Origin of the sequence: Rhodoferax sp. WC2427 (assembly GCF_040822085.1) — a bacterium.
GTDB lineage: Bacteria > Pseudomonadota > Gammaproteobacteria > Burkholderiales > Burkholderiaceae_C > Rhodoferax_B.
Map to the genome: position 1 here is coordinate 3156731 of NZ_CP162006.1, position 226116 is coordinate 3382846.

Annotated in this window: 211 protein-coding genes, 2 tRNA genes and 1 pseudogene; 82 read left to right on the plus strand and 132 right to left on the minus strand. The window is 64.4% G+C overall.

The annotated features are described in order from the left end of the window. The first annotated feature begins 343 nt into the window (after positions 1 to 343). Complete coding sequence (locus AB3G31_RS14885) at positions 344 to 1402, plus strand: porin (RefSeq protein ID WP_367846860.1); 1059 nt, start codon at positions 344 to 346, stop codon at positions 1400 to 1402. Between the two features lie 149 nt (positions 1403 to 1551). Here AB3G31_RS14885 and AB3G31_RS14890 read toward each other — a convergent pair whose 3' ends face one another. From AB3G31_RS14890 to AB3G31_RS14900, 3 genes are all read right to left on the minus strand, one after another. Continuing rightward, entirely contained in the window at positions 1552 to 2571 is a 1020-nt protein-coding gene (locus tag AB3G31_RS14890; RefSeq protein ID WP_367846861.1) for an ABC transporter permease, read from the minus strand. 30 nt (positions 2572 to 2601) lie between these two features. Next, positions 2602 to 4134, minus strand: a complete 1533-nt coding sequence (locus AB3G31_RS14895) for a sugar ABC transporter ATP-binding protein (RefSeq protein WP_367846862.1) — start codon at positions 4132 to 4134, stop codon at positions 2602 to 2604. A 136-nt stretch (positions 4135 to 4270) separates the two neighbouring features. Further along, the gene (locus AB3G31_RS14900; RefSeq protein WP_367846863.1) at positions 4271 to 5209 is read right to left on the minus strand and encodes a sugar ABC transporter substrate-binding protein; all 939 of its coding nucleotides are present in this window, start codon (positions 5207 to 5209) and stop codon (positions 4271 to 4273) included. A gap of 264 nt (positions 5210 to 5473) precedes the next feature. Here AB3G31_RS14900 and iolC point away from each other — a divergent pair, with 264 nt between their 5' ends. The 5 genes from iolC to AB3G31_RS14925 all read left to right on the plus strand — a co-directional run bounded on the left by iolC (position 5474) and on the right by AB3G31_RS14925 (position 11599). After that, the gene (iolC, locus tag AB3G31_RS14905) at positions 5474 to 7414 is read left to right on the plus strand and encodes a 5-dehydro-2-deoxygluconokinase (RefSeq protein WP_367846864.1); all 1941 of its coding nucleotides are present in this window, start codon (positions 5474 to 5476) and stop codon (positions 7412 to 7414) included. Positions 7415 to 7436: 22 nt separating this feature from the next. After that, positions 7437 to 9290, plus strand: a complete 1854-nt coding sequence (gene iolD / locus AB3G31_RS14910; RefSeq protein WP_367846865.1) for a 3D-(3,5/4)-trihydroxycyclohexane-1,2-dione acylhydrolase (decyclizing) — start codon at positions 7437 to 7439, stop codon at positions 9288 to 9290. 20 nt (positions 9291 to 9310) lie between these two features. Then, on the plus strand, positions 9311 to 10216 hold the full coding sequence (gene iolE, locus AB3G31_RS14915) for a myo-inosose-2 dehydratase (RefSeq protein WP_367846866.1): 906 nt from the start codon (positions 9311 to 9313) through the stop codon (positions 10214 to 10216). 1 nt (position 10217) lies between these two features. Continuing rightward, a complete protein-coding gene (iolB, locus tag AB3G31_RS14920) occupies positions 10218 to 11027 on the plus strand; it encodes a 5-deoxy-glucuronate isomerase (protein WP_367846867.1) in 810 nt (269 codons plus the stop codon). Between the two features lie 284 nt (positions 11028 to 11311). Then, on the plus strand, positions 11312 to 11599 hold the full coding sequence (locus tag AB3G31_RS14925) for a hypothetical protein (protein ID WP_367846868.1): 288 nt from the start codon (positions 11312 to 11314) through the stop codon (positions 11597 to 11599). A gap of 95 nt (positions 11600 to 11694) precedes the next feature. Here the strand turns inward: AB3G31_RS14925 and AB3G31_RS14930 are convergent, their stop codons facing one another. Further along, complete coding sequence (locus tag AB3G31_RS14930) at positions 11695 to 12945, minus strand: DEAD/DEAH box helicase (RefSeq protein WP_367846869.1); 1251 nt, start codon at positions 12943 to 12945, stop codon at positions 11695 to 11697. Between the two features lie 204 nt (positions 12946 to 13149). Between AB3G31_RS14930 and AB3G31_RS14935 the strand changes: the two genes are divergently transcribed. The 4 genes and pseudogenes from AB3G31_RS14935 (at position 13150) to AB3G31_RS14950 (ending at position 14975) form a co-directional block, all read left to right on the plus strand. Beyond that, positions 13150 to 13542, plus strand: a complete 393-nt coding sequence (locus AB3G31_RS14935) for a hypothetical protein (protein ID WP_367846870.1) — start codon at positions 13150 to 13152, stop codon at positions 13540 to 13542. Positions 13543 to 13557: 15 nt separating this feature from the next. Further along, positions 13558 to 14013: a hypothetical protein gene (locus AB3G31_RS14940; RefSeq protein WP_367846871.1), complete on the plus strand. Its 456-nt coding sequence runs from the start codon at positions 13558 to 13560 to the stop codon at positions 14011 to 14013. A gap of 109 nt (positions 14014 to 14122) precedes the next feature. After that, positions 14123 to 14335 (plus strand): putative motility protein, encoded by a 213-nt coding sequence (locus tag AB3G31_RS14945; RefSeq protein WP_367846872.1) that lies wholly within the window; start codon positions 14123 to 14125, stop codon positions 14333 to 14335. Positions 14336 to 14359: 24 nt separating this feature from the next. Beyond that, positions 14360 to 14975: pseudogene (locus AB3G31_RS14950) on the plus strand (flavin reductase family protein). A gap of 90 nt (positions 14976 to 15065) precedes the next feature. Here AB3G31_RS14950 and AB3G31_RS14955 read toward each other — a convergent pair. Both AB3G31_RS14955 and AB3G31_RS14960 read right to left on the minus strand, forming a co-directional pair. Continuing rightward, a complete protein-coding gene (locus AB3G31_RS14955; RefSeq protein ID WP_367846873.1) occupies positions 15066 to 15620 on the minus strand; it encodes a hypothetical protein in 555 nt (184 codons plus the stop codon). A gap of 245 nt (positions 15621 to 15865) precedes the next feature. Beyond that, on the minus strand, positions 15866 to 16852 hold the full coding sequence (locus tag AB3G31_RS14960; RefSeq protein WP_367846874.1) for a fatty acid desaturase: 987 nt from the start codon (positions 16850 to 16852) through the stop codon (positions 15866 to 15868). 118 nt (positions 16853 to 16970) lie between these two features. Between AB3G31_RS14960 and AB3G31_RS14965 the strand changes: the two genes are divergently transcribed. Continuing rightward, positions 16971 to 18020 carry a LacI family DNA-binding transcriptional regulator gene (locus tag AB3G31_RS14965; protein WP_367846875.1) on the plus strand — a complete coding sequence of 350 codons (1050 nt, stop codon included), beginning with the start codon at positions 16971 to 16973 and terminating at the stop codon, positions 18018 to 18020. A gap of 390 nt (positions 18021 to 18410) precedes the next feature. Beyond that, positions 18411 to 19607: a hypothetical protein gene (locus AB3G31_RS14970; protein WP_367846876.1), complete on the plus strand. Its 1197-nt coding sequence runs from the start codon at positions 18411 to 18413 to the stop codon at positions 19605 to 19607. Positions 19608 to 19769: 162 nt separating this feature from the next. Here AB3G31_RS14970 and AB3G31_RS14975 read toward each other — a convergent pair whose 3' ends face one another. Together AB3G31_RS14975 and AB3G31_RS14980 are read right to left on the minus strand one after the other, a co-directional pair. Continuing rightward, complete coding sequence (locus AB3G31_RS14975) at positions 19770 to 20084, minus strand: MocE family 2Fe-2S type ferredoxin (protein ID WP_367846877.1); 315 nt, start codon at positions 20082 to 20084, stop codon at positions 19770 to 19772. Positions 20085 to 20110: 26 nt separating this feature from the next. Continuing rightward, entirely contained in the window at positions 20111 to 21202 is a 1092-nt protein-coding gene (locus AB3G31_RS14980; protein WP_367846878.1) for a fatty acid desaturase family protein, read from the minus strand. 160 nt (positions 21203 to 21362) lie between these two features. Between AB3G31_RS14980 and AB3G31_RS14985 the strand changes: the two genes are divergently transcribed. Next, positions 21363 to 22403 carry a substrate-binding domain-containing protein gene (locus AB3G31_RS14985; RefSeq protein ID WP_367846879.1) on the plus strand — a complete coding sequence of 347 codons (1041 nt, stop codon included), beginning with the start codon at positions 21363 to 21365 and terminating at the stop codon, positions 22401 to 22403. An 81-nt stretch (positions 22404 to 22484) separates the two neighbouring features. Here the strand turns inward: AB3G31_RS14985 and AB3G31_RS14990 are convergent, their stop codons facing one another. From AB3G31_RS14990 to AB3G31_RS15000, 3 genes are read right to left on the minus strand one after another with little or no spacing between them, the layout of a single operon-like run. Beyond that, positions 22485 to 22955 carry a heme-degrading domain-containing protein gene (locus tag AB3G31_RS14990; RefSeq protein WP_367846880.1) on the minus strand — a complete coding sequence of 157 codons (471 nt, stop codon included), beginning with the start codon at positions 22953 to 22955 and terminating at the stop codon, positions 22485 to 22487. A gap of 14 nt (positions 22956 to 22969) precedes the next feature. Next, positions 22970 to 24478 carry a GMC oxidoreductase gene (locus tag AB3G31_RS14995; protein WP_367846881.1) on the minus strand — a complete coding sequence of 503 codons (1509 nt, stop codon included), beginning with the start codon at positions 24476 to 24478 and terminating at the stop codon, positions 22970 to 22972. 5 nt (positions 24479 to 24483) lie between these two features. Next, a complete protein-coding gene (locus AB3G31_RS15000) occupies positions 24484 to 25482 on the minus strand; it encodes a Gfo/Idh/MocA family protein (protein WP_367846882.1) in 999 nt (332 codons plus the stop codon). Positions 25483 to 25610: 128 nt separating this feature from the next. Between AB3G31_RS15000 and AB3G31_RS15005 the strand changes: the two genes are divergently transcribed. From AB3G31_RS15005 to AB3G31_RS15025, 5 genes are all read left to right on the plus strand, one after another. After that, the gene (locus AB3G31_RS15005; protein WP_367846883.1) at positions 25611 to 26489 is read left to right on the plus strand and encodes a helix-turn-helix domain-containing protein; all 879 of its coding nucleotides are present in this window, start codon (positions 25611 to 25613) and stop codon (positions 26487 to 26489) included. Between the two features lie 127 nt (positions 26490 to 26616). Further along, the gene (locus AB3G31_RS15010; RefSeq protein ID WP_367846884.1) at positions 26617 to 27525 is read left to right on the plus strand and encodes a DnaJ C-terminal domain-containing protein; all 909 of its coding nucleotides are present in this window, start codon (positions 26617 to 26619) and stop codon (positions 27523 to 27525) included. Beyond that, complete coding sequence (locus AB3G31_RS15015) at positions 27522 to 27848, plus strand: chaperone modulator CbpM (protein WP_367846885.1); 327 nt, start codon at positions 27522 to 27524, stop codon at positions 27846 to 27848. Before AB3G31_RS15010 ends, AB3G31_RS15015 begins: the two co-directional genes overlap by 4 nt. A 27-nt stretch (positions 27849 to 27875) precedes the next feature. Beyond that, the gene (locus AB3G31_RS15020) at positions 27876 to 28451 is read left to right on the plus strand and encodes an NADPH-dependent FMN reductase (RefSeq protein ID WP_367846886.1); all 576 of its coding nucleotides are present in this window, start codon (positions 27876 to 27878) and stop codon (positions 28449 to 28451) included. A gap of 217 nt (positions 28452 to 28668) precedes the next feature. Continuing rightward, entirely contained in the window at positions 28669 to 29007 is a 339-nt protein-coding gene (locus AB3G31_RS15025; protein ID WP_367846887.1) for a hypothetical protein, read from the plus strand. Here the strand turns inward: AB3G31_RS15025 and AB3G31_RS15030 are convergent. Further along, positions 28976 to 29926 carry a helix-turn-helix domain-containing protein gene (locus AB3G31_RS15030; protein WP_367846888.1) on the minus strand — a complete coding sequence of 317 codons (951 nt, stop codon included), beginning with the start codon at positions 29924 to 29926 and terminating at the stop codon, positions 28976 to 28978. The two genes, AB3G31_RS15025 and AB3G31_RS15030, sit on opposite strands and share 32 nt — an antisense overlap. Before the next feature lie 120 nt (positions 29927 to 30046). Between AB3G31_RS15030 and AB3G31_RS15035 the strand changes: the two genes are divergently transcribed. The 4 genes from AB3G31_RS15035 to AB3G31_RS15050 all read left to right on the plus strand — a co-directional run bounded on the left by AB3G31_RS15035 (position 30047) and on the right by AB3G31_RS15050 (position 34243). After that, positions 30047 to 30859: an SDR family NAD(P)-dependent oxidoreductase gene (locus AB3G31_RS15035; RefSeq protein WP_367846889.1), complete on the plus strand. Its 813-nt coding sequence runs from the start codon at positions 30047 to 30049 to the stop codon at positions 30857 to 30859. A gap of 10 nt (positions 30860 to 30869) precedes the next feature. After that, positions 30870 to 32576 (plus strand): FAD-dependent oxidoreductase, encoded by a 1707-nt coding sequence (locus AB3G31_RS15040; protein WP_367846890.1) that lies wholly within the window; start codon positions 30870 to 30872, stop codon positions 32574 to 32576. Continuing rightward, on the plus strand, positions 32573 to 32911 hold the full coding sequence (locus AB3G31_RS15045; protein WP_367846891.1) for an NIPSNAP family protein: 339 nt from the start codon (positions 32573 to 32575) through the stop codon (positions 32909 to 32911). Before AB3G31_RS15040 ends, AB3G31_RS15045 begins: the two co-directional genes overlap by 4 nt. A 273-nt stretch (positions 32912 to 33184) precedes the next feature. Continuing rightward, positions 33185 to 34243, plus strand: coding sequence for a beta-propeller fold lactonase family protein (locus AB3G31_RS15050; RefSeq protein WP_367846892.1), 1059 nt, complete (start codon positions 33185 to 33187; stop codon positions 34241 to 34243). On the opposite strand, the gene AB3G31_RS15055 is transcribed toward AB3G31_RS15050, so the two are convergent. The 4 genes from AB3G31_RS15055 to AB3G31_RS15070 form a co-directional block, all read right to left on the minus strand. Then, a complete protein-coding gene (locus tag AB3G31_RS15055; RefSeq protein WP_367846893.1) occupies positions 34240 to 35052 on the minus strand; it encodes a sugar phosphate isomerase/epimerase family protein in 813 nt (270 codons plus the stop codon). The two genes, AB3G31_RS15050 and AB3G31_RS15055, sit on opposite strands and share 4 nt — an antisense overlap. 9 nt (positions 35053 to 35061) lie before the next feature. After that, positions 35062 to 35688 (minus strand): NIPSNAP family protein, encoded by a 627-nt coding sequence (locus AB3G31_RS15060; protein WP_367846894.1) that lies wholly within the window; start codon positions 35686 to 35688, stop codon positions 35062 to 35064. Between the two features lie 72 nt (positions 35689 to 35760). Beyond that, entirely contained in the window at positions 35761 to 37458 is a 1698-nt protein-coding gene (locus AB3G31_RS15065) for an FAD-dependent oxidoreductase (protein ID WP_367846895.1), read from the minus strand. Positions 37459 to 37460: 2 nt separating this feature from the next. Next, a complete protein-coding gene (locus AB3G31_RS15070; protein ID WP_367846896.1) occupies positions 37461 to 38279 on the minus strand; it encodes an IclR family transcriptional regulator in 819 nt (272 codons plus the stop codon). A gap of 132 nt (positions 38280 to 38411) precedes the next feature. On the opposite strand from AB3G31_RS15070, the gene AB3G31_RS15075 reads away from it, so the two are divergent. The 14 genes from AB3G31_RS15075 (at position 38412) to AB3G31_RS15140 (ending at position 50803) form a co-directional block, all read left to right on the plus strand. Then, on the plus strand, positions 38412 to 39206 hold the full coding sequence (locus AB3G31_RS15075) for a shikimate dehydrogenase (RefSeq protein ID WP_367846897.1): 795 nt from the start codon (positions 38412 to 38414) through the stop codon (positions 39204 to 39206). Position 39207: 1 nt separating this feature from the next. Then, positions 39208 to 40923: an FAD-dependent oxidoreductase gene (locus AB3G31_RS15080; protein ID WP_367846898.1), complete on the plus strand. Its 1716-nt coding sequence runs from the start codon at positions 39208 to 39210 to the stop codon at positions 40921 to 40923. Positions 40924 to 41169: 246 nt separating this feature from the next. Beyond that, positions 41170 to 41952, plus strand: coding sequence for an SDR family NAD(P)-dependent oxidoreductase (locus tag AB3G31_RS15085; protein ID WP_367846899.1), 783 nt, complete (start codon positions 41170 to 41172; stop codon positions 41950 to 41952). Positions 41953 to 41982: 30 nt separating this feature from the next. Next, positions 41983 to 42834, plus strand: coding sequence for a branched-chain amino acid ABC transporter permease (locus AB3G31_RS15090; RefSeq protein ID WP_367846900.1), 852 nt, complete (start codon positions 41983 to 41985; stop codon positions 42832 to 42834). Positions 42835 to 42848: 14 nt separating this feature from the next. Next, on the plus strand, positions 42849 to 43829 hold the full coding sequence (locus AB3G31_RS15095; RefSeq protein ID WP_367846901.1) for a branched-chain amino acid ABC transporter permease: 981 nt from the start codon (positions 42849 to 42851) through the stop codon (positions 43827 to 43829). An 11-nt stretch (positions 43830 to 43840) separates the two neighbouring features. Next, positions 43841 to 44560: an ABC transporter ATP-binding protein gene (locus AB3G31_RS15100; protein WP_367846902.1), complete on the plus strand. Its 720-nt coding sequence runs from the start codon at positions 43841 to 43843 to the stop codon at positions 44558 to 44560. Next, positions 44557 to 45261, plus strand: a complete 705-nt coding sequence (locus tag AB3G31_RS15105; RefSeq protein WP_367846903.1) for an ABC transporter ATP-binding protein — start codon at positions 44557 to 44559, stop codon at positions 45259 to 45261. The genes AB3G31_RS15100 and AB3G31_RS15105 overlap by 4 nt, the downstream gene beginning before the upstream one ends. Positions 45262 to 45325: 64 nt before the next feature. Then, on the plus strand, positions 45326 to 46507 hold the full coding sequence (locus AB3G31_RS15110) for an ABC transporter substrate-binding protein (RefSeq protein WP_367846904.1): 1182 nt from the start codon (positions 45326 to 45328) through the stop codon (positions 46505 to 46507). Further along, entirely contained in the window at positions 46495 to 47337 is an 843-nt protein-coding gene (locus tag AB3G31_RS15115; RefSeq protein ID WP_367846905.1) for an SDR family NAD(P)-dependent oxidoreductase, read from the plus strand. The genes AB3G31_RS15110 and AB3G31_RS15115 overlap by 13 nt, the downstream gene beginning before the upstream one ends. A gap of 42 nt (positions 47338 to 47379) precedes the next feature. Continuing rightward, on the plus strand, positions 47380 to 47625 hold the full coding sequence (locus tag AB3G31_RS15120; RefSeq protein WP_367846906.1) for a hypothetical protein: 246 nt from the start codon (positions 47380 to 47382) through the stop codon (positions 47623 to 47625). Between the two features lie 50 nt (positions 47626 to 47675). Next, on the plus strand, positions 47676 to 47822 hold the full coding sequence (locus AB3G31_RS15125) for a hypothetical protein (protein ID WP_367846907.1): 147 nt from the start codon (positions 47676 to 47678) through the stop codon (positions 47820 to 47822). A 10-nt stretch (positions 47823 to 47832) separates the two neighbouring features. After that, positions 47833 to 48141 (plus strand): flagellar basal body protein, encoded by a 309-nt coding sequence (locus AB3G31_RS15130; protein WP_367846908.1) that lies wholly within the window; start codon positions 47833 to 47835, stop codon positions 48139 to 48141. A 15-nt stretch (positions 48142 to 48156) separates the two neighbouring features. After that, positions 48157 to 49887, plus strand: coding sequence for a tetratricopeptide repeat protein (locus tag AB3G31_RS15135; RefSeq protein ID WP_367846909.1), 1731 nt, complete (start codon positions 48157 to 48159; stop codon positions 49885 to 49887). An 85-nt stretch (positions 49888 to 49972) separates the two neighbouring features. Further along, the gene (locus AB3G31_RS15140) at positions 49973 to 50803 is read left to right on the plus strand and encodes an urease accessory protein UreD (RefSeq protein WP_367846910.1); all 831 of its coding nucleotides are present in this window, start codon (positions 49973 to 49975) and stop codon (positions 50801 to 50803) included. 52 nt (positions 50804 to 50855) lie between these two features. Here the strand turns inward: AB3G31_RS15140 and AB3G31_RS15145 are convergent, their stop codons facing one another. From AB3G31_RS15145 to AB3G31_RS15160, 4 genes are all read right to left on the minus strand, one after another. Then, complete coding sequence (locus AB3G31_RS15145) at positions 50856 to 51935, minus strand: adenylate/guanylate cyclase domain-containing protein (protein ID WP_367846911.1); 1080 nt, start codon at positions 51933 to 51935, stop codon at positions 50856 to 50858. Positions 51936 to 52018: 83 nt separating this feature from the next. Further along, the gene (gene alaC, locus AB3G31_RS15150) at positions 52019 to 53230 is read right to left on the minus strand and encodes an alanine transaminase (protein ID WP_367846912.1); all 1212 of its coding nucleotides are present in this window, start codon (positions 53228 to 53230) and stop codon (positions 52019 to 52021) included. Positions 53231 to 53308: 78 nt separating this feature from the next. Further along, on the minus strand, positions 53309 to 53683 hold the full coding sequence (locus AB3G31_RS15155; RefSeq protein ID WP_367846913.1) for a hypothetical protein: 375 nt from the start codon (positions 53681 to 53683) through the stop codon (positions 53309 to 53311). A gap of 21 nt (positions 53684 to 53704) precedes the next feature. Further along, on the minus strand, positions 53705 to 53896 hold the full coding sequence (locus AB3G31_RS15160; RefSeq protein ID WP_367846914.1) for a hypothetical protein: 192 nt from the start codon (positions 53894 to 53896) through the stop codon (positions 53705 to 53707). 169 nt (positions 53897 to 54065) lie between these two features. On the opposite strand from AB3G31_RS15160, the gene AB3G31_RS15165 reads away from it, so the two are divergent. Further along, the gene (locus AB3G31_RS15165; protein ID WP_367846915.1) at positions 54066 to 54944 is read left to right on the plus strand and encodes an EamA family transporter; all 879 of its coding nucleotides are present in this window, start codon (positions 54066 to 54068) and stop codon (positions 54942 to 54944) included. 230 nt (positions 54945 to 55174) lie between these two features. Beyond that, on the plus strand, positions 55175 to 55573 hold the full coding sequence (locus AB3G31_RS15170) for a phasin family protein (protein ID WP_367846916.1): 399 nt from the start codon (positions 55175 to 55177) through the stop codon (positions 55571 to 55573). 21 nt (positions 55574 to 55594) lie between these two features. Here the strand turns inward: AB3G31_RS15170 and AB3G31_RS15175 are convergent, their stop codons facing one another. Together AB3G31_RS15175 and AB3G31_RS15180 are read right to left on the minus strand one after the other, a co-directional pair. Next, entirely contained in the window at positions 55595 to 56260 is a 666-nt protein-coding gene (locus tag AB3G31_RS15175; protein ID WP_367846917.1) for a DUF6629 family protein, read from the minus strand. Between the two features lies 1 nt (position 56261). Beyond that, positions 56262 to 58967 carry a GNAT family N-acetyltransferase gene (locus tag AB3G31_RS15180; protein WP_367846918.1) on the minus strand — a complete coding sequence of 902 codons (2706 nt, stop codon included), beginning with the start codon at positions 58965 to 58967 and terminating at the stop codon, positions 56262 to 56264. Positions 58968 to 59169: 202 nt separating this feature from the next. Between AB3G31_RS15180 and AB3G31_RS15185 the strand changes: the two genes are divergently transcribed. Then, positions 59170 to 59637 carry a phasin family protein gene (locus AB3G31_RS15185; protein ID WP_367846919.1) on the plus strand — a complete coding sequence of 156 codons (468 nt, stop codon included), beginning with the start codon at positions 59170 to 59172 and terminating at the stop codon, positions 59635 to 59637. 11 nt (positions 59638 to 59648) lie between these two features. Here the strand turns inward: AB3G31_RS15185 and AB3G31_RS15190 are convergent, their stop codons facing one another. Beyond that, complete coding sequence (locus tag AB3G31_RS15190; RefSeq protein ID WP_367846920.1) at positions 59649 to 61400, minus strand: PHA/PHB synthase family protein; 1752 nt, start codon at positions 61398 to 61400, stop codon at positions 59649 to 59651. A 243-nt stretch (positions 61401 to 61643) separates the two neighbouring features. After that, positions 61644 to 63059 carry an HDOD domain-containing protein gene (locus AB3G31_RS15195; RefSeq protein WP_367846921.1) on the minus strand — a complete coding sequence of 472 codons (1416 nt, stop codon included), beginning with the start codon at positions 63057 to 63059 and terminating at the stop codon, positions 61644 to 61646. A 275-nt stretch (positions 63060 to 63334) separates the two neighbouring features. Here AB3G31_RS15195 and AB3G31_RS15200 point away from each other — a divergent pair, with 275 nt between their 5' ends. Beyond that, positions 63335 to 63937 (plus strand): M15 family metallopeptidase, encoded by a 603-nt coding sequence (locus AB3G31_RS15200; protein WP_367846922.1) that lies wholly within the window; start codon positions 63335 to 63337, stop codon positions 63935 to 63937. 68 nt (positions 63938 to 64005) lie between these two features. Here AB3G31_RS15200 and urtE read toward each other — a convergent pair whose 3' ends face one another. From urtE to urtA, 5 genes are all read right to left on the minus strand, one after another. After that, positions 64006 to 64698, minus strand: coding sequence for an urea ABC transporter ATP-binding subunit UrtE (gene urtE / locus AB3G31_RS15205; RefSeq protein WP_367846923.1), 693 nt, complete (start codon positions 64696 to 64698; stop codon positions 64006 to 64008). Positions 64699 to 65160: 462 nt separating this feature from the next. Next, a complete protein-coding gene (gene urtD, locus AB3G31_RS15210) occupies positions 65161 to 66036 on the minus strand; it encodes an urea ABC transporter ATP-binding protein UrtD (protein WP_367846924.1) in 876 nt (291 codons plus the stop codon). Further along, positions 66033 to 67136, minus strand: coding sequence for an urea ABC transporter permease subunit UrtC (gene urtC, locus AB3G31_RS15215; RefSeq protein WP_367846925.1), 1104 nt, complete (start codon positions 67134 to 67136; stop codon positions 66033 to 66035). Before urtC ends, urtD begins: the two co-directional genes overlap by 4 nt. Then, positions 67133 to 68707 (minus strand): urea ABC transporter permease subunit UrtB, encoded by a 1575-nt coding sequence (gene urtB / locus AB3G31_RS15220; protein WP_367846926.1) that lies wholly within the window; start codon positions 68705 to 68707, stop codon positions 67133 to 67135. The genes urtC and urtB overlap by 4 nt, the downstream gene beginning before the upstream one ends. A 137-nt stretch (positions 68708 to 68844) precedes the next feature. Then, positions 68845 to 70104, minus strand: coding sequence for an urea ABC transporter substrate-binding protein (gene urtA / locus AB3G31_RS15225; RefSeq protein WP_367846927.1), 1260 nt, complete (start codon positions 70102 to 70104; stop codon positions 68845 to 68847). 170 nt (positions 70105 to 70274) lie between these two features. Here urtA and AB3G31_RS15230 point away from each other — a divergent pair, with 170 nt between their 5' ends. Beyond that, entirely contained in the window at positions 70275 to 71519 is a 1245-nt protein-coding gene (locus AB3G31_RS15230) for a D-arabinono-1,4-lactone oxidase (protein ID WP_367846928.1), read from the plus strand. Positions 71520 to 71585: 66 nt separating this feature from the next. Here AB3G31_RS15230 and AB3G31_RS15235 read toward each other — a convergent pair whose 3' ends face one another. Both AB3G31_RS15235 and AB3G31_RS15240 read right to left on the minus strand, forming a co-directional pair. Then, positions 71586 to 72152 (minus strand): YceI family protein, encoded by a 567-nt coding sequence (locus AB3G31_RS15235; protein ID WP_367846929.1) that lies wholly within the window; start codon positions 72150 to 72152, stop codon positions 71586 to 71588. 7 nt (positions 72153 to 72159) lie between these two features. Further along, positions 72160 to 72735 (minus strand): hypothetical protein, encoded by a 576-nt coding sequence (locus tag AB3G31_RS15240; RefSeq protein ID WP_367846930.1) that lies wholly within the window; start codon positions 72733 to 72735, stop codon positions 72160 to 72162. Between the two features lie 213 nt (positions 72736 to 72948). Here AB3G31_RS15240 and AB3G31_RS15245 point away from each other — a divergent pair, with 213 nt between their 5' ends. Then, positions 72949 to 73179, plus strand: a complete 231-nt coding sequence (locus AB3G31_RS15245) for a hypothetical protein (RefSeq protein WP_367846931.1) — start codon at positions 72949 to 72951, stop codon at positions 73177 to 73179. Here AB3G31_RS15245 and AB3G31_RS15250 read toward each other — a convergent pair. The 6 genes from AB3G31_RS15250 to AB3G31_RS15275 form a co-directional block, all read right to left on the minus strand. Further along, positions 73176 to 74012 carry a Rossmann-like and DUF2520 domain-containing protein gene (locus tag AB3G31_RS15250; protein ID WP_367846932.1) on the minus strand — a complete coding sequence of 279 codons (837 nt, stop codon included), beginning with the start codon at positions 74010 to 74012 and terminating at the stop codon, positions 73176 to 73178. The two genes, AB3G31_RS15245 and AB3G31_RS15250, sit on opposite strands and share 4 nt — an antisense overlap. Positions 74013 to 74157: 145 nt before the next feature. Then, entirely contained in the window at positions 74158 to 75891 is a 1734-nt protein-coding gene (locus AB3G31_RS15255) for a biotin carboxylase N-terminal domain-containing protein (protein WP_367846933.1), read from the minus strand. Then, positions 75888 to 77498, minus strand: coding sequence for a 5-oxoprolinase/urea amidolyase family protein (locus AB3G31_RS15260; protein WP_367850359.1), 1611 nt, complete (start codon positions 77496 to 77498; stop codon positions 75888 to 75890). Before AB3G31_RS15260 ends, AB3G31_RS15255 begins: the two co-directional genes overlap by 4 nt. Further along, positions 77498 to 78271, minus strand: a complete 774-nt coding sequence (locus AB3G31_RS15265; RefSeq protein WP_367846934.1) for a LamB/YcsF family protein — start codon at positions 78269 to 78271, stop codon at positions 77498 to 77500. The genes AB3G31_RS15260 and AB3G31_RS15265 overlap by 1 nt, the downstream gene beginning before the upstream one ends. 8 nt (positions 78272 to 78279) lie before the next feature. Beyond that, positions 78280 to 79236: a DUF979 domain-containing protein gene (locus AB3G31_RS15270; RefSeq protein WP_367846935.1), complete on the minus strand. Its 957-nt coding sequence runs from the start codon at positions 79234 to 79236 to the stop codon at positions 78280 to 78282. A 2-nt stretch (positions 79237 to 79238) separates the two neighbouring features. Then, positions 79239 to 79979 (minus strand): DUF969 domain-containing protein, encoded by a 741-nt coding sequence (locus AB3G31_RS15275; protein ID WP_367846936.1) that lies wholly within the window; start codon positions 79977 to 79979, stop codon positions 79239 to 79241. A 222-nt stretch (positions 79980 to 80201) separates the two neighbouring features. Here AB3G31_RS15275 and AB3G31_RS15280 point away from each other — a divergent pair, with 222 nt between their 5' ends. The 3 genes from AB3G31_RS15280 to AB3G31_RS15290 all read left to right on the plus strand — a co-directional run bounded on the left by AB3G31_RS15280 (position 80202) and on the right by AB3G31_RS15290 (position 83021). Then, positions 80202 to 80879, plus strand: a complete 678-nt coding sequence (locus tag AB3G31_RS15280; protein WP_367846937.1) for a GntR family transcriptional regulator — start codon at positions 80202 to 80204, stop codon at positions 80877 to 80879. A 142-nt stretch (positions 80880 to 81021) separates the two neighbouring features. After that, positions 81022 to 81444, plus strand: coding sequence for a nuclear transport factor 2 family protein (locus AB3G31_RS15285; protein WP_367846938.1), 423 nt, complete (start codon positions 81022 to 81024; stop codon positions 81442 to 81444). After that, entirely contained in the window at positions 81441 to 83021 is a 1581-nt protein-coding gene (locus tag AB3G31_RS15290) for a gamma-glutamyltransferase family protein (protein ID WP_367846939.1), read from the plus strand. The genes AB3G31_RS15285 and AB3G31_RS15290 overlap by 4 nt, the downstream gene beginning before the upstream one ends. Positions 83022 to 83101: 80 nt before the next feature. Here the strand turns inward: AB3G31_RS15290 and AB3G31_RS15295 are convergent, their stop codons facing one another. The 3 genes from AB3G31_RS15295 to AB3G31_RS15305 are packed head-to-tail and all read right to left on the minus strand — an operon-like array spanning position 83102 to position 85255. Beyond that, complete coding sequence (locus tag AB3G31_RS15295) at positions 83102 to 84196, minus strand: patatin-like phospholipase family protein (protein ID WP_367846940.1); 1095 nt, start codon at positions 84194 to 84196, stop codon at positions 83102 to 83104. 34 nt (positions 84197 to 84230) lie between these two features. Further along, positions 84231 to 85022, minus strand: a complete 792-nt coding sequence (gene map / locus AB3G31_RS15300; RefSeq protein WP_367846941.1) for a type I methionyl aminopeptidase — start codon at positions 85020 to 85022, stop codon at positions 84231 to 84233. Then, positions 85019 to 85255, minus strand: a complete 237-nt coding sequence (locus AB3G31_RS15305) for a ParD-like family protein (RefSeq protein WP_367846942.1) — start codon at positions 85253 to 85255, stop codon at positions 85019 to 85021. The genes map and AB3G31_RS15305 overlap by 4 nt, the downstream gene beginning before the upstream one ends. A gap of 402 nt (positions 85256 to 85657) precedes the next feature. Here AB3G31_RS15305 and ahpC point away from each other — a divergent pair, with 402 nt between their 5' ends. Beyond that, complete coding sequence (ahpC, locus tag AB3G31_RS15310) at positions 85658 to 86221, plus strand: alkyl hydroperoxide reductase subunit C (protein ID WP_367846943.1); 564 nt, start codon at positions 85658 to 85660, stop codon at positions 86219 to 86221. A 64-nt stretch (positions 86222 to 86285) separates the two neighbouring features. After that, entirely contained in the window at positions 86286 to 87845 is a 1560-nt protein-coding gene (ahpF, locus tag AB3G31_RS15315; protein WP_367846944.1) for an alkyl hydroperoxide reductase subunit F, read from the plus strand. A gap of 29 nt (positions 87846 to 87874) precedes the next feature. Here ahpF and AB3G31_RS15320 read toward each other — a convergent pair whose 3' ends face one another. After that, the gene (locus AB3G31_RS15320; RefSeq protein ID WP_367846945.1) at positions 87875 to 88474 is read right to left on the minus strand and encodes a hypothetical protein; all 600 of its coding nucleotides are present in this window, start codon (positions 88472 to 88474) and stop codon (positions 87875 to 87877) included. Between the two features lie 69 nt (positions 88475 to 88543). Next, positions 88544 to 89053, minus strand: a complete 510-nt coding sequence (locus AB3G31_RS15325) for a hypothetical protein (RefSeq protein ID WP_367846946.1) — start codon at positions 89051 to 89053, stop codon at positions 88544 to 88546. 189 nt (positions 89054 to 89242) lie between these two features. Between AB3G31_RS15325 and bfr the strand changes: the two genes are divergently transcribed. Then, positions 89243 to 89719, plus strand: a complete 477-nt coding sequence (bfr, locus tag AB3G31_RS15330) for a bacterioferritin (RefSeq protein ID WP_367846947.1) — start codon at positions 89243 to 89245, stop codon at positions 89717 to 89719. A 94-nt stretch (positions 89720 to 89813) separates the two neighbouring features. On the opposite strand, the gene AB3G31_RS15335 is transcribed toward bfr, so the two are convergent. The 8 genes from AB3G31_RS15335 to AB3G31_RS15370 form a co-directional block, all read right to left on the minus strand. Further along, positions 89814 to 90365, minus strand: coding sequence for a GNAT family N-acetyltransferase (locus AB3G31_RS15335; protein WP_367846948.1), 552 nt, complete (start codon positions 90363 to 90365; stop codon positions 89814 to 89816). A 69-nt stretch (positions 90366 to 90434) separates the two neighbouring features. Then, positions 90435 to 93902, minus strand: coding sequence for an AAA family ATPase (locus tag AB3G31_RS15340; RefSeq protein ID WP_367846949.1), 3468 nt, complete (start codon positions 93900 to 93902; stop codon positions 90435 to 90437). Further along, on the minus strand, positions 93899 to 95185 hold the full coding sequence (locus tag AB3G31_RS15345; protein WP_367846950.1) for an exonuclease SbcCD subunit D: 1287 nt from the start codon (positions 95183 to 95185) through the stop codon (positions 93899 to 93901). The genes AB3G31_RS15340 and AB3G31_RS15345 overlap by 4 nt, the downstream gene beginning before the upstream one ends. Positions 95186 to 95291: 106 nt before the next feature. Continuing rightward, positions 95292 to 96041, minus strand: coding sequence for an ABC transporter ATP-binding protein (locus AB3G31_RS15350; protein WP_367846951.1), 750 nt, complete (start codon positions 96039 to 96041; stop codon positions 95292 to 95294). Position 96042: 1 nt separating this feature from the next. Next, positions 96043 to 96828 (minus strand): ABC transporter ATP-binding protein, encoded by a 786-nt coding sequence (locus tag AB3G31_RS15355; RefSeq protein WP_367846952.1) that lies wholly within the window; start codon positions 96826 to 96828, stop codon positions 96043 to 96045. Positions 96829 to 96837: 9 nt separating this feature from the next. Further along, positions 96838 to 97911, minus strand: coding sequence for a branched-chain amino acid ABC transporter permease (locus AB3G31_RS15360; RefSeq protein WP_367846953.1), 1074 nt, complete (start codon positions 97909 to 97911; stop codon positions 96838 to 96840). A gap of 13 nt (positions 97912 to 97924) precedes the next feature. After that, positions 97925 to 98854: a branched-chain amino acid ABC transporter permease gene (locus AB3G31_RS15365; RefSeq protein WP_367846954.1), complete on the minus strand. Its 930-nt coding sequence runs from the start codon at positions 98852 to 98854 to the stop codon at positions 97925 to 97927. Positions 98855 to 99276: 422 nt separating this feature from the next. Next, positions 99277 to 100578, minus strand: a complete 1302-nt coding sequence (locus AB3G31_RS15370) for a replication-associated recombination protein A (protein WP_367846955.1) — start codon at positions 100576 to 100578, stop codon at positions 99277 to 99279. A 66-nt stretch (positions 100579 to 100644) separates the two neighbouring features. On the opposite strand from AB3G31_RS15370, the gene AB3G31_RS15375 reads away from it, so the two are divergent. Next, positions 100645 to 101853, plus strand: coding sequence for an HD-GYP domain-containing protein (locus AB3G31_RS15375; protein WP_367846956.1), 1209 nt, complete (start codon positions 100645 to 100647; stop codon positions 101851 to 101853). Between the two features lie 62 nt (positions 101854 to 101915). Here AB3G31_RS15375 and lolA read toward each other — a convergent pair whose 3' ends face one another. The 3 genes from lolA to AB3G31_RS15390 all read right to left on the minus strand — a co-directional run bounded on the left by lolA (position 101916) and on the right by AB3G31_RS15390 (position 105637). Next, the gene (lolA, locus tag AB3G31_RS15380; RefSeq protein ID WP_367846957.1) at positions 101916 to 102560 is read right to left on the minus strand and encodes an outer membrane lipoprotein chaperone LolA; all 645 of its coding nucleotides are present in this window, start codon (positions 102558 to 102560) and stop codon (positions 101916 to 101918) included. 6 nt (positions 102561 to 102566) lie between these two features. Beyond that, positions 102567 to 104897 (minus strand): DNA translocase FtsK, encoded by a 2331-nt coding sequence (locus tag AB3G31_RS15385; RefSeq protein ID WP_367846958.1) that lies wholly within the window; start codon positions 104895 to 104897, stop codon positions 102567 to 102569. Between the two features lie 65 nt (positions 104898 to 104962). Then, entirely contained in the window at positions 104963 to 105637 is a 675-nt protein-coding gene (locus tag AB3G31_RS15390; protein WP_367846959.1) for a Crp/Fnr family transcriptional regulator, read from the minus strand. 232 nt (positions 105638 to 105869) lie between these two features. Between AB3G31_RS15390 and trxB the strand changes: the two genes are divergently transcribed. Then, positions 105870 to 106826: a thioredoxin-disulfide reductase gene (trxB, locus tag AB3G31_RS15395; RefSeq protein ID WP_367846960.1), complete on the plus strand. Its 957-nt coding sequence runs from the start codon at positions 105870 to 105872 to the stop codon at positions 106824 to 106826. Between the two features lie 79 nt (positions 106827 to 106905). Here the strand turns inward: trxB and AB3G31_RS15400 are convergent, their stop codons facing one another. The 12 genes from AB3G31_RS15400 to uvrC all read right to left on the minus strand — a co-directional run bounded on the left by AB3G31_RS15400 (position 106906) and on the right by uvrC (position 119194). After that, the gene (locus tag AB3G31_RS15400) at positions 106906 to 107460 is read right to left on the minus strand and encodes a DUF1439 domain-containing protein (RefSeq protein WP_367846961.1); all 555 of its coding nucleotides are present in this window, start codon (positions 107458 to 107460) and stop codon (positions 106906 to 106908) included. Beyond that, the gene (locus AB3G31_RS15405; protein ID WP_367846962.1) at positions 107460 to 108419 is read right to left on the minus strand and encodes a sigma-70 family RNA polymerase sigma factor; all 960 of its coding nucleotides are present in this window, start codon (positions 108417 to 108419) and stop codon (positions 107460 to 107462) included. The genes AB3G31_RS15400 and AB3G31_RS15405 overlap by 1 nt, the downstream gene beginning before the upstream one ends. A 5-nt stretch (positions 108420 to 108424) precedes the next feature. Next, positions 108425 to 109333, minus strand: a complete 909-nt coding sequence (locus AB3G31_RS15410; RefSeq protein ID WP_367846963.1) for a peptidoglycan DD-metalloendopeptidase family protein — start codon at positions 109331 to 109333, stop codon at positions 108425 to 108427. Positions 109334 to 109400: 67 nt separating this feature from the next. Next, entirely contained in the window at positions 109401 to 110207 is an 807-nt protein-coding gene (locus AB3G31_RS15415) for a protein-L-isoaspartate(D-aspartate) O-methyltransferase (protein ID WP_367846964.1), read from the minus strand. After that, positions 110208 to 110969, minus strand: coding sequence for a 5'/3'-nucleotidase SurE (gene surE, locus AB3G31_RS15420; RefSeq protein WP_367846965.1), 762 nt, complete (start codon positions 110967 to 110969; stop codon positions 110208 to 110210). It lies immediately after the preceding gene. Positions 110970 to 111034: 65 nt separating this feature from the next. After that, positions 111035 to 113590 (minus strand): EAL domain-containing protein, encoded by a 2556-nt coding sequence (locus AB3G31_RS15425; protein ID WP_367846966.1) that lies wholly within the window; start codon positions 113588 to 113590, stop codon positions 111035 to 111037. A gap of 223 nt (positions 113591 to 113813) precedes the next feature. Continuing rightward, a tRNA-His gene (locus AB3G31_RS15430) sits at positions 113814 to 113889 on the minus strand. Between the two features lie 41 nt (positions 113890 to 113930). Continuing rightward, positions 113931 to 115856, minus strand: a complete 1926-nt coding sequence (locus AB3G31_RS15435; RefSeq protein ID WP_367846967.1) for a SurA N-terminal domain-containing protein — start codon at positions 115854 to 115856, stop codon at positions 113931 to 113933. A gap of 91 nt (positions 115857 to 115947) precedes the next feature. Next, positions 115948 to 116023, minus strand: a tRNA-Val gene (locus tag AB3G31_RS15440). 17 nt (positions 116024 to 116040) lie between these two features. After that, positions 116041 to 116313: an HU family DNA-binding protein gene (locus AB3G31_RS15445; RefSeq protein WP_295957592.1), complete on the minus strand. Its 273-nt coding sequence runs from the start codon at positions 116311 to 116313 to the stop codon at positions 116041 to 116043. Between the two features lie 303 nt (positions 116314 to 116616). After that, on the minus strand, positions 116617 to 117183 hold the full coding sequence (gene pgsA / locus AB3G31_RS15450) for a CDP-diacylglycerol--glycerol-3-phosphate 3-phosphatidyltransferase (RefSeq protein WP_367846968.1): 567 nt from the start codon (positions 117181 to 117183) through the stop codon (positions 116617 to 116619). A 34-nt stretch (positions 117184 to 117217) separates the two neighbouring features. Beyond that, positions 117218 to 119194, minus strand: coding sequence for an excinuclease ABC subunit UvrC (gene uvrC / locus AB3G31_RS15455; protein ID WP_367846969.1), 1977 nt, complete (start codon positions 119192 to 119194; stop codon positions 117218 to 117220). Between the two features lie 46 nt (positions 119195 to 119240). Between uvrC and AB3G31_RS15460 the strand changes: the two genes are divergently transcribed. The 4 genes from AB3G31_RS15460 to AB3G31_RS15475 all read left to right on the plus strand — a co-directional run bounded on the left by AB3G31_RS15460 (position 119241) and on the right by AB3G31_RS15475 (position 123569). Next, a complete protein-coding gene (locus AB3G31_RS15460; protein ID WP_367846970.1) occupies positions 119241 to 119753 on the plus strand; it encodes a YgjP-like metallopeptidase domain-containing protein in 513 nt (170 codons plus the stop codon). After that, entirely contained in the window at positions 119750 to 120847 is a 1098-nt protein-coding gene (earP, locus tag AB3G31_RS15465) for an elongation factor P maturation arginine rhamnosyltransferase EarP (protein ID WP_367846971.1), read from the plus strand. The genes AB3G31_RS15460 and earP overlap by 4 nt, the downstream gene beginning before the upstream one ends. A gap of 111 nt (positions 120848 to 120958) precedes the next feature. Then, positions 120959 to 121513, plus strand: a complete 555-nt coding sequence (gene efp, locus AB3G31_RS15470) for an elongation factor P (protein WP_367846972.1) — start codon at positions 120959 to 120961, stop codon at positions 121511 to 121513. A 64-nt stretch (positions 121514 to 121577) separates the two neighbouring features. Beyond that, positions 121578 to 123569: a 3'-5' exonuclease gene (locus tag AB3G31_RS15475; RefSeq protein ID WP_367846973.1), complete on the plus strand. Its 1992-nt coding sequence runs from the start codon at positions 121578 to 121580 to the stop codon at positions 123567 to 123569. Here AB3G31_RS15475 and AB3G31_RS15480 read toward each other — a convergent pair. From AB3G31_RS15480 to AB3G31_RS15520, 9 genes are all read right to left on the minus strand, one after another. Further along, complete coding sequence (locus tag AB3G31_RS15480) at positions 123529 to 125121, minus strand: glycosyltransferase family 39 protein (RefSeq protein WP_367846974.1); 1593 nt, start codon at positions 125119 to 125121, stop codon at positions 123529 to 123531. The genes AB3G31_RS15475 and AB3G31_RS15480 overlap by 41 nt on opposite strands. Positions 125122 to 125184: 63 nt before the next feature. Next, a complete protein-coding gene (locus AB3G31_RS15485; protein WP_367846975.1) occupies positions 125185 to 128001 on the minus strand; it encodes a DUF349 domain-containing protein in 2817 nt (938 codons plus the stop codon). A 191-nt stretch (positions 128002 to 128192) separates the two neighbouring features. After that, positions 128193 to 131996 (minus strand): DUF748 domain-containing protein, encoded by a 3804-nt coding sequence (locus tag AB3G31_RS15490; protein ID WP_367846976.1) that lies wholly within the window; start codon positions 131994 to 131996, stop codon positions 128193 to 128195. A gap of 459 nt (positions 131997 to 132455) precedes the next feature. Then, positions 132456 to 133589, minus strand: a complete 1134-nt coding sequence (locus AB3G31_RS15495; RefSeq protein WP_367846977.1) for a branched-chain amino acid ABC transporter substrate-binding protein — start codon at positions 133587 to 133589, stop codon at positions 132456 to 132458. 135 nt (positions 133590 to 133724) lie between these two features. Continuing rightward, positions 133725 to 134975 (minus strand): FAD-dependent oxidoreductase, encoded by a 1251-nt coding sequence (locus tag AB3G31_RS15500; protein ID WP_367846978.1) that lies wholly within the window; start codon positions 134973 to 134975, stop codon positions 133725 to 133727. Beyond that, positions 134972 to 135205 carry a (2Fe-2S)-binding protein gene (locus AB3G31_RS15505; protein ID WP_367850360.1) on the minus strand — a complete coding sequence of 78 codons (234 nt, stop codon included), beginning with the start codon at positions 135203 to 135205 and terminating at the stop codon, positions 134972 to 134974. Before AB3G31_RS15505 ends, AB3G31_RS15500 begins: the two co-directional genes overlap by 4 nt. Continuing rightward, positions 135202 to 136308, minus strand: a complete 1107-nt coding sequence (locus AB3G31_RS15510) for an NAD(P)/FAD-dependent oxidoreductase (protein WP_367846979.1) — start codon at positions 136306 to 136308, stop codon at positions 135202 to 135204. Before AB3G31_RS15510 ends, AB3G31_RS15505 begins: the two co-directional genes overlap by 4 nt. Then, positions 136305 to 137243 (minus strand): 4-hydroxyproline epimerase, encoded by a 939-nt coding sequence (locus AB3G31_RS15515; protein ID WP_367846980.1) that lies wholly within the window; start codon positions 137241 to 137243, stop codon positions 136305 to 136307. Before AB3G31_RS15515 ends, AB3G31_RS15510 begins: the two co-directional genes overlap by 4 nt. A gap of 2 nt (positions 137244 to 137245) precedes the next feature. Beyond that, positions 137246 to 138160 carry a dihydrodipicolinate synthase family protein gene (locus AB3G31_RS15520; protein WP_367846981.1) on the minus strand — a complete coding sequence of 305 codons (915 nt, stop codon included), beginning with the start codon at positions 138158 to 138160 and terminating at the stop codon, positions 137246 to 137248. 119 nt (positions 138161 to 138279) lie between these two features. Here AB3G31_RS15520 and AB3G31_RS15525 point away from each other — a divergent pair, with 119 nt between their 5' ends. Continuing rightward, on the plus strand, positions 138280 to 138942 hold the full coding sequence (locus tag AB3G31_RS15525) for a GntR family transcriptional regulator (protein ID WP_367846982.1): 663 nt from the start codon (positions 138280 to 138282) through the stop codon (positions 138940 to 138942). Between the two features lie 100 nt (positions 138943 to 139042). Here AB3G31_RS15525 and AB3G31_RS15530 read toward each other — a convergent pair whose 3' ends face one another. Both AB3G31_RS15530 and AB3G31_RS15535 read right to left on the minus strand, forming a co-directional pair. Further along, a complete protein-coding gene (locus AB3G31_RS15530; protein ID WP_367850361.1) occupies positions 139043 to 143311 on the minus strand; it encodes a response regulator in 4269 nt (1422 codons plus the stop codon). A gap of 349 nt (positions 143312 to 143660) precedes the next feature. Continuing rightward, positions 143661 to 144614 carry a LysR family transcriptional regulator gene (locus AB3G31_RS15535; protein ID WP_367846983.1) on the minus strand — a complete coding sequence of 318 codons (954 nt, stop codon included), beginning with the start codon at positions 144612 to 144614 and terminating at the stop codon, positions 143661 to 143663. A gap of 105 nt (positions 144615 to 144719) precedes the next feature. Between AB3G31_RS15535 and AB3G31_RS15540 the strand changes: the two genes are divergently transcribed. Next, a complete protein-coding gene (locus AB3G31_RS15540) occupies positions 144720 to 146243 on the plus strand; it encodes a CoA-acylating methylmalonate-semialdehyde dehydrogenase (RefSeq protein WP_367846984.1) in 1524 nt (507 codons plus the stop codon). Positions 146244 to 146356: 113 nt separating this feature from the next. On the opposite strand, the gene AB3G31_RS15545 is transcribed toward AB3G31_RS15540, so the two are convergent. The 4 genes from AB3G31_RS15545 to AB3G31_RS15560 are packed head-to-tail and all read right to left on the minus strand — an operon-like array spanning position 146357 to position 149525. Then, positions 146357 to 146776 (minus strand): type II toxin-antitoxin system VapC family toxin, encoded by a 420-nt coding sequence (locus AB3G31_RS15545; protein ID WP_367846985.1) that lies wholly within the window; start codon positions 146774 to 146776, stop codon positions 146357 to 146359. 3 nt (positions 146777 to 146779) lie between these two features. Then, the gene (locus AB3G31_RS15550) at positions 146780 to 147052 is read right to left on the minus strand and encodes an antitoxin (RefSeq protein WP_367846986.1); all 273 of its coding nucleotides are present in this window, start codon (positions 147050 to 147052) and stop codon (positions 146780 to 146782) included. A 45-nt stretch (positions 147053 to 147097) separates the two neighbouring features. Further along, a complete protein-coding gene (locus tag AB3G31_RS15555; RefSeq protein ID WP_367846987.1) occupies positions 147098 to 148327 on the minus strand; it encodes a CaiB/BaiF CoA transferase family protein in 1230 nt (409 codons plus the stop codon). Position 148328: 1 nt separating this feature from the next. Continuing rightward, positions 148329 to 149525: an acyl-CoA dehydrogenase gene (locus AB3G31_RS15560; RefSeq protein ID WP_367846988.1), complete on the minus strand. Its 1197-nt coding sequence runs from the start codon at positions 149523 to 149525 to the stop codon at positions 148329 to 148331. Between the two features lie 205 nt (positions 149526 to 149730). Between AB3G31_RS15560 and AB3G31_RS15565 the strand changes: the two genes are divergently transcribed. Both AB3G31_RS15565 and AB3G31_RS15570 read left to right on the plus strand, forming a co-directional pair. Then, positions 149731 to 150639 (plus strand): LysR substrate-binding domain-containing protein, encoded by a 909-nt coding sequence (locus tag AB3G31_RS15565; protein WP_367846989.1) that lies wholly within the window; start codon positions 149731 to 149733, stop codon positions 150637 to 150639. A 253-nt stretch (positions 150640 to 150892) separates the two neighbouring features. Beyond that, positions 150893 to 151285, plus strand: coding sequence for a hypothetical protein (locus AB3G31_RS15570; protein WP_367846990.1), 393 nt, complete (start codon positions 150893 to 150895; stop codon positions 151283 to 151285). Between the two features lie 5 nt (positions 151286 to 151290). On the opposite strand, the gene AB3G31_RS15575 is transcribed toward AB3G31_RS15570, so the two are convergent. From AB3G31_RS15575 to AB3G31_RS15665, 19 genes are all read right to left on the minus strand, one after another. Beyond that, the gene (locus tag AB3G31_RS15575; RefSeq protein WP_367846991.1) at positions 151291 to 151575 is read right to left on the minus strand and encodes a hypothetical protein; all 285 of its coding nucleotides are present in this window, start codon (positions 151573 to 151575) and stop codon (positions 151291 to 151293) included. Further along, entirely contained in the window at positions 151572 to 152060 is a 489-nt protein-coding gene (locus AB3G31_RS15580; RefSeq protein ID WP_367846992.1) for a hypothetical protein, read from the minus strand. The genes AB3G31_RS15575 and AB3G31_RS15580 overlap by 4 nt, the downstream gene beginning before the upstream one ends. Then, entirely contained in the window at positions 152057 to 152515 is a 459-nt protein-coding gene (locus tag AB3G31_RS15585; protein WP_367846993.1) for a D-Ala-D-Ala carboxypeptidase family metallohydrolase, read from the minus strand. Before AB3G31_RS15585 ends, AB3G31_RS15580 begins: the two co-directional genes overlap by 4 nt. Positions 152516 to 152517: 2 nt before the next feature. Next, positions 152518 to 152835 (minus strand): hypothetical protein, encoded by a 318-nt coding sequence (locus AB3G31_RS15590; protein ID WP_367846994.1) that lies wholly within the window; start codon positions 152833 to 152835, stop codon positions 152518 to 152520. Beyond that, positions 152832 to 153215 (minus strand): hypothetical protein, encoded by a 384-nt coding sequence (locus tag AB3G31_RS15595; protein WP_367846995.1) that lies wholly within the window; start codon positions 153213 to 153215, stop codon positions 152832 to 152834. Before AB3G31_RS15595 ends, AB3G31_RS15590 begins: the two co-directional genes overlap by 4 nt. 4 nt (positions 153216 to 153219) lie before the next feature. Beyond that, positions 153220 to 153714, minus strand: a complete 495-nt coding sequence (locus AB3G31_RS15600) for a hypothetical protein (protein WP_367846996.1) — start codon at positions 153712 to 153714, stop codon at positions 153220 to 153222. Beyond that, on the minus strand, positions 153711 to 154013 hold the full coding sequence (locus AB3G31_RS15605; RefSeq protein ID WP_367846997.1) for a hypothetical protein: 303 nt from the start codon (positions 154011 to 154013) through the stop codon (positions 153711 to 153713). Before AB3G31_RS15605 ends, AB3G31_RS15600 begins: the two co-directional genes overlap by 4 nt. Then, positions 154010 to 154318: a hypothetical protein gene (locus AB3G31_RS15610; protein ID WP_367846998.1), complete on the minus strand. Its 309-nt coding sequence runs from the start codon at positions 154316 to 154318 to the stop codon at positions 154010 to 154012. The genes AB3G31_RS15605 and AB3G31_RS15610 overlap by 4 nt, the downstream gene beginning before the upstream one ends. 7 nt (positions 154319 to 154325) lie before the next feature. After that, positions 154326 to 155300: a hypothetical protein gene (locus tag AB3G31_RS15615; RefSeq protein ID WP_367846999.1), complete on the minus strand. Its 975-nt coding sequence runs from the start codon at positions 155298 to 155300 to the stop codon at positions 154326 to 154328. Then, positions 155300 to 156355 (minus strand): hypothetical protein, encoded by a 1056-nt coding sequence (locus AB3G31_RS15620; RefSeq protein WP_367847000.1) that lies wholly within the window; start codon positions 156353 to 156355, stop codon positions 155300 to 155302. Before AB3G31_RS15620 ends, AB3G31_RS15615 begins: the two co-directional genes overlap by 1 nt. Further along, entirely contained in the window at positions 156352 to 160782 is a 4431-nt protein-coding gene (locus AB3G31_RS15625) for a phage tail length tape measure family protein (RefSeq protein ID WP_367847001.1), read from the minus strand. The genes AB3G31_RS15620 and AB3G31_RS15625 overlap by 4 nt, the downstream gene beginning before the upstream one ends. 4 nt (positions 160783 to 160786) lie before the next feature. After that, the gene (locus AB3G31_RS15630) at positions 160787 to 161170 is read right to left on the minus strand and encodes a DUF1799 domain-containing protein (RefSeq protein ID WP_367850362.1); all 384 of its coding nucleotides are present in this window, start codon (positions 161168 to 161170) and stop codon (positions 160787 to 160789) included. After that, the gene (locus tag AB3G31_RS15635; RefSeq protein WP_367847002.1) at positions 161098 to 161484 is read right to left on the minus strand and encodes a phage tail assembly chaperone; all 387 of its coding nucleotides are present in this window, start codon (positions 161482 to 161484) and stop codon (positions 161098 to 161100) included. The genes AB3G31_RS15630 and AB3G31_RS15635 overlap by 73 nt, the downstream gene beginning before the upstream one ends. A gap of 97 nt (positions 161485 to 161581) precedes the next feature. After that, positions 161582 to 162226, minus strand: coding sequence for a phage tail protein (locus AB3G31_RS15640; RefSeq protein ID WP_367847003.1), 645 nt, complete (start codon positions 162224 to 162226; stop codon positions 161582 to 161584). Between the two features lie 237 nt (positions 162227 to 162463). After that, entirely contained in the window at positions 162464 to 162820 is a 357-nt protein-coding gene (locus AB3G31_RS15645; RefSeq protein WP_367847004.1) for a DUF3168 domain-containing protein, read from the minus strand. Further along, complete coding sequence (locus tag AB3G31_RS15650) at positions 162810 to 163235, minus strand: HK97-gp10 family putative phage morphogenesis protein (RefSeq protein ID WP_367847005.1); 426 nt, start codon at positions 163233 to 163235, stop codon at positions 162810 to 162812. Before AB3G31_RS15650 ends, AB3G31_RS15645 begins: the two co-directional genes overlap by 11 nt. Before the next feature lie 14 nt (positions 163236 to 163249). Continuing rightward, positions 163250 to 163582 carry a phage head closure protein gene (locus AB3G31_RS15655; protein ID WP_367847006.1) on the minus strand — a complete coding sequence of 111 codons (333 nt, stop codon included), beginning with the start codon at positions 163580 to 163582 and terminating at the stop codon, positions 163250 to 163252. Between the two features lies 1 nt (position 163583). Next, on the minus strand, positions 163584 to 164159 hold the full coding sequence (locus AB3G31_RS15660; protein ID WP_367847007.1) for a hypothetical protein: 576 nt from the start codon (positions 164157 to 164159) through the stop codon (positions 163584 to 163586). Positions 164160 to 164293: 134 nt separating this feature from the next. Continuing rightward, positions 164294 to 164803 (minus strand): PEP-CTERM sorting domain-containing protein, encoded by a 510-nt coding sequence (locus AB3G31_RS15665; protein WP_367847008.1) that lies wholly within the window; start codon positions 164801 to 164803, stop codon positions 164294 to 164296. Between the two features lie 307 nt (positions 164804 to 165110). Here AB3G31_RS15665 and AB3G31_RS15670 point away from each other — a divergent pair, with 307 nt between their 5' ends. Beyond that, entirely contained in the window at positions 165111 to 165992 is an 882-nt protein-coding gene (locus tag AB3G31_RS15670; protein ID WP_367847009.1) for a hypothetical protein, read from the plus strand. A gap of 29 nt (positions 165993 to 166021) precedes the next feature. Here AB3G31_RS15670 and AB3G31_RS15675 read toward each other — a convergent pair whose 3' ends face one another. From AB3G31_RS15675 to AB3G31_RS15750, 16 genes are all read right to left on the minus strand, one after another. Further along, on the minus strand, positions 166022 to 168655 hold the full coding sequence (locus AB3G31_RS15675; protein ID WP_367847010.1) for a hypothetical protein: 2634 nt from the start codon (positions 168653 to 168655) through the stop codon (positions 166022 to 166024). Between the two features lie 3 nt (positions 168656 to 168658). After that, entirely contained in the window at positions 168659 to 169429 is a 771-nt protein-coding gene (locus AB3G31_RS15680; RefSeq protein ID WP_367847011.1) for a hypothetical protein, read from the minus strand. 32 nt (positions 169430 to 169461) lie between these two features. Continuing rightward, entirely contained in the window at positions 169462 to 169839 is a 378-nt protein-coding gene (locus AB3G31_RS15685) for a hypothetical protein (protein WP_367847012.1), read from the minus strand. A 75-nt stretch (positions 169840 to 169914) separates the two neighbouring features. Further along, on the minus strand, positions 169915 to 171300 hold the full coding sequence (locus AB3G31_RS15690) for a phage major capsid protein (RefSeq protein WP_367847013.1): 1386 nt from the start codon (positions 171298 to 171300) through the stop codon (positions 169915 to 169917). Positions 171301 to 171311: 11 nt separating this feature from the next. Then, positions 171312 to 172022, minus strand: coding sequence for an HK97 family phage prohead protease (locus tag AB3G31_RS15695; RefSeq protein ID WP_367847014.1), 711 nt, complete (start codon positions 172020 to 172022; stop codon positions 171312 to 171314). Continuing rightward, on the minus strand, positions 171997 to 173217 hold the full coding sequence (locus AB3G31_RS15700; RefSeq protein ID WP_367847015.1) for a phage portal protein: 1221 nt from the start codon (positions 173215 to 173217) through the stop codon (positions 171997 to 171999). Before AB3G31_RS15700 ends, AB3G31_RS15695 begins: the two co-directional genes overlap by 26 nt. Next, a complete protein-coding gene (locus AB3G31_RS15705; protein ID WP_367847016.1) occupies positions 173217 to 173408 on the minus strand; it encodes a hypothetical protein in 192 nt (63 codons plus the stop codon). The genes AB3G31_RS15700 and AB3G31_RS15705 overlap by 1 nt, the downstream gene beginning before the upstream one ends. Then, entirely contained in the window at positions 173405 to 175120 is a 1716-nt protein-coding gene (locus tag AB3G31_RS15710; protein WP_367847017.1) for a terminase large subunit, read from the minus strand. Before AB3G31_RS15710 ends, AB3G31_RS15705 begins: the two co-directional genes overlap by 4 nt. Beyond that, complete coding sequence (locus AB3G31_RS15715) at positions 175117 to 175641, minus strand: P27 family phage terminase small subunit (protein ID WP_367847018.1); 525 nt, start codon at positions 175639 to 175641, stop codon at positions 175117 to 175119. Before AB3G31_RS15715 ends, AB3G31_RS15710 begins: the two co-directional genes overlap by 4 nt. Positions 175642 to 175836: 195 nt before the next feature. Next, complete coding sequence (locus tag AB3G31_RS15720) at positions 175837 to 176199, minus strand: HNH endonuclease (protein WP_367847019.1); 363 nt, start codon at positions 176197 to 176199, stop codon at positions 175837 to 175839. Positions 176200 to 176309: 110 nt separating this feature from the next. Continuing rightward, on the minus strand, positions 176310 to 176705 hold the full coding sequence (locus AB3G31_RS15725; RefSeq protein WP_367847020.1) for a hypothetical protein: 396 nt from the start codon (positions 176703 to 176705) through the stop codon (positions 176310 to 176312). Further along, the gene (locus AB3G31_RS15730) at positions 176692 to 176994 is read right to left on the minus strand and encodes a hypothetical protein (RefSeq protein WP_367847021.1); all 303 of its coding nucleotides are present in this window, start codon (positions 176992 to 176994) and stop codon (positions 176692 to 176694) included. Before AB3G31_RS15730 ends, AB3G31_RS15725 begins: the two co-directional genes overlap by 14 nt. Positions 176995 to 177358: 364 nt before the next feature. Continuing rightward, positions 177359 to 179950 (minus strand): VapE domain-containing protein, encoded by a 2592-nt coding sequence (locus AB3G31_RS15735; RefSeq protein WP_367847022.1) that lies wholly within the window; start codon positions 179948 to 179950, stop codon positions 177359 to 177361. A gap of 38 nt (positions 179951 to 179988) precedes the next feature. Continuing rightward, a complete protein-coding gene (locus AB3G31_RS15740; RefSeq protein WP_367847023.1) occupies positions 179989 to 180297 on the minus strand; it encodes a hypothetical protein in 309 nt (102 codons plus the stop codon). Further along, a complete protein-coding gene (locus AB3G31_RS15745; RefSeq protein WP_367847024.1) occupies positions 180294 to 180764 on the minus strand; it encodes a phage regulatory CII family protein in 471 nt (156 codons plus the stop codon). The genes AB3G31_RS15740 and AB3G31_RS15745 overlap by 4 nt, the downstream gene beginning before the upstream one ends. Before the next feature lie 143 nt (positions 180765 to 180907). Further along, complete coding sequence (locus tag AB3G31_RS15750) at positions 180908 to 181162, minus strand: transcriptional regulator (RefSeq protein WP_367847025.1); 255 nt, start codon at positions 181160 to 181162, stop codon at positions 180908 to 180910. Here AB3G31_RS15750 and AB3G31_RS15755 point away from each other — a divergent pair. The 14 genes from AB3G31_RS15755 (at position 181065) to AB3G31_RS15820 (ending at position 189124) form a co-directional block, all read left to right on the plus strand. Beyond that, complete coding sequence (locus AB3G31_RS15755) at positions 181065 to 181880, plus strand: XRE family transcriptional regulator (RefSeq protein WP_367847026.1); 816 nt, start codon at positions 181065 to 181067, stop codon at positions 181878 to 181880. The genes AB3G31_RS15750 and AB3G31_RS15755 overlap by 98 nt on opposite strands. Before the next feature lie 30 nt (positions 181881 to 181910). Next, a complete protein-coding gene (locus AB3G31_RS15760; RefSeq protein ID WP_367847027.1) occupies positions 181911 to 182282 on the plus strand; it encodes a hypothetical protein in 372 nt (123 codons plus the stop codon). Positions 182283 to 182295: 13 nt separating this feature from the next. Continuing rightward, positions 182296 to 182919 (plus strand): hypothetical protein, encoded by a 624-nt coding sequence (locus tag AB3G31_RS15765; protein WP_367847028.1) that lies wholly within the window; start codon positions 182296 to 182298, stop codon positions 182917 to 182919. A 124-nt stretch (positions 182920 to 183043) separates the two neighbouring features. Further along, on the plus strand, positions 183044 to 183520 hold the full coding sequence (locus AB3G31_RS15770; protein ID WP_367847029.1) for a hypothetical protein: 477 nt from the start codon (positions 183044 to 183046) through the stop codon (positions 183518 to 183520). Beyond that, positions 183517 to 183813 (plus strand): hypothetical protein, encoded by a 297-nt coding sequence (locus AB3G31_RS15775; protein WP_367847030.1) that lies wholly within the window; start codon positions 183517 to 183519, stop codon positions 183811 to 183813. The genes AB3G31_RS15770 and AB3G31_RS15775 overlap by 4 nt, the downstream gene beginning before the upstream one ends. Beyond that, positions 183810 to 183980 carry a hypothetical protein gene (locus AB3G31_RS15780; protein WP_367847031.1) on the plus strand — a complete coding sequence of 57 codons (171 nt, stop codon included), beginning with the start codon at positions 183810 to 183812 and terminating at the stop codon, positions 183978 to 183980. The genes AB3G31_RS15775 and AB3G31_RS15780 overlap by 4 nt, the downstream gene beginning before the upstream one ends. After that, positions 183977 to 184339, plus strand: coding sequence for a hypothetical protein (locus AB3G31_RS15785; protein ID WP_367847032.1), 363 nt, complete (start codon positions 183977 to 183979; stop codon positions 184337 to 184339). The genes AB3G31_RS15780 and AB3G31_RS15785 overlap by 4 nt, the downstream gene beginning before the upstream one ends. After that, positions 184336 to 184998 (plus strand): hypothetical protein, encoded by a 663-nt coding sequence (locus tag AB3G31_RS15790; protein ID WP_367847033.1) that lies wholly within the window; start codon positions 184336 to 184338, stop codon positions 184996 to 184998. The genes AB3G31_RS15785 and AB3G31_RS15790 overlap by 4 nt, the downstream gene beginning before the upstream one ends. Then, positions 184995 to 185276 (plus strand): hypothetical protein, encoded by a 282-nt coding sequence (locus AB3G31_RS15795; protein WP_367847034.1) that lies wholly within the window; start codon positions 184995 to 184997, stop codon positions 185274 to 185276. Before AB3G31_RS15790 ends, AB3G31_RS15795 begins: the two co-directional genes overlap by 4 nt. Continuing rightward, a complete protein-coding gene (locus AB3G31_RS15800) occupies positions 185273 to 187393 on the plus strand; it encodes a ParB/RepB/Spo0J family partition protein (protein WP_367847035.1) in 2121 nt (706 codons plus the stop codon). Before AB3G31_RS15795 ends, AB3G31_RS15800 begins: the two co-directional genes overlap by 4 nt. Beyond that, complete coding sequence (locus AB3G31_RS15805; protein WP_367847036.1) at positions 187390 to 187902, plus strand: hypothetical protein; 513 nt, start codon at positions 187390 to 187392, stop codon at positions 187900 to 187902. Before AB3G31_RS15800 ends, AB3G31_RS15805 begins: the two co-directional genes overlap by 4 nt. Beyond that, the gene (locus tag AB3G31_RS15810; protein ID WP_367847037.1) at positions 187889 to 188317 is read left to right on the plus strand and encodes a hypothetical protein; all 429 of its coding nucleotides are present in this window, start codon (positions 187889 to 187891) and stop codon (positions 188315 to 188317) included. The genes AB3G31_RS15805 and AB3G31_RS15810 overlap by 14 nt, the downstream gene beginning before the upstream one ends. Beyond that, the gene (locus AB3G31_RS15815) at positions 188304 to 188849 is read left to right on the plus strand and encodes a hypothetical protein (RefSeq protein WP_367847038.1); all 546 of its coding nucleotides are present in this window, start codon (positions 188304 to 188306) and stop codon (positions 188847 to 188849) included. Before AB3G31_RS15810 ends, AB3G31_RS15815 begins: the two co-directional genes overlap by 14 nt. Next, positions 188846 to 189124 carry a helix-turn-helix transcriptional regulator gene (locus AB3G31_RS15820; RefSeq protein ID WP_367847039.1) on the plus strand — a complete coding sequence of 93 codons (279 nt, stop codon included), beginning with the start codon at positions 188846 to 188848 and terminating at the stop codon, positions 189122 to 189124. The genes AB3G31_RS15815 and AB3G31_RS15820 overlap by 4 nt, the downstream gene beginning before the upstream one ends. Here AB3G31_RS15820 and AB3G31_RS15825 read toward each other — a convergent pair. Next, a complete protein-coding gene (locus AB3G31_RS15825; RefSeq protein ID WP_367847040.1) occupies positions 189063 to 190340 on the minus strand; it encodes a tyrosine-type recombinase/integrase in 1278 nt (425 codons plus the stop codon). The genes AB3G31_RS15820 and AB3G31_RS15825 overlap by 62 nt on opposite strands. 235 nt (positions 190341 to 190575) lie before the next feature. On the opposite strand from AB3G31_RS15825, the gene mutS reads away from it, so the two are divergent. The 4 genes from mutS (at position 190576) to AB3G31_RS15845 (ending at position 196652) form a co-directional block, all read left to right on the plus strand. Next, a complete protein-coding gene (mutS, locus tag AB3G31_RS15830; protein WP_367847041.1) occupies positions 190576 to 193152 on the plus strand; it encodes a DNA mismatch repair protein MutS in 2577 nt (858 codons plus the stop codon). 157 nt (positions 193153 to 193309) lie between these two features. After that, the gene (locus AB3G31_RS15835) at positions 193310 to 194872 is read left to right on the plus strand and encodes a methyl-accepting chemotaxis protein (protein ID WP_367847042.1); all 1563 of its coding nucleotides are present in this window, start codon (positions 193310 to 193312) and stop codon (positions 194870 to 194872) included. Positions 194873 to 194924: 52 nt separating this feature from the next. Beyond that, positions 194925 to 195752, plus strand: a complete 828-nt coding sequence (locus AB3G31_RS15840; protein ID WP_367847043.1) for a peptidase — start codon at positions 194925 to 194927, stop codon at positions 195750 to 195752. A gap of 54 nt (positions 195753 to 195806) precedes the next feature. Further along, positions 195807 to 196652, plus strand: a complete 846-nt coding sequence (locus AB3G31_RS15845) for an alpha/beta hydrolase (protein WP_367847044.1) — start codon at positions 195807 to 195809, stop codon at positions 196650 to 196652. On the opposite strand, the gene AB3G31_RS15850 is transcribed toward AB3G31_RS15845, so the two are convergent. The 10 genes from AB3G31_RS15850 to AB3G31_RS15895 form a co-directional block, all read right to left on the minus strand. Then, on the minus strand, positions 196609 to 197259 hold the full coding sequence (locus AB3G31_RS15850; RefSeq protein WP_367847045.1) for an HAD family hydrolase: 651 nt from the start codon (positions 197257 to 197259) through the stop codon (positions 196609 to 196611). The two genes, AB3G31_RS15845 and AB3G31_RS15850, sit on opposite strands and share 44 nt — an antisense overlap. Next, complete coding sequence (locus AB3G31_RS15855; protein WP_367847046.1) at positions 197259 to 198083, minus strand: undecaprenyl-diphosphate phosphatase; 825 nt, start codon at positions 198081 to 198083, stop codon at positions 197259 to 197261. Before AB3G31_RS15855 ends, AB3G31_RS15850 begins: the two co-directional genes overlap by 1 nt. Positions 198084 to 198289: 206 nt before the next feature. Beyond that, positions 198290 to 199810: a serine protease gene (locus tag AB3G31_RS15860; RefSeq protein WP_367847047.1), complete on the minus strand. Its 1521-nt coding sequence runs from the start codon at positions 199808 to 199810 to the stop codon at positions 198290 to 198292. 33 nt (positions 199811 to 199843) lie between these two features. Then, positions 199844 to 201811, minus strand: a complete 1968-nt coding sequence (locus AB3G31_RS15865; protein WP_367847048.1) for an ABC transporter permease — start codon at positions 201809 to 201811, stop codon at positions 199844 to 199846. Next, the gene (locus AB3G31_RS15870) at positions 201811 to 202710 is read right to left on the minus strand and encodes a glycosyltransferase family 2 protein (RefSeq protein ID WP_367847049.1); all 900 of its coding nucleotides are present in this window, start codon (positions 202708 to 202710) and stop codon (positions 201811 to 201813) included. The genes AB3G31_RS15865 and AB3G31_RS15870 overlap by 1 nt, the downstream gene beginning before the upstream one ends. Continuing rightward, entirely contained in the window at positions 202710 to 204014 is a 1305-nt protein-coding gene (locus AB3G31_RS15875) for an efflux RND transporter periplasmic adaptor subunit (RefSeq protein WP_367847050.1), read from the minus strand. The genes AB3G31_RS15870 and AB3G31_RS15875 overlap by 1 nt, the downstream gene beginning before the upstream one ends. A gap of 61 nt (positions 204015 to 204075) precedes the next feature. Next, entirely contained in the window at positions 204076 to 204567 is a 492-nt protein-coding gene (locus tag AB3G31_RS15880) for a C40 family peptidase (protein ID WP_367847051.1), read from the minus strand. 13 nt (positions 204568 to 204580) lie between these two features. Next, the gene (locus AB3G31_RS15885; protein WP_367847052.1) at positions 204581 to 207733 is read right to left on the minus strand and encodes an ATP-binding protein; all 3153 of its coding nucleotides are present in this window, start codon (positions 207731 to 207733) and stop codon (positions 204581 to 204583) included. 18 nt (positions 207734 to 207751) lie between these two features. Continuing rightward, positions 207752 to 208483: a substrate-binding periplasmic protein gene (locus AB3G31_RS15890; RefSeq protein ID WP_367847053.1), complete on the minus strand. Its 732-nt coding sequence runs from the start codon at positions 208481 to 208483 to the stop codon at positions 207752 to 207754. A gap of 190 nt (positions 208484 to 208673) precedes the next feature. Then, complete coding sequence (locus tag AB3G31_RS15895; RefSeq protein WP_367847054.1) at positions 208674 to 209927, minus strand: putative Na+/H+ antiporter; 1254 nt, start codon at positions 209925 to 209927, stop codon at positions 208674 to 208676. A gap of 221 nt (positions 209928 to 210148) precedes the next feature. Here AB3G31_RS15895 and AB3G31_RS15900 point away from each other — a divergent pair, with 221 nt between their 5' ends. Beyond that, positions 210149 to 211294 (plus strand): DUF418 domain-containing protein, encoded by a 1146-nt coding sequence (locus AB3G31_RS15900; protein ID WP_367847055.1) that lies wholly within the window; start codon positions 210149 to 210151, stop codon positions 211292 to 211294. Here AB3G31_RS15900 and AB3G31_RS15905 read toward each other — a convergent pair. The 5 genes from AB3G31_RS15905 to AB3G31_RS15925 all read right to left on the minus strand — a co-directional run bounded on the left by AB3G31_RS15905 (position 211284) and on the right by AB3G31_RS15925 (position 217959). After that, positions 211284 to 214532 (minus strand): EAL domain-containing protein, encoded by a 3249-nt coding sequence (locus AB3G31_RS15905; RefSeq protein WP_367847056.1) that lies wholly within the window; start codon positions 214530 to 214532, stop codon positions 211284 to 211286. The two genes, AB3G31_RS15900 and AB3G31_RS15905, sit on opposite strands and share 11 nt — an antisense overlap. A gap of 17 nt (positions 214533 to 214549) precedes the next feature. Then, a complete protein-coding gene (locus AB3G31_RS15910) occupies positions 214550 to 214948 on the minus strand; it encodes a response regulator (protein WP_367847057.1) in 399 nt (132 codons plus the stop codon). A gap of 3 nt (positions 214949 to 214951) precedes the next feature. Further along, positions 214952 to 216796, minus strand: coding sequence for a PAS domain S-box protein (locus AB3G31_RS15915; protein ID WP_367847058.1), 1845 nt, complete (start codon positions 216794 to 216796; stop codon positions 214952 to 214954). Between the two features lie 313 nt (positions 216797 to 217109). Next, positions 217110 to 217457: a cupin domain-containing protein gene (locus AB3G31_RS15920; protein ID WP_367847059.1), complete on the minus strand. Its 348-nt coding sequence runs from the start codon at positions 217455 to 217457 to the stop codon at positions 217110 to 217112. 13 nt (positions 217458 to 217470) lie between these two features. Further along, positions 217471 to 217959 carry a MarR family winged helix-turn-helix transcriptional regulator gene (locus tag AB3G31_RS15925; protein WP_367847060.1) on the minus strand — a complete coding sequence of 163 codons (489 nt, stop codon included), beginning with the start codon at positions 217957 to 217959 and terminating at the stop codon, positions 217471 to 217473. Positions 217960 to 218039: 80 nt separating this feature from the next. On the opposite strand from AB3G31_RS15925, the gene AB3G31_RS15930 reads away from it, so the two are divergent. Further along, positions 218040 to 219365 carry a chloride channel protein gene (locus tag AB3G31_RS15930; RefSeq protein ID WP_367847061.1) on the plus strand — a complete coding sequence of 442 codons (1326 nt, stop codon included), beginning with the start codon at positions 218040 to 218042 and terminating at the stop codon, positions 219363 to 219365. A 66-nt stretch (positions 219366 to 219431) separates the two neighbouring features. Here AB3G31_RS15930 and AB3G31_RS15935 read toward each other — a convergent pair whose 3' ends face one another. Further along, positions 219432 to 220022 carry a cupin domain-containing protein gene (locus AB3G31_RS15935; RefSeq protein ID WP_367847062.1) on the minus strand — a complete coding sequence of 197 codons (591 nt, stop codon included), beginning with the start codon at positions 220020 to 220022 and terminating at the stop codon, positions 219432 to 219434. Positions 220023 to 220092: 70 nt separating this feature from the next. On the opposite strand from AB3G31_RS15935, the gene AB3G31_RS15940 reads away from it, so the two are divergent. The 3 genes from AB3G31_RS15940 to AB3G31_RS15950 all read left to right on the plus strand — a co-directional run bounded on the left by AB3G31_RS15940 (position 220093) and on the right by AB3G31_RS15950 (position 226111). Then, positions 220093 to 221775 (plus strand): flavin monoamine oxidase family protein, encoded by a 1683-nt coding sequence (locus AB3G31_RS15940; RefSeq protein ID WP_367847063.1) that lies wholly within the window; start codon positions 220093 to 220095, stop codon positions 221773 to 221775. After that, positions 221772 to 222584 (plus strand): carbon-nitrogen hydrolase family protein, encoded by an 813-nt coding sequence (locus AB3G31_RS15945; RefSeq protein WP_367847064.1) that lies wholly within the window; start codon positions 221772 to 221774, stop codon positions 222582 to 222584. Before AB3G31_RS15940 ends, AB3G31_RS15945 begins: the two co-directional genes overlap by 4 nt. 212 nt (positions 222585 to 222796) lie before the next feature. Further along, entirely contained in the window at positions 222797 to 226111 is a 3315-nt protein-coding gene (locus tag AB3G31_RS15950) for a DUF6603 domain-containing protein (RefSeq protein ID WP_367847065.1), read from the plus strand. Positions 226112 to 226116: the final 5 nt, after the last annotated feature.

Here is a 226116-nt window from a genome sequence, read left to right on the forward strand (position 1 = left end):
GCGGGTGGAGACAACGCAGAAAAACCTGGGCACTATATTTTCTATAGCTGCTCACGCTCTTTACATAAGGGAAATTTCAACCCCAAGTGCAACAAATTCAATGAATGGAATTAGCTTGCTGGGTCAGTCGGGCCAAGTGCTAGGCATAGACCTCAATCGGTTTGCGCCAGCCTAAGGCCATTCTGGGGCACCACTGCGCAAGAATGCAACACTGTGACGACGTGATGTCATATCCAAGGGCCTTCTGCTGCGTTTTGGCAGGCCCGATCCACAGGCATGCTTTTTGCCCTTTCGTGTACCGCAGCACACCGCTGCTTTAACAATTACACGAAACGAGACATAAATGAAACAACGATTGATAGCGGCTGCGGCCCTGACCCTGGTGTCCACCCTGGCAGCGGCGCAAAGTTCGGTAACGGTGTATGGCAATGTGGATCTGGGCGTGCTGACCCAGAACCACAGCGACAACAAAACCCAGCTCTACAACGGCGGCATTTCGCCCAGCGTCTGGGGCTTTCGCGGTTCAGAAGACCTGGGTGGCGGGCTGAAGGCACACTTCAACCTGGAAGGCCACATCGCAGCCGATACCGGTGCCGCTGGTGGCAATGCCACCACCGGTGCTGCCACCCTGTTTCGCCGCCAGTCCAACGTGGGCCTGTCGTCTGCCGACTGGGGCATGCTCACCCTGGGCAACCAGTACAGCCCGGCCATCCTGGCATTCGCCGCCACCGACCCGCGCGGCCTGCGGGAAAACTTCTCGGGCCTCTACCCCTGGGCCTACAACTCCGGCGTGCTCACCACCGGCGGCAACCAGAACAATGACGTGGGCGTCTTCATCCAAAACGCCATCAGCTACAGCCACAAGCTGGGCCCCGTGGGCATTGCAGGAGGCTACAGCGTGTCGGAAACCAAGGGCGCGGTGGTCTCGCTGGGTGTGACGTATGCCGGCCCGGTGTCCTTGTCGGCGGCCTACCAGGCCACCAACAAACCGAATACCTCCGAGCGGCTGAGCAGCATCTACACCCTGGGCGCGGGCTACACCCTGGGCGACTTCACCGGCAAGCTGAACTACCTGCGCGGCGTCAACAAAGATGCCACCACACTGGCCGAAGTGAGCAAGGTGGGCGTGCTGGGCGCGGGCCTGGACTGGAGAAGCTCCGCCGCCAACACCGTGGGCGTTTCCGCGTACTTTGCCAAGGACAAAAACCACAGTGCCGACAAAACCACCACGGTAATCGTCAGCGACGAATACGCCCTGTCCAAGCGCACCACGCTGTACGGCACGCTGGCCTTTGCCAACGCCAAAGCCGGTGCCACGCTGCTGACTTCGGTGGTGGCCGGTGGCACGATGGCCGATGCCAACACCACCTTGCTGAATGTCGGCATTAAGCATGCGTTCTGACCGCGCAGTGTTCTGAGCCCCAAAAAAACCGCCGTACCTGGCTGGCAGGTATGGCGGGTGGAGAAACGCTGAAAAACTCGGTTGCTACACCTTCGATAGCTGCTCACGCCGATGGAATAAGCGTGAGAAGCCAGTTTCATGCATAAGGTTCAGGTACGGCGCTTCTTGTTGCGGTACTGGTCGGCCACCACGGCGGCGACGATGATGCCGCCCTTGACCATTTCCTGGTAGTAGGCATCGATGCGGATGAAGGTAAAGCCCGACATCATCACGCCCAGAATCAAAATACCGATGACGGTGCCCGTCACCCGGCCCAGGCCGCCCACCAGCGAGGTGCCGCCGATCACCACCGCGGCAATCGCGTCCAGCTCGTAGCTCACGCCCATGCCAGACTGGCCGGAAATGGCGCGGGCCGCAGTCACCGTGCCTGCCACGCCGCTGAGCAAGCCAGCGATGCTGTAGATCCAGATCAGGTGGCGGTTCACGTTGATACCCGAGACGCGGGCTGCCTGGCGGTTGGCACCGATGGCGTAGGTGAACTTGCCGAAGCGGGTGTAGCGCAGCACGATGTGGGCAATCACCGTGATCACCAGAAAGATCACCACCGGGTTGCTACCCTCGCCAATCCAGGCAAATTCGGGGGTCAACATGCTCACCGGCATGCCGCCAGTGAACCATTTGGCAAAGCCACGGGCCGCGACCATCATGCCCAGCGTGGCGATGAACGGGGGGATACCGGTAAAGGCGATCAGCGAACCGTTGATCAGCCCCACCACCGCGCCCACCAGCACCCCGGCCAGCACCGGCCAGAACGGGCTCAGGTCGGTCAGGTGCGGGAACACGGCACGCGGAAAGTCCGACACCTGGGCCAGGCTGGCGGCCACCACGGCAGACGCTGCCACCACGGAACCCGACGACAAATCAATGCCGCTGGTGATGATGACCATGTTCACGCCGATGGCGATGATGCCGATGACCGACATCTGCAAGATGATGACCTTCAGGCGCTCGGCGTTGAAGATGAAGCTTTGCCCGTTCAGGTACCAGCCAATGGCTTCAAAGAAGATGCTGATGCCGATCAGCACCAGAAAGATGCTGAATTCGGGCGGAAATTTGAACGGCGCTTTGACAGCGGCGGGGGCGACATGGGGGACAGTAGGGGAGCTCATGGTGTAGTTTTCCAGTGGGGTTTCTGTGGCTTATTTAGCGGCTAAATCCATGACGGAGATCTGGTTGGCATCTTTGCGGTCCAGAATGCCGGTGACCTGGCCGCCGTGCATCACCACGACGCGGTCGCTCATGCCCAGCACTTCGGGCATTTCCGACGAGATCATCAAGATCGCCACGCCGGTACCGGCCAGCTCGGACACCAGGCGGTGGATTTCGGCCTTGGCACCCACGTCGATGCCGCGGGTGGGCTCGTCCAGGATCAGGATGCGGGGGTTGGTCAGCAGCCAGCGGCCCACCAGCACTTTTTGCTGGTTGCCGCCCGACAGGTTCTGGATGATCTCGCCCATGCCGGGGGTTTTGACGCGCAGGCGCCTGGCCATGTCGGCGCAGTCCTTGGCCAGCTGCTCACCCTGCACAAAGCCCTTGGACACGTAGCGCTGGTTCAGCACCGCCGAATCCATGTTGTCCTGGATGTTCAGGCTCAAAAAGCAGCCGGTTTCCTTGCGGTCTTCGGTCAAAAACGCCATGCCCGCGGCCAAGGCCTGGGTGGGCGTGGAGATGGTGATGGGCTGGCCCTTGATGCTGATGGTGCCCGAGGTGGCAGGCACCACGCCAAACAGCGCTTCGGCCACATTCGAGCGGCCCGAACCCACCAGCCCGGCCATGCCGACAATTTCACCGGCGCGGATGTCAAAGCTCACGTTCTTGAAGATGCCTTCGACGCACAGGTCTTTCACCGACAGCACCACCTCGCCGATCGGCACCTCCATCTTGGGGAACATCTGGGTGATCTCGCGGCCCACCATCATGCGGATGATGTCGTCGCGGGTCACCTCGGTGGAGGCGTGGGTGGCGATGTACTGGCCGTCGCGGAACACCGAGAACTCGTCGGCGATCTCGAACAGCTCGTTCATCTTGTGGGTGATGTAGATGATGCCTTTGCCCTTGGCGCGCAGGCTGCGGATGATGGCAAACAGGTGCGCCACTTCGGTCTCGGTCAGCGCCGAGGTAGGCTCGTCCATGATCAGCACGTCGGAATTCCAGGACACGGCCTTGGCAATCTCGACCATCTGGCGGCTGGCCACCGACAGGTTCTGGATCTCTTCGCGCGGGTCGATCTTGATGTTCAGCTCGGTGAACAGCGCGCCGGTCTTGCGGCACAGCTCGGCGTGGTCCACGAAACCGAAGGCGTTCTTGGGCTCGCGGGTGATCCACACGTTCTCGGCCACCGTCATGTAGGGCATGAGGTTGAGTTCCTGGTGGATCATGGCGATGCCCAGGTTCAGGGCATCCAGCGGCGACTTCATGTGGATGGGCTTGCCGCGCAGGCGGATGTCGCCCTTGTCGGGGATGTAGATGCCCGCGATGATCTTCATCAGCGTGGACTTGCCCGCGCCGTTTTCGCCCATCAGCGCATGCACCGTGCCCGCGCGCAGCTTGAAGCCCACGTTGTTGAGCGCAACCACGCCCGGGAAGATTTTGACAATGCCGTTGATCTCCAGCAGCGGAGGCGCGGCGGCAGCCTGGGTGGCCGGGCGGTCGAGGGTAGCGGTGTCTGACATCCTGGATGGCTCTGAAAAAAAGGAGGTGGAAGGGCTTGTCGGTTGCAAACCCTCACGCCAAACCTCTCCCATGCCGGGAAATGTCTGGCGTGAGGGCTGAAGATGCCCCGGCGAGGGGCACCCTCAGATACGCAAGTTAGTTCTTGCCGATGTACTTGGCCAGGTTGGAGGGCGTGACCAGCTCAAACGGCACGTTCACAAAGCGCTCGACCGGCTGCTTCTTGGACAGCTTCAAGGCCGCATCCATCGCGCCGCTGCCTTGGCCGGCCGCGTTCTGGAACACGGTGACCTTCAGGTCGCCCGCCTTCATGGACGCCAGCGCGTCGGGGGTGGCATCGATACCGGCCACCAGGGAAGCCGGGGTCCACTTCTTGGAAGCCTTCAAGGCGTTGATGGCACCGATGGCCATTTCGTCGTTGTTGGCAATGACCGCGTCGAACTTCAGGCCGGTAGACAGCCAGTTGGTGGTGATGTCCTGGCCTTGGGTACGGTCCCACTTGCCTTCGCGCTTGTCCAGAATCTTGATGCCGCTGCAAGCCGGGGTGGCCAGCACGTCTTCGATGTCCTTGGTGCGGGTGCGGGCGGCTTCGTTGGACAGCTCACCCATCAGCACCACGATCTCGCCCTTGCCCTTGAGCAAACGGCAGACTTCCTGGGTTTGCACGGTGCCGGAGACCACTTCGTCGGAGGCCACAAACGCCACGCCTGCGGGCAGCTTGGCAAAGTCCACCGGCTTGCGGTTCACATACACCAGCGGGATCTTGGCATCGGTCACCATCTTGGTGATCTTGGGGGTGACATCGGTGTCCACCGGGTTGACGATGATGGCATCCACCTTTTGGGCGATCAGATTCTGGATCTGGCTCAGCTGTTTACCCACGTCGTTCTGGGCATCTTCCACCTGCACCGTCGCACCGGACTTCTTACCGGCATCGACCACGCCGTCTTTCACAATCGTCAGAAAAGTATCCAGCTGGGCCATGGCCAAGCCCACTTTTTGAGCGTGTGCCGCCAGCGGGGCCAGCAAGGTGGTTGACACGGCTGCGGCAATAACGAGCTTTTGTAGGTTTTTCATAGGAATGCGTCTCCAGAGTTTTTAGTAAACGGCGGGGTTTGTACCGTTTGGTTAGGTGAGGTCGGGGCACAGTGAAATGTCTCCAACCACGGTCTGTACTGTACTCAAAAAACCCCAAAATAGAAAATAAATTTCTAAGTGATTACACTTAGAGAAAAATATTTCTCTACAATTTATAGTCGCCACACCTGCCACAGCTCCGTGCCGTGCACCCCGTCTTCCCGTGCCCTCGGGAACCCTTTTTCTGCATAACACCGTACCTTGATGAGCCAATTGAACTTCCCCTCTGGTCGCCGTATCGACCTCGCCTGCCTGGGCCGCCTGGCAGTGGATCTGTACGCCCAACAATTCGGCAGCCGTCTGGAAGACGCACGCAGCATGGCCATGTACCTGGGCGGCAGCTCGGCCAACCTGGCCTTTGGCGTGGCCCGCCTGGGGCTCAAAAGCGCCATGCTGTCCCGCGTGGGCAACGAGCAAATGGGCCGTTTCCTCACCGAAACCCTGGCGCAAGAGGGCTGCGACACTAGCCAGGTGCAGATCGACCCCGAGCGCCTGACCGGCATGGTCCTGCTGGGCCTGAAAGACCGCGACACCTTCCCCCTGCTGTTCATGCGCGAAAACTGCGCCGACATGGCGGTCGATGCCAGCGAGATCCGCGAAGATTTCATTGCCCAGTGCCGCGCCCTGGCCATCACCGGCACCCACCTCAGCACGCCGGGCACCCGCAGCGCCTCCCTGGCCGCCCTGGCCTACGGCAAAAAGCACGGCGTGGTCCGCGTGCTCGACATCGACTACCGCCCGGTGCTCTGGGGCCTGACCAGCCGCGGCGCAGGCGAAAACCGCTATGTACCGGATGCACACGTGACCCAGCAGCTGCAGGAAGTGCTGCCCGAGTTCGACCTGCTGGTGGGCACCGAAGAAGAATTCTTCATCGCCGGGGGGATCGCGGGCGACCTGATGGCCTGCCTGCGCGCCGTGCGCCAGCTCAGCGCCGCCACCCTGGTGGTCAAGCGCGGGGCCGACGGCTGCACCGTGATCGAAGGCGACATCCCCACCCACATCGACGACTCCCCCACCTTCAAAGGCGAGCGGGTCGAGGTGCTGAACGTGCTGGGCGCGGGCGATTCCTTCCTGTCCGGCCTGATGGCCAGCCTGCTGCAGGGTAAAAACTGGGCCCAATCCACCCAGGTCGCCAATGCCTGCGGCGCCATCGTGGTGTCGCGCCACGCCTGCTCCGCTGCCATGCCCACACCGGCTGAATTGGCCCACTGGTTTGGCGGCAGCCGCAACCCGAAGGTGGATGCCGACCAACAGCTCGCCCATCTGCACCGCGTTACCGCGGCCCGCCCGGACTGGAACGAGATGTGCGTGCTGGCGTTTGACCACCGCAGCCAGTTTTTCGACATGGTGCGCGAGGCCGGTGCCGACGAATCCCGCATTCCCGCCCTCAAGAAGCTGCTGGTAGAGACCGCCGAACAGGTGGAAACCAGCCACAGCCTGCAAGGCCATCTGGGCGTGCTGATCGACGGCGGCGACTATGGCCGCGACGCCCTGGCCAGCGCCACCGGGCGTGGCTGGTGGGTGGGCAGGCCCATCGAGCTGCCCAGCTCGCGCCCGCTGCGCTTCGACGGCACCCGCTCGGTCGGCAGCGCCCTGATGAACTGGCCCACCGAGCAGGTGGTGAAGTGCTTGGTGCACTACCACCCCGACGACCACTACACCTTGCGCCTGGAGCAAGAGCAAAAAGTGCTGGAGCTCTGGGAGGCCACCCGCGCCAGCGGCAACGAGCTGCTGCTGGAGATCATCTGCCCCCGTGCCCAGACCCCCGCGGGCACCGAAGATGCCGCCGTGCTGCGCGCCGTGAAGCGCTTCTACAACCTGGGCGTGCAGCCCGAGTGGTGGAAGCTGGCCCCCATGCAGCCCCAGGGTTGGACCGACCTGGCCGCCCTGGTGGCCGAGCGCGACCCCTACTGCCGTGGCGCCGTCATCCTGGGCCTGAACCAGCCGCTGCAACTGCTGGCCGACAGCTTTGCCCAAGCCACCAACCCCATCGTCAAGGGCTTTATGGTCGGGCGCACACTGTGGGCCACGCCCTCGCTGCAATGGCTCAAGAATGAAATCGACGACGCGGCGTTTAAAAATGCCGTGGCACAGAACTTCACTGTCCTGGTAGATGCCTGGCGCAACCGCACATCCGCCCAATAACCTTGCGCAATCCATCCGCCCTATGAAAACCCAAAAACTCACCATGTCCCAGGCGCTGGTCAAGCACCTGGCCGCGCTGCAAGTCGAGATGGCCGACGGCAGCACCCAGCCCTACTGTGCGGGCGTGTTCACCATCTTCGGCCACGGCAATGTGGCCGGTATCGGCGAAGCCCTGTACACCGAGCGCGCCACGCTGCCCACCTACCGCGCCCACAACGAGCAGGGCATGGCCCACGCGGCGGTAGCCTACGCCAAGGCCCAGTTCCGCCAGCGCATCATGGCCGTCAGCACCAGCATCGGCCCGGGCGCGACCAACCTGGTCACCGCCGCCGCCGTGGCCCATGTGAACCGCCTGCCGGTGCTGCTGCTGCCCGGCGACACCTTTGCCAGCCGCGCCCCTGATCCGGTGCTGCAGCAGATCGAGAACTTCCAGCACGGCGACATGAACGCCAACGACACCTTCCGCCCGGTCACCCGCTTCTTTGACCGCATCACCCGGCCCGAGCAGATCCTGACCGCCCTGCCCCGCGCCATCCAGGTGATGACCGACCCCGCCAGCTGCGGCCCGGTCTGCCTGTCGCTGCCGCAAGACGTGCAGGCCATGGCCTTTGACTGCCCCGAGAGCTTTCTGCAGCCCGGCACCATTTACTTCCGCCGCCCGCCCGCCGACACCCGCGAGCTGGCCGCTGCCGCCGCCCTGCTCAAAACCGCCAAACAGCCGCTCATCGTGGCCGGTGGCGGCGTGCTCTACAGCCAGGCCTGGGACGCGCTGCGGGCCTTTGCCGAGAAGCACGGTATCCCGGTGGTCGAATCGCACGGCGGCAAGAGCAGCCTGCCCTGGGACCACCCGCTGAACCTGGGCGGCATCGGCGTAGACGGCGGCCCCGCTGCGAATGAGATGGCCCGTGAGGCCGACCTGGTGTTGGCCGTAGGTACGCGCCTGCAAGACTTCACCACCGGCTCGCACGCCCTGTTTGCCAAGGCGAAACTGCTGTGCCTCAACGTGCAAAGCTTCGATGCCACCAAGTGGAATGGCACCGCTCTGGTGGCCGATGCCCGTGTCGGCCTGGCCCAGCTCAGCACCGCCGCAGGCGACTGGAAAGCCGCCCCCGCCTGGACCACCCGCGCCCGCACCCTGGCCGCAGGCTGGGTGGCCCGTGTGACCGAGTTAACCACCGCCGTGCCCCAAGACGTGCTGCCCTACGACGCCGAAGTCATCGGCACGGTGCGCGACTCGGTGGACAACAGCGATGTGCGCGACGTGGTGGTCTGCGCCGCCGGCACCCTGCCCGCCGAACTGCACAAGCTCTGGCGTGCCACCCGGCCCGGCAACTACCACGTGGAATACGGCTACTCGTGCATGGGCTATGAGATTGCCGGGGCCCTGGGCGCCAAGATGGCCCGGCCCGACCAGGAAGTCATCGTCATGGTGGGCGACGGCTCCTACATGATGATGAACTCCGAGCTGGCCACCTCGGTGCTGCTGGGCAAAAAGCTGATCGTGGTGGTGCTGGACAACCGGGGCTATGGCTGCATCGACCGCCTGCAGCGCGCCAGCGGCACGCCCAGCTTCAACAACATGCTGGACACCTGCGCTTTTGAGGGTGGCAGCAGCCACATCGACTTCGCCATGCATGGCCGCAGCATGGGCGCAGATGCCGTGCACGTCAAAGACCTGGCCGAGCTGAAGGTCGCCATGGTTGCCGCCCGCGCCGCCACCAAATCTCAGGTGGTGGTGATCGACACCACCCACCAGCGCACCACGGCCGAAGGCGGCTGCTGGTGGGAAGTGGCAATTCCCGCCGTTTCCGAGCGCGCAGAAGTGAACGCAGCTTTCGAGCGCTACACCGCCGCAAAAACTGAACAACGCATTTAACTAAAGAGAAGAGAAGCAACATGACCTGGAACGTACGCATCGGCATCAACCCCATCAGCTGGATGAACGACGACCTGCCCTCGCTGGGCGGCGAAACCCTGCTGGAAACAGCCCTGTCGGAAGGCAAAGAAATCGGCTACGAAGGCTTCGAGCTGGGCAACAAATTCCCCAAGGACGGCCCCGGCCTGAAAGCCAAGCTGGACGAATTCGGCGTAGCCTGCGTCTCGGGCTGGTACTCCGGCTTTTTGGGCAATGACACAGTGGAAGCCGAGATAGAGCGCTGCAAGGCCCACATGGCCAAGCTGAAATACAACGGCGTAAAAGTGGTGGTTTATGGCGAGTGCGCCGACACCATCCAGGGCCAGATCGACGTACCTGTCTCCAAGCGCCCCCGCTTCACCTCCGAAGCCCAGTGGAAGGCCTACGCCGAGCGCCTCAACGCCTTTGGCGCGCACCTCATCGCCACGTACGGCATCCAGCTGGCCTACCACCACCACATGGGTGCCTACGTCGAGTCCCCCGCCGACATCGACAAACTGATGGCCCTGACCGACCCAACCAAAGTCTTCCTGCTGTTCGACACCGGCCACGCCTACTTTGGCGGTGCGGTCGATCCCACCGTGCTGCTCAAAAAGCACATCGAGCGCATCAACCACGTGCACTGCAAAGACGTGCGCGTCCCGGTGATTGCCCAGGCCCGTAACGACGGCTGGAGCTTTCTGAACGGCGTGATCAACGGCACCTTCACCGTGCCCGGCGACGGCGCGGTGGACTTTGAAGCCGTGCTCACCATCCTGAAAAACGCCGGTTACGAAGGCTGGCTGGTGGTGGAAGCCGAGCAAGACCCCGCCGTAGCCCCCAGCTACCAGTACGCGAAAAAGGGCTATGACACCCTGCGCGCCCTGGTTGACAAACTGGCAGCCTGATATGGTCAGCCCCCTCCTCGCCAAAGCCGCCCCTTTGGGCCGCGAAATCGTCAACGTCACGCCCGAGCGCGCGGGCTGGACCCACGTGGGCTTTCGCGCCGTGCGCCTGGCCGCCGGTGAAACCGAGACAGTGGTTACTGCCACCCGCGAACTCTGCCTGGTGGTGCTCACCGGCACCGTTACCGTCACGGTGGACGGTCAAACCTACGAGAAACTGGGCACCCGCACCAGCGTGTTCGAAGAAGTCTCGCCCGCAGCCGTCTACGTGCCCGGTGGCAAGACCGTGGTGGTGCGGGCCGACACCGATGCCGAACTGGGCCTGTGTACCGCCCCCGCAGGCGACACGCCCCACGCGGTGCGCGTGATCGACCCGGCCACCATGCGCCGCAGCGTACGCGGCCAGGGCACCAACACCCGCTACGTCTGCGACGTGCTGCCCCACGACGACCCCACCGCGGCCCACCTGCTGGTGGTGGAAGTGCTCACCCCCGCCAGCCACTCCAGCAGCTACCCGCCGCACAAGCACGACATCGAGCAGCCGCCGGTGGAGACTCTTTTGGAAGAAACCTACTACCACCGCCTGAACCCACCGCAGGGCTTCGCCTTCCAGCGCGTCTACACCGACGACCGCAGCCTGGACGAGGCCTGCGCCGTGGAAAACCACGACGTGGTGATGGTCCCGCGCGGCTACCACCCGGTCACCGCCCCCCACGGATACGACCTGTACTACCTGAACGTAATGGCTGGCCCGAACCGCTTCTGGGTCTTCAAGAACGACCCGGCGCATGAGTGGATGTTGAAGACGGCGTAGGCGTTGGCGGAACGGGAGCCCCCAGCGCCCGTTCCGGACCTTGTTTTTTGGTTTTTGCCTATTTTTTCAGGCATTAAAACCGGCTCTCACGCTTATTCCAAGAGCGTGAGCAGCTCTCTTTTTTAAAGTAAAAAAGGAGAGCATTCGCTACCCGGGCGCAATAGGGCGCAATGGGGCGGCAGCGAGACGTGCCCCTCGCAAGACTCCCCCTGTCATCAAGCCTTCATCCCCCGCGCCCATGCTGGCGCAGCGGCATGTCGCCGTTGCCACCTTGCGAGATTTTTATGACCTCCACCAGCACGCCCGCCATCGGGTTGCCGACCGAAATCTTTGACGCAGAATTTGAAACCGTGGGCGACCACCACCGCATGGCGGCGCACCACTTTGCGGCGGCGGCCAAGCTGCATTTGCTGGCGGCCGCGGCCGATGACGAAGGCGACGACGAGGCCGCTGCCCGCCACGCCTACGCGGCCTACCGCCACCAACTCAACGGCACCCAGTACGCCGAGATCGCGGTGATGGACAGCGAACCGATGGAAGACGACGACAGCCCGGAGGTCGCCCCCGACTGAGTCTGGACTCCGCCCGGGCCCGCTCTAGATTCAATAGCTGCTTATGCTTATGGAATAAGCGCTAGAGGTCAATTTCTTATAAATCCTGCGACGGATCAACCCGCCGCTGCAGCGGCCCGCAGCTTGTCTTTCTTGCTGGGCCGTTTGCCCTTGATGCCGCCGTTGGCTTGCGTGGGCAGGGACGGCACGGCCAGCTCGACCGGTTCGAAACCCACCACCTCTTCGCGCGGCAGGCTCAGGCCCTGGCGCTTTTCGACCAGGGCGAAATGGGCTTCGGTGTCGGCGGTGATGAAGCTGTAGGCCTCGCCGCTCAGCCCGGCGCGGCCGGTGCGGCCGATACGGTGCACGTAATCCACGGCAGAGCGCGGCAGGTCGTAATTGACGACCACCGGCAGCTCGGCCACGTCGATGCCGCGCGCGGCCAGGTCGGTGGCCACCACCACGTGCACACGCCCGGCCTTGAAGTCGTCCAGCACCTGGGTGCGTTTGCCCTGGCTGAGCTGGCCGTGGAAGGGTTCGGCCCAGATGTCGGCCTTGCGCAGCTTGTCGGCCACGATCTCGGCAGAGAACTTGGTGGCCACAAACACCAGCACGCGCTTCCAGCCATTTGTCTGCACCAGGTGGCGCAGCAGCTGGGTGCGGCGGCTGGCATCCACGGCGATGGCGCGCTGGGCGATGGCGGGCGCGGCGGTGTGGGTGGTGGGCTCGGCGGCCATCTCGATGCGCACTGGCTCGCGCAGCAGCTGGGCGGCCAGGGCCTCGATGGCGGGCGGGAAAGTGGCGGAAAACAGCAAGTTCTGGCGCTGCGCGGGCAGCAGCGTGAGTACGCGGGCCAGCTCTTCGGAAAAGCCCAGGTCGAGCAGGCGGTCGGCCTCGTCCAGCACCAGCGCGGCCACGCTGGAAAGCTGCAGGGCGTTGTGGTCCACCAGATCGAGCAGGCGGCCCGGCGTGGCCACCACAATGTCGGCCCCGCCGCGCAAGCCCATCATCTGCGGGTTGATGGAGACGCCACCAAAGATCACCGCGATTTTCAAGGGCTGCGGCAGGTGCTGGGCCAGGCCGCGAAACACCTCGGCCACCTGGGCGGCCAGCTCGCGCGTGGGCACCAGCACCAGCACGCGAGGGCGGCGTTTGCCGTCAGGGCGCGGGGCTTCGGTGAGGCGCTGCAGCAGCGGCAAGGCGAAGGCAGCAGTTTTGCCCGAGCCGGTGGGCGCGGCGGCCCACACGTCCGCCCCGCGCACAATGGCCGGAATGGCCGCGGTCTGGATGGCGGTGGGCGCGGTAAATCCCTGTTCGCGCACGGCGCGCAGCAAGGCGGGAGCAAGTCCCAGGGAGGCAAATGGCATGGGGGGTGCGTCGGGCAGGACGGCAGATTGGGGGTGGCAGTTTAACCCCGCAGTGGACACAGCCAATACGTTTGCGTGTTAAATTCAGTCTCAGCGCTTGTGCTGTCTGCGTAATTTGCTATAAAAATAGCAGCATCCACGCCTGGCCCGCTGGCACCATCCGACCAGCCCGACACCCAACTTTCACGTGAAAGAAAGCCGCAGTTGAGCGACGATTTTGACTCCCTGTTCGATGGCCCCGCCACAGCGGCACCTGCGGCGGCACCGGTAGACCCTGCCAATAGCCCCACTGCGTCCGTCGGTTCGGCCATGGTGACGGTGACCGCACCGCCCGAAGAAGCGCAAGCGCCGACACTGTGGCTGGCCCTGTACAAACCGGGCGCCGATGTGCGGTACGAGGGCGAACCGCACACCGTCAGCCATGTGCACATCAGCCGCAAAGGCCTGTTCGTCCGGCTCAAGGAAAAAGATGGCGTGGTGCCGGCCGAAAAAGTCGACGTCGCCCTTACGCGCGTGGTCCTGCCGCTGCACTCCTACCAGATGCCGCCCGCCCGCCTTGCGCCCCCCCTGCCGCCCGGACCGGCGCGCACCAAATAGCCCCCCACAACCGCCATGTACGACATCTTCAAACTTCTCCACCTCGCTGCAGCCATTGTCTGGATGGGCGGTATGACCTGCTTGCTGTTTGCACTGCGGCCGGCTGCCTTGTTGGCGCTGGAGGCCCAAACCCGCGCCCGGCTGATGGTGCAGGTGTGGCAGCGGTTTTTCCGGCTGGTGCTGGGCGCCATCGTGGTGCTGCTGGCCACCGGTGGGCACCTGTTTGGCAGCGGCATGAAAGCTGCCGGCGGGGCTGTGCCCCTGGGCTGGTGGGTGATGGCCGGCCTGGGCGTGGTGATGGTGCTGGCCTTTGGGCACATCCAGTTTGCCGGGTTTGCCAAGTTCAAACGCGCGGTGGCCGCCGCCGAATGGCCCCTGGCGGCCAAGGCGGCAGGGCAGATCCACACGCTGGTGGTGCTGAACTTTGTGCTGGGCTGGGTGGCGATTGCGGCCATCAAGCTGCTGCACTGACTCCCATGGGCTCGGGCGCTGAGCGCCCCAAGCCCTGAAAGTCGTTTCACGTTCGTTCTCAAGCTCGGCGTGTTTTGGCCGATAAGTCTGTATTCCCAGGAGAATCTCCATGAACATCAGCAGCACCACCGCCGTGCAGTCCGCCACGGCGGATGCCCAAGCCCCCACCTCCGACAGCCTGAACATCCGGGTGCTGAAAAAAGCTCTGGACGCGCAGGCCGTGGCGGCCCAGGCGCTGATCGAGTCCATCCCCCAGCCCGCAGCCGCACCCGCATTGGCCACCAGCGGCAGCCTGGGCACCCAGCTCAATACTTACGCCTGATCCCGCGCCTGATCACCTTGGGGCATGCCCTTCCCTGCCCCTGCCCACTGCAGCTCCGTTCCCCTTGCCAAAGCCTACCGCGTGCTGAACCACGGCCCGGTGGTGCTGGTGTCGTCGGCCCATGGCGACACCCCCAACCTGATGGCCGCCGCCTGGTCCATGCCGCTGGATTTCGACCCGCCCAAGGTCACGGTGGTCATCGACAAGGCCACGTTGACCCGGCAGCTGGTGGAGGCCAGCGGTGTCTTTGGCCTGAACATCCCCTGCGCCGCCATGGCGGCGCAGACTCTGGCCGTAGGCACCGACAGCGCCCACACCGTACCGGGCAAACTGGCGCAGCACGGCATCACCACCTTCGCCGCCAGCCAGATCGCCGCGCCGCTGGTGCAGGGCTGCGTGGGTTGGCTGGTGTCGTGTCACACGCGATACGACACCTGCATGCCGGATGCTGCCCGAGCCGCACAACCAGGGCCAGTACGACCTGTTTATCGCCGAAGTGGTGGCCGCATGGGCCGATGAACGCGTGTTCAGCGATGGGCGTTGGCACTTTGATGCCGCACCCGACGCGCCGCGCAGCCTGCATTACGTAGCCGGAGGGCAGTTTTATGCCACGGGCCAGTCGCTGCAGGTAGCCATGTGACCCGGGCCCGATTGCTACAGAATAAATAGCTTCTCGTGCCGACGGAATGGGCACGAGCAGCCCATTTCAGTCACAAGACCCAAACCGGCTTCAGTTGTCGAACTGCCGGTGGCCGTGGCCACGCCCGGGGCCGCGGTCGTCACGGCCATGGTCGTTGCGGTCATTGCCACGCCCGTGGTCGTCATGGCCCCGGCCATGGCGCGGGCCGTTACCCCGATCATCCCAGTCGCCACGGCGGTCATGGTCAGGGCGGGGGCCGCCGCGCGGCTGTGCCCACCAGCGGTTGCGCTCATTGACCTGCACAAAGTACACCGGCCTGCCGCAAGCGTTGTAGCGCCCGCAGTAGCGGCGCCAGTTTTTGGAGTGGCCCGGCGGCACGTACAGGTACAGCGGCGGCTCGACGATGGGGCCGCGCTGGATCAGCATGGGCTGGGCGTACAGCACCGGCGGTGGCGGGCGCGAGCCAAAGGTGATCTGGCCGTACACGCCCGGGGCCACGGCCCCGCCGACCGTGCCGTTGATGTACACGTCTTGCGCCTGGGCTGCGCCCGCACCCAAGCCACAGGCCAGCACCAACAGGGCCGCCGCAGCGCGGGCCCGGGCACCAGGCAAAAATCGGGAAAAAGAAACCGGGGAATGGGGCATGCAGCGCTTTCGTTGTACTAAAAGAATACGTATTCAACGTGGGAGTGTGCTGGCAGGACGACAGTTCCCGGCAATCCGTGGTCTTTGCTCCCAATAAACTCCAGCATCTTTTAGCCCGTTTGCGCTTATTTTATGAGCATAACCAGCTATTTATTCGATAGCAATTATTCCGGCTGCACCCGCACCGGCGCGCACATCACCCGCGATCACTCCAATGCATTTTCTGGCGGTGCCGCCTGGGGCAATCAGGCAGATGCCACGGCCGCCGCGCTGCGGCGCTGGCGCAGCAAGGCGGGCAGAATCTCGCGCCAGGCCGCCCACAGGCTGGGGGCAGGCGCCGGGCATTGGCTGCGGATGGCTTCGTGCAACCGGGGCAGCGCGTGGTAAGGCACCATGGGAAAGGTGTGGTGCTCCAGGTGGTAGTTCATATTGGCGTACAGAAAGCGGAACACAGCGTGGGTGTGGAAAGTGCGGGTGCTGGCGCGGTGGTCGTGCACGTTCTCCGCCAGGCCCGCATGCTGGGTCAGGTTGAACACCTGCGTCAGCGCGCCGCCGTAAAAGCGCGGGCCGACCACCAGTACCAGGGGCAACACGCTGTGCATCAGCACGCAGGCGGCCAGCAGCGCCAGGAAGATGGCCACATACACGCGGGATGCGCGGATCACCTTGGGCCGCTCGGCTTCGGGGATGAAATGCTGCCCGTCGGCGCTGATCTGGCCGCAGGCATGGCGCACGATGTTGGCGATCTGCGCCGCACCCGACTTGATGAAGAACAGGTCCAGCAACAGGCCGCCCAGGCGCACCGGCTGGTGCACGGCGATTTCGGCATCGCGCCCCACCATCAGCGTGTGGGTGTGGTGGCGGGTGTGGCTCCAGCGCCAGTAGTGGCCCTCGTGCAGCGTCATGAAGCCAGCCAATTGGTAGAAGAATTCATTCAGCCAGCGCGTCTTGAACGGCGTGCCGTGCGACAGTTCGTGCGCCCGGTGGTCGGCAGACGCGTACAAGATGCCATACACCGCAAACGCGGGCAGGCACCACCACGTCCCCCAGGCCAGCACCCCCGCCGTGCCGCTGGCCAGCAGCAGGGCCAGCCACAGGCCGTAGTTCCACAGGCTGTGGCGGTCATTGCGCTGCATCAGTTGCTTGAGCAGCTTGCGGTCGATGCTGGGGCTGAACCAGGGCGTGGTGTCTGGCGCATCGACATTGCCGCGCAGTGCGTAGGGATTGGGCATGCTAGATCTCCGGGGGGTGGGTGAAGTGCTTTGATGGTAGGAGCGCGGCCCCCCAATTTGATGCCCGTTCGGCATTCCATGGCATAAACTGGCATGCCCGATGACAGATATGTCAAACATGCCCGCCTCCCCACGCACACCACCCTCCTCCCGCGCCAGCATGGCCGATGTGGCCCGCGCCGCCGGGGTCAGCCCGTCCACGGTAGACCGCGTGCTGAACGCCCGCGTGCCGGTGCGCAGCGACACTGCCGACCGCATCCACACGGCAGCACAGGCGCTGGGCTACCACCCTGTGGGCATCATCCGCGCGCGTCTGCAAGAGGTGCGGCCCAAGCGCACGCTGGGCTTTTTGCTGCAGCAGCGCAGCTCGGCTTTCTACAGCGGTCTGGCCAACGCGCTGGCCACCGCCACGCAGGCCAGCGCGCAGATGCAGGGCCGGGCCGTGGTGCGCTTTCTGGACGACCTGGCCCCCCAGGCGGTGTGCGCGCAACTGGCGCAATTGGCCCAGTCCTGCGACGCGCTGGCGCTGGTGGCCGCCGACCACCCCCACATCCACGCCGCCGTCGCCCAACTGCGGGCGCAAGGCAAACCGGTGTTTGCCCTGGTGTCCGACCTGGATGCCCCCGAGCGCGCAGGCTATGCCGGGCTGGACAACCGGCGCGTGGGCCGCACCGCAGCGGGCTTCATCACCCGGCAGGCCGCACAGCCCGGGCAGATCGGCATCTTTGTGGGCAGCCACCGCTACCAGTGCCAGGAGCTGTGCGAAATGAGTTTTCGCTCGTATGTGCGCGAGCACGCCCCTGGCTTTGAAGTGCTGGAGCCGGTGGTGACGCTGGAGAGCGACCATTACGCCCAGGAAGCCACGCGCGACCTGCTGCAGCGCTTCCCCGACCTGGTGGGGGTGTACGTGGGCGGTGGCGGCATCGACGGCGTGCTGCAGGCCCTGCGCGACCACGTCGACCGCCACCCCGCCACACCCCTGGTGGCCGTGGCCCACGACCTCATCCCCACCACCCGCGAGGCGCTGGTGGGCGGCTACTTGCAGGCCGTGCTTTCGCATCCCCTGCCACTGCTGGCGGAGCGGCTGGTCCGTGCGATGGCCGGGCCGGTGTCATCAGCGCAGCAGATGGTGGTGCCTTTTGACATCCATACGCCGGAGAGTGTGTAAAACAGGGCTCTAGCGCTTATTCCATGGGCACAAGAAGCTATTTATTCAATAGCGTTTGGGTTGGAGCGTTGCGGGTGGGGTGCACACTTGCCGGGCTTCTTGGAGAAGGGTGACTGTGTTAGAGATGGGCGTATTTTCAGTCGAGCGGAGGTGGGCCGAGTGGCAGCTTGGAGGGGCAGGCAGCACTGGATAGTGGGTCCACAAAAGTCGGCTTTGGGCCCTGAACGGACATTCGCAGCCACTTATTGGTCGCTCCAAAGCGGCAGTTCGGATCTTCGTTCAAGCGGAGGAAGCGCAGCCATGCTGAAGTACCTACACGCGAGGGCTACCATCATAAGGAAAGCTAGCTCAGGGCCGGATGTCCACGGTTGCGTCTTCGTAGAATATAGGATGCTCGCAACCCGCGTTTTAGGTGACTGCCCCGGCTGCGGGGCCAAGGACAGCTTTGGCAACGTTTCCGTCCACGACCATGTCCTGCGTGGCTGCAAGCACTGCCGCTACCAGTCGATGGTTTGGCTGCCGGAGGTGAAGAAGAAGGTCATATATCTCGACCAGTTCTTCTTTTCCGGAGCGATGCGCGGTGGCGACACGCGATTCAAGGAGGCTGCTAAGCGCGTCAAACGAATGTGCCACATGCAGTTGCTCGTTGCTCCGTTTTCTTCCGTGCACGAAGACGAAACGCACCAGTGGCGGGGACACGGGGGTATGACCAGCGCCCAACTGATGGAGTTCATCAAGAACACGTCGCGTGGCGCTGAGTTCAAGAAGGACTACGAAGTCGAGCACAAGCAAATCTTCAAAGCATGGGAGGCATTTCTCAAAGGCCAGCCGCACCAGTATCTTGTCGAGACCGAGGACGCCATCAGGGGCGGCACTTTGGTCGAGTGGGACGACTATTTCCGAATCGACGTCGGCGGCTACATACGAGACGTCGAGTTGAAGCGCCGCCTGAAGGAGGAGTCGGTTAACGAATTAGTGAAGGTTCTCGACAAGTGGCAAGCGTCAACTGAAACGTTCGCTGACGCTATTGCACTGGAGATACGAGACTCCGCAAACCAGTATCTCAGCACCTACCTGACCCTAATCCAACGTTACGCCGCCGGGGATGTCGCTGCAGCCTTCGACTCACCAATGGTCGCAACGGTTGTAGAACAGATGATGCACTGGCTGCCCAAGGACCAACCGCTTCCCGAGAGAATTGCGCGGTGCATCGAGTTCTTTAAGTCACGGCATTTCTTGGAGGTCCCGCACGAGTGGCTTTCGTCCCACATGTTCGCAACCCTGAAGGCCATGGTCCAGCAGGGCGCGTTCTCTAATCGAGAGGATGCGCGAAATCGCCTCAGCGGAGTCTTCGAGGACATCAAGCACATCTCGCGATTCGCGCCGTACTGCGATGCCATCGTCATCGACAAGTTCATGGCGGACCTGGTGTGCCGGCCCACAATTGGAATCGAACAACGGTATGGCCCAAAGGTCTTCAGTCTGAGCAACTGGGAAGACCTGCTTGCGTGGCTTGATGGGCTGGAGGCTGGCATGAGCGAGGATCACCGACGCGGCGTTGCAGCGGCGTACCCGGAGAGTGACTAGATGTGAAACTGCTTTAGACCGCCTGGAAGCAGCCAATCCCGTATGTCCGGTGATGGCCGAAAGCGGCCATTCTCCCTGCTTGGCGGCAGACGCACCGTGCCGCCGCCCACCCACTCAAATACAGGCGATCATCCGCCCGGCAAAGCCTGCTCTGGAGCCCCCTCACCCCCCCAACTGCACCAGCACCTGCCCACCCTCGATCTTCGCCGGGTACGTCTTCAAATTCACACACACCGGCGCCCCCAGCGCCCGCCCATCGCGGATGTCGAAGCGGCCGTTGTGTTTGGGGCACTCGACCACGTGTTCCATCACCAGGCCGTCGGCCAGGTGGACGTGCTCGTGGGTGCACAGGCCGTCGGTGGCGTAGACCTTGTCATTAAAACGGTACACGGCGTAGGTGTGGTTGTTGTGGTCAAAGCGCATCACGTCTTCGTCGTCGATATCGTCCAGTGCGCAAACGTCGGTCCAATGTGTCATGGGGTGTCTCCTTGTGGTTGTTGAATTTATGCCGCGGTGGCAGGCACCGGGCGCACCACGTAGTAGTGCGGGTCTTTGGCCTGTTGGACTAGCGCGGGAATGATTTCGCGGTAGGCGGCCACTGTGCTGGGGTATGGCGGGGGGCAGTCGGCTTTGATGGTTTCGTGCAGCTGGGGCAGCGCGTGGAACGGCACCATGGGGAACATGTGGTGTTCGACGTGGTAGTTCATGTTCCAGTACAGAAAGCGGAACACCGGGTTCATGGTGACGGTGCGGCAGTTCTTGCGGTGGTCGAGCACGTTTTCGGGCAAGCCCGCATGCTGGGTCAGGCCGAAGAAGGTGTACAGCCAGGTGCCACCCATCACCGGCAGCAGGCCAAACAAGACCAGGGGCAGCCAGCTGCCAAAGCAGATGGCGCTGCCAATCAGCGCGGCGTACAGCAGCACCCAGACGCGGGCTTCCTTGACCATCTGCGGCCACTCCATCTCGGGCACAAAGGTCTTTTCTTCTTCGCCCAGGATGCCCAAGGCATTGCGCAGCACACGCCACAGCTCGCGCGGGCCCGATTGGATGGAAAACAGGTTGAGGAAGATGCCCACAAAGTTGGTGGGCAGCGGTACGGCGACTTCGGGGTCGCGGCCGGTGACCAGGGTGTCGGTGTGGTGGCGGGCATGGCTCCACTTCCACACGCTGGGGCGGCGCAGCACCTGGAAGCAGGCCATCTGGTAGAGCACGTCGTTCATCCAGCGGGTTTTGAAGGCGGTGCCGTGGCCCGCCTCGTGCCAGCGCGAATCGGCCGGGCCGGTGTACAGCGTGGCGTAGACAAAGAAGGCCAGCCAGGCCCAGGCCGTGCCCCAGGTGGCCACCAGCACGGCACCGGCGGTAAGGATCAGCGCGTACCAAAGAACGGTGTCGCGGATGGCCTGCGCGTCTTCGCGCTGCATCAGCTGCTTCATGCGGGGGCGGGGCACGGCGCATTTGTACCAGCTGGCGTTGACCAGCCCGGCGGCCTGGGCCCGGTCGCCTGCGCCGGAGATCAGGTGGTAGTCGTCCTGGGTGCGGGTCCAGTTGGGAACAGTACGGGGGCCTGCGAAGGTGGTGGTTTCTGCGGTTTGCATGCGGTTTGTCTCTTGTGGGTGTGCAGTGGTAGCGGATGCTAAAACCAATGCAGCCCAGCGTGTGATGCAAAACCTCAAAATCCATCAAATCGTATCAAAAACCATCACCCTTCAGGCGTAGAAACTTGCATTTATGGCAGACGGTGCGATGATCTGGCCCATGAAAGCCAAAATCACCCTGCACGACGTGGCCGAGGCCGCGGGCGTGAGCACCGCCACCGTCGACCGCGTGCTCAACAGCCGCCTGCCGGTGCGCGAGGGCACCACCCTGCGCGTGATTGCCGCCGCCGAAAAGCTGGGCTACCACGCGGTGGGCCTGATGCGCGCCCGTCTGAAAGAGCGCGTGCCGGTGCGCCACCTGGGTTTTTGCCTGCAAAAACGCAACGACCATTTCTACCAAAGCCTGGCCGCCGCGCTGCAGCAGGCCGCGGCCCAGAACCAGCCCGAAACCTGCGTGGCCCACATCACCTTCATGGACGCGCTGGAGCCCGCAGCCATTGCCGAGCAGCTGCTGGAACTGGGCGGCAAGGTGGACGCGCTGGCGGTGGTGGCCGTCGACCACCCGCACGTCACGGCGGCGGTCGAGACGCTGTTTGAACAAGGCACGCCCTGCTTTGCGCTGCTCAGCGACATCAGCGCGCCGCACCGGGCGGGCTACATCGGGCTGGACAACCGCCAGCGTGGCCGCACCGCCGCCTGGGCCGTCAGCCGCCTGAACCGGCAGACCACGGGCGAAGTAGCGGTGTTTGTGGGCAGCCACCGCTACCTGGGGCATGAGCTGGCCGAGATCAGCTTTCGCTCCTACCTGCGCGAAAACGCGCCCGGCTTCAAGGTGCTGGACACGCTGGTGAACCTGGAAGACCCGCAGCTCGCTTTTGAGGCCACGCTGGAGCTGCTGGCACGCCACCCGGATCTGGTGGGCCTGCACCTGACCGGCGGCGGCGGCGCGGGCGTGATCCGGGCGCTGCGCGAAGAGGCGGGGGACCGACAGCTGGTGGTGGTGTGCAACGAGCTCAACGCCACCACCCGGGCCGCGCTGATCGACGGCGTGGTGGACCTGGTGATCCACACCCCGCAAGAGCGCCTGGCCCAAACGGCCGTGGCCCAGATGCTGGCCGCCACCCTGCCCGGCGCGGTGGTTGCCGGGCCGCAGCAAAAGCTGCTGGCGATGGACTTGTTTACGCCGGAGAACATGGCCTGAGCCCTGGCGCAGCGCTATTCAAAATATAGCTGGTTACGCTTATTCCATAGGCGCAAACGGCCTTTTTCTCTTAAATGTTTATCACACCAGCGTTTGCAGCACCGCCACGGCCAGGGCGTGGTCCTCGGCCTGCGGCAGGCCCGACACCGTGACGGTGCCCAGCACCGGGCCCACGCCGCGGATGCGGATCGGAAACGCGCCGCCGTGGGCGGCAAACTCGCGCGGGTCCAGGCCGGTGGCGGCATCAAAATCGGTGCCCTTGCTGCGGTACAGCGTGCCCATGTAGAACGAGCTGCGGGCGAAGCGGCGCACCACATTGTTCTTGCGGCGCACCCAGTCCACGTTGTCGGGGTTGCAGCCCTCCATGGCGTGTTGGAACAGTTGCAGATCGCCCACGCGGATGTCCACCAGCACCGACTGCCCGGCCTGCCGCGCCGCGTTCACAAGGCCCAGACCCAGGTTCAGGGCGGTCTCGCTATTGAAGCGGCCAAATTGCAGGGTTTCTTCCTGGCGCAGCAGCTCTTGCAGCAGGGTTTTTTCGTCTTCGATCATCGATGTCTCCGGAATTAGAAAGTGGCCAAGTGTTTGCGCACGTATTCTCCTACCCGCAGGCCCTGCGCGGCCACGGTCAGCGCCGGGTTCAGCGCGGCAGACGACGGGAAGAAGCTGGCATCCACCACAAACAGGTTGGGGTGGTCGTAGGCGCGGCACCAGGGATCCAGCGCGGCCTGCGCCGGGTCGCTGCCCATGCGCACCGTGCCGCACTGGTGCGAAGGCGTGTCGATACCAAACGGGCGGCTCAGCACCGCCGCAAAACCCAGGCCGCGCAGCAGCGCCTTGGTGCGCGCCACCAGCGTGGCGTGGCTGGCCATGTTGGTGCGCTGCCAGTGCAGCTGCGCGCTGCCGTCGGCCAGCGGGCGGATGGTGCTGTCGCGGTGCGGCAGGTCTTCGGACATGGCCAGCCAGTCCACGCTGTGCCGGGTCAGCAGGCGGCCCGCCCAGCGCGGCAGCAGCGGTAGGGCCGAACGCACCATGGGCTCCTGGATGTTGCCCAGCATCTGGATGTGGCCCAGCTGCGTGGGGTGGGCCGGTACGCCATCGTAAAAGTCGTTCAGCGCCAGGGTTTTGGTGAAGCGTGTGGTGTTCACCGCCCCCGGCAGCATGCCCATCAGGCAGCTGGTGTTGTGGTTCATGTAGTAGCGGCCCACGCTGTCCGAGCTGTTGGCCAGGCCGCGCGGGTGCTGGGCGTTGGCCGAGCGCTGCAACAGCAGGGCCGAGTTGATCGCCCCGGCGCTCAGGATGAACAGCGGCGCGCGGATGGTTTGCACCTGGCCCTGGTGCAGCACTTCGGCGGCCACGATGCGCTGGCCACGTGCATCGGTCAGCAGGCGCAGCACCTGGCTGCCGGTTTGCAGGGTGACGTTGGGGTGCTGCAAGGCCGGGTCGATGAGCCGGGTTTCGGCATCGCCCTTGGCCCCTACGGCGCAGGGGAAGGCATCGCAGGTGCCGCAGCGCACGCAGGTTCCGCCTTGGTGCAGGTCCACGGCAGACGGCATGTGGAACGGGTGCAGCCCCTGGGCGGCCAGCTTATCGGCCAGCGCACCGATCAGCGGCTCGTGCGGGATGGCGGCGTGCGGGTAGGCACTGGAGCGCGGCGGCTCGGTCGGGTCCTGCCCGGCCTGGCCGTGCACGCCAAACACGCGCTCGGCCTCGGCGTAGTACGGCTCCAGATCGGCATAGGTAATGGGCCAGGCGGGCGAGGTGCCGTCGGCGTGCTCGGTGGCCTCAAAGTCGCGCGCCCGAAAGCGGAACATGGCTGTGCCATAAAACTTGGTGTGGCCGCCCACAAAGTAGTACTGGCCGGGCTGGAAGGGCTGGCCCGCGCCGTCCAGCCAGCGCTCGGGGGCGCGGTAGCGGCGCTGGGCAAACACCGCTTCGGCGTCGGTGTTTTGCGGCTCGCGCGGCAGGCGTTCGCCGCGTTCCAGGATCAGGATGCGGGCCCCGGTGGCGGCCAGGCTGCGCGCCATGGCCCCGCCGCCCACGCCGGAGCCGATGATGACAATGTCGGCGTCCATGGCCTTCAGACGGTGGCTACCGGCGTGCTGCGCCCGGTGCGCGCGGCCTCCAGCACCGCCAGCGCAGCGGCTAAAGAGCGCAGGCCGTCTTCGCCGGTCGCCGCAGGCGCGCCCTGGCCAAGCACTGCCCGGTTGAAGGCTGCCAGCGAATGGGCGTACAGGTTGTGCGGCTCCACGGCCACCACGCGCTCGCCGTCGGCGGTGCGCAACCGCACCTCGCCCACGGGCCGCTGCGTCATCACGTCGCGCCCCACCAGCGAGCCCAGGCTGCCGTGGATCTCGATGCCGGTGCCTGCGTGCGGCACATTGAAGGCATCGTGCAGTTGCGCCAGCACGCCGTTGTCAAAGCGCAGCACGGCCATCACGCCATCGGCCAGCGGGCCTGCGCTGGGGGTCATGGCAATGGCCTCCACCGGCTCGGCATCCAGCAAAAAGCGCAGGGTGTCGGCATCGTGCACGGTAATGTCCAGCACCACGCCGCCGCCTGCGTCGGCCTGGTTCACGCGCCAGCCCTGCAGGTGCACGGGCAGTTGCACGGCGTGGAACACGCGGGCAAATAGCGGCGTGCCGATGGCCCCGCTGCGGATCAGGTCGCGCATGGCCTGGTGCGTGGCCGCGTTGCGCAGGTGGTGGTTGGTGCCCAGCACCACCCCGGCTTTTTTGCAGGCCGCCACGATGGCCTGGCCGTCCGCCAGGTTCATGGCCAGCGGCTTCTCGCACAGCACGTGCTTGCCCGCAGCGGCGGCGGCAATGGCTTGCGTGGCGTGCAGCTCGTTGGTGGTGCTGATGTAGACGGCATCCACCGCCGGGTCGGCCAGCAGCGCGTCAAGGGCGGTGTACGACCGGGCGATGCCATGGGCCGCCGCGTAGTCGGCACCGCGCTGGGCGTTGCTGCTGAGCACGGCCCCCACCGTGTTGCCCGGCTGGGCGCGGATCGCGTCGACCATCCATTCGTGCGCGATGGTGCTCGCGCCTACCAGTCCCCAGCCTAAAGTGTGTGCCATCGTCTGCTCCTTCTGTTGTGGAGCAAAGTTTAGGAATGCGCCGCGTTTAGGCTGGCAGAAAAATTGCAGGTTTTTGCACGATTGCCGCATCTCTAACCACCGCACTGCGCCAATTGCATAATTCGGCCATGCAGCCCTGGTTGGAACAAGTCACCCGCAGCAGCGGCCAGTCGTGGACGCTGTTTGACCGGCAGCTGCCCGCGTTTCCCTTCAACTGGCACTACCACCCCGAGTTCGAGCTGACCCTCACATTGAACAGCAGCGGCCAGCGCTTCGTGGGCGACCACGTAGGCCAGTACTTTGATGCCGACCTGGTGCTGGTCGGCCCGAATCTGCCGCACGCCTGGCAGTCGCGCACCGCCCTGGACCCATCGCAGCCGCACCGCGCCCTGGTGCTGTGGTTCCAGCCACAGTGGGCTTACGGCCTGACCCAGCCCTACCCGGAGCTGGACAGCATCGTCCCGCTGCTGGCCGATGCGCGCCGGGGCGTGGCCTTCAGCGCGGCTGTGGTAGCCACCGTGCGGCCCCGGCTGCTGGCGCTGGTGGACATGGCCCCGGCACAGCGCTGGCTAGGCCTGGTGGAGGTGCTGTTGCTGCTGGCCGCCGACCGCCAGCGCCAGCTGTTGGCCCTGCAAGGTTTTGCCAGCGACAAGCTGCCGCGCGACCGGGCCCGGCTGGACAGGGTGCTGGCCCATCTGCATGCCCACTACGCCGAACCGATCCGCCTGGAGACGCTGGCCGACCTGGCAGCCATGAGCGTGAGCCAGTTGCAGCGCGCCTTCAAGCGCAGCACCCGCAGCACCGTCAGCGGCTACCTGGCGCAGCTGCGCATCGGCCACGCCTGCGCCCTGCTGCTGGACGGCAACCGCCCCATCGCCCAAATAGCCGAGGCCACCGGCTACCGCCAGCAGGGCTATTTCACCCGGCAGTTCCGGGCGGTGAAAGGTATGGCACCGCTGGCGTTTCGACGCGGATTTGGCGCCGCCTCGCCAAGCGCAAAACCTTGACCTAGATCAGCCTGCGCGGCACAGTTCCCGCCATGATGGACCGGTGCACCTGCTATGTGCTGCACCGCACAGACTCCGTACGCCCGCCGCCCTACGGTGGGGCTGCGCAAATACAAAGGCCACCCGCATGCACTACAAAGACTACTACGCCACGCTGGACGTGCCGCGCGATGCCAGCCTGGACCAGATCAAGAAGGCCTACCGCAAGCTGGCGCGCCAAACCCACCCCGACATGTCCAAGGCCACCGACGCCGAGGCCCGCTTCAAGGAAGCTGCCGAGGCCTACGCCACGCTGAAAGACCCCGAAAAGCGGGCCGCCTACGATGCGTTGGGCCACCCCAAAGCGGGCGAAGAATTTGCCCCGCCGCCGCAGTGGCGGCACGAGCACGCCGCCGATGCCGCTTCGTTCGACGACCTGGACCTGGCCGACCTGCTGGCGGCGCTGGGCCGGGGCCACCACCGCGGCGGCGCCCGCGGGCCGGTCGCCACCCCGGGACACGACTACGAAAACACCGTCCAGCTCAGCCTGGAAGACGCGCACCGCGGCACCACGCTCAGCCTGGACCTGAAGGAAGCGGGTGGCACCCGCACCCTGGAAGTGACCATCCCGCCCGGCACCCGCGAAGGCCAGAAGCTGCGCCTGCGCGGCAAGGGCGGCAAGGGCCGCCACGGTGGGCCCGATGGCGACATCTACCTGCACATCACGCTGGCGCCACACCCGGTGTTCCGCGCCGACCACCACGACCTGTATTTCGACCTGGCACTGGCCCCCTGGGAGGCCACCCTGGGTGCCGAGATCGAGGTGCCCACGCTGGACGGCCCGGTGGTGCTCACCGTGCCCGCAGGCACCCGGTCCGGGCGTAAGCTGCGGCTGCGTGGCCGGGGCCTGGCGCAGGGCAAGGCGGCCAACGGCGACCTGTATGCGCTGGTGCATATCGACGTGGCCCCCAAGCCGTCCGAGGCAGAGCGCGCGCTGTACCAGGAGCTGTCGCGCATTTCGCACTTCAATCCCCGCGCCCCCAAGGAGACCCCATGAACCTCACCCTCATCGAATGGGTCTGGCTGGATGCCAGCGAAACCATGACGCTGGACGAACTGTCCAGCTGCTGCGGCATCACCCCGGCCGACCTGCAGGAACTGGTGGAGTACAGCGCCCTGGTGCCGCTGCAACCTGCCACCCAGCCGCCGCTCTTCAGCGCCGAATGGGTCACCCCGCTGCGTACGGCAGGCAAGCTGCGCAGCGACTTTGACCTAGACCTGTTTTCCGTGGCCCTGCTGCTGGGCCACCTGAACCGCATCGAGGCCCTGGAGCGGCAAGTGAAGTCGCTCCAGGCCCTGATACCGGCCCACATGGCCTAGTCCCCCCTAAAACCCCTGGAGAACCTCATGCAACACTACCAAATTGCGGTTGTCGTCGGCAGCCTGCGCAAAGAGTCGTTCAACCACCAACTGGCCGCGGCCCTGGTCCGGCTGGCGCCGTCCAATTTTTCGTTCAAGATGCTGCAGATTGGCGACCTGCCGCTGTACAACCAGGACGACGATGCCCACCAGGCCGAACAGGTGATCCGTTTGAAGCAGGACATTGCGGCCTCCCAAGGCCTGCTGTTCGTCACGCCCGAATACAACCGCTCCATCCCCGGTGTACTGAAGAACGCCATCGACCACGCGTCCCGCCCCTATGGCCACAACGCCTGGGCCGGCAAACCCGCCGGGGTGCTGGGGATGTCGGTCGGGGCCATCGGCACGGCGCTGGCGCAGCAGCATCTGCGCAACATCCTGGCCTACCTGGACGCGCCCACCATGGGCCAACCCGAAGCCTTTCTTCAGGCCAAAGAGGGGTTTTTTGACGCCGATGGCAACATCGGTGCGGGCAGCAAGGAGTTTTTGCAGGGCTGGATGGACCAATTTGTGGTGTGGGTGCAAAAGCAGTCCCACACCATCGCCAGCATGGCCGCAAAGTAGGCTTCCGCCCCCGCCACCGGTTTATTTCACTATCTAAAATATAGCTGCTTGTGCTTAACCCATAAGCACCAGCAGCCAAAAATGCTGGAAACCCGATGGGCAAACCGGCGGCGGCGCACACCCGGTAGCGGTGCCCGTGAAGCCTCCCTGGCGCGCTTGTCCTACACGCGATGGGCCCTCGGCGGTGTGCAATGGGAGCTTGCTACTGGAGCCCCCTATGTCCCTTCCATTTCTGAAAGTGCTGTCGCAATACGATGGTGATACCTACATCAACAACCCGATAGAAGTCGGCTGGCTGGTCACGCTCAAACAGCAGGGGCTGGTAGAAGCTGACATCGGCCCGGCAGCCCTCACGCTCTACCCCAGCCGCCCCCCGATGTACGCAATCGTTCGCGGCCTCACGCCCAAGGGCTACGCGGCACTGGGCATGCAGCCCCGGCGGCGCTATCCCTTCTGGAGCACCCTGTTTGGCTTTCAGCGCCGGAAGTTTCCCAGGCTGACATTCCGCAGCCAAGAGGCCCAGGCTACGCTGGGCTGGTGGGGTTGGCTGGCGTAGCCGGTACCGGCCCTGTACCCTCGGGCACCAGCATGGATTCCAGCGCCTTCAACCGAAACGCCCGCGGGCTCAGGCCGGTGTGCTTGCGAAAAAAGCGCCCAAAGTAGGTCTCGTCGGCAAAGCCCAGGCTGTCGGCCAGCTGCTGGATGCTGTTGCTGGTGTAGACCAGGTCGCGCTGGGCCTCGTGCACCAGCCGGGCGTTGATCACATCCAGGCTGGACATGCCCAGCACCTCGCGGCACAGGCGTGAGAGCTGGCCCGGCGTGATGCCCAGCTGCTCGGCATACGCGGTGATGGGCAGGTGCTGCTTGAAGCGCTCGTCCACCATGGCGCGAAATTTCTCGATCTGCTGGGTTTTGCGCGGGTTGCCCAGCGCCTGCGCGGCCTGCTGCACCTGGGCCAGCCGCGCTACCTGCACGCACACCGCGGCCACCAGCGCCATGCCCGCATTCACCTGTCCGGCCGAGAGCAGATGCGCTTCGCGCTCGATCGACAAAAACAGCGGCATCAACAATTCCGCATGGCCGCTGCTACCGTCCAGGGTGATGATGGCGGGCTTGCGGATGGTGGGCAGCAGCCCCGGCATGGCCACCGCCGCCAGCGACTCCAGCGGCCGCTGCGCCGCCGTCACCACCGGCCCGTCCATGTCGTCCGAGAAGCTGAAAGCATGCACGGTTTGTGCGGGAATCAGCAGCAGGCAGGGCGCTCTGACGGCAAACTTACCATGGTCGATCTGCACCTCGGCCGTACCCTGCAACAGGTACAAAATCTGCAGAAACGCATCGTGTTTGTGGGGCCGGATCTCCCAGTTATAGGGGCGGGAGCGTTGTGGAATCCACTCAAAATCGAACGAGCTTTGCCAGCCCGGCGCGGCCTGGTCGCCGTACAGCGCGTAGTTCGGGATAACCCTGGTTGCCACATCGATCCCCTGGGTACGTGTTCAAAGATGCACGAACTGTCTGGGTTTTCGCGTGAATTGTCAAACCGGTATTTGCCCGGCATTTGAACAATAGGGTCTTCAAATAACAAGGAGACCCGCATGCCCGACACCCCCCGCCATTGGCTGCAACTCGACGGCCAGGTCTGCGCCGTCACCGGCGCGGCCAGCGGCATTGGCGCCGCCATCGCCCGCAGCCTGGCCCAGGCCGGTGCCCGTGTAGCCCTGCTCGACCGCGACCTGGCGGGCTGCGAACACATCGCCAGCGAGCTCACCGCCCAGGGCGCATCGGCGCTGGCCGTGGCCTGTGACGTGGCCTCTGAAGCCAGCGTGCAGGCCGCCGCCCAGCAGGTGCAGGCCGCCTGGGGCCCGGCCTACGCCCTCATCAACAACGCTGGCATGCTGCGTGCCGGGGGCCTGGCCGAGGTCAGCCTGGACGACTGGAACGCGGTGCTGGCCGTCAACCTCACCGGCTACCTGCTGTGCGCCCGCGCTTTTGGCGCGCAGATGCGCCAGGCCGGGCGCGGCAGCCTGGTGCACGTGGCCTCGGTCTCGGGCCTGACCCCGCAAACCCACAGCGGGGCCTACAGCGCCAGCAAGGCCGGGGTGCTGCTGCTGTCGCGCCAGCTGGCGGTGGAATGGGGGCCGCAGGGTGTGCGCAGCAATGCGGTGTGCCCCGGGATGGTTCGCACCGCGCTATCGGCCAAGTTTTACGAAGAACCCGGCTTTGAGGCCAAGCGCGCCGCCGTCACTGCCAGCCGCCGCGTCGGCGAGCCGCAGGACATTGCCGATGTGGCCCTGTTCCTGGCCAGCCCCCGCGCCGCCTACGTCAACGCCGCCGAGATCGCAGTGGACGGCGGCATGACCTCCATGCTGATGGACATGGTGCCCCGCCCCGGTTTCAACGCTACCTGAGAACAACACAATGAACCCCAAAATGGAATACGACCTCGTCGTCGTCGGCTCCGGCGCAGCCGGCCTGGCCACCGCCATCACCGCCCGCAAGCGCGGCCTGGATGTGGTGGTGCTGGAGAAAGAACCCGTCTTCGGCGGCACCACCGCGCTGTCGGGTGGCGTGCTGTGGATCCCGCTGGGCCCGCATGGCCGCAAGCAAAACCCGGCCGACACCCTGGACGCCGTGCGCACCTACATGCAGCAGGAAACCGGCAAGTTCTATGACGCCGCAGCGGTCGAGGCCTTTTTGGCCCAGGGCCCGAAGATGGTGGAGTTCTTCGAGCGCGAAACCGCCGCCCAGTTCATCCCTACCATGTACCCCGACTACCACCCCGACGCGCCCGGCGGCGTGGACCTGGGTCGCTCCATCCTGGCCGCGCCCTACGACATCCGCGGCCTGGGCAAGGACATGGCGCGCCTGAAGCCGCCGCTGAAAACCATCACTTTCATCGGCATGATGTTCAACTCGTCCAACGCCGACCTGAAGCACTTCTTCCAGGCCACCAAGTCGCTGACCTCGTTCGTCTACGTGGCCAAACGCCTTGTCACGCACCTGAAAGAGCTGGCGCAGTACGGGCGCGGCATCCAGGTCACCAGCGGCAACGCGCTGGCAGCCCGCCTGGCCCAGTCGGCGCTGGACCTGGGCATCCCCATCCTGACCAGCACCCCGGTGCGCGAAGTCACCCTGTTCGACGGCCGCGCCACCGGTGTGCTGGCCGACGGCCCCGACGGCCCCTGCCGCATCACCGCCCGCCAAGGCGTGGTGCTGGCCTGCGGCGGCTTTCCGCAAGACATCCAGCGCATCGCCAAGGCCTACCCGCACCTGCAACGCGGCGGCGAACACCTGTCGCCCACGCCCCTGGGCAATACCGGCGACGGCGTGGCCATGGCCGAAAAACTGGGTGCCACGGTGGACATCCGCTTCGAGGACAGTGCCGCCTGGATGCCGGTCTCGCGCGTGCCCTACCGCGACGGCACCTTTGGCGTGTTCCCGCACCTGCTGGACCGCTACAAGCCCGGCATCATCGGCGTGCTGCGCAACGGCCAGCGATTCACCAACGAATCCAACTCGTACCACGACGTGGGCGCGGCCCTGGTGCGCGCCTGCGCGGGCCAGCGGGACACCGCCATGTGGCTCATCTGCGACAAGCCCACCATCGCCAAGTACGGCCTGGGCTACGCCAAGCCCGCGCCCATACCGCTGGGCGGCCACCTGCGCAGCGGCTACCTGGTCAAGGGCAACACCCTGGCCGAGCTGGCGGCCAACGCCGGTATCGACCCCGCCGGACTGGAGCAGACCGTGCGCCACTACAACAGCGGCGCGGTGCGCGGCGAAGACCCGGCCTTCCACCGCGGCAGCACCAGCTTCAACCGCTACCTGGCCGACCCCGACCACCAACCCAACCCCTGCGTGGCCCCGGTGCAGACCGGCCCGTTTTACGCGCTCAAGGTGGTGATGGGCGACCTGGGCACCTTCGACGGTATCCAGACCAGCGTGGTGGGCGAGGTGCTCAAGCGCGACGGCACGGCGATTGCCGGCCTGTACGCCGTGGGCAACGACCGCGCCAGCGTGATGGGCGGCAAGTACCCCGGCGCAGGCATCACCCACGGGCCCAACATGACGTTTGGCTTCATCACCGGCAACCACATCGCCGACCTGGCGGGAGCCGTCCAATGACGACCGCCAAGCCGCTGATCGACCACCGCACCTACACCATCGCGCTGCGCAAGATGCCGGAGTTTCTGGAGGTGTTCAACCGCCTGGCCATGCCCATCCTGATGGAGACCCTGGGCCACCCGGTGGGCTTCTACACCAGCCTGGTGGGGCCGCAAAACCAGTTTGTGCACCTCTGGGCCTACGACGACCTGGCCGACTACGAGCGCCGCTGCTTCGCCCGCGACACCCACCCCCACTTCGGGGCCTACCTGGCGGCCTCGGGGCACTTGATCACCGCACAGGAGACGCGGCTGGTGAAGGCGGTGCCGATGGCCGTTTTTTCTGGCGCTATTTGATTTATAGCTGCTCACGCTGATGGAATGGACGCAGGACGGTCAATCGGCTTATAAATCCGCGTAAAAAAAAGCCAATACCGACCCAATCTGCCCAGGGCCGAATACCCAATTCCATTTGCGCCATCTAGATACAAACCTTAATAGACTTTAGGTGAAACTAAAGTTACTGTTAGTTACTAATTCAGGTAGCCAACAGCCGATCCACAAAAGCGACCGCGATGTGATGCGATTTACGGAGTAAGCACCCAAACAAGAAATAATTGGAGAGCAAAATTGTCGTATGAATCGCGCCCCACGGACAGCATCGTCAACAACTCTTGGGCTTACAGCCTGATCAACAGTATTGCCTTTCACCCGTCGGAAAATTTATTTTGCGCGGCATTTTCATCGGTCAGCCAGTTGATTAACTTCAAGGTCGACCGTTTCGGGCAAGCCCGCGTCAGCCAGGTCATCAAAAATCCCGAAGCGCTTCTGGACGGGCCACAGCATGTGGTTTTCTCGCCGGATGGGCAGAAAATCATTGCGGTCAATTGGAGCAGTGAAACCTTCACCATTTACCAGCGCGAAGCCGACCAGCGGTATGCCACCGTGCCCATCGCCTGCATTCCGTTTCCCACGCCGTTGCAGGGCTTCAAACCCCATGGCATGGACGTTTCACCGTCTGGCAAACTGCTGGCGGTGGCCTTTGGTTGGACATCCACCCACCCCAAAGCCATCGGCCTTTTCAGGTTTGACAGTGCAGGCCCATCGATGCAGTTGCTCGATTGGATCCCGGATGATCGCTTGCCCGGCGTACCCAAAGGCATCGCCTTTTCTCCAGACGAGAGCAGTCTGCTGGTGACCTACGCCGACCTGAATAGCATCTGCATTTACGCCATAGACCGTGTCACGGGCCAGCTCAACCAGGCGCCCACACAAACCTTCGAAGGCGAAAGCACCCGGTTGTTCCGCCCGGAGGACATCAAGGTGGCGCGCGACGGCCACAGCATTACCGTGTCGAACAGCAACGCCGACTGCGTCAGCTCGTATGCTTTTGACGCCACCCACAACCGCATCCTGCAACAGACGCCGACGCAGGAGCTGGCAAATCCCGATGCCCACCTGCGGTTTCCGCACGGCATTGCGTTTTCGCCGAATGGCGCGCTGCTGGTGGTCAGCCAATTTGGCCCGCTGCCGGTCACCAGCAACGGCGACATCATTTTTGGCAAAGAAACGCCCCGCAACCAGGCCAAGATCAATATCTACCGGCACCGGCAATCGCACCCGGCCCTGCAAGGTTCCGACTGGCGCCGGTCGTGGTCTTCGCTGATGCGCCTGGTGGGTCCGCGCTAATTTACCGCCTCCAGCAACCGGCGCGACGCCGCCAGCGCCTGGCGCGCCCACTCCACATCGCCCACCTGGGCGGCCCGTACCTGGTGTGGCACTTCCACGCTGACGGGCACGTCGGCGGGCAGCGCGGCAAAGATGGCGGCGGGGTCAATTCCACCCTCGCCCGGCAGCAGGCGCTCGCAGCGGGCGGTGTGGATCATTTGCTCTACCGTGAAATTTTTGCCTGCCGGGGCGTCGCAAATCTGCGCGTAGTGCAGCAGGCCGGGCGGCAAGGCGCGCAGGTCGTCCAGCGTGGTGTGGGAGCGGGCCACGTGCAGGGCATCGACCAGGATGCCCGCATTGGCCGGGCTGCCCGCGGCCCGCACGGTGCGCAGGGCGGCCTGGGCATCGGGCACCGCCGTCCAGGGCATGAACTCCAGATCGGCCGTCAAGCCGTAGGGCTGCAGCAACGCGCACAGCCGGGCGTAGTTGTCGGCCAGGCGCGCCAGGTCGGTATCGTCCCCGGCCACTAGCACGGCACGGGCCCGCAGCGCAGCGGCGGCTTCGAACATGGGCAGGTAGGCCTGCGGGTCAAACGCGGCATCGATGCGGACGATCTCGATGTCGAACACGCCCACCCCGGTGTCGCGCTGCGCCGCCAGGGTTTCACGCAGGATGGCGGCATCGCCCAGCAAGGGCTGGTACGGCGCGCCGGGTGCATTGGGGCGCAGGCGCAGGCCCACATGGCCGTAGCCCAGTTGGGCGGCGGCGGCCAGCATCTGCGGCGGGGTGAGGTTGGCGGCAGTGAGGTAGGCGAGGGAGTAGCTGCGCATGGCCGTTCCTTATTTCAAGGGCGATACCGCGGTGGGTAGGGCGATGGTGGAGAACATGTTGGTGGTCAGGTGCGCAGGCCCGCCCTTGGGGGGCCAGATGCCCTGGGCCACCGCGTCGGCGCGGGCCTTGCTGCGCGCGTCCAGCGTGGGGTAGGCCCAGATGTTGGTGAAGCGCAGCGGCCCGTCCAGCGCCACCATGGCCACCACGCAAGGCGACAGGGCTTCGCGCGGTGGCACATACTGTTCCCACAGGTCGATGGTGGCCTGCACGCCGCCCGGCTTGATGCCGTAGGTGCGGATCTCGTACACCGGGCCGGTGATGCCCGATTCGGCCGAGGGGCGCACCGGTTTCATCCACGGAAAGCCTTTGTAGCTGTGCACTTCCAGGCTCTGGAAGATGCTGGCGCAGCCAAACGCGTCGGCGCTTTGCTGCGTGCGGCCACGCTCTTTTTGCAGCGCGGCCAGGTCGGCAAAGCCGCGCAAGACAACCATCTGGTTGAGCTGGCCGATGTCGGTGAACCAGCAGCCCAGCAGTTCGCCGCTGGCGTCCTCCGCGCTGGCAAAAGCCTGCACGTTGGTGGCGGCCTGGCCTGCGGTGCCGAAAGGCAGGGTCATGGTGGCGAGTTCGTAGTACATGGTGAAAGTCCTTGGTTGCTATGGAATAAAGAGCTGCTTACGCTGATGGAATAAGCGCTGGAGGCCTATTTTTTATAAATTGACGCCAGCTGCGTGGTGGGCGGCTATGAAGCCGAACGTCATCGCCGGGCCCAGCGTGATGCCGCCGCTGGGGTAGGTGCCGCCCATCACGCTGTGCATGTCGTTGCCGCCCGCGTACAGGCCGGGGATAGGTTGGCTATGTGCGTCCAGCACCTGGGCGCTGGCGTTGGCGCGCAGCCCGGCGAAGGTGCCCAGGCTGCCGGGGACCACCTTCACGGCGTAGAACGGACCCCGGACCAATGGGGCCATGCAGGGGTTGGAGTAGCCACTGGCTGCGTCGCCTTGCACCTTGTTGTAGGGGGTGTCGCCTTTGGCGAAGTCGGCATCCACGCCCGCCAGCGCCTGCTGGTTGTAGCGCGCCACCGTGGCTTGCAAGCCTGCTGCGTCGATGCCGCAGGCCCGTGCCAGATCGGCCAGGGTGTTGCCGCGCTGCAGGTAGCCGTTGCGCAGCATCGCGCCCATGGGCATAGGGGCCGGTTTGACGGCGCCCAGGCCGTAGTGGCGGATGAAAGCGTGGTCGCACACCAGCCAGGCCTGCACGGGCAATCCAGCGGGGGTGGCGGGCGTGGCGGCCAGCAGGCTGCTGACAAAGTCGTAATAGGAGTCGGCCTCGTTGGTGAAGCGCTGGCCTGCGGCGGTCACCGCGATCAGCCCCGGCTTGGCGCGCTCGACCAGGTGCGGGAAATGGGCTACCGAGCCATCGGCACGTGGCACCAATGACACCGGGGCCAGGGCAGCAGCCTGCACCGCATCGCGCGCCACCTGGCCGCCCGCTGCCTCGCCCAGACGCAGGCCATCGCCGGTGTTGCCCCGCGAAGCGGCCGACCAGTGTTCCTGCCCGGTGGGCGCGTGCGGCAGCAGCTGTTTCTTGCGCGCCGCATCAAACGGAAAGCCACCGCAGGCCAGCACCACGCCGCAACGGGCCCCTACCTCCATACCATTCACCACCGCGCCGACCACCCTGCCCTGCTCCACCAGCAAACGCTGCGCCGGGCTGTTGGTGCGGATCTCCACACCCTGGGCAAAGGCCGATGCCGCCAGCCCGGCCACCAGCGCATTGCCGTTGACCAGCCGCATGCCGCGCCGGTAGCGCAGCAGGTCGGCGAAGTGGCGCAACACCAACTTAGTGACGTACCCCAGCGAGGCAGGCTTGCGCAGCGCATTGAAGAAATGCCGCAGCTCGGCCCCCGAGGCAATGCCCATGCCCCACAGCGTGGTTTCCTGGAGCGGCGGTTTGAGCCGTGCCATCTGGGCACCCAGGCGGCGGCCATCAAACGGCGCAGCGCAGATCGAGCGCCCCCCCAGCGCCGCATGCGGGTTGCGGCCATGGAAATCGGGCACGCCATTGCCGTCGATGAACTGCAGAGCGGTCTGCGTGCGAAAGAACTCCACCATGCGCGGCCCGGCCTGCAGAAAAGCCTGCACCCGCGCCGCGTCAAACTGCGCACCCAGCTCTTGCTGCAGGTAGGCCGTAGGCGTGGCGATGTCCTCGGTGATGCCCGCGGCGGTGGCCAGCGGGTTGCGCGGCACCCACATCCAGCCGCCCGACCAGGCGGTGGTGCCGCCAAACTGCGGCTCTTTTTCCACCACCAGCACCTTCAGGCCCAGGTGGGCGGCGGTGACGGCGGCAGACAGGCCCCCGGCGCCGGAGCCGATGACCAACAGGTCGGTGTGTTCGGTGGCGGCCATGGTCAGGCGGAATAGATTTTTTTCAGGCCCGCCGCCGCATTGGCCCGGGGCTGGTTGAAGAACGGCGAAGCCCCGCTGGCCGCGGCCAGCTGCGCCGCCAGCGACACCAGATCGCCACCCAGGGCCTGCATGCGCTCCAGCGTGAAGCGGGCCGACGGCCCGGCGATGCTGATGGTGCCCAGGGCCTGGCCCGCCAGGCACACCGGGGCGGCCATGGCGTTGAGGCCGGGGGTGTAGGTTTCTTGGGTGAGGCTGTAGCCGCGCGCACGGGTGGCCTGCACCAGGGCCATCACCTCCTGCAGGGTCTTGGGGGCGTTGGGGCCGAACTCTTCCACCGGGCCCACGCCCTGCTGGGCCACCAGGGCCAGGGCATCGTCGTCGGCCAGGGTGGACAGCCAGGCCAGGCCGGAGGACGAGCAGGAAATGCGCGCATCGCTGCCCATGTCGGGGTCGTAGCGCAGGCCCTGGCGGGCGCCCTGGGCACGGGCCACCCAGGTCAGGCGGTTGCCGTCCACCACGGCCAGACGCACCAGCTCGCCCGAGATCTCGGCCAGGCGGTCCAGCAGCGGCTGGGCGATGTCGACGATGCCGGTGTTGCTCAAAAAGCTCAGTCCCATGGACACCAGCTTGGTGGTCAGCAGGTAGTCACCGTGGTCGCGCGTCTGGCGCACGTAGCCGCAGCGGGCCAGGTCCACCAGCAGGCGGTGCACGGCGCTGCGCGGAATGTCGAGCCGGTCGGCAATGGCCGCCAGCTCCAGGCCACCGCCGTGCTGGGACAGCAGCTCCAGGATGGCGAGGGTTCTCTCTAAAACACCGTTCATGGCTTGCTCGATTGTGTGTGGCGATGCTGCATCATACCAAAATCAGAATTTAATTCAATACTTGAATACTATTCCACTTTTGACTATGATTCCGACATTCCAACCCAACTTTCACGTGAAGGAGACTTTTCCATGACCGAACCCCTCAGCGGTGCCACCCGTATCCACTTCATCGTGGGCGACCCGATCGCCCAGGTGAAATCGCCCGCAGGCGTGACCCAGGCCCTGCAGGCCCAGGGACACAACGCCTATGTGGTTCCGGCCCACGTGGCACCGGCCCAATTGGCGGCCTGGGTCGACGGCGTCTCGCTGGCACAGAACGTGGACGGCATCATCGTCACCGTGCCGCACAAATTTGCCTGTTTTGACCTGTGCGCCACCACCTCGGACCGCGCCGCCTTCCTGCACACCGTGAACACCATGCGCCGCAACCCCGACGGTACCTGGCACGGCGACATGTTCGACGGCCTGGGCTTTGTGTCCGCCCTGCAAGACAACGGCTGCCAGCCCGAGGGCAAAAAGGCCCTGCTGGTCGGCGCAGGCGGCGCGGGCTCGGCGATTGCCCACGCGCTGGTGGTGGCCGGGGTGAGTGAGTTGGCCATCTTCGATGCCGACACCGCCCGTCGCACCACCCTGGTAGACCGCCTGGCGGGCCTGGGCCGCTGCGCCGTCACCCACGGCAGCGCCGACCCCACCGGGTTTGACATCGTGCTCAACGCCACGCCGGTGGGCATGCAAGAGGGCGATCCGTACCCGCTGGATGCCGACAAGCTCCAGAGCAGCATGTTTGTCGGCTGCGTGATCACCGCGCCCGCCATCACGCCGCTGATCGCCGCTGCCCGTGCCAAGGGCTGCGGCACCATGACCGGGGCCCACATGTTTGCCCGGGTGCGCGACCTGATGGTGAACTTCTTGCTGGAGAAGTGAGATGCAGGTCCTTTCCTCGTTAAGCGCCCTGCCCGAAGCCTCCGCCTACGACCTGGTGGTCGTCGGCGCGGGCGGCGCGGGCATGGCCGCCGCGCTCTTCGCGGCCCTCGAAGGCCAGCAGGTGCTGCTGGTGGAACGCACCGGCCACGTGGGCGGCACGACCGCCTGGTCGGGCGGCACCACCTGGATTCCGGGCACCCGGCACTCCGCCAGCGTCAACCCCACCGACACCCTGGCCGATGCGAAACGCTACCTGGACAACGCCGTGGGCGACCGCAGCCCGGCAGCGTTACGCCAGACCTTTCTGGACCATGGCGCGCAGGCGGTGGACGTGCTGGAGAACCGCACCGAGCTGCACTACCGCGCCTACCCCAAGCACCCCGACTACATCTCCGATCTGGGTGGCTCCACCCTGAACGGCCGGGCGCTGGAGCCCCTGCCGTTTGATGGCCGCCTGCTGGGCCCGCTGTTCCCGCTGGTGCGCCCGCCCATCCCCGAATTCACCGTGCTCGGCGGCATGATGGTGGACCGCACCGACATCAACCATTTGCTCGCTCTCAGCAAATCCTTGCGCTCGTTCCGGCACGCCTGCAAGCTGCTGACCCGCCACGCCACCGACCGCCTGCACCACCCGCGTGGCACCCGGCTGGTGATGGGCAATGCGCTGGTGGGGCGGCTGCTGCATTCCTTGTCAAAACACGCCAACGTGACCCTGGCCCTGCACACCTCGGTGCAGCGCATCCAGCGCGGCGCCGACGGCATCCAGTCCGTCACGCTGGTGCAAGAGGGGCAGCGCCGCACCGTGGCCGTACGCAAGGGCCTGGTGCTGGCCAGCGGCGGCTTCAACCGGCATCCGCAGCTGCGCCAGGACCTGCTGCCCGGCATCGCCGCCGACTGGTGCCCGGCCGCCCCCGGCCACACCGGCGAGGCCCACGGCCTGGCCCAGCACGCCGGTGCGCACTACGGCCCCGGCGGCCTGAGCCCGGCGTTTTGGGCACCGGTATCGAAACGCCAGCGGCCCGACGGCAGCACCGCCGTTTTCCCGCACTTTATGATGGACCGCGCCAAGCCCGGCATGCTGGCGGTGAACCAGGCGGGCAACCGCTTTGTGAACGAAAGCACCTCTTACCACCTGTTCGCGCTGGCCCTGCAGCAGCAGCCCGGCATGGCAGGCTACCTGGTGTGCGACGCCAAGGCCCTGCGCAAGTACGGCATCGGTATGGTGCGCCCCGGTGGCAAGGGGCTGGAGCCCTTTTTGGCCGACGGCTACCTGGTGCAGGCCGACACGCTCGACGCAATGGCGCAGAAGCTGGGCATGCCCGCACCGCACCTGCAGGCCAGCGTGGCCCAGATCAACGCCTACGCCGAAACCGGTGTGGACCCGGACTTCCAGCGCGGCAGCACCGCCTATTCGCAAAACATGGGCGACCCCAGCGCGGGCGGCAAAAACCCGAATCTCGGCCCGCTGCGCGAAGGCCCGTTCTATGCGGTACGCCTGTACCCCGGCGACATCGGCGCATCCACCGGTTTTGCCACCGACGGCGATGCCCGCGTGCTGGGCGAAGACAACACCCCCATCCCCGGCCTGTACGCCGTGGGCAACGACATGCACAGCATCATGGGCGGGGTCTATACCGCGCCCGGCATCACGCTGGGGCCGGGGGTGGTGTTCGCTTATTTGGCGGCGCGCCACGCATCGGCGCGGCGGCCTGACTAGGGAAAACCCCTGCGGGCCATGCAGGAAATGTCCTGTTCATGGCCCGAATCGTTGGTGAATTAAAGCCCCCTACAAACCAAAATTCAGCTGCTTTTTGACAGAGGGCGGCAGACACCGCGCGTTTCAAAACCGAGTGAGGAGACAAACATGCAAAAACCAATTACTACAATTTTCATAGCTTCTTGCGCTTATTCCATAAGCGCTAGCAGCCTATTTTCCTTAAATCCTGCCGACCTGGCCTGAAGCATGGCCACCCTCCCCATGGTCGCGGTGGTCACCGGTGCCGCCGACGGCATCGGCTGGGCCACGGCGCAAAAACTGGCCGCCAGCGGCTACCGAATTGCACTGCTGGACCTGCGCGCTGAGGCGGCCCAATCCCGCGCCGCCGAGCTGGGCCCCGGGCACCTGGGCCTGGGCTGCGACGTAACCCAGCCCGACAGCGTGGACGCGGCCATTGCGGCGGCCCGCACGCTGGGCCGCATCGCGGTGCTGGTCAACAACGCGGGCATTGGCGACCAGACCGGTCCCACGGTGGCGCAAGACGTGGCCGCCTTTGACCGGGTACTGGACGTGCACCTGCGCGGCACCTTCCTGGTCAGCCAGGCGGTGGCCAAAGCCATGCTGCACGACACCGGCCACCGCGCCATCGTCAACCTGGGCTCCATCGCCAGCAGCACCGGCCTGCCCGCCCGCAACGCCTACAGCGCAGCCAAGGCCGGGGTGATCGGCATGACCCGCGCCATGGCCAGCGAGTGGGCCCGCGATGGCATCCGCGTGAACGCCGTGGCCCCGGGCTACGTGCGCACCGCGCTGGTGGCCGAGCTGGGCCGCAAAGGTGCCATCGATCTGCCGGGCATTGCCCACCGCACGCCGCTGGGCCGCATGGCCGAGCCGCACGAGATCGCCGAGGCGATTGCCTTTCTGGCATCGCCCCAGGCCAGCTACATCACCGGCGTGGTACTGCCGGTGGACGGCGGCTGGACGGCCTTTGGTGCGCCGGAGTCGGCCCTGGCGACGCTGGCAGCCTGACCCATTTTTAAAACTGGAGGAGACACAAAAATGTTGGCTATCAACCTTTTCAACGGCCTGGTCTACGGCGCATTGCTGATCGTGATGTGCTCGGGGCTGGCGCTGATCTATGGGCTGCGGCGGGTGGTGAACTTTGCCCACGGCTCGCTCTACATGCTGGGGGCCTACCTGGGCTATTCCATCGCCAGCCACAGCAACTTCTGGGTGGCGCTGGTGGCGGCCCCGGCGGTGATGGCGCTGCTGGGCGTGCTGCTGGACCGCTACGGCTTTCGCCTGCTGCAAGACCGCGACCCGCTCAGCGTGGTGCTGGTGACCTTTGGCCTGCTGCTGATCATCGAAGACTTTGTGCAGAGCGTGTGGGGCAAGAGCAACCTGTCGGTGGCCGCCCCCGAGGCGCTGAACACCTCGGTCGACCTGCTGGGCACGCCGGTGCCCGCCTACCGGCTGGCGGTGATTGCCGTGGGCGCGCTGGTGGCGCTGGGCCTGAGCCTGTGGCTGCGCTATTCCAAGGTGGGCCTGTTTGTGCGGGCCGCCAGCACCGACCCCACCACCACCGCCATGCAGGGAGTGAACACCGACGTGCTCAGCGCCGGGGTGGTCGGCCTGGGCACCGCACTGGCCGGGCTGGCCGGGGTGGTGGCCGCGCCGTTTCTGTCGCTGTCGCCGTCCATGAGCAGTGACGTGATCATCGATTCATTCGTGGTGGTGGTGGTCGGCGGCCTGGGCTCGCTGGTGGGGGCGTTTGTGGCCGCCATGGTGCTAGGCATGGTGCAGGCCCTGGGTGCCGTGTACCTGCCCGACCTGTCGGCGGTGCTGCCCTTCGTGATCATGGTCGCCGTGCTGGTCTGGAAGCCCGCGGGCTTTGCCGGCAGCCGGACCTGAAAGAGGAAATCAACATGTCTATCCAACGTATCACTCTATCCACCGCAGGCGCATTGGCAGTGGGGGCCGTGGTGGCGGCCACCGTCACCTCGGGCACGGTCTTGTCGCTGCTCACGCAGGCCATCATTTACGCGGTGTTTGCCAGCGGCGTGGGCCTGCTGCTGCGGCAAAACGGCATGGTCAGCTTTGGCCACGCGCTGTTCTTTGGCGCAGCGGGCTACGGCGTGGGCCTGCTGCTGCAAATGCAGGCCATGCCTGCCGAGGCGGCCATGCTCGTCACCCTGCTGGTCCTGACCGCCGTGGCCTTTGTAATGGGGCTGGTGATTGTGCGGGTGCCCGGTGTGGCCTTTGGCATGCTGACGCTGGCGGTGGGGCAGATGTTCTACCTCACGGCCTCGCGCTCCCGCGGCCTGACCGGCGGTGCCGACGGCATGAACATCGAATGGCCCGCCACGCTGTTTGGCCTGCCGATGTCGCAGCTGCTGAAGTCTTCGCACATGTTTTTGCTGTGCTGGACGGTGCTGGTGCTGGTACTGCTGGCCCTGGCCCTGCTGCTGCGCAGCCGCTTTGGCAGCATCACCGAGGCGGTGCGCGACAACGAGGAGCGGGCCCGTTTCATCGGCATCCGCACCCTGCTGCCGCGGGCGGCCATCTACGCCCTGTCGGCCCTGGTGACCGGCGTGGCCGGTTTGCTGTCGGCGCTGAACACCGGCTTTGTGTCGCCGGAAAACCTGCACTGGAGCCTGTCGGGCGTGGCGCTGATGATGGTGGTGGTGGGTGGCTACAAGGCCCTGTGGGGCCCGGCGCTGGGTGCGGTTGTGTACTTCCTGGCCAAGGACATCCTGGGCGACTACGCCAACCACTGGATGGCCATCTTCGGCGTGGCGCTGATCACCGTGATCGTGTTCTCGCCCACCGGCATCGCCGGGGCCCTGGGCCGCCTGGTCCGGGCCAAAACACCTACCCCCGCCCTGCGCACCGCGCCCGGGCACTGAGAGGAACCCCCATGAGCAACTATGTTTTGGAAGCCAACGACGTGGCCATCCACTATGGCGGCGTGAAGGCCGTGGACGGTGTCTCGCTGACGCTGGAGCGCGGCCAGATCCGCGGGCTGATCGGCCCCAACGGCGCGGGCAAGTCCACGGTGATCGATGCCATCACCGGCCGCACCCGCCTGACCCGTGGCACGGTGCACCTGGCCGGGCAGGACGTGACCGCCCTGGGCGCCACCCAGCGCCGCATGCGCGGGCTGTCGCGCAGCTTTCAGCGCACCAGCATCTTTGGCCAGATGGCAGTGCGCCAGCAGGTGGAGCTGGCCTCGCACAAGATGGGCGTGGCCGACTCCGGGGCCGATGCCGACGCGGTGCTGCAGGAGCTGGACCTGCTGCCGCTGGCCAACGCCACCGCCGAAGACCTGGGCTACGGCCAGCAGCGCCGCCTGGACCTGGCGCTGGCCCTGGTAGGCCGCCCGCAGGTGCTGTTGCTGGACGAACCCATGGCCGGGCTGTCGGTGCAGGAATCGCACGACCTGGCCAAGCACCTGAAGGCGCTGACCTCGCGCTGGGACGTGTCGGTGCTGCTGGTCGAACACGATATGGACGTGGTCTTCGGTATCTCCGATGTGGTCACGGTTTTTGAACTCGGCCGGGTGATCGCCAGTGGCGCACCGGCCAGCGTGCGCGCCGACCCGCGCGTGCGCGAAGCCTATTTGGGGAGCACAGCATGAATGCCCTGTTGAAACTCGACGCGGTGAACGCGTTCTACGGTTCCGCCCACATCCTGCACGGCCTGAGCCTGGCGGTGCACCCCGGCGAGCGGGTGGCGCTGATCGGCCGCAACGGCGTGGGCAAGACCACGGTGGTCAACACGGTGTTGGGCCTGGCCGCGCTGCGCGGCGGCAGCGTGCGCGTGGGCAGCAAGACCCTGCCGCGCCCGCGCCCCTACATGGCGGCCCAGCAAGGCGTGGTGGTGGTGCCGCAGGGGCGGCGCATCGTGGCCAACCTGACGGTGGAAGAAAACCTGCAGCTGGGTGCCGCCGTGGGCCGCAAGGGCCCGTGGAACGTGCCCGAGATCTACAAGCTCTTTCCCATCCTGCAGGAGCGCGCCCACACCCCGGGCACCGCCTTGTCGGGCGGCCAGCAGCAGATGCTGGCGGTGGGCCGGGCACTGATGGCCAACCCCGCGCTGATCCTGCTGGACGAGCCTACCGAGGGCCTGGCCCCGGTGATCGTGGACCAGCTGGCGGTAATTTTCAACCGGGTGGCCGACCAGGGCACGGCCCTGCTGCTGATCGAGCAAAACATGAGCCTGGTGGTGCGCGTGGCCGCACGCTACTGCGCCATGGCCAAGGGCGCGGTGGTGGCCGAAGGCCCAGTGGAGAACAGCAAGGCCTGCCTACAAGATCTCGAAGCCCACGTGATGGTTTAAGGCGCATTCCCTTTTTTATCGGCAACCGGGCCGCTTCCGGCAATTTGATTCAGGAGACAAAACCATGTTCACAAAAAACCGCATCCTCGCCGCCCTGGCACTCACCGCCGCCCTGCCCCTGGCCGCCTTGGCCCAGGGCAAGGAGCCCGTCAAGATCGGCCTGGTGTCGTCCAAGTCGGGCGTGTTTGCCCAGCAGGGCGAAGAAGTCATGCGCGCCGTGCAGTTCGCCATCGACGAGGCCAACGCCAAAGGCGGGGTGGATGGCCGCAAGGTCGAGGTGCAGACGGCCGACGACGAAGGCACGCCCGACGCGGGCCGCCGCGTGGCCGAAAAACTGGCGCGCGACGGCTACAACCTGCTGATCGGGGCGATTCCCTCGTCCATCTCGCTGGCGCTGGCGCAGAATCTGGAGCGCTGGGACGCGGCCTACTTTGCCGTGGCCAGCAAGTCCGACAAGCTGACCGGCGACACCTGCCGCCCGCGCAGCTTCCGCACCAACCATTCCGACGCGATGGACATGGCCATGATCGGCCAGTGGGCCAAGGGCTTCAAGGAAAAGTCGTTTGCCGTGCTGGCCGCCGACTACGTCTGGGGCCGTGACTCGGGCGAATCCTTCAAGAAAGCCGTGGAAGCCCAGGGCAAGACCGTGCCGCTGAGCCTGTACGTGCCGATGGGCACCAAGGACTTCTCGCCCTACATCGCCCAGCTCAAGGCTTCTAATGTGGAAGCCATCTGGGTGGCGGAAACCGGCCGCGACGCCATCGCGTTTGCCAAGCAGGCGCAGGAGTTCGGCCTGATCCCGGCGAAAAAGCTGATCGGCCACTCGCTGATCCTGAACTTCATGATCGAAGGCTCGGGCGAAGCGCTGAAGGACACCATCGGCACCATCCCCTACGCCGTGGACATCGACACACCGCGCAACAAGGCTTTTGTGACCGCCTGGAAGGCCAAGTTCAACCGCCTGCCGTCCGACAACGAAGGCGGGGCCTACAACGGCACCCAGGTGATTTTTGAAGGCGTGAAGAAGGCCGGCAGCGTCAAGCCTGGCGATGTCAGCAAGGCCCTGCGCGGTGCCCAGATCGACTCCATCTACGGCGACGTGACCATGCGCGCGCAAGACAACCAGCTGGTGCTGCCCAACTACGTGGGCCGCGCCAAGGTGGCCGACGGTGTGCTGCGCGCGGTGATCGAGCAGCGCTTCGACCCGTCGCTGACGCCCGCACCCTCGCCCCTGTGCAAGATGTGATGGCAGCGGTGGCCCACTCCACCGCGGTGCACGCCCTGGTCACCGGTGCCACCGGTGGCATCGGCCAGGGCATCTGCTTCGCACTGCTGGCCCAGGCGCAGAAGGACGGCGTCCCCATCCACATCAGCGCGGCGGCCTCGCAACCCGGCGCACGGCTGGACGCGCTGGTGCAGGCCTTGCGCGATGCCGGGGCCAGCGCCTACGGCGTGGCAGGCGACATCACCGAGCCCGCGCAATGCGCCGACCTGGTGGCGCAGGCCCAGGCGGGCGGCGGCGACCTGACGGCCCTGGTGTGTAATGCCGGGGCCTCCGGCCCGGGCCGCCTGGCCGACCTGCCGGTGGCGCAGTGGGACCGCACCTTCCAGCTCAACACCCGCTCGGCCTGGCTGCTGGCCCAGGCGGCCTACCCGGCGCTGGCACGCACCCGCGGCAGCATCACCGCCATCGCGTCCATGTCAGGGCTGACACCACACCCCGGCTACGGCGCGTATTCGGCGGCCAAGGCTGCGCTGGTGATGCTGTGCCGCCAGCTGGCGCAGGAATGGGCGGTGGACGGCATCCGCGTCAACACGGTGTGCCCTGGCATGGTCCGCACGCCGCTGACCGAAGCCGTCTACCTGGACGCGGCCACGCTGCAGCAGCGCCAGGCCCTGGTGCCCCTGGGCCGCATCGGCCAGGCCGAGGATGTGGGCGCGGCGGTGGCGTTCTTCACCAGCGCGGCCGCCGCGTACGTCACCGGCCAGAACCTGCTGGTGGACGGCGGCATCTCGGACCACATGCTGGGCCTGATTCCGGGGCGGCCCGGCCAGCCGCCGGTGGGCAGCCGCTGATCCTAGAATGGGGGCTCCCCCTTCGGGTCTTGCTGCTCCCCCATGAACGAAATACCCAACCTGTCGGCCCTTGGCCTGGCGCTGCCCAGCCCGGCCTACCTGGCGGGCATGCTGCTGTTTAGCCTCATCGGCTATGTGTCCTACCGCCGGGGCCGCCGCAACGCACGCGGCGTGCTCACCGGGACCGGGCTGGCGCTGATGCTCTACCCCTACGTGGTGCCGCAAACCTGGCTGCTGTGGCTGGTCGGCGCGGCGATGTGCGGTTGGCTTTATCTCAAGTGGAACTAAGCGCTTTCGGGTGCATACTAAAACTGTTCTGCAACCGCTAAAGATGCCCCATGCCCGAAGAAACCCCGCCTCCTGCGTACCAGGAAATCACCCCCCGCTTTGGCCGCCTGCTGGCGGTGTGCGTGGCGGCCGTGCTGTTTTGCGGCGGGCTGGTGTGGTTTGCGGGCACCTACCTGTTGGACTGCTGCGGTCCCTGATCGGCACCCCATGAACATCACTTCCTCCACCGCTTCGATCGCCCTGTCGGGCCTGCAGTCGGCGCAAACGCGGCTGCAGGTGTCGGCCCACAACATCGCCAACAGCCAGACCGAAGGGTTTCAGCCGCTGCAGGTCGCGCAGAGCACCCAGACCGGCGGCGGTGCCAGCACCCAGATCACCCGCTCCAGCCAGCCCGGCACGGGGCTGGAGGCCGACGTGGTGGCCCAGTTGCAGGCCAAGAACGCATTTTTGGCCAACCTCAGCGTATTCAAAACCCAGGATGCGGTGCTGGGAACGCTGCTCAACGCGCAAGCCTGAAGCCGCCCGATCTCCGTGGAACCCCGTCCCGACGATCTCTCCACCAGCCAGGCGCTGGTGATCGACAGCCACGCCACCTCCCGCTCCATCCTGGTGGCACAGCTGCGGGAGTTCGGCCTGGGCAAGGTGGTGCAGTGCGTCAACACCACCGCCGCGCGCAAGCTGCTGGAGCAAGAGCGCTTTGACGTGGTGCTGTGCGAGCACGCGTTTGAAAGCCGGGGCTTCTCCGGGCAAGACCTGGTGGACGACCTGCGGCGCAACCAGCTGTTGCCGTTTTCCACCGTATTCATCATGGTCACCGCCGAAGCCACCTACGCCAAGGTGGCCGATGCCGCCGAATCGGCGCTGGACGGCTATCTGCTCAAACCCCACAGCGCCAACAGCCTGGGCGAGCGGCTGTACCAGGCACGCACCCGCAAGCTGTCGCTGCGCGAGATCTTCGAGGCCATCGACAACGGCAACTTCGACCAGGCCGCCCGCCTGTGCCTGCAGCGCTTTGCCGCCAAAGGCCCGTTCTGGCTGTACGCGGCGCGCATGGGTGCCGATCTGCTGCTGCGCACCGGGCAGTTCGAGGGGGCGCTGACGCTGTTGAACGCGGTGATTGCGGCCAAACCCATGCTCTGGGCCCGGTTGGGCATCGCCCGCACCCTGCTGGAAAGCGGCCAGGCCTCCAAGGCCGCCAGCGCGCTGGAGAAGCTGCTGGCCGAGAACCCCGACTACGCCGACGCCTTCGACATGCTGGGCCGGGCCCAGTTTGAGCTGGGCAAGCACCCGCAGGCCCTGGAGGCCTACCAGAGCGCCGCCCAGCTCTCGCCCCACTCCATCACCCGGGCCCAGAACTTCGGCATGCTGATGGCCTACGTGGGCGACCGCAAACAGGCCGAGCAGCTGCTGGAACGCACCGTGCGCATGGGCATGGACTCGAAGATGCTGGATTGCCAGGCCCTGGTGCTGCTGGCCGTGTTGCGGCTGGAGTCCGGCGACAAAAAAGCCTTGCTGCGCTGCCAGGAGGATTTCAAACGCGTGGCCGCCCGCAGCGCCGACCCGCTGCGCACCGAGCGCCAGGCCGCCACCATCGCCGCCCTGGTGCAGGTGCAGGAGCAGCAGTACCCCGCAGCGGTGGACACCGCCAAGATGCTGGCCGGGCAGCTCACCACCCCCGAATTCGACTTTGAAGCCGCCACCAACCTGCTGGCCCTGGCCTGTGTGCTGGCGCAGCGGCGGGTGTCCATCGACAAGATCGAGGCCTCCATCGATGCGCTGGGCATGCGTTTTTGCACCACCCGGGCCTTGAGCGAGCTGCTCATCACCGCGGCGGCGGCCCACCCGGCCCATGCCGAACGCATCCGCGCCTGCAACGCCCAAATCACCAAGATCACCGAGAGCGCGATCTCGCTGAGCCTGCACGGCGACCCCCGAGGGGCGGTAGACAACCTGCTGGCCCACGGCCACACCACCCTGAACGCCCGGTTGATCGACACCGCCTTTTTGGTGCTGCAGCGCTACGGCGACACCATGGAGGGCGGTGCCAGCCGGATGGCCCACGTGCAGGACCTGCGCAGCCGCTTCGCCCCGGCCCATGGCCGCTCGGTACTGGGCGAGCCCCAGCGGCCTGCGGGCGCGCTGATGCTGCGCACCGGGGGTGGCGCCAAGGCCCGCGCCCTGCCCGGCTGGCAGCCAGCCGAGCCGCCCATTCCACGGCATGCATTTTTGCCACCGGGCCTTCTTCCTTCCGATCCACCCTGAACCCACAGGACTTACGCAAGTTGGCCCTGTAAGCCCGAAGGGCGATACAGGGGCGCTGCGCAAGTCCTAACCCATTATTTAGACGATGTCCTGGCACGCCCAACTTGACCTGAACTACCGCCTCGAAGCCGCCCGCAGCGTGGCCCGCCACCAGCACAAAGGCCCGCTGCGCATCCTGCAAAGCCTGTACCCCGAGGGCGACGCCATCTGCCACAACGTGCTGGTGCACCCACCCGGCGGGCTGGTCGGCGGCGACACGCTGGACATCACCGTGCAGGTGGAGTCCGGTGCCCACGGCCTGATCACCACGCCTGGAGCCACGCGTTTTTACCGTTCGGCGGGCGAACTGGCGCTGCAAAACACCCAGATCCAGGTCGCCGCTGGCGGGCGGCTGGAGTGGTTGCCCACCGAGGCGATTTGCTACCACCAGTGCCATGCCGAAAACCGGGTCCGCTTCCAACTGGCGCCCGGCGCGGAACTGATCGGCTGGGACGTGACCGCCTTCGGCCTGCCGCAGGCGAACCAGCCGTTTGCCCAGGGCCGCTTGGTGCAGCACCTGGAGCTGCCCGGCGTGTGGCTGGAGCGCGGCTGCATCGATGCGCGGGATAGCCGCCTGATGGACAGCCCGCTGGGCCTGGCGGGCTACAAGTGCATGGCTTCGTTGTTCTTTCTGGCGGGCAGCAAGTTGGACAAGCACCGGCAGGCGGCGGCGCTGGATGTGGCCCGGCAGGTGATCGACGCCCACAGCCTGCACCGTACGGCTGGCGCCACCAGCCCCGACGGCCAGGTGGTGGTGGTGCGGGTGCTGGCCCCGCTGGTCGAGCCCGCGATGGACCTGGTCAAACAGGTGTGGGCGGCGTGGCGGGCGCACTTCTGGGGCTTGTCGGCCACCCGCCCCCGCATCTGGGCAATGTAGACAAAATCAGGCCCTAGCGCTTATTCCATAAGCGTGAGCAGCTATCAAAAGCCTAGCCCGCACCCACCAGCATCTGCACAAACATCTGCAGCTTGGTGTTGGTCTCGGCACCCAGGGCGGTGAACTCCAGGCCGGCCAGCAGGTGGCCGTCTTCGTGCTTGACCTTCATCACCCGGGCGTAGATATCGGTCACCGGGTATTCCACCAGGGTCATGTCGAAGTTCAGCTTCACGTCAAAACCCACCTCGATGGGCAGGTCCAGCTCCACCAGCACGCCGTGGTAGCCGATGTCCAGGATATGCGCCTTGATGGCGTTGGGCAGCACGGTGGTGCCCTCCAGGATCTGCAGGCTGCAGGGGATGCGGACCTCGGCCCGGTGGCTGCGGCGGAACTCCTGGCGCGGCACCTTCAGGTGCAGGCTGGGGATGGCGATCAGCTCGCGCACCTTCACCGGCACCAGCTTGCCCGCCACAAACACCTCCACCGGCTCGGTGGCCGACACCGTGCCGTGGCAGCGCTGGTAGGTGGTTTCGCTGATGAGGACCTGGCCGCGCAGGCTGAAGGACTCGATACGCGAGGCCAGGCTGACCTGGTTGCCGATCACGGTGTACTGCGAAAACGCTTCTGATCCAAAGCGGCCTGCAATCACCGAGCCGGTGTTCAGGCCGATGCCCATGAACAGCTCGGGCATGCGGCCCCGTTGGTACTGGTCGTTGAGCAGGCGCATGGCCAGCTGCATCTCCACGGCGCAGGCCATGGCGCGCATCACGTCGTCGGGCCGCTGCACGGGCGCACCAAACAGCACGGTCATGGAGTCGCCGGTGAACTTGTCGATCACCCCCTGGTAGCGGTAGATCACCTCGCTCATGCGCTCCAGGCACAGGTTGAGCATGGTCACGATGGTGCCGGCGGGCTGCGACGAGGTGAGCGCGATGAAACCACGCAGATCGGCCACCAGAATGGTCACCTCGCGGTTGACCACCGGCAGGCTGGCGGGGTCCGGGCTGCCCAGGGCTGCATCCAGGATGGCCCCCAGCTCGGCCTGAACGGCGGGCGACACCGGCGCACCGGTTTCTCGCGCCAGCAGCGCCTGCAGGCGACTGTTCGCCTCGGTCCTCGGATCATTTTTCATGCGGTTCATGTCCCAAATAGGTTAGCCAAGCCAGAATAGAGCGGCATCCGATTATGGTCAAGATGCAACGCCCTGAAACAATTTCACGCCGCAGACACCCCATCGGCCTTGAACATGGCCTTGATGCCGCGCACCGCCTGGCGGATGCGGGCCTCGTTTTCGATCAGGGCAAAGCGCACATGGCCGTCACCGTGGTCGCCAAAGCCGATGCCGGGCGACACCGACACCTTGGCCTTGGCCAGCAGCTGGGTGGCAAATTCCAGCGAGCCCAGCGCCGCGTAGTGCGGCGGGATGCGCGCCCAGATGTACATGCTGGCCTTGGGGCAATCGACCTGCCAACCGGCCTCCATCAGGCCCTTGTAGAGCACGTCGCGGCGGCTTTGGTAGGTGGCGGCAATCTCGGCCACGCAGCTTTGGTCGCCCTCCAGCGCGGCGATGGCGGCCACCTGCAGCGGCGTGAAGGTGCCATAGTCGTGGTAGCTCTTGATGCGCGCCAGGGCCGCCACCAGGTCGGGGTTGCCCACCATGAAGCCGATGCGCCAGCCCGCCATGTTGTAGCTTTTGCTCAGGGTGAAGAACTCCACCGCAATGTCCTTGGCACCCGGCACCTGCATGATGCTGGGGGCCTTCCAGCCGTCGAAGGTGATGTCGGCATAGGCCAGGTCGTGCACCACGAAGATGTCGTGCTTCTTGGCCAGGGCCACCACTTTTTCGAAGAACGGCAGCTCCACGCACTGTGCCGTGGGGTTGCTGGGAAAGCCCAGCACCATCATCTTGGGCTTGGGGTAGCTGCCGCGGATGGCTTTTTCCAGCTCGCCGAAGAAGTCCACACCCTCGGCCATGGGCACGCTGCGGATGTCGGCCCCGGCAATCACCGCGCCGTAGATGTGGATGGGGTAGCTGGGGTCGGGCACCAGCACGGTGTCGCCGCGGTCCAGCGTGGCCAGCATCAGGTGCGCCAGGCCTTCCTTGGAGCCGATGGTGACGATGGCCTCGCTGTCGGGGTCGATGTCGACCGCATACCGGTCCTGGTACCACTTGCTGATGGCGCGGCGCAGGCGCGGAATGCCCTTGCTGGCCGAATAGCCGTGGGTGTCGGGCCGCTGCGCGACCTCGGTGAGCTTGGCGACGATGTGGGCCGGGGTGGCCCCGTCGGGGTTGCCCATGCTCATGTCGATGATGTCTTCGCCGCGGCGGCGCGCGGCCAGCTTGAGTTCGGCCGTGATGTTGAAGACGTAGGGGGGAAGCCGGTCAATGCGCGCAAAACGGCGCTTGCCTGCGGGGGATGCAGCCATGGGGTAATTCTCACGTAAGCGCCCGGAACCGTCCGAGCGACGTGGCCTGCCAATGGGGGCAGGCCCGACGCCATGGTATCAGGCGCTGAGGTTGACCAGTTGTCCGGTCGCTTGGCCCTGCGCATTCACCACGGGCGGCAGCAACAGCGATGCCGTGGGCGGGTCGGCGTACAGGCGGGATACGGGGCTCGGGCTGGGCGCCCGGGGCTCGTTTTGGGCCGTGCGCAGGGATTGCACGTAGTTGGCCACCAGCTGGTTGCTGCGTTCGGCCAGGGCGCGGGCGTTCTCCTGGCTGACCTGGGCGGTGCGGTCGGCGCTGTCGGCCTGGCGGCGCAGGTCGTCGGCGGTGTTCTGGGCCTGCTCGGCATCGCGCCGGGCCTGGACCACGCGCGTTTTATCCGCCGAGAGCGACGGTGCCGCGCTGCTGCTGAAGGCGATGCTGCTGCTGACCATGGCAAACCCCGCAGCGCAGGCTCAGGCGGTGGTGTTGACGATGCGCCCGGTGGTTTGGCCCTGGCTGTTGACCACGGGTTTGGGCGGCTTGGATTCCTGGACCTCGGAGGCCTTTTTCAGGTCCGCATCGTCGGGCCGGGCCGCACGGTTTTGCGCTTGCTGGGGAGCAGAGGTCGGCTGTGCGGTCTGCCGATAGACTGAAGAGACATCCATGTCGGGCTCCTGGGTTGGTTTCTTCATTCTAGGAGCGCACACGTTTGTATGCAACGGCCAGGAACGCCCGGCAGGTGCTTCCTTGCCGCGCAGATAGAATTTATAATAAATAAGCCTCCAGCGCTTATTCCATCAGCGTAAGCAGCTACAAAAACCATAGTTACCACCCATGCCCACGTCCCTCCCCCTGCGCCACTTTTTACTTGCCTTGGCCGTGGTGGCCGTGTGGGGGAGCAACTTTGTGGTGATCAAGGTGGCGCTGGTGCATTTTCCGCCGCTGCTATTGGCCGCTTTGCGGTTTGCGCTGGCGCTGCTGCCGGCGGTGCTGTTTCTGCCGCGCCCGGCGGCCAGCTGGCGCAACCTGGCGGCATATGGGCTGCTGATTGGCGTGGGGCAGTTCGGCCTGCTGTACATGGCCATGCAGGGGCATATCTCGCCGGGGCTGGCATCGCTGGTGGTGCAGGTGCAGGTGTTTTTCACCATCGGCCTGGCGATGCGGACCACGCACGAGCGGGTGCAGGCCTTCCAGTGGTGCGCGCTGCTGCTGGCGGTGGCGGGCATTGCGGTGATCGTGCTGCACACCGACGGCAGCACCACGCCGCTGGGGCTGGCGATGGTGGTGGGCGCGGCGCTGTCGTGGGCGGGTGGCAACACGGCTTCACGCCAGGCGGGCAAGGTGGACATGCTGGCCTACGTGGTCTGGTCCAGCGCGTTCGCGGTACCGCCGTTGCTGCTGCTGTCGCTGGTGCTGGAAGGCTCCGGCGCCTGGCGCACCGCCATCAGCCAGGCCGATCTGCCCAGCTGGCTGGCGCTGGCCTGGCAGGCCTGGGGCAACAGCCTGTTTGGCTACGCCGCCTGGGGCTGGCTGCTGGCCCGCCACCCGGCGGCCACCATCACGCCCACGGCCTTGCTGGTGCCGGTGTTTGGCATGGGCGCTTCGGCCTGGTGGTTGGGTGAGCCGCTGCCCGCGTGGAAGCTGGTGGCGGCGGCGCTGGTGATGCTGGGCCTGGTGCTGAACCTGCTGTGGCCGCGTTTACGGTCGCGGTAACACCGGTTGGGCCCCCATACGGGTATGCGACAACTTAAAAGCTTTGTTGCAGATATTACAAAGAACCGGTCTGCGTCCCAAAAACCCATGAACCATACTGGCCTTGGATAGGGCCATTGCGGCCGTATCCCCGCGTGGCTTTTACTGAAAGGTGCATCATGAATGAAAAATCCCGATCCCCTGCAGCCCAGGCGCCCACCACCCAGAATCTGGCCGGACCCTGGAGCTTTTTGACCGACCTCCAACGGCGGCAAATGGCTATCACTACCGAGAATGCATGTGCCGTTTTCCGCAATATTGAAGCGACCCGCTCCGTGCAGCAACAAACCGCCCAGAAGTCTCTGTCGCAACACGAATTGGCCGCACAACAGCTACAAAAACCCTGCGAACCTGGTGAGTTGCTGGCCATCCAATCCAACTTACTGCAGTCCATGGTGCAAGGTGCGATGCAGTACTGGCAGCAGCTGGGCGCCATTGCGCTGAAATCGCAGGTGGATCTGATGGAAGGTAGCAAACACATCCTGACGCCCGTGGCCGAAGACCCGCTCAAACCCATATTGCAGGCTTGGCAGAACTCCCTGGCCCACACGTTCAACGGTGACGAACAGCGCGCCAGCACCACCCACTGACCCCCGCCCCAACACGGTGGATTACGAGCCCAAAGGGTGGTGTTGCCCCCAACGCTGCAACAAGGCCTGCCCCTTGAAATGCAGCAACACGACGCCGCTCAACATGGCCGCCAGGTAACACCAGACCGAGATGAACCAGGTGCTGTACACCCCATAGGCCACCGCCAGCGATAGCAGCGCCAGCCCCCCGAATACCCGGGCCATGCGCTGCGTGGACAGCAACAGGCTGACGGTGGTGGACACCACGTACAGCAGCATGGTCACCACGGCAAAAAAATGCGGTGCCAGGTAGGCAATGTGCTGACCCAAGGGCTGGGACACCACGCCGTAGACCAGCACCTGGTACAGCAGCCAGGCGCTTGCCACGCTGCCCGCCAGCACGAAAACCACCAGCGTCCGGCGCCGGCGACCCGGTGGCTCCAGCAGCAACACGGCCACCGGCACAAACACTGGCCACAGCACGTGCGAAAAAAACACGTAGGCGTAGGTGAGCCCCACATTCAGCGCAGGCGCCTGGTAGCGGAAGGTGAGCCAAATCACGCCCTCGATCGCCTGCTGCAGCGCAAACAACAACGGAATGGCCGCAAACGGCCGCTCGCCGGGCGTGCGTGCCTGCGTCCAGGTGACGGAGCCCACACCCGCCAGAAACACGCTGGCCGTGAAGCTGGCGGTGGCGGAAAAGCACATGTCAGGCCCCCGCGGCAGAGGGGTCCGCCTGCGCGCCCAGTGCCAGGTGCAGCGAGAAAATATCCGCGGCAGGCCCCGGCTGCACCGCAAACCCGGCCTTGCGGGCCAGCACCGCCATGGCCTTGTTCTGTACCAGACACTGGCCCACCACCTCTTGCGTGCCGCGCTGGCGCAGGTAGGCCAGCATCTCGTCCAGCATCAGGCGGCCCAGGCCCTTGCCTTGCCAGGCGGAAGCCACCTGCAAGGCGAACTCTGCCGTCTGGTTATCGGGGTCACAGACCACCCGGATCTCGGCCGCCATGGCCTGGGCGGCAGCGTCGCCCGGGGTGAGGGCAATGAAAGTCATCTCGCGGTCGTAGTCGATCTGGCTGTAGCGGGCCAGCTCGGAATGCGGCACCTCGCGGCGCGTCAGAAAAAAGCGCAAACGCATGTCGGCGGCACTGGCATGGGCATAGAACGCCTGCAACCGCTCGCCGTCTTCGGGCTGGATCGGCCGCACCCGCAGCAGGGTGCCCGCCACGGCCACGGTGTGCTCCAGCTCTTGCGGATACGGGCGGATGGCGGGCGCCACCGGCTGCCCGCGGCCCGGGCCGTGCAGCCGTATGCGCACATCCAGCGCCAGCACGCCCTGAGCGTCGGCCAGCAGCGGGTTGATGTCCAGCTCGGCCAGCAGCGGCAGGTCGCAGGCCAGTTGTGCGACCTGGCGCAGGGTGTCCAGCAAGGCCGCCTCGGGCACGGCCGGGCGCTCGCGGTAGCCCGCCAGCAGCCGGGCCAGACCGCTGCGCTGGACCAGATCCCGCGCCAGCGCGGCATTCAGTGGCGGCAGCGCCACCGCATGCTTCTGGCTCAGCTCCACTGCCGTCCCCCCCTCGCCGAACAGCAGCACCGGGCCGAACACCGGGTCGGTGCTGATGCCCACAATCAGTTCATGGGCCTGGGGCCGCAGCACCATGGCCTGCACCGTGAAGCCCTGCACCTCGGCCTGCGGCCGCAGGCGGGCCACCCGCTCCAGCATGCCCTGGGCCGCGGTGCGCAAAGCCGCCTCGGAGTCCAGGCCCAGCGCCACGCCACCGACATCGGACTTGTGGACGATCTGCGGCGACACAATTTTCAGCGCCACCGGAAAGCCCAGGCGGTTGGCACAGGCCACGGCATCGTCCACCGTGGAGGCCCGCTGGCTGCGCTGGGTGGGTATGCCGTAGATCTCCAGCAGGTTTTGCACCTGGGCCTGGGTCAGCCATTCCTGTCCGGCCTGGGCCGCTTGGGCCACCAGGGCCTGCGCCTGGTCGCGCTGGGGTAAAAATGCCTGGGGCGTGCTGGCTGGCAGTTCCAACAGCGCCGCCTGGTTGCGGGCATGCTGCACCAGCTGCAGCCAGGCCGCCACCGCCCGCTCCGGGGTGTCGTAGCTGGGCAGACCGGCTTGCGCCATGGCCGTACGCGCCGCTGCCACCACCGTGCCGCCCAGCCAGCACGTCAGCACCGGTTTACCGGCCTGTGCCAGCAGGGGCAGACAGCCCGCCGCGATGTCGGTCGCCGACACCATGGCGGTGGGCGCATGCATGAACAGCACGCCGTCCACCTCGGGGGCCGCCAGCAGCACCTGCAGGCCGTCCAGATAGCGCTGCAGGGGGGCGTCGCCCACGATATCCACCGGGTTGCCATGCGACCAGGTGCTGGGCAGGCAGGCGCTCAAAGCGGCCAGGGTCGCCGGGCTCAGCAGGGCCAACTGGCCGCCATTCAGATCCAGCGCGTCGGCGGCCAGCACCCCCAGGCCACCACCGTTGGTCAGGATCGCCAGGCGCTCGCCCAGCACGGGCCGGGCATGGGCCAGGGTTTCGGCCGCATCGAACAAGGCCTCCAGCGTGTCCACGCGCAGCATGCCCGCCCGGCGAAAAGCCGCGTCAAACACCACATCGGCCCCCGCCAGCGCCCCGGTGTGCGAGGCGGCCGCGCGCGCGCCATCGGCACCGCGCCCGGCCTTCACCACAATCACCGGCTTGTTGCGCGACGCCGCCCGTGCCGCCGACATGAATTTGCGCGCCGCCTTGACCGACTCCATGTACACCAGAATGGCCCGGGTGGCGCTGTCGCTGGCCAGGTAGTCGAGCACGTCGCCAAAGTCCACGTCGGCACTGTCGCCCAGGGAAATGAAGTGGGAAAAACCGATGCCCCGGGCCTGGGCCCAGTCCAGCATGCCAGTGGCCAGCGCGCCCGACTGGGTGACAAACGCCAGCCGCCCGGGTGACGCGTTGCCGGGTGCAAAGCTGGCATTCAGGCCCACATCGGGCACCAGCGCGCCGATGCAGTTGGGCCCCAGAATGCGCAGCAGGCTGGGCCGGGCGGCCTCCAGCATCGCCTGCTCCAGGGTGCCGGTACCGTCGGGGCTGGGCTGCTTCAGGCCCGCGCTGATGACGATGACCGCCCGGGTGCCCTTGCGCCCCAGCTCGGCGATCAGCCCGGGCACGGTGTGCGCGGGGGTGCACACCACGGCCAGGTCGGGCACCTGCGGCAGCGCGGCCACGTCGGGCCAGGCGGGCTCGCCGTCCACCTGGGCGTGGCGCCGGTTGACCAGCCACAGCGGCCCCTGAAAACCGCCCTGCTTCAGGTTGCGCAGCACCAAAGACCCCAGGCTGCCGGGCCGGTCCGAAGCGCCGATCAAGGCGACCGAACGGGGATGGAACAAGGCTTCCAGGTGGCGTACGCTCATAAATTTCCCATTGAAGTTCTACTCCCGATAGCGCCAAGCTTAGTGACAAGCTGCAGGCTGAAAATTGCGCCAGATCAAAGACATTGTGGCGTGCGGTGACCAGAATAAGTTATCAGCCTGAATACCCTGACATCAAGCTGACGCCGATGCCACGGCACAGCCGCCGCATTTACATCTTCCTCCAAACCCGCAAAGGAATGCCATGACTGACAAAACCCGCTCCCCCGCCACGAGCCCAGTGGCACCGTCCGCAGGGTTGGCGCCCTGGAACATTTTTGCCGATTGGGGCCGCCGCCAGATGGCGATGGCCGCAGAAGGCACCTGCGCCATGCTCCGAAACGTAGAGGCCTTGCGCACCCTGCAGCAACAGGTGGCCCACCAGGCATTGGCGCAGCATGAGGCCGCGGCAGAAAAGCTGCTCAAACCCTGCGACCCCAACGACTTGCTGTCCGTGCAGTCGGCGCTGCTGCAATCCAATATGCAAAACGCGCTGGCGTATTGGCAGCAATTGGGGGCCTCGGCCATCAAGGCCCAGGTCGACCAGATGGACGGCAGCAAACAGCTCCTGAAAATGCCGGTAGACGACCCGCTCAAGCCCGTGCTACAGGCTTGGCAGCACGCCATCGCCAGCCCGTTCAACAGCGCAGGGTACCGCCCCAACGCGCACTGAAGGGCCCCCGCTTACCCCTGGTGCACATAGCGGCCCGGTGCGGCCAGGGGGGCACCGTCCAGCAGGGGCTGGGCCACCGGTTGCGCGGCAATCTTGTGGCCCGCGTGCTGGCCCAGCCAGTCGCTCCAGCAGGTCCACCACGAGCCCGGGAACTGTTCGGCGGTGTTGAGCCAATCCAGGGGGTCTGCCGGTGCCTGGCCCACTGCATGGGTGGCAAACCGGTAGCTGGCCTTGGCATGCGCCAACGGCCCGCCAGGTGGGTTGACGATGCCCACGTTGTGCCCACCCGAAGTCAGCACAAAGCTGACCGGGCTGTGCGCCAGCCCCTGGATTTTGTAGACCGACCTCCAGGGCGACACGTGGTCGGTTTCTGTGGCCACCACGAACATCGGAATCTGGATGTCCGACAGCCGTATTGGCACCCCCGCCACCCGGTAACGCTCCTCGGCCAGATCGTTCCGCAGGTACAGGCGGCGCAGGTATTCGCTGTGCATGCGGGCAGGCAGGCGGGTGGCGTCCGCGTTCCAGGCGCGCAAGGCGGTCATCGGTGTCTGGGCCCCCATCAGGTACTCATGGACCAGCTTGGACCACACCAGGTCCCGTGAATTCATCAGCGCAAAAGCCCCGGCCATCTGGCGCCCATCCAGGAAGCCGGGTGCGGCCATCAGGTCCTCCAGGAAGGCGATCTGGCTCTCGTCGATGAACAGCCCCAGCTCGCCCGGCTCGCGAAAGTCGGTCTGGGCGGCCAGCAGGGTCAGGGTTTTCAGCGGATTGGATTCCGCCCGCCCCAGGCTGGCCGCCGCGATCGCCAGCAAGGTGCCCCCCAGGCAATAGCCCACCCCCTGGATACCCGCCCGGGGCCGCAGTTTGCGCACCGTCTTGAGCGCGGTCAGGACACCCTGCTCCAGATAGTCGTTCAGGCCCAGGTCGCGGTCGTGGGTATCGGGGTTCTTCCAGGACACCATGAAAACGGTCTTGCCCTGCCCCACCAGGTGCCTGACCAGCGAGTCGTCCGGCGTCAGGTCCAGGATGTAGTACTTCATGATCCAGGACGGCACCATCAGCACCGGCTCGGCATCCACTTCCGCCGTGCTGGGCGCATACTGGATCAGCTCCATCAGGTGGTTGCGAAACACCACAGTGCCGGGCGTCACGGCCACCGTGCTGCCCGGCTTGAACGCATCCACCCCGCGCGGCTTGTCATCGCCCAGCACCGCCAGCGCGTCCCGCCACCAATTGCCCATGCCGTTGAGCAGATGGCTACCGGCGCTGCTCCATATGTCCCGCAAGACCTGCGGGTTGGTGGCGATGAGGTTGGAGGGCGAGCCCATGTCGAGCAACTGCCGCGTGGTGAAGTTCACCATCTCGGTGTGGTGCCGCGACACGCCGCGCACGCCGGTCATCGCCTCGTGCCACCACTGCTCTCGCAGCAAAAAAGCCTGGGCCAGGGTGGAAAACGGTGGGGTATGCCACTCCGGCGGCGCAAAGCGCCGGTCCCGCTGCGTCGGCTCCACGCAGGGCGGGCAGCCCCCGGCCCACGACTGCGGCAGGTACTGCCACCACTGCACCGACTTGCGCAACGCGCTTTCGGCCAGCTCGGCGTGCTTGGTCGGCGACACCGCCAGGTGCACCAACCAGTCGGCATAGGCCAGGGCCAGCGCCGCTGGCGACAGGCCCTGCGACAAGCGGGCCAGAAAAAGTTTCAGCGGCAGGTCCAGTGGCGCCGGACCATGCCTTTCGGGGTGGTTTTCAAAGGTCTGCATGGCATTCCAAAGTGCATGGCAAAAACCGCCATGCGCAGATGTTTCCACAAGCCGCCGCGGTAATTTTGCGCCAGATCAAAGGCGTTTGCACTTCACCGCAAAGATCCGCGCGCAGGCTGCGCACGGGTGTCAAACACCTTGCTTGCCTGCCACGACCTGGGTCGCTGCGAATCTATGGGTAAAAACAGGCCCCTGCGCTTATTCCATCAGCATGAGCAGCTATTAAAACCATAGTAAGTCGAATCAGGCTGCCGGGGTCGCTCCGCGCACCGTGTTTTCGGCCGCCCAGGCCCAGGCTTCGCCCGACAGTTCCAGCACACGGGCGGCGCTGGCAAAGCCATCGGCGACCACGCTGGCTTCGCTGGAAGTCTGGTTTTCCACCTCCAGCGCGGTGCGCAGGTAGACAAACCAGGGGCCGGACTGCGACAACAGGGCTTGCGCACCCTCGGGTGGCAGGCTCAGGGTGGCCACCACTTCGGCCGGGGCCATTTTCAGGATCAGGCCCAGCATCGAGGCCAGGCCCAAGGTGAAGAATCGGCCCGGCTCGGACTCGCCGCGCTCCATGGCCAGCAGCTCGACCAGCCGCGCGCGCCACAGTGCCACCTCTTGCAGGGCCGACGACAGCTGGCGGCTGCCCGCGTACTGCATCAGCATCAACGACAGCCAGCGGTGCAGGTCGTTGCGGCCCAGCAGCATGACCGCCTGGTCGATACTGCCCACGCCGCCCAGGTGGGCGTAACTGGCGCTGTTCATGCGCTGCAACAGGCGCACCGACACGCCAATGTCGCCCTTGATGTCGCCCACGATCACCGCCGTGTCGGCCCCCGCCGCCAGCTTGCTGATCAGCAGCGCCACGCGGCCCACTTCGGGCGCCAGCGGACTGGCTTCGGCCACCGTTTTAGCCATGTCGGAGGCGGCCAGGCGGCCGCTGGCCAGGCGCACGCCCGCCTGCAGGGTGCGCTCCAGGTCGTCCACACTGGCCATGTCGGTGGCGATAAACGGAATGTTTTCCAGGCCCGCCGGGGGTGCCTTGACCGCAGCGACCAGCCCGGCAACCGCCTCGGGCGAGGTGGCCCGGACCAGCAGGAAGTCGGGTTTGGAGCCCATGGACTGCTCGGCCCCCCAAGCCAGCTTGGCCCCCACCGCGCGGAACTCGGCCACTTTGGCGGCTACGCCCTGCATCACCTCGGGGGACAAAGATGTCGCCGCCGCATTGAACTCCACGCCAATTACCGTGCCCGTGTCATTTTTAGGCACCACCGCCAAGGCCAGCAAGGCCGCAGGCAGGCGCGCAAAACCAATGCGCCCGTCCATGGCCACCAGCCGCGCCGCTACCAGCACCGCGGCCACGTGCGCCGCCTGGGCCACCGGGTCAGCGCCCATCGCCAATCTACGCAGGGCCCGGTCGTCGATACGGAACTCAAAACCCGCCACCTGCCCGTTGGCGCCCATCAAGGGCCGCCGCGCCGCCAGGGCGACCAGCTTGGGGTGGACAGGAGCGGGCGCCGGTGCCGCAGCGGCCGACGGCGGGCTGGCAACCGGCGGGGTACGGCCAGCGCGCGCAATAGGCGCACCCGAGGGAAGAGCGGCGGGCAGAGCGGCAGGAGAAGGCGCACCACCAAACAACTTGGCCAGCACACGTTGGAAAAAAGAGGTCATGGGCTTAGAACTTCGTCCAGTGAAGGAACTAGGGTGCAACAGGGGTGCGACAGCCCTCACTTTATCGCCTTCCACATGAAATTGTATGAAGTTGTTACCTTTAAATGCGCGGCCTCGCCAGCGCCGCAACGCGGCTCCACCCTGCGCGCCGCCGTCGGTGCCAGCCCCGGCATCCCCCGAATGAGGGATGCCGAAAACCGCCATCGGGGCTAAATTTCCCAGTGCGGCCACCCGCTCACCACCCACCGCAACGTCCACTACCCGGAGGAACCCCCATGAACACCGATACCGTGATTCGCAAAGTGCAAGAGCTCGTGAACGTCACCGTGGACGGCCGGGCGGGGCCGCAGACCTGGCAGGCGATCTTCGAGCGCATTGCGGGAAAAGCGCTGCCCAAGACAGCCTTGTTTGTGGGCAAGGTCGATGAACGCAGCGAGAAGACCATCGCCACGCTGCATCCGCAAGTCGCCCCCCATGCCCGAAGCCTGGTCCAGCGCGCGGCATCCGTGGGCATCGAGATCAAGATCATCGGCGGCACCCGAACCTTTGCGGAGCAAGATGCCCTGTTTGCCCAGGGCCGCACCAAGCCGGGCCGGCGGGTGACCAATGCCAAAGGCGGGGAATCGAACCACAACTTTGGCATTGCGTTCGACATCGGCGTATTCAATGGAAAAACCTACCTGGGCGAATCCCCGTCGTACGACGTGGTGGGTGCCCTCGGCATGGACCTCGGCCTGGAATGGGGTGGCGCCTGGACCACGCTGGTCGACAAGCCGCACTACCAGTTGCGCCCGGTCTGGGCGGACCACCTTTCAGAGCGCGAAATGCTGGCCGAGCTGCGCGAACGCGTCGCGCAGGGCAAGGATGTGTACGCCTAGTTTTTCTAGCCAAATATGCCGATAGCGCTTATTCCATCAGCGTAAGCAGCTATAAAAACCGCAGCAATCTAAATTGCCACCAGGTTGCGCACGCCGTTGGCTTCCATGTCCTTGCCCAGGCCGCGGGCGATGAACTCGCCGCGCTCCATGACCAGGTAGTCGTCGGCCAGCTCCTGGGCGAAGTCGTAGTACTGCTCCACCAGCAGAATCGCCATGTCGCCCCGGTCGGCCAGCATGCGGATGACGCGGCCAATGTCCTTGATGATGCTGGGCTGGATGCCTTCGGTGGGCTCGTCCAGGATCAGCAGCTTCGGCCCCGCCGCCAGCGCACGGGCAATCGCCAGCTGCTGCTGCTGCCCGCCCGACAAGTCGCCGCCGCGCCGATGGATCATCTGCTTGAGCACCGGGAACAGCGTGAACAGCTCGCTGGGTATCGGCGTGCTGGCGCTCTTGTAGGCCAGGCCCATACGCAGGTTTTCTTCCACCGTGAGCCGGGCAAAAATCTCGCGGCCCTGCGGCACAAAGCCCACGCCCGCCCGGGCACGCTCGTACGGCGTAAAGCCCTGGATGGCCTTGCCGTCGAGCTCGATACTGCCGGTCTTGATAGGCACCAGCCCCATCAGCGACTTGAGCAAGGTGGTCTTGCCCACCCCATTACGCCCCAGCAGCACGGTGACCTTGCCTTTGGTGCATTGCAAGCTGACATCCCGCAAGATGTGGGAGCCACCGTAGTATTGGTTGATGTTTTTGACGTTCAGCATGGAAGGTGCGACCGGTTGAGGTTGGACTTTGAGACGTTGACTCCGAACCGCCAATAGGGGTCGGAGCCCAAATGCGGGAAGCACAAGGCTCGCCCCGCCAGCAGGCAGCGCGCAATTGGGATCCGACCCCCATTGGCTAAGCACCCCCTGTCGCGCCCTAGGCGCGATGCCCGGCAGCGCCGGGCCGATCCCGCTCCCCGGGGTCCCCCTCTGCAATGCGCCGAGGAGCGCAGCTTTGGGCGGATCAGGGCTGGCGTCTGTTTGAGCGCAGCGAGTTTAGCCAGACCCCGCCCAAAGCGAGCACCGCAGGTTCCCGTAGCGCCAGCGGAGGGCGCTGGCAGTGGGGGTGGCCTTTTCTTTGGTGACTTTCTTTTGGCCACGCAAAAGAAAGTTACTGCGCCGCCGGGCGCATATCCCGGCCGAGGACGCCCATTAACGCCAACCCGAAACAGGGATGTGCCGCTACCGCCCAAGATACACCTCAATCACCCGCTCATCCGCCTGCACCTGGTCCAGCGTGCCCTGCGCCAGCACCGAGCCGTCGCACAGCACGGTGACGATCTCGCTGATGGTGCGGATGAAGCCCATATCGTGCTCCACCACCATCAGCGAATGCTTGCCTTTGAGGGTCAAGAACAGCTCGGCAGTGCGGGCGGTTTCCTCGTCGGTCATGCCGGCCACGGGCTCGTCGAGCAGCAGCAGCTTGGGGTCTTGCATCAGCAGCATGCCAATCTCCAGCCACTGCTTTTGCCCGTGGCTGAGGTTGCCCGCCTGGCGGCCCACGCTGTCGGCCAGGTGGATGGTGACCAGCATCTCGGCCAGCTTGTCGCTCTGCGCCGAATCCAGCTTGAACAGCATGGACGATTGGACGCTCTTGTCCATTTTCAGCGCCAGCTCCAGGTTCTCGAACACGCTGAGCTGCTCGAACACCGTGGGCTTCTGGAACTTGCGGCCAATGCCCAGCTGGGCAATTTGCGGCTCGTTGTGGCGCAGCAAATCGATGGTGCTGCCGAAAAACACCGTGCCCGAATTGGGCCGGGTCTTGCCGGTGATGATGTCCATCATCGTGGTCTTGCCCGCACCGTTGGGGCCGATGATGCAGCGCAGTTCGCCGGGCGCGATGTCCAGCGACAGGCCGTTGATGGCCTTAAAACCGTCAAAGCTCACATGCACGTCTTCCAGGTACAGGATGCGGCCATGGGACACATCCACCTCGCCGGGCGTGTGCACCCGCGAAAAACCGGCTTCGCGGCCACCGGACTCGGTGTTGCCCGACACATAGGCGGGGTCCTTGGCGGCCAGGCGGCGCGCGCCCTCTTCCATCAGATCGGGGGTCATGCTTTGGCTCCCTTTAATTTCTTCACCAAACCGACCACGCCATCAGGGAGAAACAGCGTGACGGCAATAAACAAGGCACCCAGAAAATACAGCCAGAACTCGGGGTAGGCCACGGTAAGCCAGCTCTTGGCCCCGTTGACGATGAAGGCCCCCAGAATCGGCCCGATCAGCGTGGCGCGCCCACCCACCGCCGCCCACACGGCGATCTCGATGGAGTTGGCCGGGCTCATTTCGCTGGGGTTGATGATGCCCACCTGGGTCACGTACAGGGCACCGGCCACACCGCACATCACGGCAGAGATCACCCAGATGCTGAGCTTGTAGCCCAGGGGCGAATAGCCCGAGAACATGACCCGGGTTTCTGCGTCGCGGATGGCCTGCAGCACGCGGCCATACTTGCTGCCCACCAGCCACTTGGCAAACAAGAAGAAGCCCAGCAGCGTCAAGCCCGTCAGCACAAACAAGACCATGCGCATCGAGGTGGTGGCCATGGGCATGCCCAGGATGCGCTTGAAGTCGGTAAAGCCGTTGTTGCCGCCAAAGCCGGTTTCGTTGCGGAAGAACAGCAGCATGGCCGCAAAGGTCATGGCCTGGGTGATGATGGAAAAGTACACGCCCTTGATGCGCGAGCGGAAGGCAAAGAAGCCAAAGACCAGCGCCACCAGGCCGGGGGCAAACACCACCAGAAACAGCGTGGCCCCAAAGCTGCCACTCAGCGCCCAGTGCCAGGGCAGTTCTTTCCACGACAGGAACACCATGAAGTCGGGCAGATCACTTTTGTAGTTGCCGTCGTGGCCGATCTGGCGCATCAGGTACATGCCCATGGCATAGCCGCCCAGTGCGAAAAACATGCCGTGGCCCAGGCTCAAAATGCCGGTGTAGCCCCAGATCAGGTCCATGGCCAGCGCGGCAATGGCGTAGCACATGATCTTGCCGACCAGGCCAATGGCGTAGTCGCTCATGTGCCAGACGCTGTCGACCGGCACCACCAGGTTCAGCAGCGGTGCCACCGCGCACACCACGATCAGCGCCACGATGAAACTGGTCCAGCCGGAGCGGGTCAGCAGCGGTCCTTTGGTTGGTAAATTAACTTTGCTCATGCTTCTGCACTCCGGCCCTTCATGGCGAAAATTCCTTGGGGGCGCTTCTGGATGAAGATGATGATCAACACCAGCACGGCAATCTTGGCCAGCACCGCGCCGGTCCAGCCCTCCAGAAACTTGTTCAAAATGCCCAGGCCCATGGCGGCGTAGACGGTGCCCGCCAGCTGGCCCACGCCGCCCAGCACCACCACCATGAACGCGTCCACGATGTAGCCCTGGCCCAGGTCGGGGCCGACGTTGCCTACCTGGCTCAGGGCGCATCCGGCCAGCCCGGCGATGCCCGAGCCCAGCGCAAATGCGTAGGTATCAATACGCGCGGTGTTGACCCCCATGCACGAGGCAATAGGGCGGTTTTGCGTGACCCCGCGCACAAACAGGCCCAGTCGGGTTTTGCCGATCAACCAGCCCACGCCCAGCAGCACGGCCACGGCAAACGCGATGATGACGATGCGGTTATAGGGCAGCGACAAGTTAGCCATGACCTGCAGGCCGCCGCTCATCCACACCGGGTTTTCCACGCCGACGTTTTGCGCGCCAAACAGGCTGCGCACGCCCTGCTGCAGCATCAGGCTGATCCCCCAGGTGGCCAGCAGCGTCTCCAGCGGGCGGCCGTACAGGAAGCGCAGCACGCTGCGCTCCAGCGCCGCGCCCACCAGGGCCGATGCCAAAAACGACACCGGCACGGCGGCCAGCAGGTACCAGTCAAAGGCACCCGGCAAATACTTGAGAAAAACGGTTTGCACCAGGTAGGTGGCGTAGGCGCCGATCATCATCAGCTCGCCGTGGGCCATGTTGATCACGCCCATCAGCCCATAGGTGATGGCCAGGCCCAGGGCCACCAGCAGCAGGATGGAGCCCAGGCTGATGCCGCTGAAGATGGCGCCCAGCTTGTCGCCCCAGGCCAGCGAGGCCTCGACCTTGGCCAGGGCGGCGTTCAGGGCCACTTTCACATCGGCATCGGGTTCAAGGGTCAGGCGCGCCAGCAGCACGGTCTTGGTGCTGGGGTTGCCGCTGTTGGCCAAGGTGGTGGCGGCTTCCAGGCGGCGGGCCTTGTCGGTGCTGCCCAGCAGCAGGGCACCGCGCAGCAGGCCCAGCTGGTCTTTGATGGCGGGGTTGGTTTCGGCGGCAAAGGCCTTTTCCACCAGCGCCAGCTTGTTCTCGTCGGGCTCGGCCAGCAGGGTCTTGACCGCGGCGGCACGCAGCTTGTCGTCTTTGGAAAACAGCTTGACGGCGGCCAGCGCATTGTCCAGCTCGCTGCGCATCTGGTTGTTGTTGATGATGTCTTCGGCATCCGCGGGCAGGGCCACGTCGGCACCCGTGATCGGGTCTACCGCCTTGTCGCCTTGCAGCAAAAATACCTTGTCGCCCAGGGTTTTGACCTGGTCGTCGGAGAGGGCCTGGATGAAGGCGACGGTCTTGTCGTCGGCGCTGACCACGGCCTTGTTCAACGCCTCGATGCGCGTCTCGGTTTCGCCAATGGCCAAGCCTTTTACCTCGTCAGCGCTCAGTGCATAAGCGTGACCAGCTACCAAAAGCGTAGCAGCAATGAGTAGTTGTCGAATCAACATGGAGTGGCCTGTTGGTTGGGCATGGAAGCGATACCAAATCTGTATGCAAATAGTGTTCCAGCAGACCCCGCCTGCCGAAAAAAAAGGCGCCTCTCGCCTGGTGCGAAAGGCGCCCGAAGAAAAAAGCAGGGACGTGCTTACTTCTTCACTGGCTCATCTGGCTTGCCAGCATTGCCTTCGATGAACGGGCTCCATGGCACGGCCTTGACCGGGCCGGGTGTCTTCCACACCACGTTGAACTGGCCGTCGGCCTTGATTTCGCCGATGAACACCGACTTGTGCAGGTGGTGGTTCTTGGCATCCATTTCGGACACGATGCCCGAGGGTGCGTTGAACTTCTGGCCGGCCATGGCCGCGATCACCTTGTCGGTGTCGGTGCTGTTGGCTTTCTTCACGGCCTGGGCCCACATGTTGATGCCGATGTAGGTGGCTTCCATCGGGTCGTTGGTCAGGGGCTTGTCGGCACCGGGCAGGTTCTTGGCCTTGGCGTAGGCCGACCACTTCTTGATGAACTCGGTGTTGGCCGGGCTCTTGATGGTCATGAAGTAGTTCCAGGCAGCCAGGTGGCCCACCAGCGGCTTGGTGTCCACACCGCGCAGCTCTTCTTCGCCCACCGAGAAGGCGACCACGGGCACGTCCTTGGCCTTCAGGCCGGCGTTGCCCAGTTCCTTGTAGAACGGCACGTTGGAGTCGCCATTGATGGTGGACACCACGGCGGTCTTGCCACCGGCAGAGAACTTTTTGATGTCGGCCACGATGGTTTGGTAATCGCTGTGGCCAAACGGGGTGTACTTCTCGTCGATGTCGGTCTCTTTCACGCCCTTGCTCAGCAGGTAGGCGCGCAGAATCTTGTTGGTGGTGCGGGGGTACACATAGTCGGTGCCCAGCAGGACCCAACGCTTGGCACCGCCACCGGCCTTGCTCATCAAATAATCGACGGCAGGAATAGCTTGCTGGTTAGGCGCAGCACCCGTGTAGAACACGTTCTTGGACAGCTCTTCACCCTCGTACTGCACGGGGTAGAACAGCAGGCCGTTCATTTCTTCCACCACCGGCAGCACCGACTTGCGCGACACCGAGGTCCAGCAGCCGAAGATCACCGAAACCTTGTCCTGGCCCAGCAGCTGCTTGGTCTTTTCGGCGAACAGCGGCCAGTTGGACGCGGGGTCCACCACCACAGGTTCGAGCTTCTTGCCCAGCAGGCCGCCCTTGGCGTTGATTTCGTCAATCGCCATCAGCACGGTGTCTTTCAACACGGTTTCCGAAATGGCCATGGTGCCCGACAGGCTGTGCAGCACACCGACCTTGATGGTGTCGGCCGCAAAGGCAGGCACCACGGACAGGGAGGACAGGGCGACAGCGGCGGTAATCGCCTTGAGAGTAAATCGACGTTGCATGTGTGCTTCTCCGTAAAGTAAATGAACCCGGCTCGCCGCTGGGGGCCTGTGCTGTACAGAGCTTTTTGCGGCGATGGGTGGACTTTAGGGGCGGCCTGCCGATGCGGGAATACGCCGGGTGGCGTATGGGGCATGATCTTGGGCACGTTCAACTCTCCACCGGAGTCCCCATGCCATTCGAAAAAGGCGGTTTGTGGCGCAATTGGGTCGGCAACCAGTCGTGCATTGCACGCTACAAGGGCGCGCCCACGTCCGAGGCCCAGCTGTGCGAGATGGTGGCCGAGGCGGATCGGCGCGACCTGAACCTGCGCGTGGCAGGCTCGGGCCACAGCTTCACGCCGGTGGTGGGCACCGGCGGGGTGCTGCTGTCGCTGGCGCAGATGCAGGGCGTGCACCGCTTTGACGATGCCAAGAAGCAAGTCACGGTGGCGGCGGGCACGCGCATCCACGACCTGGCGCTGGCCCTCAAGGCGCACGGCTTTTCGCTGGTGAACCAGGGCGACATCGACTCGCAGGCGGTGGCGGGTGCGTTCACCACCGGCACCCACGGCACCGGTGCCACGCTGGGCTGCCTGGCCACCTCGATTGCCGGGCTGCGGCTGGTGCAGGCCGATGGCAGCGTGCTGGTGGTGGACGGCAGCGATGCCGATCTGCTGCACGCCGCCCAGGTATCGGTGGGCACGCTGGGGGTGATTTCCGAGCTGACGCTGCAGGTCACCGATGCCTACCACCTGCAAGAGCACGTGTGGCGCGACGATTTCGAGACCTGCATGGCCCGCCACGACGAGCTGGCCGCCACGCACCGGCATTTCGGCTTCTTCTGGTGCCCCACGCCGCACAGCCGCCAGCTGTACTGCCTGGCCGACACGGCGGATGCACCCCTGACCACCACATCAAAAACCGCCGACGTGTGCGAGATGAAGGTGATCGACATTACCGACCGCCCGGCGCTGGACACGCCGTTTGAAAAAATCGCCTACTCGTCCGAGATCTACCCCATCGAGTACGTGCCCAACTTCCACGAACTGGAATACGCGGTGCCGGTGCAGCACGGCAAAGAGGCGGTGCGTGCCGTGCGCGAGCTGATGCTCACCAAGCACACGAACTGCATCTTCCCCATCGAATACCGCTTCACCGCGGGCGACCCGGCCTGGATCAGCCCGTTCCACCAGCAAGACAGCATCACGCTGTCGGTATCTGGCCAGCCGGGCGTGGACTACTGGGACTACCTGCGCGATGTGGATGCCATCCTGCGCCGCTTTGGCTCGCGCCCGCACTGGGGCAAGATGCATTTTCTGGACACCGACGACGTGACCGCGCTGTACCCGCGCGCCGCAGATTTCCGGGCGCTGCGGCGCAGGCTGGACCCGCGCGGGCGCTTTCTGAACGACCACGTGCGGGCGCTGCTGGGTTAGGCATCAAATCGACCCCTTACGCTTATGGAATAAGCATGGGCAGCTCTTAAATATGTAGTAAACCCATCACTGCCGCACCGCCTCCACCTGCACCACCAGGTGCACGCTCTTGGGCATCCCCAGGCTGACCCCCAGGTCCATGCCGTAGTCGGTGCGGTCGATGGTGGTCTCGAAGCTGCCGCTGCACACCTCGGGCTCGGGCGCAGGCGGCGTGCGGCAGGCAAAGTGGTTCACCTGCAGCAGCACCGGCAGGGTCTTGCCCAGCAGGGTCAGGTTGCCCAGCACCCCGGTCAGGGTCTCGCCGCTGAACAAAAATCGGTCGCCCAGGAAGTGGATGCTGGGGTACTGGCTGGCGTTGAACAGCTCGCTGCTGGCCAGAATGGCGTCGACCAAAGGCGTGCCCGAGCGCACCGACGCCGCCTCGATGCTGACGTCGGCCAGGCCGGTTTTGGCCGCCAGGTCCAATTCGATGGTGCCCGTGTGCCGCTCAAACCGCCCGCTGCTGATGCTGCCCAGCTCGTAGGTGGTGCTGGTGCGCAACGGGTCGATGGCGTAGGTGGCCGCCTGGGTGCTGGCCGAGGCGGCGAACAGCGTGGCAGCCAGCCAGCACGGCAGGGTCCAGTGCGCGGGCATGGGCATATCAGGGCGCCAGCACACGGATCTGCACCAGCTGGCGGGTGTCGGCGGCGGCCTCGCTGCTGTAGGTGCCGGGCGCGGCCTGCCCTCCCCCGGTAGCGGCCACGGTGACCCACTGGCCCAACGGCGCGCTGACCGAGGTGGCGAGCTGGCTGCGGGCCTGGCTGGGCAGTTCGGCGTTGCCGCTGGGGGCCTGCAGGCTGGAGGATTGCACGTCGATGTCGATCTTCACCGGCTGCCCGCCACCGGGCCAGCGCGGCTGCACCGCCATGCTCTGGCCCGCCTGCATCCACACCATGCCGTAACTGACACCGCTGCCGTCGCGGCCCGAACCCACCGACTGCACAAAGCGGATAGGCACGTTCTGGCCCAGGGTCAGGGTGGCCTTTTCGCCGTTGCGCACCTGGATGCGCTGGGAGGCCAGCGGCGCGGCCACGGGCTGGGTGCTGACGGTATTGCCATCGGGCTCGCTGATCTGCCGCAACTCCACCGCCAGGTTGCGCTGCGGTAGTTGCGCCAGGGCGGGCAGTGCGAGTGCCAGGGCGGCCCCGGCCAGAAGCGTGAATGCGGTGGTAGCCATGCGGCCATTGTTCCACGCCAGGGCTTCATCCCCCAAACGAAGGATGCGAAAGTCGCCAAGTGGGGCTAACTTCAACAACATCGGTAAGGCGCCTGGACCAAAGGCCACAAAGACCGGGTCTTGCCACCCTACTTCCAGACCTTACCCCGCAAACCACTACCTATATTGATTTCAGGGGCGGCGGACCCATTTACGGAACACAAGGGGGCGTATATGCACACGCACACTGTCAATATCCAAGGCGATCCCGGCAGCCATCTGCTGCTGGAGGTGGACTTCAAGTGGCTGATGGCGGGCCAAGGCTATACCGTGGACCCCGACCGCCTGCTGCACGATCCGGCCTATGCCGACACCTGCCTGCAGTGTGCCCAGCGCTCCAGCTGCATCGCGCTGCAAGAATGCGCTTTGAACCTGCGCGAGGTGCTGGCGCAGGCCATCCACTAGCTCTTGGCCTGGCTCGCCAAACGCAAGGCCAGCGCACTCAGCGCGTCGTAGGCCGCACCGGCTTCTCGGTCCCAGGCCGCCACGGCCAGCGCCTGGCGGGCAATGGCGGCGGTGTCGCCCCGGGCGGCCGGGCCGGTCAGGGCGGCAGCCGGGCCCAGGGTCGTGATGTTGTGCACCGCATGGGCCAGCAAACGGGCGCGCAGGCCGGGAATCAGCTCGGCAGGTACTCCGGTGCTGCGCCATGCGTCTTCGGCCACGCTTTGCAGCACCGGCAGGAAGTTGGTGGCAAACACGGCTGCCGCGTGGTAGAGCAATTTGTCCCCGGTGGCCACATCAAAACAGCGTGCGCCAATGGCGGTGAAGGCCGCACGCAGCAGGCCGCAGGCGCGGCTGTGGCCCTCCAGCGCGCAGGCCGTGCCAGGGAACTGGGCCACGGCGGCATCCACCGAGGCAAAACTCAAAATACAGTGCGCGCTGGCCGTCTGCCAGCCCAGGCTCACCAGCGGTGCCAGCTGGGTGCTGCCCAGCGCCCCGCTGCAGTGGAACGCCACGGTTTGCGCACCCAGGGCCGACGATGCCGCAAACGCCGCGGCCAGCGCCTGCGCCATCGGGGGCAGCGCGGTATCGGGCACGGCCAGCATCCACACATCGGCCGGGCGCATGGCCTGCAGGCTCTCGACCGGGTAGCCCGCGCCGATGGCGGCACAGGCGGCCTGGGCGCTGGCAGGGCTGCTGGTCAGCACATCCTGCACCGCAAACGTGCCCTGCTGCTGCCATAGCCGGGCCAGCGTTTGCCCCACACGGCCAGCACCGACCAGGTTGAGTGTTTTCAAAGCAGTGGCTTTCTGAAGTTGAACGGTCGCAGGCCATTGTGCCAAAGACGGCCTCGCAGGCTGTTCGCTCTACTTTTGATAGCTTCTCACGCCCATACCATGGGCGTAAACCGCCCAAAACCTCTGCAACCCGGGAAACCGCGACTCAGTCCGCCACGATCTCCGCGATGGCATGGCCGGAGGCCACCGGGGTGCCTTGGGCCACCTTGAGGCGGATACGCCCGGCGCGGTGGGCGGTGACGTGCATCTCCATCTTCATCGCCTCCATCGAGGCAATCGCGTCGCCTGCGGCCACGCTGGCACCGTCTTCAACCATCCAGGCCAGCAGCGTGCCGGAGATGGGGGCCAGCACCGCGCCAGCGTCTGCCGCTGCCGAAACAGCCGCAGCGCCCTCGCCCACCGGCGCTGCCGCCTGCAAGCCGCGCAGCAGCTCGGCCGGCAGGCCCAGCGCCATGCGGCGGCCATCCACCTCGATGGCGGTGCGCACCAGCGCCACATGGGCCAGCGGCTCGGGCCGCACGGCGGCGCTGAGGGTGTTGGCAAAGTCGGTCTCGATCCAGCGCGTGTGCACCTTGAACCCATCCTCGCCCACAAAGTCGGGCGACTCCATCACCGCGCGGTGGAAGGGCAGCACCGATGCCACGCCTTCAATGCGGAACTCCTTCAGCGCACGGCGGGCACGGGCCATGGCCTGGGCCCGCGTGGCACCGGTGACGATGAGCTTGGCCATGAGCGAATCGAAGGTGCCGGGCACTGTCGAGCCCGACAGCACACCGGTGTCAACACGCACGCCAGGGCCTGATGGCCACTCGAATACGCGCACCAGTCCGGGCGTGGGCAAAAAGCCGCGGCCCACGTCTTCAGCGTTGATGCGGAACTCGAAAGCGTGGCCGCGCGGCACGGGCGTTTCGGTGATCGACAGCGGCAGACCATCGGCCACGCGCAGTTGCTCGACCACCAGATCGATGCCGGAGGTTTCCTCGGTCACCGGGTGCTCGACCTGCAGGCGGGTGTTGACTTCGAGGAACGAGATGGTGCCCGACGGGCTGAGCAAGAACTCGACGGTACCGGCGCTGACGTAGCCCGCCCGGGTGCAGATGTCTCGCGCCGACTGGTGGATGCGCTCGCGCTGCACGTCGGTCAGGAAGGGCGCGGGCGCTTCCTCGACCAGCTTCTGGTTGCGCCGTTGAAGCGAGCAGTCGCGCGTGCCGAGCACCACCACATGGCCATGCGTGTCGGCGATGACCTGCGCCTCGATGTGGCGCGGCCGATCGAGAAACTGCTCGACGAAGCATTCGCCGCGACCAAAGGCGGTAATGGCCTCGCGCACCGCCGAATCGTAGAGATCTGCCACCTCATCCATGCGCCAGGCGATCTTCATGCCGCGGCCGCCACCGCCGAACGCGGCCTTGATGATGATGGGCAGGCCATGCTGCTCGGCGAAAGCGAGCACCTCCTGCGCATTGCTGACCGGCCCAGACGTGCCCGCGACCAGCGGCGCGCCGACTTCCAGCGCAATCGTGCGCGCCTGCACCTTGTCGCCCAGCGCTTCAATGGCGGCGGGCGGCGGGCCAATCCAGGCCAGCCCGGCACCGATGACCGCACGGGCGAAGCCCGCGTTTTCCGACAGAAAACCGTAGCCCGGGTGAACCGCGTCGGCACCGCAGCGCGCAGCAATGGCGAGCAGTTTGCCGATGTGCAGGTAGGTGTCGGCCGGGCGATGTCCGTCCAGGCCATAGGCCTCGTCGGCCATGCGGGTGTGCAGCGCGTCCAGGTCGGCATCGGCATACACCGCGACCGACTGCACGCCGTAGTCGGCACAGGCCCGGGCGATGCGTACGGCGATCTCGCCACGGTTGGCAATCAGAACTTTTTTCATGGGGTGTCTCGCACAAAGGAGGAATCGGAAGAGGTGGCTACGCTGAACGCGCGTATGGGGTTGAAGCGCACCTGCGCGCCGATGGGGATCTGCCCCGCGCGGTCCAGGTGGTACGGTGCCACGCAGCCGATCACCGGATAGCCGCCGGTGAGCGGGTGGTCGGCCAGAAACAGCACCGGCTGGCCGCTGGGCGGCACCTGGATCGCGCCCCTGGCGGTGCCTTCGCTGGGTAGCTCGGCCAGTTGGGCACGGGCCAGGGGTATCTCGCCCGCCAGGCGCAGGCCGACGCGGTTGGACTGGGGTGTCACCGTCCAGCACTGGCTTTGCAGCAAGGCCACCGCGTCGGCGGTGAACCAGTCGGTGCGGGGCCCCATCACCACATCGAGCACGACATCCTGCTGGCGGGTGGGCAGATCGGTGCGCGGTTCCTCGGGCGCACCCACGATGGCACCGCGCGCCACCGCCTGGACGGGCAGCCGGTCGCCCGCCCGGATGGGGGGCGGGCCGAGGTGCGCCAAGGTATCGGTGGCGCAACTGCCCAGCACTGGCGCAACCGCAAAGCCGCCGCGCACAGCCAGGTAGCTGCGGATGCCCGCGCGCGGCTCACCCAGCGTGAGGCTGTCGCCGTCACACAGCGCCAGCGGCGCGTGGCTGCTGACACTGTGGCGTGTGCCACGGGCCGACACCAGGTCGATGGGCGCTTCGGCACCGGCAAAGGCCACCACAGTGTCGCCGTGGCTGGTGATCTGAAACCCGCCGTAGACGATCTCAATGCAGGCCGCGTCGCTGGGGTTGCCCACCAGGCGGTTGGCCATGCGCAAGGCAGCCTGGTCCATCGCACCCGATGCCGACACGCCCTGCCCGGCCAGGCCGTGGCGGCCCAGGTCCTGGAACAGCGCCTGCAAGCCGGTGCTGCGAACTTCCAGCGCAGCACCGGCGTATGGCGGCGAGGCGATGGGTGCGGATGGCGGAATAGGCGCTGCGGCCGAAACTTGCCCGGATACGTCCACAAAGCGCACCCGGAAGCCCGGTTGCAGCAGCGCGGGGACATCGCGGCCCAGGTCCCACATGGGCGCGGCGGTCACGCCAATGATCTGCCAGCCGCCCGGGCTGGCCTGCGGGTACACCGCGCTGAACGGACCCGCCAGACCCACCGCACCCGCAGGAATGCGCGTGCGCGGCGTGGTGCGCCGGGGCACTTGCAGGCTGGGATGGCCGCCACTGAGGTAGGCAAAGCCGGGCGCAAAGCCGGTAAAGGCCACGGTGTAGTCCGTACCCGTGTGGCGGCGGACCACCTCTTCGCGGGAGATGCCCAGGATCTGCGCCACTTCGTCCAGGTCTTCGCCCTGGTAGTCCACCGGGATCTCCACCCGTGTGCCCGTAGTTTCGACCATGGCCGTGAGACGGCGACTGCCGATGTGGCTGACCAGTTCCGCGTAGGCCACGGTGCCGGGACGGAAGCGCACCAGGATCGTGCGCGCCGCCGGTATGAGTTCGGCGATGCCATCGATGGGCTCGCTCTGCAGCGAGGCCAGCAGCGCCAGCGTCTGCGGCAGGTCGTCCAACTCGACCAGCAAGGCATCGAGGTTGACGGGCAAAAAGCGCATCATGGCGCGCCGCCCAGGTCGACGAAGGGCGCGATGCTGACCCCCGAGCGCTCCAGCAGCGCACGCACCTGGCGCGCCATCTCCACCGCGCCAGGGCTGTCGCCGTGTACGCACACCGAGTCGGCCTGCAGACGCACCGTGCTGCCGTCGATGGCCGTGACCACGCCTTCGGTGACCAGGCGCAGCATGCGCTCAGCAACTTCATGCGGGTCGTGCAGCACCGCGCCCTTTTCACGGCGCGAAACCAGCGCGCCGTCGGGCATGTAGGCGCGATCGGCAAAGGCCTCGGCCACGGTGCGCAGGCCACTGGCCCGTGCCCAGCCGATCAAGGGCGAGCCCGCCAGACCCACCAGCACCAGCGACGGGTCGATCGCCTGGATGGCCGCAATCACGTCGCACGCCTGGCGCTCGTCGTGCGCAATGGTGTTGTACAAGGCGCCGTGCGGTTTGACGTAGCGCACCACGGTGCCCGCCACCGCCGCCAGGCCCTGGAGCGCACCGATCTGGTAGACCACATCGGCCTGAAGGTCGGCGCTGGCCACGTCCATGTTGCGGCGGCCAAAACCGGCCAGATCGGGGTAGGCCACGTGCGCCCCCACGGCCACGCCACGCTCGGCGGCGCGGCGCAGCGTGCGCAAGATGCCCGCCGGGTCGCCCGCGTGGAAACCGCAGGCCACGTTGGCGCTGCTCACGATGCCGAGCATCGCGTCGTCGTCGCCCATGCGCCAGGCGCCCAGGCTTTCTCCGAGATCACTGTTCAAATCAATTTGCATGGCGGGCCTCAACGGAACATCAAAAAGTACAACAGAAACACATTGCAGGTCAGCAGGCACAGTGCAGTCGGCACCTGCGCACGGATCACCGCATTCTTGTCGGGCAGGTCCAGCAGCGCGGCGGGCACGATGTTGTAGTTGGCGGCCATGGGGGTCAGCAGCGTGCCGCAGTAGCCCGACAGCATGCCGATGGATGCCATCACCGCCGGGTCGCCGTGGTAGACACCAATCAAAATCGGCACGCCCACGCCCCCGGTCATCACCGGAAAGGCGGCAAAGCCGTTGCCCATGATGATGGTAAACAACGCCATGCCGACCACATACACCAGCACGGCAAAAAAGCGCACATCCATGTTGACGTAACTGGTAGTCACGTGGGACACGGCTTTGCCCACGCCCGCATCCGAAAACACCAGGCCCAGCATGCCCAGCATCTGCGGCAGTACCAGCGCCCAGCCCAGCGCATCGGTCAGGCGGCGCGACTCGCGGATGCCCTGCACCGGGGTCTCGTGCGTCAGCTTGCAGGCCAGGGCCAGCGCCACCAGGCAGCCTATGCCCAGGCTGACCAGCGTGGCGTTCTTCGGGTCCAGCAGGGGTGTGCCGCCCACCACCAGGACCTTGGCCGACAAGGTGCCCACCATGGTTACCACCGGAATGGCCAGCGCCGGGATAAAAAGCCGGTTGCCCAGGCGCGTGGCGCTGGCGGTGTACTCGGCCGCCGAACGCACCACGTGGTGGCCCACGCCCACGCCACCAAAGGCCGCAATCAGCGCCATCACCACCACACCGGTGCCGACCCACACCGGCGGCAACTGGTCGCCCACCAGGAACACCAGCGAATAGAGACCCCAGAAAAAGGCGCTGGAATAACGCCTGGAATGCTGGCGGTCCATGAGCGTCATCACCGCGGTGATGGCAAGGATCAGACCGACCAGGTCGTACAGGTGCGTAATCGTCAAGGTCATGCTCAGGCTCCCTTGCCAGCGGTGGCGACGGGCGTGGTGGGCGAGGTAGGCGCGCTGCCCGCCATTTCACGCGCCAGCCAGGCATCCAGTCGGCGCAGCCGCCAGGCGTGGATGCAGAAGGCGCACACGGCCGTGGGAATGCCCCACATGGCGACGTGGATGGGTTCCACCTCGATACCCGCCTCGCGCAGGAAGGTGGTCATCAGCACCACGGCACCAAAGGCGACAAAGATGTCTTCGCCAAAGAACAGGCCGACGTTGTCGGTGGCGGCGGCCAGGGCCCGCAGCTTGTAGCGCACCTTGTCGGGCAATGCGCCGAAGCGGGCCTCGGCGGCCCCTTCGGCCATGGGCGCGAGCAGCGGCCGCACCATTTGCGGGTGGCCGCCCAGGCTGGTCAGCCCGACCGCGGCGGTGAGCTGGCGTGCGCCCAGGTAAGCCATCAGCAAGCGGCCCGAGGTCGCGGACCGGATGCCGCTGATCCAGCGCTGCGCGTGCTGGCGCAAACCGTGGCGTTCGAGCAGGCCGATCACCGCCAGGGGCAACAAGATGATCAACGGCAGATTGCGCGTCTTGATAAAGCCCGTGCCAATGGTGGCCAGGATTTTCTCCACCGGGAAGTGCGCCGCGAAGGCCGTGACGATGGCCGTCACGATCACCACAAGCATGGGATTGAAGCGCAGGACAAAGCCCGCAATGATGACGGCGACCCCCAGCAAGGGCCACAGGTTGATATCGGTAGGCACGGCTTTACTCCTGGATGTGTGATCGAGTTCTTTGCTTGACTCAACCAATATTTAACTTGATTGAATCAAACATGTGTAATTGTTCAACAATATGACTTTCGCGGGTGATGAATAAACGCCGGATTCCTAGGTGAAAACCCGTTATTCGTTGAACAGAGGTCAGCGCGCAAGAGCGAAAACCTGTTACAAAGCATGCGCCACCGCACTCTGAAGACCTGCTCCATGTCCCTTCCCTCCGCGCCCCCCTCCCTGGCCCCGACCTTGAGCGAGCGCATCGCCGACCAGTTGCGCCAGAAGATCACCCTGGGCGAGTTTTCGCCGGGGCAACGGCTGTCCGAGCAGGCGCTCAGCGACAGCCTGGGCATCTCGCGCAATACCTTGCGCGAAGTGTTCCGGGTGTTGACCAAGGATGGCCTGCTACGGCACGAGCCGCACCGGGGCGTGTTTGTGGTGGTGCCCAGCATCGCGGCCGTCATCGACATCTACCGGGTGCGGCGAATGATCGAGTGCCAGGCCCTGGCCCTGGCCTACCCGCGCCACCCGGCGAAAAAAAGCATGCGCGCCGCCGCAGAGAAAGCGCTACAGGCGCGGGACGCGGCCGACTGGCTCAGCGTGGGTACGGCCAATATGGACTTCCACACGGCGGTGGTGGAGCTGGCAGACAGCGAACGTTTGAATGTGATGTTCCGGCAAATCCTGGCCGAGTTGCGGCTGACCTTTGGCTTGCTGCAGGATGCCGAGTTTCTGCACGAACCCTATGTCGACATGAACCTGCGCATTCTGGAACTGGTAGAGCACAACGAGATGGCCAAAGCATCCGCGGCCATGCTGGACTACCTCATCCACTCCGAACGGATTGTGTTGGCCGTGTATGCGCGGCGGGTGTCGCGCGAGGGCTGAAGGCGCAGGCCACCTGGCCCACAATGCCGCCATCGGCGCACTACTATTTCGATAGCTGCTCACGCTTGTCCCATCAGCACAGGCGGCCTGAAAAGCTCAAAGCCCGAAGAACTGGCATATTCGTTGCACGCATGCCAACACCATGCCCAACCACTCCCCACCCGACCCCGGCCAGCAAGCCAAAGCGCTGATTGAGCTCTTTTTGCAAACCATCATGGTGCCCGACCCCGAGGGCGCGCGCGCCTTCACCGCACCCGACCTGCGCATCCGCTTCACCGGAGGCATTGAGATGCACGACCCGGCCGAATGCAGCCGCTTCAACGCCAGCCGCTACGCCTGGGTAAAAAAGCGCTTTGAGCAGACCGACGTGGTGGCCGGGGCTACCGAGGCTGAGGCTATCGTCTACAACATCGGCACGCTGTATGGGGCCTGGCAGGACGGCACCCTGTTCGAGGGCAACCGCTATGTCGACCGCTACGTCGTATGCCATGGCCTGATCGTGCAGATGGACGTGTGGAACGACAGCGCCGAATGGCTGCTGCAGCGCGCAGGCCTGGTGCCATGAGCCTGGCCACCTCCACCCGTGGCATGGTCACCAGCCCCCACGGCCCGGCCACCGAAGCCGGTCTGACGGTGCTGGCCCAGGGCGGCAACGCCATTGAGGCGGTGATTGCCACGGCGGCCAGCCTGTGCGTCACCTACCCGCATTTTTGCGGCCTGGGGGGTGATGCCTTCATGCTGATCGCCGATGCGCGTGGCCAGGTGCACAGCCTGTCAGGCATCGGCCAGGCCGCCCAGACATTGCCCACCTACACCGGCAGCATCCCCACGCGCGGCCCGCAGGCCATGTTGACCAGCGCGGCGGCGGTGGACGTGTGGGCCCAGGCCTTTGCCCTCAGCCGCGACAAGTGGGCGGGCAAAGAAAGCTGGGCCGGGCTGCTCACCCCCGCCATCGACCTGGCCCGCGACGGCTTTGCCATATCCGAATCCGAGCGCTTCTGGCTGCAGTTTCGCCAGCCCGAAGCCCGCGCGCTGCCCGATGTCTACGGCCACTTCCTGGTCGATGGTGCCGTGCCCGCACCGCAGCAGCTGCGCCACCAGCACGCCTTGGCCGCCACGCTGGAGACCCTGGCACTGCGCGGCCCGCGCGACTTCTATGAGGGCCAACTGGCCGCCACCATCGCCCGGGGCCTGGCCCAGGCCGGCTCGCCCCTGACCGCCGCCGACTTGGCCCAGACCCATGCCCGCTTGGAGGCCCCGCTGCAACTGCCCTACCGCGACGGCACCCTGGTGGCCCACCGCCCGCCCACGCAGGGCATCACCACGCTGGAGATCATGGGCATCCTGGACCGGTTCGACCTGCGCAGCATCCCCGAGGGCAGCGCCGACTACTACCACCTGCTGGTCGAAGCCGTGAAACGCGCCTTCATCGACCGCAACCGCTTCGTTGCCGACCCCGACTACGCCGACGTGCCCACCGAGCGCCTGCTGTCCCCCGCCTACCTGGACCAGCTCGCCGCCTCCATCCGCATGGACCAGGCCCTGCCCTGGCCGCACACCTTCCAGACCGGCGACACCGTGTTTCTGGCCGCTGCCGACCGCTACGGCAACGCCGTGTCCATGCTGGCCACCACCTACTTCGACTGGGGCAGCGGTGTACTGGTGGGCGACACCGGCCTGCTGTGGCACAACCGGGGCGCGGCCTTCTCGCTGGACCCGCAGCACCCCAACGGCCTGGCCCCCGGCAAACGCCCGTTCCACACCCTGAACCCCGGCATGTATTTGCAAAATGGCAGGCCCACTTTGCTGTACGGTACCCAGGGCGCTGACGGCCAGCCGCAAACCCTGGCCGCCATCCTGACCCGCCTGATCGATTACGGCATGGACCCCTACACCGCCCTGGCCCGCCCGCGCTTTCTGCTGGGCAAAACCTTCTCCGACGCCCGCGACTCGCTCAAGCTGGAAGACGACGTAGCCGCCGATGTCTTTGCCGATTTAGCCCGCCGCGGCCACGCCCTCAGCCCCCTGCCCGCGCGCAGCCCGCTGATGGGGCACCCCGGGGCCATCCGCATCGATCCCGCCACGGGCGAGATGACCGGAGCGCACGATCCGCGCAGCGATGGGCGGGCAATGGGGGTGTGACCGGCCACCGTGGCGCGCTATTCATTCGATAGCTTCTTACGCTTATGGAATAAGCGCCAGAGGCCTAAAAGGCTTGTAACCTATTCCTCCCCCCGGTTGTACCGGTCCACATTGCGCATGCCTGCGGTGTCCCCCGGCACGGGCCGCTGCAGGGCCTCTTGCCCGCGCTGGTAGCCGTATTGCCATTGGGCATCCATGGCCCGCACGTATGCCGCGTAGTCGATGGGCTGGGCCAGCACGATGCGGTTGCGCCACCACTGCAGCTGCCGTTGCACCGGCTGCACCGGCAACGCGGCCGCCACGTCGGAGGTGTCAAACCACACGTCGGCTGGTTGCGCGTTGACATGGCGCAGGCGCTGGTTGCCGTCCAGCCCCAGCACGGCGCGCCAGGCGGGGATTTCGAAGTGCTGGTCGAACGACTCTTTGAACTCCAGCATCACGGTGTCGGCCAGCCGGTGGGCCAGTTCGATGGGGAACAGGTCGACCACCCCGCCGATGTAATGCCCGGCCCCATGGCGGTAGCTTGGGAAGTAGTAGAAGTCGGTGATGGCCATGCGCGCGGCGGCGTCCAGTGGCAGGGTGGTGTCGGTCTGCACGCCCTGGGCCACCGCATGGTCGCCCCAGCGCGGGTCGGCAAACGGCGATGCCATGCCCTGCACCAGGGCCGCCACCCGCTGGGGCCCGAACACGGTTTGCGCGAACAGCTTGCGCTTGCCGCGCGGCTGGCCCACGTCCGCCGGACCAAACAGCAGTTGGCCCCCGATGGTGGCTACGGTGACTTCCGAGCGCGCAGCCGGTGGCGGCAGCGGCAACTGCGGGGGGATTTCAAACAGGTAGTCATTGAACACATCCGGCACACGCGGTGCGCATTGGCGCGACAGTTTGCGTCGGGCCGCGCCCGCCAAGGTGCGCACGATGCTGGCCTGTGGCGCGGGCTGCAGGCTGCCCCAGAACCGGTACATCTGCGGCGAGTTGAGCCAGGCTTTGCGCTGTGCGTCGTCGGGCAGCGCCTGGATGATGGCCGCCGCAATCGCTCCGCCACAGGTGGCCAGCAGCAGATCGGGCGCCCGGCCCGCATCGCGCGCGGCGGCATACATGCCCAGATAGATGCCAAATCGGAAGCCGCCGCCAGCGAAGACCATGCAGCGCTGGTATTTGGGATGGGGAAGGTGCATGCGGGGACGATAACCGACCCCGCAGGCCGTTCCCTCAAATCGCGCTGTACGCCCCCACGCCCTCCGGCCAGGGTGTCAACACTTCAAAGCCGGTTTCGGTTACCGCCACCATGTGCTCCCACTGGGCCGAGAGCGAATGGTCTTTGGTGACCACGGTCCAGCCGTCGGGCATTTCCTTGGTGTCGCGCTTGCCTGCGTTGACCATGGGCTCGATGGTGAAAATCATGCCCGCCTGCAGCCGCAGCCCCTCGCCGCGCCGACCGTAGTGCAGCACCTGCGGGGTGTCGTGGTAGATCTGCCCGATGCCGTGGCCGCAGTACTCGCGCACCACGCTGAAATGCTCGCGGTGCGCCACGCTCTGGATGGCGTGGCCCACGTCGCCCAGGGTTGCGCCCGGCTTCACCTGCAGAATGCCCGCGCGCATCGCCTCGTAGGTGGTCTCGACCAGGCGCTTGGCCAGCGGGCTGGGTTCGCCCACAAAATACATGCGGCTGCAGTCGCCAAACCAGCCGTCCTTGATGATGGCCACGTCGATGTTCACGATGTCGCCGCGCTTGAGCACCTTGGCCGACGGAATGCCGTGGCAGATCACGTGGTTGACCGAGGTGCACACCGTCTTGGGGTAGCCGTGGTAGCCGATGTTGGCGGGCACTGCATCCAGCACGTCCACGATGTAGTCGTGGCAAATCTGGTCCAGCGCCTCGGTGGTGATGCCCGCCACCACGTGCGGCGTGATCATGTGCAGCACATCGGCCGCCAGGTGCCCGGCGCGGCGGGCCAGCGCGACTTCGGCCGGGCTGCGGATGGTGACAGTTTCGCCGTTCATGCCCGCACCCTTTGCGGCAGCGCGGCAACCTGCGCCTCGGCCTGGATTTCATCCTGGATCTGGTCCTGGATCAAGAGGCGGCACAGCTCCCCGTACTTCAGTTCCGGATGCAGCTCGCACATCATGCCAATGCGCAGCCAGTGCTCGGCCTGGGCGTTGATAGAGCGGCTTAAAGCGCCGCTGGCGATGCGCACGTTGGCGTGCATAGGTTCTGAGATTTTGACGAGGCCCAAGCTGACTCCAGTATATGAAACGACTATGAATCATATATTCTAACGCCTGCATGCTCGACCCGCCCGCGCAGCTGGCACCGATTGCTGCGGTTTTGATAGTTAAAAATAGGAGCTGCTCGCGCTGGTTCTATCAGCGCAAGCCCTCATTTTGGCTCCTGAAAATCGGGCTAAAAGTTTGGAACCGCCTCAACCCATATCTCTGGAAGCATCGCTTGCAGTACCGCGATCGGCTGTAGGCACTGGACGCTTACCCGCAGGGCGACCACAGCAGTCAATGGCTACTAAAACTATGGTGCAAATACAAATTAACTATTAAATGAGTCTATTTAATAGCCTATCATTCAGCGTGGTAGCCCATGCATACCGCATCCAGCCACTCACGTTTTTTTATAGGAAACCACCATGTCCCTGATCAATACCCAAGTCCAGCCTTTCAAGACCGAAGCCTTCCACAACGGCAAGTTCGTGACCGTCAGCGACGAGACGCTGAAGGGCAAATGGTCTGTGCTGATCTTCATGCCGGCGGCTTTCACCTTCAACTGCCCCACCGAAATCGAAGACGCGGCCGACAACTACGCCGAGTTCCAGAAAATGGGTGCCGAGGTCTACATCATCACCACCGACACGCATTTCTCGCACAAGGTGTGGCACGAAACCTCGCCTGCCGTAGGCAAGGCCAAGTTCCCGCTGGTGGGCGACCCTACCCACACCCTGACCAACGCGTTTGGCGTGCACATCCCTGAAGAAGGCCTGGCACTGCGCGGCACCTTCATCATCAACCCCGAGCTGGTGATCAAGACGGCCGAAATCCACTCCAACGAAATCGCCCGCGACGTGAAGGAAACCGTGCGCAAGCTGCGCGCTGCACAGTACACCGCCGCCCACCCCGGCCAGGTCTGCCCCGCCAAGTGGAACGAAGGCGCAGCCGTGCTGACCCCTTCGATCGACCTCGTCGGCAAGATCTAAATCTGTAAAAACCCCGCTGCCGTTGGCTCACGAGGCCAGCGGTGGCATTGACCGAAAGAACACCATGTTGGACGACAGCCTCAAGGCACAACTGAAGAGCTACCTGGAACGGGTCACAAAGCCGTTCGAGATAGTGGCATCGCTGGACGACAGCAAAGGCGCGGCAGAGATGCGCGGCCTGCTGGAGGACATCATTGCGTTGTCCGACAAAATCACATTGAAGACCGATGGCACCGACGCACGCAAGCCATCGTTCAGCCTCAACCGCATTGGCAGCCAGATGAGCTTGCGCTTTGCCGCCGTGCCCATGGGCCATGAATTCACCTCGCTGGTGCTGGCCCTGCTGTGGACCGGCGGCCACCCGCCCAAGGTGGAGGCCGACGTGATCGAGAGCATCAAAGCGCTGGACGGCGACTTCAACTTCGAGGTCTACATGTCCCTCAGCTGCCACAACTGCCCCGACGTGGTGCAGGCGCTGACGCTGATGTCGGTACTCAACCCCAAGGTCAAAACCGTCATCGTCGACGGCGCGCTGTACCAGGACGAGGTCAACGCCCGCGAAGTCATGGCCGTGCCCAGCATCTACCTGAACGGCAGCCACTTCGGCTCAGGCCGCATGACGGTGGAAGAAATCGTCACCAAGCTCGACACCGGCGCCGCCAACAAAGACGCGGCCCGGCTCTCGGCCAAGGCCCCCTATGACGTGCTGGTGGTCGGCGGAGGCCCCGCAGGCGCAGCAGCGGCGGTGTACGCCGCCCGCAAGGGCATCCGCACCGGCATTGCCGCCGAGCGCTTTGGCGGCCAGGTGAACGACACCATGGCCATCGAGAACTTCATCTCCGTGCTGGAAACCGACGGCCCCAAGTTCGCCATGGGCCTGGACGCGCACGTCAAAGCCTACGGCGTGGATGTGATGAACCTGCAGCGCGGCGACAAGCTGATCCCGGCGGCTACGCCCGGCGGCCTGGTCGAGGTGCAGCTGGCCAACGGCGGTTCGCTCAAGTCCAAGACCGTGATCGTCACTACCGGCGCGCGCTGGCGCAACGTCAACGTGCCCGGCGAACAAGAATACAAAAACAAGGGCGTGGCCTACTGCCCGCACTGCGACGGCCCGCTGTTCAAGGGCAAGCGCGTGGCGGTGATCGGCGGCGGAAACTCGGGTGTCGAGGCCGCCATCGACCTGGCTGGGCTGGTGGCGCATGTGACCCTGATCGAGTTTGGCGACGCGCTGCGCGCCGATGCCGTGCTGGTCAAGAAGCTGCACAGCCTGCCCAACGTCACCGTGCATGTATCGGCGCAGACCACCGAGCTGACCGGCGACGGCGGCAAGCTCAATGGCCTGACCTACACCGACCGCGCTACCGGCGAGAGCCACCACATCGAACTGGAAGGCTGCTTCGTGCAGATCGGCCTGGTGCCCAACACCGAATGGCTCAAGGGCACGCTGGAACTCAGCAAGCACGGCGAGATCATCGTGGACAACCGCGGCCAGACCTCGGTGCCCGGTGTGTTCGCCGCGGGCGACGCCACCACCGTGCCGTTCAAGCAGATCATCATCGCCGCAGGCGACGGCGCCAAGGCAGCCCTGGGTGCATTTGACCACCTGATCCGCGCAGCCGCCTAAGGCGACTGAGGAGCCTAGCTGCGCGCCGGTCAATACGGCAATTGAAAGCCGTTACGACCGGCGTTGATGCGGATGGCGGTGGGCTTGCCGTCCAGTTCCCGGGCCGACAGCGACACGCTGGCCCCGGCCACCAGCAGGCTGCGGTCGCCCGGGCGGAAGGTGACGATGGGCGCATCGACGGGCACCACAATGGCCCGTGCACCGTCCTTGTACTTCAGCTGCAGCGTGCGGCCCGTGGGCGAGGCCGCCACATCGGCCACCGTGGCATTGGTCATGGTGCTTTGCGGCTGCAGGTCAAACGGGCGGTGGCCCTCGCCCGCGCCGCGGGCGGATTCGGGGAACACGGTGACCGCAATCGCGCGCTCGGTGCCATCGGCCTGCGGCATGGCGGCGGTGCCGATGAAGCTGCCCGGCTGGATGTCGGCCAGCGCAATCGGATACACCTCGGACACCACCAGATTCGCGGGCAATGCCAGCACCACCACCTCGCCGCCACGGACCTGGACGGTCAGGGTATCGGTGGTCACGCTTTGCACCGTGCCGCGCAGGCGCAGGGTGGGCGGTGCCGTCTGGGCGGCAGCCAGGCTGGCCGCTAAACACAGGGCCAGGGCCGCAGTGCGGCGTGTCATCAACATCATGGGAAATCGCTTCGGCAAAGTGGAGCGACCAGTCTATCGGCGTGGTGTAAAGCCGCCGGGTTACAGGGGCTCTCGCTGCTCCATCAGGCGCTGCAAGGTGCACTGCAGCACCCGGGCATCGCTGCTGGCGCGGTGGCGCTGCAAACCCAGTTCGCCGCTGACCTGCTGCTTCACATCGTGCCAGCGCGCGGCCTCGTCATCGCTGAGCAGGGAGCGCAGGTTTTCCAGCTTGAAATACGGGCTCAGGTCGACCGCTTCGAACAGGGCACCGATCCAGGTGAAGTCGTTGGCCCAGCCATCGGAATACACGGTCTGGCCCCGCAGGCGGGTGTTGAGCAGGTGCGCCACGTCCAGCGCCGAGCGGCCCACTTTTTCAGCCAGTGCGCGGCTGATGTGGTGCAGCTTTTCGGCCTCGGGGTCCCAGTGCACCCAGTCGGGTTCGGGCCGGATCAGGGTGCAAAACGATTGGCCGTCCGGCAGGATGCACCCAACTTCGATCGGGTAACTGCGCCGACCAAAGCCCGAGGCCTCGATATCGAGCACGGCGGGCATGGTAGTGGTGCAAAACATGTAACCACTTTACATGGCTTGCCCGCCGGGTCAATCCTTTTAGCGCTTTGCGAATGCCTATCACGCGTGTTCGCACTCAGACCCCGAAAGTGGGGCTATCGCCGCGCATTTTTTGATTTACCGGCTGGCGTCGCCGACAATGCGCGCTAACGCAATCTTGCGACCACACATTCACAAAGGACAGCCACCATGAAGGGCGACATCCAAGTCATCGCGCATCTGCAAGCGCAACTCAAAAACGAGCTCACCGCCATCAACCAGTACTTCCTGCACTACCGCATGTACAAACACTGGGGCCTGGACAAGCTGGCGAAGAAAGAATACGAGGAATCCATCGGCGAAATGAAGCACGCCGACAAGCTGATGGACCGCATCTTCATGCTCGACGGCCTGCCCAACCTGCAAGACCTGGCCAAGATTTTGGTGGGTGAAGACGTGCCCGAGTGCCTGGCATGCGACCTGAAGGCCGAACAAGGTGCCCAGGCCACCATCAAGGACGGCATCGCCCACTGCGAAGCCGTGCGCGACTACGTCTCCCGCGACCTGCTGCAAGGCATCCTGGACGACACCGAAGAGCACATCGACTTCCTGGAAACCCAGATCGATTTGCTGGGCAAGGTCGGTATCCAGAACTACCTGCAAAGCCAGATGGGCGAGCTGGCCTAAGCCCTCCCCTGCTGCCGCGCATAGCGACTAGGCGTTCAGTCTAGTCGCTATTTTTTTGCTAGCTTCTTACGCTTATGGATATTGAGCTGCAGGGCTATTCTGCATAATTTTTACGTGCCAAACGGTACAGATGGTGCAGGCGCAATGCGTGGCCTTCGGGCACCTGGGGGTGTTCGAACGTGCCGGATGCCTGCATGCCCAGGCGCTCCATCACGGCGCGGGAGCGCAGGTTGGGCACGGCGGTGAACGACACGATTTCGGCCAGGCCGAGGCGGTGGAATCCGAAATGCAGGGCGGCCCTGGCGGCCTCGGAGGCCAAGCCTTGGCCCCAGTAGGGCTGGGCCAAACGCCAGCCGATTTCTACGCAGGGTGAAAACGGCAACATTGGCGACGGCACGTGCAGGCCCACAAAACCGATGAACTGCTGCGTCTCTTTCAGTTCCGCCGCCCAAAAACCCCAGCCCCGCTCCTCGATCAACGCCTCGCAGATACCGGCCATGTGGTCGCTCTCGGCGCGGGAGCGCACCGCCGGGAAGAACTCCATGACCTGCGGGTCGGCATTCAGCGCGGCGAACGGGGCCCGGTCCTGCGGCAGCCATTGGCGCAGCCGCAGACGGGGCGTTTCCAAGGCGATGGGTTCAGGCATGGTGGTTTTGAATTGCTACGTAAATAATGGCTTCTCACGCCCTAACCATAGGCGCAAGAGGCCAATTTTCTATAAATGGTGCACCGCCAGCTGTCCTGCGGGCAGCGCCGCCTGCCCGACCTGCACCAGGTGCTGGTGGTGGGTGAACAGCAGCACCTGGCCGCCCTGGGCGAAGCGGGCCAGGGCCTGGAAGATGTGGGTGGCGCGGGTGTCGTCGCTGGTCATGAGCACGTCGTCCAGCACCAGGGGCATGGCGGGGCCGTTGCCACCATCACCACGCTGCAGTTCCAGCGCGGCCAGGCGCAGGGCCAGGTAGAGCTGGTCGGCGGTGCCTTCGCTCATGGCCTCGATACCGATCAGGCGGCCATCCAGCCCTTCGGCCTGCAGCACGGGGCGCTCGGCCGACGTGTCCACCACCAGCCTGGGGTAGCGGCCGCCGGTGACGATGCCGAAATACTCGGAGGCCAGCCGCACCATGGGGGCCTGGGCGCGTTCGCGAAAGCGCTTCAGGGCTTCTTGCAGCAGGCTGTCGGCCAGGCGCAGCTGCATCCAGGGCGGCACGGCGGCGCGCAGGCGGGCCACGGCGGATTCCATCTGTTCGCGGGCTTCGGCTGCGGCGGCCGAGGTGTCGATGGCGTCCAGCGCCTGGCGGGCGGTGTGAACGCTGGCGCTGGCGCTGGCGATATCGGACTCTAGCTGCGTGGCCTGGGTGTCCAGGGCGGCGCGTTCGGCGTCCAGGTCCACCGCGTCGCGCCCGGCCACTTCGGCGCGCAGATCGGCCAGCGGGCGGGTGGTGGCCAGGTGCAGCTGGGCGTTCAGCTCGCGCAGTCTGTCCTGCAGCGTGCGCTGGGTGGCGGAGCGGTCTTCCGCCCCGGGCAGCGCCGCCGGGTCGTCCACCCCGGCCGCCGCGCACAGGCCCTGCAATTGGGCCTGGCTGGCCGCGATGCGTTGCTGGGCGGCGGCGTGCTGCTGCTCGGCGGCGGCCAGGCGACGTTCAACATCGCTGGCTTGCTGGGCATGGGCCTGGGCCCGGGCCAGGCGGGCCTGGAGGCGGTCGGCAAAGTCGTCGGTGTGCGCCACGGGCGGCTCGCCCAGCAGCGCGGCCAGCGCCTGCGCCTGGGCCTGGACACCGTCGGCGCGGGCCTGGTGCTGGGCGATGGCCTCGGTGCGGCGGGTCTGGGCCGCGTGGGCGGCCTCCAGCGCGGCCAGCTCGGCGAGCCGGGCCTTGGTGGCGGCGGCGCTGCTGGAGGCGGGCAGAAACAGGCGGGTGGTCCAGGCGGTGTGGGCCGCCAGCGCGGTGGCCAGGGCGGCCTGGTGCGTGGCGAGCTGGCGCTGCAGGCTGGCGTGCTCGGCCCGCCGGGTTTCGCGCAGCTGGGTTTCGGCGCGGGCCTGGGCGGTGGCCTCCTGGGCGGTGCGCAGCCAGCTGCTGGCCTGGGCGACCAGGCCCGCGCCGGTGGCCGGGCAGCCCGCCGCGTGCAGGGCGTGGGCCAGGGCCTCGGTACGGGTGTGGACAGCCTGGGCGGCATCGGCCTGTTCGCGCTGCAGCTGGAGCTGGCGCTCGCATAGTTCCAGCGCGGCGGCGCGCTGGGCCTGCCATTCGCGCAGGGCGGCGGGCGGGTGCGGGGGCAGGTGGGCGTCGGCCAGGGTCTGGAGCCAGTCGCGCTGCTGCTGGCTGGCCTGGACGGCGGCGTCGGCCAACTGCTGGGCGATGGCGTGGCGGCGGGTGTCGGCCTCGGCGATGCGCTGCGCGCACTCGGCGGCCTGGGCGGCGCGCTCTGCGCCTTCGCGCAGCAGGTCGGCCTGGCGGTCGGCTTCGGTCTGGGCGGGTTCGAACGCAGCCAGGGTGGCGGGCGAAGCGGCGGCGTGTCCGTAGGCTTGCTTCACGTCTTGCCAGCGGGCCTCGCGTTGCGCGCGGGCGGCTTGCAGGCTGTGGGCGGTGACGATTTCGCCCACGGCGGCCAGCTGCTGTTGGCGGTGCTGCTGGGTGCTGAGTTCGCGCTGCAGGTCGGCATCGTCCTTGCGCAAAGCCTCCCGCTGCAGCACCGCATCGGCCTGGGCTTTTTCGGCCTGGGCAATGTCGGCCAGCAGCAGCGGGCGGGCTGCGTGCAGGGCGGCGACGCTTGGCAGGCGCAGCTCGGCCAGCGCGCGCTGGATGCGCTGGTCCAGGGCCTCCAGCGCGCGCTGGGCTTCGGCCTGGCGCTGGGGGGTGTCGCCCAGGGCCAGGGCATGCTGCAGGGCCGACTCGACCGCCGCCAATGGCTCCGGGGGCACCGCACGGTGCTCCTGCGCGGTGTGGGCCAGCTGTGCGTCGAGTTGGGCCAGGCGTTCCTGCTGCTGGGCCAGCGCCTGGGTGTGGCGGGCCAGGCTGTCTTGCAATTCGTCCAGCGCCACGCGGTCGGTGGGGCCGGGCACGGCGGCCAGTACCTCCTGCAGGCTGGCGCCAGGGTGGATGCGCCGGGCCATGTCGGCCAATACGGCGGCGCCCTGCCCGGCCTGGGTCTGCAGTTGCAACTGCTCGGCGTGCTGCTGGCGGACGATTGCGCAGGCCTGCACCAGGCGCTCGATGGCGGGAGCGTGGGCGACCAGGGCGGGCTCCAGCACCAGTGCCTGCCGGGCCTGGGCGCAGGCGGCCTGCTCGGCCTGGGCGGCCTGCCGCTGCTCGTTGGCGGTGCGCAGACTGTGCTGGGCGGCCAGGCGCTGCTCGCGTGCATCGGGCGGCAGCAAATGAATGGCATTTTCGGCCTCTAGTGCCGATTGGATAAGCGTGAGCTGCTGCAATAACGGTAGCACGGCGCGCAGCTCGGTCAGGGTGTGGATGCGTTTGCGCAGGGCCGTCAACTGGTCTTGCAGGCTGCGGAGCTGGTCGGTGGCGGCATCCACGGCGCGCTGGCGGTCCTTCCACTCGGCGGGGCGGGTCAGTGCGGCTTTGAAGGCGGCTTTGTGTTCGTCGATCTGGCGCAGGGCTTCGGGGATGGTGGCCTGGGTGGCGCGCGGGCTGTAGTAGCTTTTGGCATCGTCCTGCAGACGGGCCAGCAGGGCCTTGATGCCTTGCAGCCCGGCGCTGGCCTCGAACAGGGCGGCACCGAGTTCGCCCTCGCCTTTGAGCAGCTCTTCGCCGCCTTTGCGCAGGCGGGCGTGGTCCAGGCCAAAGCTGCGCTCGAAGGCGGCGCGGTCCATGCCGCCGGTGAGGGCCTGGGCCACGGCGGCGCTGACGGGCGTGGCCAGCGGCTGGCCGGTGGCCGGGTCGGCCTGGGTCAGCGGGTCCTTGTTTTTTTTGCGGCGGGCCACGGCCACCGGTTGGCCGCTGGCGTCTTCCAGCACCGCGGTAAGCAGCAGCTTGGGGCTGTCGTGCACAAAGTTGTCGGCGCTGCGCACCGGGATGCCAAAGCGCAGGTCGGCCATCGCGCGCAGGGCCGAGGATTTACCGGCTTCGTTGGGGCCAAAAACCAGGTGGATGCCCGCCGGGGTAGCGCTGAAATCCAGCAGCTTGTCGGTGAACGGGCCAAAGGCCGACAGGTAGAGTTTTTGCAGTTTCATGCCGCACTCCCCAAGCGCGCGAGCAAGGTGGCTTCGGCGTCCATTAGCAAGGCCTTCAAGGTGGCCGGGTCGGCCCAGTGTCCCTCGCCCTTGGCCTCGGCGGGCAGTTTGTGCAGCACGTCGCCACAGGCTTGGGCCGACCAGGCGGCCAGCGCCGCGGGGTCGGCGGCCAGTTCGTCTACCAGGCGCAGCAGCTCGGCCACGGCATCGTCGCCCTGGGCCAGGGCGGCGCGGTCTACCGGGGAGCTGAGCTGCAGCTGCACCTGCTCGATCCACAGCTCGGCCCCGGCCACGTCTTGGGCGGCGGCGTGCACGGCGGCTTCCAGGGTGCCGGGCTGCCCAGCCTCGGTGGTGTGCAGGGCGGTGCGGCCCGTGAGGTGGATGCGCAGGGCGTGCAGGCGGTCGCCCGCGCCCAGGGTGGCTTGCGCCAGGGCGGCGGTGATGGCCTGGCTGGCCTGGGCCAGGTTGTCGATGCCGTCCAGCGGCACGCTGAGCTGGTGCCAGCGCACGACGTCCAGGGGCACGAAGCGGGTTTCCATCTGGCCGCCGGCCACGGTCACGAGTTCGCAGCCCTTGGGCCCGGTTTCATTGGCGTGGCGGCCCTGCAGGTTGCCGGGGAAGACCACACGGGGCGATTCGCACACCACGGCGCGGGTGTGCACATGGCCCAGCGCCCAGTAGTCGTACCCCTTGGTTTTGAGGGTGGGGATGTCGGTGGGTGCGTAGGTGTCGTGGCCGCTGGCCCCGGTGAGGCTGGTGTGCAGCAGGCCGATGTTGAACTGGCCGGGCAAAGCATCCGGGTAGTGCGGCACCAGGTCTTCGGGCACCTCGCGCTGGGGAAAGCTTTGGCCATGGATGGCCACGCCCAGGGCGGGCAGGCGCACGGTTTCGGCGCTGCGGCTGGAGAAGCGGGTGACGTTGTCAGGCAGCACCAGCTCGCGGGTGATGGTGCCCTGCGCGTCGTGGTTGCCCTGCACAAAAAAGACCGGGATGTGGGCGCGGCCCAGGCGCACCATTTGGGCGCGGAAGAACAAGCCGGTGTGGAAGTCGGGCCAGTCGCGGTCGTACAGGTCGCCTGCCAGCAAGACGAAGTGCACCTGCTCGGCCAGGGCCAGATCGACCAGGTTTTCCAAAGCGCGGCGGGTGGCATTGCGCAGGCGATCCACCGGCGCACCGGCATAGCGGCTCAGGCCACGCAGCGGGCTGTCGATGTGCAGGTCGGCGGCGTGGAGGAAGCGGAAAGTGCCGGGGGTGGCAGATGACGTGGCTACTACGTTATTCATAGCAGCTAGTGTAGATGGTATGGGCGGTGGAGGCTTTTTTTGCTTGTAAGCCGAAAGCCCCCACCCCTGCCCTCCCCCGGAGGGGGAGGGAGGAATACCGCGGGGGTTACTCGCCCAGGTAGGCTGCGCGCACCTTGGGGTCGCTCAGCATTTGCTTGGCATCGCCGCTCATGGTAACGATGCCGGACTCCATCACGTAGCCGCGGTCGGCGATGCCGAGTGCGCGGCTGGCGTTTTGCTCGACCAGCAGCACGGTCACGCCCTGGGCGTACACGTCTTTGACCACTTCAAAGATCTTGTCGACCATGATGGGCGACAGGCCCATGGAGGGCTCGTCGAGCAGCAGCACCTTGGGGCGGCTCATCAGCGCGCGGCCCATGGCCAGCATTTGCTGCTCACCACCGGACATGGTGCCGGCCAGCTGGTCCTTGCGTTCGCGCAGGCGCGGGAAGATGGTGAACATCTTTTCGATGTCTTCCAAAATCGCGGCCTTGTCGTCGCGGATGTACGCGCCCATCTGCAGGTTTTCCGTGATGGTCATGCGGGTGAACACGCCACGGCCTTCGGGCACCATGGCCAGGCCGTCTTTCACCAGATCCCACGCGCCCTTGCCCTTGATGCTCTTGCCCAGGTAGTGGATGTCGCCGCCCACAAACGGCAGCGTGCCGGTGATGGCCTTCATGGTGGTGGTCTTGCCCGCACCGTTGGAGCCGATCAGGCTGACCAGCTCGCCTTCGCGGACTTCGAAGTCCACGCCCTTGACGGCCTGGATGCCGCCGTAGGAGACCTTCAGGCCGCTGACTTTGAGCAGCACTTCGCCGGGTTGTTTCTTAGGGGTAGTCGCAGTATTGGCCATCTCAATGTCCTCCCGTGCCTAGGTAGGCCTCGATCACTTTTTCGTTTTTCTGCACTTCGGCAGGGGTGCCTTCGGCAATTTGCTTGCCGTAGTCGAGGACGGTCAGGCGGTCGCACAGGCCCATCATCAGCTTCACATCGTGCTCGATGAGCAAAATGGTGCGGTTGTCGTTGCGGATTTTGTTGATCAGCTCGCGCAGCATGACTTTTTCGGTCATGTTCATACCGGCAGCGGGCTCGTCCAGCGCGATGAGCTGCGGGTCGGTGGCCAGGGCGCGGGCGATTTCCAGGCGGCGCTGGTCACCGTAGCTCAGGGTGCGGGCCTTGTAGTCGGCCAGCTGGCCAATGCCTACGTAGTCCAGCAGTTCCTGGGCGCGCTTGGCAATTGCCAGCTCTTCGGTCTTGAAGCCCTTGGTGTGGAAGATGGCGCCCAGCAGCCCGGTATGGGTGCGGATGTGGCGGCCCACCATGACGTTTTCCAGCGCGGTCATTTCGGCGAACAAACGGATGTTCTGGAAGGTACGCGCAATGCCGGCCTTGGCCACTTCGTGGACCGCGGTGGGCGAGTACGGCTTGCCTGCCAGATGGAAGGTGCCGCTGTCGGGCGTGTACAGGCCGGTGATCACGTTGAAGAACGTGGTTTTACCGGCACCGTTGGGGCCGATCAGGCCGTAGACCTGGCCGCGCTGGATGGTGATGCCCACGTCGCTCAAGGCTTGCAGGCCGCCGAAACGCTTGGAAATGCCCGCAACCTGCAGGATCACTTCGGATTTTTTGCTATCTGTCATGGGTGTTCCTTACTTGGCCTTGAGCGATTTGCCGTGGTCGGGCGAGGGCCACAGACCCCGCGGACGCGACAGCATGATGGCGATCATGGCCAGGGCGATCAGCAACTGGCGCAGGATGGCCGAGTCCAGCCGTCCGCCGGTCATGGCCTGCAGCGGGCCTGCCAGGTAGCGCAAGACCTCGGGCAGGGCCGACAGCAGCACCGCGCCCAGAATCACACCCGGCAAGTGGCCAATACCGCCCAGCACCACCATGGCGACGATCATCACCGACTCCATCAGGCTGAAGGATTCGGGCGATACAAAGCCCTGGAACGCGGCAAACAGCGTGCCGGACACGCCACCAAACGTGGCACCGGTGCCGAAAGCCAGCAGTTTCATGTTGCGGGTGTTGATGCCCATGGCCTTGGCGGCGATTTCGTCTTCGCGGATGGCCATCCAGGCGCGGCCGACGCGCGACAGCTCCATGCGGTGGCAGATCACCACGCTGATCACCACCAGCACCAGGAACAGGTAGTAGTACAGGCTGACCGAGGCGATCTCGTAGCTGCCGATGTGCAGGGACTTGCCCAGGTCGATGCCGAAGAATTTCAGCGAGTCGATCTGGTTCAGGCCTTTGGGGCCGTTGGTGATGTTGATGGGGTGGTCCAGGTTGTTCAAGAACACCCGGATGATTTCACCAAAGCCCAGGGTCACGATGGCCAGGTAGTCACCGCGCAGCTTGAGCGTGGGCGCACCCAGCAGCATGCCGAAGAAGCCCGCGATGGCCGCCCCGACCGGCAGAATCATCCACAGCGGCATGTGCAGGCCGTCCGGGAAAATGGCCGCAATGGCCGGGAACGCCTCGGTCAACTGGGGCGAAGCCATCAAACCATAGGTGTAGGCACCCACGGCAAAGAAGGCCACATAGCCCAGATCGAGCAGACCGGCAAAGCCGACCACCACGTTCAGGCCCAGGGCCAGCATCACGTAGATCAGCGCCATGTCGGCAATCCGCACCCAGGCGTTGCCGAAGTTTTGCAGGATCAGCGGCAGGATCAACGCCACAACGGCGCACAGGATGAGGTTGGTTTTGTTCAGTTTCATAGTGGTGCTCCCATCAGGCCCGGTCGGCCACACGTTCACCCAGCAGGCCCGAAGGACGCAGCGTGAGCACGATGATCAGCACGATGAAGGCAAAGATATCGGAGTAGTTGCTGCCCAGCACGCCACCGGTCAGCGCGCCGATGTAGCCCGCGCCGATGGATTCGATCAGGCCCAGCAAAATGCCGCCGACCACCGCACCGGCCAGGTTGCCGATACCGCCAAACACGGCTGCCGTAAAGGCTTTCAGGCCGGGCAGGAAGCCCATGGTGTGCTGCACCGTGCCGTAGTTGGAGGCGTACATCACACCGGCAATGGCGGCCAGCACCGCGCCGATGACGAAGGTGGCCGAAATCACCATGTCGGGCTTGACACCCATCAGGGCGGCCACGCGGGGGTTTTCTGCGGTGGCGCGCATGGCACGGCCCAGCTTGGTGTAGTTGACCAGCCACATCAGCACGGCCAGGGACACGGCGGTCAGGCCCAGGATCAGGATTTGCGTGGGGGTGATCACCGCGCCGCCGATGTTGTAGGGCGTGGCGGGCAACAGCGTGGGATAGGGTTTGTAGTTGGGCTTCCAGATGATCATGGCCAGGGTTTGCAGCAGGATGGACATGCCGATGGCGGTGATCAAGGGGGCCAGCTTGGGGCTGTTGCGCAGCGGCCGGTAGGCGACTTTTTCAATCACGAAGTTGAGGGTGGCCGAGACAATGCAGGCAATCACCAGCGAGATCAGCAGCATCAGCCAGCCGGGCGTGCCGGGCATGGAGTCCTGCATGAGTCCGATGATGGTCCAACTGGTCAGCGCGCCGACCATCAGCACCTCGCCGTGCGCAAAGTTGATCAGGTTAATGATGCCGTACACCATCGTGTAGCCCAGGGCTACCAAGGCATACATGCTGCCCAGCACCAGACCGTTGATGATCTGCTGTAGCAAGATATCCATAAATATTTCTCCGTGTGTGTTGTGCATCCACAGGCTGCTGGTGCCAACCATCCATGATGGCTGGCGGCCTTGTGGGCCCCGCAACTTAACAAAAAACCCGCCAATTTCGATGGACTTGTGCAGCACACGCAGAGCAGGCCTGTGGCCGGGCTCCCGGTTGCCGCGCAAGTCACGTCCAACTTGGTGCGGGTTCTGTGGCGAATTGTATCCAGCACGAAACGGGCCAAAACCAAGGGTTTAGGGCGTGTTTACCCTCGAAAGCGCAGGGATTAGCGCGTTTGCCAAAGTATTAGCAAATCTGATTATGCAAATGTATCAACGCGCCCAACTTATCCGGCATATGGGCTTGGCGCACATACAAATCCAGGTATCGTTTTGCGCCGCTTCCTGCAATGGTGCGCAGTAGGTGGCGGGCCGCCGTATCAGGAGGTTTTGCCTTCGGCCGCATTCAGGCGTTTGAGCGTGCGCAATTTTTCTGCGATGCGGATCTCCAGGCCGCGCTCCACCGGCCGGTAGAAGCTGGCTGCGGCCATGCCGTCGGGCAGGTACTGCTCGCCGGCGGCAAAGCCGCCCTCCTCGTCGTGGGCGTAGCGGTAGCCTTTGCCGTAGTCCAGCTCTTTCATCAGCTTGGTGGGGGCGTTGCGCAGGTGCATGGGCACCGGGCGGGTGCCGTCCTTTTTGATGAACGCCTTGACCTCGTTGAAAGCCTTGTAGACCGCGTTGGATTTGGCCGCCACGGCCAGGTAGACCACGCATTCGGCCAGCGCCAGCTCGCCCTCGGGGGAGCCCAGGCGCTCGTACACGTCGGCGGCATCCAGCGCCAGGCGCAGCGCCCGCGGGTCGGCCAGGCCGATGTCTTCGCTGGCCATGCGGACCAGGCGGCGCGCCATGTAGCGCGGGTCAGCCCCGCCGTCGAGCATGCGCACAAACCAGTACAGCGCGGCGTCGGGGTCGGAGCCGCGCACGGATTTGTGCAGCGCGCTGATGGTGTCGTAGAACTGCTCGCCGCCCTTGTCGTAGCGGCGCATGCGCTCGCCCAGCACCTTGAGCAGCCAGGCATCGCTGATCTCGGCCTGCTTCTCCTGCGTGGCCGCCACGGCCAGCGTCTCCAGGGTGTTGAGCAGCCGCCGGGCATCGCCATCGGCATACGCCACCAGCCGGTCAACTGCTATTTTTTCAATAGCTGGTACCGCTTGAATAGCCTGCGCGTGGGCCACTATTTGCTCTAAATCTGCCGAGGTGAGCGGCTGCAGCACATACACCGCCGCACGCGACAGCAGCGCCGAGTTGACCTCGAACGATGGGTTCTCGGTGGTGGCCCCCACAAAAGTAAACAACCCGCTCTCCACATGCGGCAAAAACGCGTCTTGCTGGCTTTTGTTGAAGCGGTGCACCTCGTCCACAAACACAATCGTGCGGCGGCCCTGGGCCTGGGAGATCAGCGCCTGCTCGACCGCGTCGCGGATGTCCTTCACGCCGCCCAGCACCGCGCTGATGGTGATGAAGCGCGCGTCAAACGCATCGGCCATCAGCCGGGCGATGGTGGTCTTGCCGGTGCCGGGAGGCCCCCACAGGATGCAGCTGTGCGGCTGGCCGGATTCGAACGCAATGCGCAGCGCCATGCCCTCACCGAGCAGGTGCTGCTGGCCGATGACTTCGCCCAGGTTTTTGGGGCGCAAACGCTCGGCCAAGGGGGCATCGGTGGACAGGGCAGGTCGGGTCATGGAACGGGATTCTCCCATGCGGTGCCGGTGCAAAACGGGTGCACTATCCCTTATCCTCCCCGCACCATGATTTACCTCCCTGTGCCGATTGCACGCATTGAAGTCCTCCGCCCCCTGCCCATCAACATATGGGATGCCAAGGGCAACCTGCTGCTGCGCAAAGGGCAGTCGATTGTGTCGGAGCACCACCGCGAACACCTGGAAGCCCACGGTGCCTGTGCCACCCAACCCGACTACAAGGCCTGGGTCAGCAGCTACGACCGGCTGATCTACCGCCTGCTGCGCGACGGTGTCAGCATCCAGGAAATCGCCAAGGCCACCATGCCACAAGACATTCTGGAGCTGGACTACACAGTGGGCGAGGACATCACCGGCGGCTGGACCGATGTGCAAGCCGTCTGGGGCACCGTGCTGCACACCGGTGCCGCCGCCAAAAATCCACTGGGCCGGCTCGACGGGGTGCAAAAGCGGGCCATGGAGCTGCTGGACAAAGACGTGGACGAGAGTTTGTTCAGCCTGTTCCAGGCGCTGGCCGACAAAACCCTGGGCTACTGCGCCACCCACGCCCTGTTGTGCGCGGTGGTTTGCGAGCTGACGGCCCGCAAACTGGCGCTGGACGACTTCGTACGCCCCATCCTGGTGCAAGCCGCCCTGGCCATGAACATCAGCATGGCCAAGCTGCAAGATACCCTGGCATCCCAAGCCACCCCACCCGATGCAGAACAAAAGCAGCTCATCCACGACCATCCGGTGCTGAGCGAGTCTGTTCTGCGCGGCTTTGGGGTCGTCAATGAAGACCTGCTGGACATCGTGCGCCTGCACCATGACCGGGATGAAACCAGAGGCCTCGAGCGCAATGTGGAATGCCGCCGCATCCTGCACCTGGCCGATGTGCTGATTGGCAAGATGGCCCACCGCTCCACCCGGCCCGGGGTGTCGGCGCTGGGCGCGGCCAAATCCAACATCGTGGGCGTGCCGGACGAAGATGCCCGGGTCGGCAAGGCCATGACCCACGCCATCGGCTTCTACCCGCCCGGCACCTACGTGATGCTGGCCAATGGCGAAAAAGCCGTCAGCGTGAAAAAAGGGGCCAGCGTCAACACCCCGCTGGTTGTCAGCATCGCCAACGCCCAGGGCCTTCCGCTGGGCATCTACGTGCTGCGCGACACCCGCGAAAAGCCGTTTGCCATCCAGTCCCCGGTAACTGCCGACAACGTCAAGATCAACCACGAGCGGGTGCACAAGGCGGTGATGAAGGTGGTTCCCGCAGCCTAGGAGTCGCTATTCATTTCATAGCTTCCTGCGCTTATCTTTAAAGCGCTGGCAGCCAAAAAGACTTACTGTTTCACCACATCCGCACCCGCTGGCGGCTTGAACTGGAACAGGTCTGCCGCCAGGGTCGGGTTGACTTCTACCTTGGCAAAGGTCATCACCGAGCGCTGGCCGAAGCTGTCCAGAATCTCCAGCGCGGCCAGCTCGGTGGCCTTGCCGTCGGTTTTAAAGCCCACGCGCACGGTTTGCAGCTGGCCGTCTTTGGCCTTGGGCGTGGCCGACACCCATTGCAGGCCGTCCTTGTCGGGTGCGGCCAGCAAGGTGAAATCGGCCTGCAGGGCCTGCAGGTTGGGTGCGGCGGCAATCAGCGCGGCGGGGGTGGAGCCCAGCACCGCCGACTGCTTGCGGCTGGTGACCTGGTTCAGGTCCACGTCGTACAGCCACAGCGTCTGGCCGTCGGCCACGATGCTCTGCTCAAACGGCTTCTTGTACAGAAACCTGAATTTGCTGGGCCGCTGGAATTCAAAGCTGCCGGTGGAGGTTTTGACGCGCGCCGCCTGCCCCTCCTTGGGCGGAGAGGTCACGACCTGGGTGAAATCGGCACGGCCGGACTTCACCGTCTTGACGAAGTTCTCCAAGCTTTCCAGGCCGTCTGCGCTTGCTACACCAGCACAAGCAGCTATCAAAACCGCAGCAATCCATTTTTTCATCAGTTTTTACTCCGCTCTCGCGGGAACCAAAATTTCACGTTGACCGGCACCGCTCATGGCGCTCACCAAACCGGCTTTTTCCATGTCTTCGACCAAGCGGGCGGCACGGTTGTAGCCAATCTTCAGATGCCGCTGCACCAGGGAGATGCTGGCCTTGCGGTTTTTCAGCACCACTTCCACGGCCATGTCGTACATCGGGTCTTTTTCGCCACCGCCGTCGCCACCTTCACCGCCCTCCCCGTCCTCACCATCGACCGTGCCACCTTCCAGCACGCCCTCGATGTAGTCGGGCTCGCCCTGGGTCTTCAAGTAACTTACAACGCGGTGGACCTCTTCGTCGCTGACAAAGGCGCCGTGCACCCGCGTCGGCATGCCGCTGCCGGGCATGTAGAGCATGTCACCCAGGCCCAGCAGGGCTTCGGCGCCCATCTGGTCCAGGATGGTGCGGCTGTCGATCTTGCTGCTGACCTTGAAGGAAATGCGGGTGGGGATGTTGGCCTTGATCAGGCCGGTGATCACGTCCACGCTGGGGCGCTGGGTGGCCAGAATCAGGTGGATACCGGCGGCCCGGGCTTTTTGCGCCAGGCGGGCAATCAGCTCTTCGATCTTCTTGCCGACCACCATCATCAGGTCGGCCAGCTCGTCAATCACCACCACGATGTGCGGCTCGCGCTTCAAGGGCTCGGGGCTGTCGGGCGTGAGGCTGAACGGGTTGTAGATGAACTCTTCGCGGGCCTTGGCTTCGTCGATCTTGGCGTTGTAGCCCGCCAGGTTGCGCACGCCCAGCTTGCTCAGCAGCTTGTAGCGGCGTTCCATCTCGGCCACGCACCAGGTCAGGCCGTGGGCGGCCTGGCGCATGTCGGTGACCACCGGGGCCAGCAGGTGCGGAATGCCTTCGTACACCGACATTTCCAGCATCTTGGGGTCGATCATCAGCAGCCGCACATCGCGCGCCTCGGCCTTGTACAGCAGGCTCAAAATCATGGCGTTGATACCCACCGACTTGCCCGAGCCGGTGGTACCGGCCACCAGCACGTGGGGCATTTTGGCCAGGTCGACCACCACCGGGTTGCCGATGATGTCCTTGCCCAGGCCCATGGTCAGCAGCGATTTGGCCTCGTGGTAGACCTGCGAACCCAGGATTTCCGACAAGGTGATGGACTGGCGCTTGGCGTTGGGCAACTCCAGCGCCATGTAGTTTTTGCCCGGAATGGTTTCCACCACGCGGATTGACACCAGGCTCAAGGACCGCGCCAAATCCTTGGCCAAACCTACAATTTGTGAGCCCTTGACGCCGGTAGCAGGCTCAATCTCGTAACGCGTAATCACCGGACCGGGCGATGCCAGCACCACCTTGACCTCCACACCAAAGTCTTTCAGCTTCTTCTCGATCATGCGGCTGGTCATCTCCAGCGTCTCGTGGGCCACGGTTTCCTGGTGCAGCTGCGGGCCGTCGAGCAGATCGACCTGCGGCAGCTTGGTATCCGGCAATTCGCTGAACAGCGGCTTTTGGCGCTCTTTGATGACGCGGGCGCTCTTGGGCGGATCGACCAGGGTGGGCTCGATCATCACCGGCGTGGGGTGGTGGGCGGCGATTTCCACGCGCTCTTCCCGCACCACGGCTTCGCGCTTCTTGGCGGCAACCTTGCCCACAGCCAGGTCTTCGGCCACCACACGCTTCTCGCGCCGGGTCTCCACCAGGGAATAGGCCCAGGCCCCCAGCCGCTCGGCCACATGGCTCCAGGAGAAGCGGAACACAGCCGACACGCCAATCACGCCCAGCGCAATCCACACCAGGCCGGAGCCGGTAAAGCCCAGCCACTTCACGCCAAACGGCCCCACCAGGTAGCCCAGCACGCCGCCCACATGGCCCGGCAGCAGCGGGGCCAGCCGGTACAGGCGCGACCACTCCAGCGCGGTACTGGCGCACAGCAGCAAGACCAGGCCGAGCCAGAAACCCCAGGCGGTGCCCGCCACATGGCCGCTGGGCCGGGGTTTGTCGTCGGGGGCGTGGGCACGCATCCAGTCGGCCAGGCCGGCCAGCCAGGCCCGCACTCCGGCGGCCAGGCACCACCAGACCGAGAAGCCCAGGCAGAAATAGCTCATGTCGGCGATCCACGCGCCCAGGCGACCGCCCCAGTTGCGCACCACCCCGCTCTGGCCCGAGGTCGACCAGGCGGCGTCCTGCAACGAAAAACCCAACAGGGCCATGCACCAGAAAACCAGCGCCAGCAGGCCCAGGATCAGGCCGATTTCACGCGCAAAGCGGTTGATGCCGGTACGCACCGGCGACACCACCGGACCGGATGAATTGAGAGTATTGAGAGAGTAAGTCATGGGCAGAAAAAGTCTGCGCCAAGCTTACCCCATGCGCGGGCGGCCAGAAATGGGCCGGGAGCCCATCAGGTCAGCGAACCCAGCACCGAACGGATGTGGGTGGAGCCGTTGTCATGGCCTTCGATGTAGCCGCGCTCTTCCAGGTCTTTCATCACACGGCTGACCATTTCGCGCGAGGCGCCGACCATTTTGGCCACGTCCTGGCGCGAGATCTTGTCGCGGATGACCATCTGGCCGTCGCCATTGGGCGTGGCGGCTTCCAGCAGCACATGGGCCACCCGGCCATAGACATCCATCAGGGCCAGGGACTCGATCTTCTGGTCGGCGCGGCGCAGCCGCTTGACCAGGCCGTACATCACCGCGCGGGCCATGGCGGTGTTGCCGTCCAGGCAGTGTTCGAACTCGGCACGGCCCAGCACCAGGCAGTCGGTGGGGATCTCGGTTTGCACCGTGGCCGAATGGGGCTCGTTGTCGATCAGGCTCATTTCACCCACGTAGTCGCCCACCTGCAGGGTAGCCAAAATGACTTCGCGGCCCCGGCTATCGGTGGTCAGCACCCGGGCCCGGCCACTGAGCACGATGAACAGGGCGTTGGATTTGCGGCCCTGCTCGACAATGATTTCGGCCCGCTTGAACCGTTGCTTGGTTACGGCCTTGGCGACCACATCGGCTTGTTCAGCAGTCATGGAGGAGAACAAGGGCACGCGCAACAAAAGCTCTATGTTGGACAACATCGACATGGTCATTTCCTTTCGCGTCAGAGCCCTGCAGACCGTGGGTTCTTACAATCTGGGGCAGAATTTCAAAATATGGCTTACGCGGCAACCGACCCTACGGGGAAAACTGTATGGGCCGATACGGTGCAATATCTAAAAAGTATCGCGGCCCAGCCGATAGATGCCGCCTCTTATTTTGTAACAATTAGCAAGCAGTACACGCCCCTTTCTCCTTTTCACTACAGGTTTTTTATCCATGTCGAACAATAAACATGCCAAGGTCCTGGTTTTGGGCTCTGGCCCTGCGGGCTACACCGCCGCCATCTACGCCGCCCGCGCCAACCTGAACCCGGTGCTGATCACCGGCATCGCCCAAGGCGGCCAGCTGATGACCACCACCGAAGTCGACAACTGGCCTGCCGATGTGATGGGCGTGCAAGGCCCCGAGCTGATGCAGCGCTTCCAGGAGCACGCCGAGCGCTTCAAGACCGAAATCATCTTCGACCACATCCACACGGTGGATTTCAGCCAGCGCCCGTTCACCCTCACCGGTGACAGCGGCACCTACACCTGCGACGCGCTGATCCTGGCCACCGGGGCCTCTGCGCAGTACCTGGGGCTGGAGTCGGAAACCGCCTTTATGGGCCGGGGCGTCTCGGGTTGCGCCACCTGCGACGGGTTTTTCTACCGCGAGCAAGAGGTGTGCGTGGTGGGCGGTGGCAATACCGCGGTGGAAGAGGCGCTATACCTGTCCAACATCGCGTCCAAGGTGACCCTGGTGCACCGCCGCGACACCTTCAAGGCCGAAGCCATCTTGGTGGACAAGCTGATGGAAAAAGTGGCGGCAGGCAAGATCGAGCTCAAGCTGTTCCACACCCTGCAAACCGTGCTGGGCGATGCCTCCGGCGTGACCGGCGTGCGCCTGCAAAGCACCCAAAGCGACGCGACCACCGACATTGCCCTCAAAGGCTGCTTCATCGCTATCGGCCACAAGCCCAACACCGACATCTTCGCGGGCCAGTTGGAAATGAAAGACGGCTACATCATCACCCGCACCGGCTTGCAAGGCTTTGCCACCATGACCAGCGTGCCGGGTGTGTTTGCCGCCGGTGACGTGCAAGACCACATCTACCGCCAGGCCATCACCAGCGCCGGTACCGGCTGCATGGCCGCACTGGACGCGCAACGCTTCCTGGAGCAAGGCGCGCACTGAGTCTGAGATTTGTGTATCAAAATGGCTGCTCACGCTTATTAAACAAGCGTGAGCAGCTATTTTTTTGGTAGCAAAACTCTCAGGGTAGCTTTTTCGGGTTCAGGGTGATGCGCAGGCCTGCGGGGGTTACCTCGATGCTGCCGGGCTCATAGCCCCAGCCGTTGACCACCGCCATGTCTTTGGCGCTGACCTGGTGCAGTTTGACACCGTCCAGCACCCGTTCGGCCAGCTGCGGGGCCAGGCCTTGCACCACGGCCTGGTAGCGCTCGGGCACACCGGTGAAGTTCAGGGTATTGACGTGCACATCGGCCATGCGCAGGGTCTGGTCGCTGGGCTCGAACTGCACGGCGTAGTCCACGTCCAGCACACCGTTGAAGACGGCGTGCGTCAGGCGTTCGGTCACCTGCACCTGGATGGCGGTGCCGAGCCGGTTCTGCGTGGGCAGCAGGCGCACCTGCGGGGCCTGGGCCTGCAGCTCAAACAAGGGGCCGAGCCTGCCGCTGTAGGGGAAACGGGCGGCCAGCAGGCTTTGCAACTTGTCCTGGCTGATAACGGTGGTGCGCGGGCCGGGTGCGGCACAGCCAGCCACGGCCACCACAGCGGCCACCACCATCCAACCCCTGATTCTTGGCATCAAAATAAGGCTTCCTTGTGGGTGCCGCTGCGCCCCAGCTGGATGCGGAGTTTGCGCAGCGCTTCGTTCTGGATCTGGCGCACGCGTTCGCGGGTCAGCCCGAGGCGGTCGCTCAGGGTGTCCAGGGTTTCAGGTTCGCGGTTGTGCAGGCCAAAACGACCGTCCAACACCTCGCGCTCGCGCCGGGTCAAGGTGCCAATCCAGCCTTCGATCAAGCGCTCGACTTCATGGGTCTGGGTGGCCGCGGCGGGGTCGGGGGTGTCTTCGTCGGCCAAGGTATCGACGAGGGTCTGGCCATCCTCGCTGCGGTCCATGGCCGCGTCCAGCGAGCGCGGAGACTCGGCCAGCGCCAGCAGCTCGGCCACCTCGTGTGCATCGCGGCCCATCAGCGCGGCAATATCGTCGATACCCACGCCTTCGGGGCGTACGGCGGCAAAGGCCGGGTCCTGCTCCAGGGTACGGCGGGCCCGCAGCACCTGTTGCAACTCGCGCACCACATGCACCGGCAGGCGGATGACGCGGCCCTGCTGCATCACGGCACGCTCAACCGCCTGGCGGATCCACCAGGTCGCGTAGGTAGAGAAGCGAAAGCCGCGCTCGGGCTCAAACTTGTCGATGGAATGCATCAGGCCCAGGTTGCCCTCCTCGATCAGGTCGCCCATGGGCACGCCGCGGCCCAGGTAGAGCTTGGCGATGCTGACGACCAGCCGCAGGTTGTGTTCGATCATGGCCTGGCGGGCCGCAAAGTCCCCGGCGCGGGCCCGGGTGGCCATGTCGAACTCTTCGGTGGGGGTGAACAGCTCGGTACGCCGCACATCGCGCAGGTACATGCTGAGGGTATCGTGGCTGTCGGAACCGTTGGCCAGCCAGGATGCCTGCCCGTTCAGCGCGGGGCTACCGCTCTCGTCGCCCAACGCATCCTCAAGCACAGTTTGGCCGGGCACGTTGGGGGTTTTCATGGCAGTTACCGGTTGGGCAGGTATTTGGCGGGATCGACGGGCTTGCCTTGGCGGCGAATCTCGAAGTGGAGTTTGACACGGTCGGCGTCGCTGCTGCCCATTTCGGCGATTTTCTGGCCCTTGCGTACCGACTGGTCTTCCTTGACCAGCAGGGTCTGGTTGTGGGCGTAGGCGGTCAGGTAGGTGTTGTTGTGCTTGAGGATCAGCAGATTGCCGTAGCCGCGCAAGCCCGCGCCGGCATACACCACCCGGCCATCGGCGGCAGCCAGCACGGCATCACCGGTTTTGCCACCCAGGTCCAAGCCCTTGTTTTTGGCTTCGTCAAAACCGGCAATCAGGTTGCCCGTCGTAGGCCAGATGAAGGCCAGATCGTCCTCGGCGGCTGTGGCGGCAGATGCAGTTGCGGCAGAGGCCGGTGCCACGGGGGCCGACGCTACCGGCTTGGCAGCGGGACTGGCGGCGCTTGCGGGGCTCGAAGCCACCGACGCTGCCGGTGCAGGCACCGCCACCGGGGTCACTGTGCTGGAGGCCACCGGCCGGGTGGTGACGCCGTTTTCGGACGCCACGGCATTGGGCGAAACCACGCGCAGCACCTGGCCGACTTCGATCACGTTGGGGTTGTCCAGCATATTCCAGCGGGCGATGTCTTTCCAGCTTTGGCCGTTGTCCAGGCCGATGCGGATCAGCGTGTCGCCCGGCTTGACGGAGTAGTAACCTGGCTTGCCCGCATTCTCGGCACCGGGCAGGGGTTTGGCGGGCGCGGCGTCGGCGGTGGCCGCAGTGGGCTGCGAGCGGCTGGTGCCACGGTCCTCCACCGGTGCCTTGTGCACATTGGGGCCCGCGCAGCCACCGACCACCACCAAAGCCACCAAACCAACGATCTTCAACCAACCCTGACTGCGCAACGCGTGCATGTGTAATTTCCTAAAAACATGAAATAACCTGCCCGGCCCGGCGTGCTCCGCAGCCCGTGTGTGCAAGTTATGCAATCCCTGATTTTAGAGGGACAAAATGCACGGCTTCGAGTAACTGCTGTTTCAGACCCTGGGCGGTTTTGTCCACCACCACCAGCGCCTGCTTGCCGCCACTGGTCACCATGGGCGCCACCAGCCGCCCGCCCACCGCCAACTGGTCCAGCCAGGCCTGCGGAATCGCATCGCCCCCGGCGGCGGCAATGATGCCCGCATACGGCGCGCCCTTGGCATAGCCCAGCATGCCGTCGCCAAACAGCAGGTGCACATTGGGCAGGCGAAACGGCCGCAAATTGGCCCGGGCCTTGTCGTGCAGGCCGCGCAGGCGCTCAATGCTGTAGACCTCGCGCGCCAGCACGGCCAGCACGGCCGCCTGGTAGCCGCAGCCGGTGCCGATTTCCAGCACCCGGCCCAGCTGCCCGGCCTTGCCCAGCGCCGAGTCCAACAGCAGCTCGCCCATGCGGGCCACCACATTGGGTTTGGAGATGGTCTGGCCCAGGCCGATCGGCAGACTGGTGTCTTCGTAGGCCTGGTTGACCAGGGCGGTATCGACAAAGCGGTGCCGCTCCACCTGGCCCATGGCGCGCAGTACAGGGGCCGACACAATGCCCATGGCCGACAGCTTGTGCACCATGCGGGCCCGCACCGCGTCCGAGTCCATGCCATGGCCCGCCGTGGTTTTAATTTCTAAGCTTTTTTGCGGCCTGGCGCTTGTTGCATCAGCACGAGTAGCTACTGTTTTAATAGCAACCGTCTTGGCCGACGGCGCACCGATGGAGAAGTCCAGCCGGGCCGGAAACGGGGGCCGCTGTGCCATTCAGGCCGCCGCCAGGCGGGACGCCGTTTGCGCCCAGTAGCCCAGGTTGTCGTGGTCGGTCAGGTCCACTTTCAACGGGGTCAGGGTGACGTGGCCCTGCAGGCTGGCGTGGAAGTCGGTGCCCTCGGCATCGTCCTTGGCGGCCCCGGCGCTGCCGATCCAGTACATGGTGTCGCCGCGCGGGCTGTCCATGGTGATGACTTTCTCCGCCGTGTGGCGGCGGCCCAGGCGGCAGACCTTCAGGGGCTTGAGCTGCTCCAGCGGCAGATTGGGGATGTTCACGTTGAGCAGCCACGGCGGCGCACCCTCGTGCTGTTGCCGGGTCAGGCGCAGCACCAGGTCACGCGCGGTCTGGGCGGCGACATCCAGGTGGGCCCAGCCGCCCTGGGTTTGCGAAAACGCAATTGCCGGAATGCCGAACAAATAGCCTTCCATGGCCGCGCCCACTGTGCCCGAATAGATGGTGTCGTCGCCCATGTTGGCACCGTTATTGATGCCCGAGATCACCAGATCAGGCCGGTAGCCCAGCAGGCCGGTCAGGGCAATGTGCACGCAATCCGCCGGGGTGCCGTTCACATAGCGAAAACCATTGGCCGCCCGGTGCACATACAAGGGGGCGTACAGGGTGAGCGCGTTGGACTTGGCGCTGTTGTTGTGCTCGGGCGCAACCACCTCGACCTCGGCCACGTCTTTCAGCGCCTCGTACAACGCCACAATGCCGGGTGCCTGGTAACCGTCGTCGTTGGAAATCAAAATTTTCATAGAACATGCCAAAGTGTTACCGGATTGTAGGGGCCGGGTTACAGCACCCGACACCCGATGTAACACTAAGCCGGCGCAACGACCAGCCCCTGCTGGCGGGCAAACACCTCGGGCCGCAGCGGGCGAGCGAAGTGGTAGCCCTGGGCGTAGGTGCAGTGCAAATGGCGCAGACGCTGGGCAATGTCTTCGGTTTCCACGCCCTCGGCCAGCACGCTCAGGCCCAGGCTCAGGGCCAGTGAAATGATGCCGCGCACAATGGCGGCGTTGTCCGGGTCATCGATCAAATCGCGTACAAACGACTGGTCGATCTTGATTTTGTCGAACTTGATGCGGCGCAGGTACGCAAAGCTGGAATAACCGGTACCAAAGTCGTCGATCGACAGTTTCACCCCCAGGGCTTGCAGGCGGCGCAACACCGCGGTCACGGCCTCGCCGTCATGCAGCAGCACGCTTTCCGTCAGCTCCAACTCCAGCCGATCGGGGGCAATGCCGGACACCTCCAGTGCGGTCTCCACCTGCTTGAGTACCACCCCACGCTGGAACTGGCGGGCCGACAGGTTCACCGCCATGATCAGCTCGGGCTGGCCCGCATCGTGCCAGGCGCGCAACTGCAGGGCAGCGGTTTTCAGCACCCAGCCGCCCAGGGCTTCGATCAGCCCGCAGTCTTCGGCAATGGAAATGAATATGCCGGGGGGAATCGCTCCGCGCTCAGGGTGGTCCCAGCGGCACAGGGCTTCGGCCCCTACCACCCGCCCGCTGGGCAAATGGATCAGTGGCTGGTATTCCAGGCGCAGCGCATTGTTTTCTATCGCCAGGCGCAAGGCAGATTCCAGCCGCAGGCGCTCCAGTGCCACTGCATTCATCGTCGCATTGGCAAACTGGTACGTGCCCCGCCCGCCGCGCTTGGCCGCATACAGGGCCGAATCGGCGCGCCCAAACAAGGCATCAAACTGGTCGCCATCGGCTGGAAACATGGCGATTCCGGCGGAGATCGACACATTTACCGGCATATCCGCCAAAACCATGGTCTGCCCTACGGCATCCATCAATGCCGTCACCATGTGGGCGGCATCGGCTGTGCCCTGCACATTGCGCAGCAAAATCAGGAATTCGTCGCCGCTCAAACGCCCCACCACCGAGCGCTCATCGGCAAACTGGCTCAGCCGCAGACCCACTTCGCGCAGCATCTGATCGCCAGCCGCGTGGCCCAATGAATCGTTCAGGGTCTTGAAGTTGTCCACATCGATAACGATCATGGCCACCTGCTCGTGCGTGGTCTTGGCATGCTTGAGCACCAGGGTGGAGCGCAAAGCCACCTGGGCACGGTTGGGCAGGCCGGTGATCACGTCCTGGCTGGACAGATAGGCAATTTTTTCTTCGGCCGCCTTGCGCGAACTCAGATCGGAAAAAGCCGCCACGTAGTGCGTCACTTCGCCATGCGTCCGCCGGTGCAGGGCCGACAGGCTGAGCCATTGCGGATACACCTCCCCGTTTTTACGGCGGTTCCATATCTCGCCCGTCCAGCGTCCTTCTTCGGCTAAAACCTTCCACATCTGCTGGAAAAACGCCGCGTCGTGCTGTCCGGATGCCAGCAGCTTCGGGTCATTTCCCAAAACCTCGCTGGCCTGGTAGCCGGTAATTTCGGTAAAGGCGCCGTTCACCATGATGATGCGATTGGATTCATCGGTGACGATGATGCCGTCGGTGCTTTGCTCCAGCACCCGCCCCGCCAACTCCAGCTTGGTGGCGGCAATGCGTTGGTCGGTGATGTCACGGCGCACCATCAGCAGGTGCATGCGCTGGCCACGCCGCCCGAAGGTGGGCACCCGCACCACATCCAGCCAGCGCAAATTACCTTGGCCGTCATCGGCTACTTCCTGCATGTGCGAGGCCCGGCCCGACTGCCAGGTGGCCTCGTCCGTCAGCGCGCTCTGGCGCAGGCTGTCCCCTTGGGGATGGTCGCGGTCGGCAATCTCCAGATTGGTGTAACCGTAGGCCTCTTGCTCGGTCAACCCCAGCACGGCCAGCGCGGCAGGGTTGGTCAACAGCCAGCGCCCTTCGCCGTCCTTAAGGTAGACCATATCGGGCAAATGCCGAAACACCGAGCCCAGCAATTTGTCGCGGTCGCGCAGCAAGCGGTCCGACTCGGAGCGGGCCGTGACATCCAAACCCACGCACCAGACCACATCGGGCTGGGATATGGCACGCAAGCCATCGATGCTGGACCAGGCGATGCGCCGCTTATCACCCGACTTGGTTGTCAGCGTCCACTCCACATTCCTGAAACTGTCGCCCAATTCCAGAAAATCGGCCAGCTTGCGCGACAGGTACGAGGTTTCCGGATACAGCCACTGCAGGGCCTCAGGGTGGTCCACCAGTTCATCGCTGGTGTAACCCGACACCGACGCGCACTCGTGGTTCCAATAAGTGATGGTGCGGCGGACCCGCAAATCCATCGCACTGACCAGCACCGGCAAGCCATCCAACACAGCCAGAATCTGCGGCGACACCACAGCCCCCCCCGGCGCCGTAACCCGCCCCGCGACAAACGCGCGCAGGTTTACAGCATCATCCTCCAGCGGGGTGTGGTCAATACGAGAGCTGGGGCGCGTGGTTTCCACTCAGGGTTCCTACAGAGACGGTGGTGATAAGACAGGTAGACCGTCTTCAAAACTGTATGCGATACAGCCGTCCATATTAGTACACACAGCCCTGCTTTTTCACAACCGACCAAAAAGCAATGCGGTGCACAAGGCGATGCCCCCTTGCACCGTGCATTGCCCAGCAAACAAAAAAGGGCGCTACCTAAAAGGTAGCGCCCTTGCATTGAAACCAACATATAAGTGGGGTGGCTGAAGGGGCTCGAACCCTCGACAACAGGAATCACAATCCTGGACTCTACCAACTGAGCTACAGCCACCGTAGCTTCATATTATAGCTTGAATTTTCGCAATTAAGCCATCATCCTGCATCAATACCAGTTTTGGCTGCCGGTTTGGCCACGTTGATCTTGACCTTGAAGCGTTCTTTCAGCGTGTTGTAGTAGGCACGGCTCTCGGCACCGGCCCAGCCCTGGCTGTACTGCTCACGGCCTTGCTTGAGCAGGGCATCGGCTGGCACATCACGCGGCACCAGTTTGTTGATCTTGGCAATGGCGTAACCCTGCTCACCCAGATCCGTGCCCACCCAGGCTGGCAGGCTGGACAGATCGGCCCGCAGGGCGGCATTGACGACCTGTACCGGTTGCTGCTGGGCGTTTTCACGCGACAGCAGCAATGGTGCGGACAAAGTCGCAGTACCCGGATTGGCCTTCCAGGCCACGAGTTTTTCCAGGCCCTCCTTTTTTGCCAACTCGGTTGCACGTGCCCCCACCACCCGTACCCGCACCTGGTCTTTGACTTCGGCAAAAGGCAGTGTGTGCGCAGCCGTGTACTGGGTGATACGCCCGGCCACCAGTTGGTTGGGCGCGGTTTCTACCGCTTCGGTGTTGCGCTTCTTCTCGATGGAGTCGGAAGAGAAAATCGCATTCAGAAACTTGGCATTGGCCAACACGCCTTTGGCGCCGGGCGCAGGCGTGCGGGACAGCGATGCGGTCTGGACATTCAGCTTGAGGCGATCCGCCACCGACTTGAGACTGTCAGCCTGTTCATACACGCCGTTGGTAAACGCATCGGCAGCTTCGGCAAACTTGGCCGGGGCTTGCTGGTTCTTCAGCTCGGCTTCCAGTTCGGGGCGCATCTCCTCAAAGCTACGCTGTTTGGGGGCGCGGATGTCGGTCAGTTGGATGATGTGGAAGCCAAAATCCGACTCCACGATGTCGCTGATGTCCCCCTTCTTCAATGCGAAGGCGGCATCTTCAAATGGCTTGACCATGGCACCACGGCCAAAATAATCCAGGTCGCCGCCCTTCACGGCCGAGCCGGTATCTTGCGAGTTCTTTTTGGCCACTTCGGCAAAACTGGCCGGGTTCTTTTTGACCTGGGCCAGCAGTTCTTCGGCCTTGGCGCGGGCTTTTTTGCGTTCGTCGGCCGGGGCATCCTTGGGCGCATTGACCAGAATGTGGCTGGCACGGCGCTCTTCCTTGCCAGCCAGACGATCGGCGTTCTCTTTGAAATAGGTTTTCAGGTCCTGCTCGTTGGGCTGGATGCCTTTTTTCACGGCATCCATGTCCAATACGGCGTATTCGATGGTCGCTTGTTCCGGTGCCTGGAACAAGGCCGGGTGGTCTTTGTACCAGGACTCCAGTTCTGCATCGGTGGGGCTAACCTTGGCGGCAAAATCGGCGGTCTTGAACAGGGCCACTTGCACTTCACGTTTTTCAAACAGGGCATTCAGCGCAACATCCGCTTCAGCGCCCGAACTGAACGCCGTACCCGCCACGCCCGCCACCACCTGGCGTTGCGACAGGTCGGTACGCACCCGGGCTTCAAACATGGCCGGGGTCATATTCTGCGCAGCCAGCAACTGGCTGTAGCGCGCCATGTCCAGTGAACCGTCGGGATTGCGCAGCGACGCGATGGTCGGGTCTTCTTGCAAGCTGCGGGCCAGGCGGCTGTCGCTGGTGACCAGGTGGAACTTGTCGGCGGCAGCGGCCAGTACGCGCTGCTGCACCAGGTTTTCCAGCGTGGCGTAGCGCGCTTCCGGTGAGTCCAGCAATTTGGGGTCTGTACCGGGCTGGGCGGCCATGATGCGTTGCACCTCGGTACGGTGGGCGTTGTCCCAATCGGCCTGCTTGATTTCTTGCCCGGCCACCTTGGCCACCGTATCGCCGCCTTCATTAAAGCGCCGAAAGCTCTCCTTGCCACCCACCAGAATAAAGGCCGGGATGATCAGCAAGAACATCAAGCCCATCATGATCTTGGTGTGCTTGCGGACGAAATCAAACATGGCAGAACTCTTTTGAAAAACACGATGGGCACGACGCCCATGCTTAAAAACAAAAAAGGCGAACAATCTGTTCGCCTTTGCCGGGTGGGGGTGGTGGGTGCTGACGGGCTCGAACCGCCGACCTACGCCGTGTAAGGGCGCTGCTCTACCAACTGAGCTAAGCACCCCACCTGAAACACAAACCTCAGTTCAACGCATCTTTCAATGCTTTGCCTGGGCGAAATTTGGGAACCTTAGCGGCCTTGATTTTAATCGCATCGCCGGTGCGGGGATTGCGCCCGGCCCGTGCGGCACGCTTGCCCACCGCAAAGGTGCCGAATCCTACCAGGGACACGGTGCCGCCTTTTTTCAGCGTCGTTTTGACCGCGCTGATGGTGGATTCCAAAGCGCGTGTAGCCGCTGCTTTGGAGATGTCAGCATGCTTTGCGATGTGTTCAATCAATTCCGTTTTGTTCACAAGGAGCCCCTCGCTCAAATTTATTCAGACCACGATATTCAAAAATTTTCGCCTGTACTGCAGACTGCAGTGCGCAGAAGACAAGACAGAAAAAAACGAAACTTTGTAGCAACCACTGCTTAGACAATTAAAACCATGGGCTTGCATGGTATCAATCCGGCAAACTGCATTCAAGCGGCGCGGAGGCGGATTCTAGACCGTTTTTGGCCCGGTCTCTGAACCCCCGCGACACTTTTTAAATCGGCCCTGCCAAGCGGCCAAACCGGCCTCTGGCCCGCACCAGCACTGTGCAGCCGACATTCTTCACTTCGTCCGCGCCCGAATTTCAGGCAACGCTTTTTGTAGATAGTAAACCATTGACCAGATGGTCAGGACCGCCGAAACCCAGATCAGCCAGACACCCCACAGGTGCGTATCCACCACCCCGAACAAACGTCCGTCGTATAGCAAAAATGGAATCGCCACCATTTGCGAGACGGTCTTGAGTTTGCCAATCATGTGCACCGCCACGCTTTTGGATGCGCCAATCTGCGCCATCCATTCGCGCAGAGCCGAGATGGCGATTTCGCGGCCAATGATGATCAACGCCACGAACACATCGGCGCGGCCCAGGTGCACCAGCACCAGCACACAGGCACAGACCAAAAACTTGTCTGCCACCGGATCCAAAAAGGCTCCAAACGACGACGTCTGGTTCAGCTTGCGGGCCAAATATCCGTCCAGCCAGTCGGTGGCGGCAAACACCACGAACATCACCGTGGCCACCAGGTTGCGGCTCGCCTCGCTGATGGGCAGGTAAAAAACACCAATGATCAAAGGGATCGCGACGATGCGCGTCCAGGTCATGATGGTGGGGATGGTCCAAAACATGGCTTGATTGTGTCATGCCGCCAGCACGGCCAGATCAGCGCAGTGCACGGTATATTTCTTCGGCCAATTCACGTGAAATGCCGTCAACTTTGGCGATATCGTCTACACCCGCAGCCGCCACGCCCCGGATGCCGCCGAACCGCTGCAACAGGCTGGCGCGCTTTTTCGGGCCGATGCCCGCTATGTCCTCCAGCTTGCTGCCGCCCACGCGGACCTTGGCGCGCTGGGCCCGCATGCCGGTGATGGCGAAACGGTGGGCTTCGTCGCGGATCTGGGCGACCAGCATCAACGCCGCCGAATCACGGGCCAGGGTGGCTTTGGTTCGGCCGTCGGCAAATACCAATTCCTCCAGCCCCACCTTGCGGCCTTCGCCCTTTTCCACCCCGACGATCAGCCCCAGATCCAGCCCCAGCGACTCGAAAACTGCCTTGGCCATAGACACCTGGCCCTTGCCGCCGTCGACCAGCACCAGGTCGGGCATACGCCCAGCGGGGGGCTCGGCAGGGGCTTCGGCCTGCACGCCAAACTTGCTGTAGCGCCGCGTCAGCACCTGGCGCATGGCGGCGTAATCGTCGCCCGGCGTGATGCCTTCGATCTTGTAGCGGCGGTACTCCGAGTTCTGCATCTTGTGCTGCTGGAACACTACGCAGGAGGCCTGGGTGGCTTCTCCGGCAGTGTGTGAAATATCGAAACACTCGATACGCAAAGTATCCAGGTCGTCAGGCGCCAGGTCCAGCGCATCCACCAGGGCCCGGGTGCGGGCCTGCTGCGAGCCTTCTTCGGCCAGCAGGCGGGCGAGTTGCAGACCGGCATTTTTCTGGGCCATTTCCTGCCACACGCGGCGCTGCTCGCGCGGGTTGTGCACCGCAGTCACCTTGACCCCGCTTTGCGACGACAAGGCATCCAGCAAGGCCTTGCCGACCGGGACGCTGGTGATCAGGGCCGGGGGGATCGGAATTTCGATGTAGTGCTGGGCGATGAAGGCCTCCAGCACCTGCACCTCCACCGTCTGGACGACCTCTTCGCCCTCCACATCCACACTGCCCATGAAAAATGCGTCTTCCACGTGGGTGGGAAAGTAGGCCCGGTCACCCAGATGCCGCCCGCCGCGCACCATGGCCAGGTTGACGCAGGCGCGGCCACCCTGCACCTTCACGGCCAGGATGTCCACATCCTTGTCGGACACGTTGTCCACCGACTGCTGGTGCAGCACGGTAGACAGGGCGCTCATCTGGTTGCGCAGCTCGGCTGCCTGCTCGAATTCCAGCTGGTCGGCGTGCGCCATCATGCGGACTTCCAGCGCCTGCAGGACCTGCTGGGTCTCGCCGTCCAAAAATTTTTCGGCATTCAGCACGTCCTGTGCATAGTCTTGCGGCGACACCAAATTGACGCAGGGGCCGGAGCAGCGCTTGATCTGGTAGAGCAAACAGGGCCGGGTGCGGTTGTTGAACACGGTGTCTTCGCAGGTGCGCAGGCGGAACACCTTTTGCAACAGCTGGATCGACTCCTTCACCGCCCAGGCGCTGGGGAACGGGCCAAAGTAACGGTGCTTCTTTTCCACCGATCCCCGGTAATAGGCCACCCGCGGGAAGGTCACCGCGCTGGCCTCGGCCAAGCCCGGCGAGGAAGCCGGCAAGGCGGTGATCTTCAAATACGGGTAGCTCTTGTCGTCACGAAACAAGATGTTGTACTTGGGGTGCAGCGTCTTGATGAGGTTGTTTTCCAGCAGCAGGGCTTCGGCCTCGGAACGCACCACGGTCGTCTGCATGCGGGCGATCTTGCTGACCATGTGGCCAATACGGGTGCCACCGTGGTCGCGCTGAAAATAGGTGGTGACGCGCTTCTTGAGATTCTTGGCCTTGCCGACGTACAGCACGGTACCTTCCGCATCAAAGTAGCGGTATACGCCGGGCAAGGCGGGCAAGGCAGCGACTTCACTGAGCAACTGCTCGGAGTGGACGGGCGCTACGGACGGCGCTTCAGGCGGTTCAACAGGATTAATCTCGGACATAGCCTGTATTGTGGACAATCCTGGGTTGCGCTCCCTCTTTTGCCCCATGAATCCCCTGAAATACCTGTCCGCCTACCCGGCCCACGTCACCGCCCAGGTGCAGCAACTGCTGGCCGACGACAAGCTGGGTGCGCTGCTGCTCAAAAAATACCCGCGCGCCCACAGCGTGCGCACCGACAAAGCCTTGTTCGAGTATGTGATGGACCTCAAAACCCAGCACCTGCGCAACGCCGCCCCCATCAACAAAGTGGGCTTTGATGCCAAGCTGCACGTCTACCACCACGCGCTGGGCACGCACACCACCGTGTCGCGGGTGCAGGGCAACAAGCTCAAGACCAAGCACGAAATCCGCATCGCCACCCTGTTCAAGGACGTGCCCGACCCCTTCTTGAAAATGATCGCCGTGCACGAGCTGGCGCACCTGAAGGAGCGCAACCACGACAAACCCTTCTACCAGCTCTGCACCTATATGGAGCCCGACTACCACCAGCTCGAATTCGACGTGCGCCTGTACCTGACCCACATCGACGCCTGCGGCAAACTGGACTGGCCCACGTGACACCGCCGCGCTGGGACATCTTCTGCGAGGTGATCGACAACTTTGGCGACATCGGCGTGTGCTGGCGGCTCAGTGCGGACCTGGCAGCGCGCGGCGTGCAGGTGCGGCTGTGGGTGGACGATCCCGCAGCCCTGGCCTGGATGGTCCCGCAGGGCTGCCCCGGCGTGGAGGTGCGTCTTTGGACCCAACCGTTGGCGGTGCACAACCTGGCCCCCAGCGACGTGTGGGTGGAAGCCTTCGGCTGCACCATTGCTCCTGAATTCGTAGCTGCTTGCGCCCACCACACCAGCGCAAACGGCCTAAAACCCTTGTGGATCAATCTGGAATACCTGTCGGCCGAAGCCTATGTGGAACGCTGCCACGCCCTGCCCTCGCTGGTACGCGACGGCCCGGCGCAGGGTAGGCAGAAGTGGTTTTTTTACCCGGGTTTTACAACCCGCACCGGGGGTCTGCTGCGCGAGGCGGACCTGGCACAGCGGCAAGCCGACTTCGATGCGCAGGCCTGGTTGCGCTTGCACGGCCTACCGGATCGGCAAATGGGCGAGCAGATCGTCAGCCTGTTCTGCTACGAGCCGCCAGCCTTGGCCGCACTGCTGGAACAGCTTGCCGGTGCTGAAACCCCCACCCGCCTGCTCGTCACCGCCGGTCGGGCGACCCAGGCCGTGCAGGCTGCACTTTTAGATAAAAAGTGGCTCCAGCGCCCATTCCATCAGCGTGAGAAGCTATCAATTTCATACATTCCCGCCCTGAGCCAGCGCGACTTCGACCACCTGCTGTGGGCCAGCGACTGCAACCTGGTGCGCGGCGAAGATTCGCTGGTCCGGGCGATCTGGGCCGGTAAGCCCTTCGTCTGGCAGATCTACCCGCAAGACGACGCCGCCCACCACGCCAAGCTGGAAGCCTTTCTGGACATGGCCCAGGCCCCGGCCACTTTGCGGCAATTCCACCGGGTGTGGAATGGGCTGCAAGCCAGCTCCCTGCCCGCCTTGGCGCTGCAAGGCTGGAGCCCATGGGCCCAGACTTTGCGTACCCGGTTGGCGCAGCAGGCCGACCTGGTGACCCAGCTGCTCCAATTCAACCCCGAAACCGGCTAAAATCCAGGGCTTTGCCCAAATGGGCTGCTTTGGCAAACGCGATGTTTTGCCCTACCCGCCGCAGACATCTTCCTTGAGAAGCATTGAGCGGCCCTCACCCCAGAAAATGCTATGAAAATCGCCCAAGATATCCGCGCTGGCAACGTCATCATGCACGGCAAAGACCCGATGGTCGTCCTGAAAACCGAATACAGCCGTGGCGGCCGCAACTCCGCCACCGTGCGCATGAAGCTCAAAAGCCTGATCGCCAACTTCAACACCGAACAGGTGTTCAAAGCCGACGACAAGCTCGACCAGGTCATCCTCGACAAGAAAGAGTGCACCTACTCCTACTTTGCCGAACCCATGTACATCTGCATGGACACCGAGTACAACCAGTACGAAGTCGAAGCCGAAAACATGGGCGACGCCCTGAACTACCTGGAAGACGGTATGGAACTGGAAGTCGTGTTCTACGACGGCAAGGCCATCTCGGTCGAGTTGCCCACCAGCGTGCAGCGCGAAATCACCTGGACCGAGCCCGCCGTCAAGGGCGACACGTCCGGCAAGGTGCTCAAGCCCGCCAAGATTGCCACCGGCTTCGAGTTCGGCGTGCCGATCTTCGTGGCCCAGGGCGACAAGGTCGAAATCGACACCCGCACTGGCGAATACCGTAAACGGGTCTGATCACGGCTCCCCAGCAAAAGGCTCCTTCGGGAGCCTTTTTTATTGCGGCAAGAATATCCCCACCATGACCTCCACCAAAACCGTCGCGCACTTCGTCCCCAAAGCCCTCACGCCCACAGCGGAGCAAACGGCGATCCAGATCAGCCCGGCGCGGGTGGCCATCGTGGAAGCCAATGCGGGGGCCGCCAAAACCACGGTACTGGCCTTGCGCATGGCCGAGGCCTGGACGCGGGGCACCCGGGCCGAGCAGATCTTTGCGCTCACCTATACCGACGCGGCCTGTGTAGCCTTGCGCGGCGCTTTAAAGAAAATCGGCGTACCCGCAGCGGTGGTGCAGCAGATGCGTATCCAGACCTTTGAAGCCTTCAGCACCCAGGTGCTGGCCGAGCTCGAAGGCGGCAAGGTGCCGGTCTATACCGAGGCCGAACAATTCAGCCCGCTCATCTGGGAGGCGGTGCAGCAGGTGGCCGAGCACCCCGATGCCCGCTGGCGCTCCGAACTGCTGATGCCCACCCTGGGCGACCACGGCATGACAGATGCGTTCCTGCAGCAGGGCGAAATCCTCAAAGGCACGCTGCGCGACGTGCTGCAGCGCGATGAGCAGGCCGTATCGCCCGACTACGCCGACAGCATAGGCACCGAATACACCCAGCTCAAGATCTACCTGGCGTTCGAGCGCATCCGCTGCGCCAATCCCGAAAAACCTGCTTTTCGCGGGCCGCAGGATGCCACCTACGACCTGGCCCGCCTACTGCACGGTGGCGAATCGGTACTGCACACCCTGTCCTGGCCGCAGGCCGTCAAAGTGCTGGTGGTCGATGAAATGCACGACATGAACCAGGCCATGTTCACCCTGCTGCAGGCCTTGCTGGCCAGCAACCGCTGCTTCTTCTGTGGCGTGGGCGACATCGACCAGGTGATCCACAAAGCCACCGGTGCCGACGCCCAGTTCATGCGCTCCGCGCTGGAAGAACACAGCACGCACACTGTGCAGCGCTACCCGCTGACCCACAGCTTCCGGTTCAGCCCGGCCGTGGCCAAGCTGGCGGGTGCCGTGGCCCGCAACAAGCCCTACGCCTCGCTGGCCCCCCACGCCACCACCGTCGCGGTGCACAGCTACACCGACAACGCCGACTGCGCCCGCCAGGTGGTGGCAGCTGCCCAGCACTGGAAGGCCCAGCCCAAAGGGAAGATGGACGCGTTCGCCGTGCTGCTGCGCCATCCGCACCAGTCGGTGCAGATCGAAAACGCCTTGATCACCGCGGGCATCCCCTACACCACCCAGGGCTTCGACAGCTATGTGCAGCGCCCCGAGGTGCTGCTGCTGCGCGGCCTGCTGGCGGTGGCCACCGACGATCTGGCCAGCATCACCGGCGAGCAGACCCGCAAGAACATCCTGCGCGCCCTGGTGTTTTTTGCCGAATCGCACATCCAGGTGGACGGTCGCGAGCACGAGAGCCAGCAGGACCTGCTGGACGACGCGGTGCGTACCGTGGCCGTAGCCCCGACATTCTTGAAATCGTTCTTTGAGAACCAGGTGCTGCGCAATGCCCCGCCCAGCACCCGCAAACGCCTGCAAGCGGCGGTAGACACCATCCGCAGCCATACCGGGGCGGGCCTGCTGGCGGCGGTGCTGGCGGCCCTGCACGCACCCTCGCTGGTGCGCAATGTGCTCACCTCGACCCGCCGCCGGGTGGAAGCCGAATCGAACCTGGCCTGGCTGGCCCAGGCGGCCGAGGGCTTTGCCAGCCCGGCCCGCTTCTTCCAGCACCTCAACACCACCGAGCAAAAACAGCAGGCCAGCGCCAAAGACAAAGCCGCCAGCCTGCTGATCGCCAGCATCACCAGCGTCAAGGGGCTGGAGTTTGACGCCGTGCTGCTGCCCTACCTGGCGCAAGGCGAGTTCCCCGACCCACACGGCGACGCGGACGAAGAACTGAACACGCTGTATGTGGGCATCACCCGCGCGCGGCGCGCCCTCACGGTGTACACCCAGGCAGAGCGCCCTGGCGGGTTCAGTGGATTTTGCAAGCCCCCGGCGCCGCTGGCGGGATGACACCCCATCGGATCACGTCGGAGGCCTGGTCCGTGGCCTCTTGCTGCGACACCGCCCAGGGCAGGTTCCAAACGCCTGTATCCGTGGCACGGGCCATCAGGTCATTCAGGGCCGGGCTGTTGTCGGACGCGCCGGTGGCACCGGTGGTCTGGTTGTCCAGCACCAGCGCACCGCAGTCGCGCACGGCATCGGCATCCACCCAGGGCGACCGGAGCAGGTAGCCGTCGATCAGCACGGCCACCCGCTGCGGGCTGTGGGCCACGATGTTGCCGCCCAGCCAGATATCGGACACCACCAGCCGCAGCGGTGCGTCGGTATGGGCCTTCCAGACCTGCATGGCATTGCGGGCCAGCACCGCGCCAGGGAAGTTCGCCCGGGTCTTGCGGTGCAGGTGGTCGGCCAGCACGGTCTTGCTGACGGTCATGCCCACGCTCAACAGCACATGCGTGGCCACCACAAATACCAGCACCCGGCGCAGCATGAGCGGGCTGTCAGCGCGGCGCACCAGGGCCATCACCAGCAGGCCGCTGCACAGGAAGGCGTTGGTGCCCCAGCGCGACTGCAGCTCGGTGCGGCTGGCGATGGCGTAGACGACGGTCAACACCAGGGGCGAGAGTGCGGTCACCCACAGAAACAGGCGCTCCTGGGCCGGTAGCACCGGTAGCAGTGCGGCATCCGCGGCCAGGTGCGCCGCTTTGCGGGGCCAAAACACATAGCCCAGACAGGCCAGCAAGGGCAGCGTGCGGTAGAGCTGTGTCAGGCCAAAGTCCAGCAGGCTGCGCACCCCGGCGAGCCAGCCCGCCATGGGCTGGGCCACCGAATGGGCGTACTGGAAGGGCAAAAAGTTGGTCTGTTTGAGCCAAATGGCGTGGGGCGTGAGCACCAGTACAAACACCAGCGTAGCCATGGCCAGCCCCTGCCAGGTGCGGCGGTGGTGCAGGCGGCGGTCCAGCAGCAGGTACAGCACCAGCCCGGCAATCGGCAGCAGGGCCACGTACTTGACCAGCATGCCCAGCCCGGCGAACAGCCCGGTCAGGGCCCACAGCCGCAGGTCGCCGCGCCGGGTGGCCTGGTAGAAAAACAGCGTGGTGGCCGCCTGGAACGGCAGCACCACCAGGCTGTGGTTGAAGTTGTCGCCGCCCAGGTTGTGGTAGGTCACCAGCGAGGTCAGGGCCATGGCGACCAGGGAGCGCTGCGGCGACATGAAGTGGCAGCCCAGCCGCCAGGTCAGCGCCAGCGCCAGCACGATGCAGACCTGGGTGGCCACAAAGGGCAGCGCGATCGACGGGCCAAACACCTGCAGCAGCAGGTGCATGATCCACGACGGCATGGGCGGGTGCTTCCAGTAGCCGCTCTCCATCGAAAACGACCAGATGAACTGCTCGGCCGAATCGATCTCGGGGGCGTTATAGGTCAGCCCGAAGGCCAGGCCCCACAGCAGCACCTGGCCCACGCACAGGGCCAGCACCCCCTGCCAGGCCGGTCGCACCCGGTCCACCGGTGCCACCAACGGCGGCGCGAACTCGGGCGATAGCGTGGTGGCGGGTGGCACGGCGGGTGAACCTGAAACAACTTACATGGCTCGGGGTGCGCGCTGCACCCACGCCCATGCAGCTTAGCGCTTGCTCAACAGCACCTTCAGCACGGTCTGCATCCGGCGGGCATTGCCGGCATCGAAGTTGCTGGCCAGCACCTTGGCCGCATCCTGCGCCCAGGTTTGGGCGGGTGCGGGGTCGTTGCGCTTGGTCAGCAACTGCAGTTGCAGCATGCGGCGGGCGCTGATGTGCTCGGCGGGCGTGGGCGCTTCGGCGGCCATTTCCAAGCGCAACAGGGCTTCGGCCGTGGTTTTTTCATCGGCCTTGGGGGCAGCAGAAATACTTTGCGACCAGGCGGTGCGGGTGGCGGCGTTGACGCTGCTACCCAGGGCCTGGGCGGTAGGCAACTGCTCGACATCGCGCTTTTCCCAGGCGGTCAGCAGGTCGGTGAGGACCTCGCCGTGGGCCTGGGCGGCCAGCTTCTTCAGGGCGTGCTGGGCGTTTTCCAGGGCATCGCGCTGGGCGCGGAAGGCCGCGTCACCCAGGCGGGGGCCGCGGTCTTCGAACGCGGGGCGGTCGCCAAAGCGGCCACCGTCACGGGATGGACGGTCACCGCGCTCGCTGCGGATCGGTTCGAACTTGTTGTCGCCAGGGCGTGGCGCACCGCGTGGGCCGTCCTTGCGGTCACCAAATTTGCCGCCACGGCCTGCGGCGGCGGCGGGCTCGGCTTTCTTCATGCCGGGGCGGTCGTCGCCGCGCATGGCCACCACCGGCTTGCGCACGGGCTTGGGCGGTTCGACCGGAGCGGCTTCGGCAGCGGGTTCGGCATATGCTACGGTTTCTGTAGCTTCCTGCGCTGATTCTGCGGGCGCTGGAGCCTGATTTTCTTCAGAAACTTCCGACACCGGCGCAGCAGCCTGGGCTTCGGCCTGCACGGCGGATTCGGCCACGGCTTCGGCTTTCTCGGCTTGCACCGCAGCCTGCGCCAGGGCCTGGCCACGCAGCGCGGCTTCCAGACCGGCCACGGCCGTGCGGATCTTTTGGGCATCGCCGGTGGCGTTGGCGGCATCCAGGGCCTTGGCGGCGTCCAGCACCATGCGGTCGCGGTCGCTCAGGGCCGAGGCGGATTTTTCGCGCTCTTCGGTCTTGCGGTTGAAGGCATCGTCCAGCGGCTTGCGGAACGCGTCCCACAGCTTTTGCTCGAACTTGCGGTCCATGGGCACGCCCTGGGCCTCGGCCTGCCAGCGCTGCTGCAGGGCCTTGACGGCGTCGATGCGCAGCACCGGGGCGGCACCCAGTACCTTGGCTTCTTCGATCATGGCGTGGCGGCGTTCAACGCTGGCCTTTTGCAAGTTCTCGAGTGGCGCGGCGGCCTGGCCGATGGCCTCTTTCCACAGCGGCTGCATTTCGGCAAAGGCTTTTTCGCCCAGGTGGCCGGCATCGCGCCAGCGGTCGCCAAACTGGTGCAGGATGCGGGAGAAGCCCTTCCAGTCACCGTCTTTGGCCGTCACGTTCTCGGCGGCCCAGGCCTTGACTTCTTCGATCAGGGCCAGGCGCTGGGCTTTATGGGCCACGGCATCGGTCTTGACCTTGTCGAGCCAGGCTTCCACGACCTTGTAGGCTTCGTTGCAGGCTTCGTCGAAGCGCTTCCACAGCGCGTGGTTGGGCACGCCGCCTTGGTCGGTTTGCTTCCACTGCTCGCGCATTTGGCGCAGCGTGTCTTGCATCTTGCGTCCGCCCAGGGCGTGGCCTTCGGGGCGTTTCAACAAGCCCTCAGCCTTGATCAGCAGTTCTTCGCGCAGTTGGTCGGCGCGCCAGCGCTGCCAGCCCTCTAACTCACCGGCGGCGGCCAGGGCGGCCTGGGCGGCATTGCCCAGCTTGTCGTCGACCAGGCGGCTGTGTTCTTTCAGGGCGTTGCGCAGGGCGGCGGCGGCACCGGCGCTGGCTTTGCCATGGCCTTCGGCCACTTCTTGCTCGACCTTGGTCAGTGCGGCTTGCACGGCCAGGTTGGCGGCCTCGCGCAGGGCCGGGTCTACCGGCGCCTTGGGGGCGCGGGCGGGCTTGTCAGATTTGGCGGCTTCCAGCGGGATGCCACGGGCCACGCGGACCTCGTCGGCCCACACGTTCACCGGGGGCAGCGGCGCGGCGGCATCGGCATCGGCGGCCACGGCCAGGGCCAGGGCGCTTTGGAAGGCTTCCCACACCACCAGCAACTGGCCGCGCGAGGCGTCCAGCATGGTGGGGTACTTGCCGTCCACGCTGCTCCAGTTGGTATCGGCGGCCAGGGCGGTGGCCTGGTCTTGCCAATGTTGTACGTCGTTGCGCAGCACTTCCAGGGCGGTCTGGGCATCGCGCCAGGGCTTGGTGGACAGCACTTCGATGCGCTGGGCCAGCAGCACGGCGGCTTCGCGCTGCACTTGCACGCGGTGTTGCAGGTCTTCAATGCCTTTGACGCGGTCGGCCAGCTGCACGCGCAGGGCGGCCAGTGGCTCTTTGCTCAGCGGGGCACCGGCTTTGGCGGCATCGCGCTGCCAGGCCATGGCATCGGCCATGTTCAGGCGCGGCAACTCCAGCAGCGCGGTGGCCTTGCGGGCCCATTCGGCGGCGATGAGTTCGGCACCCTTGGTGCGCTTGAGTTCGTCGAGCTTTTCGCGCAGCGGCTTGGCGGCCCCGCGGTCGCGCCCGTTCAGTTCCTGGAACACTTCATGCATCTGCTCGTAGCTGGGGTTGGTGACCAGCCAGTCGCGGATGCGCTGGGCACGCTCGCCCGCCGTGTGGGCCGAGAAAGCGCCGCCGGTCAGGGCGTCGAGCGGATGCGGTTCGTTGGATTTGGTGGTCACAGCAGGCTTTTCAGACACAGGGGCAGGCACGGTTTTAGGAGTGGAGAAACCAAACATGGATGGACTTATTCTTGGAGGTTAGCCAGCGGACACCAGCCAGGTTTTCACCAGATGGCCGGTATCCGCTAAAGGTAAATAAACAAGTGGCCCTTCGGCCACAAGCGCCCAACGGCCACTGGGGCCGCATCCGGGCAAGACCGCTATTTTCGCCGCTTTTCAGGCGGAGTTGTAAATAGCGCAGATTGGCATCACGGCATGGCCAGTTGCAGGTCGGCCTGGGGCTTCCAACCGCTGCCTTCGTCCACCGTTTTGGACGCGCCCAGAAACAGCCGGTCCAGCGGCAATTGCTTGGCCGCCAGGTAGTCGCGCACGGCCACGCCGCGCTGGACGGCGAGCTGGCGGATGGCGTCTCCGTCGGCGGGCATATTGGCCAGCAGCAGTTGCTCCATCTCGGGCACCGGCAGGTCCTTGACCAGGCCCAGAGCGTTGCGCGGCTTGGGGAAGCTGGCGCGCTTGTAGATGGCCTTGAGCAACGCCGGGTATTCCGCGTCCGACACCGCGGTGGTGGCGGGATCGTCCGGCGCGCTGCCGTCGCCCTCCTCCTTGGGGGCCTCCAGCGGTGTGCCCTTCAGCGTGGTGTTGCGGCGCTTTTCGGCCTCGACGCGGCGCTGCAGCTTCTCGCGCTGCAGGGCATCGCGCTCGGCATTCAGGCTGGCGCTGCCCACCACGGTGAGCTTCAGGGTGGGCCGGTCGGTCAGGGCCTTGGCCACCTTGTCCAGGCCCGCGCGGGCGTCGGGGCCCAGGGCCGCGCTGCCCAGCGGGAAGTTGACCGTGCCCAGCGCATCCGCCCCGCCACCAAATGCGTGGGTCAGCAGGCTGAACGGGGCGGTGATGGCCTTGGTGATCAGGTTGCCCAGGATCTTGAAGATCACCGGGCCGATGCGGAACTGCGGGTCGTTCAGCGATCCCGACAGCGGCAGGTCCAGGTTGATCACGCCATTGCTGTCCGCCAGCAAGGCCACGGCCAGCTTGACCGGCAGGCTGCTGGGCGCGCCCGGCACCTGTTCGCCAAAAGTGAGCTGGTTCAGGACGATGCTGTTGGTGGCGGTGAGCTGGCCGTTGGGCAGCACCACGTAGTGCACGTCGATGCTGAGCTTGCCGCGCTCGATGCCGTGGCCCACGTAGAACACGCTGTACGGCGACAGGCTGGGCAGCTCCAGGTCGGTGACCTTGCTCTTGATGTCCAGCGCCAGCGGCTTGGCCAGGGGATTGAGCTGGCCCAAAATCTCCAGCACGGCAGAGTCGCCCACGCGGCCCCGCAGCTCCAGGTCGGCCATCTGCACGGTGCCAGCCACGGGCACCGACGCAAACGCGCCCAGCCGCCCGGTCAGGGCGCTGAGGTTGGCGCTGTAGTTGGGTTTGATGAAATAGTCGGTGAACAGCACCCGGCCATTGACCAGGCTGATGCCGCCAAAGCGCACCACCGCGCCGCCGGGCTCGGTTTCTGTTTTGATGTCTTTGGGGGCGCTAGCGCTTATGGCGGGGGCGGTAGCAGCTACTTTTTTGGTAGCAGAAGCGGTGTCGGCCGGACTGGGCTTGACCAGGTCTTGCAGGTTCAGGCGGCCGTTTTCGTTGAGCACCAGGCGGGCATAGAAGTCGCTGAGGGCGGTTTCCTTCACGTCCACGGTGGTGGGGCTGGTGGGCGACATGGATACATCCACCCCGCGCAGGTTCAGCAGCTTCCAGCGCAGCAGGGCCTGTTCGCTGGAGGCATCGGCCACCTTCGCTGCCGTAGCGGCAGCACCCAGCGGTGCGGAACTGGGTGCCGCGGGGGCACTGGCCTGGATGGCGACCATGGCCACGCCGTTGTTGGCGCGGAAGTCTTCCAGCGTGCCGTCGCCCTTGACCTTGAGCACCGGGCCGGCCGGGCTGGCGGTGTAGGCCACCTGGCCCTTGAAGCTGGTGTCGGCGCGCACGATGTCCACGTTGAGCGACGCGCCGAAATACGGCTCCAGCGCATGCAGCGGCAGGTGCAGCAGATCAACCTGGCCCACGACGGCCAGCGGCTGCAGGGCCAGCGTGCCCTTGAAAGCCAGCCGCCCCGGCTCGGTGTTGCGCGTGTTTTCGGCGCCGATGCGGGCGCTGATGTTCAAGGGCGAAGCCTTGGCGCTGCCGGGCACCAGGTCTTTCATCTGTACGCTGAGCGCGCTGATGTCCATGGCCACCGGCTGGTAGGTCGACTGGTCGAGGTAGGACAGCGCACCGCCGTCCAACGCCAGATCGGCAATGCTGACCGACCAGGGAGCGCTGGCGGGCGCGGGGCGGGACAGCTTCGGGTCGGCACTGGCCGCCGGGGTTTTCAGCCAGCGCTCAAACATCCAATGGCCGTCGGTGCTGCGCTCCACTTTGGTGCGCGGCTCGGTGAGAACCAGTTTGCCGATCTGCACGCGCTGCGCGGACACATCCACCACCGCCTGGCTGAGCTGCAACTGGCGCAGGCTGAACAGGCTGGAAGCGGCCACTTTGCCCTTCGCGGGCGTTTCGCCCAGGGCCAGTCGGTCCAGCGTGAGCTGCTTGGCCGTGACCAGCAGCGCGCCCGCGGCCTGCCAGTGCACCTGCAGATCAGCCCCCAGCTGCCCGCTGAGCCGGGACTCCAGGGTGTTGGCCAGGTAGGGCGCGGCGATGGCCAGCGGCAGGCCACCCAGGGTGGCATCGACCGTGGCCTCGACATCGGTGGCGGTGCCCGAGAGCTTCAAATCGGCAGGTGTGGTGGAAGCCGTACCGCCTTCGACCTGCGCCGACGCGTTGAACGCCAGCGGTTGGGTGAAGGGCCAGGTGATGGCCGAGGCCTCCAGCGCCACGCCGTGCAAGGCCGCCTCGGCGGTGGGGCGGGTGCTGGCATCCGACCAGCGCAGCGTGCCGTCTTGCAGGGCCAGCTTGGCGACGCTGACTTTCCAGCCCGTTTCGTCTTTGGAGTCTTTTGCGGCGCTGGCGCTTGCTGCATCGGCGGGAGCAGCTACTTTTTTTATAGTACTTTCAATTTTCGCGGGCGAGGTGAATTGCAGCTGGCCGGCTGCGTCGCGGCGCAGATCGACCACCGGGGCACCCAGCGCGATCTCGCTGATCTTCACGCTGCGCTCCAGCGGGCGCAGCTCGTCCAGCGCCACCTTGAGCGAGTCCAGTGCCAGCCATTTGTCGCCCTGCGGGTTGGCGATCTTGAGGTGCTCGGCCTGCACCGTGCCGCTGAGCACCACCGACATCTTGGGGGTTTGCTCAAACGCAAATTGCAGGTCGCCACTGAGCACTGCGCCCTGCAACTGCACGGGCAGGCTGGCGGGCAGATAGGCCAGGTACGGAGACAGGTCGAGCTGGTCGAGCCGGATGCGGGCGTGGGTCTTGCGGCTGGGGTCAAACGGGATGGACTGGGCAGCAGAATCAAAGCTGCTGCCGTTGAGCTTGAAGGCCAGGTGCGGCTCGGTCTGGATGGCGCGCTGCGAATCCAGGTTGCTCAGAAACGGCAGGTTCAGGTTCAGGTCCCGCAGGGTGTGGGTGGTCTTGAAGGTCTGGTCGGTCAGATCGACCGAACCGCCCTTGAGCGCGATGTTGTAGATGGCAAAGCTGGGCGGTGCGCCCGCGGGCTTGTCGGACGGGGTATTGAGCCTGGCCAGCACATCGTCGAAATCATAGTGGCCGTCGCCGAGGTAGGTGGCCTTGATGGTGGGCTGGTCTACGGCGATTGCGTCTACCACCGGCGCCAGCCGACGAATCGACTGCCACAGCGCGGCATCGAGCAGGACGCGCTGGATGTGGACCTGGGGCGTGGCATCTTTGGCGCTGGCAATGGAGAGGTCGTCCAGGGTCAGCAACAGGGTCCAGGGGTGGAAGTCGGCACGGCCCACGGTGACAGTGCGGCCCAGTGTGGCGCTGCCGATTCTTTCCACCTCGTACTTCACCAGTGCAGGTACCGCCAGCCAGGTGACAGCCCACAGGCCCAGCAGCCCCGCCACACCCCAAGCCGCACGGCGCAGCCACTTGTTTTGTATAAATGTCATAGCACCCATTTTGCCGCCAGACCGCGCAGGGTCTGCAAGCGAATGTGCGCCAGGAGCCAGGGGGTGTGCCAAAAACTAAAAGCCCGGCATCCGATTCGCATCGGGTGCCGGGCTTGACGGCGAACTTGCGGTTCATGCCGTCGGGGCTGCAAGGGAGAGATTGATGTCCCCCATTGCGTTGGAAGCAAGAGATTGCTTCCATTAAGTACCGGGGCTGCTGCACACCACCATCGCACAGTGTCAGGTGGCATTGGCTCCTACCGGTGAGCGCCTGTTTGCACAGGCAGTGACAATTTAACCCAAGCCCGGTGGGAATACAAATCTGCTTTTCAATCCATCTACGGCCCGTGATTGAACCAATGGGCTTGACAACTTCTTGTGTAGGGGCAACATCACCTTACACATGGCGTGAAAAAGGCCGCAAAAGCGGCCTTTTTAAATCACACGGTCAGACCGGGATCAGTACGTACCCAGAGCCGAAGGAGCGCCCGCCTTGAAGGTGTAGATGGTGATCGGGGCGGCCTTCAGGTTGCCCTTTTCGTCAAAGGCGAAAGTGCCCGACATGCCCTTGTACGAGGTCTTGTAGATCTCGGCGCCGACCTTTTCAGGATCGACCGTACCGGCCTTTTGGATCGACTGGCCGACGAACATGGTCTGGTCGTAGAACGAAGGCGCGTAGGCATCGGGTTCGATGTTGAAACGCTTCTTGTACTTGGCCTTGAAGGCAGGGCCCTCAGCAGTCTTGTCCAGCACCGCGCCGCCCTGGGCGCAGAAAGCGGTGTCGGTGGCGGCTTCACCGGCCAGTTTGCCCAGTTCGGCGGTGCAGATCGCGTCGCCGCCCAGCAGCTTGGCAGTGATGCCCAGCGACTTCATCTGGCGCAGCATGGGGCCGGCCTGGGGTGCGTAGCCACCCAGCAAGATCACGTCGGGGTTCTTGGCCTTCAGGCTGGTCAGGATGGCGGAGAAGTCGGTGGCTTTGTCGGTGGTGAACTCATTGCCCACGATGTTCAGGCCCAGCTTCTTGGCTTCTTTGCTGAACTCGTCTGCCAGGCCTTGGCCGTAGGCGGTGCGGTCATCGATGACGGCCACGTTCTTGACCTTCATGATGTTGGCCGCGTAGAAGGCCAGGCGTGCGCCGATTTCGTTGTCGCCCGCCATGATGCGGAACAGATTCTTGTAGCCACCCATGGTGACCTTGGGGTTGCTACCGACGGTAGACACCACCACATTGCCCTGGCTGTACACGCGGGAAGCGGGAATAGCCACGCCAGAGCAGTACGGGCCCATCACAAACTTCACATTGCCGTCCACCAGCTTCTGGGCCACGCTCACGCCGGCTTTGGGATCGCACTGGTCGTCTTCCGATTCCAGTTCGAACTTCAGGGTCTTGCCACCCACCACGATTTTCTTGGCGTTGAGGTCTTCCACGGCCAGACGGACGCCGTTTTCGTTGTCCTTGCCGATGAAGGCATTGGGACCCGACAGGGGGCCGGTCACGCCGATTTTGACGGTTTGTTCCTGGGCATAAGCACCCCCGGCGAGGGCCATGGTGGCGGCGCATGCAAGGGCGATTTTTGTAAATGTGGATGGCATTGACGGTGTCCTAAAGTGGAAGTTGTGGAACAAGGGATTTGTCACGGTCGCACTGTAGTGCGGGAACCGCTCCAACGGGGGAAATGTGTTTCTATATGTAGAGAATATGAACAACTAGAAGCAAAACTTATATGTTTATTCTCCTTTTAGCGGTATAGCAGCAAGCGTGCCAATGCGCGCGGGTGCCAGGGGGTTGCGGGGTGCAGGCTGCTCCCAGCCGCGTAGAAACTGCATTGCCGTGCCGCAAACCCGGCCCTGGCAGGCCCCCATGCCGCAGCGGGTGTGCAGCTTGGCATCGGTCCAGCCCGTGCAGGCTTGCACCGCAGCATAGGGCACGTCTTCACAGCGGCAGACCAGGGTGTCGGCCTGGGGCAATTCTTTCAGTTGCGGAGCCAGTGCAAAGCGGTGCGCCAACTGCCCGGCAAAGGCCTGCCAGCGGCTGCGCTCGGGCCACAGTGCCTGGGCTGCAGTCTGGTTGCCCACGGCGGCCAGACCGGCGATGCGGCCCTGCACCAGGGCGCGCTCGCTGCCGCCCACACCGGTGCACTCCCCTGCCGCGTAAATGTGCGGCTGGCTGGTGGCCTGCCAGTCGTCTACCGCCAGCCCGGTCGGCGTGAGGCGGCAGCCCAGCAGTTGGCCCAGCTGGGTGTTGGGCACCAGGCCAAAGCCGCAGGCCAGGCGGTCGCAGGCGATCTCGACCCGGCGGCTCCCCTGCTGCAATTGCACCGACTGCACCCTGCCCTGCCCTTGCACCGCCACTACATGGGTGCCGGTGCGGTACTGCGGGTGCATCAGCGTCAGTGCCTGCCATGCCTTGCCCGGCGACCCGGCCAGCCTCGCAGCAAAGCCCAGCACGGCCCCAAGCCCCGCTTGCTCGGCAATGCGCACCACTTTGGCCCCTGCCTTGTGCGCCGAGGCCGCCGCGGCCAGCAACAAGGGGCCGCTGCCCGCCACCACGATGCGTTCACCTGCCACAGGCAAGCCGGATTTGATCAGCGCCTGCAAGCCGCCCGCGCCGGTCACGCCCGGCAGCGTCCAGCCGGGGAACGGCAGCAGCAGCTCGCGCGCGCCGGTGCACAGAATGAGGGTTTTCCACTGGAGGGTCCAGCCATGCTCGGCATCTTCCAGCAGCAAGGTGCGGGAAGCCGGGGCGGATATGACGCGCGCCCCGCTGTGGATGCGCACATTGCTGCAAGATGTCAGTTGTTCGCGCATGCGCTGTGCGGCGACCGGCACCTGGGCGTTGGGGCCGTCGCGCCAGATCTGGCCGCCGGGCGCGGGGTTGTCGTCGACGATGGCAATCGACGCGCCGCTGGGAGCCGCCGCCAAGGCCGCCGCCATGCCTGCAGGGCCTGCGCCGATGATGAGGATGTCGCACTGGGTCACCGCGTGGCCTCCACCCGCATGCCTGGGCTACAGGTCGTTTGGCAGGCCAGTCGGCGCACGCCATTGATGCTCACCCGGCATTCCTGGCAGATGCCCATGCCGCACAGCGGCGCGCGGGCTTCACCGCTGACGGAGGTGCGCGCCACACCGTTGCCCGCGATGGCCAGCGCGGCGGCGACCGAGCAACCTGCGGGTACAGAAACCGGCTGGCCGTTGATGTGGAGGTTCACGCGCATGCCACCTCCGCAAAACGTTGCAGGCCGTAGGGCGCTGCATCCAGGGGCGGCGTGCCGCCGGTCATCAGGGCGGCCAGCACATGGGCGGTACCCAGGGCCGTGGTCACACCCAGGCCCTCGTGCCCCACGGCCAGCCACAGGCCGTCGCGCTGCGGGTGGGCACCCAGGATGGGCAGGCTGTCGGGCGTGGCGGCGCGCAGGCCGCACCAGCTGCGGATGGCGTTGAGGTCGGCCAGGCCGGGCATATACGTCAGTGCGCGTTGCAGCATGGCTTGCAGCATCTCGGCCTCTACCGTGGTGTCCATGGTGTCGAACTGGCGGCTCGACCCCAGCAGCAACTGCCCGGTGGGGCGCGGCTGCAGATTGAAAGCCACCGACGGCCCCACGCTGTGGTGCGCGCTGGTCACGTAGCCCAGCTCTACCAGTTGGTGGTGCACCGTGCCGGGGTAGCGGTCGGTGATGAGGAGATGGCCCTTTTTGGGGCGGATGGGCAAGCCGGGGCACAGCGTGGTGGCGTGGATGCCGTTGGCCAGCAAAATCTGCGGGGCCTGGCGCGTGCTGCCGTCGGCCAGTTGCACTTTTTTGCCATCGATTTCGGCCACTTGCGCCCATTCCACCTGCACGAGATGCTCGTATTTTGATAGTAGCCAGCGGGCGGCGTTGGGGGCGTAGACAATGCCGTCGCCCGGTACTTTCAGCGCGCCCGCCAGGCCGGGGCGCAAGGCGGGTTCGGCCTGGGCCAGCGCTTGGGTATCCAGCAAATGGCAGGCAATGCCATGGTTGTGCAGGCGCTGGTGCTTGTCTTCGGCCGCCGCCATTTCCTCCGCATCGGCCGCCACCCACAGCGTGCCGCAGCCGCTGAAGGCGCAGTCTGCGGGCATCTGCGGGGCCAGGGCCCGCCACTGGGCCACGGAATACTGGCTCAGCGCCAGCTCGGCCGGGCTGTCGTCCATCACTACCAGGTGGCCCATGCCCGCACCGGTGGCCCCACCCATGCGCGCGTCCAGCACCAGCACGCGCTGGCCCGCCTGCGCCAGGGCGTGGGCGCAGGCCGCGCCGACGATGCCCGCACCGATGACGATGACGTCCGGGTTCATGCCAGAGAAATTCCCCAGGCAAACGGGTCGTCTTCGGCAATCAGCAAGGTGGACTCGGCGCACACATGGGCGCGGCCCCGGATGGTGGGAATCACCTGGCCGCCCTCCACGGTGTACGAGGCCTCGAAGCGGCTGCCGATCACGCTGGCTTGTTGCCATAGCGCCCCCGGGGCCAGCTTGCCGTCGGCCGCCAGGCAGGCGATCTTGGCGCTGGTGCCGGTGCCGCAGGGCGAACGGTCGTAGGCCATGCCGGGGCACAACACGTAGTTGCGGCTGTCGGCACCCTGGTCGTCCGGTCCGAACAATTCAATGTGGTCGATCTCCGCGCCATCGGCTCCGGTGATGCCCTGGGCCCGCAGCGCCGCGCTGAGCGCGCAGGCGTAGGTGGTGAGTACCGCCAACTGGTCGCTGGCCACGCGCAGGCCGTGGTCGTTGACCAGAAAGAACCAGTTGCCACCCCAGGCGATGTCGCCATGCGCCACACCGTAACCCGGCACGTCCACCGCCACCTGCGTGGCAAAACGGTAGGCGGGCACGTTGCGCACGCTGACCGAGCCGTCGGTGTGCAAGGTGGCCTCCACCGTGCCCACCGGGGTTTCGATCTTGTGCACGCCCGGCCCAATGCGGCCCATGTGCGCCAGGCTGACCACCAGGCCGATGGTGCCGTGGCCGCACATCCCGAGGTAACCCGTATTGTTGAAGAAGATGACCCCGGCAGCCGCATCGGCAGCCACCGGTTCGCACAGCAGCGCGCCCACGATCACATCGTTGCCGCGCGGCTCCAGCACCGTGGCGGCCCGCCATTGGTCGTGCTGCGCGGCCAGCACGGCCCGGCGCTCGGCCATGCTGCCTTGCCCCAAGTCGGGGAAACCGCCCACCACCAGCCGGGTAGGCTCGCCGCCGGTATGGGAATCAATGATCTGGATGCGTTGCATATTTACATGACCGATTGGTACTTGGTAGGCCGGGTCGCCAGGGCCTTGGCCACCACGCCTTCAATATAAGCGCGCTCTTCGCCGATCAACGGCAGGCGCGGGCGGCGCATGTGCTCGCTGCCCACACCCACCAGCAGGTCGATCAGCTTCAGGTTTTGCACCAGCTTGGTAGACACGTCCAGGTGCAGCATGGGGGTCATCCACTGGTAGAGTTTGAGCGCTTCGGCCCACTCGCCAGCCTGCATCAGGTCGTACAAGGCCACGGTCTCGCGCGGGAAGGCGCAGCCCACACCGGCCAGCAGGCCGTCGCAGCCCAGGGCCAGGCCCTCAAAAGCCAGATCGTCCACGCCCAGGAACAGCTGGTAACGCGTGCCCAGCAAATTGCGCAGGTCGGTGATGCGGCGGATGTTGTCGGTGCTTTCCTTGATGGCCACAATCCATTCGCAGTCGGCCAGCTCCTGCATGTGCTCGGGCTTCAAATCCACGCGGTAGGCCACCGGGTTGTTGTAGACCATGATGGGTTTTTGCGCCGCAACGGCCATGGTGCGCACATTGAGCATGGCTTCGCGGGCGTCGGCCACGTAGATGACGGAGGGCATGACCATGTAGCCGTCTACACCCAGCTTGTTGCCGCCTTCGATGTAGCGCAGGGCTTCACGGGTGCTGGTCTCAGACACATTGGCCAGCACCGGGATGCGGCCCTTGGCGGCCTTGAGGGCGATCTCGGCAACCTGCAGCTTTTCTTCCAGCGTCAGGGTGCTGGCCTCGCCCAGCGAGCCGCAGGTGACCAGGCCGTGGATGCCGTTGGCGATCTGGAACTCGATGTGCCGGGCGGTGCCTTCGGCGTCGATGCTCTCGTCGGCGTGGAACTTGGTGGTGATGGCGGGGAAGATGCCTTTCCAGCGGGGCAGTGTCATGGTGTAAATCCTGGTTAGATGGGTGGGTGGTGGGTTCTCGGCTGCAATATTAATATATTAGCAACATATCTAAAATATTTTTTTGAGATTACCATCGGGTTGTACAAAACCCAAGCACCATGCCCAAAGCCCCGCCCTCCCCCGCGCCCAAGCGCCGCGCTGCCGACCTGGCCTACGACGCCATTGAGACGCTGATCTCCACGCTGAAGCTGGCCCCCGGCAGCCCGGTGGTCGAGGGCGATCTGGTCGAACTGACGCAGCTGGGCCGCACCCCCGTGCGCGAGGCGCTGCTGCGCATGGTGTCGATCGGGCTGATCGTGCAGCAGCCCCGGCGCGGCCTGCTGGTGTCCAACATCGACCTGGCCGACCACCTGGATGTGGTGCAGACGCGGCGCGTACTCGAATGCCTGATAGCGGCCTGCTCCGCCCGCCGCGCCACCGCCTTGCAGCGCAAGGACATCGTGCGCTGTGCCGAGAAAATGGTGCAGGCAGCGGCGCGCGGCAACCTGGCCGACTACATGGCCGCCGACCTGGCGCTGGACCAGGTGAACCACCAGGCCAGCCACAACCATTCCGCCGTCAAGGCCGTGGTGCCGCTGATCGTGCAGTGCCGCCGCTTCTGGGTGGCCTACCAGCACGCGGGCGACATCATGGAAGCCGCGCAGGCCCACCTGGAGCTGGCCCAGGGCATCGCCACCGGCGACGAGGCGGCCGCAGTGGGCGGGGCCACGCGGCTGATGGACTACCTGCAGGGCTTTGCGCGGCGGGTGATTGACAACTGAGTTCGACAGCTGAAACGCTTTGCTCCTGTTTTTGACATCAAAAATAGGAGCTGCTTACGCTCATCCTATAAGCACAGGAGGCCGATTTGAGTCTTAAATTTCAGGCCACATCTTCGAGGGCTTGCAGCGCCACCTCAAACTCGTAATCGGACAGCGCCTGCGCCACGGTGTCAAACCGTCCTTCCAGGCCCACCCGCAGCAGGCTGGTATGGTCGCGCCAGACATCGGCGGCGCGCGGGTCGTCCTCGGCCAGCAGGCCAGCGAGCTGCTTGCGCACGGCCTTGAACTGGTCGGCATCGAAGGCGCCTGCCACCGCATCGCCAGGCCCGTCCTGCAGCCCGGGCAACTGGACCGCCAGGCCGGCCACCAGCGGGTCGAGCCGGGCGGCACAAGCCCCGATGAGCCCGTCGATGGCCGCCCGGGGCTGGTGCTGGCGGATCGCGGTCTCCAGCGCGGTCGCCTCCTCCTGCAACGCGGTGGCGCCCAGGCTGCCAGCCAGGCCGCGCAAGGTGTGGGCCAGGCGCTCGGCCGTGGCGGCGTCGTCCGGCAGCACCGTAGCGATCCGCTGCAGCACATCGCGCTGGCTGGTGGCGAACTTGGCCAGCATCGACAGGTACAGGCTCTCCCGGCCAAGCATCTGGCGCAGACCCCGCGCCACGTCGAGCCCGTCTATGGTCGGCAGGCGCTGGTCTCCCTGCGCAGCAGGTAGCGGCGCGGCGGTGGGTGCACCGCTGCCCAGACCGGCGCGCGGCCGGATCCACTGCAGCAAGGCGCGCCACAGCGCGGCGGGGTCGATCGGCTTGGTCACCACATCCACCATGCCGGCCGCACGGCAGCTCGCCAGGTCCTGCTGCATGGCGTTGGCGGTCATGGCCACGATGGGCAGGTCGGCCAGCCCGGGCAGTTGCAGGATCGCCTCGGTGGCCTCCACGCCGCCCATCACCGGCATCTGCATGTCCATCAGCACGATGTCGTAGTCGGCACGCTGCACCATGTCCAGGGCGATCTGGCCGTTGTCCGCCACCTCGACCGCGAAGCCGTAGCCATCCAGCAGGCCCAGCGCCACCTCCTGGTTGATCTCGTTGTCTTCCACCAGCAGGATGCGCGCGCCAGCCAGCGCCTGCAGGGACGGCTGGTCGCCCGCCGCGGCGCCCAGCCGCACCGCCCCCCCTGCCGACCGCGTCCCCACCCGCCGGGTCTGCATCACGGCGTCGAACAGCGTGGAGGCGTTCACCGGCTTGACCAGCACCTCGGCGATGCCGACTTCGGTAGCCAGCGCCATCACCTCCTCGCGGCCAAAGGCGGTGACCATCACCAGCCGCGGCGGCCGCACCAGGCCCAGCGCACGGATGGCGCGCGCGGTCTCGATGCCGTCCAGCCCGGGCATGCGCCAGTCTACAAACGCCCAGGCGAACGGCGTGCCCGCGGCATCTGCGGCCTGCGTGGCCTGCACGGCGGCCTGCCCGGCGTCGACGGCGGTGACCACGAAGCCCATGGTGTCGAGGATATTGGCCAGGATCAGCCGGGCGCTGTCGTTGTCGTCCACCACCAGCACGCGCAGTCCGTGCAGGTCGGGCGTCGGCTGCCGCATGGCCTGGCCCTGGCCCTTGCGCAGGTAGGCGGTGAACCAGAAGTCGGAGCCATGCCCGGGCTCGGAGGCCACACCGACCTCCCCGCCCATCAGCCCGGCCAGGCTCTTGGCGATGGCCAGCCCCAGCCCGGTACCGCCGTAGCGCCGCGTGGTCGAGGCATCCGCCTGGGCGAAGCTGTGGAACAGCCGCCCGAGCTGTTCGGGCGTGAGGCCGATGCCGGTATCGCGCACGCCGAACTGCAACCGCAGGCCGCCCGCGTCTTCCCCGAGATTGCGGATGTAGATGGTGATGTCGCCGCTGTCGGTGAACTTCACCGCATTGCCGCCGTAGTTGACCAGGATCTGCGCCAGCCGCAGCGGATCCCCCACCAGCGTCCACGGCACGTCGGCGCCGATGTCCAGCAACAGTTCCAGGCCCTTGGTGGCGGCCTTTTCGTTGACGAAGTTGACCACGTTGTCGAGCACGGTGGTGAGGTCGAATTCGAGCTGTTCGACGCTGAGCTTGCCCGCCTCGATCTTGCTGAAATCGAGGATGTCGTTGATCAGCGCCAGCAGGTGCCGACCCGACTGGTCGATCCGCTGCACGTAATTGAGCTGGTTGGGCGCCAGCGGCGTGCGCAGCGCCAGGTGGGCCATGCCGATGATGGCGTTCATCGGGGTACGGATTTCGTGGCTCATGTTGGCCAAAAAGTCCGACTTGGCCCGGGTGGCGGACTCCGCCGCGTCCAGGGCCGCGGACAAGGCGGTGTTGGCGTTGGCCAGTTCGCCGGTGCGCGTCGCCACCTGGTTTTCGAGATCGGCCTGGTAGCGCAGCACGGCGGCCTCGTTGCGCATGGCCTCCAACACCTGCGCGGTGCGCGCCGCCAGGGTCTGCATCACCGCGGTGGCGCGTTCGGGACGGGCCAGCGGCTGGCGTCCGACCACGGTGATGCAGCCCAGCGGCGCGCCCTGCGAGTCCCACAGCATCGCCCCCACCAGGCTTTGCGCACGCCAGTCCCGCAGCAGGGTGTTATCCGGCAGCGTCTCGCAAACCGCCCGCGGAATCACCACCGTGCGCTTGCTCTCGCGCAGCATCTCGTAACCGCTGCCTTGCGCCAGGAAGCCGAAGTTCGGCTGCACCTCGCCGTCGTGCAGCACCATGGCGGTTTCGGCGCGCGCGTCGTCGACCCAACGCACGACGACGCCGCCTTCGCACTGCAGCGCCTTGCACAGGAAACCCAGCAATTGCGCCAGGAGCACGCCGTGGTCGTCGGCGTTGCCGTTGTGCTCGGCCACGAAGCGCAGGGCCGAGTCGATAAGCTTGCGCTCGGTGATGTCGGTATAGGAGGCCCGCAACAACCTTTGCCCCCGGTACGGCAGTTGCACCAGGTGCACGGCGCAACGGCTCAGCTCGCCGCTGCGGGCGTTCACCACCGAGCGCTCGAACCGGACTTCCTCGCCGCCCAGCGCGCGCCGGGTGTTTTCGGCGATCGAGGTATGGATGGCCCCGCCACCGTCAACCCCCTCGCCGTACAGGCGCTCCATGCCACCGGCCAGCAGTGTTGCGCGGTCGCAGCCGAACAGATCGACCGCCTTGGCATTGGCATCCACCAGGTGGCCCTGGTCGGCGTCAAAGACGGTGATGGCATCGGGCGCGGTCTCGATAATCACCCGCAGCCGGGTCTCGCTCTCGATGGCGTCCAGCTCGGCCTGGCGCAGCCGCCGCGCCTGCATCGCCAGGCCGAGCAGGGAAAAACCCATGACCAGAAACGCAGCCGCCGTCGCCAGCACCTCGGTGCGGTACTGCGCCCACAGCGTCGGTGGCCGGTTCAGCACAACGCTGCCCGGGGGCAACAGGTCGGGATCGAGGTGCCAGCGCTGCAGCCGCAACCAATCGAACAGCGGCGTGCTGTCTGCCCGGATGAAGCCCCCCGGCCCCCCCGGCGGCAGCTCGCCCCGCAGAGTGCGCAGCGCCAGGCGCATCACCTGCCGGCCGAAGGCGTTGTCCAAAAAGACCAGGCCTCCCGTGGCGCCCTGCTTCAAGGTGGCATCCGTGGTGCCGAACACCGGTGCCGCCGCAACCTCGACGACCTGCGCCAGCACATCAAAGGGGACGTAGGCCATGCCCGTGACATCGCCGAAAAGACTCAGGTAGAAGATCACCGTACCACGGTCCACCTGCGCCACGCGCTGCAGTATGGCGTCATGCGCCAGGCGGTCGGTGTACTCGAACTCCAACTGGCCCTTGAAGTGGGGCTCCACCCGGCGCATGTCGTCCAAAAACGGTTTGTCGCTCAGCGACGCACCCACCACCACCAGCACCCGGTGCACCTGGGGCATGACGGTCATGGCCAAGCGCACCGCCTTGTCGTAGTCGACTCCCATGGGCATGTGTACCTGTGCGTGCGGGCTGAACAGCGTGGGGGGTACCGCCTCGCGGGCCGTGCTCAGCACCGTGGCGTCGGGAAACAGCTCCCGGCCTTCGTTGGCCAGAAACCGCGTGGCCAGATTGCCTTCGGCAACCACCATCGCCACGTTTTCACGCCCCAGCTTTTGCTGCAGGTGGGCGGCCAGCGCGCTGCGGTCGGCCGGCGTGGGGCGCCGGCTCAGGTCCAGGTATTCAACAAAGATGCGCGCAACATTGAACTTTTCTTCCCGCGCCTGGGCAAGGATGCCCTGCGAAACCGCGTCAAACACCGGAAAACCGATATTCTGGGAATGCAGCACCACGATCACCGGCATACCCTTCGCGCCCGGTTCGGCGGCGCTTGCCGTCGGCAAACCCGGCACCAGCAGCACCCACAAGGCCCAAAGCCCTCCGCCCAGGAGGCGCTGACAGAGTCGCTGGCAACGGCCGCGCCTATCACCGCCACACATCGCAACACGTATCAAGTTGTGCACCGCCCCGACGATGGTTGTCATTGCGACCCGTAATGGAACTAAGGCGTACTCTGGCCGAGGGCAAAAATACAATTAGTCACAATAATAGAGTGAACGGCGTTTCGGAACCACTAGTGCAAACCTGCAACCCGCAGGGCGGCCCCCACTGCCGACGGGTCCGTGGAACGCCGGACCATCGGCCACACCGCCAACCTGTTTGCTTTTTATTTGATAGCAACAAATGCAATAAGGATAAGCGCAAACTGCCTTATTTATCCGCATCCACCGGGTCGGCCAGCCCCGCGCCAAAGCCCCCTGCCAGCGCCTGCCGCAGGTAGTTCACAAAGGCCGTCACCGCGCGCGGCACATGGGCGGTGTAGGGGCGGATGGCGTAGAGCTGGTCGGCGTAGCCGCCCACCAGCTGCCAGTCGGGCAGCACCGGCACCAGCTTGCTGCCGCGCAGGCTGCTGGGCAGGCTGAAGTCGGGCAGCAGTGCAATCCCCAGCCCGGCCACGGCGGCATCGCGCAGCGCCTCGCTGTTGTTGGCCGACAAGACACCCGAGACCGGTACCGTCACCCGCTCGTCGCCCTGCGCAAAAGTCCAGGCGGGCGTGTCCTGCGCGCGCGGGTAGTGCAGGCAGCTGTGGGTGCGCAGGTCTTCGGGGCGCAGCGGCGTGCCGCGTTTGCGCAGGTAGGCGCGGCTGGCTACCAGCAGCGAGCGGGTGGCGCACAGCGTCCAGGCCACATGGGTATCGGGCGGCGCGGCGGTGTGGCGGATGGCCAGATCAAACCCTTCGGTGGCCAGGCTGGACAGCCGGTCGGACAGCTCCAGTTCCAGCCGCACATCCGGGTACTCGCGCAAAAAGTCGGCCAGCCGGGGCACCAGCTGCTGGCGCGCGAAGGCCACCGGGGCGGTCACCCGCAACAGCCCGTGCGGCGCGTCGGCCAGGTCGCGCACCTGGGCGAAGCTCTGGGCGATCTGCTCGAACGAGGCGCGGGTGTCGTCCACCAGGCGCTGGCCCGCCTCGGTGAGACGCACGCTGCGGGTGGTGCGGCGCACCAGCGGCACACCCGCCATGCGCTCCAGGTCGGCCATGCGCTGGCTCATGGCCGCCTTGCTGACGCCCAGCCGGGCGGCCGCCGCGGTGTAGCTGCCCTGCTGGGCCAGCACGGTGAGCCAGTGCAGATGGCTCCAGAGTTCGTTGATTTTCTGCTCGTTCATGCCCCTATTGTTCACCATTGCGAACAATCAATTCAAAGTTTCGGGCTTGTGAGGCAGGGGTGGCGTGCCTACACTGCAGCCTCACTCCACACCACGAGACACTCCATGACCACCGCTACCGACTCCACCGAAATCGCCCAGTACCTGCAAGGCGAGCGCACTACCGGCCACGGCACCCGCACCCAGCCGGTCTACAACCCGGCCACCGGCAAGGTCAGCCGCAACGTGCGCCTGGGCAACCAGCAGGACGTGGATGCTGCCGTGGCATCGGCGCTGGCCGCCTTCCCCAAGTGGGCCGACACACCGCCCATCCGCCGTGCCCGCGTGCTGTTCAAGTTTCTGGAGCTGCTGAACCTGCACAAGGACGAGTTGGCCCACCTCATCACCGCCGAGCATGGCAAGGTGTTTACCGATGCCCAGGGCGAAGTCTCGCGCGGCATCGACATCGTCGAGTTCTCCTGCGGCATTCCGCAGCTGCTCAAGGGCGACTTCACCGACCAGGTGAGCACCGGCATCGACAACTGGACGCTGCGCCAGCCCCTGGGCGTGGTGGCCGGTATCACCCCGTTCAACTTCCCCGTGATGGTGCCGATGTGGATGTTCCCGGTGGCGATTGCCGCAGGCAACACCTTTGTGCTCAAGCCCAGCCCCATCGACCCCAGCGCCAGCCTGTTCATCGCCGATTTGCTCAAGCAAGCCGGTCTGCCGGACGGCGTGTTCAACGTGGTCCAGGGCGACAAGGAAGCCGTGGACGCGCTGCTGGTGCACCCCGACGTGAAGGCGGTGAGCTTCGTGGGCTCCACACCCATCGCCAACTACATCTATGAAACCGGTGCCCACCACGGCAAACGCGTGCAGGCCCTGGGCGGCGCAAAGAACCACATGGTGGTGATGCCCGATGCCGACATCGACCAGGTGGTGGATGCGCTGATCGGCGCAGGCTACGGCTCCGCTGGCGAGCGCTGCATGGCGATCTCGGTGGCCGTGCTGGTGGGCGACGTGGCCGACAAGGTCATCCCCAAGCTGCTGGCCCGCACCAAGACACTCAAAGTGCTCAACGGCACCAACCTGGCCGCCGAAATGGGCCCCATCGTCACCCCCGCCGCCCATGCCCGCATCACCGGCTACATCGAGCAAGGCGTGAAAGAAGGCGCACAGCTGCTGGCCGATGGCCGTGGCTTTGACGGCGCCCAGGCGGGCGACGGCTGCGGCGAAGGCTTCTGGCTGGGCGGCACGCTGTTCGACCACGTCACGCCCGACATGCGCATCTACAAGGAAGAAATCTTCGGCCCGGTGCTGGCCTGCGTGCGCGTGCCAGACCTGGCTACCTCGATCGAGCTCATCAACGACCACGAATTCGGCAACGGCGTGGCCTGCTTCACCCGCGACGGCAACGTAGCCCGCGAATTCAGCCGCCGCATCCAGGTCGGCATGGTCGGCATCAACGTGCCGATCCCGGTGCCCATGGCCTGGCACGGCTTTGGCGGCTGGAAGAAGAGCCTGTTTGGCGACATGCACGCCTACGGCGAAGAAGGCGTGCGCTTCTACACCAAGCAAAAGTCCATCATGCAGCGCTGGCCCGAGAGCATTGCCAAGGGGGCTGAATTTGTGATGCCTACGGCAAAGTAAGGCACTTTGAATGAAATGGGCGGCTTCGGTCGCCCATTTGCGTTTCTGGGCCAAGGGCCGGTAAGCTAAGGTATCACCTTGGCACCACGATGAAACGCGGCGGAGCTCCCGCTTTAGCCCAAACCCGCCCTGTCCCCCACCCAGTTCTCCACCTCCAACCCAGGGTAGTCTTTGAAATCCGCCTCGTTGTTGGTCACCACAATGAGGCCCAGGCTGAGGGCGTGGGCGGCGATCAGGCGGTCCATGGCATCGCGGCGGCGGTCGCGCACGGCGGCGGCCAGCACGCCATAGCTTTCGGCAGCATGGGTTTCAAAGGCGAGTACCGGCACGCGCTGGATCAGGCGCTGAAGGGCGGCGGCTGCGAGTTCCCGGTCGGGTGCGGTGCAGCGCTCCACGCCGTGGCACAGCTCGGCGTAGGTGACGACCGACATCACCACATCGCCCAATGGCTGCGACTTGAAGCGCTGCAGCACCTCGGGCGGCTGGGCCGCAATCAGGTAGATGCAGATATTGGTGTCGAGCAGGTAACGCATGGCTCAGTCGGGCTTTTTGCCGCCAGCCGTTAGGCCAAAGCCGCTCCAGTCACGCTCGGCCTGCTCATGGAACTCCCGCCCCTCGGCCATAAAGCTCTTGGGAAACGCCGCCAGGATGTCGCCCAGGTCTCCGATAGTTTCCTGCGCCACCAGCCGCAGCACCAGGGTGTTGCCCACGCGCTCCACCTCTACGTCTTGCGCGCCATCGACAAACCCCAGCTCTTTGGGGATGCGCACGGCCAGCGAATTGCCGCTTTTGAACACGCGTGTCAGCATGGGATTTTCTCCTGCAAAGCCCGAGTATATACAGGATATACAGCCCTACACCACCCCCGCCGCCCGCAGCGCAGCAATCGCCTCCGCATCCAGCCCCAACCCCGCCAACACCTCGTCGGTGTGCTCCCCCAAGCCCGGCGGCGGGCGCAGCAGCACGGGTGGCGTGGCGGTCAGGCGCAGGGGGCTGGCTACGCTTACTATGTTTTCAATAGCTGCCTGGGCTTGTCCTGTGGGCGCTACAGGCTGATTGACCTTCAAACCCCTGGCCTGCACCTGGGCATCGGCAAAGGCCTGGTCCATGGTGTTGATGGGGCCGCAGGGCACGGCTTTGTCCTCCAGCAGGGCGATCCACTGGGCGGTGCTGCGGCTGCGGGTGATGGCCTCCAGCGCGGGCGTGAGCTCGGTGCGGTGGCGCACCCGCTGGGTGTTGGTCGCAAAGCGCGGGTCGGTGGCCCACTCGGGGTGTTCGGCGGCAGCGCAGAAGCGGGCGAACTGGCCGTCGTTGCCGATGGCCAGCAGCATCGCGCCGTCGGCCGTGGGGAAGTCCTGGTACGGGGCCAGGCTGGGGTGGGTGTTGCCCTGGCGCTGGGGCACCTTGCCAGTATTCAGAAAACCGGCGGCCTGGTTGGCCAGGATGGCCATGCCCACGTCGAGCAAAGCCATGTCGATGTGCTGGCCCACGCCGGTGCGGTGGCGCGACTCGATGGCGGCCAGGATGGCGCTGCAGGCGTAGACCCCGGTAAACACGTCGATCACCGCCACGCCGACCTTTTGCGGTGCGCCGCCCGCCGGGCCGGTGATGGACATCATGCCGCTCATCGCTTGCACCATCAGGTCGTAGCCCGCACGCTCGGCATACGGCCCGGTCTGGCCGAAGCCGGTGACCGAGCAGTAAATCAGGCGCGGGTTGAGGGCCTGCAGGCTGGCGTAGTCCAGCCCATAAGCGCTAAGGCCGCCGACCTTGAAGTTCTCTACCAGCACGTCGCTGGTCGCGGCCATCTGCCGGATCAGCGCCTGGCCTGCCGGCTGGGCGATGTCGATGGTGATGGAGCGCTTGTTGCGGTTGCAGGCGGTGAAATAGGTGGCCTGGTCGGTGTCATGGCCGTCCGCGTCTTGCAGGAAGGGTGGCCCCCAGTGGCGGGTATCGTCGCCCACCACCGGGCGCTCGACCTTGACCACATCGGCCCCCAGGTCGGCCAGCATCTGGGTGCACCACGGCCCGGCCAGCACGCGGGACAGGTCCAGCACCTTGAGGTGGCTCAGTGCGGCGGTCACGTCAGTTTCCAAAGGCGGCGATGCCGGTCTGGGCGCGCCCGAGAATAAGGGCATGGATGTCGTGCGTGCCTTCGTAGGTGTTGACCACCTCCAGGTTCACCAGATGCCGCGCCACGCCAAACTCGTCGGAGATGCCGTTGCCGCCCATCATGTCGCGCGCCAGCCGGGCGATGTCCAGCGACTTGCCGCAGGAGTTGCGTTTGAGCAGCGAGGTCAGCTCCACCGAGGCCGTTCCCTCGTCCTTCATGCGGCCCAGGCGCAGGCAGCCTTGCAGGCCCAGGGCGATCTCGGTCTGCATGTCGGCCAGCTTTTTCTGGATGAGCTGGTTGGCGGCCAGCGGGCGGCCAAACTGCTTGCGGTCCAGCGTGTACTGGCGGGCACGGAACCAGCAGTCTTCGGCCGCCCCCAGTGCGCCCCAGGCGATGCCGTAGCGGGCGCTGTTGAGGCAGGTGAACGGCCCCTTCAAACCCTGCACCTCGGGGAAGGCGTTGTCTTCGGGGCAGAACACCCCGTCCATCACGATCTCGCCGGTGATGCTGGCGCGCAGGCCCACCTTGCCGTGGATGGCCGGGGCACTCAGGCCCGCCATGCCTTTTTCCAGAATGAAGCCGCGGATGGGGCCCACGTTGCCCGCCGCGTCCACCTCTTTGGCCCAGACCACAAACACGTCGGCGATGGGGCTGTTGGAGATCCACATCTTGGAGCCGCTCAACTTGTAGCCGCCCGCCACCTTGTGGGCGCGGGTGGCCATGGAGCCGGGGTCGGAGCCGTGGTCGGGCTCGGTCAGGCCGAAGCAGCCAATCCACGCGCCGGTGGCCAGTTTGGGCAGGTATTTTTGCCGCTGCGCTTCGGTGCCGAATTCAAAGATCGGCACCATCACCAGCGAGCTTTGTACGCTCATCATCGAGCGGTAGCCCGAGTCCACGCGCTCCACTTCGCGGGCAATCAGGCCGTAGGCCACGTAGTTCAGGCCGGGGCCGCCGTACTGTTCGGGAATGGTGGGGCCCAGCAGGCCCAGCTCACCCATCTCACGGAAGATGGCCGGGTCGGTGCTTTCGGTGCGAAAGGCCTGCAGCACGCGGGGCAACAGCCGGTCTTGGCAGTAGGCCGCCGACGCATCGCGCACCATGCGTTCGTCATCACTGAGTTGCTGGTCGAGCAAGAACGGGTCTTGCCATTGGAATGCGGCGTGGGCCATGGGGTGTCTCCTGGGGAATAAGCGCCATGGTAGTGCCCGCGGGGACATGCGGGCAAACGATTTGTTTGCACCCAGTTATGCGTTTTTAAGATACTTAAAGTTTTCAGGATTTAGAAAATTTCAAGGGTTACCGCTTATTCTTTGAGCGTAAGCAGCTATCAATAATGCGTTGTGCCTACACCATATTGTGTATATTTCTCACACTATGCGCCGCAAAATCCCCTCGCTCCAAGCCCTGGCCTGCCTCGATGCCGCCGCCCGCCACGAGAGCTACACCCGGGCCGCGCAAGAGCTGGCGCTGAGCCAGGGCGCGGTGTCGCGCCAGATCACCGCGCTGGAGGCCTTTGTGGGCGTGCCGCTGTTTCGCCGCACCCGCCACGGCGTGGCGCTCACCCCCCAGGGGGCCGAGTACGCGCAGCAGGTAGCAGTTCGGCTGCGCGGGCTGGAGCAAGACACGCTAGATGCTATGTCGCACCAGGGCCGCGGCGGCACGCTGCACCTGGCCTCGGTGCCCACCTTCGCCACCCGCTGGCTGATCCCGCGCCTGCCCGCCTGGACGGCCCTGCACCCCGACACCACGGTGCATATCGAAACCCGCACCCGCCCCTTCCTATTTGCCGACACGCCATTTGACGCCGCCCTGTACAGCGGCACGGCCGACCAGGTGGCGCAGTGGGCAGGCACCCGCGCCGTGCGCCTGCTGGGTGAAGACATGGTGCCGGTGTGCAGCCCGGCGCTTTTGAACGGTGCCAGCGCATTCACCGCAGAAGCCATCGCCGAACTCCCCCTGCTGCAGCAAAGCACCCGCCCCGACGGCTGGCGGCAGTGGTTCGACGCCATGGGTGTGCCCGCCCCGCTGGCCCGGCGCGGCCCGCGCTACGAGCTGTTTTCCATGACCGCCGCGGCCGCCACCTGCGGCCTGGGCCTGGCCCTGGTGCCGCGCCTACTGGTCGACGCCGAGCTGGCGCGGGGTGAACTGGTGCTGGCCTGCGCGCAGCCGCTGCCGACGGGCGGCGTCCATGACCGGGCCTATTACTGCGTGCTGCCCGAGCGTACGGAGAACCGGGCGCTGGTGGAGGCGTTTGTGGGGTGGATGCAGCACGCAGTGGGCTAGCAGCCGTCGCCGATAATCGGCCCCCGCCCGCATCCCTTCGCACCCCCTTTGCACCCCTTCGCACCTCCTGGAACCACGATCTTGAGCGCCAAAGCCCCCACTTCGCCGATTGCTCTGTCCACCGACGTGCCCGCTGCCGTCCACACGCCCATGATGGCTTGGTGCCTTCAGCAGGGAAAATTGGCCTAGAGGCGATAGAGTTACGCCAAAACCTACGCCCGCCAAGAAACCAGTAACACTGTATATTTATGCAGTGTTTTTTTATGTCTACCCCCTTCGCATCAACGGTTTGCGACTGACTCAGCTGACTGTGCAGACGCATGCACCCGTCTATGGCCGCCTTGTCCTTCGCAAGCCATCCCACGACCACTTTGGGCCAGACGCTCTTTGCGCCTCGCTTTACGACAAGGAAAGCAAGGAGGTGTTGCCCGAACTTGTGAATGCCAAGGTCGCCAAGATCAACGTGGGGATGCACCTCACCGGCTACGAGCAGCATGGCCGAGGGCGAAAAGGCCGGATCGACCGGCATCCACAGTCCTGGCTTTGCGCGCTGACTCCGGCGGATCTGACACTACTTGTACAGATGATCCCGCCGCGTAGAAGCGGTGGCAGCGGGTTTGACCCGGAGGATGACGACCGGGCGTGATCACTCTACAGCGGAGCGGGCCCTGTATCGAAGGACTTCTCGACCGCGTGCCGCTCGCTCTCGATCTTGAGGATGCCGTATTTGTCGCGCAGCAACTGGCCCAGGTCAAGCCAGTCCGGGCGGCTGATGGGCGCTCGGCTACCGTCGGCCAGGAATCCCGAAATGTACGCCCGCTTGCCTCCCAGCAATTGCGCAGTGGCCACGCTGGCGAACTTGTCGCGGGCGGCATAGCTCTTGCCATCCTCAAAGCGCCGCAAAGTCAGCGTGATGGGCTCGGCGTGCCAAGTCACTCTGGCCCCCCGTGCCGCGCGGCCTCAATGTCCAGGATCTGGTCCAGCTGGCTCACGGCCTCGGCGTAGCGGGCTCGGCAAACGGCGATAGCCCGGGCGGTGTCTCGGTCAGTCGAAAACCGGAGGCCTCCACCGGCGGAAGCGGCTGTAGGCGTACCCGCAGGTTCGCTGGCAGCGGCTCGCACTGGCTCACCACCGATGGCGTTGAGCACGCCGACAGTGCCAGGATCAAGGCACTCGCGGCCAGATAGCGTTGCAATTTTTTCACGGGCGTTTCCTAGTTGGTTGGATAGTTGGGCGACCACAGCGGCGTGCTCGCCGCCTGCACCGTCGCTGTATTGATGTTGGCGGATGGTGTCGGCCCGCCGGGCGCTGGCGGCTGCCATGTCGCGCTGGGCGATGAGGCCAGCGTGGTACTTAATGCCGGTGGCCAGCCCCGCCACGAACAGCGCGAAGGCCAGCACCAGCTTGGCGGCGGTACTCATACCAGCGCCTGGATGCCGAGCTGCGCGCCAGCATCGGTAATCGTGATCACACGGTTGGCAGGCTTGTCGGGCACGCGGGTGCTGATGTGCACCCACTGCTTGCCGCGCACGCCTTCCAAAATGATTTGGCCGATGCCCAGCACCGACACCTGGGGTGCCAGGGCCTTGGCAATGTCGTACGGCGTGCCGTAGCCGGGTGCCACGATGTCGGCGGCCATGCCGAGCATGTGGTCGCTGCTGGTTACCCCGCCGACGGCTTTGTTAAGCGCCGGGCAGCGGTAGCCACTGGTGACGCTGATGGGCGTGTCCAGATAGGTGCGCACGCGCTCCAGCAGGTCGGCCAACTTGCGCAGGCGGGGCAGCACCTCGGGCGGGGCGGCGTTGTCAATGCGCAGTTGTGCAGCCTTGGTGCTGGCCTGCAGCTCAGCCAGGGAGAAGTGTTCGGTGAGTTGCATGGTCAGCCTTCTTTAAAGCGGGTGCGGATGATGAGAATGGCGAAGCCCAGGATCAGGGCAACGTCTTGCAGGGTGGGTGGCTCGAGCCGCATGAGGGGAGTTACCAGTGCGCCCGCGCCGCCCGCGCTGAGCAGCAGCCAGGCCGCGCACTTCAGCCAGGCAGCGATGCGTTGGGGGCGGGTCAGGCCGGGCGCCAAGGGCGCTGTGCGCTCCAGCTTGTTGAGCGACTCGGCGAAGACGATGAGGCCTGCAAACCAGTGCAGCATGCTGAGAAGCCAGACCGGAATGAAGCTGAAGACATCGGGGTGGAGGGCAATCATGGCTTGCCCTCCACCCTGCCTGCGAAACGCTCGACGGCCACTGACAATATTTTTTGTGCACCCGCACCGATGAGGAAACTGTAAAAAAGTTGGCTGGCGATGGCCGAGTTTTCGGCGAACACTGGGACCATGTAGCCCGCCGTGAGCGAGCTGGCCACCGCCACGAAGCCGCGGCGCACGGTGGTTGCCAATAGGTTGGGGAGGGTATCGCCGCTGGAAGGCACTGTGTTGAGCAGCACCATTGCGGCCCCCGCCCCAAGGAAACCAGCCAGCAGCACATCAGCCCGCAGGCCGAGCGGCACACCAAAGGCGGTGAGGACGGGAATGGCTGCGCCGACGGCGACGAAGGTGGCCGCGGCGGAAATAGTGGGTTCTGCCATCGCACTATGCCTTCGTAATGGTGAAAACGGGGACCGCCAGAAACGACTTGTCCGGCAACGTGTAGATGCGGTACCCCGCCTTGAGGGCCAGCCGCCCGCCCAGCAGGGGATACCGCAGCCACCACAGGCCGCCGCGCTCGTAATAGCCAGGCGCACCGGGCCAGCCTGCAGCGGTGGGCACGCCGAACCATGCCGCGAAGCCATGCACGCGGTTGCGCACCCCCAGCCAGTACCAGGCGCAAAAAAAACGCCCGAAGCGCTTGTAGATGGAGAGGACGGCGGGCTCGTACAGCCCGCCCGGCAATCGCTCATCGGGCGTGCCCAGCCAGGCCATCCAGCCCGGCAGATCGCCACGGGTGGCGGGGTAGCGACCACTGGGGTCCAGGCTGAGATCTGCATCCCAACGGACAAACGGCAAGGCCAGCAGCACCAACACCGGGGCAAACAAGGCGACGACTTGGATCAGCAGCGCGATCAGGATCGGTTTGAGGTGTTTCATCCCAAAATCTCCGGTGCAAGGCGGGGTAGAAATGCCTGGTGTCTGGCCTGTTCATTTGCCGCGACCACCTCGTTCCGAAACGACTCCACGGCGGCGCTGGTGCTGCGCTGCTGCTTGGAGTTTTCCACCAGCAGGATGGGCATCCACGTGATAGCGCAGCCGCGCTCGTCCACCTGCTCGCCGGTCGCCGGGTTGGTGCCCGCAAGCTGGGTGAACCAGGCGCAACGGTGGATCTTGTTGTCCCGAATCTCTTCGCATTTGGAGCCCAAAGGGCAGGTCAGGATGGTTTCGATGGTCATGGCTGCACCTCTGCGGCTTGGGCGGCTAGCAACCGGGCGCGGGATTCTGCATCCATCCACGACAGGTCTTCATCGCGAACCACCCATGCGCCCGCTGTGGTGTCGAAAGCGGCTTCTTTACCAGCTGCTAGCCCTGCAGGCGGTGCTTGCAGTGTGGTGTTTGGCGGTAGGTGGACAGGTTCTCGGTCCATGTTGTCCGGGAACTGGTACATGCCAATGTAGGAAAAATCAGCGCCCCATTGGTAGCCGGTTACAAGCTGTTCCGGCTCTTTTGCGGGGGCGGTGTTGGTGGTGGTATCGGTCATAGGGGCCTCAGTTTTTGGTACAAACAATCAGATCAAGATAGCGCGGGGTCCAGTTGGTTTGGCTTGAGCCGTTGTCTGTTCCGCCTGAGTGGGTATGGTTGGCGGAAGCCCCAACGGTGTAAACACCCGTACCCGAACTGCTGGTCAAGGGGCTTGTTCCATACGCCTGCACACCCGTCTTCCCATTCACGGCACTGATACCCACAGTTCCGTAAACACTGTTGTCGTACGGCACGCCAGACACATGGTTGTGACCCGGGTCACCAATGCCGTGGCTATGGTCTGCGCTCATGGTTCCTGTCGAAAAGCCGTGCGTGTGCGACGCCACGACGTTGCAATAGGTAGGGTCCATAGTCCCGCCAACACCCCCGCCCCCAGAAGCCACGACCCGCAGCATGCGGTTATTGGCCGTATCAGTGACATCCCGGGTCCAACCCGTTGGGGCGGCAGCCTGAGCAAACAGCAGCCGTGTTCCAGCGACAAAACCCAGTTCAGCCTGGGCACCCAGCGCTGCACGGGCCGCGGCAGGCGTTCCCAGATCCACTTGCGCCCCCAAATTGGCGCGGGCAGCGGCCGCTGTAGTGGCCCCTGTGCCGCCATTGGCTACCGATTGGATGGAGATAGGATTCCAGTGTGAAGGGTCGCCACTGGGGTCGGTGATGCCGCTGCCGAGCGCTATGCGGCGGTACAGGCGCTGGTCGGCTGGGCTCCACACCACCACGTCGGCGGCATAGACAACGCCTGTTACCCAGCGGCCCGCGCCCGCATAGGCCGCGGCAGCGTTGGCGCTGCCCAAGGCGGCGGCGGCGCTGAGGTCGGCATCATCGGCATCCGCGGATGCAGACACGGCGGCAGCATTAATGGCCACGCGAGCCGCCTCGGCCTGCGTGCTGAAGGCGGGTAGCTGGGTCAGAAAGAACGTGTCCAGATCGGTTTTGAACGTGGCGCTGGTGCGGTCCAGGGAGGGTAGCGGGTTGATCATTAGATTAGGCCTTCAACTTCTAGGGAACAGAGGTGGTAATCGGGGTACTCGACGCTGATGGTGAAGTCTGGGAAGAACCCATACAGCAGCAGCGGCTCGTAGCCAAGTTCTTCCGCGCCGACGTACACCGCGGGCGTGGCGCGCAACGAGGCCAGCGCACGGTAAATGCCGTTAAAACGGAATTTCTCGGTGAGCACCTGGAACGTGGCGCGCTTACGGTAAGAGCGCTCAACGATGGTGGTAGCACCGAAGGCATCGGTAGCCTTGACGCTGTAGTCGATGATGGACACCTGTGGCTTGGCCAGGGTGCGGCCAACGGCGATAGTGCGACCAGGCTTGCATACGCCGCAGGCCACGCTGCCGCTGCTGGCGGTGATGCTGAGGGCCAGCTCGCAGCTTTCGAACTGGCCGGGCAAGTCGGTAAATGCAATGTCGGACCGCTGCTCGAATTCGGCAAAAAACCAGTCGTAGACCGACTCGACCACGGAGCCATCCAGGTCGATCGTGCGGCTGTAGATGATGGTGCCGCCGGGTGCATCTTTCATGGTGATGGTTGCCTGGCGGCCTACAAGCTCCATGAGGCCGATGCCAGACACGGAACCCGGGCGCAGCACCACCGCCAGGGGCGAGGCCACCGCGGTGGCGGTGCCCACGGCTGCATCGAACATGGCCCAGCGGTTATTGGCACCCACCAGGGTCCACTTAGTGGGGTCTGCCAGCGGCTGGCCGATATTGCCCGCCGCGGCAGACTGGTAGACCAGGTGGGCGACGTTGTCTTGCACACGGTCTCCCAGGGCGTAGGTGGCGGCACCGCTGTACGCCTGGTACACAGTACAGAGCAAGCGCCACCACGAGGGGGAGCTGGCGGGCGGGTGCCCGGCATTGCCCGCCTGGAGCGACTGGTACACACTGACTAGGCCCGCCGCACCCGCTACGCTGGCATTGCTACCCGCTGCATAACTGGTGCCCGCACTGTAGGCGGCGGGGGCCAGCTCCAGCGCCGTGGTGCTGGTGAGCATGGCCGCACTGATGTCGGTCGGTTTGATAACTTTCATGCCGTGACTACCTGGACTGCGATGGAATTGCCATCAGGGGTGACGCGCTGCAACACCTTCGAGATGCTGGTGTTGCTGACCGCGGTGGAGCGGGTTTCAGCGCTGATATTCATGAGCAATTGCTCAACACGCAGCAGCACGGCCTGGCTGTCGCCGCTGGCAGCCGGGCCATTCAGGCGCTGCATCAGCTCGCGGTTGTCGGCCGCGGGGATGATGCGCTCGCCCGTGTGGATCTGTGCCAGCATGTCGGTGGGCACGACGTTGGTGCCCACCGCGAAGCTGGGCACCGTGAGGCCATACTTAGCCACCAGGCTGGCATTGGTGGCCTGCAGGCTGGCCAGCATCTGCGCCTGGATGGTTTTGAGGTCCAGCGCGGTGCTGACGTTAGACGCAGCCAGATCGAGCACGGTCTTGCTGAGACCCGGTAGGGCTGCAGCGGCGGTTTGGTCGCCTGCATTGGCCTGGGCTGTGGCAATCGCAAATTGCGACTGGGCCGCGGCATAACCCACCGTGCCTGTGCCTGCCAGGACCCCGTTGATACGGTTTACCTCTGCGACGATGCTGTCGCTGGCTGACTGGAAAGCCTTCTTGATCTCAGCGGCCGCCTTGGCGGCAGCATCGGCCTGCGCCTGCAGTGCATCGGCCTGTACTTTGGCCGCAGCCTCTACGGCAGCGGCAGCGGCATCTGCCGTGGGCGTGATGGCCGCGAAAGCCCCGCTTAGGTTCAGCAGTGTCAGGTAAGTAGCCTGGCCCGATGCCGTGGCCAGGTCTTGCGAGTCCACCAGGTCACGGAAGCCGTCGCGGGTGGTGGGTAGGGCTAGGCCCAAGGTGGCAAACGAAGCCTCCAAGTCCTTTACCGTCTTGGCATTGCGCTCGGCGTCGCTGTAAAAATTTTGGTAGTAGCTGTCGAACTTGCTGCTGAATGCATCCAGGCCGCCAAACAACGTGAGCAGCGCTTGGCTGGCGCTGGTGCTGCTGTCGAGGACTTTGCTGAGATTGTTGTCGAGCCCAGCATAGGCCTGGCTGAGGACCTTCACCTGCAAGGCTTCATTGATGCGCTGCTGCAGCAGCTTGCTGTCTGAACCAATATCCACGCCGGCCAGGTAGTCCTTGATTTGCTGAGCGATGTTGGACTTTTCCAATCCAGCGTAAACGGCACGGATGGATTCGTCGGCAAGGGCGGCTTGCAGGGCTTCGTTGCCACGGTCTACGTTTTCAATACCGCCCAGGCGATCGCCACGGTTGTAGGCTTCTACCCCGTTGACGGTGCTAGCCACCTGCAGTTGGGTTCGCGCAGTGCCCTGGGGATCCATGGCAAATGCCACTCCAGACAGGAGCTGGCTGGTGGTATCACCCAATTGTGCAGCGGTAACTTTAAATCCGGCCTCGATGCTGCTGGTCACGGCCTTGGCGGCATCCGAGGTGGAGGCATCTGCCAGGCTGGTGACCCCGGTACCAGCATAAGAGCCTTGTTTGGGCCCGCCGCCCTTACCGCCAAAGATGGAATAGGCGGCAATTGCCGCAAGGGCTACCCAGCCATAAACGGGAATAGCGCTCAGTGCCCCGGTAACGCCTCCGGCGACCGTTCCGGTTGCTGCGGTGCCAGACGCTACCCCTGCAGCTGCAGCAGCCTCCGCGGCAGATGCACCGGCGGCGGCAGCAGCTGCAGATGCTTCCGTACCCGCTGCGATCACGGCAGCAGAACCGGACGATGCACCCAGACCCAGAGCCGTAGAGGCATAGCTCAAAGCCCCACCGACCATCCCGGTCCCGTTCGTGATGCCGGTATAGGCCGAATACAAACTGGAGGCGTTGCTGGCGGTGTTGAGCAGTCCACCCGCGCCGCCCGAGCCACTTATGCCCAGTGCCGAGGTCACGCCTTGCGCAACCGGGTTGACCACGGCACTGATGATTGGGCGCAGCACCAGAGTCTTGAACATATTGACCAGGGTGTCACGCAGGTTTTGGGCGAAGCCTTTGCCAGCCTCAAAACCGCGCAGCAGTGCATCGGTCAGCGACTGGTTGATGCTGTCGGCAGTTTTGTTCCACTCGTCGGCAACCACCTTGGCCACCGCGACCTGCTTGTCTTGTAGCGCCGTAGCATTCACGGTGTCGCGCAGCGCTTGTTTGTCGGCTTCGGTGGCACCGGAGCGGTCAATGGCGGCGATCTGCTTGGCGACTTCAAGATCCACCTTGCGGATGGCCAGGGTCTTCTGCCGTTCCAGCGTCGTCATGCCTGCCAGCTTGGCTTCATCGGCATAGGCGACAGCTTCTTCACCCACGGTGCGGGCATATTCCTGCGCCTGCTGGTTCAACGCTTTGAAGTCGGCCACCTGGGCCTGGGTAACCAGGCGCGCCTGCTCGGCGGCTTTGAGGCGCAGCGCCGACACATAGGCAGGATCGTAGGAGCCCTCGCTGCCGCCTTCGACTTCGGCCAGTTTGGCATTGATCAGGGCCAGACGGTACTGCTCAATGGCCACCTTGCCCGCACCCCACATGGCATTGGAGGCAGCGAGTTCATCGGCCTGGGTGCCGAGGGTTTGGGCTGATTTTTGGGTCTGGTCGATCAGGGCAAGATAGGCCTCTTTGGACTTCTTCAGGCCGTCGATGCGCAGCAGCTCACCTTCTACCTGTTTATCCACAGCAGCCTGGCTTTCGGCTGCGGCCAGCGAGCGCATTTTGTCGGCACGTGCCAGGCCGCTGATGCTGGTGGTCAGGTCTTGCTTGATTTTGATGACCAGCTTCTCGCCGTCGGTCAGCTTCAAGGCTTCAGCACCCTGGGTGCGCAGCAGGTTGAGGTAGCGCTGTTGCTCAAGGGTGCGGGCCTTGATGCCAGCTAGTTCGGATTCACCGCCGGAGGCTGGGCTGGTGTACTTCTTCTCGATATTGGCAATTTGGGTGCGCAGGTCTTTTTCAGTGATCAGACCCGCGGCGATGAGCGCCTGGCCTTCGGTCGTCGCCTTGGCGATCTCTTTTTGGCGTTTGGAGGCATTGGATTCGAACTGGTCGATTTGCTTATCCCACGCAAATTTCTGCTCTGCCAGTTTGACGCGCTGTGCGTCCGATTCGGCCGTCGATTTTTGTACGACGTTCAGCCGCTCGATCAATGCAATTTGCGCGATGAGTGACTGGCGTTCTTTTTCGTAGTCCGCTTTTGCCACTGGCAGGCCAGGTGCGCCTGCGGAATTCAGCCGTTCCAGCGAGGCCTTGAGGCTTGCCAGTTGGTCAGAGCCGGTTTGCGGGCGGCCAACCCCCAACATGGCATCCCAGGCCTTGGCGGCAAAGGAGCCCACACCCTTCCAGGCAATTTCAAGCCCACCCAAGTTTTCCGTGATTTGCTTGGACCGGCTGCCAATGGCATCGGCGTAAGCATTCTGGGCTACCCGGGCGGCCTCGGTGGTGCGCCCCTGCTCTTCCAGGGATTTGATCTGCTCGTAGGTGGTCAGCGTCAGGTAATGCAGCGATTCATTGAGCTTGAGGGTGGCTTGCAGCGGGGCTTTCCCCAGATCTGTGAAGGCCTGGGCAGTCTTGTCCAGGGATTGGCCAATGGCGCGCTCCGCGTCAATGGCCACAGCGGCAAACTTTTGCAAGTCGGCGCGGCCAACAGCGCCCGATTGCACCAACGATGCGAGCGCCTCGGCCGATTTGCCTTGGGTGTAGTTGCCCTCGGCCAGCGCCCTGGACATGTCTTGCAACTGGCTTGTGGTGGTGCCTGCAACATTGCCCGACAGAATCAAGGCCTTGGTGTAGTTCTCTGCCTCCTTTGAGCCGTTGTAGTACGCCAGAGCCACCAGGCCGACGGCAGCGGCGGCTAAGGCGTACGGGTTGACCAGATCCAGGACGTAGCCGCCCAGGGCCTTGGCGGCGTTGCCTGCACCACCGAACATGTCTTTGAGCTGGCCACCCTGCTGCAGCAGGACGGTGAGGGGCTTTTGGCCGCCCTGCAAGCCGACGATGATGTCGGTGAACTGGGCGGGTATGCCACGCAGGGCGGCGGCTGTTTGCGCAGCAGAGATGCCCATGGTGCCGAGGGCTGCGCTACCGCCCGCGATAGCCTGCGCGGCTTGGAGCTGCTTGGCCTTGAGCGCATCGAGCTGGTCCAGGTAGGGCTTGATAATGTCGAGCTTAACCCCACGCTGGCGGGCCAGTTCTTCCTGGTAAGCACGCTCGCCCTTGCCAGCGGCCTCGGTCACCGCGATCTTGCGCTGCAGGCTGTTGACCTGGCTGCGGGTGGCCGCATCTACTTTGGCGGCAGCTGCAGCGGCACCGTCACCGGATTTTGCCAAGGCATCGCTGGAAGCCTTGCCCGCCTCGGTAACGGCAGCACGGAAACCGCTGATGGACTTTTTGGCGGTGCCGATGCCCGCCTCGACACCCGTGGCATCGGCACTGATGTCGATGACAGCAGAGAGGTCTTTTTCAGCCATGGTTTCAGTCTTTGTGGTTCATTGCAGCCAGGGCTGCGTTTTCAAGGATGCGCATTTCGCTGAAGAGCAGGGCCCACTCGTTGGGCGGTAGACCCATGCGGTCCATCAGCGGATACATGGCGGGGTAGTCGAGGCCGCAGGCACCATTCACGCCGGTGCGCCACTGCGTGCCGAGCACCAGCAGCAGTTCCACCGCCCGGGCGTTTTCAGGCCAGTACAGGACGATGTCGGCATCCAGGTCGGCCTGGGTGAGCCCTGCGGCATGGATCTCTTCCGCGCTGGCCTGTTTTTGGTAGAGGGCTGTGGCGACCTCTTCTAGTTTTTTACGCGGCCTTCGCTGATGGCCATGCGGTAGGCCGCCGGGATGGCGGAACCGGCAGCGGGGAATTCATTCACCAGCGCCTTGACGTTGGCTTCGGTGAAGTCTTCTTCCAGGTCCCAGCCATTGGCGCAGCCCATGATGTAGCGGACCTCATCGGCCTGGGTCTTGCGGTCTTGCTCGACTACATCGAAGCCAGGCTCGGTGGAGGGGGTCGGTGGGGACTTGATGCCGGGGTAGATTTCGTCGATGAACTGCGCGAATTCAGCGCGGTCGCGGTATTTGAAGTCCATCACCACGTCGCCCGTGCCGCCTTTGAGCAGCGGGAATGACACTTTTTGGGTGAAGGATTTGGGAGCCGAGCCAAGTTTGATTTTTGCCATGATGTTGTGGTGTGGTGGAGAAGAAAAAGGCCCGACTGGGAATGACCCGCGGGCATGAAAAAGGCCCCAATAAAGGGGCCCTGGGCAACGGATGAATTTAAGTTGCGTAGCGCACCGGACGGCCCTGCAGGGCGATACCGGCTTTGACCGACATGAGGTTGCCCTTGCTGAGCGACGGGGTTTCGTCAAAGGCAAAAATGCCCGAGTACAGGATGAAACCGCCTTGGGGCAAGGTGGCGCGCATGGCCGTGTTGGAGCGGCTGAGCGCGGTGGCTTTGAGGGCCTGGTAACCGGCGAGGGTGGGATCGTCGGCAATTTCCAGCGCAATGGACTGCGCGCTGGTGGTGGTGGGGATCTGGCTGTCAAAGTCCTGCTCCAGGAAGGAGTAGGTTTGGTACTGCGGATCACCGCCGGAGCTGGTGCAGCTAAGCACCTGCGTGACCTGCGTCCAGGTGTTGATGCGACGCACGGTGCCGACACCCGAGCCCGCCGGGAACTGGGTGGTGCTGGACGTGTCGAAACCCTCCAGCACCAGGTTGGCACCGGTGGGCGACTTGACGCGGAAGATACGGTTGTTGGCACGTGACCAGCCGCTGACGAATTCGACATAGTCGCCCGCCGTGTAGGTATTGGTTACGGTTAAAACCGCTTCGGACGCATTGGATGCGGCGGTGACGGAGAGCGCTGCAGCGTATGCCGTGGCGATTGCCAGCACGATGCCGTTGGGGAGTGAAACACTCATTTCGAGGCCTTTCTTTGGGATGCACCCGGCAAGCGGGCATAAAAAAACCCGCCTTGAACTGCTCCAAAGCGGGCTGCTGTTGCCATTGCGGGCAATAAAAATGCCGCTGCGGGTGAGTGCAGCGGCTGGGGGAAACTGGGTAGCCTTGCGGCCTATGTCACGCGGCTGGGGGAAACTGGGTAGCCTTGCGGCCTATGTCACGCGGCTGGGGGAAACTGGGTAGCCTTGCGGCCTATGTCACGCGGGGGACCAGATGGTGAAATCCTGCCTGGTGCCGTACAGCCTTAGATCTGGTTCGTGGACGGCAACCCAGGCGGCCAAGGGCTCACCCTGGAAGTCGGTACAGAGCTTGATGGCATCTTCCACCTGACCCGCCAGCGCACTGGCCGCCAGGCGGGTATCGGCCCATACATTGATTTGCACGCGGGCGTTGCGTTTACCGACCACAGCCCGCTCCAGGAAGTTGACGGCCACGCCGCCCACCTGCTGGTAGGTGATGTAAGGGCGCGGCGGCAACGGGTCGCCCGCTATGTCAGGATAGACGCGCGAGCACAGCATGCCGAGCAGCGTGGCCAGGGTAGTTTCAAGTGCCATGGATTACCTTTTGCGCCAGCTCGACCAGCTTCATGTGCGATGCGTCGAGGGCAGCTTGCTTTTGGGTGTCATAGGCCGGGCGGATGTATGGCTGGGCGGGCGTTTTGGCGGTGCCGTGCTCTACAAAGCCGCCGTAGTAGGCTTTTTTGCGGTTAAAGCTGATTTGGTAGTAGGCCTTGCCTTCGACGCTGCGGTCTTTGCTGTAGACCTGGTAGATCGCATCGCGCAGGTTGCCGGGGGCAAAGGCTTTAGGCTTGCCTTTGTAGCCGTGCACCTTGGTGCCCACGGGGGCGCGCAGGCGGACCTCTTCGTAAAACACCTGTGCACCGGCCTGGGCGACGGGGCGCACAGTGGCCTGGAGGCCACCACCAAGGGCATCGAGCTGGGCCAGCAGGTCAGCATCGTCAAAGGACATGGAAATATCAGCCATCAGACCCCCACGCTCGCGGGCAGTAGCTCGCACACCAGGTCAATATGCTGTTTGCCTTGCTCGTCGGGTAGCACGGCTTTGATCTCATAGATGTTGGCGCGGTGCTGGACGCGCATGGCAGCAGTGATGTCCAGCCGGTACCGGATGCGAATGCTGGCCTGGACGACAGACGTTTCGGCATCAGCGCGGATGGCGGCAGCGCCGGACAGGTGCTTGATGTTGGCCCAGGGTTTGGCGAACTGCACCCAGGCGCTGCTGGGCTGGCCTGCGGCATCCTGGCCGGGTTGCTGGTGCAGGATAGTCACCAGACGGTTGAGTTTGCCGATTTCCATTTCAGAACCCCCAGACTTTTTCGGTGTTGAGCAGGTCCACAGCGCCGAGGGGTATCTCCTCCAGCTTGAGCGTGGACACGGCCTGGTTGTTCTCGTGCAGGTGGGTGAGGATCAACAGCAGCGCGGAGCGGATGGCATCAGGCAGGGTCGCGGCGGTGTAGCCGCACTCGTATTGCACCTTGACCGCATCCCACTGGGCGCGGGTGATAGGCCAAATGGTGCCGTAGCCGGGGATGGCCTGGTGCTGCCGACCGTAGTCGTTCAGCGCGTAGCTGTTGAGTCCACACGTCTGCACTACACCGGCCGCATCGACGTACTTGATGGACGCGAGCGATGTGACTGGGGAAAAGGGTAAGGGCAGTTCCCATGCGGGGAAGCACGATAGCGCCAGCTCCAACGTCTGCTTACCAATGGCCTGCTGGGTGTGGTGCTGGGCGAAGTCGCACGCGGCACCGCAGCGGGCCAGGATGAGGGCATCCAGCTCGTTGACCTGGTCAGGGTCGTCGAGCTTGAGGTGGGTGCGCATCTCCAGCAGCGTGAGGGGAAGTTCGCGCTTGACGAGGGTTTTGGTGGGCATATTTTGGATACAAAAAAGCCGCCGGTGTTGCCACGGGCGGCTTGGGTGCTGGTACTTACCGGCAGGGGATGGGCAACATGCGGTTAGTCCATGAAAAAACCCGCCGAAGCGGGTCAGTGGTACGAAGCTGCGGGTCAGCCCAATTTTCGTTTGCGCGTCGCTGCAAGTACAGCAAGTCCCAGACCCAGAAGGGCCAACGACCCTGGCTCAGGCACCGCGTTCGCGCCCGAGCTGATCGCAAAAACAAGCTTCCCGGCATTGGATGCATTTCCGTTGTTCCAATGAATTGTGATGCTGTCGCTGGTGAAACTAAAGTCGCTCAGCATATCCCCGCTAAAGCCCGTGTTGGAAAGCAGGGACAAGCCGGTGATCGGCACATCAAAGCCAGAAAAAGTAAAGTCGCCGAAGCCCCCCCAACCGACGCCCCAAAGAGCCGTAAAAGTCAGCGTGTCCGCGCCGAAGTCAACATTGCTGGCCAGTTGGCCCGGTTTCCATTGAAATTCGACGCCGCTTCCAACTGTCGCGCTAGCTGGCGATAGTCCGGGCCCACTCGCACTAACATTGCTGCCAACCAATGAAGCGTTGGCAGAGCCGACTGTCAACGCTGCGATCAGCACGAGAGATGAGAAAAGAGGAAACTTCATATGCCCTTTGTGGTTATGTTTCTTTCAAGCAAGATCCGATCCAGCAAATCAATTCAATGACTTAGCGAGTGTTTCTTAGGGACATGTAAAGTATTTCGTCATATTCCTGATGCCGCAAGTCTCGGTCAACCAGCGTTTTTGTCCGTAGTCACTTTTCACTTTCATCCACTTCTCGCTGCGGTCGATCTCAACCAGCGGCGGGTAGAGCACGGCATAACAAGGGCTGTGCGGTCACCTTCTTTTTAGACATGGATTTCTCCGTGGGTGCCCGGCAAGGGGATGGGAATGCATCCAGCAAAATGCTGTGATGCACAAAATCTACGCTATTGCCGCTGGCATCTTGCTGGCCATCTCTCTATCTGCTTACGCTCAGAGCACTCCGAAACAAGGCAACGGGGCTGCCGGTCATAGCTTGACTGAAGCAACACAGCGCCAGGCACAGGCAAGTGCCGACACCCACCCAGCCCAAAGTGCGGCGTTTCCAGCTTCGCCCATCCAGACCGACAACCAAAGCGCAGGCAGCCAAAAAGGAAAATATGAGACTGACAATCGAGAGGAGCGTAACCTCAAAGCCACTGAACGCTCCGCCGATGCTGCCGTAGATCAGGCTGAATATGCCAAGTGGACGCTCGGAATCTCGATTGCTGGCACCGTAGGCCTGTTCGCAACGATCATATATACCCGAAGGTCCTTCACACTTGCCAAACAGGCAGCCGATGCGGCCACTACTGCCAACCAGCTCTCTATGGACAAAGACAGGCCCTGGGTTGGTTGCGCCGGCGTTCTCTACCTTAGTCCTAGCACGGAAACCGCGCTTCCCACAGGCCTGGTCATAGTTGTAAAAAACTTTGGTGTACGCCCCGCCAGAACTACCGTACGCGTGGTAATCCGCCCCATCTACCGCGAGGATGAGATCACGTTCTACTATGACACCAACCAACCTGCGGAAGGAGTAGTTGTCAGCACCAGCATTATCTTCACCACCGGTGACACCAAAATCCACGCACCTCTTGCAGGCCTCGATTTCTACGAAAACACTATCCTCAATGGAACGAATATTTGCGTACTGCAGATGCTGATCGCCTACGGTGATGTGGTAACTGGGCTCACGTACCAGACGCGGGTCAGCATGTATCGCCGCGAGGACGGGGTTTGGGACCTGACAAATAACCACAATGAGAGCACATAGGGATGAACGCAGAAATTGCCGCAGCATCATCAACGGCACATCAGAGCAAGCAGTGACGTGGTTCGCAGGATCGTGAACTGTGCGGCCCCGGTTGACAGCGCCGTGTAAGTTCCCTGAGCTGGCTTGCCAGACTTGGGTAGGCCCAGCAGACTTGGCGATGTGTCGTACAACACCGAGGCTTGCGCGTCCGCAAAAAGCTGCGTCTGCGCCGCCCGGCCAGTGGTGTCCACGGAACCTCTCTTACCCGGGCGACCATAGAGGTACAGCACATCGCAATCCACGCCAGGGTCTGCTGCCAGCGTGATGCGGACCGTGTTGCTGCCGGTAATGGCCGTGGAGCTGATTGCCAGAATGCTAGTGAATCCGTTGGTGGACACATCAAAACCGGACGGGGCAGCGCCTCCGACGGTTTGCAGCGCAAAGCCACCTTCCAAGGCAAATGTCACGTCAATGACTGCACCAGTGCGCACCGCAGAGACGGGTAAGGGCCCGTCCGCTGAGATTGTGCTGCCCACACCAATCTTAAATAGCAGCGCCCGCAGTAGTCGGTCTGCCTCATAGCGCTTGAGGGCCGGGGTTGCCGGATGCACGCCGTCGTTCGTCAGATCAAAATCGGTGAACTGTCCGCCTGAAATGATGTACGGATCGGCGGCGTTTGCCCGCAGCCACTCTACTTGCAGTTTTCGCATCGCCCAAATACCGGCGGTTCCATCCACAGACTCCATCACGTTACTGGTCGGCGGAATCACGAGAACGCAATTTGCACCGTAGTTTGCGTGCATCTTGACGGGGACAGCATCCAGCTTCGGGCCGTATGTGGAAGTGAACGCAGTATCCGCATGACCCTGAGCCCAGATGAACCAGCCGACACTTAGCGCCTTTGAGGCAGCCAAGTCCGCAGCGCGCTTGGACCACTCAGCATCGGCGTTGAGCACGTCAATGCTGGTGCCGCCTCGGCAGCGGTTGTAGATACCCACCACGCAATCTGCAGTCTCGCTCAGATAGTTCCCAAAATAGGTTTCAGTGTCTCTCGCCTCTGCAGTGGTCAGTTGACGGTGCCAGCTTGCATCGGGCGCAAAGGTTCCGAACGAGTAGGCTGTGGTGTCGTCGTACAGATTGGTGGCAGAGAGGTAGTTGGAAACATACGTGTTCGGGGCAAGGGCTGAAGGAGCAACAGGCCACCCGAGGAAAAGCGACTGACCTGCAAACTCGACGTACTCACCGACGCCAAAAGTAACACCTGTCTGTAGGTAGTCGGTCCCACCCACCTTTCGCATGCGCAGAGAAAGCCAGCGCTTGCCCTTCGGCACATTCGTCAAAACTCCGGACCATGTGCCTGCGGATGCAGTAAAGGACGCTACCGCAGCTTCGGCGACAACAACAGCGTCGTTTGACGCATTGCGTAGCTCGACAAGAACTCCCGATGGTGCGGAACCCAGGTAAACACCGCTTACCGGTACATCCCGAACGCCGCCGATGTGCTGCACCACGCGCCCAGGCGGGATAGGGTCAACATATACAGCATTGGGCTTTTCGGTCGAATCGACAAGCACGCCGGGAGACGCTGCCCAAGAAAATGCAGTGCGGGCGATGTAGCCGCCACCATACTGCGCGCGATTCAATGTGGTCGAGCTAAGGGTGTTGTACTCCCATTCGACATACGCAAGAGTCCCAGACAGTGGAAGGCGCACATTACTACTGCTGGCAGCCAAGGTGTACGCTTCTCCAACGCTCCCTGTCGTCTTGTGGAATATGCGCAGCGCAGAACTACCGGTTGCCACATACGTCGCAACGCTGATATTCGCGTCAGCGCTCGCGTTCAGGAATGCGGCAAGTGCGGTCATTGTCGCAGGACCATCTGCACCAATATTGACCTGACTGCCAGTCGCGCCAGACGCCACAAAAGTCACCGTCGTGCCGTTGAAAGTAACTGTAGTCCCTGCGGTAGGCACCCAGATCGCCATGGTGTCCTGCACGCTCGTTGAGCTCGCTGTGCGGAATCGAATCATCCCGCGTGCGGCCCGTGTCGTTTTGTCCAGTGAATTTGGTGATGCGCCTGCGGCTATCTGCGCCATCTCAGTCACAGTTACTGCTTTGTCGGAAAAGTGAAACGGTGCATCAACAGAGTGCGCGTATGGCAGTGTGCCGCCGTAGCTGCTTAATCCAAACTGCCCGATTTGTATCGCTGCGAACCCAGTCCACGCATTGACAGAGTTGCCCATCTTTTCAGGGCTCTGCCCAGGCTTAACGATCCACAGCTCTACGACACCGGAAACGCAGCGGACAATGTTTAGAACAGTCCCTGTATCACCGGTTTCATACTGACGCTTCCCGTAGCTCGTGTACATCGGTGCTGGCGCGGAGCCGACAGAGCTTCCAATCCGATTCCCTGCTTTGTCTGTACCGTTCAGCCACAAGCGGCGGCGGTCATTTACTGTTGTGATGCTGTTGCCGGTGTCGTAGACCGACAGCTGATCATTGGCCGCCATAGTGGCCGAAAGACTGGCTGGGTATGTCGATTGGGTCTGGAATGCGATGCCCCCACCAGCCGCCGCGTTACCGCTGTGTTTCGTCCAAAATCCAATCGTCCATGCGGCGCCAGTCAGGTCACAATAGAAATCTCCGAGCTGATTGCCGGATGCTGCAAAATTTAAGGCCGCCATGGGTTACACCCCATCCACGACGTAGCTGTTGACGTTCGAACCACGCTGAGTGATGCCAAAAGCAAAGTTGCCCGAAGCTGCGCGGGTGAGTGTCGTAGCTGCGCCGTTACCAGTCGTACCAGTGAACGCCACCGAGGTAGTACCAAAAGGAATTACTACGCAGCGGAACCCAGCAGGCAGTCCAGCGGGAACAGTCAAGGTGGCGGTTGCCATGCACTCCAGCACCAAGCCGTTGTCCGTCGATGCCAGCGGGCGAGACCCACCAACCTGCACGGGCGCGGTAGGCAGGCTGCTACCGCCACCGGGGATAGTCACCGTCACATCGCCACCGGCTGCGGTAGCCACAACCCCGGCTCCAGCGAAGTTCAGCGACATAGTGGATGAGGCAATGGTCGTGCCCTCGTCTTTTGCAACGATAGGCGAGGAATTCCCACCCCCATCCACCGAAGCGAATGCTCCTGCAGCACCAAGACCAGAGACCCGCCACAGAGCGCTGACGGTGGAATTCAGAACCGTCGAGCCGACCGGGTAGGCGATGGTGCCGGCCAGGATGGCCGCGTTGATGGCGGTGATCTCTGATGCTGTGCGCACGCCGATGTACATGGGCGAATCGGACGGTTCGAATTTACCGCTGGACACGAGCAGCACGGCATCGGCCATGGGCACGAACGAGCTGGTGCCACGCAACCAGACTTGCTGTTTGCCTGTGATGCCTACTTCGGATAGTCGCTCTTCGACGCCGATGTAGCGCACGCGTAAGGTGTTGTCTGCCATGTGGATCTCCGTGGGGGCGCTGCTGCGGTGGCTTAGGTGGGTTGCTGGGTTTCGGTCGCTGCGGGGTCTTCAGCCTGGTCGGATGCCACGGTTGAGGTATCAGACTCGATAGGGACGTCGGTCTTGACGGCTGCGGCAGGTTGGTCTGTACGGGTATCCGCACCATCCACGCGGGCGGCAAAGCTGGCCGGTGCGGGTGGGACAGCCTTGTTCTTGGGAACCGATGGCGCCCGGCGTGGAGTGGATGGGGCGGTTGCGGATTTTTCGACCTCGCACCAACCCTCTTCATCAACGGCTACGCGGATCAGGTCGGCATCCGTGGTGTCGATGGTGTCACCAGGGACGTATTCCTTGATGTCGACGTGGCGGTGCGCCCACTTGAACGGTTCTATTACATTGAGCTTTGGCATGGTGATTCCATAAAAAAGGCCCCGGTAAAGGGGCCTTTAGGTTGCTGGCTGGCGCTGCTTGCAGCGCTGTACGGGTCAAGCCGTGGCGATTTTCAGGAGCTTGATGGCCTGGGTGTTGCGCAACTTGCCGCCCATGCGCTTGCGGATGTAGAACTTAACGAAACCGGGGGTGGTGATCTCGTCGCGGGTCATGCGCAGGCCCTTGATATCGGTGATCAGGTAGCCTTCCTTGAAGTCACCAAACGCCAGGGGAAAGGAGTTGGCGGCCACTGCGGGCATGTCTTCCGCCTCGGTGATGCCGTAACCCAGGAAGCTGGCAGGCTGGCTGGCCGACAAGGCCGGTTGCCACAGGTATTGGCCGGTGGTGTCCTTGTACTTGCGCATAGCGGCCAGGATCAGCTTGCTAGTGACCCACTGGGCGTTGGTGCGATAACGTGCACGCAGGCCATAAATGATGTCGTAGAACAAGTCCGTGCTGGTCGGCATGGCTGCGGCCTGGCCGGATGCAATGTACTGCAGGGTGCCGAAGGCACGGGCACTGTCTGCCGTAGCGACTGGAGCAGGGCCTGCCAGGAAGCCGGTGGGCTTTTTAGTGCCATTGCCGGAGATGAAGGCAGCGCCCTCACCCGCCGCGATAGCTTCCGATGCAGACGAAATCAGCCAGTCTTCCACATTGAAGAACAGGTCATCCAGGGATTCTTCCGATGCCTGGGGCTTTGCGGAACCCATGCCGAAGGTAGGCGCGCACTCGGCCAGGTCGGGGGTGTTGGTTTGGTTGCGGGTATCCGTTTCACCAACCCACTCGAAGGTGGCACCGTTCACATCGAACAGCTCTTTGTAGTCGGTGGTGCCGACCTGGCGGACAGTTGCGAGCTGGCGGATGGGCGACATGTCGACCGACAAACGGGCAATATTCCGTTCGATTTCTTCAGGCAGTGCAAAGCCGCCTGCAGCGCCCGTCGATGTGACGGTTTGGGTAGCGCGGGTTTCGCGGCCATCTGCGCGCTGCTTGGCTTCCAGCGCCTTTTGTGCCTGGGTAGCGCGCTGCTGGCGTTCGCCATCGCCTGGAGCGCGCACCCAGTCGAAAAAGGCTTCTTTGTACTCCACCGATTCCGCGGATTCGCGGGCTTCACGGTTGCCACTTTGCGCGCCGGGGCGGGCAAGCTTGGTTTCCATCCGCTCCAGGCGGGTCTTTGCATCGGTGATGGAGTTGATGTGCTCGTCCATGCGGGCAAGTTTGGCGTCGAGCTCGGCAGTGCCCTGGCCTTTCTTGATGGCCTCGATGCGGCTGTCGTTCGTCTTTTTGTACTCGTCGAACGCAGTGGCGATCTTGTCCAGGGCGTCGGCCACAGATTTGATGCTGGGGTCTTCGCGCTTTTCGTACACGCCGAGAGTTTCGGTCTTGGCACTGAATGCGGCGAAATGCAGGGCCATGATGGCCATGAGGGAGATATTTTTCACGATTGGGTCTTTCAGGTGGTGGACAGAGAGAGAAGGAGCTTGTCGGCTGCCTTCATGGCTTTGGCGGTCGAATCGACGGAATCACTCCGCTCTTCTCCCATCCGCATGACGCGCGACACGAAGGCCGTAGCGTCGCCTTTGCTGAATCCGGCATCGCGCAGGATTCGCTCGGCATCTTTGGGTAGGAACAGGTCGCTACTGGACGCCTTGACGTTAGTGACCCGTGCCTTTTCGTTTGCGGGGAAGGTGACCAGGGAGACCTCCCACAGGTCGATCTCGGTGAGGGTGCGGACGTCGGTTTCGCGGTCGTATGCCCATTGCTTGGAGATGAAGCCGATGGACAGGCCGGTAAGCGCGCCCATCTTGAGCAGGGCGTAGGCTTCCTTGCCGAGGACAGTTTCCAGCGCGAGCTTGCCTTTGATGCGCAGGCCGTTGGAGTCTTCGACCATGTCCATCCAGATGCCGATGGGCTGACTGGCGTTATGCTGCCACAGCATGGCAGGCATGGTGCCTGCAGCTTTGTGGGCATTGAGCGACGCCAGAAAGGCACCAGGCGCGATGACATCGTCGTAGTTGTCACGCACGCCGAAGACACTGCCGTAGCCTTCGACGGTGCCGTCCTCGCCCACGGCCTTGAGGCTGAGGACAAAGGAGCGGGTTTCGCGGGTGCCCATGGCTGGGGCGCTGGATTTGCGCTCAAGGCGCGGTGTCGTCGTTCGCATCGCTGTTTCCTTGGGGTTTTTGGGTCATGTTCATAGGGGTCAATGGCTCGTCAAGTCCCGGCAAGGGGTCTTTGCCTTCTTCTTCGCGTAGTTCGTTGCGGGTGTAGATGCCCATTTCGCCCATGGTGCGGGTCCACTGCGAGCGGTCCTTTACTGAGCCGGAGCGCATGTAGCGGGTGTCGAACTCGGCGAACAGGGGGCCGGAGCCGTCGAGCAGGGTTTCGTCCAGACGCTGGGTCCAGGCGTTGTGCCAGGGCGTGAGGCAGTGAATGAGATGGGCCGAGAAGAAGGCTTCGGAGCTGGCGAAGGTGGCGGTCTTGTCAGAGTGGCCGATCATGATGGGGAACACCCCGAAGACACGGCAGATCTCTTCGATCTGCAGGCGGCGGGTTTCTACGTGCTGGGCGTCCACGCCGGTCATGGCGGTGCTGACCCATTTGGCAGCGCGGTCGAGCACCATGGGGTTGCCCACGTTGCTAACCCCGCCTTGCTTCTTCAGCCAGCCGGTAAGTTTTTCGTGCTGCTCTGGACTGAGGTTGCCCTCTACCGAGTAGACGCCGCTGGGCCGCATAGCATTGCTGTGCATGGCAACCTGGCTTTTCTCGGTCGCCATGGCCAGGCCGATGGCTGCGCGGGCCAGGATGACGGGGTTGAGGGACTTGGTCCATTCCCACTGCAGCCCATGGAGGAGGAACACGTCGTCCTGCGAGAACTCGCCGATGATGCCGAATTCATCCCAGCAGGTGTAGAGTAGTTCGTAGCGCGAGGTGCGCCGCATGTTCCAGCTACCGGGGGCCACGGGGATGAGCTCACGCAGACGGCGGTTATCGCCGCGTACCTTGATGGACAGGCCGGTGCCGGTGAGGCAGGCGTGAACAGTCATCATGCGACGCCATTCGAGGGCTGTCTGCCATTCGTTGGGGCGGCGGGCCAGCAGGCGGTATTCCGGGATGTTGAGGGCGCGCTCGCGGGTTCGGTCTGGCTTCTGGCGGTAGACGTGCAGCTGGGGCGTGGCGCAACCATCAGCGATGGCTTTGACGCAGGCCAGCACCGTGGAGACTTGTAGCGCCGTTTTTTCATTTACGTGCACGCCCGCTACGGTGCGACCGCCAGTGCCGTCGATCAAACTGGCAATCTGCTGGTAGGTGAGCTGGCTGGATTTTCGCTCCGATACGGCTTGGGCCAGGAATCCCATTACGTAGCACCTCGGGCCATCAGGACACCGCCGACAAGGGCCAGTACGCCGCCCACGATGTAGCCCGCTGGCAGATAGATGAGGCCTACCCCATAGACCAGGGATGCACCGCCACAGGCGATGAAGGTGTCGGGCAGCCATGCGGCTGCTACGGCTGGCAACTTCTTTAATTGCTCCGTGAATTTGTTCATGCTGTTTCCCAAAAGGATGTACCGTCGTCTGCTGGATCTGCAGCTAAGGCGCGGTTCATTGCGACGATGGTGCCAATGGCAGCGTCGATCTTGTTGGCGGCCCGCGATTTGCGGGGGAATACGTTTTCGTTGCGGTCTTCTTTGACCTCTACATTGCTGAGCTGCCACACGTAGCAGGGGTTGCCGTCGTGGTGGAAGCGGCCTGAATCGACTAGGGCGGCAATCTCTTTCATAGGCTCGCTGAGGTAGCGGACCTGCTGGGGAATGTCCACCACGGTGATGCCCTGCTCTTCCAGGTTGGCACCCATCTGGTGTCCGCCCCAAGGGTCTTTCGCTACTTCTTTGGTGCCGATTGCCTTGGTGGTCTCGATCACTTCCTCTTCGATCTGAGACAGGGAGATCATGTTGCCGGGCGTAGCGATCAGATGCCCTGCGTTGACCCATGCTTGGTAATGCGCGTTCTCGGGTTTCGCTAGCGCGGCGTCCGGGATGTAGTTTTTGGAGAAGGCGTAGTAGTGGCGAGCCTTGGCTTCGCCGAGCCAGCAGAGGGTGACAGCGCTGGCAATGTCTTGCTTGCTGGCAAGGTCGAGGCCGATGGCGCTGCCGTCCCATTTGTGGCTGTCAATGGTCAGGGTGGTGTCGCCGGCCTGCTGGAGGTTGTACAAGTTGAGCCACGGGGAGGCGGCGGCTACCCATACATTTAAGTGCTTTGTCTTGAAGACGTTTTGCTTGCGCGGGTCGGACTGGGCATCGCGCTGCTGGAGCTTCAGGAACTCAGCGTCTACCGATATGCCGTAGTTGGGGTTGGCCTTGCGCAGGGCGTCTTCGCTGGTCCAGTCGTCGCCGTCGTCCATCGTGAAGATGAGGCCGAAGCGCTGGTCGTTTTCGACCACGCCTTCGAGGATCTTCTGCAGCTCGACCTGGTGCATGTAGCAGGGGCCGGATATGTCAGCACCTGCTGTGGTGATCATCAGGATCAGTGGCTGCGACCGGGCACCCATGCCGGTCTGCATGGTGTCAAAGAGCGCCGATTCTCGGTGCTCGTGGTACTCGTCAACGATAGCGCAGCTGGGGGATGCGCCGTCGCCAGGGTTGCCGATGACGGGTTCGAACTTGGAGTTGTTTTCCCTTATCGACAGGTTCGACACGTTGACGGTGACGCCGTACGTCTGGCAGTAGCGCGGCGTGGCCTTGGCCATGAGCAGCGCGGGCCGGAATACTTCCATCGCCTGGTCTTGCGATGTGGCGCCCGAGTAAATCTCGGCACCGAACTCTTCGTCGGGGCCGAGCATGTACAGGCCAATGACGGCTGCAATGGTCGACTTCGCGTTTTTGCGCGGGACGATGATGTCGGCGATGCGGAAGCGGCGCTTGCCGGTGGTGACATGCACCCACCCGAATATGCTGGTGAGGATAAAGACCTGCCAGGGCTCCAGCTTGATCAGCTGCCTGCGGGCGGCCCAGTCGCCCTTGATGTGGGGCATGAGGCCAGCAAACTTGCAGACTCTCTCGGCGGGGCGGTACGGACGGCCCTTGCTGTTCTGGAGCTGGGGGTTCCACACATAGGGGAACCCTTCGGAACCGATGCGAGCGAGATCCTTTATGTGGCGCTGGCATGCCAGGCGGTGCCACTTGCAGGAGATGATGCGCCCGGCGACAACGTCTTTAGCGTACGCGGTGGCAACGTCTGCGAACTGGGTGTCCAAGTTCACAGCGCGTTCCATTCGTCTTGGGTGCCTTCCTCAAAAAGTCCGCCTTGGCGGTTATCGCTGGTGGTAACCCGGGAGCGGGACGATGGCGACAAGCCGAACAGGTCGAGGTAGCGCTTAACCTCGGATGCCGCATGCTTTCCCACCACCCAATGGTGCGAGTACGTGAAATTGCCGTTTGCCGTCTTGATCATCAAGCCGTCGCCACCGGTGTATTCGAGGCCAGCGGCCTCGGCCTTCGCCATGGCATCGTCGGCCAGCTTCATTGCACGCGACAGTTGACGCTCGGCCCAAACCATCTTGGCCCAGGCCTGGCAGTACAGCACCAAAGCAGCCCGATCCAGCTTCGACACCAGGCCGTAGCGTTCCAGCTCGACGGTGATGCGCTTCCATTCCTTCTTCGCTTCGGGCCAGATCCACGACGGGAAGTCGGGTATCTCGACCTCAGGCCGGAACTCGTCAAGAATTGCAGCCAGCGGTTTCTTGCTGGCGTTGCCACGCAGGTGGTGAACATTCGCAGGCAACGGCTTTGGACCTCGTTGTCCCATAGAACATCCAGTAAAAGTAGTGAGTGCAGACGTGTGGACGGCAGCCATTTAGGCAGGGGGGTACCCCCCCCTCCCCAATACTCCCGCACGAAAAAATTTGGCTAACCGTTCGGTTTCCGGTTGAAAAGCGGTGGACTTTTGATCCCCCCTACCCTTTTGGCCTGGGTCTGGCTACCCTCCAAACGCCCGGTGTCGGCCCCTGCTGGCCTCTGTGAGGCTCTTGGCGTCGTGGCATGCATCGCACAGGCCTTGCTCGTTCGATTGATCGTCAGCACCTCCCTCGGCCAGCGGGATGATGTGGTCGCGCTGGGTTGCCAGCATCACCACACCCAAGGCCTTGCAGGCAACGCACAGCGGCGCACGGCGGAACAGATCGGCGCGCATGGCCTGCAGCTTGCGGCCCGTGATGCGCTTGGTGGCGGTGGGCTTCTTGGTCCACTGGGGACGCGGATGCTTGGCACAGCGCGACGATCCATCGCGTACCAGCACACCGCAACCAGGATGGCTGCAGGGCTTGGCGGCGGCTTGAGGCATGGAGGGGGAAATAAAAAAGCCCTCAGAGGTGAGGGCTAAGACACGAGGCGTTACCGCTTCGGATCAGGAGACACGTTGGAAGCAGCTTGCCAGAAATGTAGCAACAAACTCTATGACGTAAAACCCCTGGCCTTATCTTTGTCGCGCTCGGCCTTGTCACCAAACCAGGCCGACAGCGCGTGGTCCGCAGCCTCCAGCAGCGCGCTGACCGTGGACACCGCAATGCCCTGCGCCCGCGCTGCGCCCTTGATGCCGGTGTTCTCGATGTAGATCAACTGCAGCGTCTGGTACAAGCGTGGCCTGGTCAGCTTCAAGGACTCGACAGCAACGTTGGTCTGCTCGCCATCAATCTCCAACACCGGGATGATGTTGCCCGCGTACCGGGTGTCCGATGCCTCCGCCAGCAGCACCGACCGGGTGGCAAAGCCCAGGCCACCGCCTTCATTACGGGCCTTCCACAGCGCCCAGTTGACCAGCTTCTGTTTCACCCATTCAATGCGCGCCACGGGTCACCTCCATCGGCCAGATGCAGCAGGCATCCACCCCGAACTGCACCATGTTGACCGCCACCGCGGCGTTGATGGCAGAGATATTGAACGGCGTGCCGACCACGTAGCCACGCTCCATGGCATAGAACCGGTTGACCTCCCCGCGCAGCCCTTGCCTCACCCACACATAGGCATCGTTGCCTACCTCTGCCGCCTTGTCCTGGATCATCTTGTACACCGTAGGCATACGGGTCTTGATCAGTTCAACCTTGTCGCCCACTGGTTGCTTTACCGCTGAAGTGTCCATGGTGTCCATCCTTTTCTATTGAGATATGGGGGAGTGATAACCGCGTCGAGCGCGAGCGCGAGCGCACTGCGCCCACCACGCCTGCCCGCCTTGCCTATCCACCGTGGGCCACAATCCTCCAGACAATGCAGCAGCTCCAACCCCTCAAACTGGGGAATATGGATTTGCTACAGAGTCCATAGAAAACCATGGACACCGTGGACACATGGACACTTACGTCATAGGTCCGTGCGCAGACTTCCCCGCTACCGCGCCACAATGGAAGTGCATCGCAGCACCCTCCAGCCCTTCGGGCGCACCGACGCGAATCGCGCCTCCCTCGGTGCTTGCAACACGGCGCGTTTGTTGCGCCGTGACCTGTTGGTCAGAACGGCACATCGTCTGCGTCCTCATCTATTGCGACCGCGCTGCCACCTTCCGGCTGCGCTGCCACCATCTCATCGCCATCATCGGTAGCAGGCCAATTGCGTGGCCGCACGAACACCTGCGCCCGCACGTTGTTCACCTGCTTCTTGGCCTTCTCCCACCCCTCGGAGATCATCCAGGCCGTGACCTCACGGGCAAGGCCTGGGCTCGCCTTGGCCGCATCCGCCCCCAGAGCTGCAGTCAACTGGCTCAGCGTTACATACTGGGTGAATTCATTCAGCAGCAGACCCGATCCAGTCGGGGTCGGCGAGCGCGTCAACAAATGCAGCAGCTCGCTCTCCACCGGTGTTTCCATCAAGCGGCTGGCCTGCATTGGCGCAAACAGTCGGCGCTCCTGGTCCGCCGTCGGCGTATAGGGCACACCCTGGCCGAACAGCGTAAAGGCCTCGGCAAACACCTGGTCGCGGTACTTGGCCACCCAGTCGGTATTGATCTGGTGCTTGACGGGGATAGGCCAGAACCGACGGTTGCCTGTGCGGTCGCGCAGATATGAATTCTCATTTGTCGAACCCACCAGCACGCACTGCCGGGCATGCGCTGCCACGGTGGCGGCATACGCCGCACGGAAACGGTCCACTTTCGACGAAATAAACGCCTTGATAGCGCCCACTTCCGTCTTGCTGAAATGCATCAGCTCTGCAATCTCGTACACCCACAGGCCCTGCACCTGTTCCTGGGCTTCTTTGCCTTTGCCCACCTGGAATGGCGTGTCGCTGAAATGTTTGGACCCGGCCAGGATCTCCACCAGGGTGGACTTGCGCAGGCCACCAACGCCCTCCAGCACCGGGCAGTAGTCGAACTTGCAGCCGGGTACCATCACCCGGTTGACCATGCCCAGCAGCCAGTAGCGGCCCACCAGCTGCAGATACTCCAGCATGGGTGCGGACAAGGTATCGGGCGACTCCCCCAGGGCATGCACCAACCACTTATCGATACGTGATTTTTGGTCCCACACCACCGCTTTCAAATACTCGCGGATGGGGTGGAAGCGGCGGGAGTAGCCCACCGTGGTGATAGCCTCTTTCAAGAATGCCCGGTTCATGCTGGGCAGCCCGTAGCGTGATGTCAGGTACTCCCCCAACATTAAATCCACCTCTTCGGTGATGTCGCCTACCTGGGCATGCGGCCAAGGCCACAAGGTCCGCGCCTCTATGTTGTGCGTCAATTCGTTGTACGCCAGCACCTCGCACAAAGCCGGGTCGGTGCGCAGCGCCGCAATCACCAGCTCCCGCGAAGTTTCCCAGCGGTGGCGGCGCTCGCTGTAAAACGGCAGCAGCCACATGGGCACCGACTTGCCACCGATCCACTCGGCTGCGCCGTCATCATTACCACTGCCCTCAGTGCTAACGAGACGTTCGCGTTTTTTTTCTGCAACCGGCACCGCGCTGCCGCCACCAGGCGGCAAGGCATACGCCTGGCCGAACAGGGCCAGCACGCGTTCAAAATCCCAGCCGTCCACCTCGATGGCATCGCGGCAGTCCCAGCCATCGGCCACTGCACCAGGTGCGGGAATGGGCAGCAGCTGCACCGTGCAGGTGTGTGCATCCCGCAGCAGCGCGCCAATGCCCAGCATCGCAGCCATACCGCCCTGCTTGTCAGCGGGCAGCAGCGGCTTGGCTGCGCGCGCGGCTTCCAGCGCGATTGCATCCGAGCAGGCAGCTTCCTCGGCTTGGGTCAGGTTTGCGCGCTTACCATCGCAGTCAGGCCACAGCAGCACCGTGGTGCCAGCCAGCCAGCTCCAGTCTGCCTTCTTCCAGGCCTTGCAACCGCCCACCCAGCTTGCCACCACGTACACACCTGGTGCGCCTGCGTCCAGCAGCAGCTGCAACACCTCGGCCTTGACCTCCCCTTCCACCAGGACCACGGTGCGCTGGCCGGGCGACGTGCCACCGGGCAGGTAAAGCGGCCGGGGGTCATTCCAACCCCGCCAAATCCACTTGCTACCGCCATCCTTACTGCTTGCGCAAAACACATAGGGCAGCGTGGCCTTGCCCCCATCGCTCTTAGTGAAGCGCACGACAAAGCCATACAGCGCACCGTCCCGTGCATACCGGGCTATATGCTGGGGCGGGTAGTCGCGGTAAAAATGTTTGTGATCGGGTTCCTGCGCGTAGCCAGGCACAGGGGCGATCGGTGTCCACCCCTCTTTGTCAGCTTGAGGTTTTGCCACGGCTGGCAGCTTCACAGGTGCAGGCCGTGGCTGGGCCGATGCAGCAGGCTTGCCCTGCACATTCGCCACCTGTTCCAGCCCATACTGGCGGGCCAGCTCGACCGCCGCATGGCCGTTGTCCATGCCGTGGATGGAGGCGTACAAGCTCACCAGGTCATTGCCCCGGTGGTCACCGCCAAAGTCGGCCCACCGGCCCGCGTTCTCGCCGGTCAGGCGCACGCTCAGACTGGGGGACTTCTCAGACCGCCAGTAGCTAGCCACCAGGTACTCGCCATTGCTCACCTTGCCGCCGGGCAACCACAGGTTCACCAGCATGTCCGCATTGGGCAGCAAAGCCTCCGCCAGGGCGCGGATGTTCAAGGGCGGCAGGGGTGCCCGCCCTGGTATGTCACCCGCCATTACTCTGCCTCAGCCCGTGGCGTGCAAATCGACACACCACGCCAGGCGGCCCAACCGTCCGCAGGCTTCAAGGTAGCCATCTTGCTGCAGGCGTACTCGGCCACTGGGCAATTGCGGTAGTCCACCTTGCGCATACGGGGAATATGCAACAGCCCTGCGCGGCGCAGGTTGTCTATCGTGCGACGTGCGGCCAGCTGACCTACGCGCGCCTTTTGGGCCAGCTCACGTACGGTGGGTGCTTGCTCGTCTGTAGCCAGCGCCACCGCCGCAGCAAGGAGTGCCTCGCGCACTTCGCCTACGGGCCTCATGCGCCAACCCCTGTAGGCAAGCCCGCCTCATGGCGCCGGCGCATGGTGCGCAGCATATCCAGGCCGCACACCGTCAGCGCGCCCCACTTGCGCTCGGCATCGGCCAGCTCGTTGGCAGTGACCACATTGTCCAACTCGGCCATGGTGATGCTGGACACCACGGCTGCAAGACGCTCCAGCAGCGCGGGCAAGTGCTGCCCTGCCCCTCCCACGGCATCCAGCCCCTCGGGCAGTGGCACCACCGCGCAGTTGCGGTGCGCGGCAATAGCCAACAGGATCAGGTTGTTGTCGGCCAGATCCATGATCTTTACCGCATCCACCAGGCCCAGCTTGGCCGAACCCTGGCCGCGCAACTCATGCGCCAAGGTAGACGCGCTCTTGTTCGGCATGCGGGGGGCTAAGGAACCCGCACCGCCCGGGTAGTCATTTACGGTGTTGAAAGCTGCATCCAGCGGATTCATAAGCATGGCAAATTCCCTAATTTTTTGCTATAGATAAAATAGCTAACAACGCCCATGATTCGGGCATGAACACGCAAAATCACCCAATAATCAAATCTAACCAAGCCTGCAGGCGGGGCACTCCATCCCACTCGAGATTTGCCAACGCACTACACATGAGCGGCTCCCTCAGGTTGTGTAGGGGCGGCCGAGGCGAGTTCTGGCCAGATTTGCGCCCAGTCATCGGGGCGAAGAGCGCGGCGGGTGACTTTTCCGCCTGTCGCTTTCTCGATGGGCCAACAGTAATTTGCGGGCACCGAACCGCGCTTGAACCAGCCTGCCACGGCCGACTGGACAACACCGCAAACATTCGCCAACTCACGCTGGGAGCCGATGATGCTGATAGCTTCAAGTAGAGGTTTCATCCCCCCATTAAATCACGAACGTGATAACAAAACAATCACCAAAGTGATTAATATTTCTAGTCAAATCACTTTCGTGATCACAATTGCAGAGCGCCTTAAACAAACACGGGAACATCTTGGGATGAGCCAGGGCGACCTTGCGAAAGCCGCGGGTGTATCCCAAGGAACCATTGGCAACGTAGAAAGCGGGTTCCGCAAAAACCCACGTGAACTTCTTGCGATCGCCAAAGCACTGCGGGTGCATCCGGAGTGGCTCAGGGATGGCAAAGGCCCTCAACACTTAAACACTGGCGACCTGACGGAAGAGGCCAGGCCCGCAATCATCAAATACGCGCACCGCGCTGGTGTGGTTCAAGGTGGGGACAATGGCTTTATCGAGACTTACGACCCCGCGCCGACATTGCAAGAATCTGAACCAATCGCCTACGTCTCCACCAAAAGTGATGAGCAAGCCTATGCGGTCAAGGTGCGTGGCAACAGTATGGAGCCAACCATCATGGCTGGGTGGGATGTTGTTGCTTCGCCCGCTCGATCAGCCGAACCGCCAGATCTGTGCGTGGTTCATTTCACCAACGAACGCAAGGCCCTCAAACGCCTTGTCTGGGTTCGCGATGGCATGGTGTGCCTTGAGTCTTTGAATGCAGCGCACCAGAAAATCACCGAGCCCACTGCGAACATCATCCGCATGGACAAGGTGATATCCATCGTTCCGAACTGACACCCCAACTACCTCACACTGTCCAGCACCATGCTTGTTTGCCAGCGCATCGCCAACCCTCCAGTTGTTCCCACCGATTTTGACGCACGCTGGAATGGCCCAGATTTTGGGCTAGTGTGCGCTTGGCTGCGCGGCATTGAAAAGGCTAAAGAAGCACCCGACCTGGCGCAACGCGCCGCGGCTGGTGAGTTGATAGTGCTGCCCTGGAAAGGCGGCGTATCTACCGCCATAAAGGGCACCAACAAAGTCGGCGCTCTGCTGTACGTAGCAATGTGGCTCGGCATGCGCGGCAATGATTTGGTGTTGGACACCGAACTAGAGCTGCAGATGGTGTGTACCCGCACAGGCGTGCCAGTCACCTACACCCGTGACTCGGCCAAACTCTCCACCGCAGAACCCTAACTCTAGAGGCCCCATGGCAACAGATCTCCGAATCGCTGCCTCGATCCAAAACCGGAGCCTCACCCGGGCCACACAAATGCTCAGTGGTCTGGTGATGGGCCTGGTCGCCGACGGTCAACTTGTAGACGCTGAGATCTACATGCTCCACACCTGGCTGACAGCCAACGCGGAAGTCACACAAACATGGCCCGGTTCCGCCATTGCTCGGCTGTTGAGCGAGGTGCTGAGCGATGGCGTGATTACAGCCGAAGAAAAGGCCCATCTACTCACCAACCTGCAGAGCCTGGTGGGCAGTGACTTTGCGGAAACCGGCTCAGTATCCCCAACTACCGATAACCTGCCGTTCGATCAAGTCAGCAGCCTGGCAGTGCAGGATGCTGTGTTATGCCTTACCGGTGAGTTCATGTACGGAACCCGGAACGCCTGCGACCAACTTTGCACCAAAGCCGGAATCTTGACGCACCCCACTGTCACCAGAAAAGTTTCCCACCTGGTTGTCGGCACACATGCATCCCCAGCATGGGTGAACACTAACCACGGCCGAAAGATCCAGAAAGCCATGGAACTACGAGATGCGGGACATACCATTCTCATCATCCCCGAGCGCATCTGGCTTGACTCCCTAAGCGCGACGTAAAAACACCTGCTTCGAGAAGCCCGCTGATTGCGGGCTTTTTGCATTGTTGAAATTTAATCACTTTCGTGATTGACTTTTAAATCACGTACGTGATAATTCAGCCATCCCAACCCGGAAGGCTGAAATGCAAACCACCACACAACCCGCAGACCCCGCGTCTGCACCCCTAACGCCCCCCGCGCCCGGTGCTGCCGCCAGCACAGACCGGCAGCTCTTCGCCACGCTACGTTCTTCCATCGAGGCCGCAGCGTTCATGCAGTGCCTGGTCACTGCTGAGGCGGAAGCGCTGGACGGCCCCATCGACCATGAACAGTTTGCCCAGGAGTGCATGCGCACTGGGGCGGCACTGGCATGGCAGATGCATGACAAGCAGGACGCCACAATTTTCCACGCGAATCTCAAGGCCATCCGTTCGCTGCTGCAACGCATCCAGCGCGATCCCCGGCTAGCGTACTACTTCGACCAGTGCAGCCAGTCGTTCGAAGACCTGACCGCTGCGCACGCGATCAACTACAGGCTGGACCTGGCGCTGTTCCGAAAGGAATTTGCGGGCACGTTGACATATGAAGCGCCCCCAGTGGCGCAGGGTGATGGCGCATGAGCCAACCCAAGCCCACCCGCACTTGGCACCGCGGTCCTCCGCCCCACATCGGCTGGTGGCAAGCCTCCAGCGGCCGCAGCACCCGCACCTGGCGCTGGTGGAACGGCACCTGCTGGAGCATCGTCGCGTTTCCCGAAGACGACCTGGCCAGCGTGGCTATGTGTGCCGCCACACCTACCGAATCAACAAATGTGGAATGGACCACGTATTGGCCTGACTTTGCTCGCGTGCCGCGCACTTCGCCATTGATTCCTCCCCTGAACCTGGATGAACTATGGGGAGACGCAGCATGAACGCCCTGACCAAATGGCTGGTCTCCGCCCTGGCGGCCCTGCTGCTGGGCTCTACCTACCTGCTGGACGGCCCCAGCGCCATGGATGTCGAGCGCGATACCGCAACCGATGTGCAGACGGCCCAGCTCGACGCACAGCAGTCCAACCGCGCCGAGGTGCAGCCATGAACGCATTTGTCCACACGTCTGCACTGCAGCCCGAAGCGGATCTGTTTGGCGCCGCACCCACCCACCGCGAGGCCCCTCACGTGGTGCTGGATGCCACGTTGACCCGCAATGCAGAGGTGCGCAACAAGCCGGTGGGCGATGGGGATCACGTGTTCCCCGTGCTCAGCCTGGAGCTGCGCACCGCTACCGACCTGCAGCAGACCCTGCACGTCGAGCAGGTGTTTTCCGAGTCCACCCGCCACCTGGCGGAAAAGCTGGCCGCCACCCTCAAGCGCGGCGACCACGTCCGCATTACCTCCACCCTCATCCACATGCACGTGCGCCTGCCGCACGCCCAAACCATCGAGCGCCTCCAATGACTACCACCGCACCCTTCATTGCCCACTACCCCCGCATCATCGGCCTCACCGGCCTGATGGGCAGCGGCAAAGACACCATCGCCGAGATCCTGCGCAAGCAGCGCAACTACGTGCCCGTGGCCTTTGCCGACCCGCTGCGCCAGGAAATCATGGACGCGTTTGGCATCCCCATTGAGGTGCTGACCGACCGCGCCACCAAAGAAGCTGCCACGCCCCAGCTGGCGCTATCGCGCTGCCGCGACTTCGACTTCGAGGCCTGCATGATCAACTACAACAAAACGCCGCTGCTGGACATGACGCTGCCGCGCTCGCCCCGCTGGATCATGCAGCGCTGGGGCACCGAATACCGCCGCGCCCAGGACCCGCACTACTGGACCAAGGCCATGAACCGGCGACTGAGCCACCTGAGCCAGCAGGGGCAATGCATAGCCGTAACCGACGTGCGCTTCATGAACGAGGCCCTCCTGGTGCGCGAACACGGCGGCTACATCTGGCAGGTGAACCGCGGCTTCACCATCGCTACGCCAGGTGCGCACAAGAGTGAAACCGATGGCGGTCAGTTCTGGCCCGATCGGACCATCGACAACAGCGGCGACCTGGCGCAGCTGCAGAGCCGCGTGCTGGCTTTAGTGCCTGCCGTCACTGGAGTTACAGCATGAGCAACACCAAAATGAAAGGCCCACCCAAACCCAATCGCCAACCGCGATTAGTTCGGCAGCACGAGCAACTCGACTTAAATGACCTCCCCAATGTCATCGTGGCTATGTTGGGCAACCTTGAGACAGCTTTGATATCGGCTGGCGCAGTAGCAAACAAAGACTACTACTGGCCGATGCTCATCGAAGGTGCAATCAAGCTGGCGGCCGAAGCGGGTTTCCTCAAAGACACAAACGTGATTCTTGAGGACATTGAATCTTCACCAGGCTCCTTCCTATGAACGCCCCCACCTTCGCCGACCTCCCCCTGTCGGCCATCACCCCCAGCCTGACCAATCCGCGCAAGACCTTCCATCCTGCGCGCCTGGCAGAGCTTACCGCCAGCATTGCCTCCAGCGGCGTGCACCAGCCCATACTGGTGCGGCCGCTGCCTGCGTCGCGCCTTGAAGACACCTCGAAGACAAGCCCGCGCCCCGAATACGAACTTGTCGCCGGTGAGCGCCGCTACCGTGCCAGCCTGGCCGCCAAGCGCGACACCATCCCGGCCATGGTGCGCGACCTCACCGACGACCAGGTGCTTGAAATCCAGATTGTGGAAAACCTCCAGCGCGAGGACATCGCCGCCCTGGAAGAAGCCGAGGGCTACGAGCGCCTGATGCAGCACAGCAGCATCACCGCCGAGCAGGTTGGCGACAAGATTGGCAAAAGCCGCAGCTACGTCTACGCCCGCCTCAAGCTGCTGGACCTGTGCCAGGAAGCGCGCAGCAGTTTGCGTGATGGCAGCATCGACTCCAGCCGCGCCCTGCTGATTGCCCGCATCCCGGACCACAAGCTGCAGATCAAGGCCATCGAGGATATCCTGATGGGCGTTCACGACTACAGCACGGGCGAAACTGCACCCATGGGGCAACGCGCCGCTGCGGCCTACATCCAGCGTAAATACATGCTCAAGCTGGACACGGCCAAGTTCGACATTCTGCGTGTGGACCTTGTGCCCAACGCAGGTAGCTGCAAGACCTGCGCCAAGCGTACCGGCCACGAGCCCGACTTGTTTGCCGACGTCAAGAATGCAGATGTGTGCACCGATCCACCCTGCTTTCACAAGAAAGAAGAAGCTCACAACGCCACCATGGTCGCCGAGGCCCAGGCCAAGGGCCAAACCATCATCGCGGGCAAGGAAGCCCAGGAGCTGATGCCCCAGCACAGCTACAACGCCAAGTTCAAAGGCTACCGCCGACTGGACGATGCAGCCGACAGCCCCACCAACCAGCCGCTGCGCAAGATCATCGGCAAGCAAATGGACGTGGAAGGCATTGCCCAGGTGATGATCGAGCACCCCTACTCTAAAGGCACGCTGGTTGCGGTGCTGGCTAACGAGGTGGTGCTGCGCCTGCTCAAAACCGTGCAGGGCCAGGCAGCAGCAGCCACCAAGACGGTGGACAAAGAAGTCCAGCAGTTCGCCGACGAGAAAGCAGCAAAAGCCCAGGCCAAGGCTACAGAGCAGTTTGAGCAAGGTTGGCGCGACACGCTGCTGTCGGATACCTGGCATGCCGTCAATAAAGACGATGTGCCGGTAATGTCCAGCATGGAGTTTTGCCGCTATTTGGCCCGCCGCGAAGCCATCAACATCCACCAGGACAACGCCGACGCGCTGTGCAAGCTGCTGGACCTGGGCAAGGTGTCTTCGCACAGCGCGGTGGTGGACTTTGTCAAAACCACCGACCGCCCCGACCTGGCGCTGGCCTTGCTGGTAATGCAGCGCGATTCCGGCCGCAACCACTATGCCCATGGCCGTCCGCCGAACGAGGGCCTGATGCTGGTGGCTGAAATCGCCTTTGGTGACAAGCTGAAATCAGTGATCAAGGACATAAAAGCCGAGGCGCAAGAGCGCTTTTTGCCGAAACCCAAAGCCGCAGAACCGCTTCTACCCCACTCCCCTGCTGCGCAAGCTGAGGGGGAGGCGGGGGGAGGTAAGAGCAAAAACGCGGATGGGTCCAAAAAAACGCGCCCCGCTGCGCCTGCGGCGAAAGCCAAGACTACTGCGGAGGAAGCCGCTCTAGGCATCGCCCAGGCGATGCAAGGCATTGAGTCCGCCGCACTGGCGGCGGAGGGGTCCGATCTGGGCGCTGACGCGCAGGGAATTGATGCCACCGCACTTGCGGTGGCGGGCACGTCTGAACGGCCCGCACAGGAACCATCGGCGGCGGCGATTGAGATTGGTCAACGTGTGCGGGTGCTGGTGGGTGTGAAAGGCCCCAACGCCAAGTACGTGGGCAAGGAAGGCCTGGTGCGCAGTCGATTGGGGGCGGCCTGGATGCTGATGTTTACAGGCAAGGGCAGCAAAGTGGGTTCGATGGCCAGCTTTGATCGGAATGAGCTCGAGGTGGTGGAATCATGAACGGCCTACGCAAACCCCGCCAGGTGCGCTGGACGAAATGCGCAGACACCATCAGCACCGCCATCCTGGGTGCCACCAAGCTGACCGCAACCGAGCGCGCCAGCGTGTTGGAACCGCTGCAGGATGCCCACAAAGCCCTGCGCGAAGGTGTAGCCACCCAGTGGCAGTGGACGCAGTTCGCCAGCGCCATGGAAGTGGCCCAGGCAATAGAGCAACGCGGCGTGGTGCGCGGCCTCAAAGCCCACCTGTACGCCGCTGAGCTGGCGCTGCAAGCCATCGAGCGACGAGCCATGCGGTGCAAGACCTGGCAGGCTGTACCGCTCGACCTGGAGGAGCTGGACACCCTGGCCATCGCCATCAACTTGCACGAATTCCAACTCACCCAGCTGGGTGCCAGCGAGTTTCACGCCGCCGTCAAAACAGCCCTGGGCCATATCACCAGCAGCGCTGGCCAGGTGCTGAGCATCAAGCCACCATCAATCGAAAGCCGTAGCCATGCCGCAAGCTAAACCAACGCCCGGCACCGGGCAATCGTCTGAGGCAGAAACCGCCCAGGTGCTCTACATCATCCGCGCCAGAATCGACACCGGCCGCAGCAGAGGTGCCCGCCAGCTCACCAGAGACATCCGCGCCCTCAAGCGTGCCGAGGCCGAGATTGTGCGGCTGCGGGCCGCGCTGGACCAGCCATTGGTCGCGCAGCCATTAGAGGTGCAGCCGTTGCCGGGCTGGCTCCTTGTCCCAATGACGATCACTTCCGAGATGAAACAGGCAGGTGGTCACGTAAATTCTGAGTGGCTGAACGATAACGCTCCTATTGGAGAGACTCGATACGCCATGCCAATGCAGGGAATCTGGGATGCCATGCTGGCCGCCAACGGCATCCCGCCCACCAAAAGCGAAGGGGTGCGCCATGAACAGAGCTGACATTAGCCGCCTTGCGCGACAGGCTGGGTTGCAAGGCCTGGCCACCGATGTGGTCTGCCAATGGTCTGAAATTGAGCACTTCGCCGCCCTGGTCGAAGCCTTCATTCGCGCCGCGCAGCCAGCAGTGCCAGCATCTGGGGTGCAAGGGGGTGAGCCGCCAGAGGGCTTACCGTACGGGATCATCGACCCCGACTATGCCAAGGTATTCACCACGGCGCGCATCATTGCCTGGCAATATGGCTTTGCCCTGGTGATGCACGGTAGTTTCACGCGGGATCTGGACCTTCTGCTGGTGCCATGGGAGAAACACGCTTGCGCAGATGGCGCGGAGTGTGTTGTGGCAATGATTGCCGATGCCTGTGGCCTGACTATCAACGGCCAACCGGGCATCAAACCCCACGGTCGGTTGGCCCACACGCTTCTGTTTCCGGGCTTCGCCGACCCGCGATGGGTGGACTTGTCTGTGATGCCCATACCCGCCGCCCAGCCAGCAGAGGTGCGGCCTGCAAAGCTGGAAGGCAAAGCCGTATGAGTATCGCCATCAATATCCGCCCAGCAGCCCTGGAGCCGCCTGATGCTGCGACCTATGTCGCCCTGTCGGTGACGACCGTGGAGCGCCTGGTGCGGGAAGGTAAGTTCCCGAAGCCACGGCAACTGTCTGGCCGCCGCGTAGGCTACCTGGTGCGTGAGTTGGATTCGTGGCTAGACGACTGCCCGGTGTCGGACCTGCTGCCACCGCCCAACACTAGCCGACGCGCGGCAAAGGGGTCGATGCCAGGACTTCAAGATGCTCAGCCAGGCGTGTGAGCCACAACCGCCGCTCTTTGTCGTAGGAGTGCCGGTTGTACACCGCCTTGATTCCCTCGGGCATGTGCCCCAATAAGGCCTCGGCGACCTCGTCGGGGCACCCCATCGCGGCCAGCATGGTGCGCACCGTGCGTCGCAAGTCGTGTGGGGACCAGTGCGTCACGGTCAGCCTGGGCCTAACGTTTTTCGGCGTGGTCTTTGAATAGGGCTGGTGGTAGTGCACAGCCGTTTGTACCGCTTTTTGGCTGAGGTAGCCCTTTGCCGCAGCAGATGGAAACAGAAACCCCTTTGACAGAAGCATACGCCGTCGCACAACCGCCTCGGCACGCCCACCCAGGGGGACGCGTAGATCAGTGGCGAGCTCGTGCCTGGCGTTCTTGGTTTTTGCCTTTGGCAGCGTCCACCACAGGCCGTCCACTTCTTCTGTGATCTCGCAGTGCTCCATTTGCACCACCTCGGCCCCACGCGATCCGGTCCACAGGTAGAGGGTCAGCACGTCGCAAATCGCTTTGCTGAAGTTCGGTAGCCACCGAATGAGCTCACCGGCCTCAGCATCGGACAGAAACCGCTTTGTCACCCCAATATGCTTGCCTTCGATGCGCTTGCCCTTGCTCTTGAGTCGGCCGCGCATGATCAAGCGCCACCAGTTGGGCGTATCTTCCGGCAGCCTGCCCGCATCGAGCACGTAGTCCCAGGCCGCCCCGAGCTCTTGGCGGATCTGCTGGGCCTGTACAGGCGTTTCTACCAGACCTTCGAGCAAGGAGAACGCCTGCGACCGCTTGAGGGTCGCAGCTTCCTGGTCAGCAATGGGCGCGAGAAGCTTTTTAAACAGGCGCTCGACCTCGGCCGCACCCTTGGCCTTGCGGCGTAGCTTTATGTGCCCGGCAATGTAATCGCGGCACACTGCAGCCACGGTGTACGTCTCGGCTTTCGGGGCGGCCGCTTTGGAGCGGGCGGCCTTCTTCTCTTTGGACAGGTCCACACCGCTGTCGCGCTTCGAGCGCAAGACCGCCCATTCGGTGGCGGCCGCCACTGCCGACATGGCTGGCCAGCGCCCAATTGCCACCTGGCGCATGTTGCCGTCGGTGGGCGATTTGTACCGGTAGATCCATGTGCGCGTTGTTGCGCTGGCCTCCAGGCGCAAGCCTGGACAGCCGTCCACGATAATGCGCTCACCAGGCTTCAAAAGCTTCGCAGTACGAGCATCAAACTGCATTCACGCCTCACGGCGTAGGTTTACCGGATTCGAGTTACGCCGCCCGGCGTAGCATTGCAAAATTCAGTACCAATTTCCTACGCTAGCGCCGGAGTGTAGTGCTGTTTAGTGCTGCTTCGTGAAGACTTAGCAATTCCGCCACGCCAGACCTTTCCCTAATCAAATCAACAACATGGGCACTGTCACCCAATCAGATCAAGTACTTGCGAAAGTAGACTTTTCGGGGCACACCCCCATGATGGCCCAGTACTTGGCCATCAAGGCCGAGTACCCCGACACGCTGGTTTTCTACCGCATGGGCGATTTCTACGAGCTGTTTTTCAGCGATGCCGAGAAAGCCACCGCCCTGCTCGACATCACCCTGACCAAGCGCGGCCACACGGCAGGCGTGCCTATTCCCATGTGCGGCGTGCCCTTCCATGCACTGGAGGGCTATCTGGGCAAGCTCATCAAGCTGGGCGAGTCGGTGGCGATTTGCGAGCAGGTGGGCGAGGTCACGGGCAAGGGGCCGGTGGAACGCAAGGTGGTGCGCGTGGTCACCCCCGGCACGCTCACCGATGCCGAGCTACTGTCCGACAAGACCGAGTCCGTGCTGCTGGCCATCCACCAGGGGCCGCGCAATACCTGCGGCCTGGCCTGGCTGAGCGTGACGCGCGCCGAAATCCACCTGGCCGAGTGCCCCAGCGACGAGCTGGAAGCCTGGGTCACCCGCATCGCCCCCAGCGAACTGCTGCACAGCGCCGACGCCAGCCACAGCCTGGAGCAGCGCATCCAGGCCCTGAAGCGCGCCACCGCGCCCGGCGTGGCCTTGTCCACCACCGCCCGCCCGGCCTGGCAGTTCGATGCCGCCCTGGGCCAGCGCAAGCTGCTGGAGCAACTGCACGCCGCCACCCTGGCCGCCTGGCAGGCGGACGACCTGCCCCAGGCCCACGCGGCGGCGGCCGCCTTGCTGACCTTTGCCGAACACACCCAGGGCCGCGCCCTGTCGCACGTGCAAACCATCCGGGTGCAAAAAGGCGATGCCGGCATCCACCTGCCGCTCTCCACCCGGCGCAACCTGGAGCTGACGCAAACCCTGCGCGGCGAGGACAAACCCACGCTGTTCTCGCTGCTGGACACCTGCAGCACCAGCATGGGCAGCCGGGCCCTGAAGCGCTGGCTGCTGGAACCCCAGCGCGACCGCAGCGAAGCCACGCTGCGCCTGCAGGCCATTGCCACCTTGCGTGAAGCCGGGCAGGGCCAGCGCCTGCGCGAGCAGCTCAAGGGTAGCGGCGATGTAGAACGCATCAGCGCCCGCATCGCGCTGCGCCAGGTGCGCCCGCGCGAGCTGGTGGCCTTGCAGTACACGCTACAAAAAGCAGAGCTGCTCACGCCCTTCATACCAGCGCAAACGGCACTTTTGACCCAGATTTCTGCAGCACTGCGGCCGCCCGAGGGCTGTGCGGCCCTGCTGCAAAGCGCCATCCTGGACGAACCCGCTGCCCTGGTGCGCGATGGCGGCGTGATCAACCGCGGCTTCGATGCCGAGCTCGACGAACTGCGCGACATCCAGACCAACTGCGACGCGTTTTTGCTCGACCTGGAAACCCGCGAAAAAGCCCGCACCGGCATTGCCAACCTGCGGGTGCAGTTCAACAAGGTGCATGGCTTCTACATCGAAGTCACCCAGGGCCAGATCGACAAGGTGCCCGCCGACTACCGCCGCCGCCAGACCTTGAAAAACGCCGAGCGCTACATCACCCCCGAGCTGAAGGCCTTTGAAGACAAGGCCCTGAGTGCCCAGGAGCGCGCCCTGGCCCGCGAGAAATGGCTGTTCGAGCAGGTGCTGGATGCCCTGCAGGCCTTTGTGCCCGCCTTGGGCCAACTGGCCTACGCCCTGGCCGCGCTGGACGTGCTGTGCACCCTGGCCGAGCGCTCGCTGACCCTCAACTGGTGCGCCCCGGTGTTCGCCAAAGAGCCCTGCATCGCCATCCAGGGCGGCCGCCACCCGGTGGTGGAGGCCCGCCTTTCTGAGCTCAGTAACGCCAGCTTCATCGCCAACGACACCGCCCTGGGCCACCGCCAGCGCATGCAGATCATCACCGGGCCCAACATGGGCGGTAAATCAACCTATATGCGCCAGGTGGCCACCATCGTGCTGCTGGCCAGCATGGGCAGCTTTGTGCCCGCAACCGCCTGCCGCCTGGGGCCCATCGACGCCATCCACACCCGCATCGGCGCGGCCGACGACCTGGCCAACGCGCAATCCACCTTCATGGTGGAGATGACCGAGGCCGCGCAGATTTTGCACAGCGCCACCGCCCACAGCCTGGTGCTGATGGACGAGATTGGCCGCGGCACCTCCACCTTCGACGGCCTGGCCCTGGCCAGCGGCATTGCCGCGCATTTGCACGACAAGACCCAGGCCTTCTGCCTGTTTGCCACCCACTATTTCGAGCTGACCGAGTTCCCGGCCCAGCACCATGGCGCGGTGAACATGCATGTGAGCGCCGCCGAGTCGGGCCGCGATATCGTGTTTCTGCACGAGCTGCAGCCCGGCCCGGCCAGCCGCAGCTACGGCATCCAGGTGGCCCGCCTGGCCGGCATGCCCACCGCGGTGCTGAACCATGCGCGCCACACCCTGGCCGCGCTGGAAGACCACGCGCTGGGCCACCAGGCGCAGGTGGATCTGTTTGCGCCGCCGCCCGCCGCCGAGCCGGCTTCTGTAGGGGTGGTGGAAGCCGCCGTGGCCGCGTTGGACCCCGACACGATGAGCCCCCGCGAGGCCATGGAAGCCATCTATCAACTTAAGAAGTTGTTACAAATGTATTAATTTGTGTCGATAACAGGCTAGTAAATGTCGCATCGTTCTATTTGGCTCCGAACCGTTGCCCTACGATGGAACGGCGTTTTAGCCGTGAGAAGCTGATCCGGTCGCCTTCCTTGTTCCTGTCACATGAAAAGAAGCTGCTATCAATACGCTCAACAACATGAAGATTTCCACCCGCCTGACAGGCACATTTGCCATGTTGGTCGCGGCCATGCTAGCCATCGCCGTCACAGCGGTCGTCCAGATGGGCATCATGTGGCGCAATGCCGATGAGATATCCACGCTGTGGCTGCCCAAGTCGGAATCGGTCAACAAGATGGGGGCCGAACTCGCCAGCTTCCGAATGACCGAGCTGCAGTACGTGATGAGCACCGTGGACAGCGAGGCCGCCGAGCTGGAAAAGAAGATGGTCAAGGTGCAAGCCACCTTCCAGGCCGACAGCAAAGCCTTTGCCACCAGCATCAGTGACGACAACGAGCGCAAACTGTTCGACAGCTTCACCGCCGACTGGAAAGCCTATCTGGTGATCCACGAACAGGTGGTTGCACTGGCCAAGCAGTTCCAGGCCGACCAGGGCAAACGCCTGCTCAATACCACCGCGGAAAAGCTGTTCGTCAAATCCATCGCCACGCTGGACAAGCTGGTGGACATCAGCCACAAGGGTGCGGTTGATGAAGGTGCCATGACGGTCACCACCTACAACACCGCCCGCAGCTCCATGCTGGTCATCGCCGTATTGGGCCTGGTTCTGGCGGTGGTGGCGGCTACTTTGCTGATTCGCTCTATCACCCGCCCCCTGTCGGAGGCGGTACAAGCCATTGAACGGGTCGCCAGTGGCGATCTGAGCGTGGCCATCCAGTCCACCACCAAAGATGAGGCCGGACAGCTACTGACGGCCTTGAACAACATGCAGCATGGCCTGATTGACGTGGTCAGCAAGGTGCGGCAAGGCTCGGAAAGCGTGTTCTCGGCCAGCGAAGAGATTGCCTCGGGGAATCTGGATCTGTCCAACCGCACGGAGCTCCAGGCGAGTGAACTGGAGCACACCAACGCCCATATGTCCAAGCTCAATGGCGCAGTTGCCGAGAATGCCGAAAACTCCCGCCAGGCCAATCTGCTGGCGCAAAGTGCGTCCACACTGGCGGTGCGCGGCGGGCAGGTGGTCGACCAGGTGGTGGTGACCATGAAGGGCATCACCGACAGTTCCCGCAAGATTGCCGACATCATCAGCGTGATCGACGGCATTGCTTTCCAGACCAATATCTTGGCGTTGAATGCCGCTGTAGAGGCCGCCCGCGCCGGCGAACAAGGCCGGGGGTTTGCCGTGGTGGCCTCTGAGGTGCGTTCGCTGGCCGGCCGCAGTGCCGATGCCGCCAAGGAAATCAAGAGCCTGATCAACGCCAGCGTGGAACGCGTGGAGCACGGCACTTCGGAAGTGGGTCTGGCGGGCAAAACGATGGCCGAATTGGTCGATGCCATCCAGAAAGTGGCCCACATCATGGGGGAGATCAGTGCCTCCAGCCGGGACCAGGCTACCGGCGTAACGCAGTTGGGAACCGCCATCTCCAGCATGGACCAGTCCACATTGCAGAACGCTGCCATGGTCGAGGAGCTCTCGGCTTCGGCCAACACCCTCAGAAACCAGGCCACCGACCTGGTGGATGCGGTGTCGGTATTCAAGGTCGGCAACGTCGGTCGCCATGCGTACCTGGCGCTACCATAGGTCGGCGCACGCGCTGACCTAAAATCAGCCCTTTGCCAGTGAACCTGCCCCCATGACCTATTGCGTAGCCATCAAACTTAATGCCGGGCTGGTTTTCCTGTCCGATTCGCGGACCAACGCCGGGCTGGACCAGATCAGCACCTTCCGCAAAATGATCGTCTACGAGAAGCCACAAGACCGCTTCATGGTGCTGCTGTCGGCGGGCAACCTGAGCATCTCGCAGTCCATCCGTGAGATCTTGCAGGTCGAGCAGGTCAAGGAAACCGAAACCAGCGAACCCATCACCATCTGGAACGCCAAGAGCATGTTCGACGCAGCCCGCGTACTGGGCTCCGCTGTGCGCCACGTGTACGACCGTGATGCAGCCTCGCTGCGCCAGGCCGGGGTGGAATTCAACGTGTCGATGATCTTTGGTGGCCAGATCAAGGGCGAAGGCATGCGCCTGTTCCAGGTGTACTCGGCCGGCAACTTCATCGAAGCCACGCCCGAAACCCCGTACTTCCAGGTCGGCGAATCCAAATACGGCAAGCCCGTGCTGGACCGCGTGATTACCCCCACCACCCCGCTGGACGAAGCCGCCAAGTGCGCACTGGTGTCGATGGACTCGACCCTCAAATCCAACCTGTCCGTCGGCCTGCCGCTGGACCTGGTGGTGTACGAGGCCGACAGCTTCCAGACCGACAAGGTGGTCTGCATCGACGAGAACAACCCCTACATGAAAATGTTGCACAGCAGCTGGGGCCACAAGCTGCGCCAGGTGTTTGACAGTATCGAAGACCCGATGTGGAACGGCGAGCACACCGAAATTCCGCTGATGGTCGAGTCAGCCCGGGGCAAGCCGCTGCGCAAGATCACCACGCCGCAAGAACGCCTGATTTAGCCTGGCGCGCGTGCGCGACTGCGCAAAGCGGGCAAAAGTCACAGAATCGCGGTTATGTCGACTTTGCCGCCCATCGTTTTCGCCCACGCCAACAGCTTTCCCGCCGCCACCTACAGCGTCATGCTGGCCAGCCTGCGGGCGCGTGGCTTTACCGTAGAGGCGATCGACCAGCTCGGCCACGACCCGCAGTACCCGGTCAGCAACAACTGGCCGCACCTGGTGCAGCAACTGGCCGACTTTGCGGCCCAGGCCGTGGCGCGGCACGGGCAACCGGCCTTTCTGGTCGGCCATTCCCTGGGCGGATTCTTGAGCCTGATGGTGGCCGCGCAGCACCCGGAACTGGCCTGCGGCGTGCTGCTGCTGGATGCGCCCATCGTCGGTGGCTGGCGTGCCACCACGCTGGGGGCCTTCAAACGGGCCCGGATGGTGGAAGTGGTGTCGCCCGGCAAGATCAGCCGCACCCGCCGCCAGCACTGGGCCGACCAGGCCGCAGCGCTGGCCCACTTTCAAGGCAAAAAGGCCTTTGCCCGCTGGGATCCGCAGGTGCTGCAGGACTACATCGCCTACGGGACCCAGGATGCCGACGGCCAGCGGGTTCTGACCTTCGACCGGGCGGTAGAGACGGCCATCTACAACGGCTTCCCCGACCACCTCGAAGGTCTGCTGCGCCGCCGCCCGTTGAAATGCCCGGTGGCTTACATTGGCGGCACCCATTCCACCGAAATGCGCCAGATGGGCATGGGCCTGACCACCAAAATCACCAAGGGCCGCACCATGATGCTGGACGGCAGCCACCTGTTCCCGATGGAGAAGCCGCTGGCCACGGCGGCGGCCATCGAAGCGGCCTTGCGAAACATCAGCGCGCCAGCAGCGGCCCCAGAGCCTGCAGGCCCGCAATAAACGTCACCCGCTCGGCCACCTCGGGCGCCAGGCCCTCTTGCGGGTGCAGGCTGAACACCTGCATGCCCGCAGCCAAACCGGCCAGCAGACCGGGCAGGCTGTCTTCCACCACCGCGCAATGGGCCGGTGCCACGCCCAGGGCCTGGGCTGCATGCAGAAACAAGCCGGGGTGGGGCTTGAAGTGGCCGACCTCGTAGGCGCAAAAAATACGCTCGCCCAGCAAGGGACGCAGGCCGGTCAGGCCCAGGGTCAGCTCGACCTTTTCGCGCGGGCCGTTGGTGGCGACGCAAAACGGGATGTGCAAACCTTGCAGCAAGGCCAGCGCGCCCGGCAAAGGCTCCAGTCCCTGGCGAAAGCGGATCTCGGACTGCTGGCGCACCTGCGCCGTCAGGGCGGCTTCAAATCCCGGTGCCTGGGCGGGCAACTGGGCCGTGATCCAGGCGATGCAGTCGGCCATGCGCGCGCCGCGAAACCGCTGGTGGGCCTCGGCGCGGGTGACCTGTACGCCATGGGCGACGGCCAGGGCGTGCAACACATCCATGCCGGGCTCCTCGCTGTCGACCAGCGTGCCGTCGGCATCAAAAATGACGGCCTGGATGGCGGCCATCAGTCCGCCCAGACCACGGTGCCGGTGTACCAGGTGGCCAGCACCACCAGACCGAAAGCGATGCGGTACCAGGCAAACACCACAAAGTCGTGGGTGGAGATGTAGCGCAGCAGCCAGCGGATACACAGCCAGGCGCTCAGGAAGCTGACCACAAAGCCTACGGCGAACAGCGGAAAGTCGGCCATGGACAACAAAGCGCGTTCTTTCCACAGGCTGTAGCTCCCGGCAGCGATCAGCGTGGGGATGGCCAAAAAGAAGCTGAAATCGGTGGCCGCCTTGCGCGACAGGCCCAGCAACATGCCACCGATGATGGTGGAGCCAGAGCGGCTGGTGCCGGGGATCATGCCCAGGCACTGCACCAGGCCGACCTTGAGGGCATCCAGGCCACTCATGTCGTCGATCTCCTGGATGCGCACCACCGGCTTGGCACGGCGCTCCACCCACCAGATGATCACGCCGCCAACGATGAAGGCCGCGGCCACCACCGGCGCATTGAACAGATAGGCCTTGATGGCTTTATAGACAAAGAACCCCACCAGGGCCGCAGGCAGGAAGCCAATCGCCACGTTGAACACAAAGCGGCGTGCGCGGGCGCTGCTGCTGAAGCCGCTGATGGCCCCGGCAATGCGCTGCCAGTAGACGATGATCACGGCCAGGATGGCGCCGGTCTGGATGGCGATGTCGAATACTTTGGATTTGTCGTCCGTCATGCCCAAAAGCGAGCCGGTCAGAATCAAATGCCCCGTGCTGGACACCGGCAAAAACTCGGTCAGGCCCTCGACGATGCCCATGATGGCGGCCTTGATCAGCAAAATGGTATCCACACGCTCTCCCCAATAAATAATGTGGGGTGATTATCACTGGGCAACCCATTACGTTCGTAAAGCCCCTAGCGCGCTGCCCGCGGTTGTCAACACCGGCAAACCCGTAGCCGCGGCACAGGCCCATCAGGCCTTTCAAATTTCAAGAGAAAATAGCTCCCAGCGCTTATGCAATAAGCGCAAGCAGCTATTTTTTCAGTAGCAATCCATCAGGGACAGCTACCCGAAGGGGCCAGCCAGCGGCCCAGGGCCGCGTTGTAGGCCACATCAAACCGCCCATAGGCGTTGCTGCCAGACGGGTTGCTGCAACTGGAACTGCCGCCGTATAACTGGCCCACCAGGTAGTGGCCGCTGCCAATCGACGCGAACAGCGGTGCACCGCTGCTGCCCGTCTCGGTGGAGCCGCTGGTGAACTGGGCGTTGACGAAATTGCCAGCGGCCTGGCTGGTGGCACTGCAGCTGAAGTCCAGCGAATTCGCGCTGAGCGAGGTGCAGCTCAAAAAGGATTTGATCGCCCCGGTGCTGATGGACTGCCAGCTGCCCTGCGGGAAGTGCAGGCTCGCCGCGGCGGCGCCCAGCGTGGGGGTTGCCACCGACCAGCCCGCAAACACCGCCCCGGTGGGTGGACTGTCGGCCAGGCGCATGAACGAGGTGTCGGTGCTGGCGCTGGCGTAGAGCAGGGTGGCGCCGCCGATGCGGGTGGTGGCTTTGGCATCCAGCGTGGGGCCTGCGCAGCTGGTGGCGCGGTAGAACCACCAGGTCTCCAGCGTCGACGCTTCTGACTGGGTTGAAATGCAGTGGTTGGCACCCAAGAAATACGGCGTGCCGCTGCCGCTGGCATCGTTAACCAGCGTGCCGGTGCACACGAAGGCAATGCCGCTCTTGACGAAGCTCATGCGGGCCACGGAATTGCTCTCGGTGGCGTAGCTGGGGTCGCAGGCGGTATCGACTTCGCAACTGCCCACCGCAGCCTTGGCCACGTTGCCAGCCTTGGCAACGGTGAGTGGGCTGCTGAACAAATGCGAAACGCTGGGAATGGCGATTTCCACCCCGGCGGTAGACACCTGCGCAGGCAGCTCGATCTCCAGCGTGGCCTCGGCGCCCTCCACCATGGGGGCCCAGTAGGTGCGGCCCGCATCGCTGGTGTCGCCCGCCGCGCGGTTGCGCGCAAGGTTGTCCAGCACGTCCTGTGCGGCAATGGTGTAGGCCTTGGCCGCGCCCTGGGCGTAGACGCGCAGCGTCGCCGAGGCAGGCAGGCTTTTCACCAGCACACCCAGCCGCAGGCCGACGGCCAACCCTGAATCAATGCTGATGGCGGCCACCTGGCCACCCGTCGCCGTAGCCTGCCACTGCAGCAGGGCACGGGTCGCGGCAACCGTGCCGGTGGCGGCCACATCGCGCGGCAAACCGATCTGTTGGGGCACGCCTTGTTGCGCCAGCAGAGGCTTCACCGCCGCCACCTTGGCCTGGGCCAGGTCGCCCAAAGCAATGGCACGGGCCGACACAGGCTGCACCAGGCGCGGCTGCAAGGCCGAAGCCGAGGTACCCGCCGTCTGCCGCAGCGACTCGGCCTGCACCGGCGTTTCCACGCTAGCGGACTTGGCCGTGACGTTGCCCCCTGCCGGGCACACCGCTGCACTGCCCCCCCCATCGCCACCGCTGCCACCGCCACAACCCGCCACCACACCCGCCACCGCCAGCAGGCCCAGCCTGTTCCATGTGTGTCCCATACCCATCTCCTGAAATTGAGCCCAATGTACCCGTCATGCAAACCGCAAAGCCGCAATGGGCTGTAACTTGGATGCCCGGCGCGCCGGGTAAAACCCAAAAAACACCCCCACCGCAGCAGAAAACCCTACCGCCAATGCAATCGACGAAATCGTCATGCTGACCTGCCAGCCCGCCGTGCGCCCCACCGCCCAGGTGGCCAGCGCCCCCACCAGTACGCCTACCGCGCCGCCCAGCACACTGAGGCTGACGGCCTCGATCAAGAACTGCCCCAAGATATCGCGCCCGCGTGCCCCTACCGCCATGCGCAGCCCGATCTCGCGGGTGCGCTCGGTCACGCTGACCAGCATGATATTCATGATGCCGATGCCGCCAATCAGCAGGCTGATGCCCGCCACGGCGGCCAGCAGCAGGGTCATGGTGCGGCTGGACTGCTCCTGCGCCTCCAGGATCTCGCTCAGGTTGCGGATGGTGAAGGTGTCGTCGGCGCTGGCCTCGACCTTGAAGCGCTGGCGCAACAGCTCGCGGATGTTGTCCTCGGCCACCTGCATGCTCTGGCCTTCGCGCACCTTCACGTTGATGGCCCAGACGCGCTTGACATTGCCCGGCGACCCGCCCTGCAGCCGGTTGCGGTAGGTGGAAATGGGCAGCACCAGAATGTCGTCCTGGTCCTGGCCCATGGAGTTTTGTCCCTTGCGGGCCAGCACGCCGACGATCTTCACCGGCACGGTGCGCACCCGCACGGTCTGGTCGATGGGGTCGGCATCGCCAAACAACTCCTGCGCCACGGTTCGGCCGATCAGGGCCACCTTGGCCGAGCCCTGCACCTCGGCCTCCTCAAACGCCCGGCCCGCCTCCAAAGGCCATTCGCGCGCTTCCAGGTAGTCGTTGTTGGTGCCAAAGATGGTGGTGCTCCAGTTGGCGTTGTTGGCCACCACCTGGGCGGTGGTGCGCGAGGACGGTGCGGCCACCTGCACCTCGGGCACCTCGACCTGTATGGCGGTGGCGTCTTCTTCGGTCAGGCGGCTGCGGGTCTGCGCGCCCTGGCGCACGCCCGCCGCCGTGGCCCCGCCCGGCAGCACCAGCATGATGTTGGAACCCAGGCCCTTCATCTGCTCCTGCACCCGGTCGGTAGCGCCCTGCCCCACCGCCACCATGGTGATGACGGCTGCCACACCGATGATGATGCCCAGCATGGTCAGCAGGCTGCGCAGTGCATTCGACGCCAGCGCCCGCCAGGCACTGCGCAGCGCGGCCATGCCGTTCATGCGCGCATGGCCTCTGACTTCCTCCCTCCCCTCCCGGGGGAGGGCCGGGGTGGGGGCCGCCCCCGAATCTTCCTCTATCTGCCCGTCCTTGAAGACGATCTTGCGCCGCGCCCAGGCCGCAATATCCGCCTCGTGCGTCACCAGCACCACGGTGATGCCCTGGGCGTTCAGCTCGGCCAGCAAATGCATGATCTCGTCCGAGGTCTGGCTGTCCAGCGCGCCGGTGGGCTCGTCGGCCAGGATCAGCTGGGGCTGGTTCACCAGGGCCCGGGCAATCGCCACCCGCTGCTGCTGCCCGCCCGAGAGTTCGGCCGGTGTGTGGTCCAGCCGGTCGCCCAAACCCACGCGCTGCAAGGCGGCGGTGGCCCGGGCCCGGCGGGCCTCTGCCGCCACCCCGGCGTAGACCAGCGGCAGCTCCACGTTCTCCAACGCACTGGCGCGCGGCAGCAGATTGAACTGCTGGAACACAAAGCCAATGCGGCGGTTACGCACCAGGGCCAGCGCGTCGGCGTCCAGGCCCTGCACCGCCTCGCCCGCCAGGGTGTAGCTACCGCTGCTGGGGGTATCCAGGCCACCCAGAATATTCATCAGCGTGGACTTGCCCGAGCCCGAGGTGCCCATGATGGCCACGAAGTCGCCGTCGGCAATTTCCAGCGACACGCCGCGCAGGGCGTGCACCACGTCGCTGCCCATGGCGTAACGCTTGGTCAGTGCCTGGGCGTGAACTACGGGCATCAGCCTTGCCCCCTGTGCACCCGGCGCACCTGGTGCACCGCCAGGCAGCGCAGCAGCGAACCCAGGACCGAGCCCGTCCACAGCAGGCGCGAGGGCGTGGGGGCCTGGGCGTACAGCGTGCGCACATCCGGCGGCAAAGATTCCGGCAGCCGCAGCCGCAGCCACTGCCACACCATTTCATACTGCACACCGCGCTGGGCGTAACGCCACAGGCGGCGGGCGTAGGTGCGGTAGTCGCGCAGCCGCCAGGGGCTGAGCGAGCGGAACGCGAACCCGGCCTCGGGCGCAAACACCACGTAGCCGCTGGCATCCAGCGCCATGGCGGTGGGTTGCAGATCCCGGCCCGCCCACAGGGACACCAACCAGTCCTCACCCACCAAGCCCTGCGGCAGGCGGATGCCACGCTGGCGCAGGGTCTGCACAAAGCTGCCCCGCAACGCGTACAGCCCGCCCGCCAACGTACCCTGGCTCAGCATTCGCTGGCTCCAGCCCTCGCGGTCGCGGCCGGTGGTGGGCAGGCCGCCCACGGCATGGGCCGCAGGCACCTGCTCCAGCCGCCGGGCCAGCGCCTGCAGGGCGCCGGGGGCAAGCTGCACGTCGCCGTCCACAAACACATGCAGGGTGGCCGTGGCGGCCACAGCGTGCACATATTCGTTCCAGGCGTGGGCCTTGTCGGCCAACGCGATCTCGACCACGCGCAGATGGGGCGACGCTGCCGCCAAATCACGCACCACCTGCGCCGTGCCGTCCTGGCAGCCGTTGGCCAGCACCACCACCTCGACCGCCATGCCGTGGGCAGCCGCCTCAATGCTGCGCAGGGTGGCGGCGATACGCGGGGCCTCGTTGTGGGCAAATACCGCGATGGACCAGGTGGCAGCCATGGATGCGGGGGCGGTCATCAGAACGGCAGCCGGGGGGCGCTGGCGCTGGGCGCACCGGCCAGCGGGTTGCCGGTGACCACGGGGGTGCCATCCCGCAAGGCCGCGTCGGGGCTGAGCAACTCGGTGCTGCTGCCGTCGGTGATACCCAGGCACACGTTGGTGGCCACGGGCTTGCCAGCAGCGTCCAGCAGGTAGATCCGGCCCCGCCGTGCGGAATTTATAGAAATAGTGCCGTTTGTGCAGGTGGGATTGGCGGGAGCAGCTACGTTATTTGTAGCATTGGCAATGCGCATGCGCAAGGCGGCGTTGGGTACTTTCAGCACATCCTGGCGCGTGTCGGTGACGATGCGCACATTGGCCGTCATGCCCGGCAACAGGCGGCCATCGGTGTTGGCAAAGCGCAGCACGGCCACATAGGTGACCACATTTGCCACGTTCAGCGCGGCCTTGCGCACCTGGCGCACCTCGGCCTCGAAAGTCTGGCCGGGAAAGGCATCGACGCTGAAATTGGCCTTTTGGCCCAGGCGGATGCGGCCCACGTCGCTCTCGTCGATGCTGGCCTCGACCTGCATGTCGTGCAGGTTTTGCGCAATCACAAACAGCTCGGGGGCCTGCAGGCTGGCGGCCACGGTCTGGCCGCGCTCGATGGTGCGCTTGATGACGATGCCATTGACCGGCGAGGTGATGCGGGTGCGGCCCAGGTCGATGCGGGCCTGGCCCAGCATGGCTTCGCGCTGCGCCACATTGGCCATGGCCGTGGTGATCTGCGCCTGGGTCACGTTGGCCTGGGCCTGCGCCAGCTTGAGCAGTTCGCCGCTGGTGTTGACCAGGGCGCGGGTGCGGTCCACCTCGCTCTGGGCGATAAATTGCTTGTCGGCCAGGTCGCGCTTGCGGTCGAAGTCGCGCTGGGCCTCGGCCAGGTCCACCTGGGCTTTGGAGATGGCGGCCCGGCCGGCCGCCGCGTTGGCCTGGGCGGTGAGCACCGCCGCCCGCGCCGCGTCCACATCGGCCTGGGCCGAGCGCACGCGGTACTCAAAGGTCTCCGGGTCCAGCATGGCGATGAGCTGACCGGCCTGGACCTCGTCGTTGAAGTCGGCGTAGAGCTCCTTGATCTGCCCCGACACCTGGGTGCCCACCGACACCTGGGTCACCGGGTTCACCGCCCCGCTGGCCGCCACCGTGGCCAGCAACGGCCCGCGCGCCAAAGCGCCGGTGCGGTACACGGGCTGGTCTGCCGCCCGGTTCTGGCTCCACCACCAAGCACTGCCGCCCACGGCCACCACCACCGCCAGTCCCCCCAGCCATTGATTCATTTTTCGCATGGACGCGATTGTAGGAACGGGCGGTTACAGAATTTCGCGTGGGGTTACCCGCTGGCGGGCATCAAGGCCGTCGAAACGAAACCGCTTGCCTGGCCCAGTACGCCGATGCCAGCAGGTCCAGCCGCACCACCCCGCCCGCCGATGGCGCGTGCACAAACCGGCCTTCGCCCACGTAGATACCCGCGTGGGTGGCCGCGCCGCGCGGGGCGAACACCACCAGGTCACCGGTGCGTACGGCATCAGACGGCACGGCCTGGCCCCAGTTCACCAGGGAGGCGACGGTGCGTGGTGCCGCCAGGCCTGCCTGGGTCTGGTACACATAGCCAATCAGGCCGCTGCAGTCGAACCCCGACGCGGGCGTGTTGCCCCCGTAGCGGTACGGCGTGCCGACCAGGCTGATGGCGTACAGGGTCACGTCGCTGGCCTCGTTTGCCGACAGGCGGGACGGGCCCAGGGGAGCGGCCAGGGACGGGCGCGAAGGCGGCGCGGTAGAGCAGCCTGCCAGGGCAAGCAGCAAAACCAGAGCAGCGGTGGGTAAGCGCAGGATGTGCATTCAGTGGAGTGGATCAGGCCTCGGCGATGGCCGATTTAAACCGGTCCAGGGCCTCGGCGGCGGCATCGAAGTCGAAGTTTTGCAGGTCGGCCAGTAGTTGGGCCATGGCCGAATGCCAGGGGGTGCCTGCCAACAGTGTGGCACAGCGGTCGGCCTCCTCCAGCGCCTGGGCATCGCTGTCGTGCAGCAGGCGCTCCAATGCGTCCAGCAAGGGGGGTACACCAGGGGGTAAGTCGGGGCTCGCGGCGGGGGCGGTGGCAGGTGGCGCGTGCGCAGCCTGCTCCCAGGCGTCGATACCCACCACCACCGCACGCAAGGCCGCGTCGGTGGCCGCCCGCAGCACCAGAAACTCTGCCGTATGCAGTTGCGGCGCAGCGCACACCAGCTCCAGGCCGTGGGTGGCCTGCTGCAAATCCTGCGCGCCGATATTGCCGGCCAGCCCCTTGAGGGTGTGGACATGCCGCACCAGCGCTTCTTGCTGGGCCAGACTGGAAAGGTCCATCCGCAATTGGTCCAACTGGGCGGTGAAGTCGCGCTGCGTGGCCGCAAACCGCAGCAGCAAACGGGCATACAGGTCGACCTTGCCGCCCGCCACCCGCAGCCCGGCGGGCCAGTCCAGGCCGGGTACCCCGTCCAGGCCGTGGAATCGCTGTGTGGGGTCGGCGGCGGATTGCGCGGGGGCCGTGGACTGCTGGGGTAGCGGTGCGTAGTGGAGCTTGGGCGTCACCCAGCGGGCGATGGTGGCAAACATCGCGGCCACATCCAGCGGCTTGCCGATGTGGTCGTTCATGCCCACGGCCAGCACCTTTTCGCGGTCGCCGCTCATGGCGTTGGCGGTCATGGCGATGATGGGCAACCGGGTCCAGCGCGGGTCCTGGCGCAGCAGGCGGGTGGCGGTGAAGCCATCCATCACGGGCATCTGGCAGTCCATCAGTATCAGGTCAAAGAGTGCACCCGCAGGCGCTTGGTCTACCTTGTCGATGGCTTCCTGGCCGTTGTTGGCCAGCTCCACCACCATGCCGACCTGGGTGAGTAGCTCCAGCGCCAGCTCCTGGTTGACTTCGTTGTCTTCCACCAGCAGCACCCGCACGCCGGCCAAACCCAGCGCCGGATCGCTGGCCGTGCCCGGTGCAGCGGGCGCAGGGCTGGGCTGCTGCGACGGGGTGGTATTGATGGTGAAGTAAAAGGTACTGCCGATCCCGGCGGTGCTGTGCACACCAATGCTGCCGCCCATCAGGAGGACCAGGCTTTTGGAGATGGTCAGCCCCAGCCCGGTGCCACCAAAACGCCGCGAGGTGGACGAGTCGGCCTGGGTGAAGGCATTGAACAGCTTGCCTTGCTGCTCGGGCGTGAGGCCGATGCCCGCGTCGGTGATGGCAAAGTGCAAGGTCACCTGTTCGCCGGTGGCAGACCACAAAGGGTCGTCCGGGGCCAGGCGGCGTATGCCCACCACGACCTCGCCCCGCTCGGTAAACTTGATGGCGTTGCCCACCAGGTTCAGCAGCACCTGGCCCAGCCGCAAGGGGTCGCCCTGGAGCATGGCGGGGATGTCGGCGGCGCAGTCCACGCGCAAGGCCAGGCCTTTGCTGTGGGCTTTTTCAGCCACCAGGCTGGTCAGGGTGGTGAGCACTTCCTCCAGCGCAAAAGTGGTGGACTCGATGGTCATCTTGCCCGCCTCGATCTTGGAGAAGTCGAGGATGTCGTTGATGATGCCCATCAGGTTGCGGGCGGCAGCGTTGACCTTCTTGATGTAGTTGGCCTGGCGTGGACTGAGCTCGCCCGCCAGCGCCAGGCCAGACATGCCGATGATGGCGTTCATGGGGGTGCGGATTTCGTGGCTCATATTGGCCAGAAAATCCGACTTGGCCTGGTTGGCTTCTTCAGCCGCCTTTTGGGCCTGGCGGATGGCGATCTCGGCCTCCTTGATGGCAGTGATGTCCTGGTTGACACCAAACAATTGCACCAGGCGGCCGTCGGAATCGGTTTCTGCCTGCACCAGGGTGCGCAGCCAGATCTGGCGCTTGTCGAGGGGGCGGCGAAAAGGGTAGGTCATCTCGAACGCGTCCAGCCGCCCGGCCAGCGCATCGGCGAACTGCTGACGGTACCGGTGGACCAGCTGCGGGTCCGCCAGGTCGATACGCCGCCACACCTCGGATACCGTCAGGCGCCGCTCGGAGCGCCCCGGCAGCTCGCCGCACAGCACGGCATTGCGCTCGGACGACACCAGCCAGTCGGGCTGGTCGGCGCGGATATGCCATTCCCCCGAACGGGTGAGCGTGAGCGCCTGGTTGGCCCGTTCATTGGCCGCCTGCAACTGGGCCTGGATATTCTGCTGGTAGAGCTGCACGGCGCCGAGTTTGTCGCGCATTTGCACCAGCCGGTGCAGCACGCTGTCACCCTGCTCTTGTTCGGTGTGGATGGCCGAGCCCAGGTCGCCGTCGGCGATGCGCTGGATGGTGGCGTGCACCCGCTCGATGGTGCCGCCCATCAGCGTCTGCAGCTTGTCGATGTAGCGGTTCACGTTGTCGGCCACCGCCTGGAATTCGCGGGTGTCGGCGGGTGGCAGGTGGCGTTGCAGGCTGCTGCCACTGGAGGCAATGGCATCCAGCGCGTCGCGGATCTTGCCCAGCGGACTGAGCACCTGTTTGGTGACGATGCCGTACAGCGCGGCCACGATCATGCAGTTGATGGCCAGAATCTGAAGCACCAGCAGCACCAAATCGTGCTGCAGGCGCTGGCGGATGTCGCGCTCCGACGCGTACAGCGTGACGCTTCCCACCCTGGGCTGGTCGGGCTGGTACAGCACGTCGAACTGCCGGGTAATGTCTGCAGCCAATGGGCCCCGCAGTTCCACCAGTGCGCTGCCGGCCCGCTGCAAGCCGTACGATCTGTCCTTGCCATATTGCACAAAGATGCCCGTGACGATGGCATCGTTCATCTCGGAGCGCATGATGTCGATGATTTGCTCGCGGTTGAATTGCCAGATCGCCGTGGGCAGGGTGGTCTTGACGCGCGCCTCGATGTGGCTGAGCCGCTGGGCCAGATCGGCCTCTTTTTCGCTTTTGCGGTCCAGATAGTTCCAGGCGCCGAACGCGCCCAGTCCCACCGACACGATCAACACGAACAGCACCACAAATCGGAGTCGGATGGAAGGCTTAGTCAGCATATCCCGCCCCTGGCTGCTTCATTCGGCGGGTTTCAGCGGCGGAATGCCCAGCTCGGCTAGCTTGTCAAGAAAGATCTTTTTGACAAGCCCTTCTTTTTGCATGCCCAGCAGGGCGGCATTGATGCGGGGCACCAGCGTGGCGTGCTTTTTGTTCAGGTGGAAATACAGCGGCTCGGTGGCCCAGGCGTGCAGCCCACGGTAAAACTTGCGCGGGCTTTGGCGGGCAAGTTCCGGCTCTGCAGCGAGGTAGACCAGCATCGCCACCTCAAACCGCCCATTGGCCAACATCTCGAACGCGGTGCGCACATCCTTGGCGTCCGTGACGTCCATCCCCTGGCTGTATTTCGGCAGCATCAATATGGTCCGCGTCAATCCAACTTTGCGGTGGCGTAATTCGGCGCGCGGCAGGTTGGCCACCTTTTCGTCCATGCTGTAGATGGCCAGGTCGGCCCAGACCACCGGGGTGGGCACCGCCACCACATCGGTATACGTCTTGGCCGCATCGGCGATGCGCATCACGTCCCCGTCCAGGCTGCCGTCGTTGGCTAGGATCATGGAGCGCGACAGGGGAACGCGCTGGAACTCGCACTGCAGGCCACTGCGCTTGAACGCCTCTTTCACCACGCTCTCGGCAATATCGGATAACGGCGAAGGGGAATCCGTGCGGCCAATCTGCAATACCTGTTGGACCTGTTGGACCTGCTGGGCCAGGCCGGGCATAGCCGCCAGCACCAGCAATGCGGCCCCCACCCCATGGCGCAGCCTGCGGCGGGCAAAAAGAGAAAGTTCATCGCATACACCATGGTCGCAAAGTTGGAGCTTGGCAGATGCTATACAAACTTACAAAAAACAACAAATACCGATTTACTCGAAATTTATAAAAAAATAGCCACTTGCGTCCATCCAATGGGCGTAAGCAGCTATAAAAACAGAAGCAAATTCAGATCAAAAACATGAGCCCGGCTACCACTGTGGGCAGGGCCGCACCGGCCAGCAGGCCCAGCGCACCGATCGACTCGTCGTTGAAACCCTTGCGCAACAGCGCCACCCCGGCCGGGTTGGGCGCGTTGGCGATCACCGTCAAGCCGCCACCGGCCACGGCACCGGCGACCAGCATGTACTTGGCCGGGTCGCTGATGCCCTCGATCAGGGAGCCCAGGTAGGTCAGCGCCGCGTTGTCGGTCAGCGCCGTCAGGCCCAGCGCGCCGAAAAATAGCGCAGTCGGGGCCAGGCTGGAGACGATGGGTTGCAGCCACCACTGCTGCATGCCGCCCAGCACCACCAGACCGGCCAGAAAGAAGCCAACCAACAGCCCCTCTTTCAGAATCAGCGGACTCTGATGCCGTTGGTAGGCTTCCGTGTAGCCGATGAAGAACAAGAACAGCCCGATAAACACCACAGGATGGTGGGCAAACACCACCACCCCGGCCAGAAACGCCAGGTGGATCAGGCTTACCAGCAGCGGCACAGGCCGGGGCGCCGTCGGCTTGGCAGCGGCCGTGGCCTTGAGGTGGGTGCGCAACAGAAATACCAACACGCTGGCGTTGACCAGCACGGCGATGCAGGCGCGCCAGCCAAAGGTCGTGGCCATGAAGGCGCTGTCCCAGCCCCAGACCGAAGCCACCATCAGCACCGGCGGCGCAGCATACGAGGTCAGCGTGCCGCCAATCGAGACATTGACGAACAGCACACCCAAGGCGGCGTACTTGAGCCACTCGGGCAGACCGGGGCGGAACACCAGCGGGGCCAGGATCAGCGCAGCCAGGGTCATGGCCGCCGGTTCGGTGATGAGTGAACCCAGCAGAGGCACCAGAGCCAACCCCAGCCAGGCCATGACCAGAGGGGTGGGCAGCGGCACCACACGGGCCACGCCTGTGAGCCACTGCTGAACCAGTTCCAGCACCGGGCGCGAGGCGGCCACCACCATCACCACAAAAACAAACAGCGGCTCGGTGTACTGGCGCGACTCGGCATAGGCCAGCGCTTCGGCCCCGCTGCCCAGCAGTGCCATTACCACCACCAGCACCAGGGCCCACAGGCCAAACACCACCTCCACCTCGCCCAGGATGTGGAACAGGCCGGCGTGGCGCGGGTGCCGATGGGCCAGCGCTTCAAACCATTTGGCGGCAAAGGTATGCAGCAGGGCCAGTCCAAACAGGACGGCGGCGGCGATGTGGATGGAAGTGGGCTGCATGAGTGTGACGAAAGGTAATAACTAATTGCCATTGTCAGGTACGAAAGTCCCAAGCTGGCACTTATTCCTATTGCCGACGGGGTTTTTAGATTGGCAATAGTTAATCACAAATAACAACATTTGCTAACAGCCTGAACGCCAATCCAACCAAAAATCACCGTTGCACACCCAGCCGCCTACGCCATCAGGAACGCTGGAATAGGTCCAAGGCCACGCACGATTTGCCACGTTTCACGCTCCACGACCAACAATGCTCCGGCAACAATGCAATGACAATAAGAAGATCCAAAACACTGGACGTCTTCCGGGGTTTGCTGTTTGTACTCATGGCGAGTACCCATGCGATGTCGCTGACTGGAATAGACCGGTCGCACTGGCTGTTCGGCGACCTGTGGCTTCCCAATGGCTGGGCCACCGTGGTGTATGTGGTCTTGTCGGGTTATGGCATCGGGTGGATATTCTCGGCTCGCCATCCTCCCGCACGGCACCAGGCCTTATTGCACCGCCGCAGCGCGGTTATTTTGGCGGTGATGCTGCTGTCCAACAGTTTTTTTGCCATCGCCAAACTGGCCCAGGCGGGCGACCTGTCACCGGTCTTGACCTGGGCTTGGTGGATCGGCTTCATCACCCTCACAACGCCTTGGTCCATCTCCGGCGTGCTGCTGCCCACGGTGCTGGTCTTGCTATGCGCGCCGCTGCTGATTCGGTGCTGCGGTCACTGGCCATGGCAGACCTTGGCAGCACTGCTCCTGGCCCAGATCGCTGCGAATCTGGCCGGGCAGTTTGCAGTGGCATCGGGCGCTACCGGTGGCTGGGCGGTCCGCTTCTTTTTGCTCGAAGGTCTGGGCGGCTTTCCCGTGCTGCCTTTCCTGCTGAACGGTTGCATAGGGTGCTGGCTGGGTATCTATCGCCACCAAAACGAACCGCTGTGGCTGTACGGCATTGCCCTGCTGTTGCTGCTGCAGCTGGCGGTGTACGGGTCCACTTTTGCGCCACCAGCGGTGTACTGGAGTGTCTTTCGCAACACGGTGGGGCCGGCCGGTAAATTCGCCTGGCTTTTTCTGTGTGCGGGTCTGCTGGCGCGCTCGGGTTATAGGCCCCTGGTGGTGCCGATGGCACTGATTGGCAAGTTCGCGTTGACCACCTTTGTGATGCACCGCATTTTTCTCCAGTTGCTAGAGACCACGCTCAATGGCCAGCAGCCGGAGACACTGCCCGCAGAGCTGCGCTATGCCATGCTCTGGATCGGCACCCTGTCCCTCACCTGGGTCCTGTGTGGGTTTTTGCAGCGCCACTACAACCGGGTCGCATCCCCGCGGCTCGCGCAAAACAAGGTTTCCGGCAAAGACGACTACTTCACCCAGTGAGCCGCGCAGGCAACAGGAACTTTTGCTCAAACACATCGGCGGGCACTGGCCGGCTGAACAGAAAGCCCTGCATTTCGTCGCAGCCCATCAGGCGCAGCAGCCGCGACTGCTCCTCGGTTTCCACGCCCTCGGCCACCACCTTGAGCTTGAACGCGTGGGCCAGATTGATGATGGTGGACACCAGCGACAGCCCGCGCGGGCCGGTGACCATATCCACCACGAAGGTGCGGTCGATCTTCAGCGTGTCTACCGGCAGGCGCGACAACTGGCCTAGCGACGAGTAGCCGGTGCCGAAGTCGTCGATGGCAATGGTCAGCCCCATGGCGCGGATGGCCAGCAAGGTGGCGCTGCTGCGCTGCACGTCTTCCATGATCAGGCTCTCGGTGATCTCCAGTTCCAGGCTCTGCGCCGCCTGGGGGTCGGTACCAATCACCTGTTCCAGGGCGGAGACGAAGTTGCGGTGGCGCAGCTGCAGCGGCGACACGTTGACAGCGATCCGCACCGGCTCCAGTCCGGCCGCACGCCAACGCTGGTAGTCCTCCTGCGCCTTGCGCAAGGCCCACAGGCCGACTTCGTAAATCAGCCCGGTCTCTTCCAGAATGGGAATGAAATGCCCCGGCGGCACCAGGCCGTTTTTGGGGTCGTTCCAGCGGATCAGCGCCTCTGCACTGGTGACTTTGCCCGTGCCCAGGTCCACCTTGGGCTGGTAATGCAGCACAAACTGCTCCAGGTCCAGGGCAGTACGCAGGCGGCTTTCCAGGTCGAGCGCAGCGGCCACCCGGGTGTCCATTTCGGGGGCATAGAACATCAGGTGCTCGGCCGAGCCTTTGGCCCGTTTCAGGGCCGACTCGGCATTGCGCAACAGGGTTTCGGCATCTTCGCCGTCCAGCGGGTACAGCACCACGCCAATCTTGCCGGCAATGCGCAGATCCGAGCCCTGCAACCGGTAAGGGTGGGCAAAACAGTCGCGCAATAGCTGCTCCAGCTCCAGCGCCACACTTCCCACGTCGCGCGGCCCCAGCAAGAGCACGCCAAAGCAGTTGACCCCCACGCGCGCCGCCGCCTCCAGCGGCACGCCGCCAACGCGAATGCGTTGTGCCAATTGGTTGAGCAAATCGTCACCCGCCGCCCGACCCAAGGTGTCGTTGATGGCCCGAAAGCGCTCGATATCGATCAAAGCCAACGCCAGACTGCTGCGGCCACCGTCAAACATGCGTACATGCTGGCCTACTTGCTCCAGAAACAGGGTGCGGTTGGGCAGTCCGGTGACTTCGTCGTAGTAGGCCAGATAAGTGAGCTTGTCGGCCTTTTCGATGTGGTCGAGCGCAAAGCCGATGTCGCTGGCCAGCTCGGACAACAGCGCCAACTCCTCGTCGTCAAAAAACCCGGTCTCGTCGGCATACAAGGCAAATACCCCCACCACCGTCTCATTGACCAGCAAGGGCAACACCGCCATGGCGCAGATCCCCTGGTCCATGTGCGCCTTCAGGTACTGGCTGCCGGAGAATTCCTTCATGTCGTTGAGCACCATGGGCTTCTTGGCCTTGATGGCCCGCACGGTCATGGAATTCGCATGCTTTGCGCCATCTTGCAGGGAAAAACTGTCCTGGATATAGGCCAAAAACTCGCGCTCCACATTCGACGAAGCGATGGGCAGGATCTGCAGCGCATCCCAATCGGTCAGGCCGATCCAGGCCATCTTGAACTGGCCCAGCTCCACGGCAATCCGGCAGGCCTCCTGGAACAGCTCTTCATGGTTGCGCACACGGACAATCAAGGCGTTGATACCGCTGAGTACGGCGTACACACGGTTGAGCCGCTTGATGCGCCGCTCAGCCGACCGCTGGTCGGTAATGTCCTCCCCGATGCTGGCAATGCCCACCACCTCGCCCGCTACCGAATGCAACAGGGTGTGGTTCCAGCGGATCAACCGGAGGGCTCCCTGGCGCGTCTGGATTTCACTTTCAAAATGGGCCATGCCCGGCTGGTTGGCCAGCAAGGCGGCAAACCGTGCGCGTCCGGCGTCTGCCGCATGCGGCAGGAAAATACCGAAGAACTCACGGCCCATGACTTCTGCCCGCTGCCAGCCCGTCAGCCGCAGCAGGTAGTCGTTGGAATAGGTGACCTGCCCTTCGCGGTCCAACATCATCGCCACCAGTTCCAGGTGACCCAGCATGTCGTTGAAGCGTCGGTTGCTTTCCACCAGCGCTTCGGCAGCACGCTTGCGCTCGACCACTTCGGCCTGCAGTTTCTCGGCCTGCCCCCGCACCTCTTTGTAGAGGCTGCCGTTTTCAAAGATGCGGCCGACTTGCGCCGCCAGAATGGTCACGATCTGCTCGTCTTCATCGCTGAAATCCACCGCACCCAGCTTGTCCACCAGGCACATCCAGCCGTAGGTGTGCGACAAGGACACCACCGGCACCACCAGGCTGGCATACAGCGGAGGATAGCCCGGCGGCAGCCCTACCGACGCGGGGTTACCGTCGGCACAGCGGATGCGGCGGGAGCGGCGTTGGGCACGCACTTCGCCCAGCAAACCATGGTCGATGTCGGGACGCTGCAGCTTGGTCAGTACCGCGGCATCGATGCCACTGGTGAAAAATACGGGCTCGGGCTGGCCCTTCCCTTGCACGCACAGCAACACGTACTTGGCTCCCATCAGGTCGCGCGCCCCCCGGCAGACCTTGCCAAGCAGCACCACCGGGTCGTGCTCCGAGGCCAGATGCAAATTCAGATCGGTCAAGGCCGCCAGGCGCCGGTTGGTGGCGCGCAGGTCGTCCAGTTTCTCCGACAACTTGTCGCTCATCAGCCGCATGTGGGCGCGGTCAAACTCCAGCGTGTCGGGCACGGTCAAAGCTTGGGCCACAGGGATGTGCGCCAGAGACTGGGCAATCGCCAGCAAAATTTCTTCGGGCTCACAGGGCTTGACCAGCACCCGCGACACACCACAGCTCTTGGCCAGGTTACGGGCCTCGCGCTCCCGGTAGTGCGCGCTGTAGAAGATCACCTCGGTGGCCGCACACAGCGGGTCGGCACGCAGCTGGCGCACAAACTCGTAGCCATCCATGGTGGGCATCAGGATGTCGGAGATCACCAGGTCCGGGCGCGTTGCGCGCACCATTGCCAGGCCCTGGGCGCCGTCAGCGGCTTCCAATGGCTGGTGGCCACCATGGCGGATCAACGCGACGAGCAACTCGCGGTTTTCTGCCAGATCATCAACAACCAATATTTTCGCCATGGACCATTCCGTAGAAGTTATGCGCCTGGCGGGCTGGGAGCCCGAAGCCCAGGCGGTAGGAAGGCCGCGATTTGCTCTACAAAAGTCTCGGGAGTAATGGGTTTGGTCAGGTAGTTGTCAAAGCCTGCGGCCAGCGCAATATCGCGGTCGCCGGGCATGGAAAAGGCGGTCACGGCAATCACCGGTACCACGCGCCACAGCGGGTTGGCGTGCAAACGCTGTACCACTTCATAGCCATTGAGCACCGGCATCTGCAAGTCACAGAGCACCAGGTCAGGGTGTTCACGCAAGGCTATTTCGACACCCGCGCCACCATCTGCCGCTTCCAGCATGGTATAGCCCTGGCGGTCCAGCAGGTAGCGCACCAGTTCACGGCTGAACTCGTCGTCTTCGATCACCAGAATATGTGCGGGCATAGGCTACTCCAGCGGGAGCTCCAGGGTAAAAATGCTGCCTTGCCCATGCACGCTGCGCACGGTGATGTTCCCACCCAGCTCCACGGCCAGTTTGCGGCTAAGGTGCAAGCCCAGGCCGGTGCCTTCGAATCGGCGCCGGTCAGCCGCCTCGACCCTTGAAAACGCCTCGAACAAGCGGCCCTGGTCGGCTGCGGGTATGCCGGGGCCGGTGTCTTCCACGCTGATGCGCAGTGCCTGGCCGTCCGCAGTCGGGCAGGTTTCCAGTTGCAGGCACACCCGCCCGTGCTCGGTGAACTTGATGGCGTTGCCCAGCAGATTGATGACGATCTGGCTAACCGCCCGGCGGTCGGTTTGCAATACCAGCGCATTCGGGGCCAGCCGCAGCGCCAGTTCCAGCCCCTTGTTTTCGGCCTCGGGGCGCAGCGTGGCGGCCAGCTCCACCAGCAATGCCTGGCAATCCACCGCTTCGCGCGTCGGGTCAAACTTGTTGGCGCCCAACTTGGCCAGATCAAGCAGGTCGTTGATCAAGGACAACAGGTGGCGGGCGCTGGTCTGGACGATGCGCAGTTGCTTGTCCTGCTCTTCGTTGAGCGGGCCGGGCAATTGCATGCGCAGCGTACCGGTGAAGCCGATGATGGAGTTCAACGGTGTGCGCAACTCGTGCGACATGCTGGCAAAAAAACGGTCCTTGACCAGCGCAGCGCTTTCCAGCTCGCGGTTCTTATTGTGCAAGGTCTGCTCAAAGCGTTTGCGCTCGGTCACATCGCGGATGGCACTGGACACAAACAGACCGTCTTCCGTCTCCAGCGGGCTCAGGCTGATCTCGACCGGAAACTCCGAGCCGTCCTTGCGCTGCCCAAACAGATCCAGTCCCGCCCCCATCGACCGGGCGCGCGGCTGCGAAAAGAAGCCGCCGCGGTTGCCCGGGTGCTGGTGGCGAAAACGCTCAGGCACCAGAATTTCAATCTTCTCGCCCAACAACTCTTCGCGGCTCCAGCCAAACAGCTTCACCGCCTGTGAATTGACCAGCACCATGGTGCCGTCGCGGTTGACGATCACCATCGCGTCCGGGGCCGACTCCAGCAGGTCCTTGAACTTCTGGTCGGCCTTCTTGCGGTCGGTGATGTCGCGGATGGCGCTCATCACCATGGTGCCCTCTTCGGTAGCAATGGGGCTGAGGCTGATTTCCACCGGAAACTCTTCGCCGCCCTTGCGCAGACCAAACAGCTCCAGGCCGGCCCCCATGGTGCGGGTGCGCGGCTGCTCCAGAAAATGGCTGCGGTGGCCCAGGTGGGCACTGCGAAAGCGCTTGGGCAGCAGCACCTCGATCGGCTGTCCCAGCAGCTCCGCCCGCCCATGTCCAAAGACCTTTTCCGCCTGGGAGTTGACCAGCACAATGCGCCCGGTCACGTTGACCATCACGATGGCATCCGGCGTGGACTCCAGCAAATCATGGAAACGGGCTTCCACCAGCTTGGCATCGCGCAGCACCTTCAGGTGGGTCACGTCCTTTTGGTTGGAGAGAAAGTACGCCAAATGGCCATTGGCATCGTTGACCACCTTGGTCGAAATGCTGGTGTGCACCAAAGTGCCGTCTTTGCGGCGGCGCACGGCCTCGTACACCACCATGCCCAGGCGCAAAACCTCGGCCTGGGCCTGCAACTCCTCGTCGGCGCGGTCTCTAGGAATGATCAGGTCGAATACCGACTGCCCCACCGCCTCGCTCTCGCTGTAGCCAAAAATGGTTTCGGCCGCCGGGTTCCAGTTCAAGACCTGTCCGGTTGGCGAAATGGCCAACAGCGCATCCGGGTTGAGTGCCCAGAGCGTATCGGTGGAGGCCGGGGTCATCCAGCCGCCCTTCGCAAGCAGTCCAAACGGGTCAGCACGGGGCTCCGCAGCATTGCATGCGTGTGTGACAAGAGAGTTTCGTGCAAATGCATCAACATCTCCGAAATGTAACAAGTAGTTACCAGTATACCCATATGGCCCCAGGACACCCCTCACAGGCAGGACGCAGTCCCAAGGTATGTCTTCATACTAGTCCACAAAAACTCCATTCAAAAAATGAATACCCGTACGGTACACCCTCTTAGTGTGCACAAGCTAATCCTGCCCCAGCGCTTATTCCATCAGCACGAGAAGCTACAACTTTAGTAGCAAATCACAAATACGGCGGCGTGCAGGCCGAAACAATTTCCACCACGCTGTCGCCGGTATTGCGAAAGCGGTGCGGCAGGCTGCTGTCAAACAGGTAGGCATCGCCCGCCTTCAACACGCGTACCTGGTCACCCACGGTGAGCTCGATTTCGCCGCTGAGCACAATGCCGCCCTCGTGCGACTCGTGTTCCAGCATGGTCAAGGGCACGCGACCCAGAATTTTGCGTAGCGAGGCCACCGAAGGTCGGCGTTTGTTCTGCTCGGTGGCCGACAACGGGCTGGACGGCATGCCTGCCGCCAACTGGGTACCGTCCGAATTTTTGCAGCCAGCTAAGACGATGCATTCACCCATTGAATCGTCGGCATTACAACTCTGCCAGCGGAATACCTCCGGCTTGCTCGTCGGCCTTCAACAGCACGATCAACTCTGCCAGGTCCTGGTCCAGCCGCTGCAGACTGGCGCTGGGCAGCTTGCCCAGCGCCAAAGGCAACACACCCGCAAACGGACCCGGCACCTGGGCCAGCACCGCCAGTCCTGCGGGCAGTATCTGCAGTTGCACGTGGCGCCGATCCTCCGGCACTTTGACCGTACGGATCAGCTCTTTGCGCAGCAAGGCTTTGACCAGATTGCTGGCGGTACTTTGGTGGATGTCCATACTGTTGGCCAGCCCGCCCATGCCGATGGCGGGATGGTCTCTGACCACGCTCAGCGCCCACACCTGCGCGCTGCCCAGGCCGACCTGGCTTTCCACTTGCTGGAAATGGCTGCGCACTGCGTTGAACACCACCCGAAAACGCCGCAACACCTGGGCGGTAGTGGCGGAGGTCTCAGAAGCATCGGGTGACGGCAGCATGGTTGGATGATAGAGCCAGGTACACCCTACAATCCAATACATTGCAGCAAATGTAATTTACACCCTACCGAGTCCAAGCCATGCAGCCGCATCCCCGCGTTTTCACTGCCTTCCAGCAAGAAGTGGCCGACTGGCGTTTGTGGGCCGGGCGCACCGTGGTGCTGGGGTTTGCAGCGATAGCGGGCTTGACGGTGGTGGCGTTTACCTGGTTGACGGAACATGCCCTGCACCTGTTTTCTGTGCTGGACGCGCAGGCCTGGTGGGCGCCTCTGCTGTGGACACCGGCTTGCACCGCAGCCATCGTCTGGCTGACACGGCGGTTTGCGCCCGGCGCCGCTGGCTCGGGCATTCCGCAGGTGATGGCCGCACTGACCCCCGAAGTGCCGCCTGCTGCCCGCGGCCTGTTTGTGTCCTTGCGCCTGGCGCTGGCCAAGGCGTTGCTGACGGCCTGGGGCCTGCTGGCCGGTTTGTCGCTGGGGCGCGAAGGCCCATCGGTGCAGATTGCCGCCGGGGTGATGCACCACGCGCGCCGTTGGCTGCCCAAGGACTCGCGGGTATCGGAACACGGCCTGCTGCTGGCCGGAGGCGCCGCCGGCATTGCTGCGGCGTTCAACACTCCGTTGGGCGGCGTGATGTTTGCCATTGAAGAGCTGTCGCGTCGGCCCGAGCAGCGTAGCAGTGGACTGCTGCTGGCGGCCATCGTGCTCAGCGGTTTGATGGCCGTGTCGGTATACGGCAATACCACCTATTTTGGGGTGATACGCATCGACAATTTAAGTGTGGCGCTGCTGCTGCCGGGCCTGCTGGTTACCGTGTGCTGCGGGCTGGCGGGCGGGCTGTTTGCGCGGCTGCTGGTGGTGTCGCTGTCTGGCAGCTCGGCCGATGTGTTCACCCGCTTTCGCCAGTCTGCACCCGTGCGGTTTGCGGCGGCTTGCGGGCTGGCCGTGGCGGTGCTGGGGGTGGTGAGCCAGAGCGACACCTACGGCAGTGGCTACGGCCATACCCGCGCCATGCTGGAGGGCCACGGCGACACGGCACCGCTGTACGTGTTGCTGAAGTTCATTGCCACCTGGATCACCACCTGGGCAGGGGTGCCCGCAGGCATTTTCGCGCCCTCCCTGGCGATTGGCGGGGCCCTGGGCAACGACATTGCGTTGCTGACCGGGTACGTCAACGCGCCCACGCTGATTGCTTTGGGCATGGCGGGCTTTCTGGCCGCCGTGACCCAAGCCCCTATGACATCGTTCATCATCGTGATGGAAATGGTGGACGGCCATGGCCTAGTGCTGAGCCTGATGGCCAGCGCCCTGGTGGCCAGCGGCGTATCACGCTTGGTGAGTGCGCCGCTGTATGCGTCACTGTCAGCGTTGCAGTTACGACGCCTGCCGCCCGAAACGCCACCATGATTCCACGCGTTTCAGGCCCCCAGCGCCTGACGGTACTGCATTAGCAGCTATTCATTCAATAGCAAACTACAAATACGGCGGCGTACAGGCCGAGACGATCTCGACCACGCTGTCGCCGGTATTGCGAAAGCGGTGCGGCAGGCTGCTGTCAAACAGGTAGGCATCGCCCGCCTTCAACACGCGTACCTGGTCGCCCACGGTGAGCTCGATTTCGCCGCTGAGCACAATGCCCCCCTCGTGCGAGTCGTGCTCCAGCATGTCCACGCCGGTGTCGGCCCCGGGCGCGTAGCGTTCTTGCAGGATTTGCAGGTTGTGGGCGCGGGCGTTGCCCACTTGGCGCAGCGTCAGGGTGCGGTCGCCGCTGGCACCGGGGGCGTGGCGCGTCAGGCGGGAGGTCAAATCCACCAGGTCGGCCGGGCTGTGGAACACGGCATCGGCCTGGGGCTGGTCGGGCTCGAAAAACTCGGCCATGGTCAGCGGCACGCCACTCAAAATCTTGCGCAGCGAGGCCACCGAGGGGCTGCTCTTGTTCTGCTCGATGGTCGAAATCTGGCTGGACGGCACGCCCGCCCGCTCCGCCAGCTGCCGCTGCGACCAGCCCGCCGCCATGCGCACCTGGCGCAAGCGGCTCCCCACATCAAACGGACCATCCCGCATAAATAATTTCCCCAAACGCTCAATATTTTGAGCAAAATATACACCTATACCGATCACTTGCGAATTTTCCATGCCACTCGACCACACCGCCGCGCCGGCCAACAAAGCACCCGTCACCATTTTCGGCCCCGACTTTCCGTTTCCGTTCGACGACTGGATCGCCCACCCCGCCGGGCTAGGCAGCCTGCCCGCCCAGCACCATGGGGCCGAGGTGGCCATCGTCGGCGCGGGCATGGCCGGCATGGTGGCCGCCTATGAGCTGATGAAGCTGGGCTTCAAACCCGTGGTGTACGAGGCCTCCAAGATGGGCGGGCGCCTGCGCTCGCAGCCGTTCGAGGGCGGCCAGGGCGTGATCGCCGAGCTGGGCGGCATGCGCTTCCCGGTGTCCAGCACCGCGTTCTACCACTATGTCAACGCGTTGGGCCTGCAAAGCCAGCCTTTCCCCAACCCGCTCACGCCCGCCAGCGGCAGCACCGTGGTCGATCTGGAAGGCCAGACCTACTACGCCGAAAAGCTCGCCGACCTGCCCCCCATGTTCAAAGAGGTGGCCGATGCCTGGGCCCGCGCGCTGGAAGACGGTGCCCAATTCGAGGCGGTGCAAGACGCCATCCGCAGCCGCGATGTGCCCGCGCTGAAGGCGCTGTGGAACAAACTGGTCCCGCTGTGGGACGACCGCACCTTCTACGACTTTGTGGCCACCTCCAAGGCGTTTGCCGGGTTGTCGTTCCAGCACCGCGAAGTCTTCGGCCAGGTGGGCTTTGGCACCGGCGGCTGGGACTCGGACTTCCCCAACTCCATGCTGGAAATCTTGCGCGTGGTGATGACCAACTGCGACGACGAGCAGCGCCTGATTGTGGGCGGGGCCGACCAGGTGCCGCTGGGCCTGTGGCAGCACGCGCCCGCGCATTGCGTCCACTGGCCTGCAGGCACCACCCTGGCCAGCCTGCACGGCGGCGCACCGCGCGCGGGCGTGGCGGCCATCCAGCGGCAAGACGATGACCAGATTGCCGTCACCGACCGCTGGGGCGACACGCGCAGCTATGCCGCCGTGCTCACCACCTGCCAAAGCTGGCTGTTAACCACCCAGATCGCCTGCGACGAATCGCTGTTTTCGCAAAAAATGTGGATGGCACTGGACCGCACCCGCTACATGCAGTCCAGCAAAACCTTCGTCATGGTGGACCGCCCGTTCTGGAAAGACAAACACCCCCTCACCGGACGCGACACCCTGAGCATGACGCTGACCGACCGCCTCACCCGCGGCACCTATCTGTTCGACAACGGCCCCGGCAAACCGGGCGTGATCTGCCTGTCGTACGCATGGATGGGCGACGCGCTGAAAATGCTGCCCCAGCCCCCCGAAAAGCGCGTCAAGCTGGCGCTGGATGCCTTGAAAAAAATCTACCCGCAGGTGGACATTGCCCGCCACATCATCGGCGACCCCATCACCGTCTCGTGGGAGGCCGACCCGCACTTCCTGGGCGCGTTCAAGGGTGCGCTGCCCGGCCACTACCGCTACAACCAGCGCATGTTTGCCCACTTCATGCAAGACGACAAACCCGCCAGCGAACGCGGCATCTTCATCGCAGGCGACGACGTGTCCTGGACCCCCGCCTGGGTGGAGGGCGCGGTGCAGACATCGCTGAACGCGGTGTGGGGCATCCTGCACCACTTCGGTGGCGCAACCCACGCCGAGAACCCCGGCCCCGGCGATGTGTTCAAAGAGATCGGCCCCATGGAGCTGCCGGAATGAGCGACCTGCCGAACGATCTACGTTTGGCGCTGCTGCAGTGCCCGTCGCTGCCGCTGGACGTGCCCGCCAACCTGGCCCGGCTGGAGCGGTTCGCCGCCCAGGCCGCCGCTGCCGGGGCGCAGTTGCTGGTCACACCCGAGATGTTTTTGACCGGCTACAACATCGGCGGCCCCGCTGCCGCCGCACTGGCCGAGCCTTCTGACGGCCCGCGCGCCCAGGCCGTGGCGGCCATCGCCCGCCAGCACCAGATCGGCATCGTCTTCGGCCACCCCGAGCACAACGGTGGCGCGGTGTTTAACGCCGCCCAGTGCATCGATGCCCAAGGCTACACGCTGGGCCGCTACCGCAAGACCCAGCTCTTCGGCGACCTGGACCGCGGCATGTTCAGCCCCGGCCCCGGCGACGAGCCGCTGTTTGATTTGCACGGCTGGCGGCTCGGCCTGCTGGTCTGCTATGACGTGGAATTCCCCGAAAACACCCGCCGCCTGGCCCTACAGGGTGCCGACCTGATCGTGGTGCCCACCGCCAACATGGAAGGCTTCGATTTCGTCGCCCAGCACCTGGTGCCCACGCGGGCCTACGAAAACCAGCTGTACCTGGCCTATGCCAACTTCTGCGGCCCTGAGGGCGGTCTGGCCTACAACGGACTCAGCTGCGTGGCAGCACCGAACGGGGCGGGCCTGGTACAGGCCGGGCGCGGGGCCGAGTTGCTGCTGGCGGATGTGACGCGGGCCGGTTTGGCGGCGGGACGGGCCATGAATGGGCATCTGGCGCTGTGCCGGGCCCCGGGGCACACGCTATCTAAATAATAGCTTCTCATGCTTATAGAATAAGCGCTGGAGGCACTTTTTATCCAAACTCTGGTCTGCGCCAGCTGGGTCCGCATTCGTCCACAAAACTAGGGACGTCTGCCCCGCCCCACCGCACCAGGCCAATTGACGCAGCCCCCAGCCCCGCCTAACCTCGCATGAGCCTGTAGAGCCAAAAACGCGCTTACTGGCTCATCCGTGAAGGAAACCGCATGGCTGGCACCGCTGACACCGTTTTTTTGCGCGCATTTTTGTGGCTGCAGGGCAGCGTGGCCGCACTGCAAACCGACATCCAGCCGCCCGCGCTGGCCACGCCGCTGGCCGACGCGCTGCGCACCCGGCTCGGGCTGGCACTGGACCAGACCGCCGCCACCATCAACCCCGACACTTTCCACGCCAGCAATGCCGAGGCCCAGTCGCTGGCCACCGCGGCCATGGTGGTGGGCGAAACGCTGGCGGCGTTGAAAACCGTGGGCGAGCTGCTGGCCCACCTAGGCGACGGCGGCGTGGGGCTGGGGGATTTGTCCAAGGTCATCCAGCAGATCCACCGCATCACCTCGGCCAGCCCCGGCCAGCCCCCCAGCGCGTATGCGATTGCCAAGCTGCTGCTGATCGTCAGCGGCGATGCCGACCAGCCCGCCAGCGACCCGCCCGCCAAGCTGCTGGTCTACCGCCTGCTGGGCAAAACTGCCGCCAACCCGCCCACCCCCGCCGCCTTTGCCGAAGCACAGATGACGCTGGGCCTGGTGGTGATGGCCATCGGCACCCTGCTGGACCGCGCCTTTGCCGCGCCCAACCTGGACGACGCCAAAGGCTGGCTGGTGCCCCGGGGTCCGGGCATCGACCTGCCGCCACTGGTGGCCAGCCGCGCCTTCCAGCTGGCCGGGGGCGCCAACGGCAGCCTGGACCTGCTGCTGGGCTACGACCTGCCCCAGCACCTGCTGTACGCCGAGCTCACCTCCACCCTGCGTGCCAGCCCCGGTGCCGGGCAGGACTTTGCGCTGGAGCTCAAGGCCGACGGCAAGGTCACGCTGCAGGTCGACCTGCCGGTGCTGACCAACCCGCTCCCCGCCCTGGCCGCGCCGGTACTCACCGGCACCTCGGCCATCGGCCTGCTGTTTAGCCGCAACCAGCCGCTGGTGCTGGGCAACGCGGCACAAACCCACTTCACCATCGGCAAGATGAGCGGCGGCTTCACCCTGGACAACCTGCAGCCCAAGGTGGAATTTGACCTGGCCGAGAGCGTGCTGTCGCTCAAGGTGGGCGACGACCCCTTCCTGGGCGCGGTGCTGGGCGAGTCTGTCGAGGTGGCGCTGACCTTCGGGCTGATTGCCGACATGGCGGGCGGCCTCCGGCTCAAGGACGGCACCGGCCTCAAGGCCACCATCCCGCTGGAGCGCATCCCCAACAGCCCGGTACAGATCCCGTTCCTCAGTTTCGAGCTGAAGAAGGCAGACAACCTGGACAAAATCGAAGTCGAGCTGTCGGGCTCGTTCCAGGTGGAGATCGGACCGTTCGCGGGCTCCATCGACCGGCTGGGCACCCTGCTCCGGCTGGACGACCTGCTGGCCGGCACCACCGCGCCGCGCTTTGACCTGAAGCCCCCCTCGGGCGCGGGCCTGGCCATCGACGCGGGCATCGTCAAGGGCGGCGGCTTTTTGCTGTTCGACCCCGACCGGGGCGAGTACGGCGGCATTCTGGACATCCGCATCGGCGTGATCGGGGTCAAGGCGATCGGCCTACTCAGCACCAAGAATCCCGGCGGCTGGTCGCTGCTGCTGATCATCACCGCGCAGTTGCCGCCCATCCAGCTGGGTTTTGGCTTCACGCTCACCGGCATTGGCGGGCTGCTGGGCGTGCAGCACACGGTGAGTGTGGACACCTTGTCGCAGGGCCTGACCAGTGGCTCGCTGGACAGCTTTTTGTTTCCGCAAAACCCGGTGGCCAACGCGCCGCAGATCATCAACCAGCTGCGCACCATCTTCCCGTTCAAGGCCGGGGGCTTTGTCATCGGGCCGATGCTGGAGCTGGGCTGGGGCACGCCCAGCCTGGTAATCGCACGGGTGGGCGTGCTCATCGAAGCCAGCCAGATCGTGTTTGTGGGCCAGGTGATCGTGCAACTGCCGCCGCTGGTGGACAAGTCGCTGGCCATCCTGCGGCTGCAGGTGGACTTTGCGGGCGGCATTGTGTTCGACCCGCTGAAAATCTGGTTCGACGGCGTGCTGCGCGACTCGCGGGTGGTGTTCATCGCACTCACGGGGCAGTTTGCGTTCCGCGCCATTTTTGGCGACCGGCCCAGCTTTTTGATCAGTGCCGGCGGCTTCCACCCGCGCTTTACCGACCTGCCGCCCGGCCTGCCCAGCCCGTTCCAGCGCATCGGGGCGGATTTGTCGATCGGCCCGGTGGGCATGCAGTTCCGAGGCTACTTTGCCGTGACCTCGGCCACGGTGCAAACCGGCTCGTCGATGCGCATCTGGGCCGACATCGGCATCGCCAGCATCGAAGGCGGGTTTGCGTTCGATGCCATCGTCTACATCGTGCCGCGCTTCCGCTTCGAGGTGGACCTGCACGTCTGGGCCAGCGTGGAGGTGTTTGACCTGGACTTTGCCAGCATCGACATCTACGGCCTGTTTGCCGGGCCGGGCCGCTGGCACATTGTGGGCCGGGCTGAAATCCACACGCCCTGGCCGCTGCCCGACTTCAGCTTCCATGTGGACGAGAGCTGGGGCGAAGACCGTGCCACCACGGTGCGCAAGCTGTCGCTGGCCACCGAGCTCAAGGCCGAGCTGCAAAAGCCCGGCAACTGGTCGGCCCAGTTGCCGCAAGAGGGCGATGCCTTTGCCAGCTTCGCCAAGCTGCCCGCCAGTGCCGGGATTCTGGCCCACCCCAACGCGGTGCTGCAGTTTGTGCAAAAACGCATGCCGCTGAACAAAAAGCTGGCCAAGCTGGGTACCGACGGCATCGAAGGCAGTGGCGACGCGCTGCAAATCAGCATCGGCGAGATCCGCTTCGGCGCAGAGACCACGCCGGTGGACAAAAAGCTCAACGACCAGTTCTCGGCCGCCCAGTTCCTGGAGCTGAGCGAGGACGAAACCTTCAGCCGCCCGTCGTTCGACAGTTTCGAGGCGGGCTTCCAGGTGGGCCAGCACAAGTACCAGTTTGGCCGCACCGCCAAGGACCTGTTCGACTACGAAGAGGTCAACCTGTCCACACCCAAAACCGCCGCCAGCTCCCGCCTGGCGCTCGGTGCGCTGGTGGAAGTGGGGCATGCCCGCTGGGCCACCTCGCTGGGTGCGGCGGCGCGCTCGGAGCTGCGCCGCCCGGCCCGGCTGCAGCCCGCCACCGAGGTCAAGATCGCCGTCAACCCGGCCCCGCTGCACACCATAGACAGCGCCACCGGCACTTTGGCCAGCACACCGCTGGCTGGGGCCGCCGCGCAGTCGTACTGGGCCGCGCACGATTTGGTGGGGGCCAGCAGCAAGGCGCTGCAGATCGTCGAATCGTTTGAAACCGTACAGGCGTTTTAGGACAT

What these genes read in the sequence shown, in the direction of transcription:
- AB3G31_RS15795 (WP_367847034.1), top strand. Translation starts at nt 184,995, where the DNA reads ATGAGCAACACCAAAATGAAAGGCCCACCCAAACCCAATCGCCAACCG.
- ahpC (WP_367846943.1), top strand. Translation starts at nt 85,658, where the DNA reads ATGTCCCTGATCAATACCCAAGTCCAGCCTTTCAAGACCGAAGCCTTC.
- AB3G31_RS15105 (WP_367846903.1), top strand. Translation starts at nt 44,557, where the DNA reads ATGAATGCCCTGTTGAAACTCGACGCGGTGAACGCGTTCTACGGTTCC.
- iolB (WP_367846867.1), top strand. Translation starts at nt 10,218, where the DNA reads ATGGTCAGCCCCCTCCTCGCCAAAGCCGCCCCTTTGGGCCGCGAAATC.
- AB3G31_RS15045 (WP_367846891.1), top strand. Translation starts at nt 32,573, where the DNA reads ATGACGACCGCCAAGCCGCTGATCGACCACCGCACCTACACCATCGCG.
- AB3G31_RS15785 (WP_367847032.1), top strand. Translation starts at nt 183,977, where the DNA reads ATGAACGCATTTGTCCACACGTCTGCACTGCAGCCCGAAGCGGATCTG.
- AB3G31_RS15015 (WP_367846885.1), top strand. Translation starts at nt 27,522, where the DNA reads ATGAACCTCACCCTCATCGAATGGGTCTGGCTGGATGCCAGCGAAACC.
- AB3G31_RS15655 (WP_367847006.1), bottom strand. Translation starts at nt 163,582, where the DNA reads ATGGAAATCGGCAAACTCAACCGTCTGGTGACTATCCTGCACCAGCAA.
- AB3G31_RS15770 (WP_367847029.1), top strand. Translation starts at nt 183,044, where the DNA reads ATGCAAACCACCACACAACCCGCAGACCCCGCGTCTGCACCCCTAACG.
- surE (WP_367846965.1), bottom strand. Translation starts at nt 110,969, where the DNA reads ATGAAAATTTTGATTTCCAACGACGACGGTTACCAGGCACCCGGCATT.
- AB3G31_RS15285 (WP_367846938.1), top strand. Translation starts at nt 81,022, where the DNA reads ATGCCCAACCACTCCCCACCCGACCCCGGCCAGCAAGCCAAAGCGCTG.
- AB3G31_RS15100 (WP_367846902.1), top strand. Translation starts at nt 43,841, where the DNA reads ATGAGCAACTATGTTTTGGAAGCCAACGACGTGGCCATCCACTATGGC.
- AB3G31_RS15845 (WP_367847044.1), top strand. Translation starts at nt 195,807, where the DNA reads ATGTCGACTTTGCCGCCCATCGTTTTCGCCCACGCCAACAGCTTTCCC.
- AB3G31_RS15885 (WP_367847052.1), bottom strand. Translation starts at nt 207,733, where the DNA reads ATGCTGACTAAGCCTTCCATCCGACTCCGATTTGTGGTGCTGTTCGTG.
- AB3G31_RS15870 (WP_367847049.1), bottom strand. Translation starts at nt 202,710, where the DNA reads ATGACCGCCCCCGCATCCATGGCTGCCACCTGGTCCATCGCGGTATTT.
- efp (WP_367846972.1), top strand. Translation starts at nt 120,959, where the DNA reads ATGAAAATCGCCCAAGATATCCGCGCTGGCAACGTCATCATGCACGGC.
- AB3G31_RS15240 (WP_367846930.1), bottom strand. Translation starts at nt 72,735, where the DNA reads ATGGCTACCACCGCATTCACGCTTCTGGCCGGGGCCGCCCTGGCACTC.
- uvrC (WP_367846969.1), bottom strand. Translation starts at nt 119,194, where the DNA reads ATGTCCGAGATTAATCCTGTTGAACCGCCTGAAGCGCCGTCCGTAGCG.
- urtC (WP_367846925.1), bottom strand. Translation starts at nt 67,136, where the DNA reads ATGAGCAAAGTTAATTTACCAACCAAAGGACCGCTGCTGACCCGCTCC.
- AB3G31_RS15400 (WP_367846961.1), bottom strand. Translation starts at nt 107,460, where the DNA reads ATGCCAAGAATCAGGGGTTGGATGGTGGTGGCCGCTGTGGTGGCCGTG.
- iolE (WP_367846866.1), top strand. Translation starts at nt 9,311, where the DNA reads ATGACCTGGAACGTACGCATCGGCATCAACCCCATCAGCTGGATGAAC.
- AB3G31_RS15130 (WP_367846908.1), top strand. Translation starts at nt 47,833, where the DNA reads ATGAACATCACTTCCTCCACCGCTTCGATCGCCCTGTCGGGCCTGCAG.
- AB3G31_RS15745 (WP_367847024.1), bottom strand. Translation starts at nt 180,764, where the DNA reads ATGCTTATGAATCCGCTGGATGCAGCTTTCAACACCGTAAATGACTAC.
- lolA (WP_367846957.1), bottom strand. Translation starts at nt 102,560, where the DNA reads ATGAAAAAATGGATTGCTGCGGTTTTGATAGCTGCTTGTGCTGGTGTA.
- AB3G31_RS15325 (WP_367846946.1), bottom strand. Translation starts at nt 89,053, where the DNA reads ATGTTTTGCACCACTACCATGCCCGCCGTGCTCGATATCGAGGCCTCG.
- AB3G31_RS15085 (WP_367846899.1), top strand. Translation starts at nt 41,170, where the DNA reads ATGGCCACCCTCCCCATGGTCGCGGTGGTCACCGGTGCCGCCGACGGC.
- AB3G31_RS15865 (WP_367847048.1), bottom strand. Translation starts at nt 201,811, where the DNA reads ATGCCCGTAGTTCACGCCCAGGCACTGACCAAGCGTTACGCCATGGGC.
- AB3G31_RS15765 (WP_367847028.1), top strand. Translation starts at nt 182,296, where the DNA reads ATGGCAACAGATCTCCGAATCGCTGCCTCGATCCAAAACCGGAGCCTC.
- iolD (WP_367846865.1), top strand. Translation starts at nt 7,437, where the DNA reads ATGAAAACCCAAAAACTCACCATGTCCCAGGCGCTGGTCAAGCACCTG.
- AB3G31_RS15800 (WP_367847035.1), top strand. Translation starts at nt 185,273, where the DNA reads ATGAACGCCCCCACCTTCGCCGACCTCCCCCTGTCGGCCATCACCCCC.
- AB3G31_RS14900 (WP_367846863.1), bottom strand. Translation starts at nt 5,209, where the DNA reads ATGAAAAACCTACAAAAGCTCGTTATTGCCGCAGCCGTGTCAACCACC.
- AB3G31_RS15640 (WP_367847003.1), bottom strand. Translation starts at nt 162,226, where the DNA reads ATGAGTGTTTCACTCCCCAACGGCATCGTGCTGGCAATCGCCACGGCA.
- AB3G31_RS15350 (WP_367846951.1), bottom strand. Translation starts at nt 96,041, where the DNA reads ATGGCCAATACTGCGACTACCCCTAAGAAACAACCCGGCGAAGTGCTG.
- AB3G31_RS15940 (WP_367847063.1), top strand. Translation starts at nt 220,093, where the DNA reads ATGCCACTCGACCACACCGCCGCGCCGGCCAACAAAGCACCCGTCACC.
- AB3G31_RS15835 (WP_367847042.1), top strand. Translation starts at nt 193,310, where the DNA reads ATGAAGATTTCCACCCGCCTGACAGGCACATTTGCCATGTTGGTCGCG.
- AB3G31_RS15740 (WP_367847023.1), bottom strand. Translation starts at nt 180,297, where the DNA reads ATGAGGCCCGTAGGCGAAGTGCGCGAGGCACTCCTTGCTGCGGCGGTG.
- AB3G31_RS14955 (WP_367846873.1), bottom strand. Translation starts at nt 15,620, where the DNA reads ATGCCCCATTCCCCGGTTTCTTTTTCCCGATTTTTGCCTGGTGCCCGG.
- AB3G31_RS15910 (WP_367847057.1), bottom strand. Translation starts at nt 214,948, where the DNA reads ATGCCCGCACATATTCTGGTGATCGAAGACGACGAGTTCAGCCGTGAA.
- AB3G31_RS15625 (WP_367847001.1), bottom strand. Translation starts at nt 160,782, where the DNA reads ATGGCTGAAAAAGACCTCTCTGCTGTCATCGACATCAGTGCCGATGCC.
- urtE (WP_367846923.1), bottom strand. Translation starts at nt 64,698, where the DNA reads ATGCTGAACGTCAAAAACATCAACCAATACTACGGTGGCTCCCACATC.
- pgsA (WP_367846968.1), bottom strand. Translation starts at nt 117,183, where the DNA reads ATGTTTTGGACCATCCCCACCATCATGACCTGGACGCGCATCGTCGCG.
- urtD (WP_367846924.1), bottom strand. Translation starts at nt 66,036, where the DNA reads ATGACCCCCGATCTGATGGAAGAGGGCGCGCGCCGCCTGGCCGCCAAG.
- AB3G31_RS15320 (WP_367846945.1), bottom strand. Translation starts at nt 88,474, where the DNA reads ATGACACGCCGCACTGCGGCCCTGGCCCTGTGTTTAGCGGCCAGCCTG.
- AB3G31_RS15110 (WP_367846904.1), top strand. Translation starts at nt 45,326, where the DNA reads ATGTTCACAAAAAACCGCATCCTCGCCGCCCTGGCACTCACCGCCGCC.
- AB3G31_RS15270 (WP_367846935.1), bottom strand. Translation starts at nt 79,236, where the DNA reads ATGACCTTGACGATTACGCACCTGTACGACCTGGTCGGTCTGATCCTT.
- ahpF (WP_367846944.1), top strand. Translation starts at nt 86,286, where the DNA reads ATGTTGGACGACAGCCTCAAGGCACAACTGAAGAGCTACCTGGAACGG.
- AB3G31_RS15930 (WP_367847061.1), top strand. Translation starts at nt 218,040, where the DNA reads ATGCAGCCGCATCCCCGCGTTTTCACTGCCTTCCAGCAAGAAGTGGCC.
- AB3G31_RS14965 (WP_367846875.1), top strand. Translation starts at nt 16,971, where the DNA reads ATGCCCGCCTCCCCACGCACACCACCCTCCTCCCGCGCCAGCATGGCC.
- AB3G31_RS15510 (WP_367846979.1), bottom strand. Translation starts at nt 136,308, where the DNA reads ATGAACCCGGACGTCATCGTCATCGGTGCGGGCATCGTCGGCGCGGCC.
- AB3G31_RS15365 (WP_367846954.1), bottom strand. Translation starts at nt 98,854, where the DNA reads ATGGATATCTTGCTACAGCAGATCATCAACGGTCTGGTGCTGGGCAGC.
- AB3G31_RS15405 (WP_367846962.1), bottom strand. Translation starts at nt 108,419, where the DNA reads ATGAAAACCCCCAACGTGCCCGGCCAAACTGTGCTTGAGGATGCGTTG.
- AB3G31_RS15815 (WP_367847038.1), top strand. Translation starts at nt 188,304, where the DNA reads ATGAACAGAGCTGACATTAGCCGCCTTGCGCGACAGGCTGGGTTGCAA.
- AB3G31_RS15120 (WP_367846906.1), top strand. Translation starts at nt 47,380, where the DNA reads ATGAACGAAATACCCAACCTGTCGGCCCTTGGCCTGGCGCTGCCCAGC.
- AB3G31_RS15840 (WP_367847043.1), top strand. Translation starts at nt 194,925, where the DNA reads ATGACCTATTGCGTAGCCATCAAACTTAATGCCGGGCTGGTTTTCCTG.
- AB3G31_RS15230 (WP_367846928.1), top strand. Translation starts at nt 70,275, where the DNA reads ATGCCATTCGAAAAAGGCGGTTTGTGGCGCAATTGGGTCGGCAACCAG.
- AB3G31_RS15295 (WP_367846940.1), bottom strand. Translation starts at nt 84,196, where the DNA reads ATGCACCTTCCCCATCCCAAATACCAGCGCTGCATGGTCTTCGCTGGC.
- AB3G31_RS15805 (WP_367847036.1), top strand. Translation starts at nt 187,390, where the DNA reads ATGAACGGCCTACGCAAACCCCGCCAGGTGCGCTGGACGAAATGCGCA.
- AB3G31_RS15485 (WP_367846975.1), bottom strand. Translation starts at nt 128,001, where the DNA reads ATGTTTGGTTTCTCCACTCCTAAAACCGTGCCTGCCCCTGTGTCTGAA.
- urtB (WP_367846926.1), bottom strand. Translation starts at nt 68,707, where the DNA reads ATGTTGATTCGACAACTACTCATTGCTGCTACGCTTTTGGTAGCTGGT.
- AB3G31_RS14925 (WP_367846868.1), top strand. Translation starts at nt 11,312, where the DNA reads ATGACCTCCACCAGCACGCCCGCCATCGGGTTGCCGACCGAAATCTTT.
- AB3G31_RS15825 (WP_367847040.1), bottom strand. Translation starts at nt 190,340, where the DNA reads ATGCAGTTTGATGCTCGTACTGCGAAGCTTTTGAAGCCTGGTGAGCGC.
- AB3G31_RS15280 (WP_367846937.1), top strand. Translation starts at nt 80,202, where the DNA reads ATGTCCCTTCCCTCCGCGCCCCCCTCCCTGGCCCCGACCTTGAGCGAG.
- AB3G31_RS15165 (WP_367846915.1), top strand. Translation starts at nt 54,066, where the DNA reads ATGCCCACGTCCCTCCCCCTGCGCCACTTTTTACTTGCCTTGGCCGTG.
- AB3G31_RS15760 (WP_367847027.1), top strand. Translation starts at nt 181,911, where the DNA reads ATGCTTGTTTGCCAGCGCATCGCCAACCCTCCAGTTGTTCCCACCGAT.
- AB3G31_RS15595 (WP_367846995.1), bottom strand. Translation starts at nt 153,215, where the DNA reads ATGGCAGAACCCACTATTTCCGCCGCGGCCACCTTCGTCGCCGTCGGC.
- AB3G31_RS15035 (WP_367846889.1), top strand. Translation starts at nt 30,047, where the DNA reads ATGCCCGACACCCCCCGCCATTGGCTGCAACTCGACGGCCAGGTCTGC.
- AB3G31_RS15695 (WP_367847014.1), bottom strand. Translation starts at nt 172,022, where the DNA reads ATGCGAACGACGACACCGCGCCTTGAGCGCAAATCCAGCGCCCCAGCC.
- AB3G31_RS15235 (WP_367846929.1), bottom strand. Translation starts at nt 72,152, where the DNA reads ATGCCCGCGCACTGGACCCTGCCGTGCTGGCTGGCTGCCACGCTGTTC.
- AB3G31_RS14975 (WP_367846877.1), bottom strand. Translation starts at nt 20,084, where the DNA reads ATGACACATTGGACCGACGTTTGCGCACTGGACGATATCGACGACGAA.
- AB3G31_RS15880 (WP_367847051.1), bottom strand. Translation starts at nt 204,567, where the DNA reads ATGCACATCCTGCGCTTACCCACCGCTGCTCTGGTTTTGCTGCTTGCC.
- AB3G31_RS15495 (WP_367846977.1), bottom strand. Translation starts at nt 133,589, where the DNA reads ATGCCATCCACATTTACAAAAATCGCCCTTGCATGCGCCGCCACCATG.
- AB3G31_RS15055 (WP_367846893.1), bottom strand. Translation starts at nt 35,052, where the DNA reads ATGCGCAGCTACTCCCTCGCCTACCTCACTGCCGCCAACCTCACCCCG.
- AB3G31_RS15375 (WP_367846956.1), top strand. Translation starts at nt 100,645, where the DNA reads ATGATTTACCTCCCTGTGCCGATTGCACGCATTGAAGTCCTCCGCCCC.
- AB3G31_RS15945 (WP_367847064.1), top strand. Translation starts at nt 221,772, where the DNA reads ATGAGCGACCTGCCGAACGATCTACGTTTGGCGCTGCTGCAGTGCCCG.
- AB3G31_RS15720 (WP_367847019.1), bottom strand. Translation starts at nt 176,199, where the DNA reads ATGCCTCAAGCCGCCGCCAAGCCCTGCAGCCATCCTGGTTGCGGTGTG.
- AB3G31_RS14970 (WP_367846876.1), top strand. Translation starts at nt 18,411, where the DNA reads ATGCTCGCAACCCGCGTTTTAGGTGACTGCCCCGGCTGCGGGGCCAAG.
- AB3G31_RS15070 (WP_367846896.1), bottom strand. Translation starts at nt 38,279, where the DNA reads ATGAACGGTGTTTTAGAGAGAACCCTCGCCATCCTGGAGCTGCTGTCC.
- AB3G31_RS15435 (WP_367846967.1), bottom strand. Translation starts at nt 115,856, where the DNA reads ATGTTTGATTTCGTCCGCAAGCACACCAAGATCATGATGGGCTTGATG.
- AB3G31_RS15200 (WP_367846922.1), top strand. Translation starts at nt 63,335, where the DNA reads ATGAACACCGATACCGTGATTCGCAAAGTGCAAGAGCTCGTGAACGTC.
- AB3G31_RS15185 (WP_367846919.1), top strand. Translation starts at nt 59,170, where the DNA reads ATGACTGACAAAACCCGCTCCCCCGCCACGAGCCCAGTGGCACCGTCC.
- AB3G31_RS15730 (WP_367847021.1), bottom strand. Translation starts at nt 176,994, where the DNA reads ATGGACACTTCAGCGGTAAAGCAACCAGTGGGCGACAAGGTTGAACTG.
- AB3G31_RS15750 (WP_367847025.1), bottom strand. Translation starts at nt 181,162, where the DNA reads ATGAAACCTCTACTTGAAGCTATCAGCATCATCGGCTCCCAGCGTGAG.
- AB3G31_RS14890 (WP_367846861.1), bottom strand. Translation starts at nt 2,571, where the DNA reads ATGAGCTCCCCTACTGTCCCCCATGTCGCCCCCGCCGCTGTCAAAGCG.
- AB3G31_RS15140 (WP_367846910.1), top strand. Translation starts at nt 49,973, where the DNA reads ATGTCCTGGCACGCCCAACTTGACCTGAACTACCGCCTCGAAGCCGCC.
- AB3G31_RS15860 (WP_367847047.1), bottom strand. Translation starts at nt 199,810, where the DNA reads ATGGGACACACATGGAACAGGCTGGGCCTGCTGGCGGTGGCGGGTGTG.
- AB3G31_RS15700 (WP_367847015.1), bottom strand. Translation starts at nt 173,217, where the DNA reads ATGGGATTCCTGGCCCAAGCCGTATCGGAGCGAAAATCCAGCCAGCTC.
- AB3G31_RS15335 (WP_367846948.1), bottom strand. Translation starts at nt 90,365, where the DNA reads ATGCCTGAACCCATCGCCTTGGAAACGCCCCGTCTGCGGCTGCGCCAA.
- AB3G31_RS15265 (WP_367846934.1), bottom strand. Translation starts at nt 78,271, where the DNA reads ATGCAAATTGATTTGAACAGTGATCTCGGAGAAAGCCTGGGCGCCTGG.
- AB3G31_RS15915 (WP_367847058.1), bottom strand. Translation starts at nt 216,796, where the DNA reads ATGACCCCGGCCTCCACCGATACGCTCTGGGCACTCAACCCGGATGCG.
- AB3G31_RS15180 (WP_367846918.1), bottom strand. Translation starts at nt 58,967, where the DNA reads ATGAGCGTACGCCACCTGGAAGCCTTGTTCCATCCCCGTTCGGTCGCC.
- AB3G31_RS15195 (WP_367846921.1), bottom strand. Translation starts at nt 63,059, where the DNA reads ATGACCTCTTTTTTCCAACGTGTGCTGGCCAAGTTGTTTGGTGGTGCG.
- AB3G31_RS15390 (WP_367846959.1), bottom strand. Translation starts at nt 105,637, where the DNA reads ATGTCGATGTTGTCCAACATAGAGCTTTTGTTGCGCGTGCCCTTGTTC.
- AB3G31_RS15355 (WP_367846952.1), bottom strand. Translation starts at nt 96,828, where the DNA reads ATGACAGATAGCAAAAAATCCGAAGTGATCCTGCAGGTTGCGGGCATT.
- AB3G31_RS15660 (WP_367847007.1), bottom strand. Translation starts at nt 164,159, where the DNA reads ATGCCCACCAAAACCCTCGTCAAGCGCGAACTTCCCCTCACGCTGCTG.
- AB3G31_RS15175 (WP_367846917.1), bottom strand. Translation starts at nt 56,260, where the DNA reads ATGTGCTTTTCCGCCACCGCCAGCTTCACGGCCAGCGTGTTTCTGGCG.
- AB3G31_RS15515 (WP_367846980.1), bottom strand. Translation starts at nt 137,243, where the DNA reads ATGCAACGCATCCAGATCATTGATTCCCATACCGGCGGCGAGCCTACC.
- AB3G31_RS15920 (WP_367847059.1), bottom strand. Translation starts at nt 217,457, where the DNA reads ATGGGTGAATGCATCGTCTTAGCTGGCTGCAAAAATTCGGACGGTACC.
- AB3G31_RS15340 (WP_367846949.1), bottom strand. Translation starts at nt 93,902, where the DNA reads ATGAAACTGCAAAAACTCTACCTGTCGGCCTTTGGCCCGTTCACCGAC.
- AB3G31_RS15685 (WP_367847012.1), bottom strand. Translation starts at nt 169,839, where the DNA reads ATGCCAAAGCTCAATGTAATAGAACCGTTCAAGTGGGCGCACCGCCAC.
- AB3G31_RS15290 (WP_367846939.1), top strand. Translation starts at nt 81,441, where the DNA reads ATGAGCCTGGCCACCTCCACCCGTGGCATGGTCACCAGCCCCCACGGC.
- AB3G31_RS15895 (WP_367847054.1), bottom strand. Translation starts at nt 209,927, where the DNA reads ATGCAGCCCACTTCCATCCACATCGCCGCCGCCGTCCTGTTTGGACTG.
- AB3G31_RS15005 (WP_367846883.1), top strand. Translation starts at nt 25,611, where the DNA reads ATGCAGCCCTGGTTGGAACAAGTCACCCGCAGCAGCGGCCAGTCGTGG.
- AB3G31_RS15950 (WP_367847065.1), top strand. Translation starts at nt 222,797, where the DNA reads ATGGCTGGCACCGCTGACACCGTTTTTTTGCGCGCATTTTTGTGGCTG.
- map (WP_367846941.1), bottom strand. Translation starts at nt 85,022, where the DNA reads ATGAACGGCGAAACTGTCACCATCCGCAGCCCGGCCGAAGTCGCGCTG.
- AB3G31_RS15370 (WP_367846955.1), bottom strand. Translation starts at nt 100,578, where the DNA reads ATGACCCGACCTGCCCTGTCCACCGATGCCCCCTTGGCCGAGCGTTTG.
- AB3G31_RS15680 (WP_367847011.1), bottom strand. Translation starts at nt 169,429, where the DNA reads ATGGCAGACAACACCTTACGCGTGCGCTACATCGGCGTCGAAGAGCGA.
- AB3G31_RS15490 (WP_367846976.1), bottom strand. Translation starts at nt 131,996, where the DNA reads ATGACATTTATACAAAACAAGTGGCTGCGCCGTGCGGCTTGGGGTGTG.
- iolC (WP_367846864.1), top strand. Translation starts at nt 5,474, where the DNA reads ATGAGCCAATTGAACTTCCCCTCTGGTCGCCGTATCGACCTCGCCTGC.
- AB3G31_RS15075 (WP_367846897.1), top strand. Translation starts at nt 38,412, where the DNA reads ATGACCGAACCCCTCAGCGGTGCCACCCGTATCCACTTCATCGTGGGC.
- AB3G31_RS15025 (WP_367846887.1), top strand. Translation starts at nt 28,669, where the DNA reads ATGTCCCTTCCATTTCTGAAAGTGCTGTCGCAATACGATGGTGATACC.
- AB3G31_RS15065 (WP_367846895.1), bottom strand. Translation starts at nt 37,458, where the DNA reads ATGGCCGCCACCGAACACACCGACCTGTTGGTCATCGGCTCCGGCGCC.
- AB3G31_RS15635 (WP_367847002.1), bottom strand. Translation starts at nt 161,484, where the DNA reads ATGGCAAAAATCAAACTTGGCTCGGCTCCCAAATCCTTCACCCAAAAA.
- AB3G31_RS15585 (WP_367846993.1), bottom strand. Translation starts at nt 152,515, where the DNA reads ATGCAACTCACCGAACACTTCTCCCTGGCTGAGCTGCAGGCCAGCACC.
- AB3G31_RS15360 (WP_367846953.1), bottom strand. Translation starts at nt 97,911, where the DNA reads ATGAAACTGAACAAAACCAACCTCATCCTGTGCGCCGTTGTGGCGTTG.
- AB3G31_RS15670 (WP_367847009.1), top strand. Translation starts at nt 165,111, where the DNA reads ATGCACAAAATCTACGCTATTGCCGCTGGCATCTTGCTGGCCATCTCT.
- AB3G31_RS15705 (WP_367847016.1), bottom strand. Translation starts at nt 173,408, where the DNA reads ATGAACAAATTCACGGAGCAATTAAAGAAGTTGCCAGCCGTAGCAGCC.
- AB3G31_RS15615 (WP_367846999.1), bottom strand. Translation starts at nt 155,300, where the DNA reads ATGATCAACCCGCTACCCTCCCTGGACCGCACCAGCGCCACGTTCAAA.
- AB3G31_RS15060 (WP_367846894.1), bottom strand. Translation starts at nt 35,688, where the DNA reads ATGTACTACGAACTCGCCACCATGACCCTGCCTTTCGGCACCGCAGGC.
- AB3G31_RS15460 (WP_367846970.1), top strand. Translation starts at nt 119,241, where the DNA reads ATGAATCCCCTGAAATACCTGTCCGCCTACCCGGCCCACGTCACCGCC.
- AB3G31_RS15410 (WP_367846963.1), bottom strand. Translation starts at nt 109,333, where the DNA reads ATGCACGCGTTGCGCAGTCAGGGTTGGTTGAAGATCGTTGGTTTGGTG.
- AB3G31_RS15905 (WP_367847056.1), bottom strand. Translation starts at nt 214,532, where the DNA reads ATGGCGAAAATATTGGTTGTTGATGATCTGGCAGAAAACCGCGAGTTG.
- AB3G31_RS15160 (WP_367846914.1), bottom strand. Translation starts at nt 53,896, where the DNA reads ATGGATGTCTCTTCAGTCTATCGGCAGACCGCACAGCCGACCTCTGCT.
- AB3G31_RS15475 (WP_367846973.1), top strand. Translation starts at nt 121,578, where the DNA reads ATGACCTCCACCAAAACCGTCGCGCACTTCGTCCCCAAAGCCCTCACG.
- bfr (WP_367846947.1), top strand. Translation starts at nt 89,243, where the DNA reads ATGAAGGGCGACATCCAAGTCATCGCGCATCTGCAAGCGCAACTCAAA.
- AB3G31_RS15650 (WP_367847005.1), bottom strand. Translation starts at nt 163,235, where the DNA reads ATGTCCTTTGACGATGCTGACCTGCTGGCCCAGCTCGATGCCCTTGGT.
- AB3G31_RS15590 (WP_367846994.1), bottom strand. Translation starts at nt 152,835, where the DNA reads ATGATTGCCCTCCACCCCGATGTCTTCAGCTTCATTCCGGTCTGGCTT.
- AB3G31_RS15925 (WP_367847060.1), bottom strand. Translation starts at nt 217,959, where the DNA reads ATGCTGCCGTCACCCGATGCTTCTGAGACCTCCGCCACTACCGCCCAG.
- AB3G31_RS15605 (WP_367846997.1), bottom strand. Translation starts at nt 154,013, where the DNA reads ATGACCATCGAAACCATCCTGACCTGCCCTTTGGGCTCCAAATGCGAA.
- AB3G31_RS15620 (WP_367847000.1), bottom strand. Translation starts at nt 156,355, where the DNA reads ATGAAAGTTATCAAACCGACCGACATCAGTGCGGCCATGCTCACCAGC.
- AB3G31_RS15090 (WP_367846900.1), top strand. Translation starts at nt 41,983, where the DNA reads ATGTTGGCTATCAACCTTTTCAACGGCCTGGTCTACGGCGCATTGCTG.
- AB3G31_RS15565 (WP_367846989.1), top strand. Translation starts at nt 149,731, where the DNA reads ATGCGCCGCAAAATCCCCTCGCTCCAAGCCCTGGCCTGCCTCGATGCC.
- AB3G31_RS15550 (WP_367846986.1), bottom strand. Translation starts at nt 147,052, where the DNA reads ATGCTGACACGCGTGTTCAAAAGCGGCAATTCGCTGGCCGTGCGCATC.
- AB3G31_RS15535 (WP_367846983.1), bottom strand. Translation starts at nt 144,614, where the DNA reads ATGAACGAGCAGAAAATCAACGAACTCTGGAGCCATCTGCACTGGCTC.
- AB3G31_RS15645 (WP_367847004.1), bottom strand. Translation starts at nt 162,820, where the DNA reads ATGGCACTTGAAACTACCCTGGCCACGCTGCTCGGCATGCTGTGCTCG.
- AB3G31_RS15040 (WP_367846890.1), top strand. Translation starts at nt 30,870, where the DNA reads ATGAACCCCAAAATGGAATACGACCTCGTCGTCGTCGGCTCCGGCGCA.
- AB3G31_RS15600 (WP_367846996.1), bottom strand. Translation starts at nt 153,714, where the DNA reads ATGAAACACCTCAAACCGATCCTGATCGCGCTGCTGATCCAAGTCGTC.
- AB3G31_RS15820 (WP_367847039.1), top strand. Translation starts at nt 188,846, where the DNA reads ATGAGTATCGCCATCAATATCCGCCCAGCAGCCCTGGAGCCGCCTGAT.
- AB3G31_RS14895 (WP_367846862.1), bottom strand. Translation starts at nt 4,134, where the DNA reads ATGTCAGACACCGCTACCCTCGACCGCCCGGCCACCCAGGCTGCCGCC.
- AB3G31_RS15020 (WP_367846886.1), top strand. Translation starts at nt 27,876, where the DNA reads ATGCAACACTACCAAATTGCGGTTGTCGTCGGCAGCCTGCGCAAAGAG.
- AB3G31_RS15780 (WP_367847031.1), top strand. Translation starts at nt 183,810, where the DNA reads ATGAACGCCCTGACCAAATGGCTGGTCTCCGCCCTGGCGGCCCTGCTG.
- urtA (WP_367846927.1), bottom strand. Translation starts at nt 70,104, where the DNA reads ATGCAACGTCGATTTACTCTCAAGGCGATTACCGCCGCTGTCGCCCTG.
- AB3G31_RS15155 (WP_367846913.1), bottom strand. Translation starts at nt 53,683, where the DNA reads ATGGTCAGCAGCAGCATCGCCTTCAGCAGCAGCGCGGCACCGTCGCTC.
- AB3G31_RS14940 (WP_367846871.1), top strand. Translation starts at nt 13,558, where the DNA reads ATGTACGACATCTTCAAACTTCTCCACCTCGCTGCAGCCATTGTCTGG.
- AB3G31_RS15345 (WP_367846950.1), bottom strand. Translation starts at nt 95,185, where the DNA reads ATGAATAACGTAGTAGCCACGTCATCTGCCACCCCCGGCACTTTCCGC.
- AB3G31_RS15245 (WP_367846931.1), top strand. Translation starts at nt 72,949, where the DNA reads ATGCACACGCACACTGTCAATATCCAAGGCGATCCCGGCAGCCATCTG.
- AB3G31_RS15255 (WP_367846933.1), bottom strand. Translation starts at nt 75,891, where the DNA reads ATGAAAAAAGTTCTGATTGCCAACCGTGGCGAGATCGCCGTACGCATC.
- AB3G31_RS15190 (WP_367846920.1), bottom strand. Translation starts at nt 61,400, where the DNA reads ATGCAGACCTTTGAAAACCACCCCGAAAGGCATGGTCCGGCGCCACTG.
- AB3G31_RS15775 (WP_367847030.1), top strand. Translation starts at nt 183,517, where the DNA reads ATGAGCCAACCCAAGCCCACCCGCACTTGGCACCGCGGTCCTCCGCCC.
- AB3G31_RS15000 (WP_367846882.1), bottom strand. Translation starts at nt 25,482, where the DNA reads ATGGCACACACTTTAGGCTGGGGACTGGTAGGCGCGAGCACCATCGCG.
- AB3G31_RS15580 (WP_367846992.1), bottom strand. Translation starts at nt 152,060, where the DNA reads ATGAGTACCGCCGCCAAGCTGGTGCTGGCCTTCGCGCTGTTCGTGGCG.
- AB3G31_RS15080 (WP_367846898.1), top strand. Translation starts at nt 39,208, where the DNA reads ATGCAGGTCCTTTCCTCGTTAAGCGCCCTGCCCGAAGCCTCCGCCTAC.
- AB3G31_RS14885 (WP_367846860.1), top strand. Translation starts at nt 344, where the DNA reads ATGAAACAACGATTGATAGCGGCTGCGGCCCTGACCCTGGTGTCCACC.
- AB3G31_RS14985 (WP_367846879.1), top strand. Translation starts at nt 21,363, where the DNA reads ATGAAAGCCAAAATCACCCTGCACGACGTGGCCGAGGCCGCGGGCGTG.
- AB3G31_RS15790 (WP_367847033.1), top strand. Translation starts at nt 184,336, where the DNA reads ATGACTACCACCGCACCCTTCATTGCCCACTACCCCCGCATCATCGGC.
- AB3G31_RS15520 (WP_367846981.1), bottom strand. Translation starts at nt 138,160, where the DNA reads ATGACACTGCCCCGCTGGAAAGGCATCTTCCCCGCCATCACCACCAAG.
- AB3G31_RS15850 (WP_367847045.1), bottom strand. Translation starts at nt 197,259, where the DNA reads ATGGCCGCCATCCAGGCCGTCATTTTTGATGCCGACGGCACGCTGGTC.
- AB3G31_RS15125 (WP_367846907.1), top strand. Translation starts at nt 47,676, where the DNA reads ATGCCCGAAGAAACCCCGCCTCCTGCGTACCAGGAAATCACCCCCCGC.
- AB3G31_RS15010 (WP_367846884.1), top strand. Translation starts at nt 26,617, where the DNA reads ATGCACTACAAAGACTACTACGCCACGCTGGACGTGCCGCGCGATGCC.
- AB3G31_RS15145 (WP_367846911.1), bottom strand. Translation starts at nt 51,935, where the DNA reads ATGAAAAATGATCCGAGGACCGAGGCGAACAGTCGCCTGCAGGCGCTG.
- AB3G31_RS15610 (WP_367846998.1), bottom strand. Translation starts at nt 154,318, where the DNA reads ATGACCGATACCACCACCAACACCGCCCCCGCAAAAGAGCCGGAACAG.
- trxB (WP_367846960.1), top strand. Translation starts at nt 105,870, where the DNA reads ATGTCGAACAATAAACATGCCAAGGTCCTGGTTTTGGGCTCTGGCCCT.
- AB3G31_RS15385 (WP_367846958.1), bottom strand. Translation starts at nt 104,897, where the DNA reads ATGACTTACTCTCTCAATACTCTCAATTCATCCGGTCCGGTGGTGTCG.
- mutS (WP_367847041.1), top strand. Translation starts at nt 190,576, where the DNA reads ATGATGGCCCAGTACTTGGCCATCAAGGCCGAGTACCCCGACACGCTG.
- AB3G31_RS15415 (WP_367846964.1), bottom strand. Translation starts at nt 110,207, where the DNA reads ATGGCACAGCGGCCCCCGTTTCCGGCCCGGCTGGACTTCTCCATCGGT.
- AB3G31_RS15675 (WP_367847010.1), bottom strand. Translation starts at nt 168,655, where the DNA reads ATGGCGGCCTTAAATTTTGCAGCATCCGGCAATCAGCTCGGAGATTTC.
- AB3G31_RS15560 (WP_367846988.1), bottom strand. Translation starts at nt 149,525, where the DNA reads ATGGCCCACGCCGCATTCCAATGGCAAGACCCGTTCTTGCTCGACCAG.
- AB3G31_RS15545 (WP_367846985.1), bottom strand. Translation starts at nt 146,776, where the DNA reads ATGCGTTACCTGCTCGACACCAATATCTGCATCTACCTGATTGCGGCC.
- AB3G31_RS15875 (WP_367847050.1), bottom strand. Translation starts at nt 204,014, where the DNA reads ATGCGAAAAATGAATCAATGGCTGGGGGGACTGGCGGTGGTGGTGGCC.
- AB3G31_RS14995 (WP_367846881.1), bottom strand. Translation starts at nt 24,478, where the DNA reads ATGGACGCCGACATTGTCATCATCGGCTCCGGCGTGGGCGGCGGGGCC.
- AB3G31_RS15935 (WP_367847062.1), bottom strand. Translation starts at nt 220,022, where the DNA reads ATGCGGGATGGTCCGTTTGATGTGGGGAGCCGCTTGCGCCAGGTGCGC.
- AB3G31_RS14945 (WP_367846872.1), top strand. Translation starts at nt 14,123, where the DNA reads ATGAACATCAGCAGCACCACCGCCGTGCAGTCCGCCACGGCGGATGCC.
- AB3G31_RS14990 (WP_367846880.1), bottom strand. Translation starts at nt 22,955, where the DNA reads ATGATCGAAGACGAAAAAACCCTGCTGCAAGAGCTGCTGCGCCAGGAA.
- AB3G31_RS14960 (WP_367846874.1), bottom strand. Translation starts at nt 16,852, where the DNA reads ATGCCCAATCCCTACGCACTGCGCGGCAATGTCGATGCGCCAGACACC.
- AB3G31_RS14930 (WP_367846869.1), bottom strand. Translation starts at nt 12,945, where the DNA reads ATGCCATTTGCCTCCCTGGGACTTGCTCCCGCCTTGCTGCGCGCCGTG.
- AB3G31_RS15540 (WP_367846984.1), top strand. Translation starts at nt 144,720, where the DNA reads ATGACCACCGCTACCGACTCCACCGAAATCGCCCAGTACCTGCAAGGC.
- AB3G31_RS15525 (WP_367846982.1), top strand. Translation starts at nt 138,280, where the DNA reads ATGCCCAAAGCCCCGCCCTCCCCCGCGCCCAAGCGCCGCGCTGCCGAC.
- AB3G31_RS14980 (WP_367846878.1), bottom strand. Translation starts at nt 21,202, where the DNA reads ATGCAAACCGCAGAAACCACCACCTTCGCAGGCCCCCGTACTGTTCCC.
- AB3G31_RS15810 (WP_367847037.1), top strand. Translation starts at nt 187,889, where the DNA reads ATGCCGCAAGCTAAACCAACGCCCGGCACCGGGCAATCGTCTGAGGCA.
- AB3G31_RS15665 (WP_367847008.1), bottom strand. Translation starts at nt 164,803, where the DNA reads ATGAAGTTTCCTCTTTTCTCATCTCTCGTGCTGATCGCAGCGTTGACA.
- AB3G31_RS15095 (WP_367846901.1), top strand. Translation starts at nt 42,849, where the DNA reads ATGTCTATCCAACGTATCACTCTATCCACCGCAGGCGCATTGGCAGTG.
- AB3G31_RS15260 (WP_367850359.1), bottom strand. Translation starts at nt 77,498, where the DNA reads ATGCGCTTTTTGCCCGTCAACCTCGATGCCTTGCTGGTCGAGTTGGAC.
- alaC (WP_367846912.1), bottom strand. Translation starts at nt 53,230, where the DNA reads ATGGCTGCATCCCCCGCAGGCAAGCGCCGTTTTGCGCGCATTGACCGG.